This is a genomic window from Myxococcus sp. SDU36, assembly GCF_030168875.1.
In the GTDB taxonomy this organism is placed as follows: Bacteria; Myxococcota; Myxococcia; order Myxococcales; family Myxococcaceae; genus Myxococcus; species Myxococcus vastator.
In genome coordinates this window covers 6,965,001-7,194,694 of sequence record NZ_CP077414.1, presented here as the reverse complement: position 1 = coordinate 7,194,694, position 229,694 = coordinate 6,965,001, and the positions used below count along the sequence as shown (strand labels likewise).

Below are 229,694 nucleotides of genomic sequence, written 5' to 3'. Positions count from 1 at the left end.
TCGGCGAAGCGCTGCGTGGCGCAGTCCTCCGGCGCGCAGACGTCGCACAGGCCACACGGCTCGCCCGAATCCTGGGTGTCACCGAAGTGCCCCACGAGCTGCTTCATGCGGCAGCCATGGGCCTCCGCGTAGCGCCCCATCTGCTCCAGGTGCAGCAGCTTGCGCTCACGCTGCGCGGAGTACGCCGCGGACCAGTTCGGCCGCCCGCGCATCACCGTCTCGTCGGGCGTCATGACGACGCCGCCGTGAATCCAGAGCTGCTCCAGCGCCTTGTCGAAGACCTCGGGGTCGCCTCGCACGCGGCCCTGGAGCACGGCCTTGGGCTCGAGCTGCGGCGCCGTGGACTGGAACAGCCGCTCCAGCACGTACGCCTCCGGGTAGTCGCGCCGGTGGAAGAACTCGTGCGTGCGCCGGTCGATGTACGAGTGCAGCAGCACCGCGCGCGACGGCTTTCCGTCACGGCCCGCGCGGCCCAGCTCCTGATAGTAGCCCTCCAGGCTGGCGGGGAGCGCCGCGTGGATGACGGTGCGCACGTCCGCCTTGTCGATGCCCATGCCGAACGCCGTGGTGGCCACGATGACCTCCAGCGAACCCCGGAGGAACTCCGCCTGCACCCTGTCTCTCTCCGAGGGCTGGAGGCCCGCGTGGTACGCGGCGGCGGCGAACTCGCCCGCGAGCAGGTCAGCGAACTGCTCGGCGTGCTTGCGCGTGGCCGCGTAGACAATCGCGGGCCGGTTCTCCTCGTCCTGGAGCAGGGCCTGGATGGCGTCGCCGCGCGCGCTGGGATTCAGCTCCCGCACCTCGATGGCGATGTTGGTGCGGCGGAAGCCGTGAATGAAGGTGCGCGCCTTGCCTCCGGGGCCGTGCAGGCCGAGCTGCTGGACGATGTCGCGCTGCACGTCCGGCGTGGCGGTGGCGGTGAGGGCCACCACGGGCGCGGGACGCAGCAGCGGCAGGCGGGCGCCCAGGAGCCGGTAGTCCGGGCGGAAGTCGTGGCCCCACTGGGAGATGCAGTGGGCCTCGTCCACCGCGATGAGCGCGGGCGTGCGGCGCGCCAGGAACTCCACGAAGCCCGGGACGCCGAGCCGCTCGGGTGCGATGAACAGGAAGTCGAGCCGGTCCTCCAGGTAGTCCGCGCACACCTGCCGCGACATGGCCCTGTCTCTCCCGGAGTGGATGCGGTCCGCCGCGAAGCCGAGCGACTGGAGCCGCGCCACCTGGTCCTCCATCAGCGCGATGAGCGGACTCACCACCAGCGTGGTGCCCGCGCGCGCCAGGCCGGGCAACTGGTAGCAGAGGGACTTGCCCGCGCCCGTGGGCATCACGAGCAGCAGGTCCTCTCCCGCGGTGGCCGCGCGGCACACCGCCTCCTGGTACGGCCGGAAGTCCGAGAAGCCGAACGCCTCCTTCAGCAGCGGACGCAGCGCCTCGGGCGCCGTCGGCGCGCGCCGCATGCGCTCCGGCCGCTGCCCGGTGGACGCGGCAGACGCCGTGGTCCTCGCACGGTTCACTGGAGCACGGGCGGCGCCAGCGTCCCCCCAGGCCCCAGCGTTCGAGCCCGCGCCGTCCGCTCGCGGAAGGCGTGAGGCCGGTCCGCCGCCCGGTGACATGGCGGAGGACGGTGGCTCGTCATGAGGCTCCGAGCGACCCACGGAGCCCGAGGTCCTGCTCCGCCGCGTCCCGAAGAGCGGCTCCGGAGCCTCCGCGAACGCCCCCTGCCGGCCACCTCCCGACACAGCATCCGCATGGCGCTTGGCGGAGGGCTCCCCGAACCCAGCACGTCCGCCCGGGCCACGTGCTCCCACGCCAGACGAACCTCCCGCGCCCCCTCCCTCGCTCGCCACCTGCGCCGCGCCGCCCTGCCCCCAGCCCGCGCCAGGTGGCGCCCCCATGACCTCGTTGCGTTGCGGCGCGGTGGCGCCATGGCCCACCACCTCGATGACATACGCCTCGATGCCGCGAATGAACGCATCGAGCTGGCCCTCACCGCGCTCGATGCGCTGGAGCCATGCTTCCCACTGGCCCGTCATGGCCGGCGTCTTCACATCCGGGTGCACCACCTGGATGAGATGGATGCCCTTCTCCGTGGCCTCCATCACCTTGCCCCGGCGGCGCAGGTACTCGCGGTCCAGCAGCACCTCGATGATGGCCGCGCGGGTGGCGGGAGTCCCCAGGCCCGTCTCGCGCATCGCGTCCGCGAGCTCCTTCTCATCCAGCGCCCGCCCCGCCGACTCCATGGCCGTCAGCAGCGTCGCATCCGTGAAGCGCGGGGGCGGACGCGTGCGCTTCTTCACCGCCTCCACGTCCTCCACGGACTGCGGCTGCGCGCGCGCCAGGCCCGGCGGCAGCGTCTGGGGCTCGTCGTCCGGCTCCCGCTCCGCGTCCTCGCCCTTGCGCCCCTCCGGCTTCAGCCGCGGCGCCTTCTGCCCGCCGCCAATGTCCAGCACCTTCCAGCCCACCCGCTCCACCTGGGTGCCCGTGCTCTGGAAGCGGTCCACCACCGGCGGCGCCCCTGGCGACGTCACCGCGGTGATGACCGTGGTGACACGCCAGACATGGTCCTCGTGCCACGCCTGGAGCAGCCGCCGGCACACCAGGTCATAGACGCGCTGCTCGTCCGGAGACAGCCGCACCCCGCCTGGCGACGTGGGCGTGGGGATGATGGCGTGGTGGTCCGTCACCTTCGCGTCATCCACGTAGCGCTTGCCCAGCGCCCGGGCCCCCGTGCCGACGGCCAGGTCCTCCTCATAGGGCGCGCGGATGGCGTTCACCACCTCCGGCAGCGTGTCGGCCACGGTGCGCGACAGGTGCCGGCTGGCGGTGCGCGGATAGCTCAACAGCTTGTGCTTCTCGTAGAGCGCCTGCGCCACCTCCAGCGTGCGCTGCGCGCTGAAGCCATGGAGCCGGTTGGCGTGCCGCTGCAGCTCCGTCAAATCGTAGAGGAGCGGAGGCGCCATCTTCTTCTCCTCCGACTCCAGCGATTCGATGACGGCCCGGCCGGAGCGCACGCGGTCGATGACGGCCTGCGCCTCCACCCCGTTCGCCTCCAGCCGCCGCGCCTCGCGCACGCCCTCGAAGCCCGGGGGCGCCACGGGCTTGCCATCCGGCCCCGAGCGGAACCACGTGCCCTGGTACAGCGCGTCCGGCGCAACGCCCTTCGCCCTGGGCGCGAAGGTGGCCACGACCTCCAGGTAGTCACGCGGCACGAAGTCGCGGATGGCCAGCTCCCGCTCCACCACCATGGCCAGCGTGGGCGTCTGCACCCGGCCCACGCTCAGCATCTCTCCATGCCCCCCGTGCGCCAGCGTGTACAGGCGCGACAGGTTCATCCCCACCAGCCAGTCCGCCCGGCTGCGCCCCATGGCCGCGGCGGCCAGCGCTTCGTATTCACGGCCGTCCGCGAGCCGGCGGAAGCCGTCCTGGATGGCCCGCTCCGTCAGCGACGACACCCACAGCCGCTGGACCGGCTTGCGGCACTTCGCCGCGTCGTAGATGTACCGGAAGATGAGCTCGCCCTCGCGCCCCGCGTCCGTGGCGCACACCACCGAGGACACCTCCGGCGCGTTGAGCACCTGCTTCACCACCTCGAACTGGCTGCGCGTCTCCTTGGAGACGACCAGCGGCCAGTCCGCCGGGAGCATGGGCAGCAGCGCGCGGCTCCACTTCTTCCAGTCCGCGCGAATCTCATGGGGCTGCGCCAGCCCCACCAGGTGCCCAATCGCCCACGTCACCACGTAGCCATTGCCGCGCAGCCAGCCCTCTCCGCGCTCGTTCGCCCCCAGCACCCGCGCGATGTCGCGCGCCACGGAGGGCTTCTCCGCCAGCACGGCCACCAGGGAGGAGCGACCGGGGGACGCCCTCACACCACCGCCGTCCCTACCTCCGCGCCTGTCCTCCCGGGGCGTCTCGCCCATCTCTTCCCACCTCATGTGCCCTGTCCCCTCCCGCCCACCACACCACCCACCAGGGAGGGAGCCTGGAGCCGCAGCGTGAGCCACTCCCCTATCGCGTCAGGCTGACATCTCCGAATCCTGCCTCGCCCTACCCGTGGCGCCTGCTCGCCCCACGTCCCACCCGCCACCTTCCAGGTCTCTGAGAAGACGCGGAAAATGCGCCCCTCCGACACCCTGTAAAACACGCCAGACACGCTGGCGCGCTCACGCAAGCAATTGGCGCGGAGGCGGAAAACTCCGTCCTGGGTCTGAGCCAGTATGCCCTTGTCGCCAGTCACTTCGGCGGACCGAACGGGGGGAAGAAGCATGTCGCACGTCGCGTATGGACCGGGCCGGGGGGCATCTGGGGGAAACACGAGGCTCGGTGCAGTGTCGCACGGCGACAAGGGGAGCAGGGCCACGGCTCAACGGCCGGGGCGCTTTTCCCGGGGGGAGTGGCTCGAGGCAACTGGGGGGGCTTTGGAGGGCATCGTCATTCCGGAGCTGGCCACCTTCGCGGGGGCGAAGCGGGCACAGCTGGCGGTCCTGGCGAATTCAGCCGTGACGGCAGCCATCCAAATCCAGTCGAGGGACGTAACGCGGGTGGCGTCCATGCGCCCGCAGACGTTCGGACGCGCCCAGACGCAGGCACGGCTGCGGGCCCTCTCAAGGCCCGCGGTGCCCTGGGACGCGGCAGGACAGGTGAAGGGGGGGCCTCGGCTCCCCCGGGTGACGGTGCTGGGGGGCACCGGGCACGCACACCTGAAGGGGCCGTAAGCGGTGTAGGGGGAAGGCTTCACACGCAGCTTCGCTGGAGGGGTCCAAGGCCCTCCGGACACACACCAAGGGCGGGTAGGAAGACGGCGCCGCGGGGGCGGCAAAGTCTGTGGATGGGGGACCCGGGGTCACGCTCGCCAGAGGGGGAGGGCGAACCCGATAGATGGGTCGAAATCCGGGGGATGCTCCGAGTCCATCGGGGCATCCCTCGTTGCTTTGCGGGGTACGGGCGGTGCCAGGGGACGCTTCACCCGCCCCTCCGGCCGCCCATCCCCGCGCTCGGAGGCCCGCTCAGCCCGCGGTGGCGGTGCCGCGCTCCTGGTGCCACGCGGCCAGCACTTCCTTCTCGCGCTCGGCGGACAGGCCGGAGCGCGGCTTCGCCTGACGCTCGGGCGGCAGCGCCTTGAACCAGGCCAGCGTGTCGCGAATCGTCTCCGTGGCCGGGCGGAACGTGAGGCCCGCCGCCAGCGCCTTGGCGATGCTCACCTTGCCGATGCCGCCCTCTTCACCGTTGCGCGGCATCCAGGCGGGCATGTCCGACCACGCCTCCACCTTGTGCTTTTTCAGGAAGTCGGTGTCCACCCACGTGAAGCGCGCGTCGCTGCCCAGGGCCGTCTTGTTGGCCTCCAGGAAGTCCCGCATCAGCAGGTCCTGGCTGGGGCCGGTGGCGTTGAAGATGCCGGTGAGGCGGCGCTCCACGGAGCGGATGATGAACGCCGCCAAGTCCTGGGCGTCAATGAACTGAAGGGGGTCCTGCCCGTCGCCGGGCGCCAGCACCTCACCGCCGCGGGCCACGCGCAGGGGCCAGTAGGTGAAGCGGTCGGACGGGTCATCCGGCCCGACGATGAGGCCCGGCCGCACGTTGAGGACGCGCCCCGGCAGGGTGGCCTCGGCGGCCTGCTCGCACAGCGCCTTCAGCGCGCCGTAGTGCTTGTCCACCTCCTCGGTCGCCGGGTCCTCCAGCGTGGCGACGGCGGCCGTCTCGTCGAGCCCCTGCCGCGACAGGTCCTTGTAGACGGAGATGGAGGACACGAAGGTGTAGTGCTGGACGTGAGGGGCCAGCAGCTCCGCGGAGGCGCGCACGACGCGCGGCACATAGCCGGAGGTGTCCACCACCGCGTCCCACTTGCGGCCCTCCAGCGCCTTCAGGCCTTCGCCCTTGTTCGGGTCGCGGTCACCCGCGAGCTTCTCCACGTCCGGGAAGAGGTTCGGATTCGTCTTCCCCCGGTTGAAGAGCGTGACGGTGTGGCCGCGCGAGCGCGCGAACTCCACCAGCGCCGGCCCCAGGAACGCGGTGCCGCCCAGGATGAGGATGCGCAGCGGCGCGGCGGGCGCGGAGGACTGCTCCCCCTGCCCCTGGGTGGAAGACGCGGCGGTGCCGGACGTGCCCGTGGTGGCGCACCCCATGGCCCAGAGCGAGCCGGCCGCGGCCGCTCCCTGAATCACACTCCTGCGAGACAGCGTCATGCGGGATTCCTCCTGCGTGTGTGGACTGACTGCGTGTGGATGGTCGCTACCGGACCGCGGCCTCTTCGGGCACCGGCGCCTCGGGCACCGCGGACGGCACCGGCTCCGCCTGCCGCCGCTGATGACGCGCGAGGTACAGCGACACGCCCAGCCACAGCCCAGCCAGGGGCACCGCCGCCAGCGACAGGCCCGTCGTGCCCAGGCCCAGCTTCGTGAGGCCGCCCTGGAGCCAGGCGCTCACCGTGTCACTGCCGCGGTACACCACCGTGTCGATGAAGCTCTTCGACTTGTAGCGCGCCTCGCGGTCCACGGTGGTGAAGAGGACCTCGCGTGAGGGCCGCTCCAGCGCGTAGTGGCTGGCGCCGCGCACCGCCTTGAACAGGATGAGCACGGTCAGCACCGGCATGGCGGCCAGCCCCAGGAAGCCCAGGCCCGTCACCACCGGCGCCACGGCGAGCCCCGCCCCCAGCCCCAGCCAGGAGATGACGCGCCCGGTGACGAGCGTCTGCAACCCCAGCGTCGCCAGCTGCACGTAGAAGTCGATGTCACCGAAGAGGGCGGTGCGGCTGGCCGCGTCGTTGCCCATGGCGGCGACGAGCCGCACCTCCTGGAAGTAGAGGAACGTGGAGGTCGCCGCGTAGAGCAGCACCTGGAGCCCCAGCGCCAGCAGGAACGGCGACGTCACGATGAGCCGCAGCCCCGCGAGCACGCCGCCGCCCACCGGGCCCTGCGCCGCGGCGGGCTGATGCTGGACGTCCTGGGCCCAGCCGCTCAGCCGGCGCACGCACTGCGCGCTCACCTCCAGCAGCACCACCGAGATGAGGATGAGATTCACGGGGCCCACCGGCTCGGCGAGCCGCCCCACCAGGAAGGGCCCCACCAGCATGCCCGTGGTGCCCCCCGCGGCGATGAAGCCGAAGAGCCGCTTGCTCTGTCCGCTGGCGAAGACGTCCGCCATGAAGCTCCAGAAGATGGAGACGACGAACAGGTTGTAGACGCTCAACCAGACATAGAAGACGCGCGCCACCGTCTCCCGCGCCACCCCGAGCTTCAGCACCACGAAGAAGCCCAGCAGGCTGAGCAGGAAGAAGCGGTAGACGCGAGGAATCACCACCCGCCGGGGCCAGCGTGACACCAGCGCGGAAAAGACAGGCACCGCCGCGAGCATCACCAGGAAGGTGGCGGTGAAGAGCCAGTCCAAGCCCTTCACGCTGCCCGCCGTGCCCATCTCGTTGCGGATGGGCCGGAGGATGGCATAGCCACACATCAGCGTGAAGAAATACAGGAATGACCAGCGGACGGCGCCGACCTCCTCGTCCCGAACATCCACGAATCGCCTGAGCATGGAGGAATTCACGTGAGCGGCCCAACGAGGCCCCGGGCAACGTATTCCCAGGACCTCCATGATGGAACGAGCGCGGCGGGAAGATGTTGCAAGGATTACGCGCCGGCGGAGAGGACCTCGCGGAGCGCCGCCTCCACCCGGGGCAGCGCCTCCTCGATTTCCTTCACCGACGTGGCCCCCACCGACAGGCGGAACCACCCCGTGTCCGCGCCCAGGCCGAAGGCCTGGAAGGGCACCACGCCCAGGTTTGCCTTCTCCAGCAGGAGCTTGCGGATGTCATCGTTGGAGCGCAGCCCCCCCTTGCCCACCAGGTCGAAGCGCACCGACAGGTAGATGGCGCCCTGCGGCGCGATGTGCTGGACCGGCAGCCCCGCCTCGCGCATGCGCGTGAGCCCCTGGTGCAAGGCCTCCAGCCGCGCCTCCACGGACTTGCGCATCCCCTCCAGGAAGGTCTCCGTCGCCGCCGTGTCATCCAGGTAGCGCGCCACCGCGACCTGCTCCGCCTTGGGAGCCCAGGCGCCCACGTGGCCGAGCACGTCCCGCATGCGAGCGATAATCGTTGGCGGCCCCACGCCCCAGCCCACGCGCACGCCCGTGGCGGCGAAGGCCTTGGAGATGCCATCCACGAACACCGTGTACGGCGCCACCTCCGGCACCAGCGACACCGGCGTGACGTGCCTGGCCGCGCCGAAGCTCAGCACCCAGTAAATCTGGTCGTACATGAGGATGAGCGGCTTGCGGCCCTGCTTCTCGCGCTCGCGGTTCTCCGCGACGACGCGCTCGCAGATGGCGCCCAGCGTGTCCGGCTCAATCATGGTGCCGGTGGGGTTGAGCGGGCTGCACAGGCACAAGAGGCGCGCGGCGCCCAGGTGCGGCGCCAGCTGCTCCACGGTGGGCATGAAGCCACGCGCGGCGTCCGTCACCACCACCGCGCTCTTCGCGTCCATCATGTGCGCGTAGTGGTTGTTGTTCCACGAGGGCACCGGGTAGACGACCGTCTCCCCCGCGTCCAGCACGCTGCGGTACGTGCTGTAGATGATGGGCCGCGCGCCTCCCGCGATGACGATGCCCTCCAGCGGGTACTTCAGGCCCAGGGAGCGCTCGTAGAAGCGCTGCACGGCCTGGCGGAGCTCCAGCACGCCATCCGACGGCGGGTAGTTCGTCTCACCCGCCTGGAGCGCGGCGGTGATGTGCGCCCGCAGCGCGTCGGGGATGGGGAACTCGCGCGGGTTGAAGTCGCCCACGGTGAGGTTGCACACCTTCTGGCCCTTGGCGACCCGCTCGCGAATCTCCGCCGCGATGCGGAGGATTTCGCTGCCGACGATGCCACGCGCCATCGTTCCCACGGTGGCGTCGTCCCTGGAGGGACGGGGAAGAGAGGTCAGGTCAAGGGGGGCCATGCGAGGGTGCTCTCCGGTTCGTGCGCGTTCGGGGGCCGCGCGGACAACTTGCGGCGCGGACGATAGTCGCGGCCCCACCGTCCTGTGTCATGCATTCGTGGTGACGGAGGCCCTCCGGGGCAACCGGCCCTCCGTGGAAATTTCCAGCGCTTCCGGGGCCGTCCCCGGGTGTTCGCTTTGCCCGCTTTCCCGTCGTGACACTGGCCCCCGGACCGCCGCCCGTGCGAGACGATGGGCCGCAGTCCCGAACTCGCAGGCCCTGGCAGGAGGGGAATGATGACGCGGTCCGGACGGAGGATGACGTCGCTGTGGTTGGCCGGGTGTCTGGCGGGCGCCGGGTGCGCCAAGAAGGAGGAACCCGCCGCGGCCCCTACCGGCGCGCAGCCTCAGCCCGAAGTCCAGGCGCCGCCCACCTCGCCGCCCCCGGGCACCCTCCCGCGCGAGGGCGAGGCCGCCGCCAGGCCGCCTGTGCACACGGCCTCAATGGGTGACAGTGAGACCGCGCCGCCTTCGGACGCGCCCACGGGAGACGCGCCGCCCGAGGACCTGAAGAACCGCGAGTGGACCACCACCCCGGTGTCACTGAAGCGGCGCCCGGCCCAGTCGGTGACGCTGCGCTCGGTGCGCGCCGGCACGCATGCGGAGTTCGACCGCGTGGTGTTCGAGTTCGACGGGCCGCAGGTCCCCGGCTACCAGCTCCAGTACGTGGACAAGCCCATCATCCAGTGTGGCTCCGGCGACGAGACGCCCCTGGCCGGCGAGGGCTTTCTCCAAGTCACGCTTTCACCCGCGCGCGGCCATGACGACCAGGGCCGCGCCACCGTGACCGCGCTGGAGCTGAAGCCCAAGCTGCCCACCCTGCTGGAGCTGGTGCGCACGTGTGACTTCGAGGCCGAGGTGACGTGGGTGCTGGGCAACAAGGCGCCCAACGACTTCCGCGTCATGGAGCTGAGCGAGCCCACCCGCCTCGTGGTGGACGTCAAGCACTGAGGGCCCAGGCGTCACCCGGCCCGCAGCTCGCGGGCCAGCGCGTCCAGTCCCTCCAGCAAGCGCTGGTGCCGCGCGCGGGCCAAAGCCCCCTGGGCCCGCAGCGCCATGGCGAGCGCGGCGGGCAGGTTCACCGCGGCGTCTGCCTTCAGCCGCTCGCGGTACTCCCGCGCCCAGTCCTGGGGCACGCGCAGGGACCAGTTGCGCTCGTCCACGGTGCCGGGCGCGTTGTACGTCTCCGGCATCCCGAGCAGGTCGGTGAAGAACATCATCACGTTGCGCGCGCGGCTGGCGAACAGGTCCGCCACCTTCGCCTGCGCCAGCCGTCCCGGGCTCGTGGACAGCTCGCGCGCGAAGGCCTCGCGCTCCGAGGGCTCCGGGCACAAGCGCGCGGCCAGGTACTCCGCCTGCGCGCGCAGCGTGCCCTTCCATTGCCAGTCCGCCACCAGGCGCCACAGGGACTTCGTGTCGTGGTTGCCCACCATCACCCAGTCCTCCGGGCCCACGTTCTCACTGCGGTACACGTCCGCCGGGTCGTGCAGGTCCGCCTTCTGCGTCACGCGGAAGCGGCCCAGGCCGTACTGCGCCAGCACGCGCTCCAGCGGGTACGGCAGCGTGCTGAGCACCTCCGCGAGCAGGTCCCCCAGCTGCCGCCCGTTGCGGCGCGACGCCTCCACCACCGTGTCGAAGAGGACGCTGTAGCGGCGCACCTGTTCGGGTGAGAGGTCCTTCACCCAGCGGTCCGCGTAGCGCGACACGGCGCGGTCCACCTGCGCCGGGTGCACGAGCGCGAAGCGGGCCAGCGCCGGGTGGTCCGGCAGGTCCGGTGACGAGAAGAGCCGCGCGCCATGTTGCACGGACCACAGCGCGTCCGGCAGGTCCGCGCGGTACACCCACGGGCACACCAGCCCGTGCGGGTGGTCCAGCCGCAGCCCGTCGTACTCGCCGAGCATCTTGTCCATGCGCGCGTTCATGAAGCGCAGCACGGGCCCGTTGCGGCTCCCGGCGTTCGCGCCGGCGTCGTCCGGCTCGAAGTACTGCTCCGGGTCCATCACCGGATAGTTCCACGGCTGGCCGTCCGGGTTCGTCCGGCTGGGCGGCGCGCCCATGAGGTAGGTGCGCAGGAAGAGGCCCTGCCAGGCCCACGCGTCGCGCGGCGACAGGCCAATCTGGAGGTCGCCGTACAGCTTCAGCCGCCACGCGGCCACGCGCTCGCGCAGGCCGTGGTGCTGCGCGTGGACCAGGAACTGACAGAAGGCGTAGCGCTCCAGCGTGTCCGCGTAGCGCAGCTCCAACTGCGTCAGGCGCGCGACGGCCGCCGCTTCCTCCTCCGGGCAGGGGTTCCACAGCCGCCCGTCCAGCGAGTCCGCCCAGCGCCGCCAGTCCGGCTCGCGCTTCTCCTCGCACAGCACGTCGAAGAGGGCGTCCCGCACCAGCCAGGCCCGGTGCTGCTGACGGAAGGTGTCGAAGCGCGCGGCCAGCGCCCGGATGGGCGGAGCGGCGTCCGGCGCCGCGCGCTTCTGCTGGAAGGTGCGCCACGCCTCGTTCAGCAGCGTGGTCTGCGCGCGGAAGGCGTGACGGAAGCGCTCGCCGGGGGGCAGCGCCTGGGGACGGCTGGCGGCGAGCTCCGCCACGCGGCCCGGTGGCAGCAGCGCGCCCCAGGGCTCGGCGGCCTCCAGCGGCGCGAGCGCCACGTTGAGGAGGTTTCGCGAGAAGAGCGTGCCGTCATACGGCGAGGCGTTGAACTCCGTCACCTGCCCCTGAGGCCCCAGCTGGATGCCGTTGAAGCCCAGCTCCCGGGAGAACGCGAGGAAGCGCGCCGCCCCTTCCGAGTACGGCGAGCCCCAGCCCGTGTCCTCCGCGGGAAGGCTGGGGAAGCTCGGGTCGTGGATGCTGAGCACCCAGTTGCGGACGTCGAGCGCGGCCAGGGCTTCGGTGACGAGTCGGTGGTGATTTTCAGGCAGCAAGGCGCGAGACATGGCGGAAGGGGCTGACCCTACGGCCCCTGGCGCGCTGCGCCAACCGTCCTGTCGTCCCGAGTTCGCCCGTTCGTCGCCGAGCCCTCAGTCGTGTCGGGCCTGAGGGGCGGGTCGAGGCGCTCCTCGGCCGCCGCCTGGGACGTGGGGCCGCTGTTCGGGAGGCTTCATCCGGAAGAGCTTGCGCAGCACGCGGGTGGCCCACGTCCGGCCGTCCACCAGGATTTCGTACACCGTGGGAATCACCAGCAGCGTCAGCAGCGTGGACGTCAACGTGCCGCCAATCACCGCGCGGCCCAGCGGCGCGCGGAAGTCGCCGCCCTCGCCCGCGCCGATGGCCACCGGCACCATGCCCGCCACCAGCGCGAAGGTCGTCATGATGATGGGGCGCAGCCGGATGCGGCCCGCCTCGATGAGCGCCTCGCGCAGGGGCATGCCCTTCTCGTGTGACCACTTGGCGAAGTCGATGAGGAGGATGGCGTTCTTCGCCACGATTCCCATCAGCAGCATGATGCCGATGAGGCTCATGAGGTTGAGCGTGTCGCCCGTGAGCAGCAGCGCCAGCACCACGCCGATGAGCGACAGCGGCAGTGAGAGGAGGATGGCCAGCGGGTCCAGGAAGGAGCCGAACTGGATGACCAGGATGAGGTACATCAGCATCAGCGCCATGCCGAGCGCGATGAACACGCGCATGAACACCTCGGCCTGGTCCGCGGACTCGCCGCCCGTCGTCAGCGTGTAGCCCGGCGGCAGCTTCACGCCGTCCAGCCGCTTCTGGATGTCCGCGCCCACCTCCGACAACGAGCGCCCCTGCACGTTCGCCTGCACGTTGATGACGCGCTCACGATTCAGGTGCGTCACCTGCGCCGGGCCCAGCGTCTGGCGGATGTCCGCCACCTGCCCCAGCGGCACCAACCGGGGCGGTCCGCCCGCCGCCGCGCCCACGGAGATGGGCAGCTGCGACAAGTCGTTGGGGTTGTCACGCGCCGTTGGCGCCAGCCGCACCATGACGTCTCGCGTCTCGCCAATGGGGTCCACCCAGTCACCCACGTCCAGGCCCGCGAAGGCCGGCCGCAGCACCTGGGCCACCTGCCCCACCGTCACGCCGAGCTGTCCGGCGAGCCCGCGGTTCAGCTCCACCTCCAGTTCCGGCTTCTGTCCGCGCGTGGACAGGCCCACGTCCACCGCGCCGGACACCTGCTCCACTTCCTTCTGGACCTGCTGCGCCAGCTGCGTGAGCACCCGCTGGTCCGGGCCGCGCAGTTCGTACTGGAGCTGCTTGAAGGCCCCGCCGAAGCCCGAGGTGAAGACGGAGACGGTGGCGCCGCCGATGCGCTTCATCTCCTCGCGGAACTGGACGCCCAAGGCGTCCTGGCTCACGTCGCGCTCCGCCTTGGGCGTCAGCCGCACGTACACCAGGGCCTGGTCCACGCCGGGCGCGCTGAGCGCCACGGGCACGCCGATGGTGGCGTAGGTGTAGTCCACTTCCGGATGGGCGCGCAGCGCGCGCGCCACCTCGTCCACCTTGCGCCGCGTGTACTCCAGGCTGGAGCCCGGGGGCGTCTCCACCAGCAGCTCCACCTCCGCGCGGTCGCTCACCGGCACGAAGCCCGCGCCGCCCACGGTGCCCTGGAGCACCAGCGCCCCCACCAGCGAGCCCACCGCCACCAACACCATCACCAGCCGGTGGTCCAGCGCCCAGGCGATGACGTGTTTGTAGCGCTCCGCCTGCCGGTCGAACCAGGCGTTGAAGCGGCTCAGCGTCCGGGTGATGAGGCCCGGGTTCTTCTTCGGCGGCTCCGGCCAGTACGCGCTCAGCATCGGGTCCAGCGAGAAGGACACGAACAGCGACACCAGGACCGCGCAGGCGATGGTGAGGGCGAAGGGCTTGAACCACTGGCCGGCCACGCCGTACATGAAGGCCACCGGCACGAAGACGGCGACGATGGAGAAGGTGGTCGCCGACACCGCGAGGCCAATCTCCGAGGTGCCCTCGCGCGACGCCGTGTAGTGGTCCTTCCCCATCTCCACGTGGCGGACGATGTTCTCTCGCACGACGATGGCGTCGTCGATGAGGATGCCGATGGCCAGCGTCAGGCCCAAGAGCGACATGGTGTTGAGCGTGAAGCCGAAGGCCCACACGCTGATGAAGGACGCCAGCACGCTCACCGGCAGCGCCAGGCCGGTGATGACGGTGGAGCGCCACGAGTTGAGGAAGACGAAGACGACCAGCACCGTGAGCAGCGCGCCTTCCACCAGCGCGGACTGCACGTTGTCCACGGCGTTCTCCACGCGGACGCCGGCGTCGCGCACGATTTCGAGCTTCACGCCCGCGGGGAGCCGCGACTGGAGCGCATGCACCCGCTCACGCACGGCGTCCGCGACCTCGGTGGTGCTGTAGCCCCGGGTCTTGAGCACTTCGATGCCCACCGCCTGGGCGCCGTTGAAGAGCGCCAGCGTGCGCGGCTCCTCGGCGCCGACGAAGACGTCCGCCACCTGCTCCAGGCGGATGGCCTGCCCGTTGCGCGAGGCCACCACCATGCTCCGGAAGTCCTCCACCTTCTCCAGCCGGCCCTTGAGGCGGATGGACTCCTCGCTCAGCGGCGCGTTGATGCGGCCCACTGGCGCCGCCAGATTCTGCGCCTGGAGCGCCGCCACCACCTCGGCCACCGACAGGCCCGCGGCCTGGAGCGCCTCCGGCTTGAGCTGCACCGTCATCTCCCGCGCCACGTCACCCACGACTTCCGCCTGGGCGACGCCGGGCACCGAGCGCAGCTCGCCCACCACCGTCGGGTCCGCCACCAGCGACAGCGCCGCGACGTCCAGCCCTTCCGACGTGAGCGTCAGGGAGACGATGGGCTGGTCCGCCGGGTCGAAGCGCGTGAGGATGGGCTCCTCCATCTCCTGCGGCAGGTCCGCGCGCTTGCTGGAGATGGCGTCCCGGATGTCCTGCGTCGCCTCCTGGATGTCCTTCTCGAAGTCGAAGAACACCGTGAAGGACGCCAGGCCGTCGGTGGCGATGGACGTCGTCTCCTTCGGGTCCACGCCGCTGATGGCGAAGATGGCGTCCTCGATGGGCTCGAGGATTTCCCGCTCCACCGTCTCCGGTGAGGCGCCTGGATAGACGATGGTGACGCTCACCACCGGGGGCTGGACGTCGGGGAACTCGTCGGTCTCCAGCAGTCCCAGCGACACGAGCCCGAAGACCACCAGCGCCAGCATCGAGGTGATGGTGATGATGGGACGCTTGATGGCGAAGTCGGAAATGAACACGGACGTGACTCCAGGCTTGGAGCAAGGGTGGGATGGCGCGGCCTCACGGCGTGGGCTGCCGCGCTCCAGACGGGGGCGGCGGTGCCTCCGAGCCGCCAACGCCGGGCCCCGACTCCCCCATGGGCTTCGAGTCCGGCCGCGGGGGTGACACCTTCACGCGCGCGCCCTCCGTCACCTCGCTCCGCGCGGCGCCCAGCAGCACCACGTCGCCGTCCTCCAGTCCCGAGCGAACCTCGACCTGCCGCGCCACCTCGTCGCGCAGGCCCAGGGTGACCTTCACCCGCTGCACGCGTCCCTCCTGGATGCGCAGCACGGCGAGCTCGGTCCCCGTGTCGTCGATGGCGTCGATGGGAATCGCGACCGCCTGCGTGCCCTTCGAGGCGACGCGCCCCTCCGCGAAGAGGCCCGCCAGCAGTTGGAGGTCCGTGTTGGGAATGGCCACGTAGAGGCGGACCTGGCCGGTGGCCGGGTCCACCACCGGGTTGATGCGCTCCACCGTGCCGCGGAAGGCGCGGTCCCCGTAGCCCGTGACGTGGAACTCCACCGGCGTGTCCACCCGCACCTGTTCGAGCAGCGCGGCGGGCACGGAGGCCTCCAGGCGCAACGTGCGCGGGTCCACCACCGTGAAGAGCGGCGCGCCAGGCTGGACGACGTCACCCGCGCTGGCCTGCCGCTCGCTCACCACCCCCGCGAAGGGCGCGGTGACTCGCGCGCGGTTGAGCTGTTCCCGCGCCAGGGCATGCCGGGAGCGCGCCTCCGCGAGCTGTCCCTTGGCCTGCTCCACGGAGAGCTCCGCCCGCTCGAAGTCCCGCTGGGTGATGACGCCCGCCTTGGACAGCCTCGCGGCGCGCTCCTGCTCGGCCTCGGCCACCCGGAGCGCGCTTCGGGCCGTGCGGACCGCCGCCGACGCCGCGATGAGCTGGTCCTTCAGCGTGACGTCCTCGATGCGCGCCAGCTCCTCGCCCTCCTTCACCACCTGGCCCTGCTGGGCCTTGATGTCGAGGATGGTGCCGCCCACCTCCGCGCGCACCGCCGCCGCCGTGCGCGCCTGCAGGTTGCCGGAGATGCCAGGGCCGGAGCGCAACTGCCGCACCTCGGCGCGGGCCACGTTCTCCTGGCCCAGCGTCACCTCCAGTTCCTCTTGCTGAGGCGCGGGCGCGGCTTCCTCGCCCTTGCGGCAACCCGACAGGGCGCAGAGCCCCATCAGCATCCCCGCCGAGGTTCCGCCGAAGACCTGTCGTATTCGAGCCCGTCTCACAGCGCGTCTCCCATCTCCGCCCCCCAACGGCGAGCCGCCTAACCATGGTGTCGGCCCCCTGCCCCCGGTAGCCGTTGACCACAACGTCCACCGCCAGCAAGCAGGCCGGGCTGACGGGCTGGCGAGCCTTCCCAGGCGCGCCAGGGCGGACAGTGCCTACGACGCGGGAGGCACCTCGCTCATGATGAGCGTGCCGGCCTGGAAGTGGGCCCACTTGCCGCAGTGGGTGCGCGGCGTCTGCCCCGGGCAGCTCACGGCCTGCGCCGCGCGCGTCGTCTGCGTGAAGCAGCGCGCACCATTGGCGTCCCACTCGGCCTCGTGCAGCCACGCCTCCGTATCCGTCTGCACGTTCACGCCGTCATGGAGGTTCACCCATTGGCCATCCGTGGTGTGCGACGTGCCGTCGCCGCAGAAGTCGGCGCGCACCATGCGCGTGCACGCCTGGTGGTGGTCCGCCAGGCTCAGGCCGTCCGCCGTGGTGCCCCAGGGCCGGTAGCCGAAGCGCACGCACTTGGCGATGGCCGCCCCCTCGCAGGCGAAGGTGAAGCTCGCGGCGTCATCCACCTTCGCGCCGCCGCCCGGAACGCCCTCGCGATAGTCCCACCGGCCCGCCACGGGGATGGCGCCCAGCGCGGAGCCGTCCGCCGCCGCGCACGCGGGCTTCCAGAGCGCATCGGCCGCGTCGTAGTAGGAGACCTGGTACGCCCAGACGTCCGCGTCCGCGTCCGCTCCAGGCTCGATGCCGTCGACGCGCAGCTCCACGGTGTCACCGCTGCCCAGGTTGCCGGTGAAGCGCGCGCCCAGGAAGGCCTCGCCGGACACCGGGCCGCTGGAGGCGACGCCGTGGAAGACGCTGCCCTCCAGCCGCACCGCGCCCAGCACCTCCTCTTCGATGCGGGCGCCCGCCAGGTCCACCGACACGAGCAGCTGTCCCAGCTCGGGGGTGTTGAGGTTGCGGCCATTCAGGTTGCGGCCATTCAGGTTCCGTCCATTCGGTGCCACCAGCTCCGCCACGCCTGAGCGCAGCGCCACCGGCTCCGACTCCGACTCCGTCACGTTCCCCGCACACCCCGCCATGCCCACTGCGCTGACCAGCGCCACCACCGTCTGCTTCCAGTCGCCCATCGCCCACCACCCTCCCGGCCCGACCACGGCGGCAATGTCCGCAGCGGCCCCTCGCCCAGCAACTTGCGCGAGCCCCCGCAGGCACTTGCTTCGTCCACTGCGCATCACCCGCCCAAGACGTCAGGGCGGACACAGGGTTCCTCCGTCCGGTAGCGCGCGGAGCGGATGTAGGGCAGGCAGGCGGGCTTATGGGTGCGCGGTGGATGCCACGTCCGCGCACACCCGCATGCCCACCGTCACGTCGCGCAGGGACGGCTCCGGCAGCTCGCGGTTGGAGACGCGCGCCGAGGTCGCCGCGAAGGCGAAGCTGCCCCCACGCGCCACGGCCTTCCCCGGCTCCAGCCAGGAGCGGGTCCACTCCCACACGTTGCCGGACATGTCGTCCACGCCAAAGGGACTGCGCGATGCGGGGTGACTGCCCACCTCGTCGGGGCCGAAGCCTCCAGGCTGCTTGCCGTAAGTGGTGTCGATGTTGGCGTCGTCCGGGGCCAGGGTGTCGCCGTGCGGGTACTCACGCCCGTCCACGCCGCGCGCCGCGCGCTCCCACTCCAGCTCCGAGCAGAGCCGGGCGCCGGGGACCCGGCCGCTCTCCGACAGCCACGCGGCATAGGCCTCCGCGTCCGCGAAGGTGATGCCGCTGACGGGGAAGCGCAGCCAGTCCTGCGCCGCGCGCGACGTGCGGCGGGCGTAGCGCAGCGGCGCCCCGGCCCGCGCCACGTAGGGCTCGCTCCCCGGCTGGAAGCGCAGCCGCCAGACGCCGTCCACCTGCCCCAGCGCGAGCAGCCCCGCGTAGCCGCCCGTGCCCACGCGCGGCAGCCGCTGTGCGCGTTGCGCGGACGGCAGCGACTCCACGTAGGCCAGCCACTCCGCGTACGTCACCTCGTGCCGGGCCATCAGGAACGCGGGGACGTCCACGGGGTGCAGGGGGACGGCGTTGAAGAACTCGCGCACGCTGGCCTCGGCCGCGCTGCCGAACTTCACCTCGCCCGGCGGCACGAAGACGAAGCCCTCCGGCACGCTGCCCAGGCGCGGCAGCGGCACGCCGAGCCGCCGCGACTCGCCTCGCCGCAGCAGCACCCACTGCACCACCGGCTCGTAGCCGAGCGCGCGCGCGGAAACCTGGTACGTGCCCGGCGCCACCGCTGCGTCCAGCCAGCGTCCCGGGTCCGCTTGCAGGGGCGCGCCCAGCAGATACGCGCCCCGCGCATCGCGCGTCAGCGGGCGCAGCTCCACCTCCGCGCCCGGAACGGAGGTCTCCAGCGTGAGGCGGGCCGCGGCGTTCCAGCGCCGCCAGCGCGTGCCCGCCGTGTCGTAGAGCCGCAGCCGCTGGAGCAGCGCGGGCAGCGCCGCGGCATCTTCGTCTTGCTCGGCCCACAGGGCTCGCTCGTAGAGGAAGTCCGCGAGGGCCTCGCGCACATCGGCGCGGCCCGGCGCCAGCGCCAGCGCACGCTCCAGCCGTCCGGCCACTTCATCGAAGCGGCCTCGAAGCTGTCCCGCCTGCGCACCGGCCCGGCTCCAGTGCCGGTCCGCGTCGGCGCGTTGGCCGGTGTCGTAGAGACGGAAGGCCTCGGCGCGTTCGGCGCTCAGCGTGCCCCAGTCCTGACGCACGGCGCTCAGGCCCTGGGCCGCCTGACTGAGCTCGTCGCGCACCTGCTGGTCCAGGCTCCAACGCTCCCTCAGCTTGAGCCCGCCGTAGACGAGCCCCAGGGACACGACGAAGCCCACCACCAGCGCATGCCGCGTCCGCCGGCTGCGCACCATGGTGCGGCGCGAGGCCTTCAGGAAGTCGCGCTCGCGGCGGGTGAGTTCGCCCGTGTCGAGCACCTGCGTCTCCTCCAGCTGACGCGGGCCCCACAGGGCTTCGCTCGGGGAGCCCAGCTTCTCCCAGTGCGCGGCGGCGGCCTCCAGCCGGGCTTGGATTTCGCGGCGCTCGGAGGCCTCGGCCAGCCAGCGCGCCAGCGTGCCCCAGCCGGAGAGCAGCGCCTCGTGGGCCAGCTCGTAGGACGTGCCCTCCTGGGCCTCGCGCGCCACGAGCAGCCGCGCGTGCACCAGCGCTTCCAGGGCGGCGCGGTAGCGCGCGTCGTCGCCCACCAGCTCGCGGTCCGTCTTGCGCGCGCGGGTGCCGTCCGCGGTGACGAGCCGCAGGAGCACGCCCCGGGCCGCCACTCGCTGGTCCGGCAGCAGCCGGGCCACCGCGGCATCCGCGTGCCGCGCGAGCGCGCCCTCCACGCCGCCCAGCGAGTCGAGCACCGCCTGCGTCATGACCCCGGCCGCCGCGTCGCGCGCCTCCCACAGCTCGGCCAGCGCGAACTGGAGCACCGGCAGCCCGCCCTCCGCCGCGGACAGCGTGGAGGTGACGAGCGCATCCACCAGCGCGTCGGACTCGAAGCGCACGCCCTTCACGCGGGCGGGGCCCGTCACCGCCTCCCGCGTCTCCTCGGGCGACAGGGCGCGCAGCAGGTACAGCGCGCGCGGCACCTCCGCGCCCAGCCCTGGCACGGCGGACAGCCGGGTGAGGAAGTCGCTGCGCCCCGTGGCGAGCAGGCGCACGCCGCTGGCGCCCTCCGCGAGCGCCCCCAGGGCCTGTCCCGCGGCTTCCGCCTCGGCCCGCGGCGCCAGCGTCACCAGCTCCTCGAGCTGATCCACGTAGACGAGCAGCCCCTCCTGGGCGCCCAGCTTCACGCGGAGCCGGCGCACCAGGGACGTGGGCTCGGCGCGCAGGGCCTCGGCCAGGGGCTCCTCTTCCGTGTCCAGCACGGGCGCGAGCGCGGTGGCCAGGGCCGCCAGGGGCCTGCGGCCCGGCACCAGCCGCACGCTGCGCCAGCGACGCCCGTCCTCCAGGCCCCCTTCGGTGACAGCGGGGAGCAGCCCGGCGAGGCACAGGGAGGACTTCCCCACGCCCGAGTCGCCGGTGATGAGCAGGAAGGACTCCGAGCGCATCCGCTCCAGCACCGCGCGCTGCTCGCGGCGGCGGCCGAAGAAGACGGCGCGGTGCTCCGCCTCGAAGGCCTGGAGGCCGCGATAGGGATTGCCCTCCGGCACCGCCTGGACGGTGTCGTCGCGCGTGAGTGCGTCCAGGGCGTCGAGCAGCTGCGAGGCGGTGGCGTAGCGCTCGGAGGGCTCACGACGCAGACATTTGTCAATGACGGCGGCGAGGTCGGCCTCCACGCCGGGCACCACCTGGGCCAGGGGGCGCGCATCCCGGTGGCGCACCCGCTCCGAGAGTTCGCGCCACGGCACGTCCCGGAAGGGGCCCTTGCCCGCGCACAGCTCGTACAGGACGACGCCCAGGGAGTACACGTCACTGCGCGCCGTCAGCGCCTCGCCCGCCCAGGCCTCCGGAGACATGTAATACGGCGTCCCCACCAGCGAGCCGCGCGGCAGCGAGGGAAGGAAGACGCCGTCCAGCGAGCGCGCGCCCAGGTTGGGGCTGGCCTCCGGGTCCAGGTCGGGAGGCGGCGCTGGTGGCGGAGTCCCGGAAGCGGGCGGCGCGACATCCCCCACCCCCGCGGCCCGGTCCAGGAGCTTCGCGAGGCCAAAGTCGAGCAGCTTCACCTCGCCAGCCTCGGTGAGCACGGCGTTGCCGGGCTTGATGTCCCGGTGCAGCACCCCGCGCCGGTGCGCGGCGCTCAGGCCTCGTGCCAAATCCCGCCCCATGGCCAGCACGCGCTCCCAGGGCTGGGGCTTGGGCAGCCGGTCCAGGCTCATCCCCCGGATGAACTCGGAGACGAGGTAGGGCTGCTCCTCCAATTGCCCCACCCGGTAGAGGGTGACGACATTGGGGTGCTGGATGCGCGCGGCCGCCCGGGCCTCCACGAGGAACCGCGCCAGGGCGTTGGGTCCCAGGGCGGGGATGAACTTCACGGCGACGGGACGCTCGAGCAGCGTGTCATGGGCCAGGAAGACCCGCCCCGTGCGGCCACGCCCGATGGCCCGCACGAGGCGGTACTCGTCGAACTCCTGGGGAGGAGTCCACGCATCAGGAGGCGGCGAGGCGGCCGGAGAGCCCACACCCGGTGCCTATGCATCCGTCCGCCAGGGGTCAACTGAACGGGCCACGCGGGAGGAGACTCCAGGACGCCAGGGCCGCTGGAGTGTCCGCTACCGAGCAGTGGCGCTGTCCTTGGGCGCTAGCCGCCCCGGACCTTCCCCTTGCTCGGCTTGAGCATGTTTCGGATCTTGTTCTCCAAATCCTGCGGCAGGCAGGGCTTGGCGACGAACTCGTCCGCGCCGGCGTCCCGGGCGTGCTCCGCGTTCCCCGCGAGCACATGGCCGGTGAGCGCCATGACGGGGATGTCCCGGGTGCGGGAGTCCTGTTTGATGCGCCGCGTCGCCTCCCAGCCGTCCATGACGGGGAGGGACAGGTCCATCAGGATGATGTCGGGCTCGCCCTCGCTGGCCTTCTCCACCGCCTCCACGCCGTTGCGGGCGGTGTCCACCTCGAAGCCGACGAACTCCAGGTACTCCGCGTACATCTCCCGGGCGTCATCGAAGTCGTCCACCACGAGCACGCGCTTCTTGCTCCCGCCCGCCGCGGGCTCCTGGGCGGTTGGCAGGTCTTCTGCCTGGACTGTCATCGCCGTGCTCTTCATGGGACAGACGCCTCTCGGGGTTGGAACGGGCGTTGAACAATCTATACACGCCCCTCCCGACGTGCCCACCCCACCCCGCTCTTCAACGAATACGGACCGAAGTGCCAGTGCGTGTTCATTGGAGGACAGGTGGGGTGGACGGCGGAACGTCGACGGGTGCTCAGTTGTTGGGGCGGTAGACGTGGAGCCGTGCGTCGTAGCTCTGCCCGATGCGTTCGGCGCGAACCAGGAAGGGGGTTCCAGCCGCATCAACCGCGAATTGGAACCGTGCGTTCAGTGGCGGAGAGTCAGGGGACGCGACCAACGTCCCGCCTACGGGCACCCAGTGTCCTGTCGTCCATCGATAGACGTAGAGACTCTCCAGTCCATCTTCCACACGCGGCTCGGAAACAAGGGTGAACAAGCCGGCACCGCTCAGGGCGAAATCACGCGCAGTTGCATCCGTCCTGCCGGGGTAGATCCCACCGAAGGGCGAGCCCATGTCGGCCCACACCCCATCGCTCCATTTCCAGACATGAACATGAGCCGAGACCTCTCCTCCCGTCGACATGTCCCGCGCCCTCCTTGCCAAGACGAGGGTTCCCGTGTCATCCAGGCCCAGCAAACCCGGATGGTCATTGAATGACATATTCCCGTCCTGCCAGGAACTTCCGTCCCAAAACCGCGCGTAGGCGAGCCGTGTGTTGGTGTCCGCATTGTTCATTTCGTGCCAGACAACAAAGGGCTCTCCCGATGAGCCCATCACGAATTGAGCACTGGCAAGCAGCCATGAGTGATTCACCTTCAAGGAGCCCCCAAGCACCTCCCAACTCTCTCCTGCCCAACGCCACACAGAAATCTGGCTACCAGAAGCACTTTTCTCCCAGAGCATCAGCGCCAACTGCCCCGTCGCACCTACGCGAAGAGTGATTGCATCGACCCCTCCATTGGAGAACACGGTTTTAACGGGACTCCCCAAGTTTCGCCACGTTCCCTCTGACCATCGGGCCACATAGACTTCCGCTTCACCGGTGGTCGGCGAGTACTGATTCCACGCCACGACTGGAACCCCGTCGTGCATCACCACCAAAGAGCACTTTGAAGCAAACCGACCCTTCGGACCTACGTACAAGACGTCTCCGAGGCGCTCCCATGAGTTCCCGTTCCATCGTCTGACATGAGCACCTATCGTTTCCGGCTGGCTACTTTCAGACCAAGCAACGATGGGCATTCCATCCCCGCCCACTTGAATACAGGGATAGTCGGCACTGGGAACCCCGTCAGAACTAGCCGCTAGCGGCTCGCCCAATGGGAGATACCCGGGAGCCACCCATTCCCAGTCCTGCTGCGATTGGAGCGCGTTTCCAGCGAGGTCAGCGACCGTCGACTCAATAACCACAGAGACGTCCACGTCCACGGGAAGAGGTGACTCCGGGCGCAACACCACTGAGGATCCCTCCGAGCCAAGCACCACCTGTGCAGCAAGCACATTTCCGCCCGCCACCAGCCTCACGCTCTCCTGATTCACCGTCGAGGAGTCTATCGGCTCAGAAAATTCGGCCCGAATCGCTTGGTGAACCGAGACGTTTCTCGCTCCATTCATCGGCACATGCGAGACGATTCGCGGCGACGTCCGGTCGACAATCAATTCCCTCGGAACACTGCCAAACATGTGCCCACCAACCGTCGCAACGGCTACAAGTGAATGCACACCTTCATCCATCGCACTGGCACTCAAACGCAACCCATACGGCGGCGCAAGAATCGCCACTACAAACCCATTGACAAACAGTTCAACTTTTTCGGGGACACCTCCCGCAATGCTGACATCGACCTGCACGTCACGATTGGTCACCAGTCGTGAAGTCTGGAGTGAAACAACCGTGTGAGTCCCTGAGTCAATTGAACCGGAGTCTGTCCCACCAGCATCAGGCAAAGCCTGCTCAACTTCTGGGACATTGATGCAGGCGCAAACCGCCAGACTGAATATTGCTGCCAGGAAGCGAATTTCAAGCATGATGTACTCACCCACTGCATGGCACATACCGAATCTTGGATATCTCCACGAACTGGCGACTCAGGGATTACGGCTATTTAGCCGCTCCTGTTCGACAGGTCTCAGTGGAGAACCATTCGATTGGATGGACCCCCATCCGGTAGTCCGGACACTATTCACCGACATGATAAACGAAGAGCCCTCCATGGCTATCCATGGAGGGCTCTGGAAACGACACCCCGCGGTTTCAGTTACGGCTGCGCGTCACGGGACAGGAACGGCCGCCGGTTGCTGGACAACCCCTGTCACAGTCAGGTTCGAGACGAGCGGCTGCCCCATGTAGTTCTCGTAGCTTCCCATGATGGCGCGGGAGGGAAGCTCAGAGAAGTACACCTCCATCTGAACCGTGCTGAACTCGTGGCTCTGAATTGGGTTACCGATGTAGGTGAACGCCCAACGTGACGTATAGCCCGAGTTGACAATCGTGAACGCCGGATTCTCGTTCGGGATACGCGTCGGCAAAGGGCGCGTCGGCTCGGACGGCTGAAGCTCGAAGCCCGTCGCATTGCTATGCTCACCTACTGAGTCCCCAATCCCGGAGCCAACAGGAGCGACGGGGCCTGCAATGTTTCGGTGGAAGCGCACGTACACATGCCCACCAGTCGTGAAGGCACGTGAAATCGGATGATTGAAGGTCAGGTAGACAATCTCGCCGCTGTTCAGCTGGGTCGCAGTCACCTCGCTACCCGTGTCCATCTCCTGATAACGCGCCTCCGTGATGGACATCTGCCGCACGGCCGACGCGTCACCGGTGAAGAAGAACCCAGTCCGCGCGTACATGCTGCCGCCCTCCGCGGACACGGCGCGCACGTCGATGTTGTACTCGCGGCCGTCCGCGATGGCGCCACCCGGGTTGATGGTCGCGCTGTAGCCACCATTCGCAACGCTGGTCGTCACGGGCAGAAGTTCCGCTGCATTCTCGCTTGTCATCCGAACGGACAGCGAGCCCTGCTGGATCGGCTGGTTGAAGAACACGTGGATGGGCTCGCCGGGGCGGACCAGGTTGCGCAGCGGGTGCAGGTCAGCGGCGGCGCCCCTCAGGCTGGCCACGTTGCTGCTCTCGATGCTCAGCGGCACGTTCTGCGGCCGCGAGTACGGCAGGCTGATGAGCCGGGTGGTGCCGTTGGCCACCACCTCGGCCCCAGAATACGTGCTGACGTAGCCGCCCGTCTCCGGGATGCCATCGCCGTTGCTGTCCATGGGCGACACCCACAGCTTGTACTGCCCGGCGCCGTTACGCAGGCGCGCCAGCTCCGACGCGCTGGGAATGCCCGTGAAGGACAGCAGGCCCTGCTCGTTCGCGGTGGCCTCCACCACGACGGAGCTCACCATCGACGAGGAATTGTCACCGTTGTTGATGGACCCCGCCGGCGTGGCCTCCAGCGTCGCCCGGGTCCCCGCCGCGGGACGGCCCGTCGGCGTCACCACCAGGAAGTTCAGCGTGCCGTCCAGCCGCGTCAGGGTGATGGGGCCGAAGCTCGCGTTGCCGTTGTTGATGGGGACGTTGCCCGCCGTCGTCGGCACCGTCGCCTGCGCGCGCAGCGTGGCGTAGCCCGCCTTCGAGAACGTCAGCAGCACCTGCGCGCCGCCCGGCACATTCGTGTAGGTGAAGTTGCCCTTCGTGTCCGAGAGGGCCGCCACCGGCTCCGCAGAGCTGCCGATGGTCATCTCCACCGTGACATCGCCCAGGGGCTGCAGGTTCGTGCTCAGCACCTGGCCCGACACCGTGCCCTTGGGATTGGCCGGCGTTACCACCGTCACACTGTCCGGGACGCGCACGCCGTCCGCGATTCCGTCTCCGTCCGCGTCAACCAGGTCGTCGCCACAACCGAACGCCAGGAACGGAACCACGGCCATTACCAGATGCTTCTTCATCATCCCCACCTTGAAAGAAAAGTCCCCAAGTATCACTGCCCCAACATTCCACGAGGCACCAGCCGGACACTCTCCGACACTTGCCCGTTCCGTCAAGGAGCCCCCCTTGATTCAGGACCGGTTCTCATCCGCCGAGACACCCGTGGCCGGGTGTGTCACGGATCACTCGGAGAACCCCGTATGCCCCATGGACATGAGTCGCTGTTGACCCGACGGCGTGACCCACCCGGGCTTTCCCCAGGCTGCTAGCGTGAGCCCATGCCGGATGTCTTGGATGTGAATGACCCCTGTCTCGGCTGCGCCATCGTCCGCGGCGCGACGCGGCCCGTGGGGGGCGTCATCGCGCGCGCGCCGGGACTGGTGCTGCATGGCGTGGCGGGCCCCAGCCCCGTGCCCGGCTGGGTCGTCCTCTCCAGCGCCCGGCATGTGCGCGCCTGGTATGACCTGGAGCCGGACGCGGCGAGCGAGCTCGGCCCCTTCGCCGCCCGGGTCATGCGCGCCCAGCGCGAGGTGCTGGGCGCCGAACACGCCTACGCCTTCGCCATTGGCGATGTGCTGCGCCACTTCCACCTGCACCTCGTCCCCCGCTATCCCCAGACGCCGCAGCGGCTCTGGGGCCGCGCCGTCTTCGACGCTCCCGCTTCCGACCACCTCCCCGCGCGGGAGCTGGAGGCCGCGGCCCAGGCGCTCGCCGCCGCGCTGGCGGACTGAAGGCCCGGGCCCAGGGCGCCCGCGCGTGATAGAGACAGCGGCCTCCCCTCCCGTCGAGAGGTGCCGCCTTGTCGCCCGAGCCCCGCAACCGCGTCCTGGAAAAGATGCTCGAGCGGCTCTACGCCGCGCTCGCATCCGGCCCCAGCCTCAACAGCCGGCCGCACAACAGCCGCCAGCGCGTGGACCTCGCCACGCTGAACCGGCTGGATGGCACCGCGCCGCACACCGTGCTGGCCGCCCTGCTCGGAGAAAAGGCCCAGGCCCGGCTCGGCGTGAAGCCGCCGCCGCCCGAGGCTCGCCCGCGCAAGGGCTCCGCCCAGGCCCGCACCGCTCGCTCCCGGGACGACGAGGCCACGGAGACGGATGCCGACGACATGCTGGGCGCGGCACCCACGGCCGCGCACATGCTGGACGACGATGGCGTCCGTTCCCGCGACGTGCCCTCCGACGCCGCGCTTCCGCTGGCCGCCCCCCAGGCGCCTCCTCGCGACGTGCCCTCCGACGCCGCGCTTCCGCTGGACGAGGCCCACGCGGCCTCCCGCGCGGAGGAGGAACAGCAGGCCCTGCTGCGCAAGCTGGCCGCCATCGTCGAGGACGCCCGCACCTTCGAGCAGGACACCGGCGCCCACGTCCTCCACGTGGGCTTCCCCCTGCTCCACCTGCCACCGGGCGCCAAGGACAAGCGCGGCTTCGGCACCCGGCGCATCCTGGCCCCCATCGCCTTCATCCCCGTGCGGCTCACCCTCAAGAAGGGCCGCATGCCGTCGGTGGAGCTGGAAAGCGCCGAGGTCGGCGTGGACCGCGTGGCCCCCAACACCGCGCTGCTCGCCTGGCTGGAGCAGCAGACCGGCCAGCGGCTGGGCGACCTCTTCGCGGATGAAACAGGCGCGGACCCGTGGCGCGAACTGAACGAGCTGGTGGCCGCCGTGTGCAAGGCCCTGGAGCTGCCCGCCCCCTCGCCGTTCACGCCGGAGACCCTCCTGGCCGCCGTTCCGCGTGGCGACGATGCCCAGCCCCAGGCCGCCATCCTCCCCAGCGCCGTGCTGGGTCTGTATCCCCTGTCCAACCAGAGCCTCGTGGACGACATGCGCGCGCTCCTGGACGGCGAGCCCATCTCCGGCCCGCTGGAGAGCTTCCTCCGCGTGGACGTGTCTCTCGGCCCGCCCCCGGGCCACGGCGGCGGCGAGCCCAACCTGGAGGGACTCAAGCGCGCGGACGAGGAGCGGCTCGTCACGCGCGCGGATCCGTGCCAGGCACGCGCGGTGCGGCTGGCTCGCAGCAGCCGGGGGCTCGTCATCCATGGGCCTCCGGGCACGGGCAAGTCGCAGACCATCGCCAATGCCATTGGCGACCACCTGGCGCGCGGGGAGCGCGTGTTGCTCGTCTGCGACAAGCGCACCGCGCTGGACGTGGTGAAGCACCGCCTGGACCACCTCGGCCTGGGGCACCTGTGCGCCGTCGTCCATGACGCCCAGCGCGACCAGCGCGACCTCTACATGGGCATCCGCGAGCAGCTCGACGCGCTGCCGGAGACTCGCACCGACGCGGCCGGGGCCAGGGAGCTGGCGCGCATCGACACGGAGCTCCAGTCCCTCCACGACGAGCTGACGTCCGCCGACCGCGCCCTCTCCGAGCGCCCCGACGGAGGCACCGCGCCGTCCTTCCACGAGCTGGTGGGCCAGTGGTTCTCCGTGGAGGCCCCCGGCTCGCTCACGCCCGCCGTGTCGAGTCTCTCCGATGCGCGGCTGAGCGACGTGACGACGTGCGAGCGCGAGGTGCGCGAGGTGCTGGAGCGCGGTGGCAAGGAGGGCTACCCGGACAACCCCTGGCGTGAGGCCCTGGGCGGGGACCTGGCCAGCTACCTCGCGACGCCCCTGGCCACCTATCGCGAGCGGCTGAGCGCCGTCGACAGCGCGGCCCAGGAAGCGGATGCCCTCGTGTCGCCAGACGTCCCTGTCTTCGGCGCGGACCCTCGGGCGGAGGGCGCGGCGCGCGCCGCCTTCGCGGAGAAGCTGGCGCCGCTGTTGGAGTCGGCCCGTCCGGACGTCCTCGCGCGTTGGGGCTCTGCGGCTCCGGACGGGGTCCAGGCCGCGCGGACCCAGCTCGACGGGCTGGCGGCGCACCGGCAGGTGCTCGCGGAGGGGCCGCTGGACGCGGAGCTGGCGCTGGTCCACCGCGAGCAGCCCCAGGCCTTGAGTGTGCTGGCCCCCGCGATGGCCGCGCTGGGCTCGTACCTGGACATCGCGCGCAAGTGGTACGCGTTCTTCTACTTCGCGCGGAAGGCCGGGGCCCGCCGGGTGCTCCAGCAGTTCGGCCTGACGTTGAGCATCCTCGCCGCCGAGCGCGTCACGCGGTTCTTCACGGGCGTGAAGGCCCGCGCGCTGCTCACCGAGTATCACCGCACGACGCTCGTCCCGGGAGACAGCTCGACGCTCACCGACGAGGCCCTGTCCCAGACGCTTCGCACCCACGCGGCCCTCTTCGAGTTGCTGCAGGAGTTGGAGCGCACGCCCTTGCTCGCGTCGTGCCGGGAGGCGGTGCGGGCGGCCTTGACGGCGGACGCGGGGGCGCGCGCGGCGCTGCTGGCGGGCCTGCGGCTGTCCGCTGCCCGAGGCGACGCCGTCGCGCGGCTGGAGGCCCGGCTCGCCGAGGCGGGGCTCTTCTGCGCGCAGTGGTTGGACGCACGCTCGCGTGGGCTGCGCTCGGGCGAGCGCCTGGCCTCCGTCACCGCGGCCCTGGCGTCACGGCTCCCCACGGTGGAAGGGCTGCTGCGCATGCGCGCGGTGCTGGCGGGTATGCCTGCGGCGCTGGAGTCCGCCGTGGAGCGGCTTGCACGTCAAGGCGCGGAGGCCGAGGCGGGCTGGCGCGCGGTGCTGAAGGCGACGCTGGCGGCGGAAGCGTCCGCGAGACTGAGGGAGGCCCCGGCGCTCCAGCACATCGACGCCGAGCGCGTGCGCACCACCCATTCGCACTACCGCGCGCTGGAGGAGAAGAAGCGAGTCCTCGTGCGCGACGCCCTGGTCCACCGCTGGACGCAGCGCCAGCGCGAGCGGCTGCTGGCGGGCACGGGCGGACGGCTCAACGGCCAGGGCGCGGAGCTGCGCCGACGGCTGATGCTGCGGGGCGAGCGCGCCATGCGCGTGCGGCAGGTCATCGCCACCGGTCAGGGCATCGAAGGGGGCGACCCGCTCTTCGACCTCCGCCCCGTGTGGATGGCCAGCCCGCAGACCGTGGCGCAAATCTTCCCCCGTCGCCCCATCTTCGACGTCGTCATCTTCGACGAGGCCTCGCAGTGCCGGTTGGAGGAGGCCCTGCCCGTCCTCACCCGCGCGCACCGCGTGGTCATCGCCGGAGACCCGAAGCAGTTGCCACCCACGCGCTTCTTCGAATCCGCCGTGGTGCAGAGCGCGGAGCAGGAGGCCGAGAGCGAGCAGGGCCTCTTCGAGGAGCAGCAAGCCGAGGTGGAGGACCTGCTGTCGGCGGCGCTCAACCTCGACATCGACCAGTGCTACCTGGACGTGCACTACCGCTCGCAGAACGCGGACCTCATCGCCTTCAGCAACGACCACTTCTACGACAAGCGGCTCCAGGCCATCCCCGCGCACCCATCCCACCAGGTGCCCCACGCGCCGCTGCGGCTGCTCCCCGTGCGCGGCACCTATGAGAAGCGCGCCAACCTGGTGGAGGCCCGCGCCGTGGGCACGCTGGTGAAGGAGCTGCTCTCACGGCCCGAGCCGCCGTCCATTGGCATCGCGTGCTTCAACCTCACCCAGCGCGACACCCTCAACGACGTCCTCGATGAGATGGCCGCCAGCGACGCGGCCTTCGCGTCGCGGCTGGCCGAAGCCCGCGTGCGCCGGGGCTCGGGCTCGTTCGAGGGGCTCTTCGTGAAGAACCTGGAGAACGTCCAGGGCGACGAGCGGGACCACCTCATCATCAGCACCACCTACGGCCCGGACCGGCACGGCCGCTTCTACCGGCGCTTCGGTCCGCTGGGCAGCGCGGGCGGCGGCCGGCGCCTCAACGTGCTGGTGACGCGGGCGCGGGAGCAGATTCACCTCGTCACCTCGATTCCGCGCGAGTCCTACCTGTCCGCGCCCCCCATGGAAGCGGGCCGGCAGCCCAACGGCGGCTGGCTCCTCTTCGCCTACCTGCGCTTCGCGGAGGCCCTGGAGTCGGCCTACGCCCAGGCGGCCCGGGGCGAGCCCGAGGATACGAGGGCCCAGACGCCGCGGCCCACCCAGCCAGCGGAGGTGTTCGTGCGGCCCACGGACGCGGGCTCGGCCTTCGCGCGGGCCCTGGCAGGACACCTGGCCACGCAGCACCGCGTGTCGTCGGACGTCCACTGGGGCAATGACGGCTTCTGCGTGGACGTCGCGCTCCGGCACCCCACCCGGCCGGGCGACGTCACCGTCGGCGTGCTGTGTGACGGCACGCGCTACCCCAAGGCCGCGGACCGCGTGGAGTGGGACCTGTTCCGCACGGGCGTGCTGGAGGGCCAGGGCTGGCGGCTCGTGCGGATGTGGACGCCCTCCTTCTTCCGCGACCCCGAGGGTGCCACCACCCAGGTCCTCCAGGCCGCGGGCGACAAGCTGATGCGCGAGCCTTCCGCCTCACCTGAGGCGGCCATGTCCGCGCGCGGCGTGGTTCACTGAGGCGAAGACGTCACTTCGCCTTCGGCTCCGGCAACCACAACACGCCGAGTTCCAGCTCCAGCGCCTCGAAGGGCTCGGCGCGGACGCGCTCGTCACCCGACCAGGTGCCCTGTTCGAGCCACTGGCCACCGCTCAGACGGAACACCTCCAGCGTCCGCGCCTGTGGGTCCACGAGCCACACGTGCCCGACGCCCTCCCGCGCGTAGATGCGCTTCTTGCGCGAGCGGTCCAGGGCCGCCGTGGAAGGGGAGAGCACCTCGCAGACCCAGTCCGGTGCCAGCGTGAAGAAGGACGTATCCGGGACCTCCGGCATGCGGTCGCGGCGCCAACCCGCCAGGTCCGGCACCAGCACGTCCGCGCTGAAGTGCAGCTCTGGCTCATCCAGGAAATACCAACCTCCAGGTCCGCCGCGGCCCCGTTCGAAGGGGCTGTACAGCTCTCCCCCCAGCCGGGAGCTCGCCCGCGCATGCCGACTGGCCGGACGCGGCTGAGCGATGAGTTCCCCATCGATAATCTGCCCCACCTGGTACTCCGGCAGCGCCACCAGGTCCTCATACGTCGCCGGGCGCTTCGTCTCGTGGCCCATTCCCGTGTCCCACTCCTCTCTCACCGTGATGGCCGGCTGCTCCTGAATCATGGCCCCCGCCTCCCCGGAGTGGAACCCCACTCCTCATTACATGTCCAGGCCCGACATTACCCAGCAGGTCTGACACTCAGAACCCAACCTTCAAGCCCCCATGGACCTCTCACCCCGGAGAGGGAAGAATGCGCGGCGCCCCATGCGTGCCTCCCGTTCTTTCGCGTTCGTCCTCTCGCTGTTCCTCCTGTCCGCGCCCGTGCTCGCGGACAACAACGCGGATGAAGCGGACATCGCGTTCGAGCTCGGCAACGATGCCTATTCCAAGGGGCAGTACGCCGAGGCGCTGCGCTCCTACTTCACCAGCTACCGGCTGGTGCCCAACCGGAACGTCCTCTTCAACATCGCCCGCTGCTTCGAGGCGCTGGGCAAGTTCAACGAGGCGTACCGCTACTACAACGACCTGCTCGCCGAGGACCTGCCCAGGGACGACGCCGCCGAGGTCTCCCGCTCCGTGGACCGGCTCCGTCCCAAGGTCGCGCTGGTGCGCGTCACCACCAACCCCAAGGGCGCCGACGTCTACGTGGACCGCATGGACCTGGGCAGCCGGGGCCGCTCTCCGCAGACGCTCGCGCTGACGCCCGGCCGTCACAAAATCATGGTGAAGAAGGACGGCTACCGCCCCACGGAGGCCACGCTCACCCTGGTGCGCGGCCGTGAGACGGACCAGGCCTTCGACCTGTCCCTCATCACCGGCGGCGTGGAGGTGACGGGCACGCCGGCGGGCGCCGAGATTCGCGACGCCCCCAGCGGCAACGTCCTGGCCCGCGTGCCCGGACGCGTGCGGCTGCCTCCCGGTCAGCGCGTGCTGCACGTGCGCGCCCCCGGCTACGCGCCCAGCCAGTACGTGGTGGACGTCCCCGCCGACGGCAACGTGCCTGTCGCCGTGGCGCTGCGGCCCCAGGACCGGCCCACCGGGCGGCTCGTCGTCACCGCCAATCGCGACGGCGCCACGGTGCGCGTGGATGGCAAGCCCGCGGGCTTCACCCCCACCGTCGTCACCCTCCCCGAAGGCGAGCACACGCTGGAGGTGGAGAGCCGCGAGGTGCGCCCGCTGCGCCAGACGGTGAAGGTGGTGGCCGAGGAAGAAGTGAAGGTCCACGCCGAGCTGCGCTACGCGCCGCCTCCGGTGCGCGCCGCCTCCAAGAGCCTGGTCGCCGTCGACGAAGCGCCCGCCTCCACCACCGTGCTCTCGCAGGAGGAGCTGCGCGCCTTCGGCTGGCGCACCGTCGCCGAGGCCGTGGCCGGTGTGCGCGGCTTCTATCTCACCGACGACCGGACCTATACGTACATGGGCGTGCGCGGCTTCTCCCCGCCGGGCGACCTCAACACGCGCATCCTCATCCTCTGGGACGGCCACGCCATGAACGACGTCTGGGCCGGCCAGGGCTTCGCCGCCCGCGACCTCAGCGTGGACATCCAGGAAGTGGAGCGCATCGAGGTGGTGCGCGGCCCTGGCAGCGCCCTGTACGGCACGGGCGCCTTCTTCGCCGTCATCAACGTGGTCCCCCGTGAGTCCCTGGGCGCGGACAAGCACCTGGAAGTCACGGGCGCGGTGGGCGCGCTCGGCACCACCCGGGGACACGCCACCGCGTCGTGGGAGGACGGCAACCGGTCGGTGCTGGTGAGCGCCGCCGCCTTGACGGCCACGGGCGCGGACACCACCCGACTGGGCACCCCCGGCCCCATCATCACCGGACTGGACGCGGAGCGCGCCGCAGGGGGCTCGCTCCGGGCCCGCGTGGGCGACCTGTCCTTCCAGGCCCAGTTCAACGTGCGCACCAAGGAGCTGCCCACCGCGCCCTACGGCACCGTGCCCGGCACGGAGGGCAACATCGTGGAGGACCTGCGCGCCTTCGCGGAGGCCCGCTACGAGCGCCAGTTCACCGAGCGCTTCAGCCTGTCCGTGCGCGGCGCGTTCGACCTGAGCCGCTACGAGGGCACCTACGTCTACCCGGAGGAGGACGGCGGCGCCCGGACCGAGGGCGGCGCGGCGGACTGGCTCACCGGCGAGGCCCGCGCGCGCATCGGCCTGTTCGAAGGCAACGTCTTCACGCTCGGCGTGGAGGGCCAGGCGCAGCTTCGCGTCCGGCAGGACGCCGGTGACCTGCCCTTGGAGACGCAGGCGCGCACGCTGCTGTCCGCGTACCTGCTCGACGAGTGGAAGCTCCACCCGCGGCTGAGCGTGTCGGCCGGCCTGCGTCTGGACAAGTACGTGGACCTGGACAGCACGCCCATCACCCCGCGCCTGGCCGTCATCGCCCGGCCCTACGAGCAGGGCCTCACCAAGCTGGTGGCCGGTAACGCCTTCCGCGCACCCAACGTCTACGAGCTCTACTACGCGGATGGCATCTCCCAGGGCGCGGCGCTGGGCCTGCGGCCGGAGACCATCACCACCTTCGAGCTGGAGCACTCGCACGACCTGACGGACGAGCTGCGCCTCACCGTCGCCGGCTACCACAACCGCATCTCCAGCCTGGTGCAGCTCAGCGCCGAGGACGCGCCTTCAGGCGACTGCGGCACCGCCGCCTGTCTGCGCTTCATGAACGCCGACGGCACCACGTTGGCATGGGGCGCGGAGGCCGGCGTGCACTGGCAGCCGGGGCGCTGGCTGCTGGTGGACGTGAGCTACTCCTACGTAACCCTGCGCAACGCCTCGGAAGAGGTGGCCTCCGCGGCGCCCGCGCACCTGGTGGCGGGCCGGATGATGCTGCCCATTGGCGCCGGCGACATGCGCGTGGCCACCCAGGCCATCTACCAGAGCGCCCGGCCCACCGGCCCCGGCGGCGCGGACAGCGGCGAGGCGCTGCTGGTGGGCTTCGGCCTGTCGGGTGACTACGGCCCCCTGCGCTACTTCGCAGGCGTGCACAACCTCCTGGATGCCCGCTACGCGCTGCCAGTGTCGGACGAGAACTCCATCGCCCCCGTGCCGCAGTACGGCCGCACCTTCACGCTCCAGCTCACGGGGACCTTCTGACGTGACGGCCGGCGCCGCCTTCACCTTCATCCACCCCGGACACCCGCTCTACGCGGGAGAGCTGGAGCTGCGCTTCCGCGTGCTGCGCGAGCCGCTCGGCTACACGCGTGACGACGTGGCCTTCCCCTTCGAGGCGGACAGCCTGCACCTGGTGGCGCACCAGGAGGAGGCGGTGCTCGGCTGCGTCCTCTTCAACCCCGAGGATGCCCACGGCGGACGGCTGTTCCAGATGGCCGTGGCCTCCCACCTCCAGGGACAGGGGCTGGGCGCCCGGCTGGTGCGGACGTTGGAAGTGGAGCTGGCGCGGCGTGGCTTCACCCACGTCCACCTGCACGCGCGCGAACCGGCGGTCCCGTTCTATGAGCGGCTGGGCTACGCCGTCTTCGGCGCCCCCTACACCGAGGTGGGCGTCCCCCACCGCAACATGCGCAAGACACTCGGGGCCTAGGCGGACCTACGAGCGCCTGGACCTCCTCGAACGCTGCTCCCGTGACCGTTTGGACAGGACTGCCACCTTCTTTCAATCCCACCCGACGATCCCAGCCGTTTCACGGCAGCTTTCCCGTGTCATGACAGTCGATTGCGCTTCTCGCTTCGGGGTCCTTCACATGGCCGATTCCCGGACCTCCAGTCCGGTGAGTCGGCACCCGATCGAAACCCCATGACCCCATTCCGAAGTCTGTGGATCGCGGCCGCCCTAGTGATGGCCGCCTGTGGAACGCCTGAGCTCGCGCAGCCCGACGACGTACAGGAGGCGACGACGGCCCAGGGCCTCTCCACGCTCTCCGTGCGAGGAACCACCAGCGCGAGCGGCCTGGCCATCACCGCCCTCTCCATCCCCACCCCCGTCGGTACGGCCGCCGGAGATGTGCTGGTGATGCAGCTGAGCAATCGCGAGGCCGTCGCCGCCGTCGCCACCCCACCCGCTGGCTGGACGCTGCTGCGCTCCGAGCAGAGCGCCTCGGCCATCAAGTCCTGGCTCTTCCTCCGCGTGGCCAGCGCGGCCGAGCCGAGCAGTCACACCTTCACCCTCGACCTCGCCAGCTCCATGGCGGCCACCCTGGTCGCGGTGTCGGGCGCGGATCCGCTCCAGCCGATCGACGTGCACGTGGGCCAGAAGAATGGCAACAGCGCGAGCCTCGCGCTGCCCGTCGCCACCACGTCGTCCGCGAACGGCCTCGCAGTGTGGTTCTCGGCCCAGGTCTGGGGAGGCGCCGCGTGCCCCGCGGTCCACACCCCTCCGACGGGCTTCACCGAGCAGCTCGACACCTGCCTCGTCTCGTCGTCGCGCGGCGTGCTGCACAGCGCCGCCACCTCGGAGCTCGGGGCCGCAGGTGCCCAGCCCGCCTTCACCGGCAGCTCCACGCTCCCCAACACCAACATCACGCACGCGGTGGTGCTGCGTCCCCTCCAGCCGCCGGCCACCGAGGAGATCTCCCTCGTCGGCACCACGCACGCGAGCGGCAAGACGGTCACCAGCCTGACCCTCTCGACCCCTACGGGCGTCGCCGCCGGTGACGTGCTGCTGGCGCACCTTGCGAACCGGAACCAGATCGGCGCCGAGCTCACCCCGCCTGCAGGTTGGACGCTGGTGCGCACCGACATGAGCACCTGGAGCATCCGCGGCTGGGTCTTCGTCCGCGTCGCCACCGCCAGCGAGCCCGCGAGCCACACTTTCCAGAGCTCCATCGCGAGCTACCTCGTCGGCAACCTCGTGGCGTATGCCGGCGTCGATCCGGCCAACCCGATTGACACGCACGCCGGCAAGAGCAACAGCGGCTCGACGGCCTTCACTACGCCGCAGCTGAGCACCTCGACCGCGGGCGGGGCCGCCGTCTGGTTCGGCGCGCAGGCGTGGACCGGCGCCGCGTGTCCGACCCCGGCGATCGAGCCCCCTGTGGGCTTCGCCGAGACCTACGATACCTGCCTGGTGTCCTCGTCCCAGGGCCTCGTCTTCAACGCCGCCTTCATGCCCCTCGCCGGTGCCGGCCTCCAGGGACCGTTCAACGGGAGCTCGACGTTCGCCGAGACCAACGTCGCGCAGGTCGTCGCCCTTCGCCGCGCCGAGGTCGCGCCGTCCTCGGGGGTCGCGTTGCGTGGGAGCTCGCACCACAGCGGCCTGTCGATCGCTTCGCTGTCGATTCCCAAGCCGTCGGGGACCGAGGCCAACGACGCGCTCATCGCGCGGGTGAGCGTGCGCAACAACATCTCCGCGACCGTCACGCCGCCCGCCGGCTGGACGTTCCTGCGCTCGGAGCAGAGCGCCTGGGCCCTCCGCACCTGGATCTTCTACCGCGTCGCGGGCGCCTCCGAGCCTGCGAGCTACGCGTTCGAACTGGACGCGACCACCCACATGGCGGGGAGCGTGGAGGCCTTCAGCGGCGTCGATCCAATCCAGCCAATCGACGTGCACGCAGGCCAGAAGAACGGCGACTCCGCGTCGTTCACCGTGCCCGACGTGGTGACCGGCAGCGCGGGTGGCCTCGCCGTCTGGTACGGCTCACAGGTCTGGCCGGACGCCACCTGCCCCGCCACCGGCATCGAGCCGCCGCTCGGCTTCACCGAGGCCTTCGACGCGTGCCTGGGTCACACCAACGGACTGCTCTTCAATTCGGCCTACCGGTCGCTCACCGCGCCGGGCCTCCAGGCGGGCCTCTCCGGCAGCTCCGCGTTCGTGCAGACCAACACCGCGCACGTGATTGTCCTGCGCGCCGCCAACGCCCCCACCTGCATGGTCGGCGACACGTACGCGAGCACCTTCACGCTCCAGGGCACCGTGACCGCGCCGGAAATCGTGGAGCCCTCGGGCCTGGCCGCGAGCCGCGTGGTCGGCAACGCGCTCTACGTGCACAACGAGGACACCACCGCGATCGTCGCCATCGACACGCTCAACGCGAGCACGATTGGCACGTTCAACGTGACCAACGTGACGCCGGCCGACTGGGAGGACCTCGCAACCGGGCCCTGCCCGAGCGGCTCGTGCATCTTCATCGGTGACATCGGGAAGTGGAGCGCCAACTTCCCCGCGGGTGGCAGCCCCACGTCGTTCACCATCTACCGCGTGCCCGAGCCGGATCTCGCCAACGGCCAGACCTCGGGGGGGCTCGTCGCCGAGGCCTTCCCGTTCGTCTATCCGGACGGCGCGAAGGACGCGGAGTCGCTGATGGTGCACCCCACCACCGGGGACATCTACGTCGTCACCAAGAACGGGGGCACGGGGCAGAGCGGCGTGTACAAGTTCCCCCAGCCACTGACGCCGGGCGTGCAGGCCACGCTGATCCACGTCCACACGATCCAACTGCCGCTGAACGGAGACGCCAACTTCTCGGCCGCGACCGCGGCGGCGATCCACCCATGCGCGGATCGCTTCCTCCTTCGCACCTACCGCACTGTCTACGAGTTCCGTGCGACGCCGGGACTTGGCTTCGAGTCGGCCGTCTTCGCGACGCCCGTCACGCTGACCGACACCACCGAGGGCCAGGGTGAGGCGATCGAGTACGAGGCCAACGGCGCGAGCTACTTCACGATGAGCGAGAGCCCCTCGCCCTTCAGGCTCAAGCGCGTGCCCCTGCAGTAGGACCGCGTCGACACGCCGAGGAGCAAGGCCGGTCGTGGGGCACGTCCCCATGGCCGGCCTTGCTGTTCCGGGTTGGGAGCTCGCGCTCGGTGCCGCCGTTCACGCGGTCGTACACACGGCGTCCCGCCTGAAACCCAGGCACACCCGCGGGCCGGAGCATGAGCACCGGTCCCCGCGCGCATCGCCGGGCCTGATGCCTCTCCTCGAACGCGACGTGCGGCACGGAGGTCTCCGCGTCAGACTCCTTGCGAACCCGCGGGGCAGCTGCGCCCGCTGCGAGGGAGTCCACGCGATGGAGACCATGGCCACGGCGCTGCGACGCTACTTCGACGAGCGCGGCTGTCGACTTCAAGCTCGGTCCCCTCCCCTTCCCGCTCCCCAACACCGAGGCTCGCAAGCGCGCGGTGCGCTTCCACGATCTGCACCACGTCCTCACCGGCTATCGCACCGACCTCACGGGCGAGTTCGAGATCTCCGCGTGGGAGATCGGCGCGGGCTGCGGCGACTTCCACGCGGCCTGGGTGCTCAACCTCTCGGGCATGACCGGGGGGCTGCTGACGGCCCCGGTGCGCACCTGGCGCGCGTTCGTCCGCGGGCTCGACGAGCAGTCCACCTACGGGCGCGACTAAGAGGCGCTGCTCGAGCGCAACGTCGAGGACCTGCGCGCGGAGCTCGGGATCGGAGCGGGTCCCCACCGAGCGGGCCTCAGCGCCGCGCTTCGCTTCGCCGCGGCGCTCACCGCGGGCGCGGTGGTCGGCTCGCTGATGATGCTGGTGCTCGTCTCTCCCATCACCCTCGCGCTCTGGTGGCGGGGCCGAAGGGCCAAGGCCCAGGCGCTGGCCGCCGCGCCCTGAGGGAACGGAGAGCCGCGTGGAGCGAAACTGCTTCGCGCTGTGGTGGGAGGTCAGCTCGTAGCCCAGCAGCACCGTGCCCACGAGCGTCGCACCGAACACGGTGCCGGCGTGAGAGGGATCGAGAAGCTACATGGTCATCGTGCCCACGGTCATGCCGACGGCCATGCCCACCAGCACGCCCCACCAGGCGCCATCGCCGCCATCCAGTGCCCCACCAGCAGGGTCCCGCCCAGCAGGCCCAGCCCGGCACCGATGGTGCCACCCGTGACGAGTGCCGCGGAGGAGGAGAAGCCTTGGAGCCGTCCCTCGCACATCGCGAGATTGGCGATCAGGTAGCCACCCGTGCCCAGGGTGTCCCTTCGGCGAGCGTGCGTGAGCGTGCCGCCGGGGGCCAGTAGAATGGGGGCAGGCGCGGAGCGCTGCTGCGCCTGCGTTGAGGGTCACCCGGACGCGCGGATTTTTGGGCATGGGCGGCCCGGCGTTCGCGACAGGGGCTGGGTGAGTCAGGTCCCGGACGGCGGCGCATCCGCCGCGGCCAGTGCCTGCTGGTAGTTCCAGGGCATCCACTCGTCCGGGGCTTGCGCCAGCGCCTCCGAGTGGCGAAGCAGCGCCACCAGGTAGTTGAAGGGGTTGCCCTCGCACAACTCCACGGTGTGGATGAGACTCATGAAGACGTCTCCCACGTGAGCGCCATTCAGCGTCTGGTAGAAGAGGGCATTCTTGCGGTGAAGAATGACTTTCTTCAGGGCCCGCTCGCATACGTTGTTGTCCAGTGGGGCACCCTCCTCGCGCAGGAAGAGGGTCAGCTTTTCCCAGTGCTTGCGCAGGTAGGCAATCGCCTGGCCCAACCCGGAGTTGGGCTCCACCTTGCGCTGGGTGACTTGCTCCTCCAGCCACGCCTTGAGGCCGTCCAGGACGGGAAGGCTTTCTTGCTGGTGCAGCGCCAGTCGCTGCGCGGGCGTGAAGCCCTCCTTCCGGGCAACGGCATCCACCCGGTACACCGTGTCCCTTCGGCAAGCGTGCGTGAGCGTGCCGGCGGGGGCCAGTAGAATGGGGGCAGGCGCGGAGCGCTGCTGCGCCTGCGTTGAGGGTCACCCGGACGCGCGGATTTCTGGGCGTGGGCGGCCCGGCGTTCGCGACAGGGGCCGGGTGAGTCAGTTCCCGGAGGGCGGCGCATCCGCCGCGGCCAGGGCCTGCTGGTAGTTCCAGGGCATCCACTCGCCCGGGGCTTGCGCCAGCGCCTCCGAGTGGCGGAGCAGCGCCACCAGGTAGTTGAAGGGGTTGCCCTCGCACAACTCCACGGTGTGGATGAGACTCATGAAGACGTCTCCCACGTGAGCGCCATTCAGCGTCTGGTAGAAGAGGGCATTCTTGCGGTGAAGAATGACTTTCTTCAGGGCCCGTTCGCATACGTTGTTGTCCAGTGGGGCACCCTCCTCGCGCAGGAAGAGGGTCAGCTCCTCCCAGTGCTTGCGCAGGTAGGCGATGGCCTGGCCCAGCCCGGAGTTGGGCTCCACCTTGCGCTGGGTGACTTGCTCTTCCAGCCACGCCTTGAGTGCGTCCAGGACGGGACGGCTTTCTCGCTGGTGCCGCGCCAGCCGCTGCGCGGGCGTCAGGCCCTCTTTCCGAGCGACGGCGTCCACCCGGTACACCTCCCGGAGTGCCTCCAGCACGCGCGTGCATTCCTCCGGGAAGTCGGCGGCCACGTCGACGAAGCCCCGCCGCGCATGCGTCAGGCAGTTGGCCCACAGCGTGGCGAACTCCCCGGGCACATTCGCCGTCTGCGCGTCGCTCATCTGAATGGGCGCTGAGAGTGTGGCGGCGCGCTGCCGCAGGACGTCGGCGAGATTCTCTCCGGCGTGCTGGCGTCCGGTGAAGGTGTCCTTCCGGCAGACGTGCGTGAAGGGCCCTGGTGCCCCCCGGTACCGTCCACGGCCCATTGGAGCGGACCGGGAGAGACACGGTGGCGAGAGGCAGTATAGCAGCGGAAGAGTTGGAGGCGTTGCGCGGGCGGGTGCAGCAGTGGCGGCTGACGCGTAGCCAGCAGGGACGGATGCCAGAGGCGCTGTGGAGGGAGGCGGTTTCGGCGGCGCAGCGCTACGGGGTGTCCCATGTCGCGCGCGCGTTGGGGGTGGGCCACGCCGGGCTGAAGGCCCGGACGTCGGCGGCGCACCCGCCGAAGCGTCAGGCCGGCGCGGCGAGCGGGCCGGACGGCTTCCTTGAGGTGAGCGCCGCGCAACTGCTGGGGCCGGCCCCGCCGCCAACCTCGTCATTGAGTACGTGGCTCGGGAGGGCAGCCGACTGACGCTCACCGTGCCCGCCTCGTGCCAGGGCTTCGACGTGCTGGCCCTGGTGGCCGCGCTGCGGGGCCCATGATTCAAATCACTCCTCAAATGAGAGTGCTGGTGGCCATTGAGCCGGTGGACTTCCGCCGGGGCGTTGATGGGCTGGCGCAACAGTGCCGTGCGGCCCTCGCGGAAAACCCTTTCAGCGGAACGGTATTCGTCTTCCGTAACCGGCAGCGGACGGCGGTGAAGTTGCTCGTCTACGACGGGCAGGGCTTCTGGCTGTGTCACAAGCGCCTCTCCCAGGGGCGGTTTCGCTGGTGGCCCACGGCGAGTGAGGCGGCGGCCCGCTGCGCGCCCACGAGTTGCAGGTGCTGCTGTGCGCGGGCGACGCTTCGGCCACGCAGGCCGCCCCTGAGTGGCGCCAGGTGGGCACGTAGGCCGCGTCGCCCTCCATGGGAGCGAGCCCGGACTCCCACGCCCCAGGCAGGCTTGCGCGCCACAAACCGGTTGTAGCGGGCATGGGCAAGAAGCAGCGCCAGCGGCTGGAGGTGAATCCGGCGGAGTTGGCAGTCATTGTCGAGCGGACGCGCGGGGCACTCAGCCAGGACGACTACGTGAAGCTGAAGGCCGCCATGGACACGCTGGCCTTCGTCACGGCGGAGTTGCAGGCGAAGGGGACGAGTCTCGAGCGGCTGCGCAGGCTTCTCTTCGGCGCGCCCACCGAGAAGACGGACGCGGTGCTGCGCAAGGCGGGACAGCCGGCTGGGCGCGTCCAGCACCAGGAGGAAAAGAAGGCCCCCGCCCCGGGGCACGGACGCACCGCGGCGGCGGCCTACACGGGCGCCAGCCGGAGAAGGTGGCGCACGCCTCGCTGCACGGTGGGGAGGTGTGCCAGGGCTGCTTGAAGGGCAAGGTGTACCCGCTGCAGGAGCCGTCCAAGCGGGTGCGGGTGAAGGGCATGGCCCCGCTGGTGGCCACCGTGTGGGAGTGCGAGAGGCTGCGCTGCAACCTGTGCGGAGAGGTGTACACCGCCCAGGCGCCCGAGGGCGTGGGCGAGGAGAAGTACGACGAGACGGCCGTGGCCATGACGGGGCTTCTCAAGTACGGCTGCGGGCTGCCCTTCCACCGCATTGAGAAACTCCAAGCAGGCCTGGGATTCCCCTTCCGGCCGCCACCCAATGGGAGCTCGTCGAGGCCGCCGCCAGCAAGCTTCAGCCCGCCTTCGACGCGCTTGTCAACCAGGCGGCCCAGGCTCCGGTGCTCCACAATGACGACACCGTCATGAAGGTGCTGGCGCTGACGCGGGAGCAGGTGCAGGCGGCCGCCGCGGGGCCCCGCTGAAGCGCACCGGCGTGCACACCTCGGGCCTGCTCGCCGTGGGCCAGGAGCACCCCATTGCCCTCTTCTTCACCGGACGCCAGCACGCCGGAGAAAATCTCGCGGACGTCCTTCAGCAGCGCGCCGCTGAACTCTCAACGCCCATTCAGATGAGCGACGCGCAGACGGCGAATGTGCCCGGGGAGTTCGCCACGCTGTGGGCCAACTGCCTGACGCATGCGCGGCGGGGCTTCGTCGACGTGGCCGCCGACTTCCCGGAGGAATGCACGCGCGTGCTGGAGGCCCTCCGGGAGGTGTACCGGGTGGACGCCGTCGCTCGGAAAGAGGGCCTGACGCCCGCGCAGCGGCTGGCGAGGCACCAGCGAGAAAGCCGCCCCGTCCTGGACGCACTCAAGGCGTGGCTGGAGGAGCAAGTCACCCAGCGCAAGGTGGAGCCCAACTCCGGGTTGGGCCAGGCCATTGCCTACCTGCGCAAGCACTGGGAGGAGCTGACCCTCTTCCTGCGCGAGGAGGGTGCCCCACTGGACAACAACGTATGCGAGCGGGCCCTGAAGAAAGTCATTCTTCACCGCAAGAATGCCCTCTTCTACCAGACGCTGAATGGCGCTCACGTGGGAGACGTCTTCATGAGTCTCATCCACACCGTGGAGTTGTGCGAGGGCAACCCCTTCAACTACCTGGTGGCGCTGCTTCGCCACCCGGAGGCGCTGGCGCAAGCCCCGGACGAGTGGATGCCCTGGAACTACCAGCAGGCACTGGCCGCGGCGGATGCGCCGCCGTCCGGGACCTGACTCACCCAGCCCCTGTCGCGAACGCCGGGCCGCCCATGCCCAGAAATCCGCGCGTCCGGGTGACCCTCAACGCAGGCGCAGCAGCGCTCCGCGCCTGCCCCCATTCTACTGGCCCCCGCCGGCACGCTCACGCACGCTTGCCGAAGGGACACCGGTGAAGAAGAGGGCAATGGGGTGCTGCTGGCCCACGGCGAGCAGGCCCGAGGTGTGCACGCCGGTGCGCTTCAGCGGGGCACCCGCGGCGGCCGCCTGCACCTGCTCGCGCGTCAGCGCCAGCACCTTCATGACGGTGTCGTCATTGTGGAGCACCGGAGCCTGGGCCGCCTGGTTGAGAAGCGCGTCGAAGGCGGGCTGCAGCTTGCTGGCGGCGGCCTCGACGAGTTCCCATTGGGTGGTGGCCGGCAGAGGAATGCCCAGGCCCGCCTGGAGCTTCTCAATGCGGTGGAAGGGCAGCCCCGTGCCGTACTTGAGAAGCCCCGTCATGGCCACGGCCGTCTCGTCGTACTTCTCCTCGCCCACCCCCTCGGGCGCCTGGGCGGTGTACACCTCCCCGCACAGGTTGCAGCGCAGCCTCTCGCACTCCCACACGGTGGCCACCAGCGGGGCCACGCCCTTCACGCACGTCTGCCGGAAGGACACCGTCCACCGGACGGTTACGAGGTGCAAGCTCGCATCCCTTAAGAGAGCCTGACGACGTCCGCATCTCTTTCCTGTTCGTTCTGCTGGACCTGCTCCCGGATCCAAGTGATCCGACCGCTTGCCCACTGCCGAACTTCGGCACGAGAATGTGCGGACCATGATCTGAGCAGCGGCAGCAACGGCTCCAGTTGAGGCACCGCCCAACCCCAATACACTCGAGGACGAAGCCTGAACGACAGTTCATCAAGCACGTACTTCTGGTTGCCAAACTCAGCAATAAAGTCTTCGAGTGCCGAATGCCAAGACAAGGTACCATCCTCGGCCTTCGTAACTATCGGCAACCACTTCATGACAACAGAAGCACGTGCAGATGGGTTTCTACGAGCCCAGTCAAGGTACAAGTCGCGGGGAAGATCATAAAGCAGGCCTGCTTCCAGATGCTTATCATCGTCCGACCTCAGCAGACACTCCAGGCGATGACGCACTATTGCGCTTTGGTTCTGAAGAAGGCGGGCAACACCAGCCCAGACCTCCTCTGGATGCACACCCATCACTGTCTTGAGTGCAAATTGCACGTCATTCTCGAGTGAGTGAAACACATCATCTTTACGTCTATCGCAAATACCAAGAAACTGTTGCACGAGAGCCTGTGCGAACTTCCTGTCAATACGGCCATGCTTCGCTAGGAACTTAACCATCTCCTTCAAGTGGTATCCATCGCTATGGTCACGCAATGGCTCTTCAAACAACTCCGGCGCTACAAGTGCCGCCCTAAGTGTCATGACAAGGGGGGTCGTTAGTTCCTTGCCGCCATGGAGCACCATGGAGATGATGTCAAGACAGGTCCAGAGTCCTTCAGGTCCGTGCACTGTTAGCTCTTCCAGCAGCGGGATGATCACTTCTCCGGGGAGATGTTCCATTCCACGCCCGTAGGACAGAGACGCGCACTGCCAAGGCTGCACTTCGTGCGCTTGGAGAAGTGACACGACAAGCTGAATATCGCTTGGTTGGAGTTTGCTAGCACCGATTAGCGAGATCGCATCCTTCTTAAATTTCTCAGAACGAAGGGCTGCCCGAATACAATCACGCGCCATCTTTGGGTCGCGACCATCCGTACCAGAGATCAGCCCGCCAAAGAACTTGCGATTGGGTGTACCTTCCTTCGCTTCTGCCTTGGCGAGTGCCACGACAAACAACTCCACTGGACTGGGGACCAGTTCCGCGAGCCGCTGCGCAAAGGAGAAAACTGTCTTGGCATCGCTACTAACAAACCTGTCAAGCGCACGACCAAGCATCACAGGATCACCTGAAATGACCTCTGCAACTTCGGTTGCCTTGCGGACAACATACTCAGAATCAAGAAGCGACGGATCTTCCTCATCATAAGACGCATTGGGATCGTGAAAATCTGTCCGCAAGCCGTACGTGTAAAGGACGGCAAGTTCCACCGGGTCTGATGGCATCAACTCATCGAAGTAGGTCCGGACAGCTTTTCCGAGATCCGCCGGAGCTTTTCTACGGTCGAAGTAAATCCATTCGTTCACCCCTCTCACTGCCTCGGGCCAGAAACCACTGTATGCGCCAACTCGGGACACCATAACCTTGAGGTCATCGAGCAAGCCCTGGCTGATAAGGCCGCGAATGTGGGAACCCAGAATTCTCTTCGCCCTAGCACTCAATGACTCGTCGCTAGCAGCGATATCCGTCAGACGCTTTATTGCTGCTCGATGAAATTCCCATATCTCCCCATAGGTTGTGGGTGCCCAGTCACTTCGGGGTTCGCCGCTCCCTATTTCCTCGGCCCCACCACTGCGAGAAAAGTGATGGATGGCTAGCATGGTCCCTAACGCCTCGACACAGACTTCACGCTCTTTCGGATTATCTGAACGCAACCCATCATCGAGCACAAGAAGGCGCGCCAAAGGCGGGGCCTCAGTACCACTGAGATATAGTTGGTAAAGTTGCTTAAATTGCCCAGTTGCATTATTGGAGAAGTGTCCCTCAACTTCCGCAGCGGCAAGACGGCGCAAGAGGGTAGCCGCACTATTAAAGCTGCTTTTCCGGAAAGCGAGTTTCTCAAGCGCCCAGACTAAATGTCGGCGCCCCTCATCTACACCTCGCAGGTCCTGATCGCTGAGCCCCCCAAAAACCTGTTGAATCGTTGTCATCGCGAGATCGGGATCGACATGGAGGAGATGGTCGAGACACTCTGCGCCCGAATCGGTGTTGAGCACGCTAAGATTGCCTAGCTCATCAGTACCAAGGAGTTTTCGCGCGAATGCTTTCGCGTCATCCGAGGTATCGAGCCAGCGCATGCGTCGTAGAAGGCTCACTTTCAACCGATGCGGTGCCTCCACGAAGAAAGCCTCAAGTCGACCATGAGGAAAGCAAGACAACCGATATGTTCCCAGGTGAACTGCAAGCGGAATGAGCATTACCTGCGCAAAATCACCACGCTGAGTGACGATGCCGCGAGACTCGAAAGACTTAATATGCTCAATAAATACATCATCAGCAATTCCAGCGAGCTTCTGTGCGACAAGTAAGCACTCTTCGGCGACGCGCCCCCTCAAGCCGACCCACTCAAAGAGACTTAAGACTTCGAGGGACCTCTGCGCTTCATCGTTGCGCTGCCGACGACCCCAGATTATTCGATCCAGTACTTGCTCAGCAGAACGTATCGTCTGTCTTCCAGCACCGTCCTGCTGAGCCGCGAGAACGGCCATCCGCGGGAACCCCTTTGCGAGTTCTTCAATGGAACGCGTAACAGCGTCGCCTAGGCTGGGCGCTACCGCGTGCGCAATCTCGCGGATCATCTGACCTCCTGCGGGCTCCAGGCGCACTACGAGTGTGTCTTTTGCTTGGTTTATCTTGGTCTCAACGTCGATGGTGACGAGGCGCAAGCGCGAACCGCTTCGCTGGGCAATCGCGGCCAACTTCTGATGTGTCTCGTCGGAGCACTCATCCACGACAAGGATAGTAGGAGATCCAGCATCGGTAACATCAAGGGCAAGTTGCTTGATCGGTTCGTCGCCCGCAATTGTCGTGTCCGCATAAATTAGCGACACGCCCTCGATCCCTTCTGATGCTGTCTCGTCCCGCTTGAACAGTTGGAAAGCAAAGCGGGACTTGCCGAACCCAGACGGCCCTGTGATTCGCAACGCTGCCTTGTCCTCGGCCAGATGCTTCAGCGCGGCCTGAGCAGCCTGCTCAAAGGTCCAAGCGATCTTCCTACCGTGCTTGTGCTCATCATCCGGAATGAACCGGTTGGCTGGAATGAACCGAGGCACGTCGCTGGGAACCCAAGGAACATCCGCGATTTCAGATCCCCGCCCCCACGCTTCATGCGTCAAAAATCCAGCGAGTGGTCGGCGGCGATGAAGTGCCGCAAGCCACAATGCGACGGAAGGATGAGTGTTAACCCAGTCGGCAATGCGATTTGCGTCATATATTTCAATTGCGGCAGCAAAGCAGGAATCTATATGACATGCACGTATGGCTGACTTAATTGCATTTCGAAGCTTTTCGATCTTTTGCCCAGTAAATCCCCGAGAGCAAAAGATAATGTATGCGCCGTTCTGAGACAGGACATCGGAGATAGCCGTACTGAGTGCAAGGGTATCTTTTTTAGACTTGTGACCCGTCTTGGACTTGCGATCCTGCTTGGGAGCCTTAAAGACCTCTTTCTTTACCAGTGCTTCCGTCAGATTCTGTGCTTTAGACTGAAATACGCAGAAGCGTGCCGGGAAGTAATCAGTACTGTCGGTTCCCCCCTCCCACTTAACCCGACCGTCCTCACCGCCATCGGCAACTGTGATCTGAAGCGGCACCATTGCATTGCGTAGAGGGATGTCCACGAGCCGGCACTCCGCCTGTATTAGGCGTTTCATGAGTTGGACCAACTGAAGGCTGTTCAGCATTGATATCTGGTCCGTATCAGCCTCAAAGATCATTGATGAGTTCCCCTCGGAAACCTGTTCGACCAGGACTAGCGGCGACCGCTCTTGCTATTATCGGCATATGCAAATCACACCTCTAGGCTGCAGACAACCGCCGGATGGTGGATGTCGGTAAGCATAAGAAGAATAGGGGCGCTGTTGAGGGTGGTGAGCAGGTGCCGAGATGACGAGGAGGGTCGCGGACGGGTGCCTCCGATTCACGGCCCGGATGTATTCGTCGTGGGCCGTGGGTTGAATCAGCGTGAGCAGATTGCAACTGACCGAAGAGCAAGGGAGCGAGCTGGCTGCGTGCTTCCGCACGACGGAGGACCGACGGCTGCGCGACAGGTGCCAGGCAGTGCTGATGGCTGCGCGAGGCAGGCCGCAGCAGCAGATAGCGGAGGACCTGGGGACGACGGTGCGCAACGTCCAGCGCTTCCTGGCGCGCTGCCGGGCGCGGGGGCTGGACGGGCTGAAGATTCAGTGGGCGCCGGGCAAAACGCCCCTGATTCCCGAGGAGCGCATACGAGGAATGGGGCCCTGTTGAGGGGGGAGGGTGCAGAGGGGCCGAGGAGGGCCGCTGACGGGGCCGCCCGAGCGATGCTCCCGGCCGGTGGACAGGCCGCTTGAGCCCCCTTGGGGCACACGCCTGTCCAGGCCGCGCTCCCATCTGGTGCGTGGCAGGAGCCTTGGCCTGTTGGCTGTCTTGAGCCTCAACACCACACGGCCTAGTTGGCCCTCGTGCCGGGGCCAACCTCGCACATCCCGTGGGCAAGCCCAGGTGCCCCACAATCGCCCGCACCCCGGGGGCCCCCGTCACCTACGCCAATACCCGCCGCCTGCCTCCACACCTCACGCAGCCGAACACGTCGAAGTCGAACGTCCTCCTGAGCAACTCGGCGAAAGTCCACTCGCGGTGTCCTCTCCTTCACCCGCTCCTTCCCGGCCGCTGCCTCAAGCCCCGCGCTCGCCTCCTGCGCACCTGCTTGAGGGAGCGTTGACGTCCAGCGCAACCCGCGCGGGAGGGATGCCCCTCCTTCCCGCGCGGGCATCGGTGCCGGGGTGTGCCGACCCGGCACCATGCCTCTTTGGTGCAAACCCTCCCAAAGCAGCAAAGCCGCATTGTCAGAACTTGAAGACTTGTCCTATATGGGCTCCAAATCCTGATTTCAAACAGGAGGGGTCCATGACAGCAGCTCGGCTGGGACGCGTCGCAGCGCTCGGCATGGCCATTGGCTGCGCCGGGGCGCCTGAACCGAGTGGCACGCGGGACTATTGGCGCTCAGGCCCCCACGTCTCCGTGCGCGGCCCCTGGGAAGCCATCACCCCGTCTTCCGACGTGGACGAAGTCATCGACCAACTCTGCCCTGCTGTCATGGAGTTGCCGCGCGCGATGGAGCGCGACTACGGGCAGGAGTATTGCGGCGCCATCTACTCGCTGGGAGACGGCACCTACTACGCCAGCATGCCCTCCCCCCTGGGTGAGCCTGTCCCCGTGGGCCCGTCGAAGAAGAAGTGCATCCCCCCGCGCTACGTCGTTGACGACAGAGGCCGGGCGATCGTGCTCGGGGACTTCCACAGCCATCCGTGGTCCCCGTCGTCCATGTCGCCCACGGACCGCTTCGCGGCGATGCAGATTTGGAGCATCCGCATCCAGTTCGACCGCGCCTGCACCATCACCAAGCTGGTGCCGAATCTCGGCAGCGAGCAACCCGGAGAGGTCTACCTCCGACAACACAAGCGCTGGAAGTTGGTGGGCATCATCAAGCACGAGGACAAGGGCCTCGGGTTCGTCACAGCGGTGGATGACTGAGGGCTGAGCGTGTCGATGCACATTCGGATTCGTGGCCCGCACGGAGGCCCCATGAAGCGCGTTCTGCTGCCCCTTTTCTGCATCCTCCCGGCATGCGCCCTATTCCAGAAACCGCCGCGCCCTGTCCACGCCCCGCCGGAAGAGGCCGCCGCCGTCGAAATCCCGCTCGCGTTTCCAACTGAGGGACGGCAGGTCATCAACGGAACCACCCTGCGCGCCATCCAGCTCGCCATGGAGGACTACCTCCCATGGGACCGGAAGCTGCCCAGCGACGCCACGCCGCTCTATGAGTGCCTCAACCGCCGCGAGTCCTACGTGGTCGCCGCGGCACCCGCCTCGCCGGGCGTCGTGCTCGTCAGCATCCTCCCGAACCCGGATGCATGCGACATCGCCACGGCACCCATCCTGGACGTGGGCGCCACCTATGCGGTTGATGTGAACGGCTGGCGCATCCTCGCGGTGCAGGAGTAGTCGCGCGAGGAGTCGCCGCCTGGAACGTCGGCATGGCCCGGCGGGGCAGCCGCATGCAACCGCCCCGCCAGATGCGCTACGCGACCTGGTCCTGCCCCTCGCGTAGCGCCCACACCAGCCGGCGGGCAGCGGCCTCGCAGTAGTGTTCCTCGCACCGGCAGAGGTCCTTCTACAGCTTGAGCCTGAAGTATCGCGTCGACCAGCCCACCGAGCGCGTCAACGGAACGCATCGACAATGTAGGCTGCTGCCTTGGAGCCTTCGAGAATGGCCATCCCGGGCTTCGACTCGGGCAGCTTCCGCATCTGGTCACGGCTGAGCCGGGCTACCGCGCAGAGGGGAACCTTCTCGCTGTCCGGCGGGTGGGCCTCGTACCACCGGATGACGACCTGTGGGCCGCTCGTCCAGACCTGTCCGTACAAGCGGGTCGTCGACTCGAGCGTCCCAAGCTCCTCGTCCAGAATGCTTTCGATAGGTCCGTCGTAGAGCGTGATGCGCCTTGCGTCGAGTTGGTTCGCATCAAGGTCCACCCACGCGGAATCCCCAACATGCAGCTTCAAATACCGCATGACTTCGAGCGCCTTCGCCGAGCACTCCTGCGGACCCGGCGTGCCGTCCGGACGGAGTGCCACGCCGCCGGTTGTCGTGCAGCCGGAAGACGTGGTGAGCAGGACGATGGAGCCGAGCAGCAGCGCTTTGATCGTGTGCATGAACGGCACTTCTACTGCCGAACGAGGGTGTGATCCATCGCCACTGCGACCTGTAGGAACCCATCCCCCCGGAAGATCTGCAGGAAGAGATCAGCGAGCTGTCCACCCCCTGTCTCGAAGGCGCTCTTGTCAGCTACAACCGCGATCTTTCCCGACTGACCGTGCGCGATCTCGCCTCGGTCCATGCGAAGCGCAAAGGGGCGCGCCGTGTAGCTGGTGAAATCGCGAGTCAGGTAGGCGCCATCAAATGCCCATGGCTGGCCGTAGTCGGTGTTCTTCAGGTGGATGACGACCGCCGCCTTCCCGGGGCCCTCGAACAGTTCCACCTTCATGTCCATGTCCTCGTTTTTCGCGCGCCAGTACCTCTTGCGGCGAAACGGCGTCTTCTTGACCTCCCCGTTGGCAAGCAACGTCGCGAGGGCGTGATCGACCGAGTTCTCTTCCTTGCGGTAGCGCTCATTCTCTTCTGTGAGCGTGTCGTTCTTCTTGAGCGCGTCCATCAGGGCCGCGTACATGGACGCATAGCTCTCCCGATTTTTGAACACGTCGACCTGCTGGTCGAGAATCGGCGGCCACCCTCCGTCGCTCTTGCGCCACGGGGACTTCACGAGGAACGGAATCTCGGTCCCATCAATCAGTGTCACGACCAGGGGTATGCCCTCGTCCCGGTGGAGGTCCCGAATGGGCTCAAGGATGACCTTGTTGCGAGCCACCGCCACCGGTTCAAGCCGCCCCTCCCAACCCATCATCTTCGTCTTGCTCGGGTCTACAGTCTGCTCGAACCGCAGTGTCGTGACGACCTGCCCCTTCACGTAGACGGAGTGGGTGCCGTTAGCTGGGTGCTCGGAGAGCATGATGGCGCGCACAGCGGGCTTGTCGCGCTCGTCGCGGGCCTGAGCGGCTGATGACACCACGAGGACAGCAATCAGGCCATACCCGAAAACGGGAAGAGTGCGCATAGTCCCGCCAACCTACCAAGTTGGGTCCAAGCGCGGCAACCTTCGCGGGCCTCGCCTGTAGGATGCCGAGCATCGGCCCTGCTCGGTCCACTGAGAGGCGTCAGCGCCGACTCGCCAGGCCCCGCGCGCGGCTGTTGCCCGGCAACCAGCCTGGAAGGTGCTCTCCCGCTCCCCGCCTCTAGAACGACGGGGTTGCTGGTAACCTTGGAGAAGCCGAAGAGCCCGCCAGCTTCAGGAGACCCGATGAACGGAGCGAATGACGGACGTTCCCCGCCCTCTTCCCGTGAAGCCGAGCCCGAAGACGAGCACAGTGATTCGGGTCCGGAGCCCCGGCGGCCTCCGATTTATGTCCTGGAAGGCAACACCCTGCACACGCGGCTGACGCGCGAGCTGGGCGTGAAGTATCCGTTCGTCAGCGACGGCATGGCCTTCGTGGCGTTGACACCGCTGGTCATCGCCGTGTCAGAGGCGGGCGGCGTGGGCATGCTCGGCGCCGCGCCGGAGCCGGCGGACGTCCTGGATGTCCGGCTCCAGGCAATCCAAGCAGGCACGCAGCGGCCGTTCGGCGTGAACTTCCTCCTCGTCCCACGGGATGGCCGGCACCCCACCACGCGCGAGCACATCGAGGCGTGCGTCGCCCGGCGCGTGCCCATCGTCGCCTTCCAAGGCGGCCTGCCGCCCTCGGAGTGGGTGGCGACGCTGCGGGCCGCGGGCAGCCGGGTCTGGGTCCAGGCGCCCTCGGTCGAGGTGGCCCGGCTGGCCCTGGCGCTGGGCGTGGACGGGCTCATCGCGCAGGGCCGGCAGGCGTCCGGACTCAACCAGAGCACCACGCCCACCCTGGCGCTGGTGCGCGAGCTACGCGCGCTGACGGACTCGGTGCCGGTGCTGGCCGCGGGCGGCATCGCCGACGGGCTCAGCGCGGCGCGCGCCCTCTTCCATGGCGCAGACGGCGTCTGGGTGGGCACGCGCATGGTGGCCTCCGTGGAAGCGCACGCCCACCCGGCCTACAAGCAGCGCATCGTCGACGGGGACGCGGGGGACTCGGACGTCACCACCGTCTTCGGCCGGGAGTGGCCGGGCCACCGCATGCGCGTGCTGCGCAACGGCGTGGTGCGCGAGTGGACGGGACGCGAGGGCCGCGCGCCCATGCCCATGGCGACCGCGAAGCGCATCGGCACCACCCGGCTGTTCCCCGGCATCCCAGGCGGCCCCCTTGTCGACGTGCCACCGCACAGCGCCTTCGTGCCCACCCCCGACACCGAAGGGGACCTGGAGGAGATGGCCATGCCCGCCAGCGGCGCCAGCATGGCGCGCATCGAGAGCGTGCTACCCGCCGGACAGATTGTGGTGGAGCTGATGGAGCGAGCGCGCAGGGTGCTCGCGGATCCGCATGGCCTGGACGCCGACGCGGATGAGGACGGCCGGGGCTGAATTGGAGTAGAGCGCCCTCATGGGTGCAAGGTGGCGTCGAACGGCACAGGTCGGCTGGCTGGCTTTCGCGCTGTGCAGCGCCACCGCGGTGGTGCGCGCCGCCACGGCCGAGCTGCCGCCGCGTGAACGCACCCTGAACGCGGCCGAGCGCAAGCAGGTAGGCCGCGCCGCCGCGAGCCAGGAGCCGGAGTGGCGCCGCAAGTCGCGCCAGTCCTTTCCCGGCGACCGCTGGTCCCAGGACGATGACTTCGGCGCGTCCGAGCGCCAGTGGGCGCTGGACGAGGCCCGCCGCCGCCGCGTGCCGGTGACGGACGTCCTGGGCGCCATCGACGAGGAGCTGCGCGGCCAGCCCGTGCTGCCCCCGCGCAAGGCCACCGCAAGCCCCTGCAAGCCCCGCCCCTTCTACGACTGAGCTCCGGCGCCCACCGCCCATGATGCCTCCTCACCGCAGGCTGCTCCGCTTCGCCCACCGCGCCGCCACCCTCACCAGCGTGCGGCTGGCCCTGTTCGCCGCGCTGGCGCTGGCCGCCGCCTGGCGTCCGCTGCAGCAGGCCGGAGGCATGAATGACTTCCGCGACGCGCACCTGCTGCACTCGTACGAGGACGCGGGGACGCGCACGGTGACGCACTACGGGCAGCTCCCGCTGTGGAACCCGTGGGCCTGCGGCGGGCAGTACGCGCTGGGCAGTCCGCAGACGCGGGTGGCGTCTCCCACGCTGCTCGTGTCCGCGCTCATGGGCGCGCGGACGGCGGAGCCGCTGCTGCTGTGGGCCTTCCTCGTGCTCGGCATGGAGGGCTTCTTCCACTACGCGCGGCGGCGCGTGGGCTCCGCGCTGGGGGCGCTCGGCGCGGCGCCGCTGTTCGGCCTGGCGGGCTTCACCGCGCTGTCGTGGTCCATCGGCTGGCTCAACTTCGCGGGCTTCCTGCTGCTGCCCTGGCTGCTGTGGGGCACGCGCCGCGCGGCGGAGGGCAGCCTTCGCGGCGCCGCGGTGGTGGCCGGCACCTTCGCGGTGCTGCTGGGCTTCGGCGGCACGTACCCCGTCCCCATGGGCGCGCTCTTCGTCGCGCTGGAGGCCGGGCGCACGCTGCACGGCCTGCGCGGGACGCCCCGGCGCAAGGCGGCCCTGTGGGCCCTGGGCGCCACCGCCGTGTTCACCCTGGGCGCCTGCGCGTTCCGGCTGTGGCCGCTGGTGGAGACCATGCGCTCGGCGCCGCGCATCATGGCGGGCACGCCGGGCAACTCCGCGGAGGAGCTGGCGCGCATGCTGCTCCAGATGCCGGCGCGCTCCGGCCACAGCGACCCGGGCAACTTCTTCCTCGCGCCGGCGGTGCTCGCGCTGATTCCGCTGGCCGCGTGGGCGTGGCGCCGCGCGCTGTACCCGGCGGTGCTGGCGGCGCTGTGCGTGTGGATGGCGGCCGGCTACGCCGCGGTGCCCTCGCTGTTCGGCGCGCTGCGGCTGCTGCCCATCTTCGGGACGCTGCGCTATCCGGAGCGCTTCCTCGTGCCCGCCGGGCTCTTCCTGGCGGAGCTGGTGGCGCTGGGGCTCGCCGTGCTGCTGGTGCGCGTGTGGCGCGTGCCGGCCGCGCGCACGGCGACGTCCTGGTGGCCCACCGCCGCGGTGGTGGCCTGCGTCCTCATCGCCGTGGGCTGGGGCTTCCAGGTGCGCGCCTTCGACCGGCTCAGCCGCTGGTCGCAGGTGGTGCCCTCGCCCGGCCCCGTCCCCGAGGAGGCGGAGCGCCCCTTCGCCCAGGCCCGCGGCAACCGCTGGGCCCAGGGCTACTTCCTGGCGCTCAACCGGGGCTCCATCGCCTGTGGCGAAGCGTGGCCGGTGCCCATGTCCGAGCGCCTGCGCGGCGACCTGCCCCAGGAGGAGTACCTGGAGGACGCCTCCGCGGGCACCGCGCGCCGCGTGGAGTGGACCCCCAACCGCGTCACGGTGGACGTGACGGCCACGCGTCCCACGGTGCTCCTGGTGAACCAGAACTGGCACCCGGGCTGGAAGTCCTCGGAGGGCCAGGTGGTGTCCCAGGACGGGCTGCTCGGCGTGCGCGTGGCGGAAGGGACGCACCGCGTGGTGCTGCGCTTCCTGCCACGCTCCGGCCTGGGCGGCGCGGGGGTCTCCGCGCTCGCGTGGCTGGGCCTGGGCTTCGTGGCCTGGCGGCTGCGCGGGCGGCTGGGGCCCGCGGCCATCGGCGTGGCCACGGTGCCGCTGGTGGTCTGGGGCGTGCTGCTGGCGACGTCACCGGAGCCGCTGGCGCGCGCGGCGCCCCTCAACGCGGATGGCTCGCCGATGCGCGTGGCGTCGCTGCCGCCCACCGCGAAGCCCGTGGGCGCGCAGTTCGACGTGCCGGTGGAGCTGGTGAGCGCGGAGCTACCGTCGGCGCCGGACGCGGAGGGGCTGCTCCACCTGGTGCTCTACTGGCGCGTCACCGGGCCGGTGCCTCGCTCCGCGGGCATCTTCGTCCACTTCCCGGGCCCGCCGGGCAGCAAGCGGAAGAACGCGGACCACCCGGTGCTGGGCGGCACCTACTTCTTCGCCGAGGCGCCCCGGGACACGCTCCTGCGGGACGCCTTCTCCGTGTCCACGAAGGACTGGGACGCGGGCGAGCGGAAGGTCCTGGTGGGCCTGTGGCACGCCGGGGGTGATGGCTCACGCATCAATGGACGGGGCGCGGACGGAAAGCCACTGACGCCGTCCCATGTCCAGGTGGGCACACTCACGGTGCCGCCCAAGGCACAGTCCGAGGAGACGCCCTGAGTCCCCGGGGCAGCGGGCGGCGGGGACGCATGACGCGACGCGATGATGGCGTTATGAAGCGCGCATGCGAATCCTGCACACCATGCTCCGCGTCGGTGACCTCGAGCGCTCGCTCGACTTCTACACCCGGGTCATCGGCATGAAGTTGCTGCGCCGCCACGACTACCCGGACGGCAAGTTCACCCTGGCCTTCGTGGGCTTCGGCCCCGAGGACACCCACCCCGCGCTGGAGCTCACGCACAACTGGGGCGTCGAGAAGTACGAGCTCGGCACGGCCTACGGCCACGTGGCGCTGGGCGTCAGTGACATCCATGGGACGTGCGAGGCCATCCGGCAGGCCGGTGGCAAGGTGGTGCGCGAGCCCGGCCCCATGAAGCACGGCACCACCGTCATCGCCTTCGTCGAGGACCCGGACGGCTACAAGGTGGAGCTCATCCAGAAGGACCGCTGAGCCCGCCGCCGTCCCAGGCCCGAAGCTCACGCAACGCCTGCACATCCGGCCCAGGCCCGTTAGTGTGGCGCCGTGAGCTCCGCACCCCTCTTCGTCCCCGACCACACCCCACCCGACCGGCCACGCGAGGGCGCCCTGCTCTTCCTCGCCCGGGGCATGGACGTGCTCGTCCAGGAGCACGCGGACGGCATCGCCATCCCCACCGGCGCGGCCTTCCCGGAGCTCGCCGCCGCCGCGCACTACCTGGGGGCGCTGGACGGCGTGGACTGCTACGCGGCGGGGTTCGCCAAGGACTTCGCCCCGCCCGACGGCTACAAGGTCGTCGCCGCCCGCTCGCTCTTCAAGCGCGTGGATGACGCCCGCTTCGCCGTGGCGGGCCGCGCGCTCGCGATTGTCGAGTGGGACCTCACCCACCGCTTCTGCGGCCGGTGCGGACAGCCCACCCTGTTGGTCGCGGGAGAGCGCGCCCGCCGCTGCCCGGTGGACAAGACGCCCTTCTATCCCCGCATCGCCCCCGCCATCATCGTCCTCATCACCCGCGGCGACACGATGCTGCTGGCGCAGAACGCCCAGTTCCCGGAGCCCATGTTCAGCACGCTCGCCGGCTTCGTGGAGCCGGGCGAGTCGCTGGAGGAGTGCGTGGCGCGTGAGGTGAAGGAGGAGGTCGGCATCGACGTGAAGAACGTCCGCTACTTCGGCTCGCAGCCGTGGCCCTTCGGACGCTCGCTCATGGTGGGCTTCACCGCCGAGCACGCGGGCGGCGAAATCACCGTGGACCGCAAGGAAATCTCCGAGGCCCACTGGTTCAGCACAGACAACCTGCCGCGCATCCCCCCGAAGCTCAGCATCGCCCGGCAGCTCATCGACGCCTTCGTCGAGCGCGTGAAGGGCCCCGCCGCCCCTTGAGTGCTCCTCGGGCGAGGCAGCAGGCCGCGCTTGACCTGGCGCGGCAGGTTGGGGTTGAAGCGCCCCTCCCCCGAAGCAGCGAAGACGCCATGCCCGCAGCGCGCCCACACATCGAGCCCCGACGCGTCCCCACCGCGGACTCCGTGGTGGTGAAGGAAATCTACCTCAGCGTCCAGGGTGAGTCCTCCCACGCCGGGCTGCTGTGCGCCTTCATCCGCCTCACGGGCTGCCACCTGCGCTGCACCTACTGCGACAGCGAGTTCGCCTTCCACGGCGGCGCGCGCCGGAAAATCACGGACATCGTCAGCGAGGTGCGGGGCCTGCGCACGCCCATGGTGGAAGTCACGGGCGGCGAGCCGCTGCTCCAGCCCGGCGTCTACCCGCTGATGGAGGCGCTGCTCGACGCCGGCTTCAAGGTGCTGCTGGAGACGAGCGGCGCCATCGACGTGCGGCTGGTGCCTCCGGCGGTGCACAAAATCGTCGACATGAAGACGCCCTCCTCCGGAGAGCACCCGCGCAACGACTACCGCAACTTCACGTCGATGAACGGCAACGACGAGCTGAAGTTCGTCATCGGCTCGCGCGAGGACTACGACTGGGCCAAGGCGCTCATCGCCGAGCACCAGCTGCTCCAGAAGCCCTACGGCACCCTGTTCTCCACCGTGTTCGACAAGCTCCACCCGCGCGAGCTCGCCGAGTGGGTCATCGAGGACAGGCTCGCCGTGCGCTTCCAGCTGCAGATGCACAAGTACCTGTGGGACCCGAACGCGCGCGGCGTGTGAGCGCGGCGCTTCGGCCCTCAGGACCCGAAGCCAAAGAAGACGACGCCCAGCCAGCTCGAGGCCAGCCCCAGGTTCAGCCAGCCGAGCCCCGTCGTCACCCACGCCAGCGTCCTGCCGCGCTCGGCGCCCTCGCCCCGGGCGATGCGCCGCAGCTCCCGCAGGCCCAGCACCACGCCGGCCAGCCCCGCCACCAGCGTGGGCAGCGGCAACGCCAGCGAGCACGGCAGGCACACCAGCCCCGCCACGTTGAGCGCCAGCGCCACCCGAATCACCCGCGAAGGACGCGCCTCCCGGCGCAGCACCGCCACGCAGGGCGCGCAGTAGGGGGCCTCACCCGCCAGCTCCGTGCAGTCCCCGCACAGGAAGCCGCCGCAGCGCGTGCACGTGGCCACCGCGGCCGCGTCCGGGTGGGTGGCGCAGACGGCGCCGACGGGTGTGCGCACGCGGCCTTCCACGCCGGGCGCCCCGCCGTCAGAAGCCCGTGGGAGGCGTGCGCGAGGCCAGCGCCGAAAGGCTGTGCAGGCCCAGCCCCAGGAACACGGCGGCCAGCACGGTGCTGGCCATGAAGCCCGCGACGATGAGGCCCTTGCGCCGGTGCTCGAACTGGCTGAAGGCGTAGAAGGGCATGTAGCAGGGAATCAGCAGCACCATCACCCCCGTGCCCACGCTCCGCCGGAAGGCGTGGACGAGCAGGGTGGCGGCGCAGCCCAGCGCGAGCGCGGCGAACAGGATGGCGAGCGGGAGCAGCGGCACGTTTCCCCCCTTAACACGTTCCACGCTTTGCGGCGCTGGCGTGCACATATTAAGCACGCCCCGACGTCAACCAGCCGAGGTGCCTGCCGATGAACGCCGCCAAGACGCTGCTCAACTTCGTCCTCGCCGGCGCCCTGCTGGGCGTCGTGGTCGCCTCCTGGCTGGGCCCCCACTACCTGGGCTGGAACAACGAGACGCCCTACGCCACCCAGACGATGTGCAACCTGCCCGAGGTCATCCGCCAGACGTCCGCGGACCTGATTTCGTACCAGGTCATCGGCGGGGGCGCGGGCGCGGGCCTCTTCCTCATCCTGGGCGGGCTCTTCGTGCGCCGCGCCCACCAGCGGGCGCGGGGGCAGGCCGGCCAGACGCCGCCCCCCACGGAGCCACGCGCCACCCCCTGACGCGCGGCCCGCGGCGCTCAGGGCGACTGGGACGCCGCCGCGTGGACGATGACGCCGGGGCCCTGGGCCACGATGCCACCCCCCTCGCTGTCCAGCACGGTGACCATGATGGCGAAGTTCGTCGTCTCCGACACCTCGGGCGCCACCCAGGTGGGATTGCGCGCGTTCACATCGCTGAAGGTGCCCGCGGGCTGCGCCGGGAGCTGCTTCCACTGGTAGGTCATCGCGTCCCCGTCCGGGTCTTCGACCTCGAAGATGAAGGACACCTCGCCCCCCGCCGCGACGACCTGCGGTGAAGGCCGAGGCCCCGTGGAGACCTCCGGCGGGTGGTTGGCCCGGCAGGACACCCCGAGCCCCAACAGCACCAACGCCCCGAACACTTTCGAGTACGAGTGAGACATGAACCGGCCCCCTTGCATGGTCGCGCCAGAGTAACGCGCCTGCAACGGGGGAGGTATTGCCCCACCGGCGTGATACAGGCGCTCAGGTATGCCCCAGCATGCGCAGCTTCTCCGCGCGCGACAGCCGCTTGATGGCGGCCTCCCGCCGGAGCGCCGCGCCGCGGTCCCCCGCAGCCTCGCTCCATACCAGGGTGACGGGCAGCCGCGCCCGCGTGTACGCCGCGCCGCGCCCCCGGCCATGGGTGGCCAGCCGACGCTCCAGGTTGCTGGTGGCGCCGGTGTACAGCGTGCCGTCATGGCAGCGCAGGATGTAGACAGTCCACGAGGGCGATTCGTCCGGCACGGCGCGCCGCACTCTACCGCCCCCGGGGACCGCCGTCTCACCCCGCGCCGCGAGGCCGCAGGCCCCGAAGCCGCAACCGCGGCGCCCCCGCCCACACCGCGCCAGGAGCCCCCGCCCGCGCCATGACGCCGGACACCGGCGCCAGTGGGTCCCCCCTCCAGGCCGCGAGGAGGTGCTCCTCGCTGACCAACCCCAACAACCCGCCCCCCTCCCCCACCACGCCCAACAACCGCACCTGGTGCCGCTCCATCTTCCGAAGGGCCGCCAGCAGGGTATCCGTGGGAAAAGCGGTGGCGATAAGGGAGGACCACATTTCCTTCAACGCCTGTTTCCGCCGCATTGCCACGTCCTCCGAGTCGTTGCCTACATCTCCCTGCAACAGTCCTGCCGGGCAGGGGCCTGCTCACCAATGAACACGGCAGGGCCCCGCGGTCCGGCTTAGACTGGCGGCGTGACTCGTCGACAGGTGGCACGGCTGGGCCGGATGGCGGACCTCTTTTCGCGGACGATGACGCGTGGGAAGGAGGGGTTGCTGACGCTCAGCTTCCGCCCGGATGAGCTGTACCGGGTGCCCACGGACGACGGGGCCTCCATTGCCCTGGGCCGCTACCACCCCCGGGGCGAGAAGCGCTTCGCCCAGCCCGTCATCCTCTGCCACGGGCTGGGGGCCAACCGCTTCCACCTGGACTTCGACGAGCAGTACAGCCTGGCCCGCTACCTGGCCCGCTCCGGCTTTGAGACCTGGGTGCTGGAGCTGCGGGGCCGGGGGCTGGCGGGCGACTGCCCGGACTTCAACTTCGACGACCAGGCCGAGCACGACGTGCGCACGGCGGTGCGAACCGTCTTGTCCACAGGTGCGAAGGAAGTGCTCTGGGTGGGTCATTCCAAGGGCGGGCTGATGCTCTACGCCCACCTGGCGAAGACGCCGCAGGCGCCCGTGCGGGCGGCCGTGGCCCTGGGCAGCCCCTTCACCTTCGCGGTGCAACCGGGCCTGCGCACCTTCATCCAGCGGGTGGAGCCAGTGCTGAAGCTGCGGGTCATCCCCACCAGCCGCGTCACCAGCATCGCCCTGTTCGGCGCGCCGCCGGGGCCCATGAGCCGCTACATGATGCTGGCGGAGAACATGGAGCCGGAGGTGGTGCGGCGCGCGCTGGCCAACGTGCCCGCCGACATCGCCGGCGGCGTGGCCCGCCAGTTCGCGCGGTGGATTACCACCAACCGCTTCACGTCCTACAACGGCGAGTTCGACTACCGCGAGTCCCTGTCCCGGGTGACCATCCCCTTCCTGCTGCTGGCGGGCAGCAAGGACCTGCTGGCCCCGCCCATGGCGGTGGCGCGGGCCAAGGAGTACCTGGGCGGGCCGGTGAAGGTCCTCGTGGCGGGCAAGGCCCACGGCTTCGGGGCGGACTATGGGCACGCGGACCTGGTCCTGGGCCGCCGGGCCCCGGACGAAATCTTCCCGCTGATAGAGGCGTTCCTCTCCGCACACGCGACGCGGCCGTAGGCCCGGTGAGGTTGTCCGGCCCTGCCCGGCGTGCTACCGGAACGGGCCTCGCGCCATGACTGACGGCTTGCCACCCTGGAGCCCTCCCCCCCACGAGGCCCCGCGCATGCGCTTCTCTCCCACCCGCGCCTTCCTGGTCCCACTCGCCATCGCGCTGGCGACGGGGCTGGGCATGCCCGCCTGCACCAAGCCCGTGAAGGAGACGCCAGAGGCCCTGGTGGTCGCCAGCGTCAACGGCGAGGTGCTCAGCCGGGCGGACTTCGAGCAGGAGCTGTGGCGCGAGCTGGCGCTGTCGGACGTGTCCCAGCGCACCTCCGAGGACGTGGAGCCCTTCAAGCACGCGCTGCTCGACACGTACATCCACCGGATGCTGCTCCTCCAGGAGGCGCGAAAGCACAACGTCACCGTCACCCCGGAGGAGGTGGACCGGGGGGTGCTGCGGCTGTCGGGGGATTATCCGGCGGGCAACTTCAACGAGGTTTTGGCCCAGGGGCAGCTGTCCATGGCGGAGCTGCGCTCGCGGGAAGCAAGCCGGCTGACCATCGAAAAGCTGTTCGCCAGCCACGTCTATTCGCGCGTGGCGGTGACGGAAGAAGAGCTGCGGGCCTGGTACGCCGCGCACGAGCAGGACTTCCACGAGACCGAGCAGGTCCACGCCGCGCAAATCGTGGTGAAGGGCCTGGACGAGGCACGGCGGCTGCAATCCCAGCTCAAGTCCGGCAAGAAGTTCGCGGACCTGGCGCGCAGGTATTCGCTCAGCGCGGACGCCAAGCTGGGAGGCGACCTGGGGTTCTTCCCCCGGGGGCAGATGCCGCCCGCCTTCGACGAGGTGGTATTCAAGCTGGGGGTGGGGCAGGTTTCGGACGTGGTGTCCACCGAGTACGGCTTCCACCTGTTCCGCGTGCTGGAGCGCAAGCCGGCGCGCAAGCGGGAGTTCGCGGAGGTGCGTGCGCTGGTGGAGGGCAAGCTGCTGGAGCAGAAGCGGTCGCAGGCACAGGAGACGTTCGAGCAGGAGCTGCGGCAGAAGGCGCAGGTCCAGGTGAACGAGGCCACGTTGCAGGCCATCCGCGGGCGGGTGGCGCCCCAGCAGGCGACGGCGGAGTGACGACGGAATCGAAGACCGGGGCGGCGGTTGGACGCGCCCGGGGTGGTACGGAAGGATGGCAGGAATGAAGAAGCTGGTGGCGGCAATCGCGGCGGTGGCGCTCCTGGGGAGCGGCGGGGCCGCGCACGCGGAGCTGGTGGACAAGGTGGCCGCGGTGGTGAACCGCGACATCATCGCGCTGTCCGAGGTGCAGCAGCGCGCGGCGCCGGAGATGGCCCGCGTCAACGACCCGGACCCGCGCAAGCGCGGCGAGCAGCGGCTGGCGCTGATGAAGACGGCCCTGGACACCCTCATCGGCGAGAAGCTGATGGAGTCCGAAATCGCGCAAATGGGCATCACCGCCACCGAGGCGGAGGTGGATGAGCTGGTGGCGGACGTGCGCCAGCAGAACAACATCACCGACCCCGCGCAGTTCGAGCAGCTCCTGATGGGGGAAGGCCTCACCATGGCCACCTACCGGGACATGATGCGCAAGCGCATCCTGAGAGACCGCCTGCTGCGCATGAAGGTGGGCCCCCAGGTGAAAATCACCGAGGAGGACCTCAAGGCCGCCTACACGCAGTACACGCGCCTGGAGAGCGGTGACTCGGAGGTCCACGCGCGCCACATCCTGGTGCAGGTGGACGCCAAGGCCACGGCGGAGCAGGTGGAGGCCGCCAGGCAGCGGGCGGAGGCCATCGCCACGGAGGCGCGCCGGCCGGGCATGGACTTCGCTTCGCTGGCCCGCGCCCGCAGCGAAGGCCCCAGCGCCGCGGACGGGGGAGATTTGGGCTGGTTCAAGCGTGGCGTCATGGTCGCGGCCTTCGAGAAGGCCGCGTTCGGCCTCCCCGAGGGCGGCGTCAGCGCGCCGGTGCGCACCAACTTCGGCTGGCACGTGCTGAAGGTGGAGGAGCGCCGCTCGGTGGCCGCCGCGTCCTACGAGGAGATGCGCTCCAAGCTGGAGGGCAAGCTGCTCCAGGAGAAGACGGAGAAGTTCCTCGACCAGTACGTGCAGGAGCTGCGGCAGAAGGCCAGCGTCGACGTGAAGATGTAGCCGCCATGGGACCTCCGCTCGTCGGCATCTCCCTGGGGGACGTGTCGGGCATCGGGCCGGAGGTGACGGCCGCGGCCCTGACGAAGCCCGCCGTGCGCAAGGTGCTCGTCCCCGTCATCTTCGGGGACGGGCCCACGCTGGCGCGCTTCCCCGCCTTGCGCCGCTACGCCCGCGTGGAGCCCTCCGCCCTGGGCCGCGTGGAAGGCCCCACCGTGGTGGAGGTGACGCGGCTTCCGGAGAAGGACCGCGCGCCCGGAAGGCCCTCGCGCGAGGGCGGCCGTGCGCAGTACGCCTTCGTGAGGGCGGCCATCGACGCGATGCGGGCCGGACACGTGGACGCGCTGTGCACCGCGCCCGTGTCGAAGGAGCAGATTTCCCGCGCGGGCATCCCCTTCATGGGCCACACCGAGGTGCTGGCGGAGGCCTTCGGCGTGGAGGTGATGATGCTGATGGACGGGCCTCGCGTGCGCGTGGCGCTGGCCACCAACCACGTTCCCCTGGCGGACCTGCCGCGCCTGCTCACCGTGGACGGGCTGACGGCGCAGCTCAAGCTGCTGTCGCGCAGCCTGGAGCCGGTGGTGGGCCACAAGCCGCGCATCGCCGTGCTGGGGCTCAACCCGCACGCGGGCGAAGGTGGGCTCCTGGGACGCGAAGAGGTGGAGGTGATTGGCCCCGCCATCCGCAAGGCCCGCGCGGCCCGGGTGGACGCGCATGGGCCCCTCCCCGCGGACGGCCTCTTCGCGAAGCCCGACGCGGTGGGCGCGCGCTACGACGTGGTGCTGGCCATGTACCACGACCAGGGGCTCATCCCGGCCAAGGCGCTGGACTTCGAGCGCACCGTGAATGTGACGCTGGGCCTGCCCGTGCCGCGCACGTCTCCCGACCACGGCACGGCGTACGCCATCGCTGGCAAGGGTGAGGCGAGCTGCGTGCCCATGGTGGAAGCGCTGCTCAAGGCCGCGCAGCTCACGGGGGCCCGTCTTTCGCACCGGACAACGCGGCGACGTGCTCGGCCAGGTCCGCTCCGTCCTTCGCGGGGTCGATGAGCTGGACGTGCGCACCGGAGCCACTGTCCGGGAGCACCATCACCGTCACGAGGCCTTCGGGACACTCCCCCAGACACCCTGACTCCATCACCCGCGTCCGCTCCGCGAGCCCCCGTCCCGCCAGGGCCGCCTGCAGCCGGCTCGGCAGGTCCACGCCACCGGCGCTGACCTCCAGCCGCATGAGGCAGCAGTGGCAGACGTGCAACTCGGTGGGCTCCGGGGGTTCGAGCGCTGACATTCCAGGAGGGAGCATAGGAGCCAGCGGGCCGACCCCGCCTCAGAAAATGAAGGGGAAGCGGATGGGCTCCTGCATCCGCACCTGATGCACCGGGAAGGTCCAGCGGCGCACCACGTCCTCGATGCAGCGCGACAGCGGCGTGGCGCGCAGCGCGGCGGTGTCCATGGACACGTTGAGCGTCTCACCGCTGGGGAGCACCGACCACTGCACCATGAAGCGGCCACCGGCCTCCATCGGCGTGCCCCGCGCGTGTGAGCGCAGGCATGCGGTGATGGCGGGCTGGTTCGTCAGCACCACCTGCTTCACGTCCTCCGGCGTGAGGTGCGCCTTCACGTCCACCGCGGGCGGCACGTAGACGGTGCGCGCGGACTCCTCCGCCTTCGCGCCCTCCGCGTCCGCGTCTTCGGTGAAGCCCAATTCGCGCGCGAAGGCCTCGTCGAGGTCCTCGTATGGCCCCTTCTCCGACGTGTCCTCCTCCGCGGCGACGTCGCCCGGGGAAGTCGCGATGCGGTCCTGAGACGCCGAGCCTTCCGCCTCCGGGGCTCCGAAGTCGAGCTCGACGGGCGCGGGAGGCAGGGCCGACGCTGCGTCCGTCTTCGCGGGTGCCTTGCGCTGGATGGGCGCGGGGCGCACCACCGCGAGCGACTCCGCCACGGGCGTGCCCGGGTTTCGCGCCGGCTCCGAAGCAGGCGCGGACGCGCGCAGTCCCTTCGCCGCGTCCTGAAGAAGCGCCGAGCCCATGCCCGGCTGCGTGCTGGAGACCGCCACGGACGACGCAGCACCAGAGACGCGCGACGAGGGCTCGAGCGCCGCGTCCGACGATGAAGCGCTCATGGCGGCCTCCGTGGACGTGCTTGCTCCGCTGGCGTGCCCCGACGGGGCGGCGGTGCGCATCGCGGCGCCAGCGCCCGCCGAGGCCAGGCCCGCCTGGGTGTCACCGCTCGCGCCGAGGACAGCGCCGTGCGCCGCGCTCCGGAGGGCTCCATCGACGCGCGCCCGCGTCCCCGTGGAATCTCCGCGCACGGAGAGTCCCGCGACCAGCAGCAGGCCCGCCGTCAGCGCGCCCACGGCCGCCGCGCCCATCAACGCCCCGGGACGAAGGACCAGGACACGGCCTGTCCTGGTCGCCCGCGCACGACGCCACCGCGCGGATTCCGGGTGCGCATGCGTCGGCGCATCACCCCACATGGGCGCAGCCGGCGCACGCGCCAGCACATTCTCCGCACGCGGCGGCAACAAGGCGCGCAGGGACGTCACCTGCTTCGCGCCAGGCGAAGTGCGCATCCACTCGGGAATCTCCACCGGGGGCTCAGGCAACACGTCCAGCGCGCGCGAGGTGGACGGCGACAGGCGCGCCAGCCACGCAATCTCCTCCTCCGCGAGCGCGAGCAGCGCGCGCATGCTCGCGGAAACCTCCGCCACGGGTGCGGTGGCCTCCTCGGCCGCGTCGTCTTCACCCACCTCGAGGAGCTCACGGTCGAGATACGCGTCGAGGTCACCCTCCAGCACCTCGCTCACGCGCACCGTGCCGCGCGGCGCCAACGCACCTGGAGTGCCTATGCCCTGAGTACGAAACTGCCCTTCAGCTCCGGAAAGAAGCTCGTCCACACGCCCTCCCTCGCCCGCGCTGCACTCACCGGCCCTGACTTCGACAGGGCGTGCAACGTAGGAACCGGTCCTCGTCGCGCCACCCCCCACTGTTCGTCCTAGAACGCTGTGCCCCCTGAAGGCACCGCGCCTGTCCACTGCTTCACCGGACCCACTCACGGCGGATGGCACCGAGGCCACCGACGCCGTGTACTTCACCGACGAGTGGCAGCGCCGCGACGGGAAGTGGAAGAGGGTGTTCGCGTTCAGCAGCCCGGCCGCCGCGCCCACCGAGGCTCAGCAGGTGCCCGAAGCCGCACCGCAGCAGCAGCAGTAGCCTCTGCCCTGGCGTCCCGCCGGGACGTTCCACACTCCACACCTCCGATGCGCGGCGTCAGGCGCCGCGCACTCCACACCGCGGCGGCGCCTGCGCAGCGCGCGCAGCTTGATACCCTCCGAGCAGCGGGAGGCCGTCATGATGCAGCGCTTGCACGGTGAGCGCCGGTGGAGGCTGCCGGCCCAGGGGGAAGACTGGCTCGTCGTACCGTCCGTCGACCTGGAGCGGCTGAAACACCCGCACGCGCCCGTCCCCGACGTCTTCGTCAGCGCCGCCTTGAAGCGCTGGCTGGCCACCCCCGCCGCGCACACGCTGTATGCGATGTACGAAGCGCTCGGAGGCAGCCGCCCGCTGGGCCTGTCCGGCCTGGAGCGCGGCCGGTACGAGCAGCGCCTCCAGCAGCGGCTCACCGCGGCCTTCACGCATGGCGAGCTGGTGGCCCTCCCCGTGGCGCGCCCAGTGCTCCTGCCCACGCCCTGGCCGGAGCCACCGCCACAGACGTCCGAGGAAGCCCCCGTCGAGGAACAGACGTGGCTGGCCATCGAGCTGAAGGACGAGGAGGGCAGCCCCATCCCCCACGCGCGCTACCGGGTGACGCTCCCGGATGGGAGCACGCGCGAAGGCACCCTCAACAAGAATGGCTACGCGCGCGTGGACGGCGTGAATCCCGGCCAGTGCCAGGTCACCTTCCCGGAGCTGGACGGGCAGAGCTGGTCATGACGGCCTCGATGTCGGAGGCCTCCTTGGGGATGGCGGCGGTGAGCACCTCGTTGCCACCCGGCGTGACGAGCACGTCGTCCTCGATGCGGATGCCGCGCACGTCCGCGTAGCGCGCCAGCACGTCGCGCCGCAGCCTGTCCCCCGCGCGCGCCATGAGCCGCGCGTCCGACAGGATGGCGGGCACCTGGTACAGGCCGGGCTCAATCGTCACCGCCATGCCGGGCTCCAGGTCCCGGTCCAGCCGCAGCGAGCGGTGGCCGAACTCCGGCGAGCGCGCGCGGCCCGGCGCATAGCCCGCACGGTCCCCCAAATCCTCCATGTCATGCACGTCCAGGCCCAGCAGGTGGCCCACGCCGTGCGGGAAGAAGAGCGCGGTGACGCCGTCCACCACCAACTCCTCCGCGTCTCCCCGGAGGATGCCCAGCGCCACCAGGCCCCGCGCCAGCTCCCGGTGCGCGGCCAGGTGCACGTCGCGGTAGCGCGTCCCCGGACGGACAGCGTCGATGCTGGCCTGCTGCATGCGCAGCACGACGTCGTACAGCTCGCGCTGCGTGGTGCTGAAGCGCCCCGTCACCGGCCACGTGCGCGTCACGTCACAGGCGAAGCCAGCGGGGCTCTCACCGCCCACGTCCGCCAGCAGCAGGTCTCCCTCGCGCAGCGTGTGGTCATAGCGCAGGTTGTGCAGCACCTCGCCGTGCACGGTGACGATGGGCTGATACGCCGGCCGCACGTCGCGCGAGACGAACTCCGCCTCCATCGCGGCGCGCACCGCGGCCTCCAGGATGCCCGGCCGCGTGGCGCGCATGCCCGCCAGGTGGGCCGGCGCCGTGACTTCCGCCGCCTGACGCAGCTGCGCCTGCGCGGCGTCGTCATGGCGGAGCCGCAGCGCAATCATCGCGTCCGCCAGCGGCACGTCCACCGCCGCCAGGTGGCCGGGGCGCACCTCGCGGCCCAGCAGCGCGGCCACGTCCAGGCACGTCTCCCAATCCGGAGTGGGCAGCGTCGCCGCGTCGCGGCCCTTCAGCGCCGCGGGCAGCTCGGCGCGCGAGCGCACGGGGCAGCCCATGCGCTCCGCGATTTCACCGAAGCCGGGCACCGCGCCGTCCCACAGCGCATCGTCGGGACCGGGCTCGGGCAGGTACAGCGTCCAGCCCTGGCCGTCATAGAGGCCCACGGCGTCCGGCGTCGCGAGCCCGAAGAGGTAGAGGAAGTGGCTCGACGCGCGAAAGGGGAACTGGTCGGCGGCGTAGTTGCGCGGGCGGGGGCGGCTCGACGCCAGCAGCGCGGGCGCGCTCCCCAGGACTTTCGCCAGCTGCTCCCGCCGTCGGGTGAGAGCGGAGCGCTCGGAAACGGAAGGGAGCAGCATTCTGGAACCTCGCGTTCAGGCCCCCAGCGGACGCTGGGGCAACAACTTGAAGAGGAAGGCCAGCAGGTCGTCGAAGTGGCCGCCCTTGCGGAAGACGGCGTCCACCGGCATGTCGATTTTCCCGTCATGACCGGTGACGAAGACGACCTTGGTCTTCGGCATGTGGTGGCGCACCAGCGGAATCAGCCCCGTCCCAAAGCCGTCACCCAGGCTCTGGTCCAACAGCACGGCGTCATACGCACGAGGCCGGTTCAATAATCCCGCGGCCTCCGAATAGGAACCGGCGGTGACGACCGCGAAGCCCGCATCCTCCAGCAGCGCGGACAGCGTCATCCGGTTGGAAGGGTCGTCCTCCACGAGCAGCAGGCAACGCCCGAACGTCCAGTTCGTCTCCATCACTTGCTCCCCCGAGTCACGTCACTCCGGTCATGCGCCCCGGCCTCCGCGCCCGTGAATTGAATCTCCACGTAGGTGCCCCCTGAAGGGCCCGCGCCCAGGTCCAACTGCCAGCCATGCCGCACGGCCGTCCGGTGGACGATGCTCAGCCCCAGGCCGGCGTGGTGGGACCGCGTGGTGAAGAAGGGCTCCAGCGCGCGGGAGTACGCCTCCGGCGCCAGGCCCTCTCCCGTGTCCTCCACGCGCAGGCACACGCCGCTCTCGGTGTCGCGCGTGCGCACCGTGAGCGTGCCACCGCGCGGCATGGCCTCCAGCGCGTTGTCCACGAGGCAGCGCACCAGCAGCGCCAGGTCCTCCGCCTCCAGGGGGACGCCCCCCTGCTCCTTCAGGTCGCGCACCACCTCCACGGACGGCGGCACCTGGGCCTCGGCGAGCGCGTGCTCCACGCCGACGCGGGCGCTGCACCGGGGGCGCGTGCCACCCGTGAGCGGCGGCGCGCGCTTGGAGAGCACGTCCTCGGCGGACGTCAGCTCCTTCTCGATGAGCTGGAAGAAGGTCTCCACGCGCGGGTCCGCGCTCCAGAGGTCCGTCTTCTTCACCTGCCGCATCAAGTAGAACGAGGCGTTGCGGATGCTGGCCAGCTTGTTGCGCAGGTCGTGCCGCAGGGTGGAGGCCACCACGTCCGCCACCGCCGCTCGCTCACGCGCCTGGAGGTCTCTGCCTGCCATGGGTCAAATCCTCGCGCCTTGCGGCCCTTGCTGAGGCCGGCCTCGCACCCGTGCAATCGCCTGGACCAGCTCGCGCAACGGTACCGGCTTGGTCATGCACACCACCGCGCCCTGCGCCGCCACCCTGCGCAGCATCTCCGGCACCACGTGGCCGGACACGGCGATGATGGCGACGGACAGGTTCGCCGCGCGCACCTTGGACACCAGCTCCGGCCCGCTCATCTCCGGCATCACCAGGTCCAGCACGCAGACGTCGTACTCCCCCGAGCGCAGCGAGGACAGCGCCTCCTCCCCGCTGTACACGGCGCGCGCGCGCAGCCCCACCGTGCTCAGGGCGCGCACCATGCCGCGCGCCACCTGTTCGGTGTCGTCCACCACCAGGACCTGGGGCGCCGCCGCCGCGCGCAGCACCGTGTCCAGCGCGTGCGCCACGTCGAAGGGCTTGGGCAGCACGGTGAAGGCGCCCTCGGCGAGCGCGTCATCCACCAGCTCCTCCGCCGTGAAGGCCGTCATCAGCACCACCGGCATGTCGGGGCGCTCCTGCTTGATGCGGCGCAAGAGCTCCACGCCGTGCAGGCCGGGCATGCGAATGTCCGTGAGCACCACGTCCACGGACTGCTTCTCCAGGAGGCGCAAGGCCTCCTCACCATTGGCCGCCTCGAAGACCGTGTGGCCCTCCAGCTCCAGGTTCGCGGCCAGGGTGATGCGAAGCGACTCCTCGTCGTCGACCAGCAGGATGCGCGCGGGGGCCACTGCGACGTCCTCCATCATGCGGCCTGGGCCGCCGCTGCCGCGGGGAGCTCGATGAGGAACTCACTACCCCGCTCCGCTTCGCTGCGCACAGAGATTGTGCCGCCATGACGTTGCACCATGTTGGCGACAATGGCCAGTCCCAAGCCGGTGCCGCGCGTCTTCGTGGTGAAGAGCGGCTCGAAAATCTTGGGCAGCACCTCCGGAGGAATCCCCGCGCCGTCATCCACGACCCGGATGCGCCAGGGGCTCGCGTCCCCACCTTCCGCCACGACTGAAACCTCTCCCGTGCGCCCCACCGGCATGGCCTCCACCGCGTTCTGCACCAGGTTCACCAGGACCTGGCGGAACTGCTCCTTGTCCAGGTGTGGCACCGGCAACGACTCCGGCACGTCATTGATGATTCGCACCCCTTCCCGCTGCGGCACCACGCCAATGGCCTCGTCCACCAGCGGACGCAGCGGACACGGCTGGAGCGCGGGCGGGCGCTCGCGGGCGAAGTCGAGCAGGTCGGAGATGATTTTCGCGCAGGCGTTCAGCTCGCGCTCCATCAGCCCCAGGAACTGGGGCACCCGTGGGTCATTCGCGGCCCCCACCGGGTCCTTCGTGAGCTTCCGGGAGAGATAGGCGTGGGAGTTGCGCACGGCGGCCAGCGGGTTTCGCAGCTCGTGCCCCACGCTGGCGGCCAGCTGTCCCACCGCGGCCAGCTTCTCCACGCGGATGAGGTGCTCCTGGAAACCGCTGAGCTCGCGCAGGGCCCGGTCCAGCTCGCGCGCCTTCGCGTACTCACGCTCGCGGGCCAGCTCCAGCTCCGCCCGGCGCACCGCCACCTCGCGCAGCTCGCGCAGCATGCCCCGGCACGAATACACCAGCACCACGTCGATGAAGGCCACCCAGAAGGCGTGCTCCACGAAGCGCCACAGCTCCGGCGGAAAACCGCCGTAGAGCGAGTGCGACCACATGGTGCCGCGCAGCACGTGGTCCACGACGGTGGTGATGCTCGCGGTGAGCAGCACCCACGGGTCGCGGTACAGCGCCAGGAAGGCCAGCGAGCCGAAGATGTGGAAGTGCGTCTCCACCCGGCCGTCCGTCAGGTAGATGAGCAGCGAGGACCAGAGCGCCTGGCACACGGCCACCACGTGACGGGTGGGCGTGGAGCCCGGGCGCCAGCGGGCCATCAACATCGGGAAGGCGCTGAGCAGCGTGCCCACCAGCAGGGCCGCCTGGAGCTGCGCGCCGCTGCTCCGCGGACCGAACAGGGCGATGACGATGCCCACCCCCCACTGGCCCAGCATCAGCCCCGCGAAGAGCCGGTCCGTGCGGACCTGCACCGCGGACAGGTGTTCGCGAAACAGCCGCGCGGCGCGCTCCTTGAGCGCCAGGGGCGGGCTGGACGTCTCATCCCGCGCCGGGCTCATGGCGCGCTCCCGCGGGGGTCTTCCAGCTCACAGCCGTAGACGGCGTGTCCGGTCAGCGCGTCCTGCGGCGCGTCCCCCAGCAGGGCCTCCACCGCGGCGCGCCCGGCGTTGTCGCCCGCGTGGCCCCGGGCCGGGGTGATGCCGCCGCTGAAGCGCAGCGTCCCACCCGCGTCGTAGAAGAGCACCTGACCGGAGGTGACGGCGCCGAAGCGCTCCGCCTGGACGCCGCCCTCGTCGCGCAGCGCGGTGACGCCCGGAATCGCGGCCGCGGAGCGCCACAGCTCGCCCTGCTCCCACGCCTCGCCGGTGCCTTCGGGCTTGAGGAAGAGCACGAAGGCGTCCAGCCGCCCCCGCGCCTTCGTCATCACCCACGAGAGCTCGCCCAGGCTCGCGCGCGTGCAGGGACAGAGCGGGTGCGCCAGCATCACCAGCGTGGGGCGGCCCTCCACGCGTGGCACGGTGGAATCCCCGGGCCAGCGCGCGGGCGCCGCCAGGGACTCGCCGGGCGTGAGGGAGTAGCGAGCCATGGCCAGCGAGCCCGCCACGACGCCGCCGAGCCAGACGACGCCGGACACCACCCACCACCCCCGCTTGCCCACGGGGCCCCTCATCGCTCAGCCCCCGGACTCGCCCGCGACCCACGCAGGCGCCCCGCGCACGGAGCCGTGGCGAACTTGGCAAGTGAGGCTGTCGAGTGGACGGCGGCGGTGGTGACGAGGTGGGGAGCCTCGGCGTCGACCCGCAGCACCTGGAGGCGCTGGGCTTTCATGGCGTGACAAGCCCCACGATAGCGCTCAGCACCCCAGGCCTGTCATGGGTTTGAATGGCAAATGTTCGGAAGGTGCGTCGCGCGACCGCCCAGCTGGATGTCTGTAATGGGAATGAAGCGCCGCGCGAGGGACACCGTCACCGGTGGTGCGTGTGGAGCGCGTCCGCGTAGTGTTGGAGCTGGCGCCTGGCGGCGTCGAACGCGTCCGTCACCGCTTGATAGGCATCCTCGTGCCCGGTGCGCGCCTGGGGGTCCCGGGTGGCGACGATGTTCCTTCCCGGCACACTCACATCCACACGCACGTGGAAATGCCGGCCGTGCTGCTTGTGCCGGTGCGGCTCCTCCACCACCACATGGCACCCCACGATGCCGTCGTAGAACTGCTCCAGCTTGCCGGCGTGGTCGCGGATGTACTCGCTCAGGGCCTCGCTCGTCTCCATGCCCCGATAGGTGATTTGCAGCGCTCGGTTCATCGTCCGCCTCGCGTGGTGGTGCCCCCCAGGAAGGGGGCATCGGGTTGCCTTCCCGTCCGGGTGCATTTGCGCGGCCAGCGCGCCAGGTCCGCGAAATTCCATCAGCGCCGCGAAAGCCACACGCTGCGTTTGCGGCGAAATGGGACACCGCCGCAGTCCCTGCGTGGCGATTTGCCCCACCACCCCTGGGAGGCGGGCGTGGGCCCGCCCGGCGCCACGCTCAACCTCCGGTCGCCACCTCGAGCACCGCCGCGCCCTGGACCTGGCCCCGCCGCAGCGCGGTGAGGGCCTCGTTGGCGGCGGAGAGTGGGAAGGTCTGCACCTGTGTGCGCACCGGCACCGCGGGCGCGAGCGCGAGGAAGTCCAGCGCATCCGCCCGGGTGAGGTTCGCCACCGAGCGCACCACCCGCTCATCCCACAGCAGCGCATAGGGGAACGAGGGGATGTCGCTCATGTGGATGCCGCCGCACACCACCACACCGGCCTTGTCCACCGCCCGGAGCGCGGCGGGCACCAGGGCGCCCACGGGCGCGAAGAGGATGGCCGCGTCCAGCCGCTCCGGAGGCGCGGTGTCCGAATCCCCCGCCCACTCCGCGCCCAGCTCCCGCGCGAACCGCTGGCCCCCCACGTCCCCCGGCCGGGTGAAGGCGAAGACGCGCCGGCCTTGATGGCGCGCGACCTGGATGAGCAGGTGCGCCGCCGCGCCGAAGCCGTAGAGGCCCAGCAGGCGCCGCTCCCTCCCCGCCATGCGGAGGCTGCGAAAGCCGATGAGGCCCGCGCACATCAACGGCGCGGCGTGGACGTCGGGGTACTCGGGCGGCAGGGGGAAGCAGAAGCGCGGGTGGGCCACCGTGAACTCCGCGTAGCCCCCATCCAACTGGTACCCGGTGAAGCGGGCCTGCTCGCAGAGGTTCTCCTGTCCGGCGAGACAGAAGCGGCAGCGGCCACAGCTCCAGCCGAGCCAGGGGACGCCCACTCGCGTGCCCACGGGAATGGCCGTCGCCCGCTCGCCCGCCGCCTCCACCGTGGCCACGATTTCATGGCCGGGGATGAGCGGCAGCCTGGGCTTCGGCAGCTCACCGTCCACGACGTGCAGGTCGGTGCGGCAGACCGCGCAGGCGCGCACCCGGAGCAGCAGCTCCTCCGGGCCGGGACGGGGAATGGGCAGCCGCGTCTCGCGCAGGGGCTGCCCTACCTCGCGCAGCACCATCGCGCGCATGCTTCCTTCCATGCTTCACCCCCTGGGCAGTGCGCTCCAAGGCAGAGCGCCCGGGATGAAGATGGAGGGGCGCCTCAAATCTGGACACCCGCGAGCAGGCCCGGCCACATGCGCACGGTGGTGCGGCCCTCGTCCGCGACGTGGCGCCACTGCGGCCCGATGCCCAGCTCATTCCAGCGGTCGCTGTCCTCCCAGGTGACGAGCGTGTTGGCGCTGACGCCACCGAACACCGCGAAGTGCCGCGCCACCTGCCAGCCCGCCATCAGCCGCAGCTGCCCCAGGACATGGTCCGTGTCATCGAAGAGCCGCTTCGTGTGGACGGTGCTGCCCACCACGTCGATGTCGACGAAGAAGCGGCCCGCGGGGATGTGGCCGCCCAGGCCCGCGCCCATGACATAGCGACGACGGTCCTCGTTGAGGGAGGGGCTGTAGCCCACCGTGAACAGCGAGTAGATGTGACGGCCGCCCAGCTTCACGCCGACGTTGGTGAGCGCCACGTCGCTGGCCCAGGCCTGCACATGGGCCTGGCCGCCGCCGACGAAGCTGAGGATGCCCACCGCCTCGCCGTCCAACTCGCGGGCCACGTTGAGGATGCCCACCTGCGCGCCCGTCACGTTGCTGGCGATGTTGATGATGCCCACCTGCGCGCCGTCCACCTCGCCGCCCACGTTGATGATGGAGAGCTGGGCGCCGGAGAGGCTCCGCGCGTAGCTGACACCCGAGGACATCTGGAGCCCCGTCATCTGCCCCGCCACGTTGAGGCCCGCGGAGGCCTGGAGGCCGTGGACCCGCCCCGCCGCGATGTTGGCGCCCACGCCCAGCTGCGCCCCCAACAGGCCCTTCCCCGCGATGTTGACGCCCACGCCCAGCTGCGCGCCATTCACCGCGCCCGAAGCGAGGTTGCCGCCCACCGCGAGCTGCGCACCTTCCGCATCCCCGCGCACCACGTTGACGCCCACCGTGGACTGGAGGCCCAGCAGGTCCGCGCCGGCCACGTTGGCGCCCACGGAGAACTGCGCGCCCGTCACCGGCCCCCGGGCCAGGTTGGCGCCCACCGCGAGCTGCGCGCCGCTCAGTCCGCCTTCCCCGACCCAGTTGCCAGCAATCGACATCGCCAGGCCGTCCACCCGCTTCGCGTGCGTCGCCACCAGGCCGATGGACACGTTGTTGACCACGTTGCCGGTGTGGAAGCCAGACGTGCTCAGGCCGGGCACCAGGGTGAGGCTGAACGGGATGTGCACCTCGTTCGCGTCCGTCTCCGCCGTCTCCTCGGCCGAGGCCGAAGCCGAGAACGCCACCACCGCCGCCATCATCCCCGCGCACACCGAGACCTTGCGATTCATCGCCTGGACCTTCCCTGGACTGCTGTGAATGCGGCCCGGCCCGCATCGCGCGAGCACCCGGGCCAGGAGGAATCATCGGGAGGCGTCACCGCCCCGCTCGCGCAAGGGAACACCGGCGCCGCGCGGAACTGTCACCTGTCCACTGCGGCGCAGCCGCCGCCCGCGAGCGCCCTCCGCTACCTCGGAATCACCCACTACGCCCGCGGCGCCTTCAATGACTTGGAGCGCATCATCCGCGAGGAGAAGCCGGACTTCGTCCAGCTGCCCTACTCGGTGCTGGAGCGCGACGCGGAGCAGCGCCTGCTGCCCGCCGCCGCGGAGCACGGCGTGGCGGTGCTCGTCATGCGGCCCTTCTCCAGCGGCACCCTCTTCGAGCGCGTGCGCGGCCATCCCCTGCCCGGCTGGGCCGCGGACATCGACTGCACCAGCTGGGCCCAGGTGTTCCTCAAGGTCATCCTGGGACACCCGGCGGTGCACTGCCCGCCACCCGCAAGCCCTCGCACGCCGCCGACAACGTGCGCGCGGGCTTCGGCCGGCTGCCCGACGAGAAGCTCCGCGCCCGCATCGTGAAGGCGCTGGAGGGCTGAGCGGCGGCTACAGCTCCGGGTCCGGCGTGTACTGGAGCTCACCCGTGGGCTCCAGCACCAGGCCCGTGCCGGGCTCGTCCGCTTCGTCGTCGCGGCCCACCTCCAGCACGGACTCCTTCGCGTCCCACTGGCCCAGGTAGTACTCGCCGCCCGCGGCCATGCACGCGCGGCCCTCCGACACCACCGTCTCCACCACTTCCTTGAGGTCGCTGGTGGCGCGCAGCAGCGTCCACGACTTGCCGTCCTCCTTGAAGCCCTCCACCAGGTCCTTGAGCTCGGCGTCGCGAGGCGCGCCATCGGGCAGCGTCTGACGCTCCCACGTGCGCGGCTCGCGCCGCGGCTGACGGGCCTTCCACGCGCGCGCCAGCGCCAGCAGCTTCTCCTCCGCCGCCTCCTGGAGCGCGTGCATCTCCTCGGGCAGGTCAATCTCCTCCAGCGCCAGCACCGCCGTCTCCAGCTGCAGCGCCTTGAGGCTCCACTCGTTCCACTCCGTCTTCAGCATCCGAACCCTCGCTTTCCTGCTCGGCCACCTACCACACGCCCGCCTGCCCTGGCGGCGGCCAACCCACCGCCCTGTGCCCGCCGACCTCCGCGCTGCCTACCTTGTGCTCCCAAGGGAGGCAGCGATGGCCAGGAAGAAAAAGGACACCCAAGACGTCGCCGAGCACTTCGATGACCTCATCAAGGGCATCAAGGTCGCGATGATGACCACCGTGGAAGCGGACGGCAGCCTGCGCAGCCGCCCCATGTGGACCCACGCGCGGGACTTCGACGGAGAGCTCTGGTTCTTCACCCGCGAGCATTCACCCAAGGTGGACGAGGTGACGCACGACCACCACGTCAACCTCGCGTACTCGGACCCGAGCCGGGACCGCTACGTCTCCGTGAGCGGCCGTTGCCGGCTGGTGCTCGACAAGGAGAAGGCCCGCGAGCTGTGGAACCCCACCCTCAAGGCCTGGTTCCCCAACGGCTTGGACGACCCCGAGCTCGCCCTGCTCTGCGTCCGCGTGGAGAAGGCCGAGTACTGGGACACGCCCAACAACCGCATGGTCCAGCTCGCCGGCATGGTGAAGGCCGCCTTCACCGGACAGCCCTACGCACCGGGCGACCACCCGAAGCTCGACCTGGATGACAGCGCCCCGCTGCCCCACTGAGCCGGACCGGGCCCACCGGATGAGCCTACATAAAGGAGGGACGGCGCCTCGCGACGGCTCCGCCCCCTCCTGTCCCACTCACACCTTCTTCATCCTCGATGCAGGATGGGTCGCTACAAACCCATGGCGAACCTGTCCGAGGAGTGTGCCGTGGATGTCGTCCTTCTGACGACCTGGTGTTTCTCTGACAGCGTCGATCTCCTCGCCTTGTACCTCCGGCTGGGCTGATCCATGAGTGCGGCGCCTCCGGGTGGTAAGAGCCGCCACGCTCATGACGTTGAAGTGACGAACGCTTTAGAGTATCAACCATCCGCTTTCGAGATTTTCCGCATGCACGACCGGTATCGTACCGACCCGCATACGGCCGACTCGAATACGTCTAACGAAGGAACATCACGATGGAAAACAAGAGGTCGGTCGCGAAGCCGGACGGCAAGCTCGCGGTCTTGATTCCGGGTCTGGGCGCTGTGTCCACCACGCTGATGGCGGGTGTCGAGCTGGCGCGGCAGGGCAAGGGTCACCCCATTGGGTCGCTCACGCAGATGGGCACGGCCCGCCTTGGGAAGCGCACCGACGGGCGCACCGTGAAGCTCAACGAGCTGGTTCCCCTGGCCGAGCTGAAGGACATCGCCTTTGGCGCCTGGGACATCATCCGTGAGGACGCGTACGAAGTGGCCGTGCGCTCGGGCGTGCTCAGCGACAAGCACCTGGAGGAGGTGAAGCCGTTCCTCCAGGGCATCAAGCCGAAGCAGGGCGTGCACGACGCGGAGTTCGTCCGCCGCATCGAGGCCAACCACATCAAGGCCACCAAGACGCACCGCGAGAGCATCGAGGCGCTGCGCCAGGACATCCGCGACTTCAAGAAGGAGCTCAACGCGACGCGCGCCGTGATGGTGGTGTGCAGCAGCGTGGAGACCTTCCGTCCGCTGCCCGAGTCCTTCAAGACGCTGGCCGCCTTCGAGAAGGCGCTGGACGAGAACAGCCCGGACATCAATCCCACCGCGCTCTACACCTACGCGGCCATCAAGGAGGGCGTGCCCTTCGCGAACGCCACGCCCAACGCCAGCGTGGACACGCCGGCGCTCCAGGAGCTGGCCAGGCAGGAGGCGGTGGCCGTCGCTGGCCGTGACCTCAAGAGCGGCCAGACGATGATGAAGACGGTCATCGCGCCCGCGCTCAAGGCCCGCATGCTGGGTCTGGACGGCTGGTTCTCCACCAACATCCTGGGCAACCGCGACGGCGAGGTGCTGGACGACCCCGCGGCCTTCAAGGCCAAGGAAGTCACCAAGTCGAGCGTGCTGGACACCATCCTGCAGCCCGACCTGTACCCGGAGCTGTACAAGAAGTACGCGCACAAGGTGTCCATCCACTACTACCCGCCCCGCGGCGACGCGAAGGAGGGTTGGGACAACATCGACATCACCGGGTGGCTCGGCTATCCGATGCAGATCAAGGTCAACTTCCTCTGCCGCGACTCCATCCTGGCGGCCCCGCTGGTGCTGGACATCGCGCTGTTCCTGGACCTGGCCAAGCGGCTGGAGTGGCGCGGCATCCAGGAGTGGATGTCCTTCTACTTCAAGAGCCCCATGGCGCAGCCGGGCCTGCCGGTGGAGCACGACCTCTTCATCCAGCTCACCAAGCTGAAGAACACGCTGCGCGTCGTCGCGGGCGAGGACCCCATCACCCACCTCGGGCTCGACTATTACGGAGATGACCTCCCGCTCTCCAAATAGGGTCACCGCGCTCACGTGGCTCTGCACCGTCCTGGGGTTGAGCCACTTGACGCTGGTGTACGCCACCGGCCGGCTGCGGTGGGACCACGTCGCGGCGGACGCGCTGATTCTGGGGGTGGCCTGGGCGGGCCCCCGCCTTCAGCGCTTCCTCCGCGGTGGGCTCGCGCTGTGGCTGACCGGGATGCTGCTGGACAGCCAGGGCCTCTGGCTGTTCCTGCGGGGCCCCATCCACACGGGCGACCTGTGGGAGCTGGAGCGCCAGTGGTTCCCGGCGCCCGGCGGCACCCACTGGCCCGAATGGTGGGCCACGCGCTTCACCCCGGCCTTGGACCTGCTGTGCGGCTTCGCCTACGCGGCGTACCTGTACGAGGTCTTCATCCTGGCCCTCTTCTTCTTCGTGAAGAAGGACTCGCTCTTCGAACGGCTGTGCTGGGGCTTCCTGGCGACGAACGCGATGGGCGTCGTCATCTACGTGCTCTACCCCGCGGCGCCGCCCTGGTACGTGCTCCAGTACGGCCCGGGACCGGCCGACCTGGCCGCGCCCCCCAACCCCGCGGGCACGGCCCGCTTCGACGCGCTGCTGGGGATCCGCTATTTTGCGGGCTTCTACTCGCGCAGCACCAACGTGTTCGGGGCCATGCCTTCCCTGCACGCGGCGTACCCGTTCCTGGTGATGATGTTCGTGTGGTCGCGCGGTTGGGCCTGGCGCATCGCCACCGGGCTGTTCGCGTTGCTCGTCGCCTTCTCCGCCGTATACCTGACGCACCACTACATCCTGGACGTGCTCGCGGGCCTGGGTGTGGCGGCGGTTGCATTTCTGGCGGTCGAAAGCGTCTACGCCCGCGTGACGGCCACCGCACCCTGGGCCGTGTCGTTGAATACAAGAGGAGACACCCGTGCTTGAGAACCTGATGGCGTGGTTGACCGGAAACATGTCTCCGTCCGCCCGCATCTGGACGGCGCTGGCTCCGGCCATCGTCGCCTGCACCTACTTCCTGGGTGGGCTGCTCGTCTTCTGTATCCGCTGCGCCTTCAAGGGCATCCCCCGCGACGAGGAGACGCTCAAGCGCGGCAGCACCGTGCTGGTGGGCTTCTTCCTGCGGCACTACTTCTTCTGGATCATCCAGCCGCTGTGGGCGGTGATTCTGCGCTCGGGCCTGCCGGCCAACGCGCTGTCCATGCTGTCGGGCCTGCTGGGCGTGTCGTCCGGCGTGGCGGTGGCGGCGGGCCGCTTCGCGCTGGGCGGCTGGCTCTTCCTGTTCGCGGGCATCCTGGACGTCATGGACGGGCGCATCGCCCGCACGCGCAAGGAGGCCAACCCCGCGGGCGCGGCGCTGGACTCGGTGCTGGACCGGTACGTGGACTCGGCGATGCTCATGGGTCTGGCCTGGTACTACCGGGACACCTGGGTGCTGCTGCCCGCGCTGATGGCGCTGCTCGGCTCCTCGCTGGTGCCCTACGTGCGCGCCAAGGGTGAGGGCCTGGGCGTCAACGTGCGCGACGGCGCCATGCAGCGGCTGGAGCGGGTGCTCTTCATGGGCGCGGGCACGGCGCTGTCGCCCATCCTGGAGGCCGTCTTCTGGCCCGAGGAGAAGCACCCCATGCACTGGCTGGCGGTGGTGGGGCTGGTGTTCGTCGCCGTCATGAGCAACGTCACGGCGCTCTCCCGCTTCCGCAACCTGGTGAAGGCGCTGGCGCCCCAGCGGCAGGAGGCGCGCTCTGGCAAGGCCATCATCGGCCTCAACGCCGTGGCGGGCGCGCTGGCCACGGCGGTGGACTTCGCGCTGGTGCTGGCGTTGGTGGAGTGGGTGGGCATGCTGCCCGCCTGGGCCACGGTGCTGGGCTGCGGCCTGGGCGCGGTGGTGAACTACTCCATCAACCGGGTGCTCACCTTCAAGAGCACCGGCGCGGTGGCGCGGCAGCTGGCGCGCTACTCGGTGGTGAGCGGCACCAGCGCGCTGCTCAACGCGGGCGGCGTGGCGCTGCTGACGCTGCACCCGCAGTTGGCCTACGCGCTGGGCTGGTGGCTGGTGCGCGGCGTGGTGTACTTCGCGTGGAACCTGCCGCTGCAGCGGGACTACGTCTTCAACAACGAGACGGCGGCCGCCGAGGACCCGCTCATGGAGCAGCGCCCCCATGCGGCCTGAAGGGCGCTTCCAGGTGCTGAAGGGCCTGGCGGTGGCCACCGCGCTCGTGCTGCCCTCGGTGGCGGCGGCGGGCGCGGTGTTGGAGCCGAAGGTGTCCCCCAGTGACAACTACGCGGAGAACTTCACCTTCATCGGCGACCTGGAGGGCGGCGCCTTCATCTTCGTGCAGTTGACGGTGACGAACATCGGTCCCGGCTCGCGCACCGGCCTGTGCCGGACCACGGTGCTCACGCCGGGGCAGAAGGCCTGGTCCGCGCAGGCGAAGGTCAAGGCGCGCGACTGGAGCCATGACGCCAAGACGTCGACGCTGAAGATGGGGTCGTGCTCGGCCCGCTCGGCGGATGGGGCCACGCGCGTGGAGGTCCCGCTGGAGGGCGGGCGGGTGCTGCTGGAGTACGCCGCGCCCATGACGTCCCAGGGCCAGGAAGGCACGGAGGTGGAGGTGGGCAAGGACCGCTACCACCACGAGGTGACGCTGGCCTTCAGCGCGTTGAAGGCGACGGTGAGGCGGCCCAAGGGCGAGGACGTCGTCTACACGGGTGGCGGGTACGCGGACCACACGCGCTCCACCATTGCTCCGGCGAAGCTGGCGAAGCGGTGGGTGCGCTTCCGGGCGCTGCGCGGCGGCGAGAAGCTGGTGCTGCTGGCGCGTGAGGGCCAGGACGGTGAATACGGCCCCGTGTACGCGTGGGAGGAAGGCGCCAAGGCCCGCTCGCTGGAGCACTTCACGCTGGCGCGGGAAGGCGTGAAGGAGCGGAGCTCGTGGAAGGTGGAGCTGTTCGCGGACGGCGCCTCCGCCATGGTGCTGCGCTCCACGTCGCTGCTGCAGCGCAGCGCGCCGGTGGAGGACCTGGGCGCGGTGCTGGGCGGGCTGGTGCGCTCGGTGGTGGGCTCGCCGGTGACGTACCTGCACCGGGCGGTGCTGGAGCGCGAGGGCAAGGCGCCGGTGACGGGGCTGATGGAAGTGACGCTCGAGGGCGACCTGTGAGTTTCGCGTTGCTGCGGGAGGTGCACCACGTGCCGGGTGTGCGCGGCTGGGTGCGCAAGCAGGTGCTGCGCTCGGTGGCGCGCTGCGTGGAGTGGACCACGAAGCTGCCGGGGCGCGGGCTGAACGTGTCGCGGGTGAATGACTGGCTGTACGTGGGTGGCGCGGTGCCTCGCTCGCGGTACGCGGAGCTGAAGGCGCGTGGCATCACCGCGGTGATTGACGTGCGGGGCGAGCGCTGTGACGACGCGGAGGCGCTGAAGGCGCTGGGCATCGAGCTGCTGAACCTGCCGGTGACGGACCGCTATCCGCCGTCGGTGGAGCAGGTGATGCTGGGCGTGGAGTGGGCCCTGCCCCGGCTGGAGCAGGGCGGCACGCTGTACACCCACTGTGAGCACGGCGTGGGCCGGGGCCCGCTGGTGGGGCTGGCGGTGATGGTGGCGCGTGGCTGGGAGGCCCCGGCCGCGTACCGCGAGCTGCGGCGGGCGCGGTGGCAGTCCACGCTGAATGACCGGCAGCTGAACGGGCTCGCGGACTTCGTCGCCGCGTGGCGGGCACGGACGTCCGAGCGGGCGGCGTAGGCCGCGCCCAGCTCAGTCCCGCTTCAATGGGCTGGCACGTCGAATGATGGGCATCACCTCATGAAGCCGTTTCCGCTGGTCGCGCTCCTTGCCTGCTCAAGCCTGCTGCACGGCTGCGCCCGGTTTGGCTACTACAAGCTCCCCAAGGCCGAGCGAGCCCCCGCGGAGGAGGCAGCCCAAGTCACGTTCCCTGACTCCATGGAGCAGGGAACGCACCTGGATGGCCCTGCGATGGCGGCACTCGAAGTCGCGATGAACGACTTCCTTCCTCCGGGCGCCAAGGCGGAGGCCCGCACCGAGGAACTGGCACGGTGCCTGTCACTGCGGAGCACCTACGACGTGACGGTATTGAAGCAGGACGACCAGCTCTACTTCGTCAGCTTCCTGCCCAGGCTTTCCCGATGCGGAATCGAGCTCGCCGCCCCCATCATGGATGCGGGCGCGACCTATGCCATCAATGGGCACGGACGGATTCTGAGCGAGCTCTAGCAACTCGCGCAGACGCTACGGCCCACTGAAGAGCGCGAGGCCCCGCGACACCCAGGCGCGCGCCCTGTCTTCCACGGCATAGGTGAAGCCGTCACGCGAGCCTCGGGCGTACACCTCCTGGGTGCCCTCCGGCGCGTCCGGAACCTCGTTCCCGAGCCACAGCGTCTGCACGGCGCCGCCCTCCTCGCGCACCTCCACGGAGGCCACGGGCGGAGACAGGCCCGCCTGCGCGTCCTGCACCGCTCCATCGACGAGGCGCGAGGCCTCGAGCCGCTGAAGCCAGACGAGCTGCGCCTCCACCTGTGACGCGTCGAACCGGAAGGACTCCGGCGGCGACTGGGGCTCACGCAGCACCCAGCCCTGCGCTTCCTTCGCCACCACCACCGTCGTGTCACCAGTCTGGATGCGCACCTGGTTCACCTGCTCCACCGCGAAGCGCAGCAGCAGCAGGTCGCGGAAGTCCACCAGTCGCTTGCGCACCTGCGCCGCCGACACCGCGGACACCTCGTACACCCGCGCATCTCCCTCCAACTGGACGAAGACGGTGTCCCGGGCCTCCGCCGCGCGGCCCAGCCGCAGCACCACCGTCTTCCCACTCTTCAGGCGCGCCTCCACCGTGTCATGCGCCTGGGTGAGCGCGGCCTTCGCCTCCGCGGCGGCCTCCCCCGCGAGCACGTCCTGCGCCTCGACCTCCAACAAGTCCCGCACGACCTGCTCGACCCCGCGCGCGCTGAACCGGAAGCCCTCCGGCACCTGCGTCCCCTCCGCGAGCCGCCAGCCGCCCGCCGCGCCACTCGACGTCACCGTCACCGGCGCATCATCCCCGACGCGAAACACCAACTGAGTGAAGTCCTCGGGCGCCCCGCGCACCAACCGCGCGTCCCGCCAGTCCATGACGCGCCGGCGCCACAACCAGCCCAGCCGCGTGGAGTGCTCGAAGACGTCCGCGTTGGCCGCCTTGCGCACGTAGGTCCCACCGTTCGACGCCCCATCCTTCCCGAGCACCAGCTCCAGCGGAGGGCGGCCCTCCTGAAGGATGCGGACCTTCAGCCCCCGCGCGCCATCCAGCCAGAAGTCGTTCAGCCGGTCGGCCTCTCCGCTGATGAACTTCGCGCCCGCCACCCGGGCCAGGGCCTCCAGCGCGCCCTTCACCATCGCCTCATCCGCCAGGTAGCGGCTCTCCGGCGAGCCCGGCTCCGCGACCGTCCACCCACCGCCGTCCCGCTGCAGCGTGGCGCTGCGGACGCCCGAGAGCTCCAGCCCGGTGACACGCGCCGGGTCGAAGCCCGACAGGTCCAACTGGCGTCCACCCCCGCTGGCGCCCGGCGGCTCCGGCGGCTGCTCGCCAGCGACGAACATGAACACGAGCAGCAGCACGGCTGCGCCAACGACGATGACCAGCGCCTTCTTCATGACTCTCCCTCGGCTCCGGGCCCAGGGAGAACCCTTACTTCACCCCCGCACGTCCCGGCATCCCCCTCCGTGACTTTCAGAGGGGACGGCTCATGGAGTCCCTGCCGTCGCCTTGCGCCGCCACGCGGCCGGCGTCACCCCGTGGACGCGGCGGAACTGGCGGATGAAGTGCGTCACGTCCGCGTAGCCCACGCGCTCCGCGATGATGTCCACGCGCTCGTCCGTGCCACGAAGGCGGCGCCGCGCCTCCGCCATCCGGCACTCCAGAATCCACTCGCCCACCGTGCGGCCCGTCTCCTGCCGCACCACGCCCGCGACGTGCGCGGAGGAGCGCCCCAGCGCCTTCGCCACCTGCGCGAGCGACAGCGGCTCCAGGCAGTGCGTCTCGATGTAGGTGAGCGCCTTGCGGCTCAAGCCCAGGGAAGGCGGCTCGCTCGCGCCCGTCTGTGCCGTCATCCGCTCCAGCTCGATGAGGACCAGCCGCAGCAGGGAGCGCGCGGCCTCCTCGTGCCCGGGCTCGTCGCGCGCCACCTCCTCCGACAGCAGCCGCATCCACCGCGCCAGCCGCCGGCGCTGCGGCACCGTGGGCCGCAGCACGGGGTGACAGCCCTGGCGCACTCGCAGCAACGGCCCCAGGCGACTCGCGCCCCCACCGTCCTCGCCCAGGGCGTCCGGATGGAAGGCCACGCCCCACCCTTCCGCGTTCGAACCACCGGCCCCGTGCGCGTCCCCGGGCGGAATCAGGTGGACGTCTCCCGCCCTGACGACCAGGTCCCCCGCGTGCCGCATCTTCGACTCGCCTCGCGTCACCAGCATCACGACCGCGTAGGCGTGCACGGAGGTGGCGCGCCCGGCCCGGTGCTGGACGTGAAGGCGCCCCGCCCATATCGGCAGCCGCCCCTGTTCGAAGTCCAGGCGCGACGACGAGTCGGGCCCACGGGACGGCGCTTGTGGCTCGGACGGCATCGCCCCTTCGTAGCGAGCGAAGCGCCCGGGCTCAACCCTGAGCAGGTCCATGCGCGGCGCCCGCCCGTTCCAGGTTCAGCTCATGGTTCAACATGCCCGCCGCCATCATCCCCGCGGACGCGGCCGCGATGGCCGCCTGCATCCGGGTGCCGAGGTCCCCCGCCGCGTAGATGCCCGGCACCGACGTCTCGCCCGGTCCCTTCAGCTTCACGAAGCCCTCCTCGTCCAGCTCCAGCCCCAGCCGCTGCACGAGCGCCGACTGCCGCTGGGGTGGACGGTCGAAGAGGAACTCCCGAGGCACCCGGGTGCCATCCTCCAACTCCACCGCCTCCAGCGTCTCCCCGGCCGCGATGAGGCCGCGAATGCGCCGCGTCTCGAGCCGGACCCCCGCCTTCTCCAGCAGCGCGCGCTTGTCGGCGGGCACCTCGAAGCCATCCAGCGCGAACACCACCAGGTCGCGGGTCCACCCCGTCAACATCACCGCGAAGTCGAGCATCATCTCGTTCGCGGCCAGCACGCCCCAGGCCCGGTCCTGAATCTCCCAGCCGTGGCAGTACGGGCACTGGAAGATGGCCTTGCCCCACAGGTCGCCGTAGCCGGGCAGCTCGCGCATCACGTCCACCATCCCCGTGGCCAGCAGCACCCGGCGCGCCTCCACCACGTCGCCCCCTTCGAGCGCCACGCGGAACACCGTCCCCGCGCGCTCGACGTCCAGCACCCGCGCCTCGCGCAGCGCCACGTCATAGGGGCGCAGCTGCTCCCAGGCGACACGCCGGAACTCCCGGGGCGGGATGCCATCCCGCGTGAGGTAGGTGTGCACCTCCTCGGCCGCCGCGTTCCGAGGCGTCCCCGCGTCGCATACCAGGACCTTCTTGCGGCCACGCCCCAGCGCCAGCGCCGCGCTCAAGCCACCCGGGCCGCCGCCCACCACCACCACGTCCACCACGTCCTTACGCTCCATGTCGTCCGTCCTCCTCGCGTCCATCGCGTGTCTGCAGCCCAGGGGCAGCGCGGCACCAGCCAGTCCCAGCCCGGCCAGCGCCAGGGCCTCACGGCGCGTCCATGCCGCCCGATTCGTCATGGAGCAGTGCTAACCGGCGGCTGCCGGACTCGGGAGGGCGCGGCTTCGCGCCGAATCGGCGGATTCGCGCGTTCGCGGCGGCACCCACTCGAAGGGCGCCATGGCGGGCGGCCTGACGCCAGGGTGTGGCTGGCAGGCCGCGGTCCGAGCCTCCAAGCCCTGGTACACGCATTGCTATTCCAGCCCTCATCAGGAGGACGTCATGCGCTACGCCATGGTGCTGGGAGTCACGTTGGCCTCGTTCGGGGCCGCCGCCGAGGAGCGGTGGACCGCGCCGTATCAGCTTGAAGCGGTATCCGGCCGCACCAGCCGCGTCATTCTGGGCGAGCAGGCGCCGGAGGACGTGGCCTCACGGCTCCAGGTCATGACGCTCGTCGGCACGCGGGGCCTGGCGGTGGCGCGCTTCCAGCGGACGGAGTCCGTGTGCACGGGAGAAGAGGACGCGGGCCTGCCGCCGGTCTGCCACACCGTGGGCGTCTACACACAGGCGAAGGGGACGCCGGACCTCGGTGAGCACCTCGTGGCCCTGGCGGGCACCGTCACCGGCACGGTGAGCCAGCCCGCGCCCAGGACGGCGCCGGAGCGTCCTGTCCCCGGGCAGTGGACCTCTGACACCTTCGAGCGTCCCGTGGACGAAGGCGCCGACCCCTTCACGCCCGAGGGCCTTCCCGTCCCTGGCTACCGGTGGAGGACCTCGCCCGAGGGGCACGTGACGCTGGAGGCCAGCCGCGATGGCCGGAGCGACGACACACGCGTCCCGCTGGACACCTGCACCCAGGAGCGGCAGGGGCCCTTCACCCGGCTGGAGTGCTTCCCGGGGCCGACGCCCTTCGCGCCCGCGGACTCCCCCGCCGCCTCATTGCTCTACGTGGACCGGCGGCCCCTCGTTGTCAGCTTCGCGGACTACGGCGAGGCCAGCACGGACCTCGTCGCCTCGCTGCGAGTCGGCGGCGACACGCAGTACCTGGTCCGCGTGGGGCTCAAGGGGCAGGCCGTCACCGGGCTGCTCTTCCGCGAAGGAAACGCGTGGCGCCTCCTCCTGCGCCCCGCTGACTATCCCGTGCTCGGCTGCTGACACGGCCCGCGCGCGGGCGGCCCACCGTGACGACCTACTGACGCCGCTCCGGCGTCATCGCCTCCGGCCGCCGGTAGTCGGTGGGCTCGAGCACGTTCTGGCTCCTGCACTGGCACGTCTGGCAGCCGCGCTCGCGGTCCATGGTGCAGTTCGTCCCGCCCAGACAGGTGAGCTCGCGTGACTCCGGGCAGCGGGTATCACCCGCCTTCTCCTCGCGCTCGCCCGAGTGACGACACCCCGCCAGGGTCGCGGCCCCGAGGAGTCCCATCAGCAGCCACCAGCGACCCGCGCTCCGCATCCGGCTCATCACGCCACCTTGATGAAGGGTTGAGGGCCTTCGCGGCCCGGCCCCCTGTCATATCGAGCGCGGGCGCACGGGGCCAACGGCGTCTGCCTTCACGCCTCCGGCGCGGGCTGCTCGGTCTGCTCATCCGGAGACGTGCTGTGCTTGCGGCGCCAGCGCTCCACCATCAGCAGCAGCGACGGGAAGCCCAGCAGCACGATGACCAGGTTGATGCCGAAGCCCAGGTTGGCCAGGTCCCCGATGGAGTTGAGGCCCGGGTGCTTCGCCAGGATGAGCGCGACGAAGCCGATGGCGCTCGTCAGCAGGCCGCCCGTAATCGCCCGGCCCGTCTCCGCGTACACGGAGACGAAGTCCGCGCCGCGCTCGCCCAGCCGCTGCACCAGGTGCACACCCGCGTCCACCGTGGTGCCCACCAGCACCGGCAGCACCATGATGTTGAGGTAGTTGAACTGCAGCCCCAGCAGCGACATCAGCCCCACCAGGCCGATGACGGACAGCAGCGTGGGCAACATGCAGATGAGCGCGGTGCGCAGCTTGCCCAGCGTCAGCCACATGGCCACCAGCACGCTCAGCACCGCCGCCGCCAGGATGCGCGGCCCCTCGCGCGACACCATGTCCAGGATGTCCGCCAGGATGAGCGCCTCGCCCGCCGCCGACACCTGGCTGCCGTCCGGCATCTGCAGGCCACGCACCTCCTTGGCGAACTTCCGCGTGCCCTCGCCGTCCGACAGGCTGACGCCACCGGCGTACACCAGCACCACGCCGCCCGTGCTGCCATCCAGGCTCTCGAACTGGTGCCGCACGCTGGTGGGCAGGGCCTCCTGGGTGAAGGGCTTCGCCTTCGCCATGTTCAGCGCGCGCGCCAGCGTGATGCGCGTGTCCTCGGGCAGCCGCTCCGGGTCCAGCTTCTCCAGCTTCGTGGAGATGGCCTGCAGGATGGCCTGCTTCTCGTCCTGCCGCTTGGGGACCAGGTCATCCAGCGCGCCCACGAAGTCGATGGTGGAGTCCTTGCCCCGCGCCGCCTTGCGCGCCTCCAGCTGGCGCACCACCTCGCGCTCCATCTCCTGCGAGTCGGTGAGCACCACCACCGGCGTCTGCGAGTAGCCCAGGATGTCGTTCACCTTCTGGTCCAGCACCGCCGACGCCTGCTTGTAGTCCTCCAGCGTGCGCGAGTCGTAGTTGAAGGAGATGCGGTGCGCCTGGGACACCAGCGCCAGCACGCCCACGCCCACCACGAGCCCCACGCCCCGGTAGGAGCGCGGCAGCCAGCGGGCCAGCAGGCTCAGCGGCCCGGCCGACTCCGCTTGCTGCACCCGCGGCGCCCAGCCCCAGCGCGTGGCCAGCCCCAGCATCGCAGGCAGCAACAGCACGTAGGAGAAGATGCTCACCAGCATGCCCACCGCGGCGATGATGCCGAACTCGCGGAACGCCCTGAACTCCGACATGGCCAGGCTGAGGAAGGTGAGCGCCGCCACCAGCGCCGCGATGAGCGCGGAGAAGCCGGTGTGCCGGAAGGACTCCTCCACCGCTTCCTCGGAGTCCATCCCCTCCGAGCGCAGCGTCGTGTAGCGCCCCAGCAGGTGGATGCCGTGCTCCACGCCCAGGCCGCCCAGCACCGCCGCCAGGAAGCCCGTCAGGAGGTTCACCTGCCCGTAGGCCAGCCCCACGAAGCCGTACGTCCACCCCAGGCCCGCCATCACCGGCGCCATGGTGAGGCCCACCGACAGCGCGCTGCGGAAGTGGAAGGCCAGGTACGCCAGCAGCAGCACCATGGCCAGCGTGGACGCGCTCGCCAGGTCGCTGACGATGACGCGCTGCTGATCAATCTTCTTCTTGAAGGTGCCGGTGACGGCCGTCTTGAAGCCGGGCCCGTACTTCGACAGGTCCTGCTGCGCCAGGAAGTCCTCCACCTGGGCCACGACCTTCTTCGAGTAGTTCAGGTCCGCGGCGCTGCCCCGGGGCTTCGCCATCAGCACCACCATGCGCTCGGTGGGGTTGATGTAATAGAGGTCGCCCTGGCCGGAGAGGCGCTGGTTGGCGCGGCCGGTGTACTTCTGCTCGATGTCGGCGAAGTCCACCGACGGCGGGTCCTCCTCCACCAGCGAGACGAAGAGCGGATTGGCCTGCTGCTTCTCCCAGAGGATGCGCGCGTCGATGCGCTCCTGGATGGTCTCCAGGTCCTCCACGTCCACGTAGTAGAGCGAGTGCTCGTCGAAGAAGGCCCGGGGCCGCTGGTGGGAGACGTAGCGAATCTCCGACAGCGCCCCCAGCTTCGGCGCCAGGTCGTCCGCGAAGCGCTTGAGCACCTCCGGGTCCGCGCCCATCCCCACCACCACCACGTTGCCCTGGCCACCGAAGCGCTTGCGCAGCTTCTCGATGTCCTGAACGCTGGGGAAGTTCTTCGGCAGCAGCCCCACGAAGTCCGCGTTGAGCGTCAGCGTCCTGGCGAAGTACGCGCCGAGCACGGTGAGCACCAGGGCCAGGAGCAGCGCCTGGAAGGGCTTCCGGTGGTTCCACACCGCCAGGCGGCCCATGGCGCCCTCGAACCGCTCCGACCAACGCTTCTCACTCATGCTTTCGACACCTGCATCTGTTGACTGGCCGAATCGCCGGACACCTTGGGCACGCGCTAACGGGAGAGTCAACGCGTTTATGCCGTGAGGCGGAAAGTAAGGCTACGAATCACCTGCCTCGTGTAACGCGCCCTTCGAGCGAATGCTCGCCTGCTTGCGCGCCCCCGACACGCCGTCGCCCAGGCAGATGCGGCGGGTTGAATGGACGCCATGCGCGTTGTTGGCTGTCCCTCCCTGGTGGGCAGACAAGCAGACGTGGACGCCTGCATCGCACCCCCACCGTGGTCACGTTCCCCGGCGACACGGGCTCGCGCGTGCGAGCACACGAGGGAGGGGAAGCCGCTCCGCCCTCCGCGGGACCGGGAGGGCCGGGGCCGCGGGTGGTGGCCGCGGGCCGATGATGGGAGCGCATCCGAACGACACGACTCCTCCGGGCGAGCCGCGGTGGATGGGGCGCGTGGAGCGCGCGCTGGGCGCGATGGCGGCGCACAACCACCGGCGTCCGGTGGTGGCGCTGCTGCTGGCGCTGCTGCTGGCCGCCACAGGTGGCTTCTTCGCGCGCGGACTGCACCTCAACGCCAACCTGGTGGACCTGCTGCCGTCCTCCTTTCAGAGCGTGCAGGACTTGCGGGAGCTGGAGCGCCGCTTCGGCGCGCTCGGCTGGGTGGCGGTGGTGGGCGAAGGCGCGGACCCCGAGTCCCTGAAGCGCTTCGCGGATGACCTGGCCCCCAAGCTGGAGGCCCTGCCCGGCATCCGCTTCGTCGAGTCGCAGCGCCCCGGCGCCTTCTTCCGCGACCGGGCCCTGTACTTCCTGTCGGAAGAGGACCTGCGAGAGGTGCACCGCCGCCTGGAGGCGCGCCTCCAATGGGAACAGCAGCAGGCCAACCCGCTCTACGTTCCGCTGGTGGAGGAGGAGCCGCCGTCCCTGGACTTCTCCGACCTGGAGGCGAAGTACGCGGGCGGCGCCGGGCAGCGGCTGTCCACCCGCGAGGGTGACTACTACCTGGATGAGGGCCAGCGCCGCATCGTGCTCCTGGCCAAGCCAGACACCACGTCCGCGGACCTGGGCTTCTCGCGCAAGGTGACGGACGAGGTGCGCGGGCTGCTCGCCGCACAGGACCTGTCCAAGTACGGGGCCGGCTTCAAGGTGGGCATCACCGGCACCTTCCAGAAGAAGCTGGACCAGCAGCAGCAGATTGCACGCGACATCGGCATGGCCTCGGCGGTGGCCACCACGCTGATGCTGCTCTACCTCCTCTTCCACTTCCGCAGCGCGCTGGCGGTGGGGCTGGTGCTGACGCCCGTGGGCGCGGGGCTGGCGTGGACGTACGGCCTGGTGGCGCTCGTCTTCGGCGAGGTCAACCTCCTGACGGGCTTTCTGGGCGCCATCCTCGGAGGCCTGGGCCTGGAGCACGGCATCCACCTGCTGGGGCGCTACCTGCACCTGCGCGGCGAAGGCCACACCTCCGAGTCCTCCACGCGCGCGTCCTTCACGCACACCGGCGGCGCGGCGCTCGTCTCCGCGCTGGTGGCGGCGCTCACCTTCTTCGTGCTGGGCACCTCGCGCTTCCGCGCGTTCCGTGAGTTCGGCGTCATCGCGGGCGTGGGCATGGTGGTGCTCATCGCCGCCTACGTGCTGGTGCTGCCCGCGCTGCTGGGCCTGGCCTCGCGCTGGGGGTGGACGCCCCGGCGCGCCTCCGTCACCACCGCGCGCGCTCCCATGGGACATCTGCTGCTGCGCCGCCGGCACGTCGTCACCGCCGTGTCCGCAGTGCTGCTGCTGGGGCTGTTGAGCCAGACGGGGCGCGTGCGCTTCGACTTCGACTTCGGCTCGCTGGAGGACCAGGACCTGCCGTCCTTCACGCTGGACCGCGAGGTCAACCGGCTCATCGGCTATTCGCAGAGCCCGGTGGTGGTGCTCACCCAGTCGCCCGAGGAGGAACAGGCGATGGTGGAGCGGCTCCAAGCGCGTCAACGCGAGCGGGGCAAGGACTCCACCATCGACTTCGTGGCCTCGCTGTCCTCGCTGGTGCCCGAGGACCAGCCGCGCAAGCAGCGCGTCCTCCAGGACATCTCGCGGCTGCTGGAGCGCGTCCCGGAGGACGGGCTGGAGGCCCGGCAACGGGCGCAGGTGGCGTCGCTGCGCAGGCAGGCGGCCGCACCGCCCTTCACCCGTGACGACCTGCCGCCGAGCGTCCAGCAACAGTTCCTGGGCCGGCAGGGCGCGCCGGGGAGCTTCGTCATGGTCTACCCGTCCGTGGAACAGTCGGACGGGATGGCGGTCCGCACGCTGGCGCGGGAGGTTCGCGGCGCGGGGACACCGGACGGCTCGCGCGTCTCCGCGGCCGGCGAGTCCATGGTGCTGGCGGACATCCTGGACATGGTGACGCACGAGGCGCCGCGCATCCTCGGAGTCACCACGCTGGCGGTGCTGCTGGCCATGTGGCTGACGCTGGGCGGCCTGCGCATCGCGCTGCTGTGCATGGCGCCCACCGTGCTGTCACTGGTGGCGCTGCTGGGGCTGATGCCGCTGCTGGGGCTGGAGTTCAACTACCTCAACATCCTCGTCATCCCCATTCTCATCGGAACGACGGTGGACGCGGGCGTGCACCTGCTGACGCGATTGTCGTCACCGGGCCAGGACTTCGTGTCGGTGTATTCGGAGACGGGGAAGGCCATCTGCGGCGGCTTGCTGACCAGCGCGATGGGCTTCGGCGCGCTCTTCCTCGCCGACCACCCGGGCCTCAACTCCATTGGCGCACTTGCCAATCTGGGCTTCGCCACCAACCTCCTCATCATGCTGGTGGCCTTCCCGGCCCTGCTGCTGGTGCTGTCGGAGCGCAGGCTGAAGCGCCATCCCGCCCGAAAGGAAGCGCAGAAACCGGAGCCGCCGCGTCGCTCGGGGCGCGGCGAGCCCACGCACGCAAGCTGAAACACACACACCCACGAAGGAGGGAGCAACATGGCGAAGCAGATGAAGCGGGGTTGGATGTGGGCCGGAGCACTGGCGGGCACCCTGGCGTTGGGAGCCGCGTGCAGCGCGACGGAGGCGCCGGTGCAGGTGGCGCAGGTGGACCCGTCCACCGGACAGACGGTGACGCCGGGCACCGCGCCGGGCAACACCACGCCGGGCACGGGCCCCGGCACGACGCCGCAGACGGGCTCGACGAACACCAACCCCAACACCCTGCCCCCGGCGACGAACCCCAACACCCTGCCCCCGGGAACGTCCTCGACGACGCCGGGCACGGGCGGCTCCGGCACCACGCCCTACGACACGGGCGCGGAGGGCGCCACGTCCACTGTCCCCGGCACCACGCCCTACAGCGCGGACGCGGGCACGGGCGGCTCCGGGGTGCTGCCCACGCCGGGCATCGGCACCACGCCCGGGCTCGACGCCCCGACGGGCACCGGGACATCCAACACCGTCCCCGCGCCCTCCGGCGTCCTGAACGACGCGGGCACCGGCTTCTAGCCCCCGCGGCGTCACCCTGAAGCAGCGCCCCATCCCGGCACCGCGGGCCTCGCGGTGTCGCGGATGGGGCGTTGCCGTGCTGGACAGGTACGTCCGCGCCTGCTTTGTCCCACGGGCATGGAGACCCTCGTGACGCGCCTGTTGTCGCTGCGAGTGGGCATGCCCCGGGAGCTGGGCGTGGCCGGTGCCACCTCGCCGCTGGAGCGGCCCTGGACCAGCGCCATCTTCAAGGAGCCGGTGACAGGCCCGGTGTGGCTGTCACGCACGGGGCTCGCCGGAGATGGCCAGGCGGACCGCAAGGTCCATGGCGGTCCGGAGAAGGCGGTCCTCGCCTACCCCGTCACGCACTACGACTTCTGGCGCGAACGCCTGGCGCGAGACGACGTCGGCCCCGGTGCCTTCGGTGAGAACTGGGTGTTCTCCCAGGGCACGGAGGCGGACGTCTGCATCGGAGACGTGCTGCGCGTGGGCGGCGCACGCGTACAGGTGTCCCAGCCTCGCCAGCCCTGCTGGAAGCCCGCGCGCCGCTGGGGACAGCGCGACCTGTCGCTGCTGCTCCAGCAGACCGGCCGCACCGGCTGGTACTACCGCGTGCTGGAGGAAGGGCCCGTCCAGGTAGGCGACGCGGTGGCGTTGCTCGAGCGGCCCTTCCCCACCTTCACCGTCGCCTTCGCCCACCACGCCATGCACGGCCACGCGCCGGAGGACGCCGCGTTGCTGGCGGAGTGTCCCCTGCTGACGCCGAACTGGCGCGACTCGCTCCGCAGGCGCGCGCAGGGCAACCGGGGAGACGACCGCCCGCGACTGGTGGGCCCCAACAGCGCCGACTGAAGGACACTGCGCGTTTATCAAGCCGCCCCCGCGTCTCATTCCCGCCGCCGCCTGGAGAGCAAGCGGCCATGGGAGGGGCCTCTAGCAGACCGCTCATCGGCTGCTCACGTTCCCGGCCAGCAGCAGCCAGACACCCACCGACCGGAGAACGAACCATGACGAAGTTCCTCAAGACGAAGGCCGTCCTTGCCTCTCTCGCCGCCGGTGCCCTCGCCTTTGGCACCGCCTGTAAGTCCGACTCGGGCGCGACCCGAGAAACGACGGACACCACGGACACCAGCGGCATGGGCACGATGAGTGACCCGAACACCGGCACCAGCACGGACACCACGACACCACCTGGCACGGGCGGCACGGGCATGGATGACCCGGCCCTGTCTCCGGAGTCGGAGACCGTGGACCCGAACAGCATGGACCCCAACGCGGACCCGACGCTGAACCCGGGCACCGGTACGGAAGTGGACCCGAACCTGGACCCGGACATGAGCAGCGAGCCGGGCACTGGCGGCGCGGGTGACGTCGAGCCGCTCGACACCTCGGACCCCGCGGACCTGGAGGCCGATGACGACTCCACGCTGGAGCCGGGCACCGGCGGCAGCGGCATGATGGATCCGGACACCCGGATGACGCCGCCCACGCCGCTCCCGGAGACGGACTCCACGCGCTAAGCCGGCCCGCACTTCACGGCGGCAAGACGATGCCCGCGGCAACCGTGCCGCGGGCATTGCCCTTTGTGGCGCGAAACACGACAGCGAAAAAGACGATGCCCGCGGCGACCGTGCCGCGGGCATCGCCCTGTGCGTCATCAGCGACGGACTCAGCTCACGCTGAAGCCCGGATGCGGCTGCGGTGACTTCACCGGCTCGATGATGCGTTGGCTGCCACCCGTCCCCGGCGTGCCGGCGGGACCACCCTCCGGATGCAGCGCGGGCGGACTGCCGCGCGGCGAGCGCTGCGCGTCCTCGGTGTCTGCGTTCCGGTCAGGCGCGGTGGGTACGGACTCAGGTGGAATGTGCAACACGTCCTTCTTGCTCATGGCGGCCTCCTTTCCTCCAACTTGGGGGCGCCCTCCCCAAAGGGCACCTGGCAGCGGGCCCCCTGCCTGCACGGATGCTGATGACTTCGGATGGGCTGCCCGCACACGGCCCGCCGTATGGATGCACCCACGCCTGCCGTGCGTGACCACGTTGAGGACGAGCGGGCAGCCACTGCCCGTCAGTGGCACCTTCGAGGAGAGCCACGCTGAAATAGTGAACAGAACCTGAACCGCGGTTCAGAAGCGGGGTGGGATGAGATGAGCGTGAAGTTGGCATTGGCCGGAAGGCGACGGGGAAGCGAACACCTGTTCTCCCCTCCCGAGGGCCCCATCCCCTGGCTCCAGCGGATGTCGTCGTGGTTTCACGAGCACCACGGCGAGCTGCTCGAAAGCGCCTTCCTGGGCACTGGCCCCCTGGGCGCCCCCACGCTCCGGCTGCGGCTGCACCCAGCGGCGGACGAGGTCGCGTTGGTGGCCACCTCGGGCGCCCAAGTCTCCGTGTCCGCGGAGACCTCCGCCGTGGGCCCCGGCTACCACCGCTTCCTCTGTGATACGCTGAGGGCCATGGGTGAGGCGCTCGACATCGCCTGGGCGGAGGGACGCGCGGCCTCGAAGGGAGGGGACCCCACCGGCTACTTCCACACTGGAGACGCCGGGCCCGTGGACGTGCACATGCTGGCGTCGCTCCAGGAGGCCGTGGGGCGGGTGCTGCGCATGCGAAGCCACGGCGAATCGGGCTTCGCGCTGTCCATGCGCTTCGGCCACACCTTCGAATATCCCGGCGCGCTGCTCACGCCGCTGGGGCCACGCGACGCGCGCTGGCTGGTGGACGTGTACGAGGACCCGCGCCGCGGCATCGACGTGTTCCCCTGGTGGACGCCGGGCATCGACGCGCGCATGCGGCTCAACCGCGCGCGGTGCCGCCTGTGGACGGACGTGGTCTGGCGCCCACCGCTGCTGGACGACGAGCGCCACCTGATGCGCGACGTGGCCCGCCTGCTGGAGCAGGCCTGGCGCGAGGACCCGTCCCTGCCCTACCCCTGGCGGGAGTGGCAGGAGGTGCTCGGCTTCCTGGGCGTGGGCGGCACCCTGGCCGAGGAAGTCCACCGGCGCGCCTCGCAGGCCCCCGGCGGCCCGCCCCTGGGCTACCGGCGCGGCGTGGTCCAGGTGGCGCTGCCAGCGGGCTGGGAGATTCGCATTCCGGGGTCGCTCGCGGAGGCGCACCTGCAGGATGGAACGTGGGTGGCGCGGGACCACCGGCGCAGCGTGCGCTTCGTCCCCTTGGAGGACGGCGGCGCCGACGGCCTCATGCCCTCCTTCATGGAGCGCCGGGCCATGGACCTGGAGCACCACGGCGTGCGCGTCAGCGGACGGGCCTCGCTCCGCGTGGAGCCGGGCGAGTGCCGGCTGACCGCCTTGTGCAGCTCGGGCAAGCGCCGCGCCCTGTGCGTGGTGAGCTTCGCCGACCCGGACGAGCAGGACTGGGCGCTGGGAACCTGGCGCTCACTGGACCACGCTGCCGCCGCGTGACGCTTGCCAGCCCAGAGGGGCCATCCCACATTGGGCGGGCCTTTCCTTCAGAATCGAGAGCCTGCAATGAGTAGGGAAGTCTGGCCGGGCAAGCCCTGGCCTCGTGGCGCCACCTTCGATGGTTCTGGGGTCAACTTCGCCGTCTACTCCCAGGTCGCGACCCGCGTGGAGGTCTGCCTGTTCGACCCCACGGACCCGACGCGCGAAATCGAACGGTTCGACCTGTCGGAGTCCACGGACTTCGTGCACCACGGCTACGTGCCGGGCCTGGAGCCGGGCACGCTCTACGGGCTGCGCGTCCATGGCCCGTATGAGCCCGCGAAGGGCCACCGCTGCAATCCGCACAAGCTGCTGGTGGACCCCTACGCCAAGGCGCTCTACGGCGACGTGGACTGGCGCCAGCCGGTGTTCGGCTATCCGCTGGGGCACGCGCAGCAGGACCTGGCGCGCGACGAACGCGACAGCGCGGCGGGCGTGCCCAAGTCCGTGGTGGTGAGCGACTTCTTCGACTGGGGCAATGACCGGCGCCCGGACATCAGCTGGCGCAAGACGGTGCTGTACGAGGCCCACGTGCGCGGCCTCACCATGCGCCACCCCGGCGTGCCCGAGCACCTGCGCGGCACCTACGCGGGCCTGGCCTGCCCGCCCGTCATCGAGCACCTGCAGAAGCTGGGCGTCACGTCGGTGGAGCTGCTGCCGGTGCATGCCTTCGCGGACGACTCGTTCCTGGACGACAAGAAGCTGTCCAACTTCTGGGGCTACAACACGCTGGGGTACTTCGCGCCGGAGCAGTACTACGCCAGCCGCAAGACGCCCGGCGCCGCCGTCGCCGAGTTCAAGGCGATGGTGAGGGACCTGCACACCGCGGGCATCGAGGTCATCCTCGACGTCGTCTACAACCACACCTGCGAGGGCAACCACCTGGGGCCCACGCTGTCGCTCAAGGGCATCGACAACGCGAGCTACTACTGGCTGATGCCGGACGGGCGGCACTACCTGGACTTCACCGGGTGCGGCAACAGCGTCAACGCGTCCAACCCGCAGGCGGCGCGGCTCATCATCGACAGCCTCCGCTACTGGGTGACGGAGATGCACGTGGACGGGTTCCGCTTCGACCTGGCCACGGTGTTGGGCCGCACGGGTGAAGGCGCGTTCGACCGCGACGCGGCGCTGTTCCAGATTCTCCACCAGGACCCGGTGCTGGGCCGCGTGAAGCTCATCGCCGAGCCCTGGGACGTGGGCCTCGGCGGCTACCAGGTGGGCGGCTTTCCTTCGCCCTGGCGCGAGTGGAACGGCAAGTACCGGGACGGGCTGCGCCGCTACTGGAAGGGTGACGAGAACCTCGCCAGTGAGATGGGCTACCGGCTCACGGGCAACGCGGACCTGTACGCGGAGGCGCGCCGCCGGCCCCAGGCGAGCATCAACTTCGTCACCGCGCATGACGGCTTCACGCTGCACGACCTGGTGACGTACAGCCACAAGCACAACGAGGCCAACGGCGAGCACAACCGCGACGGCGCGGACGACAACCAGTCGTGGAACTGCGGCGTGGAGGGTGAGACGGACAACGCGGACGTCATCGCCCTGCGCGAACGGCAGAAGCGCAACCTGCTGGCCTCGCTCTTCCTGTCCACCGGCATCCCGATGATTGTCGCGGGTGACGAGATGGGCCGCACGCAGGGCGGCAACAACAACGCGTACTGCCAGGACAACGCGCTGTCGTGGGTGGACTGGAACCTGGATGAGCGGCGGCAGAAGCTGCTGGAGTTCACCCGCAAGCTCATCCACTTCCGCCACCGCCAGCCGGTGCTCCAGCGCCGCCGCTTCTTCAAGGGCCAGCACCTGTGGGACTCCGAGCACAAGGACCTGACGTGGTTCCGGCCGGATGGAACGGAGATGAAGGCGGAGGACTGGGAGAAGCCCTTCGTGCGCTCGCTGGCGTTCCTCCTGGGCGGCGACGCCATCCCCACGCCGGACGAGCGCGGGCAGCGCATCATCGGTGACGCGCTGCTGGTGCTGCTCAACTCGCACCATGAGCCGGTGACGTACAAGCTGCCGCCCGCCGCGCAGGGCCAGCGGTGGGAGCTGGAGCTCTGCACCACCGACGACAACCGGGGACCGGAGCCGGTGAAGGGCGCGACGTTCGAGCTCATCGGCCGCTCGCTCGCGGTGTTCCGGCAGGTCACGGACTGAGGCAGGCGCCGCATGCTAGGGTTCCCCGCCGAGGAAGGCCTCGGCGGGTGCGGCACGCCGGTTCCGGTGCGTGTGCCTGAGCGAAGCAGGTCCGCCGCCAGGGCGCGCGCACGCGCCGGAGGAACCGTGTCTCGGGATGCACAGGAAGCGGGCGTGAAGCAGGTGTACGGAGAGATTGCCTCGGCCTACGAGGCGCTCTTCCCCGCCCTGCACCGGTACGAGGAGCGGGTGGAGCGCTTCCTCGCGACGGTGGTGGCGCCCGGCGCCCGAGTGCTCGACGTGGGGTGCGGGCCGGGGCTCCACACCCGGGGCCTGGACGCCTCCATCGCCGTGGTCGGCACCGACCTCTCCGAGGAGATGCTCGCGCTGGCCCGGACGGCGAGGCCCGGGGGCGCGTGGCATGCGCACAGCTACCACCAGGCGATTCCTTCCGAGTGGGGCCGCTTCACCGTCGCGCTCGCCATCGGCTGCCTGGACTTCTGCGACGACCTGCCCCGCGTGCTGAAGCACCTCGCGGAGGCGCTGGAGCCGGGCGGCAAGCTGCTCTTCACCGTGCTGGAGCGGCGGCCAGGGCTGGAAGGACACGAAGCGCCCGCGCAGCCCATTCAGACGGCGGGGCCGGCGGTGACGCTGCACCTGTACTCGTTCGAGGAGACCGCTCGGGCCGTCACGGCGGCGGGGCTGCTCCCTCGCGCGTACGCGCATGCGCCCGGCTGGGTCCAGCTCACGGAGCAGCGGACCATGTGGTTCGGCTGGTGGGAGGTGGAGCGGCGCTGAGCGTGTGGCTCTGGGGCCGCGCTTTCGTTGCCTGAGGGCCACGAACCGGCCATTCCAAGGTGTGCACGGAGCTTGCACTGGCGCCCTCCCAGGAGGCATCGACACGTGAATCAGCTGCGTTGGACCTGCATCGGGGCGTCTGTGCTGGCAGTGGCAGTGGGATGTACGGAAGCGCCCCTCCGTGGCGAGGCGACGCCGCAACGGGTCGCGGTGGCGCTCGTGGATGAGGGCTGCGACCCGGAGACGAACTTCCGGTGCCTGTGCAAGGGCACCGTCGGAGACGCAGCGCCCCACCTCGTGGAAGTGGGCGTGGACCCGGAGGTCCTGAGAGCGAGCGGATGGCCGTGCGTGCCGGGTGACTTCGACCAGGATGGTGAGCAGGACTACGCCTTTCCGGGCGAGGGCTACTCGTGCAACCGGTCTGTCCCCGTGCAGGTGCTCTTCACACGGGGCGGGTACATGAGGGAAGTCCAGACGCTGCCGCGCGAGTTGAGCTGCCTTCAGCGCTACGTCTCCAATGACGCGTCCCTGCCTCCGGGACAGGGACTGGTCGACTGGGGTGAGGGGAATGCCACCTGGATCTACCGGTTCGACGGCAAGGTCTGGCTCACCACCTCCCATCTCTCCGAGACGCACTGATTCGGTACAACCGGGGCCGCTCGAACCCCTCCACTCCGACGCGGCATCGCCGCCGCCGAGGCCTCTTGACGATGACGCTGCTTCCCCTTCGTTGGCTTTGTGCCACTGCCCTGCTCGCGCTGAGCACCGCCTGCACCCGAACCCCACCCGCCGCGTCGGTGGAGCGGAGTGTCCCCGCGAAGGCGCAGGGTCCGGACGAGTACGTGCTGGCGGATGACGTGAGCGTGCGGAAGCTCGCGCCTGGCGTGTGGTTGCACGTCACGGTGATGACGTTGGAGCCATACGGCCGCGTCTCCACCAACGGGCTCATCATCGAGGAAGATGAAACGGCCCTGCTGGTCGACACGGGCTGGGATGCACGGCAGGGCGCGCTGCTGCTCGACTGGGCCCGGGACACGCTTCGGCGTCCGGTCCGCGCGGCGGTGGTGACGCACTTCCACGAGGATCGCCTCGGCGGTGTTCCGGCGCTCGTCCCGCATGGCCTCCCCGTCCATGGCCTGGCGGAGACGGCGCGGATTGCCACGACCCTGGGCCGGCCGGGCCCCACGGAGACCTTCGCTGACACGCGCACGGTGGGCTCCCTGGAGCTCTTCTTCCCCGGGGCCGGCCACGCGAAGGACAACATCGTCGTGTGGCACAAGGACAGCGGGGTGCTGTTCGGCGGCTGCTTCGTGAAGGACGGCGCCGCGACGAACCTGGGCAACGTGGAGGACGCGGACGTGGTGGCCTGGCCCGCGAGCCTCTCGCGGACGCGACAGCGGTTCCCAGAGGCTCGCGTCGTGGTCCCGGGGCACGGAAGGCCCGGTGGGCCGGAGCTGCTGAGCCACACGGAAGCGCTGCTCCGCTGAAGCCGCGACGGAGGGCAACCCGGCAGGCGCGAGCAGGGTGACAGTGCCTCGCCCGCGCGGGCAGGAGCGTTGGCCAACGCACCGTGGTGGGTCGTTCCACGCTCGCTTGCCTGCCGGCGAGGGTCCGTCCCCGGACATTCGCACACGGCGCCCGGGTTCACGGACATGGGCGCGGCTCCGTGCCGTTCCTACCGTCCCGCGGAGAAGCACGGGCCGATGGGCGCAGGGGATGGAGGGAGACAATGAGGCTTGTGGCTGCGGTGTCGCTCGCGATGGTGGCGAGCGCGTGTACCTCGGTGCGGATGGAGCAGCGAGACGGTTGCTGGGTGAAGCAGACCCGTGCCTTTCCCTCCACGCTCAAGGAGGAAGTGGGGCCCTGCGCCCGGCCCGTGCCTGTCTGGTCCGAGGACCGACTCACGCGGCTGGTGCAGGAGTGCGTGATGCACACGGACTACCGCTGGCAGAGCAGCGCGCTGATGGCGTGGAACCGGAGCGAATCCCTGCCGGAGCGGGAGGCCGAGGAGAAGGTCCTCGCGGCCTGTATGGCCCGGGCGGAGACCCTCCTGAACACGGAGAAGGGCGCGCTGGAGCAGCGGCTGAGCGAGGTGGCGCGGGAGCGGGACACGCTGAAGGCGAGCATCGAGCAGGAGCGCAACCAGCACCAGGCCACCCTCACGGAGCAGCTCACGCGTCACGACGCCAGCATGGAGCGGGCGCGCGACCAGATGCATGAGAGCAACAACCTGCTCGCGGAGGCGCTGGGGGAAGCGGCGAAGAAGCCCGCGCCCTCGGCGGTGGCGACGGCCACCTCCACGTCCAGCAGCGAGGGACTGGCGAACACCCAGACTGACTCCACGCAGCGCAGCGACGCGGCGCTCCGGGGTGACGTGTCGTCCTCGGCGCGGCGGAGCTCGTCGTCCCAGGGAACACAGACCGCGCCGCAGCCGAGGGTGATGAAGCCCATCATCGATACGGACACGCCGCCCATGTGCGAGCTGTCTTCGGCGACGCTGGCGAAGACGAATCCGTCGCACGCGTCCTCGGGAAAGAAGCGGCCCGGCGTCCCGGCCGCGGCCGAGTGCACGCCGATGAAGCCTGCACCTTCCTTCCAGCCCACCGACCCTGAGGAGCCCATCCTGGCGACGCCCGCGCAGCAGACGGCGAAGGCGCCCATCCCGCTGGTGCCCCAGGACGCTGACGACGTGAAGTGAAGTCGCACGAAGAACGACCGCCCCTTCACACGAAGTGGGCGGCCTCCAGTGCATAGCCCCTTGCATTCATGGCCACCAAAGCGTCCAGGAAGCGAGGAGAGATGAGCAAGCGCGGCTCCGGCCTCAGCTCACCACGCCGGTCGCCGAACAGCTTGTCGGTCACCGCGACGTCGGCGTCGTCGAGGCTGGCCCGTTCAACGTACAGCTCCGAGATTTGATTGAGCCCCGCGATGTGCCCCAGCGGGCATCGGAACGCGTCATCCGCATCGAGGTCGAACGGGTTGTTCCCCGCCACCGTTCGTGTGCTCAAGCTCCGAGGCTTCGACGTCACGATGAGCTGCAACCAGTCTGAGGACAGTGGTTTTCCGCGCCCTTGATGGAGCACGGGGCGCAACTCCGCACCTCGCAGGCCGCTCTCGCGGAATGCCGTCGCGAATCGGGAGGACACCACCACCTCACCCGCGATGGTTTGTGCGATGTCCTTGCTCTTCGGAATACGCCGGGTGTCGAGAACCAGGTCGGATGCTTGCCTAGCGCCCGCACCGCAGTGCCTGCATGTAGAGGACTCGTCATAGGTCGTTCCACACATGGCGCCTGTCGGCTCGAACCGCGCGCGAACAATGAGGTTGAGAAGCTCCGCGGCACGGAGTTCCTTCTCGGTGTAGCTCCGGTGGAGATTCCACGACAGGAAGAACGCGTCGCCACGTTCTCCATAGGCCCGATGAAGCTGCGCGATTCGCCCTACCCGCGCATCATCGACAGGCAACACCACCTTACGGATGGAGCCCCCTAGCGAGACGCCCAGCCCGGAGTCGAGGTGCATGCGCGCATCCCGCTCGGCGATTCTGAATTCGATGGTCTCTCGCATGGTCAGGGTGTGATGCCAATCAACTGAGGGATGGGATACTCGGAGTAGACCGCCAGGAGAATCTCTAGACGCGCTCCCACTGTCAGGCCAGCCGCCGTCCCCCGTCCCTCCGCCCCGGCGGAATCCAGAGGTGTCACGGGGCTGTCCCCGGGCTCCCGGCTCTTGACGTGGGTGCGCTGCACCCAGGTTCCGGAGGGGCGTCCCCGGGTCCATCGCTCGCAGTGGTTTCCTCGCGTCGGACCGCCCGGCCGGGCCTCCGTCAGGTCCAACAGGAAGCAGGCGCCGCAACCCGCGCCTGCTTTGAACTCGCTCACTGGTAGAGCACAGGTCCAAATCCTGCGGAGAAGGTTCGATTCCTTCGTTCAATCCAGAGGGCTCCGCCGCGAGCTGACTTGAGCGCGGGTCCACCGCTTCCCACTCCTCCCACCGCGATGCCCGGCCTTCCGCCAGGGCGACAGAGCCCCTCCCGAGCAGCCAGCGGGAGCCCCTGCCGCCGTCCGCGGAAGGCACCCGGCGCGCAGGCGCGAGCAGCCAGGAAGCGGCCAGGACAGGCAGTCCGCGCTCACCGGTCCGTGAACGGCGGGGCCCTCACTTTTCAGCAGTGCCCGGGACACGCGCGACAACGCGCACGGAAACGTCCCGGTTCTTCAAGCTCCCCCGGCGGGGGAAAGGAGGTGCGCGATGAGCATCATGCGTGTGGATGTCGGGCAGAACGAACGGGCCTTCGTGCTGGTGGACGAGAAGCCGAAGCAATACCTCGTCCCCGGCCGGCACTGGCTGCTCCACCCCTTCCAGAAGGTGCGGCTGGTGCGAGTGAGCACCGAGCAGCCGCTCGCCCAGCTCGACCCGGCCCTCCTGGCCCTCGTGCCGGAGACGGACCTGCAAGTCGTGGAGCTGAGCGCCGACGAGCGCGCCATCCTCTTCCACAAGGGCCGCCCCGTGCGGTGGCTCGGCCGGGGCCTGCACCAGGTGTGGACGGTGGAGCGCCTCCCCAGCCGCGACCTGAAGCCCGGCGCGCCCACCGTGCGCGTGGAGCGCGTGGACACCTCGGGTGTCACCACCACGCCGCTGCGTGACGACGTGCGGGCCCTGGTCCCCGCCAGCGACTACACGGAGGCCACCGCCACCGAGGGCACCGTCGTGCTCCGCTACGTGGAGGGCGTGCTGGACGCCGAGCTTCCTCCGGGCCGTCACGCCGCGTGGACCGTCGCCCGCAAGGTGCAGCTGGCCGTCATCGACCTGCGCGAGCGCCTGCTCCACGTCACCGGCCAGGAGGTGATGACGAAGGACCGCGTCACGCTGCGCCTCAACCTGTCGGCGGCCTTCCGCGTCTCGGACGCGCGCCGGCTCGCCGTCGTGTCCCGCGCGCCGGATGACGTCCTCTACCTGGCCATGCAGCTGGCCGCGCGAGAGGCCGTGTCGGAGCGCACGCTGGATGAGCTGCTCGCCTCGCGCGAAGCCGTGGCCGAAAGCCTCTTCACCCAGGTGAAGGACCGCGCCCACACCGTGGGCCTGGAGCTGCTGCGCTTCGGCATCAAGGACGTCGTCCTCCCGGGTGAGATGAAGGAGCTGCTCAACCGCGTCATCCAGGCGCAGAAGGAAGCGGAGGCCAACGTCATCATGCGGCGCGAGGAGACGGCCGCCACCCGCTCCATGGCGCAGACCGCCAAGGTGCTGGCGGAGAACCCGCTGCTGGTGCGCCTCAAGGAGCTGGAGGCCTACAAGGACCTCGCGTCCAAGGTGGGCCAGGTGCACCTCGTCCTCGGCGAGGGCGCGGTGCCCACCCTGCAGCTCAAGAGTCACTGACTCGCGAATCAATCTCGGGTTAGCCTCGCGGCCCCACCCCCGCGAGGAGCCCGAGATGTCGTCTTCGAACCACTACGTCCCCAACCTGCGCGATATCGAGTTCAACCTCTTCGAGTTCCTCGATATCGGCCGCGCCTCGCTGGGCCACGCACCCTTTGGCGACCTGGACGAGACGGCCGCGCGCCAGATGCTCCAGATGTTCGCCCAGCTCAGCGTCAACGAGCTGGCCCAGAGCTACGAGGAGCCGGAGCACCACCCGCCGAAGCTCGAGAATGGCGAGGTGACGCTGCCGCCGGGACTGAAGAAGGCGATGAATGCCTTCTTCGACGCGGGCATGCACCTGCTGGAGCAGCCGCCGCACCTGGGCGGAATGGGCGCGCCGCCCTCGCTGGGCTGGGCCGCGTTCGAGCTGCTGGTGGGCGCCAACTCCTCGCTGGCCTTCTACACGCTGGGCAACCTGCTGGCGCGCATCATCGACCGGCTGGGAACGGACGCGCAAAAGCAGCGCTTCCTGCCGCACATGCTGGACCGCCGCTGGGGCGGCTCCATGGTGCTCACCGAGCCCGACGCCGGCAGTGACGTGGGCGCCGCCCGCACCAAGGCCCGCCGCGTCTCCGACGACGTCTGGGAAATCGAAGGGGTGAAGCGCTTCATCACCAACGGTGACTCGGACATGTCCGAGAACATCATCCACATGGTGCTGGCGCGTCCGGAGGGCGCGGCGCCGGGCACCAAGGGCCTGTCGCTGTTCGTCGTGCCCAAGTACTGGGTGAACGAGGACGGCAGCCTGGGTGAAGCCAACGGCGTGGTGTGCACCAAGCTGGAGAAGAAGATGGGGCTGAAGGGCTCCGTCACCTGTGAGATGACCTTCGGCGACGGGAAGCCCTGCCGCGGCCTGCTGCTGGGCGAGGTCCACGACGGCATCCGGCAGATGTTCTACATCATCGAGCAGGCCCGCATGGCCGTGGGCGTGAAGTCCATGGCCACGCTGTCCGCCGGCTACGGCCGCGCGCTGGCCTTCTCCAAGGACCGCCTCCAGGGCGCGGACCTGATGCAGGCCCGGGACAAGACGGCGCCGCGCGTACCCATCTTCCGCCACCCCGACGTGCGCCGCATGCTGATGGCGCAGAAGGCCCACGCGGAGGGCATGCGCGCGTTGTGTCTCTACACCGCGTTCATCCAGGACGGCGTGGAGCGCAAGGGCGGCCACCGCGCCACCGAGGCGGGCGAGCTGGACACGCTCAACGACATGCTGCTGCCGCTGGTGAAGGGCTACTGCTCGGAGAAGGCCTACGAGTTGCTGGCGCTGTCGCTCCAGGTCCACGGCGGCTCCGGCTACCTGCAGGACTACCCGGTGGAGCAGTACATCCGGGATCAGAAAATCGACACGCTCTACGAGGGCACCACGCACATCCAGGCGCTCGATTTGCTCATGCGCAAGGTGGCGCGTGACGGCGGCGCGACGCTCCAGGGCCTGCTGTCCCAGATTCGCGAGACGGCCGAGCGCACCGGCGAGGCGCTGGAGGCCGAGCGCGCCGCGCTGGGCCGCGCGCTGGGCGACCTGGAGACGATGCTCGGCACGCTGATGGGCAAGCTGGGCGAGTCCGTCTACCACGTGGGCCTGCAGGGCAACCGCGTGCTGGCCGCCGTCGCGGAGGTCGTCATCGGCTGGCTGCTGGTGCGCCACGCGGAGGTCGCGCAGGAGCGCATGAAGAGCAACCCAGGGGACCGCGCCTTCTACGTGGGCAAGCTCGCCAGCGCCCGCTGGTTCTGCCACGAGGTGCTGCCCGGCGTCGCCCACGCCGCCCGCATGGTGGAGCACGGCAACCTGGACCTGATGGAGGTCCCGGAAGAGTCGTTCTGAGGCGGAGACACCGACGCGAGCCTGGCCACCGGTGCCAGGCCCACCGTCGCGGCCGGGAGGCGCCCGCTACTTCGGCACCGGCAGCCCGCGCGCCGCCAAATCCCGCTCCACGTACAGCCGCAGGACGTGCATGAAGTCCTGCGCGTTCGTCACCACGCCGAAGGCCTGGTGCGTGCCGCGGTCCTTCAGCTTGCTCACCACGAACTCGGACGAGTCCACGCAGATGGTGGGCAGCTCCCGCAGCGAGCCGTCCTGCTCCGTGACGAACGCCGGCAGCATGTTGCCGGTGGCGATGGCGTGCAGCGCCGTGGCGATCATCACCGCCATGGTGGCCTTCACCGCGTGCTCGCGCATGGCCACCTGCGCCTCCAGGTTGTCCGTCACCACGTCCGGCAGCGGCCCGTCGTCACGGATGGAGCCCGTCAGCACGAAGGGCACGCCATGCACCACACACGCGTGCATGATGCCGTTGGTAACCACCCCGGCCTCCACCGCCTTGGCGATGGAGCCCGCCGCCCGCACCTTGTTGATGGCGCGCATGTGCAGCCCGTGGCCGCCCGAGGTGGCCTCGCCCGAGCCGCTCATCCCCAGCGTGGTGCCGAAGATGGAGGCCTCGATGTCATGCACCGCCACCGCGTTGCCCGCCAGCAGCGCGCCCACGAAGCCATGGGCGACGAACCACGTCATGTCCGCGCGCGCCCGCGAATGCACCAGCGCCGGCCCCGTCACCCAGATGGGGTAGCCCCCGCGCTCGCGCTCGTCCACCAGCACCCGGGCCATGTGCGCGTAGTCGATGGGCTTCTCGCGAGACACCGCGCTCGTCATGAACTTGAACTCGCCCTCGCCTTCACCCGCGAGGTAGGCGGTGTTCACGTACACGCCTTCGCTGCCGTCCTCCGCGAAGCCCACCACCACGCGCTCGCCCGCACGCACGCGGCGGCCTTCGCGAATCCACAGCTCGCCCTGCGCATCCAGCACCAGCGCCCCGTCCATGCGCGGCTCGCGAGGCATGCGCCACGCGCCGCCCACGCGCACGTAGGTAGGCAGGTTCGTCGTGGTGAAGAAGCCCTCCGGCAACACGCCGTCCGCGGGCGCCGGCTGGAAGCGCGCGTCCGGACAGTGGGAGAAGCGCGCGGCCGTGAAGTCAGGATGAGGAATGGAGCTCACCCCGGCACCATGCGCGGAGCCCTGGCCCGCTTCAAGCGCCTCGGCATCCGCGGGCCGCCAGATGTCGGGGGGCGACAGTAACGAGGGGATTGCCCGTCATTACATCTGCGCGCCCACACCCACTCCGCCCGTCAGTGGACGGCTGCTGGCCGGGGCCAGCTCACAACGCAGCAGCTCCGCGTAGCGAGCCGCGGCATGCCGCAGCCGGGCCGCCTCGTCCGGCGCGTGTGCGTCGTAGGACGCGGCGGCCAGCGCATGGTCCCCCAGTTGGAAGGCCAGGTAGGCCTGCCGGTGGAAGCGCAGCAACTCCAGGGGCGGGAGCCGGCCCTTGTGGCGCTCCACCGTGGCGCAGAGCGCGGCCAGCTCCTCCGCGTCCAGCGACAGCTCCACCGCCGCGCCCGCCAAATCCCAGGACAGGTCCTGGCAGCCCACCAGGTCATGCGCCCGGTGGTGGTCCACCGCATCCGCCTTGAGCACGCGGCCACCGGGCAACACCAGCCACTCCCACGCATGCATCCGGTTGTCCGTCACCGTCCGGCGCACCATCCGCTCCAGCGCGCCCAGCCGGGGAATCCACACATGGAGCGCCTGCGCCACCTCGCGTCCCAGCGCGACCTCCGTGTTGTAGCGAGCCATCTCCCACAGCTCGCGCGAGGAGGCGCCGCACCCATCCTCCACCCGGCCGAAGTGACGCGAGCGGAAGCCCAGGTACGCCCCCACGCGCGCCACCAGCTCCCAGCGGTCCCCCCCGCGCTCCACCGTGCTCAGGGGCCGCGCCTCCTCCAGCCATGGCTGCACCAGGAAGCCGTGCTTGAGCCCCGAGACAGGCACACCCAAGCCCGCGTCCGCCAACACCCGCGTCTGGAGATAGGCGCGCGCGCCATAGGCCCCCAGGCCCGCGAACTTCAGCAGCCACGGCCGGCCGCCCGCGCGCAGCAGGTACTTGCGGCGCTCACGCCAACGGTGCACCGGGGGCCACGCCGCCTTCGGCAGGTCGTGCAGCAGGTGCTTCCGCCAGCCACCCGCGCCCAGGTCCTCCAGCGGCGCGGTCGCCTTGCCCGTCACGTCCTCCACCCAGCTCGCGAGCGAATGGGCGGGCTCGGCCGGCGTCACCATCACCGACTCGAAGTCCACCACCCCGCGCTGGGCACGGCGCCAGAGCTCCCGGTGCCTCGGCGTTGCGTGAGGTCCCACGTCACCGCCGTGTCCCGGCAGGAAGTACAGGGACGAAGGCGCCACGCCATGCGCCTCCAGGAACTCGGCCACCGCGCCGAACGACGAGCCGGACCGCCCCGGCCCCTCGTCCACCACCACGAAGCGGTAACCCGCGCGTGCCTCGTCCACCAGCTGCGCGGTCCGCTCGGGTGACAGCGACAACGTGCGCCGGTAGGGATGCCCGCGAGGCCGGACGAAGCACACCGCCTGGGTGCCCAGCGCCGCGGCCACCACGCCCGCCAGCCCCGTGCCAATGCCGCGAATGCCCACGACGCGCCAGGGACCGCCCTGCGCTGGCAGCGCCCGCGCCGACGCCAGGTAGCTCTCCGGGTAGAGGCCTTGAAGCGCATACCCGCGAGGCACCTTGCACCGCACCCGCTGCGGCAGTCCCAATCCGCCCAGCGCCTCCAGCGCACTGCCCACCTGCGACAGGTCCGCGCGGAAGCCGTCCGTCCAGGACGCCACCACCGCGCGGCCCAGCGCCAGCAGCGTGGACTCGCAGGCCCGCGCCAGCACCGTGTCGCCGTCCTCGCCCTGCTGGACCACCTGCTCCGCGTCCAGGACGCCCTGCGCCCACTCCCCCGCGCGGATGAGCAGCGACACCAGCGCCGAGTGACGCGTCAGGCCCGGAGGCAGCGCGTCCACCTCCCACCAGGCGCTGGCCAGCGCACGCGCCTCCGCGGTCGGGTCCACCTCTCGCGGATGTTCTCCGGACACCAGCATCACGGCGCTCCCTCAGTCCTCATTCCCACGGGAAGAGGGTGGCGGCTGCGTCAGATGGCTGTGCGCAATGGCGGCCAGCGCTTCCAGCGTGGGCACTGCCCACGTCACCGCGTGACGCTGGCGCCAGGCGTCCGCCCACGCCATGAAGGTGCGCAGCTGCTCCGTGCTGGGCGACACCTGCCAGCGCCGCCGCTTCGCCAGGGACAGCGCCTCCAGCGGCGGATGCCCCAGCGCCACCAGGACGCACAAGGCGAGCAGCGCGCTGCGCCCCACCCCGTGCTCACAGTGGATATAGACTTTGTGGCCCCGGGCCAGCTGCTCCGTCACCCACGCGACGCCGTCATCCAGCCGGTCGCCACGGATGGCCCGGAGGTCCTCGGTGGGCAGGTGCAACAAGGTGATGCCGTGCTCGCGCAGGACGTGCTCGTCGTCACAGGCCTCCACCCGCACGTCCACCACGCAGCGGATGCCCAGCGCCCCCGCGAGGTGCTCCGCCGTATCGACGGGGAAGCGGCCCCCCACCGCCAGCGAGGGCAGCACCCAGTCCAGGTTCAATCTCCGGGACGGCGCGCTCATGTCGCCCAAGGTAGGGCCGCTCACCGACGCTGGCACCCTCCGCGGACGCCCAAAGCCCTTTTGAAGTGCTTTTCGACCCACCTCTTGGAAAATCCGCAGGAATCACGGGGGGTTCCGGGGTGCTGGCCTTGAAAATCCAGGGGCACGCAACTCCGTCTCTCAGGCTTCGAGAATAGGTGCAAGACGTACATGCGACGCCCCCCCAGCGCCGCTCCACACCCCCACGGAGCCCCCCATGAGCAGCTACCGCATCAAGTCGGGCGACACCCTCTCCCACCTGGCGCAGCGCCACAACACCAGCGTCAGCGCGCTGATGAAGGCGAACCCGCAGATCAAGAACGCGGACCTCATCTACGCCGGCAAGTCGCTGAACATCCCGGGTTCGCGGGACTCCTTCGAGAGCGGCTCCGCGGGCAGCGCGGGTGGCGCCACGGCCGGTGGCAGCAGCGGCGGTGCGCAGGGCGTGCAGGGCCCCAACAGCTCCGGCCCCGGCACCCGCGGCCCCAAGGGCAGCCCCTTCGACATCGCGTCACAGCACCTGAACAAGAACGCGAGCTCGCTGAAGCTGGAGAAGAACGGCGTGGGCGCGGACATGGAGGACTGGGTCCCCAACAACGTCAACTGCGCCAACTTCGTGTCCGCCGTGCTGGAGCAGTCGGGCCAGATTTCCGACGCGCAGCACGACAACAGCGTGATGGGCCTGATGGCCAAGCTGGACCGGGACCCCAACTTCAAGCGCATCGACCTGAGGGACGCGAAGCCGGGTGACGTGGTCTCCATGAAGACCAACGGCGGCCAGCACGTGGTGATGTTCGCGGGCTGGAAGGACGGCAAGCCGACGTTCATCGGCTCCAACAACGTCAACTCGGATGGCTCGCAGCGCGTCACCATCTCCAGCATGAACTACCCCATCATGGCGGTGCACCAGTACCAGGGCTGAGCACCCGCCCGCAGCTGAGCGAGCACCTCCGGGGCTCCGCGTCCGACCTTCCAGGCGGGCACGGGGCCCCGCTGGCGTTCAAGCGCCCGCGGCGGCTCAGCGCCGGGGCGCCAGCGACAACGCGGCCTGGAGTACCGGTCCGTGCTGTAGGCGATGAACGCGTCGTCGCGCAGCTGCTCCAGCCGCACCCGCGGACGCTTCGCCTGCGGGTGGTGCGCGGGCAGCACGAGGAAGGGGTGCGTGCGCCCCACCTCGCGCGTCTCCACGTCATCGGGCACCGCCGGCGGGTGGTCCACCACCAGGTCCGTGTCCCCCGAGCGCAGCACGTCCAGCGCGGGCGTCTTGGACTCGAAGAGGGCGACCTCGATGTCCGGCCGCTTCGCCTGGAGCTTCCGCAGCCACGCGGGCGGCAGGTGCCGCAGCACGTGGCCGGAGGCGTGGATGCGCAGCGTGCCGCCCAAGCTGTGAGCGCTCAGGGCGCGCCGCGCCCCGCGTGCAGGCAGACCACGGCCTCATCCAGCAGGTCGAGCGCCGCGTCGGACCAGCCCCGGAGCTTCATGCGCGGGGACACAGGCGAGGTGACGGGGATGAGGCCAGCGACGGCGGCGTCCTCGATGAGCTGCGCCTGTTGCTCGGGGTTGAGCTGGGCCCACCGCTTCTCGCGGCTCACGCCCTTGCGCCAGTCGTAGCCATCTCCGGACCACTGCGCGGCCAGCGCGGCGCTCAGGTAGGCCGTGCCGCCGTGCTGGTGCTGCCACACGTGCGTCAGCTCGTGGACGAGCAGGCCGAAGTCCACGGCCCCGCTCCGAGGCGGAACGAAGACGGTGTTGCCGTGCGCGAAGGCCCGCCCGGGGAGGCCCAGCAGGCCCAGCCGGCCGACCTTCACCCGCACCGCCGCGTAGTCCAGGCTGTCTCCGAAGACGGGCCGTAGGCGGCTGATTTCCTCCACCGTGAGGCGGCGGCCCGGTGGCTCCAGGCCGACCAGCACCTGCACCGAGCTGAGCACGCGCCCGCCCACCATCAACACGGCGTCCGCGGGGAGCTGCGCCACGCGCGTCAGGCCTTGGCCCAGTTGAGGCAGTCCCTCGCGAGGCCGGCCGCGCGCGCACTGCGCCACGCCTCCGCCCATCGCCTTCAACACCACGCCCACGCTGCGGGCCACGCCCACCGACGCGCTCGAGACACCGGTGAGCAGGCCCCGGCCCGCATCCACCAGCCGCTCGGAGATGGTGGCCGCGTGGCTCATCCCATGTTCCTCAGCGCCCCACCGTCATGGCGCTCAGCCCGGAGAGGCCCATCACGGACTCCACCAGCGTGCGCAGCGCGCCCGGGCGCCACGGACGGGACAGCGCGAAGTGCGTGAGGCTGGAGGCGCTGTAGGCCGCCGCCACCTCTGGACGGAAGTGCGACGACACGAGGATGCGCGGCCCCGACAAGTCCCTGTCCACCAGCCGCGCCAGGAAGGTCGGCACGGCCGCTCGCTCCACGGAGTCCAGGTCCACAATCACCGCCTCGGGCACCACGCCCAGGTCCATCCGGCGGTCCGCCGACGCGATGCCCAACGTGGGGACCAGCTCGAAGTCTGACGCCAGCTCGCGGCCCATGGCCAGCCGGAAGAGCGGCTCCTCCGAGACGAGCATCACCCGAGGCCCCTTGGGCACGCTCCGGTGACGCCGTGCGGGCGCGGGCGTGGGCTCGAGGGGAAGACGCAGTGCGCCAGCCTCCACCAGGTGGCGGGCATCGAGGAGGGACTGCGCACGGCGAATCAGGGGGGAGGGGGCGCTGGACACAATGCGACAATAACCAGCAATAGCGGAAATATCAAACTTTACTTCAATTTCTAAGCATAGTTCCTGGATTTCGGACCTTCAAACCCGCGGAGACGGACGAACCAAGACATCCGTTCAGCAGGTCAAAAGTAACACCTATTCAGATGTATCGGGTCTGCTTTGACCCATATCGTTCCGCTGGGAGTCGCCGCGGCGCTCACTCGAACTCGAGCGCGCGCTGGAAGTCGGCCGGGTTGGAGGCCGCGCTCTGCGCCGTGTCCAGGGTGATGAGCCCCTCCCGGTAGAGCTGCGTCAGGTGCTGGTCGAAGGACTGCATGCCGAACATGTCGCGGCCCTTCTCGATGACGTCCTTCAGCTCGTTGGCGCGGTCGTCGCGGATGTACTGCTCCACCGTCTTCGTCTGCACCATGATTTCCAGCGCCACGGTGCGGCCCTTGCCGCTTGCCCGGGGCAGCAGGCGCTGCGACACCGTGGCCTTGAGGCAGTCCGCCAGGCGCATGCGCACCATCGTCTGCTCTTCGGCGGGGAACACCGACACCAGTCGGTTGATGGTGCGGGACGCGTCCGTCGTGTGCACCGTGGAGAGCACCAGGTGGCCCGTCTCCGACGCCTTGAGCGCGATGTCGATGGTCTCCGTGTCGCGCATCTCACCCACGAGGATGACGTCCGGGTCCTGGCGCAGCGCCGCGCGCAGCGCAATCGCGAAGCTCTGCGTGTCCGGGCCAATCTCCCGCTGGGAGATGGAGGACTTGATGTTCTTGTAGATGAACTCGATGGGGTCCTCGATGGTGAGGACGTGCAGGTTCTCCGTGCGGTTGATGTGGTCAATCATCGACGCCAGCGTGGAGCTCTTCCCCGAGCCCGTCGCGCCCGTCACCAGCACCAGCCCGCGCTCGTTGCCGGCGATCTTCTTCAGCACCTGCGGCAATCCCAGCCCGTCAATGGTTGGGATTTCATCCGGGATGATGCGCAGGATGCACGCCAGCGAGCCCCGCTGCCGGTAGATGTTCACCCGGAAGCGCGCCACGCCCGGGAGGCTGTAGGACGCGTCGCACTCCTGAAGCGTGTCGATTTGCTTCTTCACCTCGGGGTCCGACACGACATGGACCGCCACCTGTCGTGTGTGGTCCGCGTGAAGCTTCTCCATCTTCAAGGGCCGGAGCGCGCCATTGACCCGGTAGATGGGCGGGTCTCCCGGCCGGAAGTGGATGTCCGATGCACCGTTCTGCACACCGACCGCGAGCAGCTTGTTGAGCGTTGCCAGATCCAGGGGCGTGTCCCTCTTCAGCTAGGAGAGCCACGGATTCTAGGCGGACGCGTAGCAGATGCACAGGGTGTGCAATCAACCCGGGGCGGCCCCCAATAGCCTGTCCCCCTGTAGGTATAGACGCGCACCCCGGCGATGGTGGCAAGTCCACGCACCACCGGCTGCTGCACCTTGACGAAGATGCGCTGACCCGACTCACCCGACATCGGCCTTGACACTCACCGCCACCCTACCGCGTCGGCAGCTCGCGGAACATGATGCCATCCAGTTCCAGGCGGCGCACGGCGTCCACGAAGCGGGCCGTGCCGATGACCATCGTTGCGAAGTTACCCACTCGGAACAGGTCCAGCTCCGGGGGTAGAGACTCCGCGTCCAGTATGGGTTCTTCGGGCCAACTGAACGACTGTCGGCCGCAGGTTGGGCACGGCGGGGGCACGTCCGGAGGAATGCAGTCCGGATGCAACCGACCGTGCGGCCCTATTTGAAGCTCCAGCAAATCTGGCGGGGCCTTTTGGCGAAACCGAAGCTCAGTGCGACAACCCACCAAGCCGCGCACGCCTTCCGCTTGAAGTCGCTCTAGCGCGTCCCGTCGCATCAAAAGCCTTATCCCACCCACCCAATCAATGGGCCCGAAACGTCCGAAGGCGCGGCCCATCAAGGCACCGAAGTGCGTACCTGGGGGGAGCTCCACATGTGGGGGCACCAGGGGACGCACCAACTCGCGCAGGCGCGCAAACTCGGGGAAGGACTCAGGTCTGGCCTTCTCGAACTCGCGGTGCTCCGGAAGCTCCGAGAGGTCAACGGACGGGTAGTCGTGCCCCACGTCGCTCCATGTGGCGCCGCACGCGAGGCACCGCACGCCGGGAAGTCGCCACTTATGGGACGCATCGACTTCCCCGCCATGCTTCGCGGTGGCGGGTCTGTCCTCGCTCAACAGGAAAAACTGGCTCATTCGTGCCTACGCTCCAGGGCGAGAATAATAGGGCTGGACAGGGCCACCCATGAGCTCGAATCTGTGAATCAGTTCGCCCGCGTGCCGGAAAATCTCCTCCGGGCTGGCCTTGGGCTTTGCTCGCATGAATGCCCTCCATGCATCGTTCCATTCCCCTCCGCGCCCGTTGCCGTCGTGAATTCGCCTGTGGACATGAAGTGGAATGGGCATCGTGTAGTTGTGGATTTTAACGCCTTGCTGTTCGAACCAGTCCGCCAGGTCCCGTGACTGAGGGAAGATGTGATGCTTCTCCCAGCGTCCACGCATGAGTTGGCGCGAAGGCGGGATGACCTTCGCAGGAGCACCGTTCCAGTTGGGGAAGACCATGACGGCGCCACGCGGGAGATTCTGGGCGCCGCCCCAACTCCTCCGTGGTCCGCGGCCGGGCGCCGCCGCCGCCACAGGCGGACGCGTGGGAGGGAAGCGCGCTAGCTCAATCTCCCCTGGCGTGTCCTCGCAGAGATAGAAACCGCAAGCGTCATCCAGGCACACAAGGGCGACGCACGGGTCCTCCCCATGGACGTTGCACGCTACCTCTGCCTCCTCCCATGCCTCTTGCACTGGCGGCTTGGCGGCGGTGGCGCAACTCAGCCAGGACACGGCGAACAGCGCAATCCAGGAAGCCTGAAGGGTTTGCACGGTCCGCAAAACCTACCATTCCAACCTGCCGTGCCGTCCATCCAGTACGCCACGACGAATCAGCAGGGGTTTAGCCCGCCGCGTCGTGCTCGAAGTGCTACGAATTCCAGGCGGACGCGTAACAGATGCACAGGGTGTGCAATCAACCCGGGGCGGACACCAGGGTCAGCTCGGCAATCTCAGGCGAGGGCCCCAGTCGCAGCGGCGGCCCCCAATAGCCTGTCCCCCGGTGGGTATAGACGCGCACCCCGGCGATGGTGGCAAGTCCACGCACCACCGGCTGCTGCAACTTGATGAAGAACATGAAGGGAAACACCTGTCCGCCGTGCGTGTGCCCGGAAAGCTGCAGGTCCACCATCACCCCAGCCTCCGCCACGCGCAGGGCGGACCGGGGCTGGTGGGCCAACAACAGACGCGGCACGCCGTGGGGCGCCCCGTGCAGCGCCAGCTCCGGACGGCTGGCATGCGAGGCAATGATGTGCCCCGCGTCATGGTCCGTCACCCCCGCGATGGTGAGCCGCGCGCCGTCGCGCTCCACCACGCGGTGCTCGTTCTGGAGGACGGTGAGGCCCAGGCGCGCCACCTCCGCCGCCCAGGCTGGGCCCCCGTGGTAGTACTCGTGGTTGCCGGTGACGTAGAAGACGCCCAGCGACGCGCGCAGCTCCGAAAGAGGCTTCACCTCGTCCCGCAGCGCCTCCACGGTGCCGTCCACCAGGTCGCCCGTCACCGCCACCACGTCCGGCTGGAGCGCGTTCACCTGCTCCACCACGCGCCGCAGCCAGCGGCCGTCCAACGTGGGCCCCACGTGGATGTCCGAAATCTGCACCACCTTCAGGCCGCTGAGCCCGGGCGCCAGGCCCGCCACCGGCACCGTCACCCGCTCCACCGTCGCCCGGCCACGCGCCGTGATGAAGGCGTACACCACCGCCGGCACCGTCACCCCCACCGCGACCAGAGCCTTGCCCCGGGCCAGGGCCAGCGCGTCCGTCACCACGCCCGACCACGACAGGCCCAGCCCCACCAGGTCCGCGACCACCACCGCGCTCAGCAGGATGCCGAAGGCCCCCAGCCACACGTAGGACGTCCACTGGAGCGCCTGCGTCCAGAGGGTCGGCTCGCGGCGCGACGCCGCCATCCCCACCGGCAGCGACAGGAAGAGCAGCGCCACCAGGACGGGGCCCAGCCAGGCCCACGGCGCGGGGAGCTGCGGGCTCACGAACAGGCGCACCGCGAGGTACGCGTGCAGCCCGCCCATCAGCGAGAGGATGCCGCCCAGCGACATCAACCACCGCAACGCCAGCGACAGGGGCACCCTGGGCCGCCGGGCCTCCTGCTCCACTCCTGGGGTCAGCTCCGCCACGAACGACAACCTCCTTCTCACCGGTGCCAGCCATGACCGCGCCCGGAGCGCGGGGACATAACGGCCGCCTGGGGCCGCTGCCCGGCAACCCGCCCGGACACCAGGCGGGTCAACGCCTCATCTCGTGCACCACACCTAAGCCACGGGCGACGGGTTGGCGAGCCGGCTACGTTCAAAGCATGAGAACTTCACGTATCTTCACAGCCGCGCTGCTCGCGGCGGCGGGCGCGGCCTGGGCCCAGCCCGTCCAGTACCTGGACCTGCGAACGCCTCGGGTCGCGCTCAACGCGCGCGTCACCGACCGCGACCTCACCAGCCCCGACCTGCAGGTCGGCTTCAGCGACGACGCCCTGCGAGGCCGCGCCTTCGGCAGGCCCCTCAACCTCACGCTGGACGCCGCGCGGGTCCGAGGCATCTACGGAAGCGGCCCCGTGGACCTGCGGCTGACGCAGGAAGCAGGAGGCCTGCGCGCCAAGGGCACGTTCGGAGGACAGCTCACCGACTTCCGGGTGACGCCGCGGACGTTCAAGGGCGACGTGGGCCGGTGCAGCTACGAGCTCACGGCCTCCGATGAAGGCCGCTATCAAGGCTGGCGTTCGTGCCTCGCCGGATTGGAGAACCCGGTTTCGCTGTCGATTCCGCCTGCCATTGGCGGCGACGACGCCCGGCTCGTGGCCACCCTGGCTTTGATTCTGTCGCGGTAGCCCCACCTCGGGGCGGCTATGGTGCGCGCCGTTTCCTCACGACGGAGCGCATCCATGGCACGCATGCACGAAGTGGACTTCCACATCTACGGCGAGGACCTGCAGTTCGTCGAGGTGGAGCTGGATCCAGGAGAGGCCGCGGTCGCCGAAGCCGGCACCCTCATGTACATGGAAGACGGCATCGAGATGGAGACCATCTTCGGTGACGGCTCGGAGAAGACGAGTGGCTTCTTCGGCTCGCTGCTGGGCGCGGGCAAGCGCCTGCTGACGGGCGAGTCCCTCTTCACCACCGTCTTCCTCAACAAGAGCGGTGGCGGCAAGCGCAAGGTGTCCTTCGCCGCGCCCTACCCGGGCAAAATCATCCCGGTGAACCTGGGCGAGCTCGGCGGTGAGCTGATTGCGCAGAAGGACAGCTTCCTCGCGGCGGCCAAGGGCGTGACGCTGGGCATCGCCTTCCAGAAGAAGCTGGGCACCGGCTTGTTCGGCGGCGAGGGCTTCATCATGCAGCGGCTCCAGGGTGACGGGCTCGCCTTCATCCACGCCGGCGGCACGCTGCACGAGCGCACGCTGGGCCCGGGTGAGCTGCTGCGCGTGGACACCGGCTGCATCGTCGCGTTCCAGCCCACCGTGGACTACGACATCCAGATGGTGAGCGGCATCAAGACGGCCTTCTTCGGCGGCGAGGGCCTCTTCTTCGCCACGCTGCGCGGCCCCGGCAAGGTGTGGCTCCAGTCGCTCCCCTTCAGCCGGCTCGCGGGCCGCATCCTCTCCGCCTCGCGCCCGGGTGGCGCGACGGGAGAAGGCAGCGTGCTCGGGGGCGTCGGCCTGGGCAGCCTGCTGGGCGACGACTGACGCACCGGGCAGGCCGGCCGCTCGCGGACCGCTATCCGCGACGCCGCCGCGACAGGCCGGCCAGCCCCGCCAGCAGCACCCAGGAGCCCACCGCGCCCACGGGAGCGGCGCCGCAGCCACACCCCACGTCGAGCGCCGCGGGCCCCCGCACCTGAAAGCCCGTGGTCCGCGAGCGCGCCGGCGCCTGGCTGGAGGTGACGAGGTGCTCCTGCGCCGCGACATCGTGCGAGCCCACCGACAGCGCGCGCTCGCGGGGCACCTGGTAACGGAAGGCCCCGGTGTCATCGGCCGTCACCGTGGCGACCTCACTGCCGTCCACCTCGATGACCACCGTGGCGCCAGCCGTCGCCGCGCCCGCGAACAGCGGCGTGGAGTCCACCACCTCGCCCTCCGCGGGGACCACCAGCACCGGCCAGCCGTCCTCCGGCACCTGCGTGCCGCCATCTCCCTGGGACGTGCCCGCGTCCTGCTCGGACGTGCCGCCGTCGCCCCCGCCGCTCACCTCCTCGGACTCGAAGCGGATGGGCTGCGAATAGGGCCCGCTGAGCCCCGCCTCGTTGTGCGAATGGACAGTGACGAAGTGCGGGCCCGGCGCCAGCGGTGTTTCGAACGGCCACTGGTAGCGGAAGCGGCCCGCGCCATCCACGGGGATGATGACCTCGGGGCCATTGTCCACTTCGATGCCCACCGTCGGCCCGTTGGGCGCGACGCCCGCGAACAGCGGCGTGGTTCCCACCGTCTCGCCGTCCCGCGGAATCACCAGGATGGGCTCCACCACCACGCCGCCATCCTCCAGCGTGGCCGCGACGGAGAACGACACGGGCGCGGAGGGCGCGCTGTACGCGCCCAGCGACTCCGCCACCACATGGACCGTGTGCGCGCCGACATCGAGCGGCGCCTGCTCCGGAGGGATGGCCGCGGTGAACAGGCCATCCGCGCCAGCGCCCACCTGAAGCCGCTCGACGCCATCGACGAACACGAGGACCCGGACGCCAGGGTCCGCCCGGCCTTCGAAGCGAGGCCGGTGTGGAAGGCCCACCGCTCCGGACACAGGGGAGATGACAGCCGGCATCCCGGGCGCGCGATAGGCCGCGAGGTATTCCTCGGCGAAGCCCTCGCTCCCCATGCCCGCGCCATGGGTGCCGCCATCGGCCGTGTTGATGGTTCCAGCGGCGCCACCCGGCACGCCCCTGGGACATGACGCCGTCACCCCTTGCAGCAGCACGCCGCCGCCACCGCCGCCACCGCCCGGGCCGAGCACCCAGTCCGGGTAGCTGACGTTGCCACCGTTGCCGCCCGCGGCCTGGGCACTCCCGCAGGCCAGCGCGTCCTGCGCGCGAAGGATGAGGACACCGCCCGCGCCGCCGCCGCCCGCCCCATCGTCGCCCGGCGTGTGGCCGGCCGCGAGCCCATCCGCGGAGAAGCGCCCTGCGCCGGAGAACACCCTCGCCCGGATGAGCACGACACCGCCGCCCGCGCCGCCCCCCGAGCCCAGGTCATCATTGCCCTCCCCCGCGCCACCGCCGCTCCCGAACACGAACTTTTCGATGAGCGAATAGTTCGCGGGCGCGCCACCGAGACCGCCCATGTCCCGCGCCAGGTCCGCCTCCGACGTGCGGCCTCCGACACCCCCCCGCCCTCCGTTCCCGCCTCCGCCCCCTCCCGCGTTGTGGCAGTTGCCGCCGCCGCCCTCACCCGCCACGGAGCCGCGCCCCGAGGCCGCGCCGAAGCGGCCCATCCGCAGGCCCTCCCCTTTGTAGGCACCGCCGGCCTCGGGAGGGATGTCCAGGCCGGTGCAGCCAAGGAGGTCCGCGTGGTTGAGGAAGGCCCCGCCCCGGAAGCCCATTCCATCCGCGCTGATGAGGCCGTGGTTCGTCACCGTGCCCGTGGCGAGGAAGGCCAGGATGCCGCCGCTGCGCCCGTCCCATGGCCGGGCAACGATGGAGGCACCCGCGGACACGAGGACGTTCGTGTACTCCGGCACGGAGACCACCTGCGCGCCGGGCGCGGTGTAGGCCTGCACCAGGGGCTCGGAGAGGCGCAGCACGGGCGGCGAGACCGTCACCGCGTCCACGCGCGACAGCTCCCAGTGGCCCATCCGCCGAAGCTCCAGGGTGCCGCCGTCGCTGGAGACCACGGCCTCCTCCGACCCACCGCTCTGGTGGAGCAGCACCAGCATGCCCACGGTGAAACCCGAGACGCTCTGCACCGGAACGTCGCGGGCGCCGACCACCGCGAGGTCCGTCAGCGGCGTGGCGACATTGAGGACGCGCCCCACCGTCGTGACGGACAGCGCGCCATCACGGCCCGAGCCCAGGCCGAAGGAATCCAGCTCCGCCAACGCGGGAGACGCCGGGAGCAACACGAGCAGGCAGGTGAGGACGAAGCGCATCCCCCTCATGCTGCCTCAGAAGGAGGGTCCACCGCGAGTGCGAGCCCCTCTGGAGCCTCACTCGCCCGAGGAGTTCATCAGCGCCCGGCCGTTGCGCGGTGCGAAGAAGGACTGGCGCGCGAGCCTCGGCAGGGCGCGCTTGTCCACGCACCAGAGCTGGAGCGCATCCTCCCATTCGCCCAGCTCGGCCACCGCGCGCACATCCGGCGCATCGCGGTAGAGGCTGTTGAGGTTGTGCACCAACACGGACAGGTCCTCCACCTCCCAGCGCTCCGTCACGTCACCCGCCATGACGTGGAGCTCCAGCACGGGGCGCTCGCGCACATCCACCACCTTGAAGCGGCGGGCCGCGCCACCCATGGCGGTGGTGAGTGGACCCACCAGCTCGTCGGCGCGCACGCCATGGCCCACGGACACGCCGCCTTCGAGCAGGCCCGCGTCACACAGGCGCAGCATGGACACATGAGGAGGCTCGCCTCGCGGCAGCAGCGCCGCGGCGGCATCGCGGTCCTTGAGGAGTCGCTCCTGGATGAGCACGTCGAGCAATGGGGCCATCGCGGCCCACAGCCTATCGCTCCTCGCCGATCCAGTAGTCCACCTCCGCGGAGAGGGGCAGCGCGGTGAACAGGGTCCGCGCCGCCTTGTCGCCCCCGGGAGCACTGCCCGCGGAGATGACCACCTTCCCTGAGTCCGGGTACACCATGACGTCCGGCTCCACCATGGTGGAGAAGGCGAGGTAGCGCAGCGGCTCGGCCCCGTCGTTGAGGAGCTGGTGCGCGCCCCCGGGCCCCACCGGCAGCGCCACGTAGTCGCCCGCCTTGACGGCGACGGTGTCGTCCCCCAGGCGCAGCCGGCCCGTGCCCGCGAGGATGTAATAGGCCTCTTCGTTGGCCAGGTGGTAGTGCCGCGGCCACGCGTGTTTGCCGGGTGGCAGCTCCATCAAGCTGCACCCCAGCTTGCGGCCCTTGGCGGCGGCGCCCAGCTGCTTGCGGCGGTACTCCACCCGGGGGCCTTGCGTGACTTCGGTCCAGGGAAGCTCGGGCTCGTGGACGACGTGAGGATGCGAGGACATGGGCGGGTGCTCCTGTTCAGGGCCACGTCGCGAGCAGCGCGAATGGGACGTGTCGACACGCCATCCAGTCGAGTCGACAATGGCCTTCGCGGAGGTGCGTGAGACATGAGTAGGCCCAAGGGTGGACGCTCTCAATCTCGATTCGACCATCGACCTGAGGAGGAGCTCGTGAGCGCGGCACAGGCCGCCGCGCTCCTGGGTGTGAAGCGGGCCACGCTCTACACCTACGTGAGCCGGGGCCTCGTGCGCTGCGTGCCGGAGCGCGGCACCAAGGAGAACCGCTATGTGCGCTCCGACCTGGAGCGCCTGAAGGCGCGGCACGACGCGAGAGCGGGACACGCCGCGGTGGCCTCGGGCGCCTTGCGCTGGGGCGAGCCGGTCATCGACTCGTCGGTGTCCCGCGTCGGCGCGGAGGGGCTCGCGTACCGAGGCCATTCGGCGGTGACGCTCGCGGTGGAGGGACGCGCGTTCGAGGACGTGGCGGAGCTGTTGTGGACGGGCACGCTCCCCGAAGCAGCGTCACGGTGGCCCTCCCCTGAGCCGGCGTTTCCACCGTCCGAGCTGGCGAAGCTGCTGCCCCGAGGAACACCTCCCGTGGCCGCGCTGTCTGCGTTGGTGCCACTCCTGGGCGCAAGGGACCAGGCACGCTTCGCCGCTCCGCCCGAGCAGGAGCGCGCCCGCGCCCGGAGGCTGCTGCGCCACCTGGCAGCCTGGGTCTGCGTGGCGAACGCGCCGGGACGGGTGACGCAAGCCTTGAACGAGCCCACGGTGGCGCATTCCCTGGCGCGAGCCTGGAACACCCGAGTGAAGCGCGCACCGGAGCTGCTCAACCGCGCGCTGGTGCTGTGCGCGGACCATGAGCTGAACGTGTCCACGTTCACCGCGCGCGTGGCGGCCTCCTCCGGCGCGGACCTGTACGCCTGTTTGAGCGCCGCGCTGGCCGCGCTCTCCGGTCCCAGGCACGGAGGGGCCTGCGACCGCGTGGCGGCCTTGCTCGTGGAGGTGGGACGGCCGGAGCGTGCCGCGGAGGTCCTCCGGGAGCGGCTGCGGCGAGGTGAAGCAGTCCCAGGCTTCGGCCATCCGCTCTACCCGGACGGAGACCCGCGCACGCCGCCGCTCGTGGAAGCCGCGCGGAGCGTCAGGCCAGAGCCCCCCAGTGTCCGCGTTGCCAGCGCCGTGCTGGCAGCCATGCGCGCGGCGGGACATCCGCCCCCGTCCGTGGACTTCGGGCTGGTGATGCTCGCCGGAGCGCTGGGACTGCCTCCGGGCGCTGGCGCCACGCTGTTCGCCGTGGGGCGCGCCGCCGGCTGGGTGGCCCATGTGCTGGAGCAGCGGGAACAGGGCCACCTGCTGCGTCCCCGGGCCCGCTACGTGGAAGCAAAGCGTCCGGGCACGGCGTGACATGGGACTGCGTGAAGGGCCACTGTCGCCTGCCGCGCACCCACCGAAGTCCGTCGTTGGAGGCCCGCGCCCGTGAGGGGAAACTCCCGCGCCGTGGACACTCGACGCGTATATCCCCGTTTCGCCATCGCCTCACTGCTCGGCAACGTCGCCTTCCTCGCCTCGTGGGGCGTGGTGCTGATGCGCCCCTCGGGCTGGCAGGTGGTGGGCCCGCTCCTGCTCCTCATGTTCCTCGTCCTGCGGGTGGGCGGCATGTGGCTCTTCGCCTCGCGCCACCCGGTGGACGAGCGCCCGCGCATGCGCCGCACGGCGACCTTCACCACCGTGCTGGCGCTCATCGCCGTGGGCATCTGGGTCTACACCGTGCTGCAAGGCCCGCGCGGCTTCTGAACCCCAGAAACGGCTCGCGGGCGCCGCCTCCAGACTGAACCGTCCGGAAGCACAGCGCCCGCGAAGCCTACCGTGTGCTGACCGCTACACGTTGAAGCGGAAGTGCATGCAGTCGCCGTCCTGGACGACGTACTCCTTGCCTTCCACGCGCAGCATGCCCTTCTCCTTCACGGCGGACTCACTGCCCAGCTTCACCAGGTCCTCCCAGCGCATCACCTCGGCCTTGATGAAGCCGCGCTCGAAGTCGGAGTGGATGACGCCAGCGGCCTGCGGGGCCTTGTAGCCCTGGTGGATGGTCCACGCGCGGCACTCCTGCTCGCCCACGGTGAAGTACGTCCACAGGCCCAGCAGCTTGTAGCCAGCGCGCACCACCTTGTGCAAACCCGGCTCGGACAGGCCCGCGCTCTCCAGGAAGCCCGGCCGCTCCGACTCCGGGAGCTGCTGGATTTCGGACTCCAGCGCGGCGGCGAGCACCACCACCTCGAAGCCCTCCTTCGCGGCCATCTCCCGGACGGCCTTCACGTGGGGGTTGGCGTCCTCCTTGCCCAGCTCCGCCTCGCCGATGTTCGCCACGTACAGCACGGGCTTGTCGGTGAGCAGGAACAGGTCATGGATGGCGGCGCTCTCCTCCTCGGTGAGCTTCTGGGCGCGCACGGTGATGCCGTTGTCCAGGCTCGCCTTGACGCGGTCCAGCAGCGCCACCTCGGCCTTGGCCTCCTCGCCGGCCTTGCCGCCCATCTTCGTGTTCTTCAAGGTGCGCTCGCGGCGCTTCTCCACCGTCTCCAGGTCCTTGAGGCACAGCTCCGTGTCGACCACGTCCCGGTCCCGCACCGGATTCACCCCGCCCTCGACGTGGGTGACGTTTTCGTCCTCGAAGCAGCGCAGCACGTGGAGCACGGCGTTGACCTGGCGGATGTTGCCCAGGAACTGGTTGCCCAGGCCTTCGCCCTTGGACGCGCCGCGCACCAGGCCGGCGATGTCCACGAACTCCAGCGAGGTGGGCACCTTCTTCAGCGGCTTGATGAGCGCGGACAGCTGGTCCAGGCGGTCATCCGGCACGGGCACCACGCCCACGTTGGGCTCGATGGTGCAGAAGGGATAGTTGGCCGCCTGCGCGCCCGCGGCCGACAGCGCGTTGAACAGGGTGGACTTGCCGACGTTGGGCAGCCCGACGATTCCGATGGATAGACCCATGGTGATTCCCTGGAACACGCGCGCCGGGGGGCGCGCTTCCCCTGAAGGGGATTAGGCGGTGCGGCGCACGGCGCCGGTGGCGCTGGTGCCGTTCAGCGGCAGGCCCTGGATGAACTGCTCGGCCAGCGCGCGCTGCTTGCTGTCGTCCATGCGCTCGCTGATGAGCTTGCCGGCGACTTCCATGGCCAGGTCGACCGCCATGGAGCGGACCTCGGCGATGGCCTTCGCCTTCTGCTCGTCAATCTCGCGACGCGCGCTCAGCTTGAGCTCCTCGGCCTCCTTGCGGCTCTTGGCCATGAGCTCCTCGCGGAACTTCTCCATCTCCTGCGTGTTGCGGCGCATCATCTCCGCGGCCTCGCGGCGGGCCTCGGCGATGGCCGTCTTCTGGTCGGCCAGCAGCTTCTCCGCCTCGGCGCGCTCACGCTTGGCGCTCTCGATGGAGCTGGCGATCTGCTTCTCGCGCTCCTCGACCAGCGACAGGATGGGGCCCCACGCCTTCATCTTCAGGACGATGGCGACGATGACGAAGGTGATGAGGGTCCAGAAGATGAGGCCCGGCTGGACCTTCACGAGGTTACTGGCGGCGAGGACGGAGGGCAGGAACATGGCGGGATGTCCAGCGTGAGGGAGGGAGGCTGCGAAGACTTCGGTTACCGCGGCTGGAGCGACCGGCGCCCGAGGTGGAATTCCCTACGGGCACCGGCGACCGTCCAGCGATGACTCGACCTGCGCTCGCCTAGACCTTGGTGGCGAGCAGGATGCAAACGACCAGCGCGAACAGCGTGGCGCCTTCGATGAGGGCCGCCGCGATGATCATCGTGGTGCGGATGTCGCCGCCCGCGGCCGGCTGACGGCCCGTGGCGTCCATGGCGGCGGCGGCCAGCTTACCAATGCCGAGCGCGGCACCGATGATGGAGAGACCGGCACCCAGACCGGCGGCGAGGAAGGCAAGAGCGAGGTTGGTCATGGTGACACTTGTTCTTTCGTAGCGTGGACCCGCTTGTGGGGGGGTCGTGATGTCCCTTGAGGACTACCTCCGGCGGCCTTTCGAACCGCCGGGTCTTCGACCGGGGCGCCGGACCTTCCGCGCCCCGCTAACTCGTCACAAACGGCCTAGATGTGGTGCGCCCTGCCGTGGTCGTGGCTGGGGCCCACCTCGGACTCGTGGCCGTGGTCGTCATGGTGGTGACCCATGGCCACGCTCATGCCGATGAACAGCGCCGACAGCATCGTGAAGACGTACGCCTGCACGAAGGCCACGAACAGCTCGAGCAGGTAGATGGCGAAGGCGAAGGGCACGCTCACCAGCGCCACCGCCGGGTGGCCGAGGATGAAGATGAGGCCCAGGAGGAAGAAGAGGACGATGTGGCCCGCCAGCATGTTGGCGAACAGACGCATCGTGAGGGCGAAGGGCTTGGTGAACAGCCCCAGCACCTCCACCGGAATCATGATGGGCCACAGCCAGGGCGCCACGCCACCCGTCAGGTGCTTCAGGTAGCCGCCCAGGCCCGCCGCGCGGATGCCCGCCGCCTGGGTGATGACGAAGGTGCAGAGCGCCAGCGACGCGGTGACGGCCAGGTTGCCGGTGGCCGTCGCCATCCAGGGCACCAGGCCCAGCAGGTTCATGAAGAGGACGAAGAAGAACGCGGTGAGCAGGTAGGGCACATACCGGGGGCCCTCCTCCTTGCCGATGTTCTTGATGGCCAGCTCGTCACGAACGAACAGCACCAGCATCTCGATGAGGTTGGCGCCCGCGCCGCGCGGCACCAGCTTCGTCTTGTCGCGGTTGCTCCAGGTGAACAGGGTGGCCATCAGCAGCAGCGCGGCCAGCCACATCATCACGGTGTGCTTCGTGAGGGACAGGTCCAGGCAGCCTTCCGTGAGGCCCGGGATCTCCTCGCCGTGCGCCGTCATCCGCGCCGCGCACCCGTCGGCCTTCAGCGGGATGTGCCACTTCGGGAAGTCCAGCGCGTGGATGGGGCTGCTGAGCGGGACCTCGATCTCCAGGTAGGGCGAGTCCACGACGTGGTGGAGGATGTACCCCGGCACGTCGTCTTCGGACCCCGCGGCCCACGCCGTGGCAGCAAACAGACTGGCGAACAGCACCATTGCCTTGCGCATCACTCGTCTCCGCCCGCCGATTCCTTCGACGCGGCCATCACGTAGCTCACTTCAATCCACTGCAGCGCGAAGTAGACGCCGAAGAACCCGGCGATGAACGGCACCGCCGCCATTCCCCGCGACACCACGCCCAACAGTCCCGCCAACACGCCCACGGCCCGAAGGCCAAAGATGATTCCGACCACCTTCAGCGCGGCGTTGAGGTCCTGCCGCACCGCCCGCCGTTTCAGCACCAGCGCCACCGCGCCCGTCACCACCGCCAGCCCCACGCCCCACAGCGCCGAAACCCGGTCCTCCACCACCCGCGGCATCAACGCCGCCAGCGCCAGGCCCACCACCGCCACGCCACCCGCCAGCGCCGCATGACTCCGGAAGGAGTCCGTCCCGCTACCGCCGCCCCGCGCCGTCACTTCCGCTTCCCCAGCCGGGCCATCTCATGGAGGAATCCATAGAAGCCCACGCAGATACCCACCAGGCTCAGCACCACCATCAACCAGGGCCCCGTCCCCAACCACCCGTCCAGCCAGTAGCCACCCAGCACGCCCACCACCGCGCCACCCACCAGCTTCCACACCGCCGAGACGTAGGGTTGCGCCGCCCTCATCTGCCGGGCCGTCTCACCCAGCTCGCTGCCGTCCGAACCGCCCGGTTTCCGGGGCTCCTTCACTTCCATTCGGACGTCTCCCCAAACCCCTCTACGCGCGGGCGCCGCTTAACACCGAACACGCGGCACACGCAACCGCTACCATGGGCCGCGGCCCCCGGCCCCCAGCGGCGATTGCCGCTTCGGCAAGCTCAGCTACCGCCGATCTGCCCCGCATGGAATCGAGGACCTTTCCTCGAGGGCACACCCGGGCGTTTCTCCTCTGGGCGAGGCGCTCGAGCCCGGCGGTACAAGCAGGCGCCTGGGGACGAGGCCGCCTGCCCCAACCCCCAGGTGACCAGCCTCCGGGCGCTGGCCGGCCCGCTCCTCGGCGCCCGGGCGCCTGCGTCGCCAGCTTGCACCCGATACGCGTCAACCCACCGCGACACCTCTGGAGGACTTCATGCCGAAGCCGCTCGTGCTCACGTCCCCCCGCTTCAAGGACGGCGACCTCATCCCCATCGCCTACACCGGCGAGGGCGAGGACATCTCACCGCCGCTCCAATGGACGGGCATGCCCGCCGGGACGAAGAGCCTGGCCCTCCTCGTGGAGGACCCGGACGCGCCAGACCCGCGCAACCCTCAAATGACCTTCTCCCACTGGGTTGTCTACAACATCCCACCTTCGGCCCAGGGCCTGCCGGAAGGGGCCACGCCGGACGTCCTCCCGGAGGGCGCCCGTCAGGGCCAGAATGACTTCCGCCGCCAGGACTACGGAGGCCCCATGCCGCCCGTGGGCATGCACCGGTACTACTTCCGCCTGTTCGCCCTGGACACGGTGCTGCCGGACCTGGGCCGCGTCTCGCGCACGCAGCTCCGGGAGGCCATGGAGGGCCACATCGTGGGGCAGGCGGAGCTCATCGGCCTGTACACCAAGGTCCACCACCGCGGCGCGGAGTCTCCTGGGAGCGCTCCCGCCTGATTCGGCTCGAGGCGCCAACCGCCTGGGAGGTACGGGCTCGACCGCACCGCGCGGCCGGGCCCGTACTACGTACAAGCCGCAGGGACGGCGCCGGGTTGTGGAATGGTGGGCGAAGCAGCAGGCGGGCGATTTCGCGCGGGCTGGCAGCGGTGGAAGAGTCAGGCTGCCGTGAAAATCGCCGCCGAAACCGGGGCAGCCTACGGCCCCTTTGATGCGATGTCCGTGGGTGTCTGCGTCGTCCGTGACGGCCGCTTCGTCTATGTGAACGAAGCGCTGGTGACGATGGCGGGCTACCCGCGCGAGGCCGTGCTGGGTGAGTCCGCGACGCTCCTCGTCCCGGCGGCGAGCGCGGCGGAGCTGGCGTCCCGCCACGCCCGGCGCAAGCGCGGCGAGCCCGTCCCCACCACCTACGAGACGATGCTGCGCACCGCCGAGGAGGAGCGCCGGGTGGAGCTGACCGTCATCCCCAGCGGCACGGAGTGGGTGGTGCTGGTGCGCGACGTGTCGGCGCGGGCCCGGCGCCGCGGCGTGCTCCAGCGGCTGGCCGAGTTGGGCGCGAGCCTGCCTTCGCTGCGCACCGAGGGCGAGGTGCTGCGGCGGATGTTCTCCGGCGTGGAAGAGCTGGGGCTCGGCTGCGCGTGGCTTTCGCCGGACCGGCTGGGCGTCCGGCTGGGGCAGACGTTCGTGCCACCCGGCCTGGTGCCCCTGGAAGACGCGGCGTTGAGCGGCCGCTGGATACGGGATGTGGTGGGCCAGTGGCCTCCCGTGCTGAAGCGCGCGTGGCGCGACAGCGCGGCCTATACGGACGAGCTGCCCCAGGAGGCCGAGCGCTTCCTCCGGGGCGCCCGAGGCGAGCGAGTGCGCCAGGGCCTCCAGCGCGCCGGACAGACGCGGGCCATCGCGGTGCGCGTCGACGTGGAGGGCCAGCCCCGGGCCATGCTCGCGCTGGCGGCGGACTGGCTGCGCGAGGAGGAGCTCCCACCGGTGCGGCTCTTCGGCGCGCAGGTGTCCGCGGCGCTGGACGCGGCGCTCACCATTTTCCGCCTGTCCGCGCAGAACACGGCGCTGGCGGCGCTCAACCGCCTGGCCTCGGTGACGGCCTCCGCGCCGCACCCGCAGGCGCTGTTCGCGCCGGGGACCGACGAAATCGCCGGGCTCCTGGGCTGCGACGCGGTGACGGTGCTCCTGCCCGCGAATGACGGCAAGGTGGAGCTCGCGTACTCACGCGGCCTGGACGCCGAAGGCTCGGAGGACTTCACGCGGCGCTGGCGCGCCGGGAGCCTGTGCCTCCAGGCGCAGCGCGAAGGCATCCCGCTGGAGCGCGAGGTGGAGTCCTGTTCGGACGACCTGAGCGAGGAGCTGCGCCGGCAGGGCTTCCGTACCGTGGCGGTCGTTCCCCTGCGGGTGCGCTCGCGGGACGTGGGCACGCTGTCCGCGCTCTTCCGGGAGCGCCGGCCCCTGACGCCGCTCGAACGGGAGACGTTGCAGGCCATGGGCAGCCACTTCGCGGCGGCCATTGAATCCCACCGGCTGCTGCATGAGCTCCGTGGCCGCGCCGAGGACCTGGCGCTGCTGCACGAGGTGGCCAAGGCGCTGGCGGCCACCCTGGAGCTGGACAAGCTGCTGCACATTGGCGCCACCAGCCTGGCGCGCATCGTGGACACGTCGGATGCGTACGTGTTCCTGCCGGACAGCTCGGGCGAGCGGCTCCAGCCGCGCGCGATGACGGGAGGCTCACCGGAGCTGCAAGGGCACGACCTGCCGCTCCTCCCGGCCGACGCATCGCTGGCGTCGGTGGCGTTCCACACGCGCGAGGTGGTGATGGTGGAGGACGCCCGCTCCGACCTGCGCGTCAACGAAGAGGTCCGGCGCCTGCCTGGCGCGCGAGCGTTCCTGGTGCTCCCCCTGGTGGTCCACGAGCGCCCCATGGGCGTGATGATGGCGGTGGAGACCCGGCGGCCGCGGCGCTTCACGCTCGCGGAGGTGGAGCGAGCCAGCGCCATCGCCAACCAACTGGCGCTGGCCCGCGAGGGCGCGCGCCTGGTGGAGGACCTTCAGGCCAGCTACGTGGAGCTGGCCCGGACCCAGGCCCAGTTGGTGCACCGCGAACGGCTGGCCGCGCTGGGCGAGCTAGCCGCCGTGGTGGCCCATGAGGTGCGCAATCCCCTGGGCGCCATCTTCAACTCGGTGGCGTCCATCCGGCGCATCGTCGGGCCGGACAGCGCGGCGGTGCCGCTGCTGGACATCGTCGGAGAGGAGTCGGACCGGCTCAACCGCATCGTCGCGGACCTGCTCACCTTCGCGCGTCCGCCCGCGCCGCATCCCTATGCCGTGCCGCTGTCGCCCCTGGTGGAGGACGCGGTGCGAGGCGCGCTGGCGGAGGCCCCGGGCCAGGTGCGCGTGGAGCTGGACCTGGCGGACGATGTCCCCTCGGTGACAGTGGACGAGCGGATGATGCGCCAGGCCTTCCTCAACCTCGCCATCAACGCCGTGCAGGCCATGCCCCAGGGCGGCATGCTGCGCGCGAGTGTCCGGCGCGCGACGGGGACGCCCGAAGTCGAAGTGCGGTTCGCGGACAGCGGGCCGGGCATCGCCCCCGACGTGCGCGCGCGCATCTTCGAGCCCTTCTTCACCACCAAGGCCAAGGGCACCGGCCTGGGGCTGGCGGTGGTGAAGCGCATCATCGAGTCGCACCAGGGTCGGGTCGCGTTGGAATCCCAACCGGGCCAGGGAACCACCTTCCGGCTCTATCTGCCGTTGGACACCCCCGCCACGGCGGTGAGCGAAGGTTGGTAACGCACTTGAAGCTCGCGCGTCCGGGGCGCAAATCCCCTCGCGAGGAGCAGAAATGCACCGCCATGCCGCCGTCCTGGGAGCCCTTCTCTGTCTGAGCACCTCCACCGTCCAGGCCCAGGCGCCCACGCCTCCGGACGAGCCTCGGGTGCAGCTCAAGTTCGTGGGAGAGCTGGGGTTCCTGGACGTGCTGGCCCACAGCCTGCGCCAGGGCAGTGACGGCACCCTGTTCCGTTACACGGACGACGGCGGGCAGGACAACCTCTACGACTTCATGCGGCTGTCGGCCGAGCTGACGTTGAAGGGCCGGCACTCGGTGGTGTTCCTCTACCAGCCGCTGGCCATCGACACGCAGGTGGTGCTCAAGCGGGACGTGCGCATCGACGCGCTGGACTTCCCCGCGGGCACGCCGCTGGACGTGCGCTACAGCTTCCCGTTCTACCGGGCCAGCTACCTGTTTGACTTGCTGTCCGGGCCGGACCGCGAGCTGTCCGTGGGCGTGTCGCTGCAGCTCCGCAACGCGAACTATGTCTTCACCTCCGCGGACGGGACGCTGCGGCGGACCACGCGCGACGTGGGGCCGGTGCCGCTGTTGAAGGTGCGCGGACGCTGGGGACTGGGCGGTGGCTGGTGGCTGGGCTTCGAGGCGGACGGCAGCTACGCGCCCACGGCCATCATCAACGGCGACAGTGACTCCAACACCACGGGCGCGCTGCTGGACGCGTCCCTGCGCGGCGGCGTGCGCATCACCGACAACGTGGATGCGTTCCTCAACCTGCGCTACCTGGGCGGCGGCGCGCGAGGCACGTCGGACGACAACGAGGACGAGTTCGGCGACGGCTTCACCAGCAACTGGATTGACACCGCCACCCTCAGCCTGGGCTTCAGCTACCGACTGCCCTCGGGGAGCTGACGCCCGCGGCTGGCTTCAGGACAGCGCCCACGCCAGCGCGAGCCCCAGGGCACACGCGCCCACGCAGAGCGCCGCGACGAGCCAGAGGCGACCGCCGCGGAGCCAGGTGCCGGAAACCTCCTTGGGCGCTGGCACGGGCAGGGCTTCATCCCCCGTGATGGCGCGCACCAACTCCAGACGACGGGCCTCCACCGCCGCGGCATCCACCGCCTGGGAGATGTCCACGCCGAAGCCCACCTGCGTCTCGCGGGTGGCTCGGCGCGACTGCGCGACCTGGGGCGTCAAGGACTGGAGCGCCCTGGCGGGGTTCACCTCCGTCACGGTGACGTCTTCGGACACAGCGGCATGCGCGCCCTGGTTTCGAGTGGCCTCCGCCCTTTCCAGCGCGACCATCAGCTTCGCCGCATCGACGGCTTCGGTGGCCGCCGCGTCTCCGCCCAGGCTGGCTCCGGGGCTCGCGGTCCTGGCGTCCGCCGCCATCCGGGCACGCTCGGGCTGAACGACCGTGGTCTCCTCGTCCGCATCGGGCGGCGCGCTCGCGGCCGGGCCTCGCGCTGGCTGGAGGACAGTGGCTTCACCCTCCACATCGAGGTGTGCCCGTTCGCCGCCCGGAAGGCCCCGTCGTGCTCGCGAGGCTCCGCCCTCCACCACCGTCGCCTCGTCCTCCGTCCCGTACAGCGCGGTGACGCGAGGCTCATTCACGGCGCGAGGCACCTCCGGCGTCTTTCCAGGAATCCCGCGCACCGTGACTTCAAGTTCATCCGCGTCACCGGGGTCGGCGGGCGCCGCCTTCGCTGGCGTGCCTCGCACAGAGGCGTCCGTCGGCGCCTCCGCGTCGCCACGCTCGGCCGGGACGTAGTCCTCGGGCGCGTCGATGCCCTCGTGCTCGAACGCGAGCGCGGTGGGCGGAGCGAGCACGGTGGCCAGCGCGGGCTCGGTGAGCGCGCGGGAACGCGGCTCCCGCAGCAGCTCGCGGAGCACGAGCTCCTCCGCCTTCTTCTCGCGGGGGAACGCGGACGCGATGAGGCGCGCGACGTCCGCATCCCCCACGTTGGGCGCCAGCTTCGCCTTCATCCGCGCCAGCTCCGCGCCCATGGCGGCCGCGTCCGGGAAGCGGTTGTCGGGCTCGGAGGCCAGCGCGCGCATCAGGAACGCATCCACGCTGGTCGGCACGCCCTGACGGACGCTCCCCGCTGGCTCCCAATGGGGGTATGCCGCGCGCCGCCACCGCTCCACCGGGTCGCCCCGTTGTACCAGGGGCTTCCAAGCGAACAGCTCCCACAGCAGCGCGCCCACCGCGTACACGTCCGCGCGCCGGTCCACGAAGCGCTTCCGCGCCTGCTCCGGCGCCATGTACGTCAGGTTGCCAATCACCACCCGAGGCGCCGTCTGCTGCTCCTTCAGCGTGGACTGCGCCGCGCCGAAGTCGATGATCTTCACCTCGCCCGCGTAGCTGATGCACACGTTCGCGGGAGACAGGTCCCGGTGGACCAGGTGCAGCGGGTTGCCGAACTCATCCGTCGCGTCGTGCGCGTAGGCCAGCCCCTCGCAGAGCCGCTGCCCCAGGTGCAGCATGATGCCCAGCGGCAGCGTCCGCCCGAGCTGCCGCAGCCGGTACGTCAGCCGGCTGAGCGTCTTGCCCTGCACGTACTCCATGGACAGGTAGAGCTGCCCTTCCACCTCGCCCATGGCGTACACGCGCGCGATGTTCGGATGGTGCAGCCGCACCACCACGCGGGCTTCGTCCCGGAAGCGCCCGGCGAACTGGGAGCTCGCCATGAGCTGCGGGAGGACCTTCTTCACGACACAGGCACGGCGAGGCGCCTCCTCTCGCGCGAGGAACACCTCTCCCATCCCCCCGGCGCCAATGCGGCGCGCGAGGGTATAGGGACCGAAGCGAACGGGCCCCTCGAGGGGCGCGGGCTCAACCGGTCTTGCCAAGCGAACGGAAGGCCTTTCTCGCCGCCGCGAGGACGTGCGCGACTTCCGGCTCGCCCATGGCCAGCGACACGAACGCCGCCTCGAACTGGCTGGGCGGCAGGTAGACGCCTTCGTTCAGCATGGCGTGGAAGAACTTGCCGAAGCGCGCCGTGTCCGCCTTCTTCGCGCTGGTGTAGTCGTAGACGGGCTCACCGGTGAAGAACACCGTGAGCATGCTGCCCACGCGGTTGACGGTGACGGGCACGTCCGCGGCCTTCGCCTCGGCGAGCAGGCCCACCTCCAACATGCGGCTGACCTCCTCCAGCCGCACGTAGGTGCCGGGCGCCGCCAGGGCCTTGAGGCACGTCAGGCCCGCCGCCACCGCCACCGGGTTCCCCGACAGCGTGCCGGACTGGTACACCGGGCCGGCCGGAGCCACCTGCTCCATGATGTCGCGGCGGCCACCATACGCGCCCAGCGGCATGCCCCCACCAATCACCTTGGCCATGGTGGTGAGGTCCGGCTTGAGGCCGTACAGCTCCTGCGCGCCGCCTCGCGACAGCCGGAAGCCCGTCATGACTTCATCCAGCACCAGCAGCACGCCGTGCTTCTGGCAGAGCGCCTGCAGCCCTTCGAGGTACCCCGGCTTGGGCACCAGCACGCCCATGTTGCCCACCACCGGCTCGATGATGGCGCAGGCGATGTCCTGGCCCTTCTCCGCGAAGATGCGCTCCACGGCGGCCAGGTCGTTGAAGGGCGCGGTGAGCGTGAGCTTCGCCAGCGCGGACGGCACGCCCGGCGAGTCCGGCAGGCCCAGCGTCTCCACGCCGCTGCCCGCCTTCACCAGGAACGGGTCTCCCGCGCCGTGGAAGCAGCCTTCGAACTTGAGGATGTGCTCGCGGCCGGTGAAGCCCCGCGCGACGCGGATGGCCGCCACCGTGGCCTCGGTGCCGCTGGAGACCAGGCGCACCATCTCCACCGCGGGCATGGTGGCGCAGATGAGCTCCGCGAACTCCACCTCGCCCGCGTGCGGCGCGCCATAGGACGTCCCCCGGCGGGCGGCGTCGATGATGGCGTCCACGATGGGCGGATACGCGTGGCCCAGGATGAGCGGCCCCCAGCTCCCCACGAGGTCGACGTAGCGGTTGCCGTCCACATCCGTGAGCCAGGCACCTGTGCCTTCACGGAAGAAGACAGGGTCGCCGCCAACGCCTCGGAAGGCGCGCACCGGGGAATTCACTCCGCCGGGGATGCGGGCCTGCGCGCGGGCGAAGAGAGCCTGACTGTGAGCGTGGTTCATGACGCGTTCCATAACATGCGGCACGAGGCATTCTGTGTCCCCGCGCGCCCGCCCCCATGCCCCCCGCTTCTCCGTGCCGTCCACGACACATTATGGACAGTCTCTGGCAGGACGGAAGAAACCGTCTTTCTTGTAAATCTGACTAAATTGGATGGTTTCAGCGACGCACTGCCTGAGGCTCGACACGCGCCATGCCCGCCTCCCCTCCCCACAACCAGGCCCTTCGCGCACGAGTCCGTGGCTGGGCCCATGCGCTCTGGCCCTGCCTTTTGTGTGGCGTCACCCCTGCCATGGCCGCCGAGCCACCCCACCAGCGGCTTCCGCGCCTCACCTGCCGCGCGGGCTACTTGGACTTCGAACAACTTCACGGACTGCCCACGGTGCGCGCCGCCATCCAGCAGTCCCTGGCGCAGAACGACCCCGCCGCCCTCGCCTTCCTCACCGAGCGGATTCCGGAGGTCATGGGTGGAGACGCCCAGGCCGCGCTCCAGGTGCTCGACTGGGCTGACACCGCACCCGCGCCCGAATCCGCCGTGCTGATGGCTGGCCTGCGTGAAGCCTCCGCGGTGAGGGATGCTCGCGTGGCCGAGCGGCTCCTCACGATGGCGGAGCAACACGCCTCCATCGACCACCGCGCGCAGGCCCTGCAGACCCTGGAGACACAGGCGCGCTTCGGCGCCCCTGCGCAGGACCGGCTGATGGCGTTGGCCAGGAGCGGCACGGCGCCGCGGGGCATGTCCCTGCTCGCGGTGAGAACCCTGGGCTGGGTGATGAAGAACGACTTCCAGGCAGGGGGCTCGGTGGAGCCGTACCTCACGCGGCTCCTGACACTGGCTCGGGAGTCCGAGGACCCTCACGTCCGCGCCTTGGCGGTGGAGCTGACCGCGTCCCTGTCCATGCGACTGGATGAGCGGACCGTGAAGCAACTGGCCTGGGTGCTCGAGAATGACGCGGACGCCAACGTCCGGGAGCTGGCGGGCCTGGCCCTGTCCGATGGCCGCGACACGCGCGCGGTGCTGAACCACTTCCGCGCCGCGTTTCCTGGAGAGCAGCGCCTGTGCGTGCGTTGGGCAATCCTGCGGTACACGCTCCGGGCCGGTGGCGCCGCTGCCCTGCACCAGGCGCGGGATTACGCGAGGCAGGACCGCCGCTTCGCGCGAGACGTCGCCGACTTCCAGGCGCTCTACGACGCGGGACACGTGGACTTCGACCGGCTGTGGTTGAACAAGCGCGTGTATCACCGCTGCCCTGAGGACGCGGAGGCTCGGACGCCATGAGGAATCCACGCGGAAGGCTCGGCTGGGGCCTCCTCGCCGGGGCGCTGGGCGCAGCCGTGGTGGGCACACGCCTCTGGAGTGCCGCGGACAGGAACACCGCCGCTGTCCTCGACGCTTCGACGCCGCAAGCCGCTGACGCCGGACGTCCGGCGCTCCCGCCCCTTCCCGCGCATGCGCAGCCGCTGAAGGCGGTGCCGTGTGAGTTCACGGCGCTCCTCGCGGAGTATCGCCAGGGCCGCGCCTCACCGGCGTACCGGCGCTACGTGCGAGAACAAATTCGCGGACTCGTGGAGTCACGGTCCGAGGACGTGCATTGGCGGCACCTCGGCCAGGAGCAGGACGCTGACGTGCTGGCCTTGCTGGCCGACACCTGGGTGCTGCGCTACGCGATGGAGGGTCAGTCCCACATCCTGGAGCGGTTGGTGGACCGCGTGAGGGAGACACCCGACGCGCGCCTGCGGGCCGTGTTGATTCGCTCACTGCAACAGACGGGGGAGCCCTCCACGCAGTTGTTGGGCATCCAGGTACTCAAGGGCCGCGACGTCTACCGCGACTGGGTGACGGACGCGGCGCCCGAGGTCCGCGCGGCCGCCGTGGAGAACTTCCGGGAGGAAGCCGCTCGCGACGCCGGCCGCTACCGCGTGGTGGCGGAGCGCGCGGTGTCGCTGTCCACCGTCGCGGACGATTCGGCCACGGCGGCGGGGCTCCTGGGCGCGTCTTCCATCGAAGCGGTGAGAGGCCCGTCGGTGGCGCAGGTCCGCACCCTGCTCCAGTCAGCGCAGTCCCCCGACGTGCGCGCCGCGGCGGCACGGGCCCTGGCGACCTCGCCCGTGGCGGAGCTCTCCGCGAGCCTTGATGCGCTCGCCGCACGCTACAGCGCCGAACCCGATGCGAGCGTGCGCGAGGCGCTGCTGGAGTCCATCTCCCGGCTGGGCCTGAGCCGCGCCGTACCCGTCCTTGAGCGGCTCCGTGACACGAATGCCGCGGCCCGAGACGAAGTGGCGCCCTGGCTCGCGCTGCTCGCGGAGCAACCGCAGCGCTGGGAAGTGCTCGATACCGCACGACGTTCGCGCCGATGAGCGGGGCATTTTGACCTGCGCCCTTCTTCGGAACGCATTAGCTACGCCGGCCACGGCCCGCGAGCCGGCCCCCTATCGAAGGAGAGACAGGAATGCCCCAGACGAAGCTCGAAGCGCGCAAGGCGCTCGGAACCACGGGCCTCCAGGTCTCCCCCCTGTGTCTGGGCGGAAACGTCTTCGGTTGGACAGCCGACGAGGCGGCCTCGTTCGCGGTGCTCGATGCCTTCGTCGACAACGGCGGCAACTTCATCGACACGGCGGACGTCTATTCGAGCTGGGTCCCCGGCAACCGCGGCGGCGAGTCGGAGACGCTCATCGGCAAGTGGATGAAGTCGCGCGGCGCCCGGGAGCGCGTCGTCATCGCCACCAAGGTGGGCTCGCAGACAGAGCTGGGGAAGGGCCTGAGCCGCGAACACATCCAGCGCAGCGTGGAGGCCTCGCTGCGCCGGTTGCAGGTGGACGTCATCGACCTCTACTACGCGCACTACGAGGACCTGGGCACGCCGGTGGAGGAGACGATGGCGGCCTTCGACGCGCTGGTGCGCGCCGGCAAGGTCCGCGCGTTGGGCACCAGCAACCACTCCCCGCAGCGGCTCACCGAGTCACTGGACGTGTCCCGCCGAGACAACCTCGCCCGGTACGCGGTGCTGCAACCGCACTACAACCTCGTCGAGCGCAACGGCTTCGAGTCATCACTCCGGGACATCTGCGAACGAGAAGGGCTCGTGGTGGCGCCCTACTTCGCGTTGGCCTCCGGCTTCCTGACGGGCAAGTACCGCAAGGACCAGCCGCCTCCGAAGTCGGCCCGCGCCGAAGGCGTGCTGAAGCGGCATGGAAACGCGCGCGGTTGGGCGGTGATTGATGCCCTGGACGCCGTGACGCGCCGGCATCCGGGAGCGAACTTCGCCCAGGTCGCGCTCGCGTGGCTCGCCGCCCAGCCCACCATCGTCGCGCCCATCGCGAGCGCGACGTCCGCCAGTCAGACGCAGGAACTGCTGGGTGCGTTCACGTTGCAACTGACGGAGGAGGACCTGCGCGCCCTGGACGTTGCGTCGCCCCGCGAGGCCTGAGAAGGCTCCGAGCCCATGAGCACGTTCACCGACTTCAAGACGGCCGACCTCTGCGATGCCCACGCCGGCACGCCGCGGTTCCAGATCGCCGAGCCCGGGTTCCAGGACTACGGCGGCGTCCGGACCTTCGCGGGCCCCATCAGCACGGTGCGAGCGCCCGAGGACAACTCCCTCGTGCGCAAGGCCCTGGAGGAGCCCGGCCAGGGCCGGGTGCTGGTGGTGGACGGCGGAGGCAGCCGCCGCTGCGCGCTCGTGGGAGACCAGCTCGCGTTGCTCGCCCAGCAGAATGGCTGGGCGGGCGTGGTGGTGAACGGCTGCATCCGCGACGCCGAGGACGTGGGCCGCATGCGCCTGGGCGTCAAGGCGCTGGGCACCCACCCGCTCAAGAGCCTCAAGCGCAATGAAGGACAGCGTGACGAGGAGGTCCGCTTCGCCGGAGTCACCTTCCGCCCCGGCCACTACGTCTACGCGGACCTGGACGGCATCGTCATCTCCGAGTCGCCCCTGGGCTGACGCCAGAGGCCCCAGGCGGAGGTGCTGGCACTACCCGCGCCGCCACCACTTCCGCCGCGCGGCCCGCACGTCGGACCAGTCCACCAGGCAGTCCTGCACGTTCTCCTGGCCGCGCTGGGCGTCAGGCATGTCCCCGGACTCCACGCGCGAAATCAGCTCCGGCAGCCGCTCGTAGAACGTGGGCGAGCGGTACTGGGGATGCAACGTCCACAGGCCCGGCGCGGCGCCCAGGAAGTCCAGCCGCCACAAGCCACGGCGTGCGAGCCTCCGGGTGATGAGGTTCTCCGGCTCGCGGTACGGCGGATTGCCCGCGCGCAAGGCACGCAGCACGTGAATGGGCGGCGCCAGCTTCGCATGCAGCGGGCCCACCCGGCGCACCAGGGCGTCGCGGTCCACGAAGAAGGCCCGGCTGCTGAAGCGCCGGAAGCGGAACGCGTGGGAGGCCTTTGCATCGGGCTCGTACCAGCGCGTGTCTCCCGCAATCGTCCCGTCCGCGCGCGGCGGGCCCGACAAGGGACTGCAGCTCACCAACTCCTCGCGTGACGCGAGCTGCGCGGCCGCCTCCGCCATCCAAGTGCGCGACGCTCCGCCGATGAGCATGTCCGCGTCCAGGTGCAGCACGTGCGGGTGCTTCGCCGCCGCGAGCCCGAAGAAGTAGGAATGAAAGGGCCCGCCGCGCGAGTCCTTCATGGGCAGCCGGGTACCTCCGAAGAACTGCTCGGAGAGCGCCTTCGTGACGGCGAGGGAGTAATCCACCTCCGCCACCCGGATGCGCGCGTCCGCCGAGGACAGCTCCGCCAGCAGCGCGTCCATCTTCGGCTTGCGCTCCAGCCACGCCCCCGCGAAGCGACTGCCCTGACTGCGGTGCAGGTCCAGCACGAGCAGCACCTCCTGCACGGAAGGCCCGAGCTGGCGAAGCTGATGCGGAAGGATGAGGCGCGCGTGAGGATAATCCGTGGGCGCGAGGTTGATTTGCAGGGTGACCGGGCTCACGGGGTGTCCAGCAAGAGGGACCTCTCACTTGCCATACGCCGGGGACACCGCACAACTGAAGGAGCGCGGGGGCGCCCCAGCCACGGGGCGCGGTGTCAGAAGGAAGCGATGCCGTCGAACAGGTCGTCCGGCTCGGAATCGATGGGGAGGGGATTCACCCGGCTCGTCAGGTTCACCGTCGTCATGGCCACCGCTCCTTTCTCGGGGGAACGGACGCGCGGGCCACACAGGGACTGACGCGTACCGGCGCCGCTCCCAGTGGTGTAAGCAGGGACGCGATGGCGGAGGACGCACAGCAGCAGGGCTACACCCAGTGGGCACCGCCTATCGAGCTGGCGGATGCGGTGGACGCGTTCTGGCAGTTCTGGGTGCCCCAGAAGCCGCATGACGGCGCTCTCCTTCCCCGCCAGCACCGGGTGCTCCCGGATGGCTGCACCGACCTCATCTTCGGCTTCCACCACGCGCCAGGCCCGGTGTGGCTCTCCGCTCCCCGGCTGGCCGTCGTCGGTCCCATGAAGCGCTTCATCCTCGTCGACCTCGAGCCCGGCGCGGTGAGCCTGGGCGTCCGGCTCCGTCCTGGCTGGGCGCAGGCCCTGCTGGGTGTCAGTCCCCGTGAACTCTGCGGGCTCAACGTCTCCGTCCAGGACTGCTCGCCCGCCCTCGCACAGCTTCAGCGGCGGATGGAAGACTGCGCCTCGCCAGCCCAGGCCATGGCCCTGCTCCAGCGCACCATCGCTCGACACTGGGCTTCCTTCCGGAGTGTCGCGAAGCCCCGCGCCGTCCAGGCCCTGGGACACCTCCAAGCCTCGTCGGGGCAGGTGCGCATGGCGGCGCTGGCTCGCGCCATGGGCGTGAGTGAGCGCACCCTCCACCGGGACATCCTGGACGAAGTCGGCGTACCGCCGAAGCTGCTCGCGCGCGTGCTGCGCCTCCAGCGGGCGGTGTCCCTGCTGCGTTCCCGTGAGTGCGCGGACCTGTGTGACGTCGCGCTCGCATGCGGCTACGCGGACCAGGCGCATCTGTCACGAGACGTGCGGGAGTTGGCCGGCGTGTCCCCCACCGCACTCGTGGGTTGAGCGCTGTCCGATTCCTTCAAGACAGGCGCGCGCCATCCGTGTGACGACGCCCTCACACAGACGTCCCACTGACCGACAGGAGTCCGCCATGAAGCTCGGCTACATCATCCTCTACGTACCGGACGTGAGCGCCGCCATCGCCTTCTACGAGAAGGCCTTCGGACTGGCGCGCCGCTTCATCCACGAGAGTGGCACCTACGCGGAGCTGGAGACAGGCACCACCGCCCTGGCCTTCGTCGAGGAAGGCGCGGCGAAGGAGCATGGCCTCACCGTGCGCCATCTGCGTCCGAAGGAAGACGCCGCGGCCATCGAACTGGCGCTCGTCACCGCCGACGTGGCCGCCGCCTACGCGCGCGCCGTGGAAGCGGGCGCCGAGGCCACGCAGCCCCCCAAGCAGAAGCCCTGGGGCCAGACGGTGGCCTACGTGAGAGACCTCAACGGCGTCCTGGTGGAGCTCTGCTCGCCGATGAAGGAGTAGTGGGCGCACCCCAAGCGCGCAGACAAGGCGATAGGAAACCCCAGGCAGGACGCGCTGTTACCCACTATCGCATTGAGCTCACGTCGGTTCGTTGTGCCTCCCTATCCCGTCTTGTCCCGTTCTCATCCCCGCATGAGCAGGTGCGCAGGAGGACGTTCGACTTCGACGTGTTCACCTGCCTGAGGTGTGAAGGCAGGCTCAAGGCTCTTGGCGTACGAGAAGGGGGCCCCTGGGGTGCGGGCAATTCTGGAGCACCTGGGCTTGCCCACGGCATGTGCGAGGGTGGCCCCGGCACGAGGGCCACCCCAGGCCGCGTGGTGTTGAGGCTCAAGAGGCGCCAAGAGGTCCAGGCCCCTCCTACGCACCCGATGGGAGCGCGGTCTGGGCAGGCGTGTACACCAGGGGGGCTCAAGCGGCCTGTCCACCGGACGGGAGCATCACTCGGGCCGCCCCGTCAGCGGCCCTCCTCGCTTCGCCAACACCCTGGTGCGGCGAGCGAGGCTGACGCCGTCCTGCACCCTGCGGTCCTCGGGCGGGCTGCGCTTCCAGACGAAGCGCTACACCCCGGCCAGGCGCTGCCCCTCTTCCTGAAGCAGTTCGGCGCGCGCTTCACCGGCTACAACGTGCTCGCGGGGCTCAGCGGCGCGCTGCCCTTCAGCCTCCACGGTGGTCCGCGGGCCTTCTCCATCGACGTGAACACGGCCCGCGCCGAACTGCGCCATTTCCAGGCGCAGGGCAACGTCTTCTGGCGTGCGTCGGACTTCCGCCGCGTCCTCGGCTTCGAGGACCTGAACGCCGGGTAGGGACGCACGCCCCACCCGGCGACGGCGAACCGCGAACTACCGCTTGGCCGGGGTGATGGCCTCGCCCAGCACGGTGAACTCGCTGGCGGCGGCCCGCACCTCGATGGAGGAGAAGCTGGTGTACGGGTAGTGACCGTCACCGACCTCTTCCACGAGCTCGATCTCATCACCGCTGATGCGGCGGCCGTTCACGTCGATGGAGAAGGCCTGCGGACCACCGTGGAGGCTCCAGACGCAAGCGCCCTGGCTGATGGGGTCGTTGTAGCCCAGGGACAGGTGGTTGCGGAAGCCGATGCGGATCGGCCACCAGTACCAGTAGAAGTCCCACCACCACGGGTTGAGGAACCGGTCGTAGTTCATCACGTTGGTCGTGCCCTGGAGGTGGCCCCCCGAGTAGATGTACGCACGGTACTGCGAGCCGCCCGGCGTGCCGGTGAAGTTCGGCGCGAGCTGCATCTGGTCGCGCTCGCCACCCAGGCCGATGCGCAGCGTGCTGACCACCTGGTCACCATCACGCGCCGCCAGGGCCAGGCCCTGCCCCGTGTCACCCAGACCGCCGATGGCCGCGTCCATGGACCACGTGGAGGCGCGCGGGAAGGTGCTGGCGATACCGTCCGACTTCACGCTCTTCAGGTCGGAGACGACGATGCCCTTCTCCGACTTGCTCAGCTGCGCGTTGCCCGTCGCGCAGTTGCGGATGCCATTGAAGCCCTCGATGCACTGCTGCTTCGAGGCGGCTTCCTGGGTCGAGACCGAGTCACCCTGGGACGGCTCCTCGCCCTGGCAGCCCACGGCGGCCAGGCTCAGGAGCGCGGCCGCCAGAAAGCGGCCCGTCTGCTTGATGTTCATGGATGTGATTCCTCTTGTTGGGGGATGACGTCTTCGGGTCTGAGACAGACCCGGCCGCGAGACATTGCACCCGGCGCGCCAGCAACGCCGCACTGGGCGCCTCCGAGTGGAAGCATCTTCCGCGAGCCGCTTCGGCGGGGGCTGGCGTAACGCCGGACGACACAGGTCCCGGTGTTTTGTAGCGCTCGACGCCACAGCGGAGCGCAAACCCATCAGTGTGCGGACCCTCGCTGGGCCCCCGCAATCCATCCCGGGAACTGGTCCGGTACGACCCCCTTCACTGAACCAAAACACATGGACATACAGGCTCCATCTGGCCCGTGGTCCTGTGCCTCCAGATGAGGTCCGTCCTCCCATCCCGGTTGAAGTCGCCAGAGGCGGCGATGTACCAGCTCGCCGTCGGCCGCAGGTTCGTGATGGGGGCCTGTCCGAGCACGCTGAAGGTGTTGCTGAGGAAACGGATGTTCTCGTTCCCCGTGCCAGTGGCGCCTGGAGGACGAGGTCATTGCCCGGCGAGGCACCGCCGAAGGCAGAGGTGGCCTGGACCGTCAGGGAAGGCGCGAGGGACGGCAACGCGGCCCCGCCCACCAGCGAGGCCCCCTGCATGAGCCAGACGTACATCTTCCCCGTGAGCTGCTCCCGCCACAGCCGGTCAAGATTCCCGCGACAAGCATTGAAGCGACAACGAGAGCGCGTCTTTGAATGCGACTTCCTGAGTACGCCAGGGGTTGGTGTTGGTGTGCACAACAGGCGCCTGGCGTCTTGGGTGCCACGTTGTAGAGCGACAGCAAAATTGACCCCCTCGTGCCACTAAAACTGACCCCCTCTCCGGGCCTGCAAACCAGGGAGGTAGGCAGCAATGGAAGGGACAGCAGTAGTAGCCCTCCGCTCGACAGCGGAGGAGTCGATGGTCGAGCAGGAAGTGGTGCGGCAGGTGCGCGTGCTGGCGGAGGCGGGCTGGGGCGCCAAGCGCATCGCGCGTGAGGTGGGCGTGGCGCGCAACACGGTGCGGCGCTACCTGCGTGCGGGGAGTGCGGCCGACACGCAGGTCCGACCGAAGGCCCGGCGGCTCACCGAGAGCGAGCAGCAGCGCGCGGTGGAACTCTGGGATTCGGCTGCTGAAGGTAACGCCGTTGTCGTCAAGGCGCTGCTGGCGCAGGAGGGAGTGGAGGCCAGCGTGCGCACCGTGCAACGCGCGGTGGAGAAGAGGCGGCGCCAGGTGCACGCAGCTCAGACGGCGACGGTGCGGTTCGAGACGAAGCCAGGGCAGCAGATGCAGGTGGACTTCGGCGAGAAGAAGGTGCGGCTGGGCGGGCAGGTGGTGAAGGTCTTCCTGCTGGTGGCGGTGCTCTCGTTCTCCAGGCGCTTGTTCGTGCGAGCCTTCCTCAACCAGCGCGGGGACGACTGGCGCGAGGGCGTGGCCGCGGCCTTCGTGCACTTCGGGGGCGTGCCGCTGGAGGTGCTCTCGGACAACGCCCGGCCCCTGGTGGAAGAGAACAACCGGCAGGCGGGCACCGTGCGCTTCCACCCGGCCTGGGTGCAGTTCTGCCGGGACTGGGACGTGACGCCCAAGGCGTGCGGGCCCTACCGCGCTCGCACCAAGGGCAAGACGGAGTCGGGCGTCAAGTACGTCAAGCGCAACGCGCTGGCGGGCCGGGACTTCGAGGCCTTCGGTGCGATGGAGGCCCACCTGGCGCAGTGGATGGGCGAGGCGGATGAGCGCGTGCACGGCACCACGCACGAGCCGCCCCTGGAGCGCTTCGAGCGCGAGGAGAAGGCCGCCCTGCGCCCGCTGCCCCTGCGAGTGCTGCCGCGCCGTCACCAGCGGCTCAAGCGCAAGGTGGCCAACGACGCGCTCGTGGACGTGGACACAGTGCGCTACAGCGTGCCGCACCGGCTGGTGCGTGAGAATGTCGAGGTGCAGGTGGGGACGACGAGGTGCGCATCTTCCACGCCGGTGCGCTGGTGGCCACGCACGCTCGCCATCGGCAGCCGCACGCGCGCGTCGTCGACCCGGCGCATTGGGAGGGGCTGTGGCGTCCGCGTGACGAGGAACGCTCCGAGAAGGACTCGTCGCTGACAGGCCTCGGGCGCTCGCTGGAGGACTACGCCGCCGTCGTGGAGCAGGACTCGAAGCGAGGTGCCGCATGAGCCACGACCTGGTCCACGCGCGCGTACGGGAGCACCTGGGCCGGCTGCGCCTGGGCCACCTGGCCGAGCGGCTCGACGCGCTGCTGTCGGAGGCGGCCCGCACCGAGCCCACCTACCTGGACTTCCTCGACGCGCTGCTGCGCGAGGAGATAGGCGCCAAGCAGAAGAAGCGCGTGAGCATGGGAATCACCATCGCCCACTTCCCCGCGGTGAAGACGCTGGAGGACTTCGACTTCAAGGCGCAGCCCTCGGTGGACAACAAGCTGGTGCGGGAGCTGGCCACTGGACGCTTCATCGCGCAGGCGGAGAATGTGCTGCTCTTCGGCCCGCCGGGCGTGGGCAAGACGCACCTGGCGATTGGACTGGGACGGGCGGCAGTGGAGGCCGGGCACTCGGTCCTCTTCACCAGCGCGACGGCGCTGCTGGCGGCGCTGGCCAAGGCCGAGAGCGAAGGGGCCCTCAAGGACAAGCTCAACTACTTCGCCAAGCCCAAGCTGCTCATCATCGACGAGCTGGGCTACCTGCCCTTCGAGAAGAGGAGCGCGCACCTCTTCTTCCAACTGGTGGCGCGACGCTACGAGAAGGGCAGCCTGCTGATTACCACCAACCAGTTGGTGGGCCAGTGGGGCGGCGTCTTCGGCGACGACGTGCTGGCCGCCGCCATCCTCGACCGACTGCTGCACCACAGCCACACGGTGCTCATCCAGGGCGACAGCTACCGGCTACGCCAGAAGCGCAAGGCGGGGCTGCTGGGCCGCAGCGCGCCGCCTGGCAACGACGGCTGAGTCGAGCACGAGCGCAGTGCCTCGGACGTGGCCTGCGCGCGCCCTCGCTTGAGAAGCAGCGAGGGCGCGCTCCGGCGGACGCACGCAGGGAAACGACGTAGCATCACGGCGCAGTCCAACTGGGCCCGGGGAGGGGGGCAGTTTTAGTGACGTAAGGGGGTCAAAAGTTCCTGTCGCCTGACACACGTCCACCTCATAGGGCCGACGGCCGAGTGCTCGGTGCCCTTCTGGCTCGATTTTCGCCCTTTCGGCTGGGTGAGCCAAGCAGGAGGACGAGGGAAGGAAGGGCTGAGGGTAGGAGAAGAGCGGCCATCGGGGCCAGCTGAGTGAGGTGTCGGGCACGACACGCCTCCTCCAGCACCTTCGAGGTGTCCCGATGGCCGCATCCCAGTTGTATGCACTGTTGCGAGTCTTGCAACTGGTTCGGCCGGCCCCCACCCGGCAATCCGTAATCGGGCCGCAGCCCCTACCCCCCGCAGACACAAGCACACGGGAGCCTTTACACATCGAGCATCGAGGTATAGGTTCCAGAATCATGAGTGCGGCATCCGAATCAGGCCGGGCCGGTAGCCGCCAGGTACCGGACTACAGTGACCCCAGCTACTGGCGCGGCACCATCAAGATGTCATTGTCCAAGTTCTTCGTGCTCAGCGTGCTGCACCGCAAGCCGATGCATGGCTATGAAGTGGTACAGGCGGTCGAAAAAAGCACCCACGGTTGCTGCAGCCCCTCCGAGGGCACCGTGTATCCGGTACTCAATGAGTTCGAAGCAGGGGGTTACCTTTCTTCCACCACTCAAGTGGTCCAGGGGCGTTCCCGCAAGGTGTATGAGCTGACGGACAAGGGCCGGGGGGCGTTTCAGGTGGCGGTGGACGCCTGGCTGGAAGCCACCGAGTGCATCGTCGCCAGCAAGCTGGCCACGGAGACGTCCTCGAAATAGGCAGACATGACTCTTTTTTTGCCCAGACACATCGATGCTCGATGCCTTGATGATGGAGGCATGTGTATTCCAGGCATCGTCCCTCGAGTTCCCCTCGGGTCGACGGCGCCTCGGGGGGAGCGGCGATGAGCGCGCGTCGACGGGTCGTTCTGGCGTTGGGACTGACGCAAACCCTGGCCTGGGGCTCCACCTACTACCTGCCCGCCATCCTGGCGGAGCCCATGGCACGGGGGCTGGGCGTTTCCACCAGCAACGTCTTCGGCGCCTTCTCTCTGGCCCTGCTCATCACCGCCTTTCTCGGCCCCGCGGTGGGTCACCGTATTGATGGCCACGGTGGCCGAGGGGTACTCGCGGCCTCCAATCTGCTGTTCGCCACGGGCTGTTTGGCGCTCGGTCTGGCCCAAGGTCCGGCCACGCTTTGGTTCGCCTGGGCAATCATCGGCGTCGGCATGGCGGTGGGCCTTTATGAAGCCGCCTTCGCCACGCTGACGGGCCTCTATGGCCACCAGGCGCGCGGTCCCATGACCGGCATCACCCTGCTGGCGGGGTTCGCCAGCACCGTATGCTGGCCGATCACCGCATGGCTGGACGCCGAGTGGGGCTGGCGGGTGGCCTGCTTCACCTGGAGCGCGGCGCACCTGTTCATGGGCCTGCCCCTCAACCGCCTGCTACTTCCCAAGGCCCCCCAGGTCGACACGAGCCACGTCGAGCAACCCCTGGCCGGGCCAGCAGCGCCACGCTTCGCGATGCCCCTGCTGGCGCTGGTATTCGCCGTCACCTGGATTCTCAGCACCGCCATGGCGGCGCATCTGCCGCGGTTGCTCCAGGAGACCGGCTTCACCGCCGCGGTCGCTATCGGTCTGGCGGCGCTGGTGGGACCAGCGCAGGTGGCGGCACGGTTCCTGGAATTCTCCCTGCTACGGCGCTTCCACCCCATGGTCTCCGCCCGGCTGGCCTGCGCCGCCCATCCCCTGGGCGCAATGGCAATGCTGTTCTTCGGGGCGCCAGCGGCAGCACTGTTCACGCTGCTGCACGGTGCCGGCAACGGCATCCTGACCATCGCCAAGGGCACCCTGCCGCTGGCCCTCTTCGGCCCCCAGGGCTACGGCCGACGCCAGGGCTGGCTGATGGCACCGGCCCGCGTCGGACAGGCGTTCGCGCCATTTCTGTTCGCCCTGCTGATTGAACGATTCGGCAGCGGCGCACTCGTTGTTTCCGCCGCGCTCGGGCTGTTGGCCCTCGGCGCGCTCACCCTGCTCCAGCACTTGACGAGGAACGAACATGCGCCTGCGACCACTCCCTGACCCCGATTCCCTTCCCGCGCTCGACCCCCGCTTCGCCCACCGGAACCCGGCGGCGGGACTGACCGACTCCACCGGCCACCCGCCCCGGATTCTGTTGCTCTACGGTTCGCTGCGGGAGCGCTCCTATTCCCGTCTGGTGGTGGAGGAAGCGGCACGGCTCCTGCGCTTCATGGGCGCCGAACCGCGCATCTTCGACCCCAGCGACCTGCCACTGCCGGACCAGGCCACCGGTGACGACCACCCCGCTGTTCACGAACTGCGCGAGCTGGCCTTGTGGTCCGAAGGGCAGGTCTGGTGCAGCCCGGAGCGGCACGGCCAGCTCACCGGAGTCATGAAGACGCAGATTGACCATCTGCCGCTGGAGATGGCCGGCATTCGCCCCACGCAAGGCAGGACGCTGGCGGTGATGCAAGTCAGCGGCGGCTCGCAATCCTTCAACGCGGTCAACACGCTCAGGCTGCTGGGCCGCTGGATGCGCATGTTCACCATCCCCAACCAGTCCAGCGTGCCCAAGGCATTTCAGGAGTTCGACGCCGCCGGCCGGATGCGGCCCTCGCCGCTGTATGAGCGCATCGTTGACGTCATGGAAGAGCTGGTCCGTTTCACCATTCTGCTGCGCCCTCACGTCAATCCCCTCACGGACCGCTATTCCGAACGCAAGGCCCTGGCCGGCCCGGTCTTGGATGAAAAAACTGATTTGTCGTCCATTGCCATTCGGCCGGACCAGGGAGCACGACGATGAGGAAGAGCAAGCTCCTCTGGATGACCGACCTGCACCTGGTGGAGCCCGGGCGCCCCTGGCCGCAGAATGCCAATCCGTTGCAACGGCTCAACGCCGTCCTGGATGAACTCCGCGACCAACACGCCGACGCGGACCGCTTGATTCTGACCGGGGACCTGGTGCAGTCCGGCAGCGCCGAAGCCTACGAGGTGCTACGGGAGGCGCTGAGAGGCTTTCCGGTTCCCTATCGGCTGCTGGTGGGCAATCACGACCGGCGCACCAATTTGCGGGAGGTTTTCCCCGACGCTCCCGCTGTCGACGGCTTCCTGCAATCCAGTGAGGAGCTGAACGGCACCCGTCTCATCTATCTCGATACACAGGCTGAAGACGGGCATCATGGCGAGCTGTGCCCCGTCCGGCTGGCCTGGCTGGAAGCGCAACTGCAAAGCGCGGGGGCAAGGCCGGCGTTGCTCTTCATGCATCACCCGCCCATGGCCATCGGCGTGCCGCCCCTGGACCGTCTGCGGCTGAGGGATCCGGACAACGCGCTCTTCCAGTTGCTGCGCGCCCGCTCCGCGCCGACGCAACTGCTCTTCGGTCATCTGCACCGCAACGTCAGCGGACTCTGGGCCGGCCATCCCTTTACCGTGCTGGAGAGCACGCACCTGCCCCTGGTCTTCGATATGAGCAGCGACCGGCTCTCACGCTATCCGGGTCCACCGGGGTACGGCGTCATCCTCCTGGAGAACGGAAGCGTGGTCATCAACGCGGTGCAACGACATCGCGGGTATCAGGACCTGTGGCCCGCCCATCAGCCCGGCTCGCTCACTACAGGAAGCTGACACTGCGCCACGCCTGCCTCCAGCCCGGCCCGCGGATGGGGTAAGAAGACCCTGGAGCCTGCGCCGCCTCCCCCAGGCCGAGGTCACCCGGGCGGCGTCCCCATTCGATGAAGACCGTCTCCTGCCTGCTCGCATGGTCCGCGATGCTGTCCCTGTCCGGGTGCGCGGACACCGGTGATGACTGCGGCCTGGTCCCGCTTCCAGGAGACGCGGGGCAGACGCCGCCCCTGCTGTCGCTGGAGGTCCCCGCGGAGCTCCACGTCAAGCCGAGCCTGCGCGGCTCCTGTGATGGCTCCGACACCTCCCAGGTCCCCGACCGCATCACCGCGGAGGTGTTCGACCCCAACAACCACACCGTGGCCTCGGAGTCCTCCCTCACCGGCGATGGACAGTCCGCCACCGTCCGCTTCACCCCGACGACCCCGGGGCGCTACCACGTCCGCGTCGCCTTCTCCCCGGTGGGCAGCCTCCAGCAGTTCGGCGCCTACGTGTCACGCGCATGGACCGGAGGCGGTCCAACGGTGCTCCCGCTGCCCCGCTGCACGCAACTGGACCGCACCACGCATGGCACCTGGCTGTGTGACGGCGTGGCGGTGCACGCGGCGACCGCGGCCCAGACGCCACTCGGCGGCGTCTCCGGCATTCCCGACGTGGCCGTCGCGGGAAATATCGTCTGGGTCGTGGGCGAGGACCGGGTCCGCCGCTTCGTCGACACCGGCTCGGAGCTCGAGCTCACCGGCTCGCTCCTGCTCAATCAGCGCGACACGGTAAAGGTCATCCAGAGCCGGCTCGCCACCGCGGAGGAGCTGTGGGTGCTCGACTCGGAGCGCCTGCATCGCTTCGCCTTCACGCCGGCGGGCGTCGTCACCGGCGCCACCCCCACACCGTGGGGACGGGCCAGCCAGATACCCTTCGGCGTCGACATGGTGCTGGGCCTGCTCGTGCGGCTGGGCCCCGACACGGTCAGCGTCATCCAGGTGACGCCGGAGCTCGACAGCCACGCGTGCAAGTTCCGGCTGGGCCCGGACGGGGCCTTCGTCGCCTCGGAGGCGCCGTGCCAGCGCCTGCCGGGCGTGCCAGCGGGCATCGAAGACGGCGCGGTGTGGACCCGCGTGGACTCCCTGCTCCTGCCGCAGCCAGGACAGACGCTGTACCGGTGGGCCGCGGTGGATGGCGGGCTGACCGAACGAGGCACCCTGGTGGTGGACGCGCCACTCGAACTGGTGAGCGCGCCCCTCCGCCCCGGCTTCGCAATCCCCTTCATCCAGTGGCGGCAGTCACGCGTCGGTACCGCAGCGCCCGTGGCGCCCGAGTCAGAGGGCCCGCTGGGGCTGGAGCTGCTTCCCGGAAACACGGACCTGTCGTCCGGCCCGCGCACCCTCTCGCCCCGCTTCTACTGGGAGGCGGACGCGGGCGGCCTCACCCGTCAAACCCGGGTGTACGCACGGGGCGCGTCTTCGTTGAAATAACGAGACGGTTGGGGCACACACGGACGGGAAAGCGCGAAATGTCGCCTGCCTGCCTCTCGCGATGCCCGGCCTCCGGGTGTAGAGAGGCCAGCGCGCCGCGGCACCACGCGCTCCACCCGACACGCCCGGAGGTGAGCCCCCCATGACGGAAAGCCCCCAGAGCGCCGCGCTCTCCATGGAGGAACTGCACGAGGCGTGGCCCGTGCTCTCCGTCGATGAGCGGATGGAGGGCTTCCGGCTGCTTCCCGCTTCGGTGGCGGACGACTTCTTCCTGGCGCTGTCGGCGCGTGAGCAGGCGGAGCTCATCCTCCACCTTCATCCGGCCGAGCGACGCACCTGGGTCCGGCTGCTGCCCCCGGACGACCTGGCGGACCTGGTGCAGGCGGTGGAGCCCGAGCAGGCGGAGTCCATCCTCTCGCAGCTCGACGACGCCAGCCGCCGCGAGGTCAACGTGCTGCTGGCCTACGCGGAGGACGACGCCGGCGGTCTGATGAACCCGCGCTTCGCCCGCGTGCGGCCGGACATGTCCATCGACGAGGCCATCAGCTACCTGCGCAAGCAGGCGCGGGAGCGGGTGGAGACCGTCTACTACGCCTATGTGCTCGACGCCGAACAGCACCTGCAGGGGGTGCTGTCCCTGCGTCAGCTCTTCCAGTCCGCCAGTGACAAGCGGGTGGCGGACGTCATGCAGCGCGACGTCGTCACCGTGTCGGAGGACACCGACCAGGAGGCCGTGAGCCGGCTGTTCACCGAGCACGGCTTCATGGCCCTGCCCGTGCTGGACGCCCAGCAGCGGATGAAGGGCATCGTCACGGTGGACGACATCGTCGACGTCGTCCAGGAAGAGGCCACCGAGGACATCCAGAAGGCCGGCGGCATGGAGGCCCTGGAGGCCCCCTACTTCGAGACCGGCTTCTTCGGCATGTTGAAGAAGCGCATCGGCTGGCTGCTGGTGCTCTTCCTGGGGCAGATGCTCACCGCCACCGCGATGAGCAGCTTCGAGGACGAAATCGCCACCGCCGTGGTGCTGAGCCTCTTCGTGCCGCTCATCATCTCCTCGGGCGGCAACTCCGGCAGTCAGGCCTCCACGCTCATCATCCGCTCGCTCGCGCTGGGCGAGATGCGACTTCGGGACTGGTGGCGCGTGGCTCGCCGCGAGCTGCTCTCCGGCCTGGTGCTGGGCCTGGTGCTGGGGGTGGTGGGCCTGGCGCGCATCCTCATCTGGAACTCCATCACCGGCGTCTACGGGCAGCACGCCTTGCCGCTGGGCATCACCGTCGCCCTGTCCGTGCTGGGCGTGGTGACGTTCGGCACCCTGGCTGGCTCCATGCTGCCCCTGGTGCTGCGGAAGTTCGGCTTCGACCCCGCGAGCGCCTCCGCCCCCTTCGTGGCCACACTGGTGGACGTTAGCGGCGTCCTCATCTACTTCACCGTCGCCAGCCTCCTGCTGCGCGGTACGCTGCTCTGAAGCGCCGGGGCCCGTGAGGCCGCGGCTTCGCGGGAGATACGGCCATGCTTCACCTGACCTCACGGCGCACCCTGGACCTGGAGGCGCCCGTCACGCCAGGACGTCCTGCTCACGTCACCGCCTTGAGCGGACTGGTCCGCGCGGGCGACTGGCTCTACACCGTCGCGGAGGAGCCGCTACACCTGGCCGCGTTCCCCCTGTCCGCGGAGAGCCCCGGCCACGGCGTGGTGCTCTTCGCGAACCACCAGCCCGACGAGCCCGTCTCCCTCAAGTCGTCGCGGCCCGCCCTGGAGGTGCCTTGCCTGCTGGCGCCCCAGGGCGGCTCGCCCCATGGTTCGCTGCTGGTGCTGCCGTCGGGCAGCTCCGCGGGCAGGCAGCGCGGCGCGTGGGTCGCCCTGGGCGCGGACGGCACCCTGGCGGGCGACGCCCGGGCCGTGGACGTCACGGCGCTGTACACCCAGCTCAGCCGGGAGCTGGGACCGCTGCGCATCGCCGGGGCGGCGATGTCGAGCGGACTGCTGCGGCTGCTCCAGCGCGGCGACGGCGAGCCCGGCACCGACGCCCTGGTGGACCTGGACGCGGAGCGGGTGCTGCGCGGCCTGGAGGCCGGCGCGCTGGGCCCGGACGTGGTGCGCATGACGCGCCGCTGGGAGCTGGGACAGGCCGGAGGCATGCGGCTGTCCTTCACGGCGGCCTCGCCGCTTCCTGGCGGGCGGATGGTCTTCACCGCCACCGCGGGGAGCACCGGCCCGGCGGCCACCGTGGGCGGCTCCGTCGTGGGCGTGCTGGCGCCGGATGGCTCGCCGCAGTTCCTCGACGCGCTGGACGGACACCTGTCGGTGACGGGCGTGGATGCCCGGGTGGAACAAGGCCGCGTGCGGGTGCTCCTGGCGGCCCTCTCCGAGGACGGGGCGAGCCCCGCGACCCTGCTGGAAGCGACGCTGGACGTCCCGGCGTAGGGCGGCGTGTCCGCCCCGCGTCAGTCGTGCTCGTGCGCGGCTTCCTCGGGGCGGCCACCGACGGCCTCCAGCGACGTCCGGGCCGGGCGGACGCGGTCGAAGGCCACCTCGCGCTGCCCCACACCCGAGGCCGTGGTGTTGGCGATGCGCCGTCGCGCCCGCGCGATGTAGTCCTGCACCAGCGCGGGGTCGGGGTGCGTCTTCAGCGCATCCACCCAGGTCTCAATGGCCTTCTCGTTCTCCCCCGCGTCGGCGCGCAGCTTGCCCATCTCGAAGAGGGCGTGCGGCGCCAGCTCGGAGTCCGGGAAGCGCGTGCGCAGGTCCGCGAAGGTGCGGGAGGACTCCTGGCGGCGGCCCTCCATCATCGCCAGGGCCTGGGCCTGGAGGTACAGGGCGTCATCCACGTAGGCGCTCGTGGGGAAGCGCTCCATGATGCGGCGGGTCTCCAGCTCGCACTGCTGATAGTCGCCCAGCTCGAAGTAGAGCTTGGTGACCAGGTAGTGCAGCTCCGCGCCCTGCGGTGGATTGAGCTTGAGGGCCGCGGTGAGCTGGTCGATGGCGCCGCGCACGTCGCGGTAGTGCACGCGCAGGAGGTCCGCCAGGATGATGCGGGCCTCGAGCGCCTCCGGTGACTCGGGGCACTGCTGGATGAGCTCGCGGTAGACGCCTACCGCCTCCTTCACCTTGCGCTGCTCCAGCCAATAGACATCCGCGGCCCCCTTGAGGGCGCGCGCGCGGAGCACCAGCGCCTCCGGCGAGGAGTCATGGCGAGTCGCGTCGAAGGCCTTGCGGTACTCGACGAGCGCCTCGTCGGGCCGCTTCTCGAAGATGGCGTCACGGGCCCGCTGGAGATGGTCCACGGGCTTGTCCCGGCACGCCGTGGCGGCCAGGGACAGCACGGCGAGCGCGAGCCGCAAGGACTTCATCAGTCACAGGCCTCCGGCGTCACGGTGACGCACTTCGTGTCCTGACAGCGGACGCAGACCTCCATCGGCGAGACGTCGGTGACGCAGACGTTGACGCGCGAGGTGCGCGGGCAGTCCTCGGACGTGACACAGCGATAGGGCTCCCCGCCATCACGCGTGATGTCGCTGGCCGTGGAGCCACAGACCTCCAAGTCGTTGCATCCGAAGAGGCCCACCGCGATGGCGGCGAACGCTCCGCACCAGGCGCGTCTCACAGCGGCGGTTGTACCCGGATTCGCCCGCGTCGTCACTGGCGCCCGCTTGCTTGCCTGGCGTCTCCGCCCCGCGGAGGCGCCGCGTTCGCGATTCCGGGACAGGGATGTCAGGTGTGTCATGGAGCACCCGGTGTCAGGGCCGTTCTGGGCGCTCGCGTCAAGGCGCCGCGGGGTGATGGCGGCGGAGGCAGCGGCGGGGACATGCTGGGCCCATTGCCGCAACGACACACATGAGCCTTCCATCCCATCCAAGAGCCGTCATCACCGGCGCGGGCAGCGGCCTGGGCCGCGCGCTCTGCGAGGAGCTCGCACGCCGGCGGGCCCGCGTGCTCGTCACCGACCTCGACGCCGCCTCCGCCGAGGAGACCGCGCTGCGCGTCACCCGCGCGGGAGGCGAAGCGCACGTCCAGGTCTGTGACGTCACCGAGCCGGCCCAGGTCGAGGCCATGGCCGACGCCGCGGAGCGCGCCCTGGGCGGCGTGGACCTGCTGGTCAACAACGCGGGGGTCGTCAGCGCGGGTCCGGTGGGCGAGCTGTCGCTCTCCGAATGGAAGCGCGTGCTGGACATCAACCTGTGGGGCGTCATCCACGGCTGCCATGTCTTCGTCCCCCGGCTGCGCAGGCAGAGGTCCGGCCACATCCTCAACATCGCCTCGGCGGCGGGGCTCGTGTACGTGCCCGACCTGGCGGCCTACAACGTGTCCAAGGCAGGCGTGGTCGCGCTCTCCGAAACGCTCCACGCCGAGCTGAAGGCCACCGGCATCGGCGTCACCGTGGCGTGCCCCAGCTTCTTCCGCACCCAGATTGCCAGCTCGGGCGCCTACGCCAACGACACGCTTCGCGCCCTCGCCGTCGGGATGATGGACGCGGCCCGCCTGGGCCCGGAGGTCATCGCGCGCAGGCTGCTCGAGGCCGTGGACGCGCGAAGCCTCTACACCGTCCCCATGGCGGATGCGCGCTGGGGCTGGCGTCTGCGCCGCATGTCCCCCAGCCTCTTCCTCCGCGCCGTCGCCGCGATGGACCGCTCCGCCCGCGCGTGGCTTCTGCGACGACGCTGAGCCGCTTCAAGGCGCTGTGCGACAGCGGCCGCGCTCGATGAGGCCCGGCGGCGGACTCGCTTCCTCGCCTGGCATGCGGACAGGCGCCATCAAGGTGCGCGCCGCGTCCTCGCGTCCCAGGTGCTCACGCCAGCCGCCCCGCCCGGACGCCGCTCATCACCGGCAGCAACCGCTCATGGAGTATCCGGAGCGCGTGCGCGCTCGGGGCGTACCTTGTCTTTCGCGGCACTCACCCCTCCCGACAAGGAAGCCCTTCATGCTTTGTCGCCACGCCCTTTCGTCGCTGTTCGTCCTGTCGCTGCTCTCCGGTTGCGCGTCCACGTCCGGCGCGGCGACGTCGGAAGCCACCACCTCCGGGCCCACTGCGTCCACCGCGCCCTTCCGCGTCGAGCGCTCCGGCCAGGGCAGGCCGGTGGTGTTCATCCCCGGGCTCGCGTCATCGGGCGAGGTCTGGCGTGAGACGGTGGCGCACCTCGGCGGCCAGTACGACGCCCATGTCCTCACGCTGGCCGGCTTCGCGGGACAGCCCGCGCTGCCCGGGCCCTTCTTCGAAACGCAGCGCCGCGCAGTGGCCGAGTACCTGCGCGAGCAGGGCCTGGAGAAGCCCATCCTCGTGGGCCATAGCCTGGGCGGCGTGCTGGCGCTCGCGGTGGCCGCGGACGTCCCCGAGCGCGTGGGCGGCGTGGTGGTGGTGGACAGCCTGCCCTTCCTCCCCGCCGCCATGTCTCCCGGCGCCACCGTGGAGAGCAGCCGCCCCTACGCCGACCAGCTGCGCACGCAGTTGCGGACCTGGCCCGTCGCCCAGCGCAATGAGCTGCAGCGGCAGACGCTGCGCCGCTACATCACCGACGCGTCCAGGCAGGACGTCGCCTTCCGCTGGGGAAACCAGTCGGACACCGAGACGGTGGCCCTGGCCATGTACGAGTTGATGACCACCGACCTGCGCCCGGAGCTGCCGCGCATCCGCGCGCCCACCCTCGTGCTCGGCTCATGGATTGCGCTGAAGGGCCAGGTGCCGCGTGAGACGGTCGAGGCCGTGTACAAGGGCCAGTACGCCACGCTCTCCACCGCGCGCGTCGTCATGCACGACACGGCCCGCCACTTCATCATGTGGGACGACCCTGCGGGCTTCTTCCGGGAGCTGGACGGCTTCCTCGGCGTCCATGCGCCCGTGGCCCGGGTGGAGCCGCGTCAGTGACTGTGGTGGACTCGCGCGGCCTTGAAGCAGGGAGCCCTTGAATGAAGTCCTCGTCGGCGCGCACCTGGGCCTATGTGGCCTGCCAGGTCGGGGGCTGGGGCTTCTACGCCACCTTCAACTCCCTGCTGACGCTGCTGACGCCCAGGCCCGACATCTGGGCGTCCTGGTGGGTGCTCTGCTTGTGCGGAGCGCTCATCACGCACCTGGCGCGACGCGGGTTGCCCCTGCGAGCGTGGGCCCGGCTGCCCGTCTCCCGGTTGGCCCCGCGCGTCTTCCTCACGGCGGTGGGCCTGGGCGTCACGCAGAACATCGCGGCCTTCGGCTTGAGCACCTCCGTGCTGGGGGTCTTCACGCCGGAGGATGCCTCGCCCATGGGCTTCCTCATCAGCGGCTTCATCTGGACGGTGATGATGACGCTGTGGCTGCTCCTCTACTTCGGTGTTCACGCGGTGGAGCAGGCCCGGGCCATGGAGCTGGAGCGCTGGAAGCTGGAGGCCGCGGCCCAGGCGTCGGAGCTGCGCTTCCTCAAGTCGCAGCTCCAGCCGCACTTCCTCTTCAACTGCCTCAACAGCGTGCGCGCCCTCATCTCCGAGGACCCGGCCCGCGCGCAGCAGGTGGTGACACGGCTGTCCACGCTGCTGCGGCATGCGCTCACCTCCCGGGAGAAGGAGACCGTCCCGCTGGCCCAGGAGCTCCAGGTGGTGCGTGACTACCTGGAGCTGGAGGGCGTGCGCCTGGAGAGCCGCCTGCGCGTTCGCGAGGACGTGGAGCCGGCCGCCCTGCCCCTGGCCGTGCCCGCGATGCTGGTGCAGACGCTGGTGGAGAACGCCATCAAGCACGGGGTGGCGCAGCTTCCCGAAGGCGGCGAGGTGGCGGTCTCCGCGCGCATCCAGGAGGGCGTGCTGCTGCTGGAGGTCTCCAACACCGCCACGCCGGCGGCGCGCCCCGTGGAGGGCAGCGGCGTGGGCCTTCACAACGCGAGTGAGCGGCTGCGCCTCCTGTGCGGCGCCGACGCCTCGCTGCACCTGGACCGCACGCGGACGTCCTTGACCACCGCGCGCGTCCGCATCCCCCTGCCCCTGACATGAAAGTCCTCATCGCTGACGACGAACGACTGGCCCGCGCCGAGCTGCGCCGCCTGCTCGCGGCCTTCCCGGACGTGGAAATCGTGGGCGAGGCCACGCACGTGGACGAGGCGTGCCGCCGGGTGGAAGCGCTGTCGCCGGACCTGCTGCTGCTCGACATCCAGATGCCGGGCGGGACGGGCTTCGACGTGCTCGAGCGGCTGGAGGAGCCTCCCGACGTCGTCTTCACCACCGCGTATGACGCCCACGCCGTGCGCGCCTTCGAGGTGAATGCGCTCGACTTCCTGCTCAAGCCCATTGAACCGGAGCGGCTCGCCACCGCGCTGGAGCGCGTGCGGGAGCGGGGCCGCATGGCCACCGCAAAGCCCGCGCACGGACAGACGCCGGGCACGCCGCTGGAGCGGGTGTTCGTGAAGGAGGGTGAGCGCTGCTGGCTGGTGCAGCTCGCGCAGGTTCCGCTCATCACCTCCGAGGGAAACTACGCGCGGCTGACGTTGGACGGATACGCGCCGCTGCTCTTGCGCTCGCTGACCTATCTGGAGGAGCGGCTGGACCCGGCGCGCTTCTTCCGCGCCAGCCGCCAGCACCTCATCAACCTGGACTTCATCGAGTCCCTGGAGCCTGGGCCCAGCGGCACGCTGGTGGCGCGCCTGCGCGGTGGCCGCGAGGTGGAGCTGTCCCGTCGCCAGTCGCAGCGCTTCCGCGAGAGGCTCAGCATCTGAGCGCCGTCAGTTGTTGCCGCGCCGCGCCTTGCCGGAGGTGAGCACCGCCTTGTCCACCGAGGCGACACCCCTGCCGCGTCGCTTGAGCTGACGCGCGCGGTCCTCCTGCTTCTTGTAGTGCTTCATCATCGCGACCATGTGCGGGTCGGACGTCTCGCAGTGCAGCTGCGTCACCTCCTGGTGGCGACGGCCAAGCTCCTGCCACGTCTGGAGCATGGCCTGGTTGCCCAGGAGCCGCTCCTCGACGGAGTCGAGCACCGCGTCCATCGCCTCACCTTCGGCCTCCAGCGCCGCGAGACGCTCCTGCGCCTCCTGAGAGGGCGACATGCACCCCGTGCCCAGCAGGGAGAGTCCCATCACCATGGTCAGCCCGAGCCACCTCCGCCGAATCCCCACGTCGCCTCCCGCAGTGTCTCGCGCCGTCCACCGGCCGCTGACGCGAAACGCAAGCTAGGGAGGCACCCCCGGGGCGACAACCCGCTCTGGCAGCAGAGGCACTCGTTTTTTCAGCAGGCGACGATTCCCGACACCCGCGTCCAGCCAACGACGTGCGGACGCCCGCGCACTGTCCGGTGACGGCTACTTCGGCACGGCCTTGAGCGACGCCTTGCCGTCCTTGATGACGACCTTGAACTCCACCGCCTTCGCGTTGTGCTGCTTGAGCAGCTCCGGCACCTGCTTGCGCAACGTGGCCGCCACCGATTCGTAGGACAGCTTCGACGTGTCCTCCTGGCAGCGGCGCTTCGCGGTGACGTACGCGTCGTAGACGGCACGCAGCTTGTCGTCCGCCATCCCACCGCCGCTCGCCGCGGGAGGCCGGGACGCGGTGGAGGGAGGTGGCATGGACGCGGGCCGCGACGGCGGCGGGATGCCGCCGGCCGCGCTGGGAGCCTTCGATGGGGGCGGCATGCTGCCAGCGCTGGTGGCCACGGGCCGAGACGAAGGCGGCGTGCTGCTCGCTCCGACGGCCGGAGTCCTCGACGGAGGCGGCGTGCTGGCCACGGCGCCCGGTGCCTTCGCCGCCATGCCCGGCGGCGCCACCGACGTGCCATGCGCAGGCGTGCCACCCACCGTGGGCAGACCGCGCGGCGGTGTCCCCGCCACGGGCGCCACGGCGGGAATACCCGTCAGCGGCGCCACGGCGGGGGTGCCACGCAGCGGCGTGCTCCCCACCGCGGGCGCGCCCTTCGACGGCGTACCATCCGTGGCCTGGAGGAAGCGGGTGGCCACCTGCGGCTCATTGACGGGCCGAGGGCGGCTCAGTTCCTCCACCTCCTCGAAGTCCATGTCGGAGATGTCCTCCGGCAGCTCGACGACGCCCTTCTGGCCCGCCGCGCCTGGCGAGCTGGCCTTCCGGCTCTCCGCGCGGCGGCGCGCCTTGAAGACATCCCGGCGATAGGTGCCCGCTTCGATTTCCTGGAGCGTGCGCACCCACAGCCGTTCATACGTGAGGAACTTGTTGTACAGGCTGGCGACGCGGAACTTGGCGGAGGTGCTGCGGATGAACGCGCCCTTCAGCTTGTTCAGCCGCTTCTTGAGGTCTTCGTGCGCGCGCGACGGCGCCTGACGCTCGTTGCCCAGGAAGTACTGTTCGTAGAGGTTGCGGAGGACGGCGACCTCCGCCTCCAGGGCCTCGCACTCCTGGAGGACGGCCTCGCTGGAGCCGGGGTCGGCCGAGGTGGACCTGCCAGCGAAGCTCTTGGATGCGGACTGTCGGGCGTCGGGGGGCGGCATGACTCCTCAGAGTGTCCCCAAGAGGCCCGCGCGATTCAACCTCACGCAGCCGAGGGGGTAGGCCCCAGGCTTGCCGCCTCGCTCTCCCGGCGGCGGCCTTTCTGGGCGAGCAGCACCGCGCCAAAGGTGAACATGCACAGGGAGATGAACTGACTGGTGGAGACATTGTACCACGCCTCCAGCGGCACCGCCGAGGCCAGCTCCCCCGCCCCCAGCGACTGGAGCAGGCCGTGCAGGGTGCCTCGCTCCACGTCCCCCCGGAACAGCTCCACCGTGCTCCGGAGCACCGCGTAGGCCATCAGCCAGAGCGCCAGGACGTGGCCATGGAAGCGGCGGTAGCGCCGGGCGTACAGCAGCCCCACGAAGAGCACCACCTGCCCGACGGACTCGAAGAGCTGGGTGGGGTACAGCCCCAGGGTGTGGCCCTGCTGCGCCACCCAGTCGGAGATGCGCACCGCGCCAGGCGCGGCGTGGTGGAAGATTTCCCCCGTGGCCTCCACGACGTACCGCGTGTCCTGGAGCTGGGACGAATAGGCCAGGCTGGACGTGTTGCCGAGCCCGCCCAGGAGGTCCTGCGCCACCCCGCTGCCGGGGAAGTGCACCGCGGTGGCGGCATGCGCGGGCGCCACGTCCCCCCAGCAGCACCCCGCACTGAAGCACCCCAGGCGGCCCAGGCACTGGCCCAGCGACACGGTGGGGATGCACACGTCGGCGAGGCGCCAGAAGTCCAGGCCATGCATCCGCGCGAACACGAACGCGGCCGCGGACGCGCCAATCAAGCCGCCGTAGAAGACGAGCCCGCCGCCCAGGGAGAACACCTGCGTCCAGTCACGGGCGTAGTCCTGCCAGTTCACGAGCACGAAGAGCAGCCGGCTCCCGCCGATACCGCCGAGCAGAATCCAGACCGTCATGTCCATGAGCTGCTCGCGCTTCTTCGGCCCCTCCACGTCCACCCACGCCCCGTCGTCCTTCAGCTCCAGCGTGCGCCATTCGTCCTGCGCCAGCCGGCCCGCCACCGTCACCGCGGTGGTGAAGCCCAGGGCCAGCAGCAAGCCATAGGTGTGCACGGGGATGCCCTCGCCCTGGGCGCCCGGAAAGGCCCCGGGCGGCAGCGAGTACCGCAGGGCGAACCAGGCCAGCACGGCGCCCACGAGGCCATACGCCGCGGCCCGCAGCAGCCGGTCTTGTGAGGACACCGGCGCGCGCGTGCCCGTCCGGACATCCAGCGCGCCTTCGGCGCTGCGCCAGCCGTTGAAGACGACGTAGCCCACCGTGCCCGCGGCCATCGCGTACAGCAGGAGCTGCGACCAGAGCGAAGTGAAGGTGAGGTGGACGAGGACGGGGAGCATGGCGACGAAGGCTACCCTCGTTGCGCGGGCGGGACGACCCGCATGCGCGCCTTCAGGCCCGCCCGGCTGCCTGGGCCGGCTTCTCCTTGCGGACGAAGGAGTCGACGATGAGCATGCCCACGCCAACGCAGATGGCCGCGTCGGCGACGTTGAAGGAAGGCCACGCCACCTTGTCGAACCAGTGGGCCTCCAGGAAGTCGATGACGAAGGCCCGGGCGACCCGGTCGATGTAGTTGCCCAGCGCGCCGCCCAGCACCAGCGGCAGCCCCCACAGCGCCCACTTCTCCTCCGGGTCCGTTCCAGACAGCTTGCGGAAATAGAAGGAGATGAGGAGCACCGCCGCGATGCTCACCACGTGGAAGAGCGGCACCCGCGTCTCGGGAGGGAGGCTGCGGAACAGGCCCCACGCGGCGCCCGGGTTCTCCGCGTAGCGGAGGCGGAAGAACGACTCCGAAAGCTCGATGTGCCGGCGGGGCTGGTAGTGCAGCCCGTTGAAGCCCTGGGGGGGCGGGGCGGAGTACATCGCGGCCAGGCGCTCGCCCAGGCGCTCCTTGCCCTCCATCTGGGTGGTCAGCTCGCGGACGACGACGTACTTCGTCCACTGGTCGAGCGCGATGACGCCAAGGGTGACGGCGAGGAGGATGATGTATTTGCGCGGCACGGTCCGGGACTTACACCAGCCGCCGCCCGCCCGTCACGGATTGGGGCGCTTCGTCGTCCGCAGCGAGTCCAGCAGCATGAGACTCACCCCGACGCTGATGGCCACGTCCGCCACGTTGAAGGTCGGCCAGCGCATCCCCGGCTGGTTGCGCCAATGCCAGTCAATGAAGTCGATGACGTAGCCGCGCAGCAGCCGGTCCACGAAGTTGCCCAGCGCTCCGCCCGCCACCAGCGCCAGGGACACCCGGGCCAGCCGCTGCTCCGCGGGCATGCGCCGGTACATCACGAAGATGAAGCCCATGGCCACCAGGCTCACCACGAGGAAGAAGAGGCGCCGCGCGCCGTCGGGCATGTCGCCGAAGATGCCCCAGGCCGCGCCCGGGTTCTCCACGTAGCGGAAGTGCCAGTAGTCCTCGATGAAGCGATAGGGCCGCAACACCCGGAACGGCCCGTCCTCGGGCGGCGGGCGGTTGTCCAGGTTCCGCTCGGTGACGAAGCCCGTCACCCGCGCCAGGCCTTCCCGCCCATCCAGGGCATCCGTCAGCCGGGAGACGGCCAGGTACTTGGTCACCTGGTCCGCGGCGAGCACCGCGACAATCACGAGGAGGAGGAACCGATGGGAGACTTTCATGTCGCGCGCCCTCCTCTATCCCGCCCCCCGAGTCCTGACAATGAAGAGCGCCACCCGCCCCTCTCCTGTCCGCTCGCTCCGTTTCCCGGCCAGCACCGGTTTGGGGCATGGTGTCGCCATGTCGCCTGTTGAACCCGACGTGAATCCCTCAGTCTCCGACACGCCCCCACCCTCCGAGGCCGCGCCCAAGCCCGCGAAGCCCTCGTTGATGGCCCGCTTCAAGAACCTGATGCTCGAATACGGGCCGCTGGCGCTGGTGGTGAACTACGCCATCTTCGGGCTGGTGATTGTGGGCTTCTACGCCGCCATCGAGTTCGGCTTCCAGCCGAGCAGCACTGGAGAGAAGGCGGGCAGCTGGGCGGCGGCCTACGCGGCGTCGCAGGTGGTGAAGCCGCTGCGCCTGGCCGCGGTGTTCGTGCTCACGCCGCTCATCGCCCGGATTCCTCCCGTGGCGCGCTTCATCGAGCGGAACAAGCACAAGTGGAGCTTCTGAGCCGAGGCCCGCGGCGGCCCAGGATGGCCGCCGCGCCCCCGCGAGAAAGGGCGGCCCCTCAGAAGTTGGGGACGAGGAAGTCCTTCACCACGCCCATGTGCTGCATGTTGGAGGCGCTGCTGTCACCAGACTGCACCGGGGCAATCTCCGACAGCGGCCGGTAGGTGCGGCTGTCGAGCACCAGCCCGTTGGCGAAGGTGCTGGAGCCGATGACGGTGGCCTGCTGGTACTGGCGCAGGTCCTGGTCCACCAGAATCTGGTCGTAGGGCTTGTTGCGGTTGCGGTTGGTGCCCGTGGTGCCGTTGTGGTCCGCCGGGTGCGGACCCGCCGTCGTCACGACCTGCCGGAAGGTGGCGAAGCAGGACTCGTTGAAGCTGTCCGTGTTCAGGTCGCCGCCGATGATGAGGTAGTCGTCCTCCGGAATCTGCGAGCGGACCTCATTGACGATGGCTTGCGCCTCCGCGTTGCGGTTGCTCGCGCTGGACGTGAGCAGGTGCACGCTCACCGCCCAGAGGTCGCGGGGCCCCGGGATGTCGATGCGCGCCCAGGCGAAGTCCCGGTTGGACACGCGCGGGTCGGGCCACTGGCCGAACTGGATGATGGGCCAGCGGCTGATGATGCCATTGGGAATCTGCGCGCCCGTCTCCCGGGAGTAGTGGAAGCCCGGCGCAATCTGATCCACCAGCGAGCGGATGTCCGACGCCGAGTCGTTCCCGTAGTTGAACTCCTGCATCAGCACGATGTCCGGGTCCACGCCCTTGATGAGGCGGATGCCGTGCCCCGGATCATAGGACTGGTAGTTGCCACTGCTGAGGTTGGACGCCATCACCCGGATGGCGGTGTGCCCCGCCTCCGTGCCGCCGTCCGTCCCCGCGTCGGTGCCGGCATCCGTCCCTGCGTCCGTACCGGCATCCGTCCCTGCGTCCGTACCGGCATCCGTCCCTGCGTCCGTACCGGCATCCGTGCCCGCGTCCGTGCCCGCGTCGGGCTCGGTGCCGGCATCCGTGCCCGCGTCGGGCTCGGTGCCAGCATCCGGCTCCGGGTCGACTCCCGCGTCTTCTTCCTGGGTCCCGCCGTCATCGGTGGCCGAGCCGCCATCCTCCTGGACGCCACCGTCCGTCTCCTCGTGCGAACCGCCGTCCACGCCCGCGTCGGTCTGCTCGCACGCGTTGTTCGGCACGCAGTGGCCGCCCTCGGCATCGTCTCCGGACGAAGGGCAGCAGACCGCATCCGGGTGCTCGCACGCGGTCTGCGGATCACAAGCCCGGACGCACAGGTGGCGGTCATGGGAAGCAACGAAGATGCAGGATTCGCCCTGCGAGCAGTCCTCCCTGACGCCCTCGGGGCTGCACTCCGTCCAGAGAACCCCTCCATCCTCCAGCGGCTGCGGCACACGAGGCGGATTGCCCTCACCACACGCCAGGGAAAGAAGTGTGAGCGAAACCGCTGCACACAGGAGGGAGGTGAGCGTCTTCTTCATGCTGTCGGACTCAGGAGTCGAGAGGGAAAAATCGCCGACGACACCCAGGTGCGGACGGCGACGGGAGTATAGAAACCCTCGATGTGGCGGTCCTGTGACTTATGACAAGGCTGAATGATTTTATCCAGGCAGCCCCCCAGTAGCGTCACGGAGAGTCTGGCAGACGCGGCTCAGACGTCCGACTTCCTCAAAAAATTGGAAGCCAAGAAGTCACAGGGGGATAGCGGAAACCCCGCAAGTAATTGCAACTCCGCAACTCTTGCGAAGTCGCCCCAGACCCAGCCTTGAAGTGCGACCCGAACGTTGCCCACGAGTTCCGGCCAGTTACAGTGCCGCCGCTCAGGCATGGCAATTGCGTGGTGAGCAACACTGGCATCGCCCTCAAGGGCCGGAGTCCAAGGGAGTCCCGCGACATGGTGCAACGTCCCACAGTCCGACGGCGGCAAGGTGGCTTCACGCTGCTGCTCGCCATGGGCATCGTCACGATGGTCACCCTCGCGGTGCTCCTCAGTTACGGCCTGGTGAGCCGCGAGGCGGAGGTCCAGGGTGATGGCCGGCGCTACAAGGAAGCCTACTTCGCCGCGGAGGCGGGGCTGGCCGAGGGGCGCGAGGCGATGCGCATCCGCGTGGGCGCTGAGCGGCGCTACACGTTCGCGTTCGCCGACATGCAACAGGTCAACGAACCCGGGCTGAATGGAGGCATCCGGCCCTTCTTCGAGGTGTTGCCCGGCCCTGGCGCCCCCGGCTCCTGGAATTCGCTGGCAATCAACCCAGCCGACCTCGCGCCCGCGGAGCGCCAGAGTCCCTCCGGTGAGGACTACGCGGCCTTCCCGCTCCAGGAGAACGTGCGCTACCGCGTGTTCGTGCGCGACGACGAAGACGATACCGATGACGGCCTGACGGACACCAACGGTCAGGTCTGGCTCATCGCCGTGGGGGAGGTTGTCGGGCGCGCGGGCAGCCGGCCCACGCGCGCCGTCATCCAGACCCTCATCTCCAACGAAAACGCACCAGCCGTCACCAGCCCAGGCAATGAAATGACCGGAGGCGGCCCCGCCAATACCTACTCCGAAACAGGCCCTGGTCCGACCATCCTGACTCCGGTCATGACCCTCAATTCCGGCAGTTAAGTCGAGCGCTCCCCATGAAACGACTTTCCCTGTTGTCCATCATCCTGATTCCAGGCCTGGCCGTGAGCGCCACGGATGAGGGCAAGCTCGCCTTCGAGAAGGCCTGTGCGAGATGCCACACGGTCACCCCCCAGAGCCATGGCACTGGCAAGTCCACCACCGCCAGCAAGCCCGCTCCACCCAAGACGCGCACCCGGGCCATTGACCTGGGGCCGCTGCTCTCCCAGCGCACGCCCGAGCAGCTCCGCACCTGGATTGCGGCCCCCACGCAGGTCAATCGCAAGACGAACTGCGATACGCGCCTGCTGCCCGAGGCGGACCGGGACCTGCTTTTCACCTTTCTGGCCCTCAGCATCCATCCGCCGCCGCCGCAGCGCGAGGAGACCTTGCGCAAGCAACTCCAGCAGGACCTCGAAGCGCGCCGCGCCCGGAAGCAGCGCAAGGCCCAAGACTTGTCCCGTCCTTCCCAGGGGAAGAAGTGATGCGCACGCTCACCCAGACGCTCGCCACGCTCGCCCTGCTGTCGGCGCCGCTCGCTCTCGCCCAGACCCCACCGGAAGCCTCCTCCCGGTTGTGTGAGAACCAGCTCGACCAGAACAAGCAGCCCGAGTTCAACGATGAGAACCTGGAGATTCAGGAGTCGAGTGTCCTCATCACCGATGAGGATCCGGCTCGGCTCCAGCTCAACACCAACCTCACCGCGCTGAACCCGGAGCGCATCTTCTTCCCGTTCGACCAGAACGTCACCATCAGCTACGTCTTCGAGTCAGCCGGCGCTTCGCATTCACTCGGCTACATGTACATGGACGACCTGCGTGACCGCGGGTACGTCGACACCAACGGCAATCTGCTCGACACCAACAACAACGGCATCCTGGACCTTCACGAGGACCTGTTCAACCTGGCGCCCCGGACCGGCACCAAGGCCCGGCCCTACGTCGGACAGACGCGACGCTGCACGCGCACGTTCACCTCGGGAGGCGAGAACTACAGCGAGCCTGAGCTGGCGATGAACGTGGGCTGCGGCGCCACGTTCCAGGGCAACATCGACCTCGCGGACGCCCGGCCTGGCCTCGGCGGCGAATGGAACCGAACGGACCAGGTGGGGGCCTTCGCCAACGGCTCCAACAACCCTGGTGGAGCGTTCTCGGATGGAGGGCTCTTCCCGCACCTCCCCAACCTGCTGGAGCCCCCGTCGGAAGCCAACGGCAACATGGGCCTGGGGCGCATGGTCTTCCTGCTCGCGGATGATGACTCGGGCCGCACCAACTACGGGAACCTGGCGCCCGTGGCCGACGTCGGGGACTTCTCCGAGGGCATCCCCGACTACGACGTCTCCGCTTTTGATCCCCGGGGCCTGCGCCGCACCAACAACCCGGACGACGGCGTCACCGCCTACGACCGAACCGTGGACCTGGGCATGATTCAGGGCGGCAAGGAAATCGTCTTTTTCCTCGTCGTCTACTACCAGAGCGGCCACGGTCCTCGTGAAGGCTACGTCTTTCCCTGCCTGAAGCAGGACCCGGACGGCCGCTGCGCGCTTCACCTGCGCACGGCCACCAACGTCTTCTTCTCCAAGGCCGACTGGAACCTGGACCAGAACCCCGAGGGTGGCACCATCACGGCCGAGCGCAACATCGGCTGCAGTTACGACGAAGGCTGCAACCGCGACAACCCGGCCAGCACCCCCGCCAGAGCCTGCCGCGTCCAGGACACCAACGAGTACCTTTGCGGTTGGCTGGATGGACCTATCACCGAGTGGGGCACCACGCTGTACCGGCTCGCCAATGACGACCTCTTCGACCGGCTCCAGATGCCCATGGAGAAGGTCACGATTCCGAGGCCTGCGGGTGCGCGCAATCCCATGCCGCACGTCATCGTGGGTGCGCCCAGCACGGACCCGTTCCGCTGGATTCTGGGGTTCGAGGACATCCCTGGGGGCGGTGACCGCGACTTCAATGACGTGGTGTTCGTCATCAACAAGCAGAACGGCGGCAGCATCCGCTCCGCCACGGTGTCAGGCGACCTGTCGCCAGACATCGCCAACGACTTCGTCATCACCAAGGTTCGCTTCAAGCGACAGGATGACTACGCGCCTGCCCCGCGCACCTGCGCCGGCGGCCCGCCGTGCTTCACCGAGGAAATCCCGGGTGCCTGCACACCGCCGGATGGCCCTCGGCCCACCATCAACTACTCGCTCGCGGTGGACTGCCGCATCTGCGCCCCGAACCCGGAGACGGAGCAGATGGAGTGCACGCCCAATCCCGAGCCCCCCACCTGGTTCCCGGTGGTCTTTCCGGACACGGAGGAGCCCACCCAGGAGGTGGAGCTGGACATCATGGCCATGGGCTTCACCGGCTCGCAGCTCTGCTGGAAGGTGGACATCACGAGCCCCAGCGAGCTCTGCCGCCCCATCATCGACGACGTCGAAGTGGGCTACCAGGCCGTGCGCTCGGGCAGCTATTCGCGCGCGTCCCCGTCCACGGTGGGCAACGCCATCGTCTGGGGCGTGAACGAGACACCGGGCAGCGCGTGGGGCAGGACCGGAACCTGGCCTGGCAATGGCATGCCCGCGGCGGGGACTCGCGCCTATGACGGCAACAAGGACTTCACCGTCCGCGGGCGCCTCTACTTCCGCTCACTGTATGACCCGGAACTGCCCAGTGCCGCCAATGCCGTCGAGCGCTGGGACGCGGGCCGGGTGATGGCGCTGACCTTCGGCACCAACGGCCACGGTTCGGACCCGATGCAGCGGAAGCTCTACACCCTGAATGCGGCGGGCAACCGGAGCACCGTGTCCGACCTGATGACCGACACCAGCAGTACCAGCCCGCTCTTCCCGGACACCCTCTGCGACATCGAGCAGGGCGGACGGCTCCTGTACGACCTCAACAACGATGGCAAGTGCGGCACGCCCTCCAGCACCGTTCCCGACAAGCGCATCACGGACCACACCAACGACCGCAACTTCCTGCGGGAGTGGCTGTACGGCTGGGAGGACCACTACGCACCAGGGCCCTTCAACGAGCGGAGGCCGTGGGCATTGGGCGGCATCAACATGTCCACTGTCGCCATCAGCGTCCCCCCCTATCTCGATGGCTGGGCACAAAACGCCCGCGCGGGCGAGCGGGACCTCTACCGCCGCAACTTCACCGAGGCCCTCGCCCAGCGCCCCACCGTGGCCTACGTCGGCACCATGAACGGCTACCTGCACGCCTTCGACGCGGGCGCGTTCCGAAACTCCACGTACGACGACTGTATCCCCGGGATGACCATGGTCCGCGGCTATTTCGATACCGCCGCTTCGTGTGCCGGCGCGGGCAACATCAACGCCCGCAACTACGGCATGGGCACGGAACTCTTCTCGTACATGCCCCGCATGATGCTGGAGCGGTACCGCAACCTCTACGTGCGGTTCAACGGCTCGGGCAACCTGCTCCGACCGTCAATGGATGCCTCTCCCAGCATCGCCAACGTGGACTTCGGCATTCCGAACCGGCCCGCGTGGACCCCGTCGTCCTCTGCCTCCAAGACGGAGGGCGCCAAGACGGTCCTGGTCAGCGCCTCCGGGAAGAACAGCCCGGCGGTCGTCGCCCTCGACGTGACCAACGCAAACGACCCCTGGTACCCGCTCCCGCTCTGGGAGTTCAACCTGCGGGAGCCCGCCCTTGAGCAAGCCTTCTCCACCGCCAAGCTGGTGAACCCCCTCATCGACATCCCCGACAACTCGGGCTCCAGCCATGCACCGTCGATTGGACGCCTGACCTGGGGCACGCAGGAAGAGGGGCGGTGGGCCACCGTGGTCGGCACGGACTACGTGCCCGCTTCGCCGAGCCGGGCCGGCACGCTCTACCTCATCGACCTGAAGACGGGGCAGCCCCTCACCTATGGCGCGCTCCCAGGCGGGGCTTATACGGGCGTCATCACCCTGGACCAGGGCTCCGGAATCGCCGCGGAGACCGCGATGCTGGACCTGGACCGTGACGGGAACTACGACGTCTTGTACGTGCCGACGACCGCGGGCAGCGTGTACCGCATCAATCTCGACCAGGTGAATCCGAGCGCGCCGCTGGGCCGGCGGGTGAAGACCTGCAAGGTCGCCAGCGCGCCGGCGACGTTGTCGGACCACCCGGACGCGGCGACGGCCCAGGACCCCATCTACCAGCAGATTCACTCCAACCTCGGCGTGAACCTCGTGCGGAACAACCACGGCCCCGTGGTGCGCTTCTACTTCGGCACCGGCGACAACCCGGACGAATTCTCCGACGGCCCTCCGAACAAGGAAAGCTACCGCTACCACCTGCTGGCCTTCGAGGACACGGACCCCGCCGGGCGTGAGGCCTGCGAGCTGCTGGAGCCTCTCTGGGTGCAGCAGTTGGACCCCGGCCAGGCGGTGTGGGGCGGCGTGGTGGTGGCGCAGGACAAGGTCTACGCGACCACGGCCGTGGGCGCCGCGGCGGACGTCTGCAACCTGAGCGAGACGGAGAGCGGCCGCTACTACGAGTCCGGCCTGCTTCCAGACGGCAACAACCCGCCCGCGATGGCCAGCGCGGCGCTCGGCGGGCATGCCGTCAACGCGCCCGTGGTCCATGATGGCCACCTCATCATTCCCAGCGTGCGCGGTGAGATGCAGGTCCTGGGCAGTGGCGAGTTCAACCAGGGCTCCGCCGCGGGCGGTTCGGCCCGGTCCAGGGTGCTCATCTACGCGCCCAGCCCGGACGGGAGGATTCCGCAGTGAGGTCCCTGAAACACCGTCAGCGTCGCGGCATCACGCTCCTGGAGGTCCTGGCCACCATGGCCATCCTCCTGCTGGGCATTGGTGCCGCGATGATGGTCGTGACCCAGACCAGCTACTCCAACCGCCGCAGCCTCAGCGCCACGCAGGCCCAGCTCATCGCCGAGCAGACGCTGGAGAACATCACCATGATGGGCTGCACGGTGGACCCACCGTGCGGCAACCTGGTGGGGCTGGACGGGACCTTCGACTTCTTCCAGACGAGCGCTGGAGAGTTGAGCCCTGAGCCACCCGACGACCCCGAAGTCATCGCGCGCCACTACCAGGTCGTCGTGGACGTGGACGTGCCAGCCGCCCCCGCCACCATCGAGCCGGGCTCCGTAGTTCCCGCGGCCCTGACACGAGACCTCATCGAGGGTGAGCCCAACACCCAGGGGAACCTCGCCAACGTCCGCGTCATCGTGAGCTGGCGCGAACAGGAGCGCAGCGACCGGCAGGTGGTCATGCTCCAGACGAGGATGGCGCCGTGAGAGCCCTTCCCATGTCGCCTCGTATCCGCGGCTTCACGCTGCTCGAGGTGATGATTGCCAGCGCCATTGGCCTCATCGTGCTTGGCGCGGGGCTGGTCGCGGCCATGCAGATGCAGCGGCGCGCCCTGTTCGAAGAGCAGACGATGCAGGCCCAGGTCGCCGGGAGGACGCTGGCGGAGTTGATCACCTCCGACCTGCAGCGCGCCGGCACGGGCATGGGCAATGCGCCCATCATCTTCAGTGACACCCGCGTCCAGACCGCCGTCCAGGTGTGGACCGAGCCAGACCTCCGGGTCGCCGATGCGACGCGCCCCTTTCCCACGGACCTGGGCTTCGCCCTGCCGCCCCCGGGGATTCTTGAGAACGAGCGGTCGGATGTGCTCCAGATTCACTGGGGCAATCCCCGCGCCTTGGTGAACCTGACGACGGTCGGCTGCGCTGGCCCCGGTGTGAGGAACGGAATGCAGGGCTTCTGCCTGGTGCCCAACTCCTCCAACCGGCTTCAGCCTGTCGGAGGGGCGACCTCGACCCCGGCCTTCGTCGTGAACCCGAACCAGCTTTTGGCCTGCCATGTGCGCGTCACCAACGTGGACCCGGCCAACAACCTGCTCACCGCCGAGCCAGGTATCGGCGATGAGCGTACGACCTCGGGCCCCTGCTTCGATCCAGGGGCAGGACCGTGGAGCATCAACTCCGAGCAGGAAACCTGGCGCATCATGCAGGCCCAGAGCGCGACCTACCGGGTGAACTGGGCCAGTGGCACCCCCATATTGGAGTACCTGGGGCCCGGAGCTGTGGACTGGGTGGCGTTGAGCCGGGATGTGGAGCGCCTCAAGGTCCGGCTAGGCGTGGTCGCAATCGCGGCCCCGTTCGGTGGCATGCGCTGGTTCCCCGATGAGGAGAACGGCCAGCCCCTGGCGCTGGATGAATGCGAGCGTACGACCTGCCCCATCGAGGTGCATCCAAGTGAGTCGGTCGCCCCCGCCTCGGATGAGGAACTGCGTCTCCGGTTGGGGCAGCGCATCCGAGAGGTGGAGGTTACCCTCGTCGTCCGCACGCCGAGGCAGAACCGGGAGGCCTTCGACCCCACCCAGCCCATCATTAGAGACCGGGAAGGTTTCCCCGTTGATGGCTTCAAGCGGCGCACCTTCACCTTCCGGGTGTCGCTCCGGAACTTTGCCGCTGGCGGCCTGCTGCCCGTCCCGGTGGGACCTTGAGCATGAAGCACACACGAGGAATCACCCTGCTGGAGATGATGGTCACCGTGGCCATCGCTTCCATCCTGCTCGCCGCGGCACTGGTAGGCATCCAGACGCCCGTCGACCGCCAGCGGGAGAACGAGGCCACGCGCGAGCTGTGGGCCTCCACGCTCCGAGCCCGGCAGCGCGCCATCTCCACCAACCAGCCCGTGCGCATCGTCGTGGATGAGGCTGTTCCCCGCGGCGATGGAACCACGCGCACCGTGGCCCGGTGGGAACAGCTTCAGTGCGACAACACCTGGGACAACGCGAGCTGTCCCTCCGCCGGCTGCGAGAACGTCACCTGCCGCGCCAACCCGGACTGCTGCAGCGAGCTGGGCCCGGACATCATCCTCCCCGTCTCCATGAATGCCGCCGCGATTCACGGGCTCTGCTACATGCCCGGCTCCGGCCGACCCGTGCGCCCGGGCGACCTGGGCTGCATGCGAGACTCGCTCGATGACACGCCCGCGCTGGATGCCGCGGCTCCGGGCAACCTCCGCTTCGACTTCACCTCGGGCCGCGCGCGCAGCCTCATCATGGTGGAGCCGCGGACAGGACTGGCCAGCGTGCTGGACTGCGACTCCCAGGCGGCCATCGACCGCCAGGTGGCGGAGTGCACGAACTGAGCTCGCGCCTCGCCTGAGGAGCCCCGCCCCTCCCCGGAGTCACCCGCCGGGGAGGGCTTCACGCAGGCGGCCCGCTACGCCGCCAGCGCCTCGCGGCACTTGAGGCAGACCTCACCGCCCTGCCCCACCGCTTCCGAGTACGTCCAGCAGCGCGGACACTTCTCGCCGTGCGCTAGGAGCACCTCGGCCGTCACGCGGACGCCTTCGCCGAACGCCTGCGCCACTTCCAGCGTCTGCGCCGCGTCCCCCTTCACGTCCGCCAGCTCCACCTGGCTGGTGATGAAGAGGCCCGGCAGCTCGGCCAGGTTCGCGTGGAGGAAGTCGCGCGCCGCGCCCTCCGCCGTCAGCACCACCCGCGCCTCCAGCGACGCGCCGATGCGCTTGTCCCGCCGCGCCGCCTCCAGCACGCCCTGCACCGCGCCGCGCACCGCGAAGAGCTTCGCGTAGCGCTCGGCCAGCGCCGGCTCCAGCTTCGCGGACACCACCGGGAAGCCGCCCAGGAAGACGCTCTCCGCCGGCTTACCCGGCAGCGTCTGCCACGCCTCCTCCGCCGTGAAGCTCATCACCGGCGCCAAGAGGCGCAGCAGCACCGAGGCCACCTCGTACAGCACCGTCTGCGCGCCGCGCCGGGGCTGCCCGTCCGCGCGCCACGTGTAGAGCCGGTCCTTGAGGATGTCGAAGTACACCGCCGACAAGTCACCGGCGACGAAGTCCACCACCGTCGCGTACACAAGGTGGAACTCGTAGTCCTCGTACGCCTTGCGCACCCGCGCCACCACCTCCGCCAGCCGCCCCAGCGCCCAGCGGTCCAGCGGCAGCAGCTCCGCCTCCGGCACCGCGTGCTTCGCCGGGTCGAAGTCGTAGAGGTTGCTCAGCGCGTAGCGGACGGTGTTGCGAATCTTCCGGTAGCCCTCCGACAGGCCCTTGAGAATCTGGTCCGACAGGCGCACGTCGTTGCGGTAGTCGCTGGCCGCCACCCACAGGCGCAGCACCTCCGCGCCGTACTGCTGGATGACCTTGTCCGGCGCCACCACGTTGCCGCGGCTCTTGGACATCTTCTCGCCCTGGCCGTCCACCACGAAGCCGTGCGTGAGGCAGGCCTTGTACGGCGACACGTCACGCGTGCCCACCGCCACCAGCATGGACGAATGGAACCAGCCGCGGTGCTGGTCGCTGCCCTCCAGGAAGAGGTCCGCCGGAATCCGCTGCCGCTGCTCCAGCACCGCGGAGAACATGCACGCCGAGTCGAACCACACGTCGAGGATGTCCGTCTCGCGGCGGAACTCCCCCTTGCCGCAGCGCGGGCACTGGAAGTCCGCGCCCAGGAAGTCCTTCACCGGCGTGCGGTACCACACGCCCACGCCTTCCTTCTCCACCGCCGCCGCCACCCGCTCCATCAGCTCGGGCGACACCACGGCCTCCTCGCAGCCCTCGCAGTAGGCGATGCAGATGGGCACGCCCCACGTCCGCTGCCGGCTGATGGTCCAGTCCGGCCGCGTCTCCAGCATGCCGCGGATGCGGCTGTGCCCCCACGAGGGCACCCACTGCACCGTGTCCACCTGCTCCAGCACCACCTGACGGAATGTCTGCGTCCCGTGGAATGGCGCGTCCATGGGGATGAACCACTGGTACGTCGCGCTCAGGATGACGGGGTTGCGGCAGCGCCAGCAGTGCGGATACGTGTGCGCCACCGTGTCCGTGGCGCCGTTGAGCAGCGCGCCCTTCTCCACCAGCAACTGGATGACGACGGGGTTCGCCTCGAACACGCGCCGGCCTTCCAGCACCGGCCCCACCGTGTCGTCGTAGCGGCCATCCGGACGCACGGGGTTGTAGATGTCCAGCCCGTACTTCAGGCCGACCTCGTAGTCCTCCTGGCCGTGCCCCGGCGCGGTGTGCACCAGGCCCGTACCGGCCTCCAGCGTCACGTGCTCGCCCAGGATGACGCGGCCCCGGCGCTCGTAGAGCGGGTGCTGGTACGTCAGGTGCTCCAGCTCCTCGCCGCGCGCGTACGCCAGGATGCGCGACGGGTCCACCAACGCCGCAGCGGAGACTTCGCCGCCGGGCAGCTCCACGTGCTTCACCGCCAGCTCGTCCGCCTTCACCTCCGCCAGCACCTTGGGCAACAGCTCCCGCGCCACGCAGATGACACGCGGGCCGAGCTGGTAGAAGACGTACTCGAACTCCGGGTTGACGGCGACGGCCAGGTTGGACGGCAGCGTCCACGGCGTGGTCGTCCAGATGGCGAAGGCCACGTCCTTGCCCTTCAGCGAAGGCACGCGCTCAGCCAGCTCCGCGCCGGCCTGGAAGGCCACGTACACGGAGGGCGAGGTGTGGTTCTCGTACTCCACCTCCGCCTCCGCCAGCGCCGTCTGGTCGTACAGACACCAGTACACGGGCTTCTTGCGGCGGTAGAGCATGCCGCGCCTGGCGAAGGTGGCCAGCTCGCGAATCTCCTGGGCCTCGTAGGTGAAGTCGAGCGTCTTGTACGGCTGCTCCCACGAGCCGAACACGCCCAGGCGCTGGAACTCGGCCTTCTGGATGTCGACGAACTCCAGCGCGTAGGCGCGGCACGCCTCCAGGAAGGCGTCGCGAGCCAGCGTGCGCTTGTCGACTTTCTTGTCCTTCAGCCGCTTCTCCACGGCCTGCTCAATCGGAAGCCCGTGCGTGTCCCAGCCGGGGATGAAGTCACACCGGCGGCCGGACAGGTTCCGGTACTTCACCACGATGTCCTTGAGGACCTTGTTGAGCGCGTGGCCCGCGTGCAGGTGGCCGTTGGCGTAGGGCGGACCGTCGGGCAGGACGAAGGGCTCCGCGCCCGCGTTCTGCTCGAGAATCTTCCCCCAAATCCCCCGCTCCGCCCACCAGCCGAGCATGCGCGGCTCGAGCTGCGCCAGGTTCCCCTTCATGGGGAAGTCGGTGCGCGGCAGGTTGACCGAGTCCTTGAAGTCCTTGTCCTTCGGGGGCGTGTCGCTCATGTCGAGCGGCCGTAACACGCGACCCCCAAGCGCTTCAATGCACTCGCGCCCCACGCTATGCTGGACAACCAGACAAGGAGGAACCTGTCAGCTCCTCCGCCCAACACCACTGCGAGGACTGCCCATGAAGCACTTCGGACTGCTGCTCTTCCCGCTGACGGTCCTGCTCCTGGCAGGCTCGGTCGAGGCCGCGCCGCCCATCCAGGACGAGGATGGCAACGACATCGAGCTTCCCAAGCACGATGCCAAGCAGACCCAATGCATCTCCAAGTGCCAGGAACCCGTCGCGAAGTGCATCGGTGAATGCGAGGGGAATGACCGCAACTGCCAGCTTCGCTGTGCGCAGGCAATGGAGCGCTGCGCACGGAAGTGCGGCGTCCGGCTCTGACGGGGCGCTACCCGCGCCACATCACCGGTGAGTAGGCGGGTAGACCAGGGAGATCACCCTCCCTGGCCCCACACCATCGGTCGCGGTAGGGACGGGCTCACGGCCCGCCCGTCGCACAGATCCTGACAGGCAGGGCTACCGCATCCGGCTCTTGCCTCGGGCTCTGGCGTCGAATGGCGCCTCGGGCTATGGATGCTGCTTCTTCTCGAGTAGGAGCCAGCGCCGGACGAGGCGACTCATCGGTCGCGGTAGGGACGGGCCTCACGGCCCGCCCCCCGCACAGATCCGGACAGGCAGGGCTACCGCATCCGCCTCTTGCCTCGGGTTCTGGCGTCGAATCGCTCCTCGGGCCATGGATGCTGCTTCTTCGCGAGTGGGAGCCAGCGCCGAACCAGGCGACTCATCCGCCCCCAGCAGGGCCGGTCTCGCTGCCCGCGACGCTTGAGCGCGCGGTGCCAGTGCCAGATGACCTGGGAGCGGAATTGGGACATCGCCCTCGTGTTGGTGGGGACTCCGTGGTACGCGAAATACCCGCGCACCACCCCCCGCCAGCCCTGCGCTGGGATGGGCAGGTGCCGACGACGCTGAAGCTCGGCTTTCACCTCGCTCAGCTTCGCCCGCATCCGCTTGCGCATCGTCTGCCGCTGGAGAAGAAACTTCCCTGCCTTGGTTCGGGCGCAAAGGTGCGTCAGACCCAGGTAGTTGAAGGTCTCCGGCTTCTCGAGTCCCCGTGCCTTGCGCCGTTCGGCAGCCATCCTGCCGAACTCAATGAGGCTCGTCTTCTCGGAGTGCAGTTCCAGCGAGAACTTCCGGAATCGCTCCCGGAGGCTCTCCAGGAACTGCTCGGCATCCGTGCGGTGTTGGAATCCAACGATGAAGTCGTCGGCATACCGCGTGACGATGACATCGCCCCGTGCGTGCCTCCTCCTCCACTGCTGAATCCAGAGGTCGAAGACGTAATGGAGGTAGATGTTCGCCAGCAGCGGCGAGGCTGTTGCCCCTTGTGGCGTCGCCTCCTCCGTTGCCGCCCACACCCCCTTCTCCATCACCCCCGCGCTCAGCCAATTCTGGATGAGACGCAGGACCCGCTCGTCCGCGATGCGATGCTGAACGAACTTCATCAGCCACTCGTGATTGATGGCATCGAAGAAGCCACGAATGTCCGCGTCCAGCACCCAGTTCACCTTCTTGCGCAACAGCCCCACCGCGAGTGCGTCCAGCGACTGCCCTCTCTGCCAACGTGAGTGAGACAGTCCGTACCCGGAAGTTTAGTGTGCAGGGCGACCCAGGCAGGAACGATGACCGCAGTGGTGGAAGAGGCTCGTGTCATGGAGACCGAGGTGGTGGAGAAGGCCAGGCGGCGAGGCTTCACGGCGGAGTACAAGCTGAGGGTGCTGGCGGAGGCAGACCGCAGCACGAAGCCCGGTGAAGTGGGGGCGCTGCTGCGCCGAGAAGGGCTGTACTCCTCGCTCTTGAGTGCTTGGCGACGCCAGCGCGATGCGGGGGAGTTGTCGGCTCGCAGTCCGAAGAAGCGCGGCCCGCAGGCCCAAGTGCCCGACGCGAGCGCCCGGCGCGTCGCCGAACTGGAGAAGGAGTTGGCCCGGGCCCAGGTGCGCCTCAAGCGCGCCGAGGCGCTGCTGGACCTTCAAAAAAAGTTTCGGAAATCTTGGGCGTGGAGCTGCCCAAGCCCGACGAGGAGCCCTGATGGCCGTGGCACTGGAGGCCGTCGACGCAATGGGCGTGGCGCCGGTGTGCCAGGCACTGGGCCTGCCGCGCGCCACCTTCTACCGGCAGGCTCAGCCCCGACACGGGCCGGTGCACAGGCCCAGCCCACCCAGGGCCCTCCCGCCCGAGCAACGGGCCGAGGTGCTCTCGGTGCTGCACGAGCCGAGATTCGTGGATGCCGCGCCCGCGGAAGTCTACGCGCAGCTCCTCGATGAGGGCCGCTACCTGTGCTCGGAGCGCACCATGTACCGGGTGCTCGCTGAGAATCAGCAGGTGCGCGAGCGCCGCGGGCCAGTTGCGCCACCCCAACCACCCGGTGCCCCAACTGCACGCGACGAAGCCCAATGAACCCTGGAGCTGGGACATAACGAAGCTGCACGGCCCGTCGAAGTGGACGTACTTCTACCTCTACGTCGTCATGGACGTCTTCAGCCGCTACGTCGTCGGGTGGATGGTGGCCCACCGCGAGTCAGCCACCCTGGCCAAGAAGCTGCTGGCGACAACCTGCGAGCGCCAGGGCGTGGTGCCCGGCCAGCTGACGATTCGCGCCGACCGGGGCTCCTCCATGACTTCCAAGCCGGTGGCTTTGCTGATGGCCGACCTGGGCGTAACGAAGACGCACTCGCGGCCCTACGTCTCCAACGACAACCCCTTCAGCGAGGCCCACTTCAAGACGATGAAGTACCAGCCCGACTTTCCCGAGTGCTTCGGCTGCATTCAGGACGCTCGCGGCCACTGCGGTGACTTCTTCGGCTGGTACAACAACGAGCACCACCACGGCGGCCTCGGCCTGCTGACACCCTATGACGTGCACCACGGCTTGGCTGCCGAGCGCCTCGCGGCCCGGAGCGCGGTACTCGCCGCGGCCTACGCCGCTCACCCCGAGCGCTTCCCTCGCGGTGCACCCACGCCGAAGGTTCCGCCCACCATCGTCTGGATAAGCGACCCCGCGCGGCGCTCCACCTCACTGGAGGCTGCTCAGTAATTTCTTGAACTCACTGTCTCACTTGCGTTGACAGGTTCCGCTGGTGCTGGCTGCGCCCTGGGCGGAAGCCGTACGAGAAGCCGAGAAAGTCCCCTCGTAGATGGCGTTCATCACCTCGACGACGGCGCGCTGGACGAGTTTGTCCTCCAGCGCGGCGATGCCGAGCGGTCGCTGCCGCGCGTCCGCCTTGGGGATGTATACCCTTCGAGACGGCCTCGCTCGATACGCCCCTGTGTGCAGCCGTCCGTGGAGGCTCTGCAGGTTGCCCTCCAGCCCTTTTCGGTAGGCCTCCCACGTGACGCCGTCCACCCCGGGTGCCGCATTCCGGCACAGGGCCATGAATGCTTCCCGGAGCCGCTCCACCGTCACGTGGTGCAGGAGCGCCGTGAACTTCGCCTCCTTGTCCCTTATTGCTGCTCGACGTACCCGGCCCAGCGAACTGGGCGCGCGTGTCCGGCACTGCGTCCGGGGCGCGTTTTGCTGGTCCTGGTTCCCCTGGGCTGGGCCCCTTCCCTCCACCGCCTCTGCAGCCGCACCTGCGACCTTGTTCAGCAGCTTCGTTGGTACTACGGGCCCATCCGACTTCCTCCCCCCGTGCATCACCGGAGTACGGCTGTCAGGCGACAGGAACTTTTGACCCCCTTACGTCACTAAAACTGACCCCCTCCCCGGGCCCAGTTGGACTGCGCCGTGATGCTACGTCGTTTCCCTGCGTGCGTCCGCCGGAGCGCGCCCTCGCTGCTTCTCAAGCGAGGGCGCGCGCAGGCCACGTCCGAGGCACTGCGCTCGTGCTCGACTCAGCCGTCGTTGCCAGGCGGCGCGCTGCGGCCCAGCAGCCCCGCCTTGCGCTTCTGGCGTAGCCGGTAGCTGTCGCCCTGGATGAGCACCGTGTGGCTGTGGTGCAGCAGTCGGTCGAGGATGGCGGCGGCCAGCACGTCGTCGCCGAAGACGCCGCCCCACTGGCCCACCAACTGGTTGGTGGTAATCAGCAGGCTGCCCTTCTCGTAGCGTCGCGCCACCAGCTTGCTGTCCACCGAGGGCTGTGCCTTGAAGTCGAAGTCCTCCAGCGTCTTCACCGCGGGGAAGTGGGCGATGGTGATTCCCATGCTCACGCGCTTCTTCTGCTTGGCGCCTATCTCCTCGCGCAGCAGCGCGTCGAGGAAGTCCAGGTAGGTGGGCTCGGTGCGGGCCGCCTCCGACAGCAGCGCGTCGAGCCGCTCGGCCAGGTGGCCCAGGCGCAGCCGGCCCAGGTGCTCCCGTACGCGCGCGTGGACCAGGTCGTGGCTCATGCGGCACCTCGCTTCGAGTCCTGCTCCACGACGGCGGCGTAGTCCTCCAGCGAGCGCCCGAGGCCTGTCAGCGACGAGTCCTTCTCGGAGCGTTCCTCGTCACGCGGACGCCACAGCCCCTCCCAATGCGCCGGGTCGACGACGCGCGCGTGCGGCTGCCGATGGCGAGCGTGCGTGGCCACCAGCGCACCGGCGTGGAAGATGCGCACCTCGTCGTCCCCCACCTGCACCTCGACATTCTCACGCACCAGCCGGTGCGGCACGCTGTAGCGCACTGTGTCCACGTCCACGAGCGCGTCGTTGGCCACCTTGCGCTTGAGCCGCTGGTGACGGCGCGGCAGCACTCGCAGGGGCAGCGGGCGCAGGGCGGCCTTCTCCTCGCGCTCGAAGCGCTCCAGGGGCGGCTCGTGCGTGGTGCCGTGCACGCGCTCATCCGCCTCGCCCATCCACTGCGCCAGGTGGGCCTCCATCGCACCGAAGGCCTCGAAGTCCCGGCCCGCCAGCGCGTTGCGCTTGACGTACTTGACGCCCGACTCCGTCTTGCCCTTGGTACGAGCGCGGTAGGGCCCGCACGCCTTGGGCGTCACGTCCCAGTCCCGGCAGAACTGCACCCAGGCCGGGTGGAAGCGCACGGTGCCCGCCTGCCGGTTGTTCTCTTCCACCAGGGGCCGGGCGTTGTCCGAGAGCACCTCCAGCGGCACGCCCCGAAGTGCACGAAGGCCGCGGCCACGCCCTCGCGCCAGTCGTCCCCACGCTGGTTGAGGAAGGCTCGCACGAACAAGCGCCTGGAGAAAGAGAGCACCGCCACCAGCAGGAAGACCTTCACCACCTGCCCGCCCAGCCGCACCTTCTTCTCGCCGAAGTCCACCTGCATCTGCTGCCCTGGCTTCGTCTCGAACCGCACCGTCGCCGTCTGAGCTGCGTGCACCTGGCGCCGCCTCTTCTCCACCGCGCGTTGCACGGTGCGCACGCTGGCCTCCACTCCCTCCTGCGCCAGCAGCGCCTTGACGACAACGGCGTTACCTTCAGCAGCCGAATCCCAGAGTTCCACCGCGCGCTGCTGCTCGCTCTCGGTGAGCCGCCGGGCCTTCGGTCGGACCTGCGTGTCGGCCGCACTCCCCGCACGCAGGTAGCGCCGCACCGTGTTGCGCGCCACGCCCACCTCTCGCGCGATGCGCTTGGCGCCCCAGCCCGCCTCCGCCAGCACGCGCACCTGCCGCACCACTTCCTGCTCGACCATCGACTCCTCCGCTGTCGAGCGGAGGGCTACTACTGCTGTCCCTTCCATTGCTGCCTACCTCCCTGGTTTGCAGGCCCGGAGAGGGGGTCAGTTTTAGTGGCACGAGGGGGTCAATTTTGCTGTCGCTCTACAACGGCCATCGGCCTTCCCGATGCGGCCCACAGCGCCTTCCGCAGTGGGCGGGGAGAGGACCTCCCGGTTCTCGCGCATGGAGTGTCCACGCATGCGAAGGTTCTCCGACCGCGCAGGACCGTTCCGGGACTCGCTCTCCTGTCCCGGTCCATGTTGCCTTCCGCTTCGGATAACAGCGTCGGCGCCCTGGTGTAGTTGATTTCGCGGCTCAATAGCCCTGCCTGCGCTTCCCCCTGTCAACGCTTCGCCTACACCCTCACGAGTGCCGACGCATGACTCGGGGCCATCATGGGGTGCGAGCCCTTCGATGTACGACTCTTTCATTCGCTACTCCATGCCGGTTTATCCCGGCGCAATACCCGCTGCACGAGCCCCGTCTGGATGGGATGAGCCGAAGCACGCAAGGTGGTGCGCATGGCGAATGCGGAGCTGTGGAAGAAGCGAGTGGAGGAGTGGCGCACCAGTGGGCTGAGTGCGGAGGAGTACTGCCGTGGGAAGGAGTTCACGCCCAGCCCGCTGTACCGGTGGTCGAGTCGGCTGGCGAAGGCGGGGCGTGGAGAGGCGGAGGCGGCGGTGCCGCTGATTTGGCCAACTAATTCCCGAGCGACCCTTGCACATCTATCGACCTAACCTCGCGCTCAATTCCTCTGAACTGAGTGCTCAAAATGAGAGTCAGGCCCGATCTGCATGCAATAAAAATCCCATAACACAACGGATTACCACCTCTAATATCACTTCAACCACATTTCCAAATCGCATCAATGCCAACAGCAACAGACGTTATTCTCAGCAGTGCCACTCACTCCAAAATAAGATTCCAAAAGAGAACCAGCCCCTACCCCAACAGACCTCCACAAACCACCACGCCACCCTCTGAATATGCACGCAAGCTCACCACTCCCCAAGACCACACACGCCATTATGACCACGCGCGTTCCGAACAAAATAGGCATCCTCTCACTACTGGGATGCCTTCTCCTCTCCGCGTGCTCCGAACCAGAGCAAATCCAGCAACCACAACACCACAACACCACAGAGCAGCAACTCACGACACCTAAAGCGCGCGTACTCGGGATCAGTAGTTGGGTTGGGTATTACCGCGCACGCAGCGCGTCCAGCGGGGTATCTAGCGAACTCACGACCACTCTCACTTGGTCAGCGAATCTGACTTATACGGCCCCTGTTCGACTAACCTTAATCGGCTTTTCTGGCATTGGCTATGCACAGATTGGACCGGGCTTCGCCAATTTCGAAAAAAATGAAGAAATAACATTCCAGGGCATCCCCGTATCCACCACAACAGCGAGATGCGCTGACACCGTTCCGGCCTTCAACGCCAGCATGACGTTTCCTTCAGACAGCACATACTCGTTTCACCCATTCGGCGCATTCACATCGAGGACGTGCAAGGGGACTATTACACAGTCTGGAACATCCGCAGATGGCGACATATTTTGGTACGGTTACCCAAACGCGACAGCCGCAAGCCTCTTCACGTTTCCACTTCCAGCAGTCACTGAGGAACTGCGCCTCAAAGGACAGCGCAAGTTTTTCACAGATGGAAGTACATTGATCCCCAGTGTTCCCGCCAATCCTATTCCTTTTGGCTCCACGCCAGTAGAGTGGGAAATCGAATGGGACCTGAGGCCCGAAGCAACAGACGTGGAGCTACACCTAACCGCCGACAACTATGATGACTGGCTGCCTCGCGGCTCCAGCGATTTTGGCTCATCGCTAACTGGCAGTGAACCTCCGGAACCAGGTTCAACTATTCAAGTACAAGCACAGGTAGTAGCTCAAGGCACCGTGACCCCGAGCGTGAAGCAGATCACCTTCATGCTCACCTCTTCTCAAATTCCAGGGACGGCGATGAATTCACCACCGATCCCGATCCCCCTTTTTGGAGAATCCCCCAAGGACCTACAGTTTGAGCCGGGGAAAAATGCGACCCACGGTCTAACCTTCATAAGCGAAGAAAAAGTCCAAACGCCGATCGGCGAATACACTCAAGCCAGGGCGGAGGTCTCCTCATATGATTTCGGCAGCTATGGGACCATCTGGGCGATTGGACAAACAGCAGACGACCGCTTTGTTGTTTCTAGAGTCACAACCTCGCCCTTGTCCCCCGATGTCTTTACTTCTTCAGCAGAGGGCGCGTTACTCCTCCCCAAACGCGCAGCCAACTCTCTCGTCGCCGAAAAATGGAAGCAAGACGAGAATGCATCGACACTATCCGACAGCGACGATAGTGATCAACTCCCCAATGGGAAAGGCGATGGACACCAAGGGGACGGCCTCACGCTTTATGAAGAGTATCGTGGCTTCATTCTCGAAGGGCAGCATACGCGTACACGCCCATCAGAGGTAGACTATTTTCTTCACAACGACTTTGGCTCCACAGCAACTTCAGGTATCCAGCTCTTCCAGTCCCTGACAGGATTGAAAGTCCGTCAACTCTATGGCTCAGAATACCTTTCCAGCACTCGCATTATAAACGCCCACCATGCAGGGGTTCCTCATATAGTCAATCAGCACTTGGTTGTCATGAAGCCAATTCTCGGCCTTTCGTTTTCTGAAACCGTGGGCGGTCCGAGCACTCCACAACACATCCAGTACGTCGGAATTGGCGAAAGAACACCGGCCGACGTCCTGACATCAACAGTGGCACATGAGCTTGCCCACTCGGTCAACGTTCCGCATCACGGGGAGGGCGGAATATTCAAGGCCTACTGGCAAACAACAGTTGTGGATGACGTAAGCGTCACCATTGAAACGCCTGCGTCCCCCCTTGGACTCAATTCGGGCAGAGTCGAGATCGGATATGAGCCCGGAACGATCTTCCCACTCCAGTCCAACCTGGCATTTCCAGCGCCGGACCAACTCCTCAACATTTCAGCCAAGTGCGCAGAGGACGGCACTCAAAGCGTCTTTAGCGGTGCGCATGATTGCATCATGCGATACCACGCCCAGGCGCTCATACGCGCTCAACCTGGCGGTGAACGCCACATTCGATGGATGCTTTCCTACAACAAAGCAGAATCTCCGGGGACGCAACTGTGCACGACGTCCAATGGCACTGGCTTTAACGACATTCCAGAGTCACGACACGGCGTGGGCTCTGCGGCTAGCGGCCGCGGGGACTGCGCTCACAAGGTATGTGTCAGCGATAAACACAATCACCCGCCTCGATTTGGAATACCAGGCCCCGTGCAATGCACGCTAATGCGAAATTTACAATAGTCCCCGCAGCACACCCAACGCCCTCCTCAAGCTATCACAGCTCAGTAATTCACACTTAAGGAGGCACAAGCCTGGGGTAAACAATCACAAAAAAATGCCAACGCGGCTGACCACCAAGTTGACCATGGATTTGGATTGACCTCCCACTGCGCGTCGAACAAGTCGGCGCGCAGTGGCAGGCCTGATGCGTTCTCGGGCGTCTGCGATTTCGTGAGGAGGCCGCGTGAGAGTGCATCCGCTTCCGGGTTAGCACTACTGCGGCAGGGACCCGAGGGGTGGACGGGGAGGCCGGGCGGGCAACGTGAGACGTGAGGCTGACGCCAATCTGGCAGTTGGTAACCTTCCCCGCCGAGCCGGTGTACTGCCGCTGGACGCCCACCGAGTGCTTTCCCTGCTTGAGGAAGCCCGTGTCGTCCACAATCCAGGCTTCCACCGACTCCCGCCGCGTCATCGCCTCCAGCGCGTACCTCGCAGCTGGCGCCGCACGTCCCGGTCGCTCCACTTCGAGTCCACGGCGAAGTGCAGCAGTCGCTGGTGCATGGCATCCACCCGCTCGGGGTCCGGACACGCACGGGCGGCGATGGGCTCCACACTCTTGCGCTCCCCCTCCTCCAGCAGACCCATGGCGTAGAGGGCGAACGAGCCGCGCCGGCTCTCCTCGCCCAGCACGTCGCCAATTTGCTGGAAGTACCTCTCAAGCCGCTGCACCGCGGCGCCGTTCATGAAGGAGTCCATACCTGCTTCATGAGTGGGGCGGATGGCGGCCGATGCAATGAGGGCCTACCAGCCCCCAGCCCTCCGTCGCACTCGCCCCCTCTCGTCCTACCCCTGACGCAGTAGTGTTACTCCTTCATGCCCCCAACGGTGGACATCCGTCCGCCCGGCAGCACGTCACGGGCGAGCTGCTGGTGCGGTTTCGAAATGAACTCTTAGCCGAGGCGACATCTTCCCTGACACAGGGGGTCACTTCGGCTGAACGCCCAGCTTGCGATAGAGCCCGACCATCATCGAGTCCCCTTCAGGCTGGGTGCGAACGGTCAGCTGCTCCGTGCCGCGCTGAAACACGCCAGGCTGTTCCGGGTCCTCGGCGAAGCCCGCCCGCCGCAGCTCGACCTGATAGAACTCCCGGACCTCCGCGGCCGTGGCCTTCACTGCGTACATGGCCATCTGCGAGCCTTCCAGGTTCGACCGCGTCACCTGCTCCGCGCCTGCCATCACCGGCGCCCATTCCAATTGGAGGCTCCCGGCCGGCGTGTACTTGGACACATCGGAGGTTCCCAAAATGAGCGTGACGGTGTTGTCCTGGTTCTTCTGGAAGATGACCGTGTAGGCAGTCAGCGTCTGCGTATCCAGCGCCGTCAGCATGGGCTCCGCAATCGGGGAGTTGAGCGCCTCCGGCGAGGAGGAGATGAACAGCCCCGCCGCCCGGAAGCGGTCCACCATGTGCTGGATGAGCGGGTCCATCTGCCAGGACGAGCGCGCGAGCTGGAGGTGCATGGGCACGCCATCCGTCACCTGGAGGCCGGGAGACTCGACCCAGGCCGTCACCCCCGGGATGTCCCAGCGGAACGCGGGCCGCGGTGATGGCGTCCCCGCATCCTGCTCGGACGGCTGCGCCACCACCGGCTTGCCGCTGGCGCCCGGAGTCTTCGCGGACGGGGGCTGCTTCGACTTCCCGGCAGCGCTCCCCTTTGCCTCCGCGGCCTGACGCACCTTCGGGGGGGCGGACTTCGACGTGTTGCCCAACCCCACGGAGGGCGCCGTCGCAAGAACCATGCACAGCGGCCACACGCGCATCAAGGACACTCGTCTCCCAGGAAGCATGAGTCCCGGCGGCCGTAGGACACAGGGTAGGGAATCGCCTGCCAGTTGAGTCCCGGAGGCAACAACCCCGGCGACGTGGGCCAACCCTTGTACCCCATGGTCGCCAGGCCGCCCATCGAGTCAGCGGGCAGCGGCTGACCGAAGAAGGCCTCCTCTCCCACGGCGCTCATCCAGAACATGTTCTCCGCGCCGAAGAAGAAGGGTATCGGAAGCCCTCCGACGACCGTCTGCGCCAGACGGCTCGCCGAGAAGTCCGGCCCAAAGGCATTCACCATCAAGCTGACGCCATAGACACTGGAAGCCATTCCCCAGTACGGCAGGTTCATGGGGCAGGGAGCGGGAATGTCGGGGATGATGGGGCACGAACCGGACTCGCCCGAGCCCGTCAGGCCCCAGTCATCCAGCATGCTGGTCAGGCGCCCGGTGCAGTCCCCCCCCTGGGCACGCCCCATGGCGCACACCCGGATGGGCCGCATCGCGTAGTGCTCCGCCTGGAAGAAGCCGCCTGTCTCCTGCTGGGCAACGCGCTGCGGAATCCGGAAGGCCGTCAGGTCCGCCTGCGCCGTACAGGAAATGCCGCCGCCGTCGCGATAGGCCACCGACGTGAAGACGGGATGCGGGTCGAAGGTCGGGCCGCCTTGACTGCACGACACCTGCATCCCCGTCGTCTGAGTCAAAGCGAGCGTGATGACGCCCGCGCCGTTGGTGGACGTGCGGCTGTCGAAGTCCCGGTAGCGGATGGCGGCGTCCTGCCCCGCGCGCTCCGCCGCCGCGGAAGAGGGCGATGAGTCATTGGGCCACTCATGCAACTTGTGCCCCGGCGCATCCAACATCGCGGAGTGCGCCGCTTCGGTCACCTTCACCGAAAGGAAGGACACCTCGGCGAAGTGAATGACGAAGAGGAGGATGGTGATGAAGACGAGCGAGCCGATGGCCATCTCCACCATCGCCTGGCCTCGCGAGGTGCGACGCGAAGGAGACATCTCCATGTCACGGCCCTCCCCTGTAGCCCGCCTCACGCAGGGCCTCGTATGCATCCGCCGCCCAGCCCACGCCGGCGCCGTTCAGCTCGTCCACGAAATCATCCTCGCCGCTCGAGTCCACGCTGGCGGGCACCAGCGTGGCGCGCCAGTACGGGTTGAGCAGGTTGGGCGGCTCGCGCCAGTGCTCGCGACGGTGGTAGTAGGCCAGCCCGGTGGACACCGCCGTCTGGCGGCTGATGTTCACCCCACCGCCCGCCGGCCCCAGGACGAGCCCGCTGTTGTCGAACCCGCTGTCCGTCCCCGCGAACCGGAAGCGGAACAGCAGGTTCCAGGGGTCCGCCTGGGTGCCACGCACGGAATAGTCCCGCTGGATGACCGCGAAGTTCTTCGGCTGCCCCCAGTTGTCATCCTTGTCCATGACCTTGACGCCGTTGTAGTCGACGAACATGGGCCAGACGGATGGACACCCCATCCGGTTGCGGCCATAGCAGGTCCCCATGTTGTGACGCGTCTGCGCCGGCTCCAGGTCCCCCGTCCCCAGGCGCGGAGACCAGCGGTGCCGGTCCGTGGCGTCGCTCGAATCCGAGCCAATGAGCAGCGACTCCGCGACACCGACACCAAAGGTCTGCGTCGGACATGGGGGTCGGCCGCGGGCGAAGGTGACGAAGGACAGGCCGTGGTCATCCGCGATGGAGTACGTATCCGTCGTGCCCAGGTACGTGCCATGGAGCGGCGTGCGGGCCCAGTAGGTGCTGCCATCTCCCTGAATCATCACCGTGTCCGGGGCGGTCAACCTTCGCTGGATGCCCTGGGTGACGAGCATGTCGTCGGTGGGAAAAATGCCGCGGTTGGCGACGAAGCTGTGGCCCCGGCTGCCCATGGCCGCATAGACGTGGTGTCCATTAATGAGGTTGGGCCACGCCACGGCCCCCAGGTAGGGCGTCACCTCGCGGCGCGTGGTGGAGACACCATCCACCCGGAGCTCCCCTGCCCAGCGGCTGCCTGCGCTGGCGCTGTCAATGATGTCGTTCGCGGCGGACTGACTGTTCAAGTCGAGCATCAGGCGCCCGTACTGGACGACCTGCCCCACGACGAACATCTGCTGCGCGGCCTGGCTGAGCCGCAGTGCTCGCTGCCCGGCGGGCCGCTCGAGCTGATCCCACCGCGGAGCAATCTCCGTGCGGTCATAACGAGAGAGCGCGCTCTGGCTGCGGGTGATGTCCCGGACGCCCTGGATGGCGCACCTGCAGAAGCTGCTGCACCCCGAGAAGGGGATGCAGCACGGCAGCAACGCGACGTAGGGGAGCATCGCGATGGTGTAGGCATTCCGCGTGGCGCCAATCTGCGCGCGGTAATAACTGCTCCAGTCGATGAGGCTCTGCACGGCGGCCTTGGAGACCAGGTGGCCAATCTGCGCCCGGCTCATCAAGGCCATCTCGTTGAAGACGCGCGCCGTCGTCGCCGCCTGGCTGTAGGCGGCGGCGTCCGCCGCGGCCTGGACCTCCATCTTCTCCTTCACCTTGGAGCCAAGCGACAAAGTCAAGGTCACCAGCAAGGTGAGCAACAACAACGTCAAGGCGAACAGCACCAGCGTCTGTCCGCGACTCAGGAGCTTGTGCGTCATAGGGCCTCGGGAGCAGGAGCGCAGTTCTGCGTCAGGAAGAAACGCCGCTGCACTGGCGTCAACATCCGGAGGGAAGCGGAGGCGTGGATGGGGATGACGTACTGCTCGGCATTCATCCGCCGCAGCGCTTCTTCACGAATCAACCCTTCCAGCCCGATGGGCGAAGGGCTCTGGGTCCACCTGGCACGCTGCGTCTGCATCAACGGATTCTGGTTCGTGTAGTCCCGCCATCCCCAGCGCGCCATCGTCAACCGGGCGATGACCCAGTTGGCGAAGGGAATCTTGAGCGGGAACCAGAAGACCAGCCGCGTCTCGAGCCGCACGATACCCGCCGGGTTGTCGAACTGGTCGAAGAGCGCGTCCTCATCCGGCACCGCAGTGGCCAGCGGACTGTCGCGGATGATCCACACGATGGCCCCGGTATGATTCCCGTCGGGCATCGCCACCCGGTTGGCCCGCCCTTCCGCGCCGTGGTACTGGTTGCCGCGACGGGCCGCGAAGGCATTCGCCAGCTTCTGCCCCGGTGAGCCCCCCGCGCCGCCCAGGAACGAATAGTAGCTGGGCATCAGCGCCAGGATGGCCGCGTGAGTCATGGCCTGACAGTCGCCGTGGTTGACGCTGCCAACCCGCGTCGCGCGAAAGGCGGCGTACTCCGCCATCAGCCGCCCCTGCAGCATCAGGAAGAGCTGCAGCGTCCCCAACATGATGAACACCATCAGGGGGAGCGTCAGGGCGGATTCCACCATCGCCTGCCCGGATTCGCCCCTTCGGCTCGGACGCTGTGAATTCATGACGGGCACATGTTCCGGGAATTCAGCCGCGATCGGACATACGTCAACTTGACGGGGCGTTCCTTGCATTTCACGCAGGAGAGCACGACTCCGCGACAACCGCGTTTTTCTGACGTGAAACAACCGAGTGACAGCCTCCCTCCGGTTGCGCCTGGGGCTAGCGTGACTTCATCCCCTTTGTGTCCAACTGGTACTTTTTCACCAGTCGCTCAATTGACTTCCTGTGAAGCCCGCTCTCGCGCGCGGCGCGAGACAGGTTTCCTTCGCAGCGCGTCAACACGCTGGAGATGTACTCGCGCTCGAAGTTCTCCAGGAGCTGCTCCTTGGCGTCCTTGAAGGAGAGGTGCTCGTTGAAGGGTAGCGGCCCTTCGCGCACCTGTCCCCGCACGCGGGGTGGCAGGTGCGCGGGCTGAATCTCCTCGCCCTCGCTGAAGGTGAGGACGTGAGACAACACGTTCATCAGCTCGCGCACGTTGCCGGGCCATGAATACGACATCAGCAGGCCCAGGGACTCCGCGGAGAAGCGCTTCTTGCCGTGCTTGCCCACCACTTCCGGGTCCGCGAGCGCGCGCTTGAGGATGAGGGGGATGTCGTCGCGGCGCTGTCGCAGCGGCGGCAGTTGGATGGTGATGACGGACAGGCGGAAGTAGAGGTCCTCGCGGAAGCCGCCGCTCTGAATCTCCTTCATCAGGTCGCGGTTGGTGGCGGCGATGACGCGGCAGTCCACCTCGATGACGTCGTTGCCGCCCACGCGCCGCACCTCGTGGTTCTCCAGCACGCGCAGCAGCTTGGGCTGAAGGTCCAGCCGCAGCTCGCCCAGCTCATCCAGGAAGATGGTGCCCCCGTGCGCGCGCTCGAAGGCGCCCGGCCGGCTGCTCACCGCGCCGGTGAAGGCGCCCTTCTCATGGCCGAACAGCTCGCTCTCGATGAGGTTGGGGGGAATGGCGCCGCAGTCCAGCACCTCCATGGGCCCCTTCGTGCGGCCGGACAGCTCGTGGATGGCGCGCGCCACCAGCTCCTTCCCGGTGCCCGTCTCACCTTGGATGATGACGGGCACCCCCATGGGGGCGATCTTCTTGATGAGGCCGAATATCTGCCGCATCTTCATGCTCTGCCCCACCATGTCGCACAGCTCGCCCTCGCGGTCGGGCTCGATGGTGACCTCCTCATCCAGCGGCGCGAAGGTCAGCACCGACGAGCCCGCGCGAATCTGCGAGCCCGGTGACAGGTAGGCCCGCTCGATGCGCCGGCCATCCAGGAAGGTGCCGTTGGTGGAGCCCAGGTCCACCAGCAGGTAGCCGCGCTCGGTGAACTGGATTTCGAAGTGGTGGCGGCTGGCGGTGCGGTCCTCCACCAGCACCAGGTCATTGCCAGGATGCGCGCCGCAGCGCAGCCGCTCCTTGTCGCTCACCACCGAGCGGCCGGTGTCCGGCCCCGCGGTGACGGCCAGGCGGCACTTGTGGAGCTTGACCGTGGTGCGTGGGTCCACCACGAGCGTTTCGCTCAACAACGGGGAGTGGTTCAGGTCTTGTCCGACGTCGCCGGGACTGGTGTGGATGTCGTCAGGGTGCAGAGGGGGAGCACTCATCTGCGCGCGAGGATACCAAAGGCCCCCCACGAGGCCCGCCCCTCGCGCTGTCCGTGCTAGGCTCCCGCGCCCCGCCCATGCCCCCGCGCAAAGTGAAGCCGAAGAAGGCCCCGGTCCTGCCCGGGCCCATGGCACCCGACCGTCCCGAGCGCCCCCCGCGGCGAGGGCCCCCGAAGAAGACGGTCGTCGTCCTGTCCCGCAAGCGCGCGCTGTACTCCACGCGGCGGCTGGTGGCCGCCATCCGCGCGCGCGGCCACCGCCCGCTGGTGCTGGACACGCTGCGTTGCTGCCTGCTGCTCGCGCAAGACGCACCGCGCATGACGTACCGCGGCGTGGAGGTGCGTGGCGTGGACGTGGTGGTGCCGCGCATCGGCGCGTCCATCACCGCCTATGGCCTGGCGGTGGTGAACCACTTCGAGCTGATGGGCGTGCCCGTCCTCAACCCGCCCACGTCCATCGCGCGCAGCCGCGACAAGCTGCGCGCGCTGCAGTTCCTGTCGCGCTCCGGGCTGGACATCCCCCGCACCGTCATGGCGCATGACCGCAGCAACGTGCGCCGGCTGGTGGAGGAGGTCAACGGGCTGCCCGTCATCATCAAGCTCATCAAGGGGACCCAGGGCGTGGGCGTGATGATTGCGCACACGCTGTCGGAGGTGCAGACCATCCTCGACACCTTCTGGGACCTGGGACAGGAAATCGTGCTCCAGGAGTTCGTCGCGGAGAGCGAGGGACGGGACGTGCGGGCCCTCGTCGTGGGCGACCGCGTGGTGGGCGCCATGCGGCGCAAGGCCAAGTCCGGCGAGTTCCGCTCCAACATCCACCGCGGCGGCGAGGGGCAGGCAATCGAGCTGACCGAGCCCTACATGGAAGCAGCCGTGCGGGCCGCGCGCGTCGTCGGGTTGGAGGTCGCGGGCGTGGACATGCTGGAGGGCCGCGCCGGGCCCCGGCTGATGGAAATCAACTCCAGCCCGGGCTTCGAGGGCCTGGAGCGCGCCACGCAGCGGGACATCGCGGGAGCCATCATCGACCACGCGCTGAAGTACGCCGAGGCGAAGCGCGCCGGGTGAGCGCGAACCCGGGTCCGCCGAGGTTGCTCGCCTGCTTTCAAGCAACCGCACAGCCGGGGCAAGGCACCTTGCATGCTCCTCAGGAACTCAGGAATGCCTTCGTGGCCCGTGTGTCCTGGGGAGTTGGCAGCGACGCGGGTGGCCCTCTAATCTGGCGGCCCTCAAATGAAAACGCTGCACAAGCCGCTGCAGATCACCGTCTACCAGGACGTGCTTTGTTCCTGGTGCTACCTCGCCGACCTGCGCCTGGAGGTCTTGCGCCAGGAGCTGGGCGAAGCCGTCCGCTGGAGCGTCAGGCCGTATCCGCTGCGCGTCCATGACGTGCTGCCCACGATGCGCGAACAACGCGCGTTGGTGGAGGAGGTCGAGCGCGCACAGCGCGAACCGGACGCCGCCGCGCACCTGTTGTCCACGGACCTGTGGCTCGGGGGAGATCCACCGCGCACCAGCGTGCCGGCGTTGGCGGCGCTGGAAGCGGCGCGGCTGCAGGGCCCGCAGGCGCGCGCGTTCCTCGCTCGCGCCATGCAGCGCGCGGCGCTGGAGCAGGGCGTCAACGTGTCCCGCTCGGACGTGGTGTTCGAGCTGGCCTCGCGCGTGGGCCTGGCGATGGACGAGTTCTCCGCGGCCTTCCGCTCGGAGGAGACGCGCCGCCTCATCCTCGACGAGCACCAGGATGCCACCCACCGCGGCGTGCGGGGCGTGCCCACGCTCGTCATCGGCGGCCGGTGGATGCTGTGCGGCCTGCGTGAGCTGACCGAGTACCGCGAGCACATCCTCGCGTGCCTGGGCAAGGTGTCCGTGCCCCGCTCGGGTTCGCCCGAGCGCGTGGTGCACTGAAGCCCCCATCCTTCCGGAGGCCCTGCGCGCGACAGGCGCGCAAGGCCCCGCGTGGAGGAAGGGCTCAGGCCTCTTCGGCGCCGTTGCTGAGCGCCAGGGCGAGCCCGGCCATCAGCAACTGCAGGAAGCCCAGGGCGGGAATCACGGGCACGCAGCAGAGGAGCACGCTCAGCATGGCGAGCAAGCCGCCCAGCAACATCGTTCCAATCATGGGCAGCCGCTGCCCCCGCGCGTAGACGAAGCAGCGGCGCAGCGTCTCCACGACGCCGGGCGATTCGGTCCGGGCCAGCTCCGGCTGCATCAGGATGAGCGGCGTGAGGAGCCACCCGCCCGGGAAGATGTAGAGCGCGATGGCCACCAGCCCCATCACCGCGAAGCCCGGCACCATGGGCTTCAAGGCGGCATCCAGCTCCGAGGTCGGCAGGTCCTTGAGCGCCACCAGCTCCGACCAGGACAGGGTGCCGGTCGCCAGCCCCGCGCCCAGCGCCCCCACGACGATGAGCAACAGGAGCGGGAGTATCAGCAGGAAGGACAGGAAGAGGGTCCCCAGGTACTGGGGAATCTTGCCGAACTGGCTGAACATCCGCGCCAGGTCCGCGCGCCGGCCGCTGAGCACGTCCATGCACATCCGAAGGAAGCCCAGCGTCATCGCCCCCTGGATGGCGTAGGAGCCAATCATCCCGATGATGAAGCCCAGGACGATGACGACGACGCTCTCCGTCACGCCGCTGATGACGGAGAAGAGCTGCGAGACGACCTGCCCGGCGAAGGACCCCGCCAGGAAGATGAGCACGCCGACACAGAGCATCACCCACTCGCGCTTGAACGCATCCCAGGACACATCCATCAGCCCGGAGATGCTCCAGTTCTCGCGGTTCAGCGCGAAGGCCTGTCCCACGCCCTCGCGCTGACGGCAGGCCGGGCACCAGGCTTGCGAGCCGCCCTCGCTGCACGCGCGGCACATGAAGTTGCCGCAGCGGGAGCAGGTGCCCACTGCTTCGAATGCCGGGTGGAGCGGACAGCTCGCGCCCGAAGTGAACTCAGTCTCCGCCATGGTGCGTCTCCCCACGCGCCGCGGCTCACCCTTCCGGGACAAGCAGCGCGCACATTTCCCCCTACACCACCCAGGCGGTGTCCACCAGAGGACGAAGGGCGCTATCCTGGAGCGGGCGGAGGTCCGAAGGGGGACTGCACCCGGGCGTGAATTTTCTCCACGCCCGTCCGTCTTCCTCGCGTGGCCGCAAGGTGGACGGCCCGTCCGTCCACTCCGCCCAGGAGAGTCACCACATGCGCCGCCTGCTCGCCCTCGCCGTTCCGCTCGCACTGATGATGGGCACTGGATGTGTCGCCCACGTCCACGGTCCGGCGCGTCACGCCCCGGTTCAGGTCATCGAGTACAGCTATTCGAGCGACCACCCCATCCCCGATGACTTCGGCGGCGGCTGGTGCCCGTACTCGCACGTGCACGTCCACGACTACGAGCCGACCACGACGTACTACGCCTACTCGGACAACGCGTACTACTACAGTGGCCCCTCGGTGGTCTGGTACTGGAACGACCACCCGCACGCGCACGGCGGCCTCTGCAACATGCACGGGCGGCACTCCCACGACTACTACCCGAATGGGGGCAACATCTACCGCTACGAGCGCAACCGCGGCTACGTGTGGAGCCGCACGCACAGCGCTTCCGCGGGCTACGGCTACGTGCGCCCCGCGACGCGCCCCAACGCCCGCCCCGCCCGCCCCGTGGTGCCTGGCAACACGTACAGCGGCACCCGGCCGCCTCCGGGAGGCACGCGCTGGACCACGCCGCGCGGCTCCAGCTCGGGTGGCAACAACCGGCCGTCGCGTGGCCAGAGCAACAACTCCGGCAGTGGCTGGAGCAGTCCTCCCGCGGGCCGCACCACGAACAACGCCGCGCCCAGCAACAACTCCTCCGGCAGCGGCTGGAGCAGCCCTCCCGCGGGCCGCACCACGAACAACGCCGCGCCCAAGGACGATGACTCGCGCGACAACAACAGCGGCAACTCCAACAGCGGTCGCTCGGGCAGCGGCAGCGGCTGGAACACGCGTGGAGGCAGCAGCGGCGGCTCCAGCAGCTCGGGTTCCAGCAGCTCGGGCTCCAGCAGCTCGGGCTCCAGCAGCTCGGGCTCCAGCAGCTCGGGCTCCAGCGGCTCGGGCTCCAGCGGCAGCGGCTGGGGACGCGGTGGCAGCAGCTCCGGTAACAGCGGCGGCAGCAGCTCCGGTAACAGCGGCGGCAGCAGCCGGGGCTCCAGCAGCAGCTCGGGCTCCAGCTCCAGCGGCGGGGGCTGGGGACGCGGTGGCAGCAGCAGCGGGAAGTCGTCCTCGGGCTCCAGCGCGCCTCCGTCCGGCCGCTCGGGTTCGTCGTCCTCCTCTGGTGGCAACAGCCGCTGGCGCTGAGGCGGACCCCGCCGCGGGGCGGGTGATGGCCGCCTCGCTCCGGCCGGGTTGACGACGTCTGGCGTCCACATGAACGGCGCCGCGTCCCACTCCGGGGCGCGGCGCTGATGTTTTTCGGACAGCGCGCCGCCCTCCAGACGCCGGGTCAGCACCACCGCGGCGTCGACCAGGGGACGGACGGGGCGCGGGGTGGATTGCCGCCGCGTGGGGCCGTGGAGAGGTTTCCCGCGATGATGCGTCCTCTCCTGATGGTTCCATGTGCCGTGCTGGGACTCTCACTGGGCTGCGGCCCTGGCGATTTCACACCCGACCCTGGCGTGCAGACCGACGACGCCGAGGCCGTGGACCTGGACAACCTCCACATTGGTGTCAGCGGCACGGTGGACCTGCTCCCCGAGGCCCGGCGGTTGCTCGAGGCCCGGGGCCTGCCCCTGCCCTCGCTGGAGGGAGCGCCCCTCACCGCCACGGAGCCCCTGCGGCTGGCGGTGGATGACGCCAACGCCACCTTCGGCACCGCGCCGGCCGCCGCGGATGGCGCCTTCACCGTGCGCGACGTGGCCGTGCGGGAGATGCACCTGAGCCTCGCGGTGGGCGCGGAGGCCGCGGGACTGGTGCCCACCCATACCGTCGTCTACGACTCCGCCTTCACCGGTGCCCGGCCGCGCACGGACATCGTCGGCGCGCGCGTGTGGGCACTGCCGGACGCCTTCCATGACGCGCTCAGCGTCGCCGTGGGGGAGAACGCCATCCGGGGCCACACCGACAACCGGGCGGCCACCTTGCGCGACGCCGGCTTCGTGCTGGGCCGTGTGGTGGATGCAAGCGGCCATCCCGTCGCGGGCGCGAAGCTCACCCCCGACGGCGAGTCGTTGGCTGGTCGCATCCACTACCCCACCGCCGACCTCCAGGGCGCGAACCAGGAGGGCACCGGCCCGGACGGATTGTTCGTCTACGTCCACTCGGGCGCGGACGCGGAGGCCTTCCTCCTTTCCGTCACGGGCATGGACAGCTACGTGCCACGCAACGTGGGCGTGGCGCCGGGCTGGGGGCTGGTGCTCACCGTCCATCCCGGCCTCCACCCGCCGCCCTAGTCAGCTCGGCGTCCGGCCTTCCGCTCGCGACTCGGCTGCTCGGGGCGCGCTGCCCCGCGCGAGGGCCGCCCCCATGTTCCATGGGAGGCGCGCGGCTCGAGCCAATGGACTGGCGGCGCCCATCCGTCCCCACCTGTCGCTGCGCCGCACTCTCACTGGAGCGTCTCGAGCAGGGCCTCGGGCCGGTGCGTCACGGGAGGAGCCCTGTGCGTTCCTGGGGGACGCCACGATGAACGAATACTGGAGGCCGCAGCGTCGGAGCGCAGCCATGGCCCGCGGCATCGCCTGGCTCGCCACGCTGGGCGTCCCGCTCGTGGGCGCGCTGTACCTCCTGGGCTGGGCCTGGGACGTGGAGATGCTGAGGCCCGGCGTGGCCGGCATCCCCATGACGCCGGAGACAGGCATCGCCATGATGTTCGGCGGCGTCGCCCTGGGCCTGCGGCTGCTCCGCCGCCCGTTCCGCCACCAGGGACCCGCGACCACCGCCTGCGCGCTGGTGATGCTGGCCATCGGCGCGGTGAGTCTCCTGCGCGACGTCACCGGCTGGGACGCGGGGGCGGAGTCCCTGATGCTGCGCCTGCTCGATGAACACGCCTCGGCGCTCCCTCGGCCCTCTCCCCTCTCCGCCATCTGCATGACGCTGCTGGGCGTGGCCCTGGCGCTCCCGGGGCGGGGCCGCTGCGTCCGGCCGCGCGACATGCTGGTCGTGCTGTCGCTGGTGACTTCGACGCTGGGCCTCAACGGCCTGCTGATGGGCCCCTTGTTGATGGTGGGCACCCTGCCCTTCCTCGCCGAGCGCAGCATGGGCCTGCCCACCGCGCTGACGCTGCTGCTGCTGGCGGTGGGCACGCTCTGCGCGCGACCGGGCCAGGGGCTGATGAGCCGCATCACCCGCGACTCGCTCGGCGGCTTCCTCGCGCGCCGGCTGGTGCCAATGGTGCTGATTGGCCCCTCGCTGGTGGGCATGGTGTTGATGCTCCTGCACGACGTGCGCGCCATCAACCTGGAGGCGAAGCTCCCCATCTTCGCCACCATCGTGAGCGCGGGCGGCGCGGCGCTCGTGCTCCTGTCCGCGCGGGCCCTGGACCTCATCGAGGCCTACCGCCAACAGGCCACCACGGCGCTGGAGTCCTCCGAGGCGCGCTACCGGGGCCTGCTGGAGACCACCCCCGCGCCGCTGCTGACGGTGGATGCACAAGGCCTGCTGCGCTTCGTCAACGCGGAGGCGGAGCGGGTGTTCGGCTATCCGCGCGAGGAGCTGCTGGGGCGCGAGGTGGAGGTGCTGGTTCCCGAAGGGCTCTTCGGTGGCCGGAGCCTGGACACCGGCCTGGGCGAGCGCGCCATCCAAGGCCGCCGCAAGGATGGCGGCCCGCTGTCGCTGGAGGTGCGGCTGAGCCCGGTGTCTGGCCCGGAGGGCCCCAGCGTGCTCGCCGTCGTCCGCGACGTGACGGAGCGGGAGCGGTACCTCGCCAGCGTCCAGCGTGCCCGAGAGGAGGCGGAGCTGCAGCGCAGTCAGGTGCAGGCCCTGCTGGACCACACCCCCGTGGGAATCGTCTTCGTGGCGGCGGATGGCGGCGGGCTGGTGGCCAATCCCGTCGCGGAGCAGCTGCTCGGGCGGTCGCTGCAGGGCGTGACGCCGGAGATGACAGAGGACAGCCCGTCCGTGCTCACCGCCGACGGCAAGCCGGTCCGCAGGACGGAGGTGCCCATCGTCCGCGCGCTGCTCACGGGCCAGCTCGTGGGGCCCGAGGAGTTCCTCATCCTCCACCCCGACGGGAGCCGGCTGCCGGTGTTGATGACCGCGGCCCCCGTCTTCGGTCCTGGCGGGAAGGTGCGCGGCGTGGTCTCCACGGCGCAGGACGTGACGACGCGCCACGAGCTGGACCGGCTCCGGGAGGAATACGTCAGCCTCATCTCCCACGACCTGCGCAACCCGCTCCACACCATCAGCCTGCGCGTGGGCCTGCTGCGGCGCGCCCTGCGCGAGCGGAACCTGGAGCGGGAGGACTCCATGACGGAGTCCATCCAGCGCAGCGTGGCCTGGATGAGCTCCATGATTGAGGAGCTGCTGGAGGGCGCGCGGCTGGAGTCCCAGCGGGAGGCGCCGCGCCGCGAGCCCCGGGACCTGGCGCGCTTCCTGGAAGAGGTGCTGGAGCGGGACATGGCCCCCGACGTGCGCGAGCGCTTCCACCTGGAGGTCCAGGGCAGCCTGCCCCCTGTCTGGGTGGACGCGACGAGGCTGGAGCGCGTGGTGGTCAACCTGATGACCAACGCCGCCAAGTACAGCCCCGGCGGGCAGCCCATCACCGTGCGCGCCCAGCTCCAGCCGGGGCAGGTGGTGGTGTCGGTGACGGACCTGGGCCCCGGGCTGAGCCCGGAAGACGCCGCCCACGTCTTCGACAAGTACTACCGCACGCGCAAGAGCGGCGCGGCGGACGCGAAGGGGCTGGGGCTGGGGCTGTACATCAGCCGCCTCATCATTGAAGCGCACGGCGGGCGCATCTGGGTGGAGAGCGAGCCCGGCCAAGGCTCCACCTTCAGCTTCAGCCTGCCCGTCGCCCCGCACGGCGCGACCCCGCTCCCGCCCCAGGTCCCGACTGGTCAGGACCCGGCGGCGGGAGACGGCTCCGCCGTCAGCGCGTAGGCGCCCAGCGCGGCAGCCAGTCCGGCCCCTTGGCGGTCGTCAGCCGCGTCTGCCCGGTGCCATCCGCGCGCATGAGGTACACGTCCGTGTCACCCTCGCGCTCGGACACGAAGGCCAGGTACTTCCCGTCCGGACTCCACGCGGGCATGTCGTCCCGGAGCTTGCCGTCCGTCAGGGCCACCGGCGCGCCGCCCGCCACCGACACCACCCAGATGCGGGTGTTCCCGTCCGGCAGCCGGCTCACATAGGCCAGCCGCTGCCCGTCCGGACTCCAGGCGGCCTCGCGCTCGTCGCCAGCAAAGGACTCGCCCGACACGGCGCGCAGGTCCGAGCCGTCCGGACGGAGGAAGTACAGCCGGTCCCTGCGCTCCCGGTCGCTGACGATGACGAGCCACTGGCCGTCCGGGCTCCACTTCGGCGTGCGGTCCTCATGGTGGAAGAAGGTGAGGCGGCGCTCACCGCTGCCGTCCGCGTTCGCCACGTAGACTTCAGGGTCGCCCTCACGGCTGCACACGAAGGCCACCTCCTTGCCATCCGGCGACACCGCTGGCTCGAAGCAGCCCTGGGGCACCTGCGTGAGGCGCACCTCCGGCACACCCTCGCGGGGCGCCAGGCGCACCACGTCGCTGAAGCCCTGGGCGTCGGACTCGGCCACCAGCCAGGTGCCGTCCGGCGCCCAGCTCGCGTTGCGCGCGCGCGCCCGGGGCGGGTGCAGCGGCACCACCGGGCTCTTTCCATCCAGCGGCAGCACGCGCATCTGCTGGCGGTGCAGCCCGCCCTCCTCCGCCGCGGCGATGACGAGCAGCGACTTGCCGTCTGGCGACAGGGGACCGGGGTACACGTCCTCCTCACCGCGCGTCAGCTGCGTCTCCACGCCGTCCGGACTCACCTTCCAGACATCCTTCCGCCCCGCCCGCTCCGACAAGAAGATGACCGCGCCTGGAATGGCGCCCGCCTCCTCCTTCGACAGCGGCCCAGGGCCGGGCGCCCCGCCACACCGGCCGGAACACCCGACACCGAGCACGGCGAGCGCGGTCAGACACCGCGCCCGCCACGGCCAGGAACGCTGAAGCCGTTCAAGGCCTCGCATCACCACCTCACTGAATCCGGATGGCGTCCGCCATGACGACGTAGCCTTCGGAGGCCCAGCGGCTCAGCTGCACCTTGTTCCAGCCGGCGGCGAAGTTGTAGGTGCCCAGCGTCACCCACTTGCTGCCGTTGGCCTGCTGGTTCACCGTCACCGTGCTGTTGCCACCCGTGTGCGTAATCACGAAGGGCGCCGCGGGAGAGCGGTTGGTGCCCTGCACCCACCAGGCCTGGATGGTCCGGCTGCCCGCCGAAGGCATGTGGAAGTGGAACACCGCCGGCTCGGAGATGGGCTGCGTGGAGGCGAAGTAGTAGTCGTTGCCGTAGTAGCCCGCGCTGGTGCCGCGCTGCCAGGTGGACGGCACCGCGATGTAGCCCTTGCTGGCGTTGTTGTTGGCGTTGTTGCTGTCCACGACGATGGCCGAGGTCGTGCCGCCGTCACCGCAGTAGCTGCGAATCTGGTTGATGTAGGTGGTCCACGGCCAGTTGCGGCCCGGGTCCGTGCGGTTCTCCGGCTGCAGCCGGGCGTGCGCCACGATGTGGTAGCTGTCGCGCGGGATGCCCCGGTCCCGGGTGATGTCGCACGTCAGCCGGGCGGAGGTGTTGATCATCCCCGTGTTGAAAGAGGCCGAGCTGGCGTAGCCGCCGTGCTCGATGCCGATGGAGAAGTCGTTCGTCGACCGGCCGTCGAGGTTCGACTTCACGCCGCCGTTGAGGCTGCTGCGGTAGGCGGCGCCCACGTGCCAGGCGCGGCTCGTCTCACGCACCAGCTGCGACACCTCGGTGCCCGTCTCGTTGACCACGTAGTGCGCGCTCACGCCCGCGGAGGAGTTGGTCAGCCAGCTCCAGCAGCCCGAGTAGCCACCCTCACAGGTGTGGATGATGACCATCTGCTGCCCGATGCCGGCGGGCCGCGCGTTGTAGTTGGGCGACGGGCGCCAGATGGAGGCCGCGTAGTCCGGACCGGCCGCCAGGGCCTGCATCTTCGGCAGGGCGAACTTCGGCTCGACCTGGGTCGCATCCAGCGACACGGCGACCTTGCCCGCCGGCGTGAACGCACCCGCGCCCTCGCGCAGCACGGCGTACACGTCGTTGTGGATGTAGTGCGCCTGGATGTCCGGGTCGGAGATGTCCGTCAGGCGCACGGCCACCGGGGCCCACGCGCCCAGGTCCGCGCGGTCGATGCCCGCCTCGTCGGCGTACTTCGACAGCAGCGCGGCGCCCGCGCGCAGGTTGGCCAGCGGCTCGCCACGCACCGCGTCCTCGGACACGCCCGCCAGGGCCGCGCCGTCGGTGATGAGCTGGCCGCGCAGGGCCAGCAGGCCAAAGGCCGCCGGACGGCCCTCGAACTCCTCCTCGCCCAGGACGTGCTCCCAGCGCGTCTCCGCGTAGGAGATGGCCTTGAGGAGGTTCACCGGGACGTTGAACTCACCAGCGGCCTTGGCGAACTGGGCGTCCAGTTCGTTGGGCGTGCGGCGAGCCGCGTCGGCCACCGCGCGGGCGGCGTCATCCACCGCGCCCGCGGGAACCTGCGACTCAGGGGCCGTCTCTTCCGGAGACGCCTCGGGCTGGGGGCCACAGGCCGCCAGGGCCATGGCCGCGGCCGTCGCCGCGAACGTCTTGCGAAACACGTGCATCGGAACTCCTTGAAGGGGGGTCAGCAGCTCCACGGTCGCCCCCGTCTCACGGGAGCGGCGCAGCGACCCTGGCCTGAGCACCATGCATGCCAGCCACGCGTTCCCAGGGAGCTCCTCTTTTCCACGACTCCAGGTGGAGCATGGATGCTCCACCTCCCCGTCAAGAATTCCGCCCACAAACCGGGCACCCGACGACACAACCCCCTGGAATCAGGCACAGCCCACATGTAAGCCCTGACAGCCGAGGCATCGGGTTGGCCACCAGATGTCCCACTGACGTTTTTCGAGACAGGATATTGTAAAACTTATTTACTTGTTTTCCAGTGCTCTTCGCCTTTTGGCGTGACATCGGATGTGGGGACTGGGACGCGGGGGCCGACAGGGGCGAGGGCTTCCGCTATGAGGGGGCCATGCGGCTCTTCGGAATCGGCGACACCCACCTGCCCTCCACGCGACAGAAGGACATGCACCGCTTCGGGTGGTCCGAGCATCCCCTGCCGCTGCAACGCGCGTGGGATGAGCGGGTGGCGCCGGAGGACGTGGTCATCGTGGCGGGGGACATCTCCTGGGCCACGCGGGCCCACGAGGTGATGGATGACCTGGCGTGGCTGGACGCGCGCCCGGGCCGCAAGGTGCTGGTGCGTGGCAACCACGACTACTGGTGGGGTGACTCCGCCTCCAAGCTGCGCAAGCTGCTGGAGCCCTTCCGCACCCTGGAGGGCTTCCTCCACAACAACGCCGTCGTCATGGGCCCGTGGGTGATTGCGGGCAGCCGGCTGTGGACCGCGCCGGAAGCGCCGCCCATGCCCGGCGGGGAGATGGGGGACGAGGCGGCGGACACCGGCTACGTGGAGCGGGAGACGCGCCGGCTGACGGCCTCCATGGAGGACGCGAAGAAGAAGGAGGCTGCCAGCGCCACGCCGCTGGTGCGCGTGGTGGCCGTGCACTTCCCGCCGGTGTACGCGAACGAGAAGGCCACCGCCTTCAGCGAGCCCATTGAAGCGTTTGGACCGAAGGTGTGCGTCTATGGCCACCTGCACGCGGCCGGCATCGCCGCGGGCTTCACGGGCGAGCGCGGCGGCGTACGCTACGTGCTGGCCTCGTGTGACGCGGCGGGCTTCGCCCCGATGCTGCTCGACGAGGTGTGAGGAGGCGCGCCATGCCGTCCAACAAGGCGGAGCTCGAGGCCCGGCTCGCGGCCGTGCAGCCGGGTGATTCGGTGCGGGGGCTGTTCTTCAAGTCGATGCTCAGCCTCGTCCAGCAACAGGCGGGCCTGACGGCGATGGAGGCGGTGCGCGCGGGGGCGCCAGGCGCGGCGTACTCGGACCTGCGCACGTACCCGGCGCGGGACTTCCTGACGCTCCTCTACCGCGCGGCGGACGCGCTGGAGCCGCTGCTGGGCCCCGAGGATGCCGTCTTCCATGCGTGCGGCGAGAAGGACGTGACGCGCTTCTCCACCGGGCCGGGCATGCTCATCTTCGGCATCATCTCCCGCGGGGACCCGCAGAAGCTCTTCGCGGGCGCGCAGATGGGCTACGGCGCGGCCGTCAGCTACGGCAGCCGCGACTACGTGCCCACCGGCCCCACCTCCGGCACGCTGCACATGCGCCGGGACATGCTGCCGCCCGCCTACCACGAGGGCGTCCTCACCGGCGCGCTGAAGGTGCTGGGCCTGAAAGGCACCGCGCGCGCGACGCCGCGAGGCATCGACAGCGCGGACTACGACATCCGGTGGGCTTGAGGCGCGGCGCTCAGTCCACGCGGGTGTAGGTGACGTCCAGCTCGGCGACGACGCGCTCGCCCACCGACGCCTGGCAGGTGAAGGTGTGCGCGCCGCCGTCGTGCGCGCGGCGGACGGCGCCGAACGTCACCGTCTGGCCCGCGTAGGCCAGGGTGTCCGCCTTCAGCCGCACGTCCTTCGCCATGCAGCGGGCCCACGGCGCGCCTTCCAGTCGGCGCAGCAGCGTGGCGGCCACGCGCGTCATGCCACTGGCCACCACGGCCACCGGCATCACCGGGTGCAACGCGAAGTGCCCCTTGCACATCTCCGCCGTCACCGGACCCAGCGTGGCCGACAGGCTCTCACCGTCCGGCCGCCAGTCGCGCAGCGCCAGCGGCTTGCTGTAGGGGTTCTGCCGCAGCCGGGCCCACTCCTCGGGGGTGCGCTGCACGCCCTCGTCGCGGCGCGGCTCGCGGCGCATGTCCACCCGGGCCTCGCCGAACAAGCGCGTGAAGGCGGCGGCGGACAGCACGTTGTAGTCCACCTCCAGGCGGAAGAACGGCGTGCCGTCCGGCAGCGACAGCAGCGTGCGCGCGGTGGCCGTGCGGCGGCCGGTGAACTCCGCCCTCGCCAGCCCCCACAGCAGGTCCGTGGCGCGGGCCATGGGCTCCGGCCGCAGCCACTCCCCGCGCGCGCCGCACGCCAGGTAGAAGTGCTGGCCGTCCTTGGGCGACATCAGCGCGGACGCGCACGAGCCCAGAATCGCCAGGTGCCGCCCCGCCTCACCCAGGCCAATGGGGCCCGCTTCCGCGTCCGGGTCCTGCTGCACCGGGATGCGCGCCACCACCTCGCCCGCCCCCATCACCGTCACGTCCTTGAGGGCGTAGTACGGATCCCTCACGCAGATGCGCGGGTAGAGGTCCGCATGCGTCAGCAGCGTGTGCGGCGCCAGGCCCGACAGCGTCTCCAGCGTCTGCTCCGACGACGCCCAGGCAGAGGCAGGGGCAACAGCGGAGTTGGCGGACGAGGGCGCGATGTCGAGCATGGGCTGACCTGGTTTCGGACGAGGGGTGTCGGGGGACACCGGTTTGCGAGATGCCGAGCTTCGTTCCGTCCGCGGAGGGTTCATTCCGCCGGACAAAAATGATTTTCGACATACGGTCCGATTTGTTGCTTCCTGTCGTAATTTTCCGTCCGAAAGGTAAATCTGGACGTAAATGTGGCAGGGAGGCGCAGCCAGGAGTACAGAAGCGTCATTCAGCGCAAAGAGTCAAGGCAGATGTGGGGTGAAGCGCACCCGCCCTGACGCAGGCGTTCACGGGGCTACAGCTCCACCTGCGCGCCCAGCTCCACCACCCGGTTGGGCGGGATGCGGAAGTACGAGGTGGCGCTGCGCGCGTTGCGGCTCATCCAGGCGAACAGCGCCTCGCGCCACACGGCCATGCCGGGGCGCCTGGTGGGAATCAGCGTCTCCCGTCCCAGGAAGAAGCTGGTGCCCATCAGCTGGAACTGGAGCCCCTTCTCGCGGCAGCGCTTCAGCACGTCGGGGATGCCCGGGTTCTCCATGAAGCCGTAGCGCGCCACCACGCGCACGAAGCCCTGCTCCAGCGGCTCCACCTCCACGCGCTCGCCAGGCGGCACGTGCGGCAGCTCCTCGGAGAGGATGGTCAGCAGCACCACCTGCTCGTGCAGCACCTTGTTGTGCTTGAGGTTGTGCAGCAGCGCGGGCGGGGTGCCTTCCGCGTTGCTCGTCATGAAGATGGCCGTGCCCGGCACCCGCACCGGCGGGTGGTCGCCGAAGCTGCCCAGCAGCTCCTTCAGGGGGATGCTGGACGCGCGCAGCTTGGCCGCCAGGATGTCGCGCCCCCGCTTCCACGTCGTCATCAGCGTGAACACGACGACGGCCATCAGCAGCGGGAACCAGCCGCCGTCCGCCACCTTCACCGCGTTGGCGCCGAAGAAGGCCAGCTCCACCACCAGGAACAGGCCCACCACGGGGATGGCCACCCACCGCCGCACGCCCCACAGCTCCCGGGCCACCACGTAGGCCATCAGGGTGGTGATGACCATGGCCGTGGACACCGCGATGCCGTAGGCCGACGCCAGCGCGCTGGAGGAGCGGAAGCCCAGCACCAGCGCCACCACGCCCACCAGCAGCGCCCAGTTCAAGCCGGGCAGGTAGATTTGCCCCATCTCCTCCGCCGAGGTGTGCACCACCTCCATGCGCGGGCTGTAGCCCAGCTGCATCGCCTGGCGCGTCAGGGAGAACACCCCCGCGATGAGCGCCTGCGAGGCGATGACGCCCGCCACCGTGGACAGCGCCACCAGCGGATACAGCATCCAGGACGGCGCCAGCAGGAAGAAGGGGTTGCGCGCGGCGCTCGGGTCGCGCAGCACCAGCGCGCCCTGCCCCAGGTAGTTGAGCATCAGCGCCGGAAGCACCATGGAGAACCACGCCAACTGGATGGGCTTGCGGCCGAAGTGGCCCATGTCCGCGTAGAGCGCCTCGCAGCCCGTCACCACCAGGAACACGCCGCCCAGCACCAGGAAGCCATGCAGGTGGTTTTGACGGAACAGCTCCACCGCGTGCCAGGGCGACAGCGCGCCCAGCACCGCCGGGTTGTGCACCAGCTCCTTCACGCCGAGCGCGGCCAGCGTGAGGAACCAGACGCACATGACGGGCCCGAACACGGCGCCGATGTGCGCGGTGCCGTGCCGCTGCACCAGGAAGAGCGCCACCAGGATGACCAGCGCGATAGGGATGACGTAGGGGTCGAAGACGTCCGTGGCCACATGCAGGCCCTCCACCGCGCTGAGCACGGTGATGGCCGGGGTGATGATGCCGTCACCATAGAGGAGCGCCGCGCCGAAGATGCCCAGCGTAATCAACACCGGACGCGACCGGTGTGGCGGCTGCGCGCGCTGCCGCTGCATCACCAGCGCCATCATCGCCAGGATGCCGCCTTCGCCCCGGTTGTCCGCCTTCATCACCAGCAGCAGGTACTTCACCGACACGGTGATGATGAGCGACCAGAAGATGAGCGACAGCACCCCCAGCACGTTCGCGGGCGTCGGCGGAATCCCGTGCGCCCCCGTGAAGCACTCGCGCAACGCGTACAGCGGGCTCGTGCCGATATCGCCGTAGACGATGCCCAGGGCCCCGAGGGCCAGCAACGCCGAGCGCTTGAAGGTGTCCGGGCCCTTCTTGACGTCTTCGCCGCCCGGCACTCCGGTGGTGGTCGCTTTCACGACGCCGCGCTTTAGCTGAACCCGGGCCCAGAGCAACCGCGACCGCGTCACGCCCGGCGTATTCCCCTGTACGCGTGCCGCATCCCCGCCTCGGCTTCACGGGGCCCCAGGGCGGGGAGTGCGTCCGGAACGGACACTCCCAGGCCGCAGATGTTCGACACCCGCGACGGCACGGCCGCCCTGCCCGGACGGACGCTCCTCGCCCCGCTTCAGCCATGTTCCCATGCAACACGACGGGGGGGAGACGCGATGACGATGGTGGCGGCACATGGTCAGGCAGAGGCCCGGCGGTCCGGAGCACGAGGTCCAGCGGTGCTGGACGCCATCTTCCAGGTCTCGCCCCTGGCCATGCACCTGCTGGACCTGGATGGCACGGTGCGGCTGTGGAACCCCGCCGCCGAGCGGCTCTTCGGCTGGAGCCGGGAGGACGTGCTCGGCCACCGCGCGCCTTGGGCCACCGACGCCCACTGGGAGCTGTTCCGCCGCCATCTGGAGCAGGCCTCGCAAGGTCTGGAGCCGCCCTGTCTGGAGTTGGAGCTCCACCGGCGCGATGGCACGCCTCTCCATGTCGAGCTGTGGGCGGCCTCCCTGCCAGCGTCCACCGGTCCCGCCCAGTGCATGGGCATGCTGGTGGACGTCACCGAGCGACGCCGGGGTGAGGCCCACCGCCGGCTCCTGTCGGAGGCCAGTGAAGTCCTCGGCGCCAGCCTGGAGCAGGACGCGACGCTGGAGCACCTGGTGCGGCTCGCCGTGCCTGGCTGCGCGGATTCCTGCCGCGTGTTCCTCGAGGACGCCCCGGGCGAGGTGCGGTGCGTGGCGTCCGCGGGGCTGGACGCACGCCTCGACGCCGACGCGCCCAGCGTCCCGGACGACGCGGCGGTGTCGCGAATCATCGCGTCCGGAAGGCCGGCGCTCCACGCGGAGCCGCCGTCCTGGCTGGGCGTCCCGCTGGCGTGGCCAGGGCGGAAGGGCGCCGCGCTGGTGCTCACCCGCGCCGGCCGGGCCTTTGACGCGCGGGACGTGGCCCTGGCGCGGGAGCTGGCGCGCCGGGCGTCACCCGCCCTGGAGCACGCGAGCCAGTACCACGAGGCGCGCCAGGCCATCCGCCTGCGCGAGGAGTTCCTCGCCATCGCCAGCCATGAGCTGAAGTCCCCCATCAGCGCGCTCCAGCTCCAGGTACAGCACCTGCGCACCGCGCTGGAGCGCTCACCGGACGACGTCCCCCGGGAGCGGCTGCACCGGGGCCTGGACCTGGTGGGCCGTCAGGCGAAACGGCAGGCGAAGCTCCTCGACGCGCTGCTGGACGTGTCGCGCATCCACGCCGGACGGCTGGAGCTGAACCCGGAGCCCATGGACCTGGGCGCCCTGGTCCGCGAGGTAGCGGAGCGCTTCGAGCCAGAGCTGGCGGGCGCGGGTACACCCCTGACGTTGACGCTGTCGCGGGAGGCCCACGGCCACTGGGACCGGCTGCGCCTGGACCAGGTCCTCACCAACCTGGTGTCCAACGCGATGAAGTACGGGCGGGGCGGCCCCGTCCAGGTGGCGCTGTCCAGCACCGAGACCCACGTGCGCCTGGAGGTGCGCGACGCGGGCATCGGCATCGCTCCGGAGCACCTGCCCCGCCTCTTCCACCGCTTCGAGCGCGCCGTGTCCGGCCGGGACTACCACGGCGTGGGCCTGGGGCTGTGGATTGTCCGCGAGGTGGTGGAGGCCATGGGCGGCCACGTCACCGTGCGCAGCGAGCTGGGCGTGGGCTCCACCTTCACCGTGGTGCTGCCACGGGCGCGCGGGTGAGGACGCTTGAGGGCCCACCCGCGCGGGCGCGCCTCACAGCGCGAGGAACAGGATGGCGGCCTTCTCCTCGGGGCTCGCCGCGAGGAACTCGTCCGGCAGCCAGATTTCCGAGCCGGGCGTCATGGCCCGGTCGCAGCTGCGCCGGCCCGTGTAGAAGCGGTTCGTGTCCTCCGCCTTCAGCCGGTAGGTGCAGTCGCGGACGTAGAGGGTGAGCTCGCTGGGGCTCAGCTTCAGGCTGACGGGGCGTCCGCCAAAGCCGCCCTTGGCCACGATGGCGTCCCCCTCCTTCGTCACCGTCAGGTTCACCGGCGCGCCGCCGACCGCGCCCTCCACCGCCCCGTCCTTCAGCGTCAGGGCGAAGTTGCCCTTCAGCCCGCGGCCCTTCAGCGTCCCGGGCGAGCGAGCCACCTGGAAGTCCGCCCCCGTCACCGCCTCGGGCGTCATCTCCAGGTTGAACGACTGGAAGGCAATCTTCAGGTTGATGGCGCCCTGCTTCGGCTCGGCCATCGCCACGCCCGCCCCCAGCACCACTCCCAACACCAGCACGCTCCGGCGGAGCGGCATCAGCATGCGCTTCATGTGGAGACCTCCTCGTACGGTTTCATCCCCGGATGAATAACGACAGTGTGGACACCGGATACCGGCCCGTCATTCACCCTGGGGCCCATACCGTCCACGCCGTGGGCGCGCGCTGTGAACGGCGTTGACACCCAGGCCCCCTCCGCGCGCGCAACCCCGCGGAAACAGGCCCAGCCTCCGGTGGCAGGCTCCTTGCGATGGCGCCCTTCCAAAAGGAGCGGGCCATGGCGGAGACAGGAAGCGCGCGGTGGGGAACGGCGAGGCTGGACGGAGGCAAGGTGCTGCGCTGGAGCCTCCTGCACGTGGGCGCGCTGGTGGGGGGCGCCTGCTTCTTCTCGTGGAGCGCGGTGGCGGTGTTCGCCGGGCTGACCGCGGTGACGATGTGCCTGGGTGTGTCGGTGGGCCTGCACCGGGGACTCATCCACCGGGCCTTTCGTGCCTCGGCGCCCGTGGAGCGCGCGCTGGCGCTGCTCGGCACCCTGGCCGGCCTGGGCGGCCCCATCGCGATGAGCCGCATGCATGACCTGCGCGACTTCCACCAGAACCAGCCGGAAGCGGACTGCCCCCCCTACTTCGGCTACCGCGAGGGCTTCACGCGCGCCATGGCCTACGCCCTCTTCCACACCTGGCACCCGCGCGACGGCGCCCCGGACGTGCCAGCGGCGCCTCAGGTGACGCAGGACGGGTTCTTGCGCGGCCTGGAGCGCGCGGGCCTGTGGCTCCAGGTGCCGCTCGCCCTGGCCCTGTACGCGCTGGGCGGGGCGCCCTGGGTGGCCTGGGGCATCCTGGTGCGGCTGGCGCTCACCCAGGACGGCTTCTGGTGCGTCCATTATGTGAGCCACGTGGAGGGCGAGCAGCCCTACGAGCTGCCGGGCTGCGCCGAACAGGGGCGCAACGCCGGCTGGCTGGCGCTGCTGAGCATGGGTGAGTCGTGGCACAACACCCACCACGTCTACCCGGCCTCGGCGCAGATGGGGCGCGGGTGGCGGCAGCCGGACCCGGGTTGGTGGGCCGTGCGCGGGCTGGCCGCGCTGCGACTGGTGCATGACGTGAAGTCGCTGGCCCACCTTCCGCCGCGCCTGGGTGCACGCCTGCGCCGCCCGGAGCCGCGTCGGACCCGGCGGCTGTGCGCGCTCGCCCTGCGCCGGGCCTGACGCCCCCAGGTGGGCTGTGCTTCACTCCTCGACGTTGCGCAGGAAGTCCGCCACGTGGGCGAAGCGCTCATCGAGGAAGCGGCGCAGCCCCCCGGTGATGCCCCGCGCGTCCATGGCTCGTTGCATGGAGCGCACCCACGCATCCCGCATGGCGACGCCCACGGGCAGGTGGCCATGCCGCATGCGCAGTCGGGGGTGGCCATGCCGCTCCGTGTAGTCCTGCGGCCCGCCCAGCCATCCCGCGAGGAACAGGCCGAAGCGCTCGCGCGTGCCGCGGTTCACCCGGCCCTCGGCGTCCAGCTCGTGCAGGCGCGCCAGCTCGGGCTCGTGGGCGTCCATGGCGTCGTAGAAGGCCTCGGCCAGGGCCATGGCCGCTTCCGTGCCGCCCAGCCGGTGATACGGCAGGTCGTCCTGGCTTGGCACCCAGTCGTCTTCGGAGGGCATCTTCAGTTGTACGGACATGCTTTCCTTCTACCGCTGGAGACGGCCGGGTTCATGGAGACTCGTCATTCCCCTCGTAACGCGCGGCTGACCTCCGGCGGACAGAGAGGCAGGCGGTCCAGGGTCTGCTTGCCCTGGAAGATTTGACCTGGGTGAGAGGCGGTTGCTAGAGCCACGGCCACCCGTGCCCATCTCCCCCCGCGTCGCGCCCGCTCCCCCCGTGGTCTGGGTGCTCGACGACAGTCCAGTAGAGACGCAGGCCATCTGCCGCGCGCTGGAGCCCTCCTGCCGGATTACGGGGTTCTTGGACGGGGCCTCACTGCTGGAGGCCCTGACGCAAGGGCCCGTGCCCGAGGTGCTGGTGCTGGACTGGCACCTGCCCGGCATGTCGGGCCTGGAGGTCTGCCGCTTCGTCCGGAGCAATCCCGCCTCCGAGCACGTCCCTGTCCTGCTGATTACCGGGAACACGCGCGCGGAGGACGTGGTGGAAGGCCTCTCCGTGGGGGCCAACGACTACGTCTTCAAGCCCTTCCGCCCGATGGAGTTCGCCGCGCGCGTCCAGGCCCTGGCGCAGTGGGAGCGCAGCCGGCGCAAGACGTTGGAGGACGAACGGGCGCGACGCCGGAGGCTGGAAGGCACCCTGACGGAGGTCCAGGCCGCCGAGGAGCGCGCCTGGCGCAGCGAGCTGCGCTTCCGGCTGGCGGCGCGCGCCACGCGGGACGCGGTGTGGGAGTGGGACCCGCGCACGGGCCTCATGGACTGGACGAGCGGCCTGGACGAGGTCTTCGGCTACGCCCCCGGCACCATCCAGGACGAGCGTCGCTGGTGGGAGGAGCGGCTGCACCCGGATGACCGCGCACGCACCGTCGCCAGCCTCCAGGCCACCCTGGAAGGCCCCGATCACGAGTGGCAGGGCACCTACCGCTTCCAGCGCGGAGACGGCTCCTGGGCCTACGTGGCGGACCGCTGCCACATCATCCGCGACGCGCAGGACAGGGCCACGCAGGTGGTGGGCGCCATGCAGGACGTCACCGAGCGCCAGGAGGCCGAGGCCGCCCGGGCCCGGCTGCTGGAGCTGGAGCGCGGGGCCCGGGAGGAGTCAGACCGGCAGCGCGCCATGCGGGCCACGCTCTTCGAACAGGTGCCCGCGCTGCTCGGCGTGCTGAGCGTGCCGGACCAGCGCTGCGTGGTGGCCAACGCGCGGCTGCGGGAGCGCTTTGGCCAGCGGCCCCTCGTGGGCCGCACGCTCCGCGAGGCCCTGCCGGAGCTGGAGGGACAGAACGTCTTCGATGTGCTGGACACCGTCTTCGCCACCGGCGAGCCCTTCAGCGCGCGGGAGCTGCCCGTGCGCATTGCCCAGGTGCCCGGCGGCCCCCCGCCGGAGGGCTACTTCGACTTCATGTACCAGCCGATGCGGGATGCCAGCGGAAGGCTGGCGGCCGTCATCCTGTTCGCGGCGGAAGTCACGGACTCCGTGCTGGCGCGGCGCAAGGAGTCGGAGCTGGCGCAGCAGATGAAGGCCCGCGCGGACTTCGAGCGGCAGCTCATCGGCATCGTCAGCCACGACCTCCGCAACCCGCTGGGGGCCATCACCCTGGCGGTGTCCATGATGCTCCAGCGCGGACCGCTGGATGAGCGGCAGGAGCGGCAGGCGCAGCGCATCCGGAGCTCGGCGGACCGCGCGACGCGGATGATTCGCGACCTGCTGGACTTCACCCGCGCGCGCCAGGGCACGGGGCTTCCGGTGTACCCCCAGCCCATGGACCTGCACGAAGTTGTGCGCGCGGTGCTGGACGAGGTGCACGCCGGTTGGCCCGACCGTCGCCTGGAGACGGAGCGCACCGGAAACGGCTCGGGCACGTGGGACCCGGACCGGCTTGCGCAGCTCATTGGCAACCTGGTGGGCAATGCCCTGCAGTACAGCCCGCCCGGCACGCCCGTGCGAGTGATGTCCCGAGGCGATGACGACGGCGTCGTGCTGGAGGTCCACAACCTGGGCCCGGCGATTCCGCTGGAGCGCCAGTCGCGCATCTTCGAGCCGCTGGAGCGCGCCACGGTGCGTCCGGAGGACCAGGGCCGGCGCAGCATCGGCCTGGGGCTCTACATCGTGCGCAGCATCGTCCTGGCCCACGGCGGCACGGTGGAGGCGCGCTCCACGGAGGAGGCGGGCACCACCTTCACGGTGCGGCTGCCGCGGCATGCGCCCACCGCGCTGCCCGTGCGCCCGGACGGCGGCGCGGCCGCGGGGTAGCTCAGGGCGCCCAGCGCTTGGGGCGGCGCTTGAGCGTCGTCAGGCCCAGCCGGTCGCAGAAGGCTTCGTACGCGGCGGCCGGCACGCCCTTCCACGCCAGGTCCTCCAGCGACGACGTGCCCGGCAGCGGCGCGTCCGTCACCAGCGTGGCCAGCCGGCGGTAGAGCAGCGCGGCGTCACGGTGCTCGCGCAGCGTCGCGGCCAGCTTCTCCGCGCCCCGGGGACGCACCTTCCACTCGGACGCCTCCGCGGGGATGTCCTCCAGGTGGCCATGCGCGCTCAGCAGCGCCGACGCGCCCTTCTCCCCGAAGCCCGGCAGTCCGGGGATGCCATCCGCCGCGTCGCCCATCAGCGCCAGCAGGTCCGGCACGCTGGCGGGCGGCACCCCCAGCTTCGCGCGCACCGCGTCCTCGTCGAGCACCTTCTCCTGACGCCGGTCCACCTGCACCACGCGGCTGCCGCGCACGCACTGGCCCAAATCCTTGTCGGGCGTGAGCAGCCGCACCTGCTCCACCGCGTCCGCCCAGCGCGCCGCGGCGGTGGCCAGCGCGTCATCCGCCTCCTGCTCCTTCATGGACCACGCGGTGACGCCCAGCGCGCGCACGGCCTCCTCCACCAGGTCGAACTGCGCGTGCAGCTCCGGCGGGACACCCTCGTCGCTCTTGTAGCCGTCGAACAGCGCGTTGCGGAACGAGCGGATGGGGTTGTCGAACGCCACCGCCACGTGCGTCACCGCTTCGTCCGCGTCGTGCAGCAGCGCGAGCAGCGAGGACATCAGCCCCACCGTGGCCTTCACGTCCTGTCCACCCGGCGCGGCATGCCCCGGACGGGGCGAGAAGTGGGCGCGGTAGAGCTCATAGGTGCCGTCGACCAGGTGCAGGCGCATGTCGCCCTCTCTACCCCCGGTGGCGCGCGCCGGCCAGCGTCCAGGTGCGCCCGTGAGGGGAAGTCCCCACGCTACAGGTGAGGCGCCTGTATGGCCGCCCGCCCGCTCTTCGGCCAACCCTGCCACGGTTGGATTGCCGGCCTGTCTCCGAGGCCCCACCTCTACGTCTGGGCGCGCCATGACGCGTGTCCACGTCCTCGAGCGGCAGGTGGTGAAACCATGCGCCTGAAGCTGGCGGCGGTGCTGCTGGGCCTGACGATGGTGGGATGCGCCGGACGGCAGGTGCTTCCCGCGCCGAATGAGCAACGCGTGCAGGCCGAGGCCTCGCTGCGCGCGGCGGAAGGCGCTGGCGCCGCTCGAGTCCCGGAAGCGGCCCTCCACCTGGAGTTCGCCCGGCAGCAGCTCGCCGACGCGGAGCGGCTGTGGGTGGAAGGCGAACAGGAAGCCGCGGCGCTGCGCTTCAGGCAGGCCGAGGCGGACGCGGAGCTGGCGCACGCGCTGGCCCGGGCCGTCCCACTGGAGCGCGCGTCGCGACGCACGGCCGCCCAGGCGGAGTCGCTGCGCCGCGGCCAGCCGTGAGCCGACAACCTCGACAGGAGAGAGCGACATGCTGAAGCGTGGATGGAAGACCCTCGCTGGCGTCACGGCGCTGGCCGCCGTGGGGTGCGCACACACGCCGCCACCACAGGAGCTCCTCAACGCGCGCGCGGCGTACCAGGAGGTCTCCACCAGCCCCCAGGGCCGTGAGCGTCCCCGCGACGTCGCGGCGGCGCGAGATGCGCTGCTGGAAGCCGAGCGGGAGTACGACCGCAGCCAGGACTCCCCTCGCACCCGCTCGCTGTCCTACGTGGCGCTGCGCAAGTCCGAGACGGCGGGGGCACGCGGCACCGCGGACCTGGCGGCGCGGCGGCAGGCCGAGGCCCAGGCCACGCTCCAGCAAGCCCAGGCGCGGCAATGGCAGCGCTCCCAGGCGGAGCTGGAGGCGGCCCGTCAGCAGCTCGCCCAGGCCGAGCGGGAGCGGCTGCAAGCCCTCCAGGAGCAGCAGCAGTCCCGACAGCACGCCGTGACGCGGCGGCAGGAAGCCGAGCGCATGCGGATGGATGCGCAGCGGCGCCAGGACGAGTCGGAACAGCTGCGGCGGTTGGCTCAGCAGCAGGAGGCGGAGTCGCGGCGGCTGGCGGAGGAAACCACGCGGCTTCAGGAAGAAGCGCAGCGCCGGGTGCGGGCCGAGACGGAATCCCAGCGCCTGGCCCAGGAGAACCACGAACTGCTCCAGCGCACGGCGGAGTTGGAGGCGGAGCAGGAGGCACGGCGCCAGGTGGAGCGGGAGCTGGAGCGCGAGCGACAGGCACGGCTCGACGCGGAACAGCGCGCCACGGAGGCCCTGACGCAGTTGGAGTCGACGGCGCGCGACGTGAAGGTCCGCGAGGAGTCCCGAGGTCTGGTGCTGACGCTGTCGGGGCAGGTGCTGTTCGCCTCGAACGCGGTGGACCTGCTCCCAGCGGCGCGTGAGCAACTGACGGAGGTGGCCCACGCGCTCAACGCGTCTGACAGCCCCATGGTCATTGAAGGCCACACGGACTCGATGGGCTCGGACGCGATGAACGAAGCCCTGTCCTACCGGCGCGCGGAGCGCGTGCGTGAGTTCCTCATCAGCCAGGGCGTGAGCCGCGACCGCGTCGAGGTGCGCGGCCTGGGCGAGTACCGGCCCGTCGGCAACAACTCCACCCCCGAGGGCCGGGCCAGCAACCGGCGCGTGGAAATCATCCTCCCGCGCGGAGGAGCGGAGGCCACCGGCGGCAGCGGCGCGCAGTCCCCGGCGACGCCTCGGCGCTGAAAGCCAACGGCCGCCGGGGTTGAATGCCCGCCATGGGCCCAGACGCAGTCCAAAGCCTGCTGAGCACCGAACGCCTGCATCTGGCGCAGCTTCCGCCGGATGCGGCGTGGCGGGTGCTCGCGTACCACGAGGCGAACCGGGAGCACGTCTCCCCCGTGTCGCCGGCGCGGCCGGCCAACTTCTTCTCGGTGACGTACTGGCGCACGCGGCTGGCGCAGGACCGCGAGGACTTCCGGCGCGACCTGTCGCTGCGCGTGTTCCTGCTGCCACGAAACCAGCCCTTCCTGCTGGCGCCCATCATCGGCAACGTGTCGCTCACGAACATCCGCCGAGGCCCGTTGCAGTCCGCGGACCTGGGCTATGGCCTGGACCACCACTACGAAGGCCAGGGCCTGATGACGGAGGCCCTGCGCGCGCTGTGTGACTACGCGTTCAACGTCATGCGCTTGCACCGCCTCCAAGCCAACCACCTGCCGGAGAACCTGCGCAGCGCCGCGGTGCTGAAGCGCCTGGGCTTCCAGGTGGAGGGCATCGCGCGGGAGCTCCTGCTCATCGACGGCCAGTGGCGAGACCACGTCCTCAACGCGCTGATTGCCCCTGGCCGGCGGGGATGACCCGGGGGGCTACTCGCCGCGCTTCGTCATGTCGAAGAGCGCCCGGGCCTGGGGGCCCAGGAAGCCATCGAAGTCCGGCGTGCGCTGGGCAATCTCGAAGTAGGCGTAGGGCCACGAGCGCGCGCCACCGCCCTTGAGCAGCACCGGCAGCGGCGCGGCCTGCGTGGCGGTCTGCCGCAGCGCTGTCCCGGGGGCGCCCTCGATGTCGGCCTTCATCGGCACGCCAGCCTCGCGCATGCGCTGCTGCCACGCCTCCACGTCGTCCACCGAGCCGGTGAAGTGGTTCACCTTGCGGCCGAAGGCGAGCAGCCAGGCCCCGTACTGGGACTCCTTCTCCAGCTCCAGCAGCGCGGCCTCGTCCGGCGGGGGCGGCGGGCCGAACCACGCGGCCAGGGCGTCCACGTCCTCGGGAGGCGCGGGGTCCTCGGGCAGCCGGGCGAGCAGCTCGCGAGCGCGCGGGGACAGCTCCTCCTGCTTCAGCTCGGAGATGAAGATGCGGGGCAGCCCCGCCGGATGTGACAGATAGATGGCGGACAGGTGCGCGTCCGGGAAGGTGTACGCGCCCGCGGCCTTCCAGCCGAGCCGGAGGAAGGGCTGCGAGAAGAGCGCGATGCCACCACCGGGCCGGGCCAGCGAGCGGAGCGCGACGTGGTCATTGCGGAAGCGGCCCCCGGAGAGCTGCACGAAGGTGCGCGCGTAGGGCACCTCCGCGGCGTAGCGCTCCCACAGCAGGTCCAGGAGACGGTGGGCGGAGTCGGTGGTCATGGCGCGCGAATCCTACGCCACCACCCGCCGAAGGCCGCCGTGATCGGCCCAGGCCACCGTCTCGTGGGGAAAAGAGCGGCGGCGCGCGGCTCCGGGTCCTTGGAGGGGACTTCAGCCAGAGACGCGCGCCGCCGAGCAGCGAAGCTGCTGAAGACTCGCCTTGGAGTTTCGAGTCTTCACACCCGCGCACCGGAAGCGAGCGCCGGAATAGGGTGTGCCGACGGAAAATGCCAGGACGCTGCAAACCGCAGCACCAACACCGCGTTGAGCTACCTTGAAGTCCTGCTAATCCAAACTTTGTAGCCGCAACATTCCGCCTGAGATGCGTGAAAGACGGCTCACATCATTTGAATGAGAGAAATTGAGAACTGAGAGTCAGTGCAGATGCTCGGGAAGCATGGGCAGTCCGTGGAAGAAGCGGCGCCCGCTCTCGAAGCGGCGGTGGAAGCAGAAGCGGTCATCCAGGTAGAGCCGCGCCATCTCCTCCTCGCCGTAGGCCGTGAAGAAGGTGGCGCGGGCCTCGTCACAAGCGGCGTCGTACGCCGCGCGCAGGGCCTCCCAGTCCTCGGGGGGAGTCTCCTCGCCGCTGAGCCAGGCGCCCTGCTCGACGCCGTATTCGCGCTCCATCAACTCCAACTCCAGCGCCAGGCGGCACACGCGGGGCTCGTCACCAATCGCCTCGTCCGCCATGGTGGTGAGGATGTGGGCCACCAGGAAGAAGCCCGCGTCGGGAGGCACCACCCCGTCCTCACGCGCGGCGCGGAAGGCCACGAGCAGCTGCGCATCCATCGCGTCGTCGCCCAGCTCCAGCAACTGGGTGGCGAGGCCCCGCCACCGCGCCTCCATGTCCCCCGCTTCCTGGAGGTTCAGTGCCTCGTCTCGCGTCTTCTTCATCGTGTGGCTCCTTCGGGAACTGCTCCCGAAAATCTCATCCGGGTCTGACGTCCAACCACGATTACGAGGACGTCCGGATTTACCGCTGCTTGCATCCGCCGTTGGGCGGATGACGGCGCATGGCGGAGGCCGTCCGCTGATGGACGCGTCGTCGCCCGTCGAGCCATGCTGCGCACCACTGTGTCCATTGACCTGCGGGCCGCGACGGCCTCGGACGAACCCTTCCTCTTCGCGCTGTACGCCAGCACCCGGGAGGCCGAGCTCGCCGCATGGGGCTGGGCGCCCGCGCAGCGCGACGCCTTCCTCCGCATGCAGTGGATGGCGCAGTCTCACGACTGGGCGGCCCGCCATCCCGGCGCCGACCACCTGGTGGTGTGCCACCAGGGCCGGCCCGTGGGGCGCCTGCTGGTCGCGAAGGACGCGGCGGCGTGGCGGGTGGTGGACATCGCCTTGCTGCCCTCGCACCAAGGCAGCGGCGTGGGGACCCGGCTGCTGACCCAGGTGCGGGACGAGGCCGGGAAGGCGGGCGTCCCCCTCCGGCTGCGAGTGCTGCGAACCAGCCCCGCGCGCAGGCTGTACGAGCGCCTGGGCTTCGAGGTGGACGCAGCGCCGCCCGAGCAGGAGGCCGCCGACCCTTACGTCGCCATGACGTGGAACCCCGCGCCACGTCAGGACTGATGCACAGCCGAACCATGCGCCAGAAACACGAACGGCCCGCGAGCTGATTGCTCGCGAGCCGCCGCATCCCCCCAAACCACCAGGGATTACAGGAACACGTTCTCCGGCGTGGGCGTGACGGTCCGGAGGTCATATCCGACGGCCCCCGCCTCGGACGGCTGAGGCACGGCCAGCGTCCCGCCCCCTCCCGAGCCGCCGTTGCCACCGCACGCGCCGCCGCCCCCCCCCGCGGAGATGGCCTGGCTGGCGCCCGTGGGGTTCGCGGTGGCGCCCGCGGCGCCCGCGTTCACCGCGATGGTGCCCGTCACGCTGGGTGTCGTGGTGGAGAGCAGTTGGATGATGCCACCGCCACCGCCACCGCCACCGCCCTTGCCCGCCCCACCCGCGTTGTTGCCCGCGCCTCCGTTGGCCCCCACCGCACGAAGGGCACCGCCCACGGTGATGGAGCCCTTGCCCACGAGGACGAGGACGCCGCCCGCGCCACCGCCCGAACCCGGCAAGTTGCTGGCGCTCCCACCGGCCTCCCCGTTGGCGTTGATAGCGCCCCCCGGCGGAACACGGAGCGCGCCCTGCGCCAGGATGACGAGCGAACCACCGCCCTTGCCACCAGGGACACCGGCCTGCTTGGCACCAGCGCCGCCCCCCTGGTTACCGGGACGCAGGAGCTGAGCAGCCTGCAGCGGGAACAACCCACGTCCCCCCTGGGGCTCACCGGCGGCCGCACGCGCCACGCCTGCCTCCGCGGGCCCGGTGCCATTGTCCTCGGCGCTGGAGTCCACGATGACCGTGCCGTTGACGGTGACATCGCCGGTGGCCCGGATGACCGTCCCGCTGGGGACAATCAGCGTGCCGTTGATGGTGACGTTCGTGAACTGCAGGTGATGCCGCCCCGCGAGCGACGCGTACCCCGCGGCCGTGGTCAAATCCAACGTGTTCCCACTGGCAACGGTGAGCGCCCCACCGGACCCGTCACCGTAGGCGCCCAGCGAGCCCGTGGCCCCCTGCGGCCCCTGCGGGCCCTGTGCTCCAGTCGGTCCCGCGGGCCCCGTTGCCCCCGCGGGCCCTGTCGCTCCCGCGGGCCCCTGGACCCCCTGCGGCCCCTGGGGGCCGTTGCACACGAAGCGCGTGAGCGCGACGGTCTCCTCGCCCACATCCAGCGTGCCATTGCGGTTGGCGTCGACACCGGTCTCCAGTCGCACGCCCCCGGTGGCGCAGTTGCCGGAGGCCGGCTCCACGGTCGTCCGCATCACCGTGCCCAGGCCGACCTCTCCCTGCGGCCCCGTGTCGCCCGCCGGGCCCACCGGCCCCTGGGCTCCCGTAGGGCCTTGCGGTCCCGCCGGACCGGCCGGGCCCACCGCGCCCGCAGGTCCCACCGGCCCCTGGGTTCCCGTGGGGCCTTGCGGTCCCGCCGGACCGACAGGTCCCATCGCGCCCGCAGGTCCCACCGGTCCCAGGTCACCTTGAATCCCCTGCTCGCCCTGGGGACCGACAGCCCCCGGTACGCCCTGCTCACCACGGAGGCCCTGCGGCCCCGCGGGGCCCTGCGGGCCCACGGCCCCCACCGGTCCCATCTCTCCGTTGCACACGAAGCGGGTCAGCGAGGCATCAACCTCCTCATCCTCCAGTTCGCCGTTCCGGTTGACGTCGATGCCGGTCTCCACCACGGCGCCGCCCTGGGAACAGTTCTCGCCGGAGGGCTCCGACGCGGTCCGCACCAGCGCCGTCAATCCCGGCGGCCCCGCGGGTCCCCCTGCCGGCCCCGCGGGCCCCACAGGGCCCTGAGGCCCATCCGCGCCAGGCGCACCCGGCTCGCCCTGGGGGCCGGCGGGCCCCGCAGCCCCCGGCGCTCCTGGAGGTCCTTCAGCGCCCGCGGGACCCGCAGGACCTTGCGGCCCCTGCGGTCCCGGCGTGCCTTCCTCACACGCCGACAGCACCAGCAGTGCCGTCAGCGGCAGCGCCTGAAACCACTTCTGATACAGCGGGCGTCGCCAGTTCTCTTGCGTCATCTGCCGGTCTCCTCGTCGTGAAACGTCATCCCGCGAGCCTCTGAGCAAGCCTCACGCCACGCCAAGAAGACCGGGGCAACCCAAGAGGTTTGGCGGTAACCGCGCAGATTCTCTCCTGTGGGAGAGCCCGCGAAACATTGCCCCAGCGTCCGGGTCGGACGCACCCGCGTTTCATCGGCACGCGGGCCTGCCGGCGTCTGAGCCGGACGCATCCGCGTCTGCACCGGACGCACGAGCGCGCGTGACACAGCGAGACAAGGAGGCACCGCGCCTCACGTTTCACTGCATGCCGCCGTCACGCCCACATGAAACACGCGCGATTCAAGCGCTGGCCGGACCTTTGCTCTGTGAGGATGCGCAACTGGTGCAGTCCGGCAGTCCTCTTCTCGAAAGGTAGACGCACGTGTCAGAGCCCTTCATCGGTCAGGTCATGATGTTCGCAGGCAACTTCGCTCCGCGGGGCTGGGCTTTCTGCCAGGGGCAGCTTCTCCCCATCGCCCAGAACACGGCGCTCTTCTCCATTCTCGGCACCACCTATGGAGGCAACGGGCAGACGACGTTCGCCCTGCCGGACCTGCGTGGCCGCTACCCCATGCAGCCGGGTCAAGGCCCCGGTCTTTCCCCTCGCACGCTGGGCGAACAAGGCGGAACTGAAACCGTGACGCTGATTTCGACGCAGATGCCGGCGCACAGTCACAGCCTGAATGTGAGCAGCCAGGCCGGCGATACGGAAACGCCAGTTGGCACCGTGCTCGCGGCGGACTCCACGGCAACAGTGCTCAACTACCGGGCCGCTCCCATCGACGGGACGATGAACCCCGCCGCCATCGGCGCTGCGGGCGGAAGCCAGCCGCACAACAACATGTCGCCCTTCTTGTGCATCAACTTCATCATCGCGCTGGAAGGCATCTACCCGTCGCGAAACTGACGCACCGTGAGCCTCGAGGGCTGCCGCGCCTCGCCTCGTCCAGGCGTGCGAGGCGCAGCAGCGGCCACGCGAACGGTCGCCGCGAAACAGTTCACCTCCCCCCCCCGTCCAGGGCTGCACAGACCCTGACCTGCGGGGTGGGTAGCCCGTTTCAGGTAGGGTGGGCACGTGGGGGGCAGCGATATGGCACGGAGCGGTGGGGGCGGTGCCCGTGTGGCCGCCACCCCTCAACGCATCTCCCGGGAGGTCCTCCTCTTCCGGCAGGGGCGCAGGGTGGCGCGCACGGTCCGCCCTGCGGAACCTGAATGACGCCCTGAAAGGGGGACGCGATGGCCGCAGGTCCACTCCCGTGGCTGCTGACCCATGGCTCGGCGGCCCTGCTCTTCGCCGCCCTGGTCGCCGGAGGCCTGGGTGTGCCCATCCCAGAGGACCTGGTGCTGCTGTCGTTGGGCATCCTCGCGCACCGGGACGTCCTTCCCATGGCCCTGGCGCTCGCGGTCGCGATGGTCGGCGTGCTCTGCGGAGACACGGCCCTCTTCCTCACCGCCCGAAGGCTGGGGCCCGCGCTGTACGAGCATCCTCGGCTGAAGAAGCTCCTGCCGCCTGAGCGCCGCGAGCGCTTGGTCCAGCTCTACGCGCGCCACGGCGGGCGCTGCGTCTTCGTGGGGCGCTTTCTCTCGGTGCTGCGCGGGGCGGTGTTCATCATGGCCGCGGTGCAAGGCATGCGGCTGCGCCACTTCCTGCTCTGGGATGGATTGGCCCTGTGCGTCAGCGCCCCGGTAGTGGTGGGGCTGGGGTACGCCTTCTCGCACAGCGTGGACGCGGTGGCGAAGGGGGCGGCGCGGGCCGAGCATCTGCTGGTGCTGGCCACCACGGCGGCGCTGCTGGCGGTGGGCGGCGTGCGCCGGCTGCGCGCGCGGCGCCAGGCCCAGCCTCCGCGGTGACGCGCGAAAAGCAAACGGCCCAAAACAGAAAACCCCCGGTGTCCACGAGGGACACCGGGGGTTTCTCAAAAAGAATCCGGCAGCGACCTACTCTCCCGCGCGGTTTCCCGCGAAGTACCATCGGCTCTGGAGGGCTTAACTTCCGTGTTCGGGATGGGAACGGGTGGAACCCCTCCGACATAGCCACCGGAAAACAAGCGACAGTGCATACAAAGGGTAAGTTTCAATTTCGTTTGAGCGAAGTCTCGCTGTGCGTATTTCAGTCTTCCAGGCGAGCGCGTGAAGCGCTCGAGCCTCGGCCTTGGCCCCGAGTCCCTTACTCCCCTTGAGGGGGCATGCAAGAGAATGGGGAAAGTAAGCCTCACGACCAATTAGTACCGGTTAGCTGAACGTGTTACCACGCTTACACACCCGGCCTATCAACGTCGTAGTCTTCGACGGGTCTTCAGGGGCTTGCGCCCGGGATACCTGGTCTTGAGGTCGGTTTCCCGCTTAGATGCTTTCAGCGGTTATCCAATCGGCACATGGCTACCCAGCGATGCCTCTGGCGAGACAACTGGTACACCAGCGGTGCCTCCAACCCGGTCCTCTCGTACTAAGGTCAGAGCCTCTCAAGTATCCTACGCCCACAGCAGATAGGGACCAAACTGTCTCACGACGTTTTGAACCCAGCTCGCGTACCGCTTTAATTGGCGAACAGCCAAACCCTTGGGACCTGCTCCAGCCCCAGGATGCGATGAGCCGACATCGAGGTGCCAAACCTCCCCGTCGATGTGAACTCTTGGGGGAGATAAGCCTGTTATCCCCGGAGTACCTTTTATCCGTTGAGCGATGGCCCTTCCATTCAGGACCACCGGATCACTATGACCTGCTTTCGCACCTGCTCGACGTGTCCGTCTCGCAGTCAAGCTCCCTTATGCCATTGCACTCGACGCCCGGTTTCCAATCGGGCTGAGGGAACCATCGCGCGCCTCCGTTACTTTTTGGGAGGCGACCGCCCCAGTCAAACTACCCACCAGACAGTGTCCCAATCCCGGCTGACGGGACATGGTTAGACACCAGAAATCAACAGGGTGGTATTTCACCGTTGCCTCCACCGAACCTAGCGGCCCGGCTTCAAAGGCTCCCACCTATCCTACACAGTCAATCCCTAGTGTCACTGTCAAGTTATAGTAAAGGTTCACGGGGTCTTTCCGTCTTGCTGCGGGTAAACTGCATCGGCACAGCTATTTCAATTTCGCTGAGTCCCTCTCCGAGACAGCGCGGAAGTCGTTACTCCATTCGTGCAGGTCGGAACTTACCCGACAAGGAATTTCGCTACCTTAGGACCGTTATAGTTACGGCCGCCGTTTACTGGGGCTTCGGATCATCGCTTCACCTTGCGGCTGACGAATCCCCTTAACCTTCCAGCACCGGGCAGGAGTCAGACCCTATACGTCGGCTTGTCGCCTTCGCAGAGTCCTGTGTTTTTGGTAAACAGTCGCTACCGCCATTTCTCTGCAACCTCTCTCGGCTTCGGCTGTACGCCTACACCTACCAGAGGCCCACCTTCTTCCGAAGTTACGGTGGAAATTTGCCTAGTTCCTTGGAGGAGAGTTCTCTCAAGCGCCTTAGGATTTTCTCCTCGCCCACCTGTGTCGGTTTACGGTACGGACACCCTGTAAGCTCCCTACGGGACTTTTCTTGGAAGCAGAGCATCAGCGACTTACCCCTTACGGGGCGCCATGGAGTCTCGGGGATGGCTGCCGCGCCTTTATTCGTACGCGACACCCCTACACCTTTAGACTGACACAACCACCGGTCAGCTCGCCTAGCTTTCTCCGTCCTCCCTTAGTTCAACGCTCACAAGATGGTGCAGGAATATTAACCCGCTTTCCATCACCTACGCCTTTCGGCCTCGGCTTAGGTTCCGACTAACCCTGGGAAGATTAACTTGACCCAGGAAACCTTGGGCTTACGGCGAGGGGGTTTCTCACCCCCTTTATCGCTACTCATTTCGGCATCAGCACTCCCAGTCGCTCCAGCCGCCTTTTCAGTCGACCTTCGCTGCAACTGGGACGCTCCCCTACCGCCATACGCTTTACGTATGACCCGAAGCTTCGGCACTAGTCTTGAGCCCCGTTACATTTTCGGCGCGGCCTGTCTTGACCAGTGAGCTATTACGCTTTCTTTAAAGGATGGCTGCTTCTAAGCCAACCTCCTGGTTGTCAATGACCTGCCACATCCTTTCTAGTGTTCACTTAGACTAGATTTGGGGGCCTTAGCTGTCGGTCTGGGTTATTCCCCTCTTGCCAATGGACGTTATCACCCACTGACTGCGTCCCGGGATAACAATTGCCGGCATTCGGAGTTTGGTACGGTTTGGTAATCTGGTGAGACCCCTAGCCGTTCCAGTGCTCTACCTCCGGCATTGAATTGCCCGAGCCGATACCTAAATATCTTTCGGGAGAACCAGCTATCACGGAGTTTGATTGGCCTTTCACCCCTACACACAGCTCATCCCAGAAATTTTCAACTTTCACGGGTTCGGTCCTCCATGCGGTGTTACCCGCACTTCAACCTGGCCATGTGTAGATCACCCCGCTTCGGGTTATAATACACGCAACTAAACGCCCTGTTCGGACTCGCTTTCGCTCCGGCTCCA

Annotated in this window: 196 protein-coding genes, 1 tRNA gene, 2 rRNA genes and 6 pseudogenes (2 of these 205 cut by a window edge); 104 read left to right on the top strand and 101 right to left on the bottom strand. The window is 69.5% G+C overall.

The window, feature by feature from the left end; translation table 11 throughout:
- On the bottom strand, positions 1–3,914 hold the 5' portion of the coding sequence (locus KGD87_RS29360) for a DNA topoisomerase 3 (RefSeq protein ID WP_284668706.1). 631 nt of this gene lie to the left of the window's left edge; the window shows 3,914 of its 4,545 coding nt (coding positions 1–3,914); its start codon is at positions 3,912–3,914; its stop codon lies off the left edge, out of view.
- A gap of 498 nt (positions 3,915–4,412) precedes the next feature.
- Here KGD87_RS29360 and KGD87_RS29355 point away from each other — a divergent pair, with 498 nt between their 5' ends.
- Positions 4,413–4,709: a hypothetical protein gene (locus KGD87_RS29355; protein WP_284664262.1), complete on the top strand. Its 297-nt coding sequence runs from the start codon at positions 4,413–4,415 to the stop codon at positions 4,707–4,709.
- A gap of 291 nt (positions 4,710–5,000) precedes the next feature.
- Here the strand turns inward: KGD87_RS29355 and KGD87_RS29350 are convergent, their stop codons facing one another.
- The 3 genes from KGD87_RS29350 to KGD87_RS29340 form a co-directional block, all read right to left on the bottom strand.
- The gene (locus KGD87_RS29350) at positions 5,001–6,176 is read right to left on the bottom strand and encodes an SDR family oxidoreductase (RefSeq protein ID WP_284664261.1); all 1,176 of its coding nucleotides are present in this window, start codon (positions 6,174–6,176) and stop codon (positions 5,001–5,003) included.
- A 46-nt stretch (positions 6,177–6,222) separates the two neighbouring features.
- Positions 6,223–7,521 carry an NTP/NDP exchange transporter gene (locus tag KGD87_RS29345; protein ID WP_284664260.1) on the bottom strand — a complete coding sequence of 433 codons (1,299 nt, stop codon included), beginning with the start codon at positions 7,519–7,521 and terminating at the stop codon, positions 6,223–6,225.
- A 95-nt stretch (positions 7,522–7,616) separates the two neighbouring features.
- Entirely contained in the window at positions 7,617–8,921 is a 1,305-nt protein-coding gene (locus KGD87_RS29340; protein WP_284664259.1) for a pyridoxal phosphate-dependent aminotransferase, read from the bottom strand.
- A gap of 276 nt (positions 8,922–9,197) precedes the next feature.
- Between KGD87_RS29340 and KGD87_RS29335 the strand changes: the two genes are divergently transcribed.
- The gene (locus KGD87_RS29335) at positions 9,198–9,911 is read left to right on the top strand and encodes an AMIN-like domain-containing (lipo)protein (RefSeq protein WP_502888048.1); all 714 of its coding nucleotides are present in this window, start codon (positions 9,198–9,200) and stop codon (positions 9,909–9,911) included.
- Between the two features lie 11 nt (positions 9,912–9,922).
- On the opposite strand, the gene KGD87_RS29330 is transcribed toward KGD87_RS29335, so the two are convergent.
- From KGD87_RS29330 to KGD87_RS29295, 8 genes are all read right to left on the bottom strand, one after another.
- Positions 9,923–11,887, bottom strand: a complete 1,965-nt coding sequence (locus KGD87_RS29330; protein ID WP_284664257.1) for a 4-alpha-glucanotransferase — start codon at positions 11,885–11,887, stop codon at positions 9,923–9,925.
- 84 nt (positions 11,888–11,971) lie between these two features.
- A complete protein-coding gene (locus tag KGD87_RS29325; protein WP_284664256.1) occupies positions 11,972–15,157 on the bottom strand; it encodes an efflux RND transporter permease subunit in 3,186 nt (1,061 codons plus the stop codon).
- A 43-nt stretch (positions 15,158–15,200) separates the two neighbouring features.
- Positions 15,201–16,415 carry an efflux RND transporter periplasmic adaptor subunit gene (locus KGD87_RS29320; protein WP_284664255.1) on the bottom strand — a complete coding sequence of 405 codons (1,215 nt, stop codon included), beginning with the start codon at positions 16,413–16,415 and terminating at the stop codon, positions 15,201–15,203.
- Between the two features lie 156 nt (positions 16,416–16,571).
- Positions 16,572–17,648, bottom strand: a complete 1,077-nt coding sequence (locus KGD87_RS29315) for an ADYC domain-containing protein (RefSeq protein WP_350100259.1) — start codon at positions 17,646–17,648, stop codon at positions 16,572–16,574.
- Between the two features lie 78 nt (positions 17,649–17,726).
- Positions 17,727–21,551, bottom strand: coding sequence for an nSTAND1 domain-containing NTPase (locus KGD87_RS29310; RefSeq protein ID WP_284664253.1), 3,825 nt, complete (start codon positions 21,549–21,551; stop codon positions 17,727–17,729).
- A 119-nt stretch (positions 21,552–21,670) separates the two neighbouring features.
- On the bottom strand, positions 21,671–22,117 hold the full coding sequence (locus KGD87_RS29305; protein ID WP_502887965.1) for a response regulator: 447 nt from the start codon (positions 22,115–22,117) through the stop codon (positions 21,671–21,673).
- A 175-nt stretch (positions 22,118–22,292) separates the two neighbouring features.
- Positions 22,293–24,128: an Ig-like domain-containing domain gene (locus KGD87_RS29300; RefSeq protein ID WP_284664251.1), complete on the bottom strand. Its 1,836-nt coding sequence runs from the start codon at positions 24,126–24,128 to the stop codon at positions 22,293–22,295.
- 243 nt (positions 24,129–24,371) lie between these two features.
- Positions 24,372–26,045 (bottom strand): carboxypeptidase-like regulatory domain-containing protein, encoded by a 1,674-nt coding sequence (locus KGD87_RS29295; protein ID WP_284664250.1) that lies wholly within the window; start codon positions 26,043–26,045, stop codon positions 24,372–24,374.
- A gap of 255 nt (positions 26,046–26,300) precedes the next feature.
- Here KGD87_RS29295 and KGD87_RS29290 point away from each other — a divergent pair, with 255 nt between their 5' ends.
- Together KGD87_RS29290 and KGD87_RS29285 are read left to right on the top strand one after the other, a co-directional pair.
- Positions 26,301–26,753 carry an HIT family protein gene (locus tag KGD87_RS29290; RefSeq protein ID WP_284664249.1) on the top strand — a complete coding sequence of 151 codons (453 nt, stop codon included), beginning with the start codon at positions 26,301–26,303 and terminating at the stop codon, positions 26,751–26,753.
- Positions 26,754–26,821: 68 nt separating this feature from the next.
- Positions 26,822–31,408 carry an AAA domain-containing protein gene (locus tag KGD87_RS29285; protein WP_284664248.1) on the top strand — a complete coding sequence of 1,529 codons (4,587 nt, stop codon included), beginning with the start codon at positions 26,822–26,824 and terminating at the stop codon, positions 31,406–31,408.
- A gap of 10 nt (positions 31,409–31,418) precedes the next feature.
- On the opposite strand, the gene KGD87_RS29280 is transcribed toward KGD87_RS29285, so the two are convergent.
- Entirely contained in the window at positions 31,419–32,045 is a 627-nt protein-coding gene (locus KGD87_RS29280; RefSeq protein WP_284664247.1) for a Uma2 family endonuclease, read from the bottom strand.
- Between the two features lie 142 nt (positions 32,046–32,187).
- Between KGD87_RS29280 and KGD87_RS29275 the strand changes: the two genes are divergently transcribed.
- The 4 genes from KGD87_RS29275 (at position 32,188) to KGD87_RS29260 (ending at position 39,228) form a co-directional block, all read left to right on the top strand.
- Entirely contained in the window at positions 32,188–35,022 is a 2,835-nt protein-coding gene (locus KGD87_RS29275) for a TonB-dependent receptor domain-containing protein (RefSeq protein WP_284664246.1), read from the top strand.
- 1 nt (position 35,023) lies between these two features.
- A complete protein-coding gene (locus KGD87_RS29270) occupies positions 35,024–35,470 on the top strand; it encodes a GNAT family N-acetyltransferase (protein WP_284664245.1) in 447 nt (148 codons plus the stop codon).
- A 213-nt stretch (positions 35,471–35,683) separates the two neighbouring features.
- A complete protein-coding gene (locus tag KGD87_RS29265) occupies positions 35,684–38,599 on the top strand; it encodes a cell wall anchor protein (RefSeq protein WP_284664244.1) in 2,916 nt (971 codons plus the stop codon).
- A gap of 404 nt (positions 38,600–39,003) precedes the next feature.
- A complete protein-coding gene (locus KGD87_RS29260; protein WP_284664243.1) occupies positions 39,004–39,228 on the top strand; it encodes a hypothetical protein in 225 nt (74 codons plus the stop codon).
- A 728-nt stretch (positions 39,229–39,956) separates the two neighbouring features.
- Here the strand turns inward: KGD87_RS29260 and KGD87_RS29255 are convergent.
- A complete protein-coding gene (locus KGD87_RS29255) occupies positions 39,957–40,454 on the bottom strand; it encodes an IS66 family transposase (protein ID WP_284664242.1) in 498 nt (165 codons plus the stop codon).
- A 153-nt stretch (positions 40,455–40,607) separates the two neighbouring features.
- Positions 40,608–41,393, bottom strand: a complete 786-nt coding sequence (locus KGD87_RS29250; RefSeq protein WP_284664241.1) for an IS66 family transposase — start codon at positions 41,391–41,393, stop codon at positions 40,608–40,610.
- Positions 41,394–41,825: 432 nt separating this feature from the next.
- Between KGD87_RS29250 and tnpB the strand changes: the two genes are divergently transcribed.
- The 4 genes from tnpB (at position 41,826) to KGD87_RS29235 (ending at position 43,870) form a co-directional block, all read left to right on the top strand.
- Entirely contained in the window at positions 41,826–42,254 is a 429-nt protein-coding gene (tnpB, locus tag KGD87_RS36975; protein ID WP_350100248.1) for an IS66 family insertion sequence element accessory protein TnpB, read from the top strand.
- A 5-nt stretch (positions 42,255–42,259) separates the two neighbouring features.
- Positions 42,260–42,646 (top strand): hypothetical protein, encoded by a 387-nt coding sequence (locus tag KGD87_RS29245; protein WP_284661463.1) that lies wholly within the window; start codon positions 42,260–42,262, stop codon positions 42,644–42,646.
- 250 nt (positions 42,647–42,896) lie between these two features.
- Positions 42,897–43,082 carry an IS66 family transposase gene (locus KGD87_RS36970; RefSeq protein ID WP_350102611.1) on the top strand — a complete coding sequence of 62 codons (186 nt, stop codon included), beginning with the start codon at positions 42,897–42,899 and terminating at the stop codon, positions 43,080–43,082.
- 11 nt (positions 43,083–43,093) lie between these two features.
- The gene (locus KGD87_RS29235; protein ID WP_284664239.1) at positions 43,094–43,870 is read left to right on the top strand and encodes an IS66 family transposase; all 777 of its coding nucleotides are present in this window, start codon (positions 43,094–43,096) and stop codon (positions 43,868–43,870) included.
- A 105-nt stretch (positions 43,871–43,975) separates the two neighbouring features.
- On the opposite strand, the gene KGD87_RS29230 is transcribed toward KGD87_RS29235, so the two are convergent.
- Both KGD87_RS29230 and KGD87_RS29225 read right to left on the bottom strand, forming a co-directional pair.
- A complete protein-coding gene (locus KGD87_RS29230; protein WP_284664238.1) occupies positions 43,976–44,536 on the bottom strand; it encodes an IS66 family transposase in 561 nt (186 codons plus the stop codon).
- An 11-nt stretch (positions 44,537–44,547) separates the two neighbouring features.
- The gene (locus KGD87_RS29225; RefSeq protein WP_284664237.1) at positions 44,548–48,366 is read right to left on the bottom strand and encodes a hypothetical protein; all 3,819 of its coding nucleotides are present in this window, start codon (positions 48,364–48,366) and stop codon (positions 44,548–44,550) included.
- Positions 48,367–48,709: 343 nt separating this feature from the next.
- Between KGD87_RS29225 and KGD87_RS29220 the strand changes: the two genes are divergently transcribed.
- From KGD87_RS29220 to KGD87_RS29210, 3 genes are all read left to right on the top strand, one after another.
- Positions 48,710–48,994 carry a helix-turn-helix domain-containing protein gene (locus tag KGD87_RS29220; RefSeq protein ID WP_284664236.1) on the top strand — a complete coding sequence of 95 codons (285 nt, stop codon included), beginning with the start codon at positions 48,710–48,712 and terminating at the stop codon, positions 48,992–48,994.
- 639 nt (positions 48,995–49,633) lie between these two features.
- Complete coding sequence (locus KGD87_RS29215; protein ID WP_284664235.1) at positions 49,634–50,260, top strand: hypothetical protein; 627 nt, start codon at positions 49,634–49,636, stop codon at positions 50,258–50,260.
- Positions 50,261–50,311: 51 nt separating this feature from the next.
- The gene (locus tag KGD87_RS29210) at positions 50,312–50,731 is read left to right on the top strand and encodes a hypothetical protein (protein WP_176419567.1); all 420 of its coding nucleotides are present in this window, start codon (positions 50,312–50,314) and stop codon (positions 50,729–50,731) included.
- A gap of 216 nt (positions 50,732–50,947) precedes the next feature.
- Here the strand turns inward: KGD87_RS29210 and KGD87_RS29205 are convergent, their stop codons facing one another.
- Positions 50,948–51,439, bottom strand: coding sequence for a serine/threonine protein kinase (locus tag KGD87_RS29205; RefSeq protein ID WP_176424400.1), 492 nt, complete (start codon positions 51,437–51,439; stop codon positions 50,948–50,950).
- A gap of 11 nt (positions 51,440–51,450) precedes the next feature.
- Positions 51,451–52,398 carry a DUF2381 family protein gene (locus tag KGD87_RS29200; RefSeq protein WP_284664234.1) on the bottom strand — a complete coding sequence of 316 codons (948 nt, stop codon included), beginning with the start codon at positions 52,396–52,398 and terminating at the stop codon, positions 51,451–51,453.
- A 243-nt stretch (positions 52,399–52,641) separates the two neighbouring features.
- Between KGD87_RS29200 and KGD87_RS29195 the strand changes: the two genes are divergently transcribed.
- The 6 genes from KGD87_RS29195 to KGD87_RS29170 all read left to right on the top strand — a co-directional run bounded on the left by KGD87_RS29195 (position 52,642) and on the right by KGD87_RS29170 (position 58,727).
- A complete protein-coding gene (locus tag KGD87_RS29195) occupies positions 52,642–53,829 on the top strand; it encodes an NAD(P)H-dependent flavin oxidoreductase (protein ID WP_284664233.1) in 1,188 nt (395 codons plus the stop codon).
- Positions 53,830–53,848: 19 nt separating this feature from the next.
- Positions 53,849–54,241 (top strand): hypothetical protein, encoded by a 393-nt coding sequence (locus KGD87_RS29190; protein ID WP_284664232.1) that lies wholly within the window; start codon positions 53,849–53,851, stop codon positions 54,239–54,241.
- A 19-nt stretch (positions 54,242–54,260) separates the two neighbouring features.
- Positions 54,261–56,588, top strand: coding sequence for a glycosyltransferase family protein (locus KGD87_RS29185; protein ID WP_284664231.1), 2,328 nt, complete (start codon positions 54,261–54,263; stop codon positions 56,586–56,588).
- Between the two features lie 64 nt (positions 56,589–56,652).
- On the top strand, positions 56,653–57,039 hold the full coding sequence (gloA, locus tag KGD87_RS29180; RefSeq protein WP_284664230.1) for a lactoylglutathione lyase: 387 nt from the start codon (positions 56,653–56,655) through the stop codon (positions 57,037–57,039).
- A 72-nt stretch (positions 57,040–57,111) separates the two neighbouring features.
- Complete coding sequence (gene nudC, locus KGD87_RS29175; RefSeq protein ID WP_284664229.1) at positions 57,112–57,945, top strand: NAD(+) diphosphatase; 834 nt, start codon at positions 57,112–57,114, stop codon at positions 57,943–57,945.
- An 89-nt stretch (positions 57,946–58,034) separates the two neighbouring features.
- On the top strand, positions 58,035–58,727 hold the full coding sequence (locus KGD87_RS29170; RefSeq protein ID WP_284664228.1) for a radical SAM protein: 693 nt from the start codon (positions 58,035–58,037) through the stop codon (positions 58,725–58,727).
- A gap of 17 nt (positions 58,728–58,744) precedes the next feature.
- Here KGD87_RS29170 and KGD87_RS29165 read toward each other — a convergent pair whose 3' ends face one another.
- Both KGD87_RS29165 and KGD87_RS29160 read right to left on the bottom strand, forming a co-directional pair.
- Positions 58,745–59,170: a hypothetical protein gene (locus KGD87_RS29165; RefSeq protein WP_284664227.1), complete on the bottom strand. Its 426-nt coding sequence runs from the start codon at positions 59,168–59,170 to the stop codon at positions 58,745–58,747.
- 28 nt (positions 59,171–59,198) lie between these two features.
- Entirely contained in the window at positions 59,199–59,537 is a 339-nt protein-coding gene (locus KGD87_RS29160) for a hypothetical protein (protein WP_176419557.1), read from the bottom strand.
- A gap of 32 nt (positions 59,538–59,569) precedes the next feature.
- Between KGD87_RS29160 and KGD87_RS29155 the strand changes: the two genes are divergently transcribed.
- Entirely contained in the window at positions 59,570–59,884 is a 315-nt protein-coding gene (locus KGD87_RS29155; protein WP_284664225.1) for a hypothetical protein, read from the top strand.
- Positions 59,885–59,901: 17 nt separating this feature from the next.
- On the opposite strand, the gene KGD87_RS29150 is transcribed toward KGD87_RS29155, so the two are convergent.
- From KGD87_RS29150 to KGD87_RS29140, 3 genes are all read right to left on the bottom strand, one after another.
- Positions 59,902–60,285: a PKD domain-containing protein gene (locus KGD87_RS29150; protein ID WP_284664224.1), complete on the bottom strand. Its 384-nt coding sequence runs from the start codon at positions 60,283–60,285 to the stop codon at positions 59,902–59,904.
- An 82-nt stretch (positions 60,286–60,367) separates the two neighbouring features.
- Positions 60,368–60,640, bottom strand: a complete 273-nt coding sequence (locus KGD87_RS29145; RefSeq protein ID WP_284664223.1) for a GIY-YIG nuclease family protein — start codon at positions 60,638–60,640, stop codon at positions 60,368–60,370.
- A 25-nt stretch (positions 60,641–60,665) separates the two neighbouring features.
- The gene (locus KGD87_RS29140; RefSeq protein WP_284664222.1) at positions 60,666–60,941 is read right to left on the bottom strand and encodes a CBS domain-containing protein; all 276 of its coding nucleotides are present in this window, start codon (positions 60,939–60,941) and stop codon (positions 60,666–60,668) included.
- Positions 60,942–61,112: 171 nt separating this feature from the next.
- On the opposite strand from KGD87_RS29140, the gene KGD87_RS29135 reads away from it, so the two are divergent.
- The 4 genes from KGD87_RS29135 (at position 61,113) to pdxA (ending at position 65,316) form a co-directional block, all read left to right on the top strand.
- Positions 61,113–62,132 carry an alpha/beta fold hydrolase gene (locus KGD87_RS29135; protein ID WP_284668705.1) on the top strand — a complete coding sequence of 340 codons (1,020 nt, stop codon included), beginning with the start codon at positions 61,113–61,115 and terminating at the stop codon, positions 62,130–62,132.
- A 106-nt stretch (positions 62,133–62,238) separates the two neighbouring features.
- A complete protein-coding gene (locus KGD87_RS29130; protein ID WP_284664221.1) occupies positions 62,239–63,237 on the top strand; it encodes a peptidylprolyl isomerase in 999 nt (332 codons plus the stop codon).
- 64 nt (positions 63,238–63,301) lie between these two features.
- On the top strand, positions 63,302–64,270 hold the full coding sequence (locus KGD87_RS29125) for a peptidylprolyl isomerase (RefSeq protein WP_284664220.1): 969 nt from the start codon (positions 63,302–63,304) through the stop codon (positions 64,268–64,270).
- Between the two features lie 5 nt (positions 64,271–64,275).
- Positions 64,276–65,316, top strand: a complete 1,041-nt coding sequence (pdxA, locus tag KGD87_RS29120) for a 4-hydroxythreonine-4-phosphate dehydrogenase PdxA (protein ID WP_284664219.1) — start codon at positions 64,276–64,278, stop codon at positions 65,314–65,316.
- Here the strand turns inward: pdxA and KGD87_RS29115 are convergent.
- Together KGD87_RS29115 and KGD87_RS29110 are read right to left on the bottom strand one after the other, a co-directional pair.
- Entirely contained in the window at positions 65,237–65,554 is a 318-nt protein-coding gene (locus tag KGD87_RS29115) for a hypothetical protein (RefSeq protein ID WP_284664218.1), read from the bottom strand. The two genes, pdxA and KGD87_RS29115, sit on opposite strands and share 80 nt — an antisense overlap.
- A 39-nt stretch (positions 65,555–65,593) precedes the next feature.
- A complete protein-coding gene (locus tag KGD87_RS29110; protein WP_284664217.1) occupies positions 65,594–67,096 on the bottom strand; it encodes an AgmX/PglI C-terminal domain-containing protein in 1,503 nt (500 codons plus the stop codon).
- 253 nt (positions 67,097–67,349) lie between these two features.
- Between KGD87_RS29110 and KGD87_RS29105 the strand changes: the two genes are divergently transcribed.
- Together KGD87_RS29105 and KGD87_RS29100 are read left to right on the top strand one after the other, a co-directional pair.
- Entirely contained in the window at positions 67,350–67,478 is a 129-nt protein-coding gene (locus tag KGD87_RS29105) for a hypothetical protein (protein ID WP_284664216.1), read from the top strand.
- 138 nt (positions 67,479–67,616) lie between these two features.
- Positions 67,617–68,198: a carboxypeptidase-like regulatory domain-containing protein gene (locus KGD87_RS29100; protein WP_284664215.1), complete on the top strand. Its 582-nt coding sequence runs from the start codon at positions 67,617–67,619 to the stop codon at positions 68,196–68,198.
- Here the strand turns inward: KGD87_RS29100 and KGD87_RS29095 are convergent.
- The 9 genes from KGD87_RS29095 to KGD87_RS29055 all read right to left on the bottom strand — a co-directional run bounded on the left by KGD87_RS29095 (position 68,161) and on the right by KGD87_RS29055 (position 76,660).
- On the bottom strand, positions 68,161–69,564 hold the full coding sequence (locus tag KGD87_RS29095) for an aminopeptidase P family protein (protein ID WP_284664214.1): 1,404 nt from the start codon (positions 69,562–69,564) through the stop codon (positions 68,161–68,163). The genes KGD87_RS29100 and KGD87_RS29095 overlap by 38 nt on opposite strands.
- Before the next feature lie 15 nt (positions 69,565–69,579).
- On the bottom strand, positions 69,580–69,960 hold the full coding sequence (locus tag KGD87_RS29090; RefSeq protein WP_013936365.1) for a response regulator: 381 nt from the start codon (positions 69,958–69,960) through the stop codon (positions 69,580–69,582).
- A complete protein-coding gene (locus KGD87_RS29085; protein ID WP_284664213.1) occupies positions 69,960–70,688 on the bottom strand; it encodes a sensor histidine kinase in 729 nt (242 codons plus the stop codon). Before KGD87_RS29085 ends, KGD87_RS29090 begins: the two co-directional genes overlap by 1 nt.
- A 3-nt stretch (positions 70,689–70,691) precedes the next feature.
- Positions 70,692–71,459 (bottom strand): response regulator, encoded by a 768-nt coding sequence (locus KGD87_RS29080; protein ID WP_284664212.1) that lies wholly within the window; start codon positions 71,457–71,459, stop codon positions 70,692–70,694.
- Entirely contained in the window at positions 71,456–72,856 is a 1,401-nt protein-coding gene (locus KGD87_RS29075) for a sensor histidine kinase (RefSeq protein WP_284664211.1), read from the bottom strand. Before KGD87_RS29075 ends, KGD87_RS29080 begins: the two co-directional genes overlap by 4 nt.
- On the bottom strand, positions 72,853–73,467 hold the full coding sequence (locus KGD87_RS29070; RefSeq protein WP_284664210.1) for a thioredoxin domain-containing protein: 615 nt from the start codon (positions 73,465–73,467) through the stop codon (positions 72,853–72,855). The genes KGD87_RS29075 and KGD87_RS29070 overlap by 4 nt, the downstream gene beginning before the upstream one ends.
- Positions 73,468–73,762: 295 nt before the next feature.
- Entirely contained in the window at positions 73,763–74,098 is a 336-nt protein-coding gene (gene hpf, locus KGD87_RS29065; protein ID WP_140797039.1) for a ribosome hibernation-promoting factor, HPF/YfiA family, read from the bottom strand.
- A 220-nt stretch (positions 74,099–74,318) separates the two neighbouring features.
- Positions 74,319–75,329: a zinc-dependent alcohol dehydrogenase family protein gene (locus KGD87_RS29060; protein WP_284664209.1), complete on the bottom strand. Its 1,011-nt coding sequence runs from the start codon at positions 75,327–75,329 to the stop codon at positions 74,319–74,321.
- Between the two features lie 62 nt (positions 75,330–75,391).
- Positions 75,392–76,660 (bottom strand): hypothetical protein, encoded by a 1,269-nt coding sequence (locus tag KGD87_RS29055; RefSeq protein ID WP_284664208.1) that lies wholly within the window; start codon positions 76,658–76,660, stop codon positions 75,392–75,394.
- 24 nt (positions 76,661–76,684) lie between these two features.
- On the opposite strand from KGD87_RS29055, the gene KGD87_RS29050 reads away from it, so the two are divergent.
- Positions 76,685–77,230: an aldo/keto reductase gene (locus KGD87_RS29050; RefSeq protein WP_284664207.1), complete on the top strand. Its 546-nt coding sequence runs from the start codon at positions 76,685–76,687 to the stop codon at positions 77,228–77,230.
- Between the two features lie 24 nt (positions 77,231–77,254).
- On the opposite strand, the gene KGD87_RS29045 is transcribed toward KGD87_RS29050, so the two are convergent.
- Complete coding sequence (locus KGD87_RS29045; RefSeq protein WP_176409914.1) at positions 77,255–77,749, bottom strand: hypothetical protein; 495 nt, start codon at positions 77,747–77,749, stop codon at positions 77,255–77,257.
- Positions 77,750–77,873: 124 nt separating this feature from the next.
- On the opposite strand from KGD87_RS29045, the gene KGD87_RS29040 reads away from it, so the two are divergent.
- From KGD87_RS29040 to KGD87_RS29010, 7 genes are all read left to right on the top strand, one after another.
- A complete protein-coding gene (locus tag KGD87_RS29040) occupies positions 77,874–78,401 on the top strand; it encodes a pyridoxamine 5'-phosphate oxidase family protein (RefSeq protein ID WP_284664206.1) in 528 nt (175 codons plus the stop codon).
- A gap of 398 nt (positions 78,402–78,799) precedes the next feature.
- Complete coding sequence (locus tag KGD87_RS29035; protein WP_284664205.1) at positions 78,800–80,134, top strand: inositol-3-phosphate synthase; 1,335 nt, start codon at positions 78,800–78,802, stop codon at positions 80,132–80,134.
- Positions 80,112–81,038, top strand: a complete 927-nt coding sequence (locus KGD87_RS29030) for a phosphatase PAP2 family protein (RefSeq protein WP_350100219.1) — start codon at positions 80,112–80,114, stop codon at positions 81,036–81,038. The genes KGD87_RS29035 and KGD87_RS29030 overlap by 23 nt, the downstream gene beginning before the upstream one ends.
- Positions 81,031–82,281: a GtrA family protein gene (locus KGD87_RS29025; RefSeq protein ID WP_284664204.1), complete on the top strand. Its 1,251-nt coding sequence runs from the start codon at positions 81,031–81,033 to the stop codon at positions 82,279–82,281. Before KGD87_RS29030 ends, KGD87_RS29025 begins: the two co-directional genes overlap by 8 nt.
- A complete protein-coding gene (locus tag KGD87_RS29020) occupies positions 82,271–83,269 on the top strand; it encodes a hypothetical protein (protein ID WP_284664203.1) in 999 nt (332 codons plus the stop codon). The genes KGD87_RS29025 and KGD87_RS29020 overlap by 11 nt, the downstream gene beginning before the upstream one ends.
- Positions 83,266–83,847, top strand: coding sequence for a protein-tyrosine phosphatase family protein (locus KGD87_RS29015; protein ID WP_284664202.1), 582 nt, complete (start codon positions 83,266–83,268; stop codon positions 83,845–83,847). Before KGD87_RS29020 ends, KGD87_RS29015 begins: the two co-directional genes overlap by 4 nt.
- Positions 83,848–83,907: 60 nt before the next feature.
- Positions 83,908–84,336 carry a hypothetical protein gene (locus tag KGD87_RS29010; RefSeq protein ID WP_284664201.1) on the top strand — a complete coding sequence of 143 codons (429 nt, stop codon included), beginning with the start codon at positions 83,908–83,910 and terminating at the stop codon, positions 84,334–84,336.
- A gap of 15 nt (positions 84,337–84,351) precedes the next feature.
- Here the strand turns inward: KGD87_RS29010 and KGD87_RS29005 are convergent, their stop codons facing one another.
- The 3 genes from KGD87_RS29005 to KGD87_RS28995 all read right to left on the bottom strand — a co-directional run bounded on the left by KGD87_RS29005 (position 84,352) and on the right by KGD87_RS28995 (position 87,796).
- Positions 84,352–85,749, bottom strand: coding sequence for a DUF4340 domain-containing protein (locus KGD87_RS29005; RefSeq protein WP_284664200.1), 1,398 nt, complete (start codon positions 85,747–85,749; stop codon positions 84,352–84,354).
- A gap of 90 nt (positions 85,750–85,839) precedes the next feature.
- Positions 85,840–86,766, bottom strand: coding sequence for a helix-turn-helix domain-containing protein (locus KGD87_RS29000; protein WP_284664199.1), 927 nt, complete (start codon positions 86,764–86,766; stop codon positions 85,840–85,842).
- Positions 86,747–87,796: an NAD(P)/FAD-dependent oxidoreductase gene (locus KGD87_RS28995; RefSeq protein WP_284664198.1), complete on the bottom strand. Its 1,050-nt coding sequence runs from the start codon at positions 87,794–87,796 to the stop codon at positions 86,747–86,749. The genes KGD87_RS29000 and KGD87_RS28995 overlap by 20 nt, the downstream gene beginning before the upstream one ends.
- A 202-nt stretch (positions 87,797–87,998) precedes the next feature.
- Between KGD87_RS28995 and KGD87_RS28990 the strand changes: the two genes are divergently transcribed.
- On the top strand, positions 87,999–88,871 hold the full coding sequence (locus KGD87_RS28990) for a hypothetical protein (RefSeq protein ID WP_284664197.1): 873 nt from the start codon (positions 87,999–88,001) through the stop codon (positions 88,869–88,871).
- A 34-nt stretch (positions 88,872–88,905) separates the two neighbouring features.
- Here the strand turns inward: KGD87_RS28990 and KGD87_RS28985 are convergent, their stop codons facing one another.
- Positions 88,906–89,178, bottom strand: a complete 273-nt coding sequence (locus tag KGD87_RS28985; protein WP_163777127.1) for a hypothetical protein — start codon at positions 89,176–89,178, stop codon at positions 88,906–88,908.
- Between the two features lie 89 nt (positions 89,179–89,267).
- Positions 89,268–91,748 carry an efflux RND transporter permease subunit gene (locus KGD87_RS28980; RefSeq protein ID WP_284664196.1) on the bottom strand — a complete coding sequence of 827 codons (2,481 nt, stop codon included), beginning with the start codon at positions 91,746–91,748 and terminating at the stop codon, positions 89,268–89,270.
- 397 nt (positions 91,749–92,145) lie between these two features.
- Between KGD87_RS28980 and KGD87_RS28975 the strand changes: the two genes are divergently transcribed.
- From KGD87_RS28975 to KGD87_RS28960, 4 genes are all read left to right on the top strand, one after another.
- Positions 92,146–94,680, top strand: a complete 2,535-nt coding sequence (locus KGD87_RS28975) for an efflux RND transporter permease subunit (protein ID WP_502887964.1) — start codon at positions 92,146–92,148, stop codon at positions 94,678–94,680.
- 30 nt (positions 94,681–94,710) lie between these two features.
- Positions 94,711–95,223 (top strand): Erp protein, encoded by a 513-nt coding sequence (locus KGD87_RS28970; protein WP_284664195.1) that lies wholly within the window; start codon positions 94,711–94,713, stop codon positions 95,221–95,223.
- Positions 95,224–95,352: 129 nt separating this feature from the next.
- A complete protein-coding gene (locus KGD87_RS28965) occupies positions 95,353–96,054 on the top strand; it encodes an MOSC domain-containing protein (RefSeq protein ID WP_284664194.1) in 702 nt (233 codons plus the stop codon).
- Positions 96,055–96,209: 155 nt separating this feature from the next.
- Positions 96,210–96,722: a hypothetical protein gene (locus KGD87_RS28960; RefSeq protein WP_284664193.1), complete on the top strand. Its 513-nt coding sequence runs from the start codon at positions 96,210–96,212 to the stop codon at positions 96,720–96,722.
- A gap of 149 nt (positions 96,723–96,871) precedes the next feature.
- Here KGD87_RS28960 and KGD87_RS28955 read toward each other — a convergent pair whose 3' ends face one another.
- Entirely contained in the window at positions 96,872–97,090 is a 219-nt protein-coding gene (locus KGD87_RS28955) for a hypothetical protein (RefSeq protein ID WP_284664192.1), read from the bottom strand.
- Positions 97,091–97,348: 258 nt separating this feature from the next.
- Between KGD87_RS28955 and KGD87_RS28950 the strand changes: the two genes are divergently transcribed.
- From KGD87_RS28950 to KGD87_RS28925, 6 genes are all read left to right on the top strand, one after another.
- A complete protein-coding gene (locus KGD87_RS28950) occupies positions 97,349–98,620 on the top strand; it encodes a hypothetical protein (protein ID WP_284664191.1) in 1,272 nt (423 codons plus the stop codon).
- Positions 98,621–98,686: 66 nt separating this feature from the next.
- The gene (gene glgX / locus KGD87_RS28945; protein ID WP_284664190.1) at positions 98,687–100,813 is read left to right on the top strand and encodes a glycogen debranching protein GlgX; all 2,127 of its coding nucleotides are present in this window, start codon (positions 98,687–98,689) and stop codon (positions 100,811–100,813) included.
- A gap of 12 nt (positions 100,814–100,825) precedes the next feature.
- Positions 100,826–101,590, top strand: a complete 765-nt coding sequence (locus tag KGD87_RS28940) for a class I SAM-dependent DNA methyltransferase (protein WP_284664189.1) — start codon at positions 100,826–100,828, stop codon at positions 101,588–101,590.
- 105 nt (positions 101,591–101,695) lie between these two features.
- Positions 101,696–102,229, top strand: a complete 534-nt coding sequence (locus tag KGD87_RS28935) for a hypothetical protein (RefSeq protein WP_284664188.1) — start codon at positions 101,696–101,698, stop codon at positions 102,227–102,229.
- A gap of 71 nt (positions 102,230–102,300) precedes the next feature.
- Positions 102,301–103,077 carry an MYX family subclass B1 metallo-beta-lactamase gene (blaMYX, locus tag KGD87_RS28930; protein WP_284664187.1) on the top strand — a complete coding sequence of 259 codons (777 nt, stop codon included), beginning with the start codon at positions 102,301–102,303 and terminating at the stop codon, positions 103,075–103,077.
- 242 nt (positions 103,078–103,319) lie between these two features.
- Complete coding sequence (locus KGD87_RS28925) at positions 103,320–104,288, top strand: hypothetical protein (RefSeq protein ID WP_284664186.1); 969 nt, start codon at positions 103,320–103,322, stop codon at positions 104,286–104,288.
- Positions 104,289–104,313: 25 nt separating this feature from the next.
- On the opposite strand, the gene KGD87_RS28920 is transcribed toward KGD87_RS28925, so the two are convergent.
- Positions 104,314–105,156, bottom strand: coding sequence for a hypothetical protein (locus tag KGD87_RS28920; RefSeq protein WP_284664185.1), 843 nt, complete (start codon positions 105,154–105,156; stop codon positions 104,314–104,316).
- 300 nt (positions 105,157–105,456) lie between these two features.
- Between KGD87_RS28920 and KGD87_RS28915 the strand changes: the two genes are divergently transcribed.
- The 3 genes from KGD87_RS28915 (at position 105,457) to KGD87_RS28905 (ending at position 108,826) form a co-directional block, all read left to right on the top strand.
- Positions 105,457–105,526 (top strand) — tRNA-OTHER (locus tag KGD87_RS28915).
- A 311-nt stretch (positions 105,527–105,837) separates the two neighbouring features.
- The gene (locus KGD87_RS28910; RefSeq protein WP_284664184.1) at positions 105,838–106,962 is read left to right on the top strand and encodes a slipin family protein; all 1,125 of its coding nucleotides are present in this window, start codon (positions 105,838–105,840) and stop codon (positions 106,960–106,962) included.
- A gap of 55 nt (positions 106,963–107,017) precedes the next feature.
- Entirely contained in the window at positions 107,018–108,826 is a 1,809-nt protein-coding gene (locus KGD87_RS28905; protein WP_284664183.1) for an acyl-CoA dehydrogenase, read from the top strand.
- A 66-nt stretch (positions 108,827–108,892) separates the two neighbouring features.
- On the opposite strand, the gene KGD87_RS28900 is transcribed toward KGD87_RS28905, so the two are convergent.
- The 3 genes from KGD87_RS28900 to KGD87_RS28890 all read right to left on the bottom strand — a co-directional run bounded on the left by KGD87_RS28900 (position 108,893) and on the right by KGD87_RS28890 (position 112,531).
- Positions 108,893–109,993, bottom strand: coding sequence for a putative NPN-dependent ornithine cyclodeaminase (locus KGD87_RS28900; RefSeq protein WP_284664182.1), 1,101 nt, complete (start codon positions 109,991–109,993; stop codon positions 108,893–108,895).
- Positions 109,994–110,092: 99 nt separating this feature from the next.
- Positions 110,093–111,931, bottom strand: coding sequence for a hypothetical protein (locus KGD87_RS28895; protein ID WP_284668702.1), 1,839 nt, complete (start codon positions 111,929–111,931; stop codon positions 110,093–110,095).
- 12 nt (positions 111,932–111,943) lie between these two features.
- Complete coding sequence (locus tag KGD87_RS28890; RefSeq protein WP_284664181.1) at positions 111,944–112,531, bottom strand: protein-tyrosine phosphatase family protein; 588 nt, start codon at positions 112,529–112,531, stop codon at positions 111,944–111,946.
- Between the two features lie 211 nt (positions 112,532–112,742).
- On the opposite strand from KGD87_RS28890, the gene KGD87_RS28885 reads away from it, so the two are divergent.
- The gene (locus KGD87_RS28885; RefSeq protein WP_284664180.1) at positions 112,743–113,447 is read left to right on the top strand and encodes a C40 family peptidase; all 705 of its coding nucleotides are present in this window, start codon (positions 112,743–112,745) and stop codon (positions 113,445–113,447) included.
- Here KGD87_RS28885 and KGD87_RS28880 read toward each other — a convergent pair.
- The 7 genes from KGD87_RS28880 to KGD87_RS28850 all read right to left on the bottom strand — a co-directional run bounded on the left by KGD87_RS28880 (position 113,411) and on the right by KGD87_RS28850 (position 119,494).
- Positions 113,411–113,908, bottom strand: a complete 498-nt coding sequence (locus tag KGD87_RS28880) for a LysR substrate-binding domain-containing protein (RefSeq protein WP_284664179.1) — start codon at positions 113,906–113,908, stop codon at positions 113,411–113,413. The two genes, KGD87_RS28885 and KGD87_RS28880, sit on opposite strands and share 37 nt — an antisense overlap.
- An 11-nt stretch (positions 113,909–113,919) precedes the next feature.
- Positions 113,920–114,693 carry a DUF4157 domain-containing protein gene (locus tag KGD87_RS28875; protein ID WP_284664178.1) on the bottom strand — a complete coding sequence of 258 codons (774 nt, stop codon included), beginning with the start codon at positions 114,691–114,693 and terminating at the stop codon, positions 113,920–113,922.
- A gap of 10 nt (positions 114,694–114,703) precedes the next feature.
- On the bottom strand, positions 114,704–115,237 hold the full coding sequence (locus tag KGD87_RS28870; RefSeq protein WP_284664177.1) for a hypothetical protein: 534 nt from the start codon (positions 115,235–115,237) through the stop codon (positions 114,704–114,706).
- A gap of 196 nt (positions 115,238–115,433) precedes the next feature.
- Positions 115,434–116,483, bottom strand: coding sequence for a type IV pilus twitching motility protein PilT (locus KGD87_RS28865; protein ID WP_284668701.1), 1,050 nt, complete (start codon positions 116,481–116,483; stop codon positions 115,434–115,436).
- Between the two features lie 250 nt (positions 116,484–116,733).
- Entirely contained in the window at positions 116,734–117,456 is a 723-nt protein-coding gene (sitI6, locus tag KGD87_RS28860) for a SitI6 family double-CXXCG motif immunity protein (protein ID WP_284664176.1), read from the bottom strand.
- Positions 117,457–117,462: 6 nt separating this feature from the next.
- A complete protein-coding gene (gene sitA6 / locus KGD87_RS28855) occupies positions 117,463–118,134 on the bottom strand; it encodes a SitA6 family polymorphic toxin lipoprotein (RefSeq protein ID WP_284664175.1) in 672 nt (223 codons plus the stop codon).
- A 142-nt stretch (positions 118,135–118,276) separates the two neighbouring features.
- Positions 118,277–119,494: a metallophosphoesterase gene (locus KGD87_RS28850; protein ID WP_284664174.1), complete on the bottom strand. Its 1,218-nt coding sequence runs from the start codon at positions 119,492–119,494 to the stop codon at positions 118,277–118,279.
- Positions 119,495–119,673: 179 nt separating this feature from the next.
- Here KGD87_RS28850 and KGD87_RS28845 point away from each other — a divergent pair, with 179 nt between their 5' ends.
- Positions 119,674–120,198 carry a hypothetical protein gene (locus KGD87_RS28845; RefSeq protein WP_284664173.1) on the top strand — a complete coding sequence of 175 codons (525 nt, stop codon included), beginning with the start codon at positions 119,674–119,676 and terminating at the stop codon, positions 120,196–120,198.
- 54 nt (positions 120,199–120,252) lie between these two features.
- Positions 120,253–121,050: a TIGR00266 family protein gene (locus tag KGD87_RS28840; RefSeq protein ID WP_284664172.1), complete on the top strand. Its 798-nt coding sequence runs from the start codon at positions 120,253–120,255 to the stop codon at positions 121,048–121,050.
- 31 nt (positions 121,051–121,081) lie between these two features.
- Here the strand turns inward: KGD87_RS28840 and agmC are convergent, their stop codons facing one another.
- The 3 genes from agmC to KGD87_RS28825 are packed head-to-tail and all read right to left on the bottom strand — an operon-like array spanning position 121,082 to position 124,514.
- Positions 121,082–123,442, bottom strand: a complete 2,361-nt coding sequence (agmC, locus tag KGD87_RS28835; RefSeq protein WP_284664171.1) for an adventurous gliding motility protein AgmC — start codon at positions 123,440–123,442, stop codon at positions 121,082–121,084.
- 57 nt (positions 123,443–123,499) lie between these two features.
- Complete coding sequence (locus tag KGD87_RS28830; protein WP_284664170.1) at positions 123,500–123,997, bottom strand: hypothetical protein; 498 nt, start codon at positions 123,995–123,997, stop codon at positions 123,500–123,502.
- A 13-nt stretch (positions 123,998–124,010) separates the two neighbouring features.
- On the bottom strand, positions 124,011–124,514 hold the full coding sequence (locus KGD87_RS28825) for a cupin domain-containing protein (RefSeq protein ID WP_284664169.1): 504 nt from the start codon (positions 124,512–124,514) through the stop codon (positions 124,011–124,013).
- 105 nt (positions 124,515–124,619) lie between these two features.
- Here KGD87_RS28825 and KGD87_RS28820 point away from each other — a divergent pair, with 105 nt between their 5' ends.
- Both KGD87_RS28820 and KGD87_RS28815 read left to right on the top strand, forming a co-directional pair.
- Positions 124,620–125,915: a citrate synthase family protein gene (locus tag KGD87_RS28820; protein ID WP_284664168.1), complete on the top strand. Its 1,296-nt coding sequence runs from the start codon at positions 124,620–124,622 to the stop codon at positions 125,913–125,915.
- Positions 125,916–126,008: 93 nt separating this feature from the next.
- A complete protein-coding gene (locus tag KGD87_RS28815) occupies positions 126,009–126,305 on the top strand; it encodes a hypothetical protein (protein ID WP_284664167.1) in 297 nt (98 codons plus the stop codon).
- Between the two features lie 84 nt (positions 126,306–126,389).
- On the opposite strand, the gene ychF is transcribed toward KGD87_RS28815, so the two are convergent.
- From ychF to KGD87_RS28785, 6 genes are all read right to left on the bottom strand, one after another.
- Positions 126,390–127,499 carry a redox-regulated ATPase YchF gene (gene ychF, locus KGD87_RS28810; protein WP_284664166.1) on the bottom strand — a complete coding sequence of 370 codons (1,110 nt, stop codon included), beginning with the start codon at positions 127,497–127,499 and terminating at the stop codon, positions 126,390–126,392.
- 51 nt (positions 127,500–127,550) lie between these two features.
- Complete coding sequence (atpF, locus tag KGD87_RS28805; protein WP_284664165.1) at positions 127,551–128,105, bottom strand: F0F1 ATP synthase subunit B; 555 nt, start codon at positions 128,103–128,105, stop codon at positions 127,551–127,553.
- 130 nt (positions 128,106–128,235) lie between these two features.
- Complete coding sequence (locus KGD87_RS28800) at positions 128,236–128,466, bottom strand: ATP synthase F0 subunit C (RefSeq protein ID WP_013936422.1); 231 nt, start codon at positions 128,464–128,466, stop codon at positions 128,236–128,238.
- A gap of 146 nt (positions 128,467–128,612) precedes the next feature.
- On the bottom strand, positions 128,613–129,620 hold the full coding sequence (atpB, locus tag KGD87_RS28795; protein ID WP_284664164.1) for a F0F1 ATP synthase subunit A: 1,008 nt from the start codon (positions 129,618–129,620) through the stop codon (positions 128,613–128,615).
- Positions 129,620–130,030, bottom strand: coding sequence for a hypothetical protein (locus KGD87_RS28790; protein WP_284664163.1), 411 nt, complete (start codon positions 130,028–130,030; stop codon positions 129,620–129,622). Before KGD87_RS28790 ends, atpB begins: the two co-directional genes overlap by 1 nt.
- Entirely contained in the window at positions 130,027–130,293 is a 267-nt protein-coding gene (locus KGD87_RS28785) for an AtpZ/AtpI family protein (RefSeq protein ID WP_163785929.1), read from the bottom strand. Before KGD87_RS28785 ends, KGD87_RS28790 begins: the two co-directional genes overlap by 4 nt.
- Before the next feature lie 373 nt (positions 130,294–130,666).
- Here KGD87_RS28785 and KGD87_RS28780 point away from each other — a divergent pair, with 373 nt between their 5' ends.
- The 3 genes from KGD87_RS28780 (at position 130,667) to KGD87_RS28770 (ending at position 134,891) form a co-directional block, all read left to right on the top strand.
- Complete coding sequence (locus tag KGD87_RS28780; protein ID WP_284664162.1) at positions 130,667–131,185, top strand: YbhB/YbcL family Raf kinase inhibitor-like protein; 519 nt, start codon at positions 130,667–130,669, stop codon at positions 131,183–131,185.
- Between the two features lie 168 nt (positions 131,186–131,353).
- Positions 131,354–133,981: an ATP-binding protein gene (locus tag KGD87_RS28775; RefSeq protein ID WP_284664161.1), complete on the top strand. Its 2,628-nt coding sequence runs from the start codon at positions 131,354–131,356 to the stop codon at positions 133,979–133,981.
- A gap of 52 nt (positions 133,982–134,033) precedes the next feature.
- A complete protein-coding gene (locus tag KGD87_RS28770; protein ID WP_284664160.1) occupies positions 134,034–134,891 on the top strand; it encodes a hypothetical protein in 858 nt (285 codons plus the stop codon).
- Between the two features lie 15 nt (positions 134,892–134,906).
- Here KGD87_RS28770 and KGD87_RS28765 read toward each other — a convergent pair whose 3' ends face one another.
- Both KGD87_RS28765 and hemL read right to left on the bottom strand, forming a co-directional pair.
- Positions 134,907–136,832 carry a serine/threonine protein kinase gene (locus KGD87_RS28765; RefSeq protein WP_284664159.1) on the bottom strand — a complete coding sequence of 642 codons (1,926 nt, stop codon included), beginning with the start codon at positions 136,830–136,832 and terminating at the stop codon, positions 134,907–134,909.
- A complete protein-coding gene (hemL, locus tag KGD87_RS28760) occupies positions 136,816–138,111 on the bottom strand; it encodes a glutamate-1-semialdehyde 2,1-aminomutase (protein ID WP_284664158.1) in 1,296 nt (431 codons plus the stop codon). The genes KGD87_RS28765 and hemL overlap by 17 nt, the downstream gene beginning before the upstream one ends.
- Positions 138,112–138,401: 290 nt before the next feature.
- Here hemL and KGD87_RS28755 point away from each other — a divergent pair, with 290 nt between their 5' ends.
- The 4 genes from KGD87_RS28755 to rraA all read left to right on the top strand — a co-directional run bounded on the left by KGD87_RS28755 (position 138,402) and on the right by rraA (position 142,050).
- Positions 138,402–139,388, top strand: coding sequence for a hypothetical protein (locus tag KGD87_RS28755; protein ID WP_284664157.1), 987 nt, complete (start codon positions 138,402–138,404; stop codon positions 139,386–139,388).
- A complete protein-coding gene (locus tag KGD87_RS28750; RefSeq protein WP_284664156.1) occupies positions 139,385–140,467 on the top strand; it encodes a HEAT repeat domain-containing protein in 1,083 nt (360 codons plus the stop codon). The genes KGD87_RS28755 and KGD87_RS28750 overlap by 4 nt, the downstream gene beginning before the upstream one ends.
- A 92-nt stretch (positions 140,468–140,559) precedes the next feature.
- Positions 140,560–141,537 carry an aldo/keto reductase gene (locus KGD87_RS28745; protein WP_284664155.1) on the top strand — a complete coding sequence of 326 codons (978 nt, stop codon included), beginning with the start codon at positions 140,560–140,562 and terminating at the stop codon, positions 141,535–141,537.
- 15 nt (positions 141,538–141,552) lie between these two features.
- A complete protein-coding gene (gene rraA, locus KGD87_RS28740) occupies positions 141,553–142,050 on the top strand; it encodes a ribonuclease E activity regulator RraA (protein ID WP_284664154.1) in 498 nt (165 codons plus the stop codon).
- Positions 142,051–142,080: 30 nt separating this feature from the next.
- Here rraA and KGD87_RS28735 read toward each other — a convergent pair whose 3' ends face one another.
- Positions 142,081–143,043: a hypothetical protein gene (locus tag KGD87_RS28735; protein WP_284664153.1), complete on the bottom strand. Its 963-nt coding sequence runs from the start codon at positions 143,041–143,043 to the stop codon at positions 142,081–142,083.
- 278 nt (positions 143,044–143,321) lie between these two features.
- On the opposite strand from KGD87_RS28735, the gene KGD87_RS28730 reads away from it, so the two are divergent.
- The 3 genes from KGD87_RS28730 to KGD87_RS28720 all read left to right on the top strand — a co-directional run bounded on the left by KGD87_RS28730 (position 143,322) and on the right by KGD87_RS28720 (position 145,400).
- Positions 143,322–144,119: an AraC family transcriptional regulator gene (locus KGD87_RS28730; RefSeq protein ID WP_284664152.1), complete on the top strand. Its 798-nt coding sequence runs from the start codon at positions 143,322–143,324 to the stop codon at positions 144,117–144,119.
- Between the two features lie 88 nt (positions 144,120–144,207).
- Positions 144,208–144,597 carry a VOC family protein gene (locus tag KGD87_RS28725; RefSeq protein WP_284664151.1) on the top strand — a complete coding sequence of 130 codons (390 nt, stop codon included), beginning with the start codon at positions 144,208–144,210 and terminating at the stop codon, positions 144,595–144,597.
- Between the two features lie 368 nt (positions 144,598–144,965).
- On the top strand, positions 144,966–145,400 hold the full coding sequence (locus KGD87_RS28720) for a hypothetical protein (RefSeq protein WP_284664150.1): 435 nt from the start codon (positions 144,966–144,968) through the stop codon (positions 145,398–145,400).
- A gap of 36 nt (positions 145,401–145,436) precedes the next feature.
- Here KGD87_RS28720 and KGD87_RS28715 read toward each other — a convergent pair whose 3' ends face one another.
- Both KGD87_RS28715 and KGD87_RS36965 read right to left on the bottom strand, forming a co-directional pair.
- Positions 145,437–146,249, bottom strand: a complete 813-nt coding sequence (locus tag KGD87_RS28715) for a hypothetical protein (protein WP_284664149.1) — start codon at positions 146,247–146,249, stop codon at positions 145,437–145,439.
- A 277-nt stretch (positions 146,250–146,526) separates the two neighbouring features.
- A complete protein-coding gene (locus tag KGD87_RS36965; protein WP_350100178.1) occupies positions 146,527–146,685 on the bottom strand; it encodes an FG-GAP repeat protein in 159 nt (52 codons plus the stop codon).
- 471 nt (positions 146,686–147,156) lie between these two features.
- Between KGD87_RS36965 and istA (KGD87_RS28710) the strand changes: the two are divergent.
- The 9 genes and pseudogenes from istA (KGD87_RS28710) to KGD87_RS28670 all read left to right on the top strand — a co-directional run bounded on the left by istA (KGD87_RS28710) (position 147,157) and on the right by KGD87_RS28670 (position 156,888).
- Positions 147,157–148,400: pseudogene (gene istA, locus KGD87_RS28710) on the top strand (IS21 family transposase).
- Positions 148,397–149,185 carry an IS21-like element helper ATPase IstB gene (istB, locus tag KGD87_RS28705; protein WP_284664148.1) on the top strand — a complete coding sequence of 263 codons (789 nt, stop codon included), beginning with the start codon at positions 148,397–148,399 and terminating at the stop codon, positions 149,183–149,185. The pseudogene istA (KGD87_RS28710) and the gene istB overlap by 4 nt, the downstream one beginning before the upstream one ends.
- Positions 149,186–149,720: 535 nt before the next feature.
- Positions 149,721–150,125 carry a PadR family transcriptional regulator gene (locus KGD87_RS28700; RefSeq protein ID WP_284664147.1) on the top strand — a complete coding sequence of 135 codons (405 nt, stop codon included), beginning with the start codon at positions 149,721–149,723 and terminating at the stop codon, positions 150,123–150,125.
- Between the two features lie 125 nt (positions 150,126–150,250).
- The gene (locus KGD87_RS28695) at positions 150,251–151,429 is read left to right on the top strand and encodes an MFS transporter (RefSeq protein WP_284664146.1); all 1,179 of its coding nucleotides are present in this window, start codon (positions 150,251–150,253) and stop codon (positions 151,427–151,429) included.
- Positions 151,407–152,171, top strand: a complete 765-nt coding sequence (gene arsH, locus KGD87_RS28690) for an arsenical resistance protein ArsH (RefSeq protein ID WP_284664145.1) — start codon at positions 151,407–151,409, stop codon at positions 152,169–152,171. Before KGD87_RS28695 ends, arsH begins: the two co-directional genes overlap by 23 nt.
- Positions 152,168–152,992: a phosphodiesterase gene (locus tag KGD87_RS28685; protein ID WP_284664144.1), complete on the top strand. Its 825-nt coding sequence runs from the start codon at positions 152,168–152,170 to the stop codon at positions 152,990–152,992. Before arsH ends, KGD87_RS28685 begins: the two co-directional genes overlap by 4 nt.
- A gap of 107 nt (positions 152,993–153,099) precedes the next feature.
- Entirely contained in the window at positions 153,100–154,461 is a 1,362-nt protein-coding gene (locus tag KGD87_RS28680) for a hypothetical protein (RefSeq protein ID WP_284664143.1), read from the top strand.
- A 142-nt stretch (positions 154,462–154,603) separates the two neighbouring features.
- Positions 154,604–155,929: a magnesium transporter gene (gene mgtE, locus KGD87_RS28675; RefSeq protein WP_284664142.1), complete on the top strand. Its 1,326-nt coding sequence runs from the start codon at positions 154,604–154,606 to the stop codon at positions 155,927–155,929.
- A gap of 44 nt (positions 155,930–155,973) precedes the next feature.
- On the top strand, positions 155,974–156,888 hold the full coding sequence (locus tag KGD87_RS28670; protein ID WP_284664141.1) for a DUF6929 family protein: 915 nt from the start codon (positions 155,974–155,976) through the stop codon (positions 156,886–156,888).
- 20 nt (positions 156,889–156,908) lie between these two features.
- Here KGD87_RS28670 and KGD87_RS28665 read toward each other — a convergent pair whose 3' ends face one another.
- Positions 156,909–157,814 (bottom strand): tetratricopeptide repeat protein, encoded by a 906-nt coding sequence (locus KGD87_RS28665; RefSeq protein ID WP_284664140.1) that lies wholly within the window; start codon positions 157,812–157,814, stop codon positions 156,909–156,911.
- Positions 157,814–158,104, bottom strand: a complete 291-nt coding sequence (locus tag KGD87_RS28660; protein ID WP_284664139.1) for a hypothetical protein — start codon at positions 158,102–158,104, stop codon at positions 157,814–157,816. The genes KGD87_RS28665 and KGD87_RS28660 overlap by 1 nt, the downstream gene beginning before the upstream one ends.
- A gap of 194 nt (positions 158,105–158,298) precedes the next feature.
- On the opposite strand from KGD87_RS28660, the gene KGD87_RS28655 reads away from it, so the two are divergent.
- The 4 genes from KGD87_RS28655 to KGD87_RS28640 all read left to right on the top strand — a co-directional run bounded on the left by KGD87_RS28655 (position 158,299) and on the right by KGD87_RS28640 (position 162,131).
- Positions 158,299–159,126 (top strand): SDR family NAD(P)-dependent oxidoreductase, encoded by an 828-nt coding sequence (locus KGD87_RS28655; protein WP_284664138.1) that lies wholly within the window; start codon positions 158,299–158,301, stop codon positions 159,124–159,126.
- A gap of 256 nt (positions 159,127–159,382) precedes the next feature.
- Entirely contained in the window at positions 159,383–160,324 is a 942-nt protein-coding gene (locus KGD87_RS28650) for an alpha/beta fold hydrolase (RefSeq protein ID WP_284664137.1), read from the top strand.
- Between the two features lie 41 nt (positions 160,325–160,365).
- Entirely contained in the window at positions 160,366–161,412 is a 1,047-nt protein-coding gene (locus tag KGD87_RS28645) for a sensor histidine kinase (protein WP_284664136.1), read from the top strand.
- Positions 161,409–162,131, top strand: coding sequence for a LytR/AlgR family response regulator transcription factor (locus tag KGD87_RS28640; protein WP_284664135.1), 723 nt, complete (start codon positions 161,409–161,411; stop codon positions 162,129–162,131). The genes KGD87_RS28645 and KGD87_RS28640 overlap by 4 nt, the downstream gene beginning before the upstream one ends.
- A 6-nt stretch (positions 162,132–162,137) precedes the next feature.
- On the opposite strand, the gene KGD87_RS28635 is transcribed toward KGD87_RS28640, so the two are convergent.
- The 5 genes from KGD87_RS28635 to lspA (KGD87_RS28615) all read right to left on the bottom strand — a co-directional run bounded on the left by KGD87_RS28635 (position 162,138) and on the right by lspA (KGD87_RS28615) (position 166,505).
- Complete coding sequence (locus KGD87_RS28635) at positions 162,138–162,527, bottom strand: hypothetical protein (RefSeq protein ID WP_176420294.1); 390 nt, start codon at positions 162,525–162,527, stop codon at positions 162,138–162,140.
- A gap of 183 nt (positions 162,528–162,710) precedes the next feature.
- A complete protein-coding gene (locus tag KGD87_RS28630) occupies positions 162,711–163,865 on the bottom strand; it encodes an MXAN_5187 C-terminal domain-containing protein (protein WP_284664134.1) in 1,155 nt (384 codons plus the stop codon).
- A 41-nt stretch (positions 163,866–163,906) separates the two neighbouring features.
- Complete coding sequence (locus tag KGD87_RS28625) at positions 163,907–165,214, bottom strand: prolipoprotein diacylglyceryl transferase family protein (protein ID WP_284664133.1); 1,308 nt, start codon at positions 165,212–165,214, stop codon at positions 163,907–163,909.
- Positions 165,215–165,266: 52 nt separating this feature from the next.
- Positions 165,267–165,875: a signal peptidase II gene (lspA, locus tag KGD87_RS28620; RefSeq protein ID WP_284664132.1), complete on the bottom strand. Its 609-nt coding sequence runs from the start codon at positions 165,873–165,875 to the stop codon at positions 165,267–165,269.
- Between the two features lie 33 nt (positions 165,876–165,908).
- Positions 165,909–166,505 carry a signal peptidase II gene (gene lspA, locus KGD87_RS28615; protein WP_284664131.1) on the bottom strand — a complete coding sequence of 199 codons (597 nt, stop codon included), beginning with the start codon at positions 166,503–166,505 and terminating at the stop codon, positions 165,909–165,911.
- A 139-nt stretch (positions 166,506–166,644) separates the two neighbouring features.
- On the opposite strand from lspA (KGD87_RS28615), the gene KGD87_RS28610 reads away from it, so the two are divergent.
- A complete protein-coding gene (locus KGD87_RS28610) occupies positions 166,645–166,998 on the top strand; it encodes a hypothetical protein (RefSeq protein WP_284664130.1) in 354 nt (117 codons plus the stop codon).
- A 58-nt stretch (positions 166,999–167,056) separates the two neighbouring features.
- On the opposite strand, the gene KGD87_RS28605 is transcribed toward KGD87_RS28610, so the two are convergent.
- Positions 167,057–168,478, bottom strand: coding sequence for an endonuclease/exonuclease/phosphatase family protein (locus KGD87_RS28605; RefSeq protein ID WP_284664129.1), 1,422 nt, complete (start codon positions 168,476–168,478; stop codon positions 167,057–167,059).
- A gap of 470 nt (positions 168,479–168,948) precedes the next feature.
- Here KGD87_RS28605 and KGD87_RS28600 point away from each other — a divergent pair, with 470 nt between their 5' ends.
- The 6 genes from KGD87_RS28600 to KGD87_RS28575 are packed head-to-tail and all read left to right on the top strand — an operon-like array spanning position 168,949 to position 176,740.
- The gene (locus KGD87_RS28600; RefSeq protein ID WP_284664128.1) at positions 168,949–169,608 is read left to right on the top strand and encodes a hypothetical protein; all 660 of its coding nucleotides are present in this window, start codon (positions 168,949–168,951) and stop codon (positions 169,606–169,608) included.
- Positions 169,609–169,622: 14 nt separating this feature from the next.
- Positions 169,623–170,090: a c-type cytochrome gene (locus tag KGD87_RS28595; RefSeq protein WP_284664127.1), complete on the top strand. Its 468-nt coding sequence runs from the start codon at positions 169,623–169,625 to the stop codon at positions 170,088–170,090.
- Positions 170,090–174,346, top strand: a complete 4,257-nt coding sequence (locus KGD87_RS28590) for a DUF4114 domain-containing protein (protein ID WP_284664126.1) — start codon at positions 170,090–170,092, stop codon at positions 174,344–174,346. The genes KGD87_RS28595 and KGD87_RS28590 overlap by 1 nt, the downstream gene beginning before the upstream one ends.
- Positions 174,343–174,873, top strand: a complete 531-nt coding sequence (locus KGD87_RS28585) for a type IV pilus modification PilV family protein (protein WP_284664125.1) — start codon at positions 174,343–174,345, stop codon at positions 174,871–174,873. The genes KGD87_RS28590 and KGD87_RS28585 overlap by 4 nt, the downstream gene beginning before the upstream one ends.
- An 11-nt stretch (positions 174,874–174,884) precedes the next feature.
- Positions 174,885–176,090, top strand: coding sequence for a PilW family protein (locus tag KGD87_RS28580; RefSeq protein WP_284664124.1), 1,206 nt, complete (start codon positions 174,885–174,887; stop codon positions 176,088–176,090).
- A 2-nt stretch (positions 176,091–176,092) separates the two neighbouring features.
- Positions 176,093–176,740 (top strand): pilus assembly FimT family protein, encoded by a 648-nt coding sequence (locus KGD87_RS28575; protein ID WP_284664123.1) that lies wholly within the window; start codon positions 176,093–176,095, stop codon positions 176,738–176,740.
- 74 nt (positions 176,741–176,814) lie between these two features.
- Here KGD87_RS28575 and ileS read toward each other — a convergent pair whose 3' ends face one another.
- The gene (ileS, locus tag KGD87_RS28570) at positions 176,815–179,715 is read right to left on the bottom strand and encodes an isoleucine--tRNA ligase (protein WP_284664122.1); all 2,901 of its coding nucleotides are present in this window, start codon (positions 179,713–179,715) and stop codon (positions 176,815–176,817) included.
- Positions 179,716–179,839: 124 nt separating this feature from the next.
- On the opposite strand from ileS, the gene KGD87_RS28565 reads away from it, so the two are divergent.
- Positions 179,840–180,103 (top strand): hypothetical protein, encoded by a 264-nt coding sequence (locus tag KGD87_RS28565; protein ID WP_284664121.1) that lies wholly within the window; start codon positions 179,840–179,842, stop codon positions 180,101–180,103.
- 299 nt (positions 180,104–180,402) lie between these two features.
- Here KGD87_RS28565 and KGD87_RS28560 read toward each other — a convergent pair whose 3' ends face one another.
- Positions 180,403–181,299, bottom strand: coding sequence for a reverse transcriptase domain-containing protein (locus tag KGD87_RS28560; RefSeq protein WP_284664120.1), 897 nt, complete (start codon positions 181,297–181,299; stop codon positions 180,403–180,405).
- A gap of 102 nt (positions 181,300–181,401) precedes the next feature.
- Between KGD87_RS28560 and KGD87_RS28555 the strand changes: the two are divergent.
- Positions 181,402–182,813, top strand: a pseudogene (locus KGD87_RS28555) (IS3 family transposase).
- Positions 182,814–182,831: 18 nt separating this feature from the next.
- On the opposite strand, the gene KGD87_RS28550 reads toward KGD87_RS28555, so the two are convergent.
- The 4 genes and pseudogenes from KGD87_RS28550 to istA (KGD87_RS28540) all read right to left on the bottom strand — a co-directional run bounded on the left by KGD87_RS28550 (position 182,832) and on the right by istA (KGD87_RS28540) (position 185,342).
- On the bottom strand, positions 182,832–183,152 hold the full coding sequence (locus KGD87_RS28550) for a hypothetical protein (protein ID WP_284664119.1): 321 nt from the start codon (positions 183,150–183,152) through the stop codon (positions 182,832–182,834).
- A gap of 458 nt (positions 183,153–183,610) precedes the next feature.
- A pseudogene (locus tag KGD87_RS37100) lies at positions 183,611–183,835 on the bottom strand (ATP-binding protein); the annotation flags it as partial.
- A gap of 12 nt (positions 183,836–183,847) precedes the next feature.
- Positions 183,848–184,102: pseudogene (locus tag KGD87_RS37095) on the bottom strand (ATP-binding protein); the annotation flags it as partial.
- Positions 184,099–185,342 (bottom strand): annotated as a pseudogene (gene istA / locus KGD87_RS28540) (IS21 family transposase). The pseudogenes KGD87_RS37095 and istA (KGD87_RS28540), both read right to left, overlap by 4 nt.
- A gap of 546 nt (positions 185,343–185,888) precedes the next feature.
- On the opposite strand from istA (KGD87_RS28540), the gene tnpA reads away from it, so the two are divergent.
- Both tnpA and KGD87_RS28535 read left to right on the top strand, forming a co-directional pair.
- Entirely contained in the window at positions 185,889–186,104 is a 216-nt protein-coding gene (gene tnpA, locus KGD87_RS37090; protein WP_502887963.1) for an IS66 family insertion sequence element accessory protein TnpA, read from the top strand.
- A 291-nt stretch (positions 186,105–186,395) separates the two neighbouring features.
- Positions 186,396–188,714, top strand: a complete 2,319-nt coding sequence (locus KGD87_RS28535) for a zinc metalloprotease (protein WP_284664117.1) — start codon at positions 186,396–186,398, stop codon at positions 188,712–188,714.
- 55 nt (positions 188,715–188,769) lie between these two features.
- Here KGD87_RS28535 and KGD87_RS28530 read toward each other — a convergent pair.
- From KGD87_RS28530 to KGD87_RS28505, 6 genes and pseudogenes are all read right to left on the bottom strand, one after another.
- Positions 188,770–189,437, bottom strand: a pseudogene (locus KGD87_RS28530) (transposase).
- Between the two features lie 240 nt (positions 189,438–189,677).
- Positions 189,678–190,511 (bottom strand): hypothetical protein, encoded by an 834-nt coding sequence (locus tag KGD87_RS28525; protein WP_284664116.1) that lies wholly within the window; start codon positions 190,509–190,511, stop codon positions 189,678–189,680.
- A complete protein-coding gene (locus KGD87_RS28520; protein WP_284664115.1) occupies positions 190,511–191,527 on the bottom strand; it encodes a TadE family protein in 1,017 nt (338 codons plus the stop codon). The genes KGD87_RS28525 and KGD87_RS28520 overlap by 1 nt, the downstream gene beginning before the upstream one ends.
- Before the next feature lies 1 nt (position 191,528).
- Positions 191,529–193,145, bottom strand: coding sequence for a pilus assembly protein TadG-related protein (locus tag KGD87_RS28515; protein WP_284664114.1), 1,617 nt, complete (start codon positions 193,143–193,145; stop codon positions 191,529–191,531).
- Positions 193,142–193,891, bottom strand: coding sequence for a TadE/TadG family type IV pilus assembly protein (locus KGD87_RS28510; protein ID WP_284664112.1), 750 nt, complete (start codon positions 193,889–193,891; stop codon positions 193,142–193,144). The genes KGD87_RS28515 and KGD87_RS28510 overlap by 4 nt, the downstream gene beginning before the upstream one ends.
- A gap of 202 nt (positions 193,892–194,093) precedes the next feature.
- Positions 194,094–195,524, bottom strand: coding sequence for a sigma 54-interacting transcriptional regulator (locus tag KGD87_RS28505; RefSeq protein WP_284664110.1), 1,431 nt, complete (start codon positions 195,522–195,524; stop codon positions 194,094–194,096).
- Positions 195,525–195,601: 77 nt separating this feature from the next.
- Between KGD87_RS28505 and KGD87_RS28500 the strand changes: the two genes are divergently transcribed.
- Together KGD87_RS28500 and KGD87_RS28495 are read left to right on the top strand one after the other, a co-directional pair.
- Entirely contained in the window at positions 195,602–196,591 is a 990-nt protein-coding gene (locus KGD87_RS28500; RefSeq protein ID WP_284664108.1) for an ATP-grasp domain-containing protein, read from the top strand.
- A gap of 165 nt (positions 196,592–196,756) precedes the next feature.
- Complete coding sequence (locus KGD87_RS28495; protein ID WP_284664106.1) at positions 196,757–197,428, top strand: DsbA family oxidoreductase; 672 nt, start codon at positions 196,757–196,759, stop codon at positions 197,426–197,428.
- A 64-nt stretch (positions 197,429–197,492) separates the two neighbouring features.
- On the opposite strand, the gene KGD87_RS28490 is transcribed toward KGD87_RS28495, so the two are convergent.
- Both KGD87_RS28490 and KGD87_RS28485 read right to left on the bottom strand, forming a co-directional pair.
- Positions 197,493–198,482, bottom strand: a complete 990-nt coding sequence (locus KGD87_RS28490) for a hypothetical protein (protein ID WP_284664104.1) — start codon at positions 198,480–198,482, stop codon at positions 197,493–197,495.
- Positions 198,483–199,131: 649 nt separating this feature from the next.
- Positions 199,132–200,004 carry a hypothetical protein gene (locus KGD87_RS28485; protein ID WP_284664103.1) on the bottom strand — a complete coding sequence of 291 codons (873 nt, stop codon included), beginning with the start codon at positions 200,002–200,004 and terminating at the stop codon, positions 199,132–199,134.
- Here KGD87_RS28485 and KGD87_RS28480 point away from each other — a divergent pair.
- Both KGD87_RS28480 and KGD87_RS28475 read left to right on the top strand, forming a co-directional pair.
- Positions 199,960–200,943 carry a carboxypeptidase regulatory-like domain-containing protein gene (locus KGD87_RS28480; RefSeq protein ID WP_284664101.1) on the top strand — a complete coding sequence of 328 codons (984 nt, stop codon included), beginning with the start codon at positions 199,960–199,962 and terminating at the stop codon, positions 200,941–200,943. The genes KGD87_RS28485 and KGD87_RS28480 overlap by 45 nt on opposite strands.
- Before the next feature lie 268 nt (positions 200,944–201,211).
- Positions 201,212–203,587: a sensor histidine kinase gene (locus KGD87_RS28475; RefSeq protein WP_284664099.1), complete on the top strand. Its 2,376-nt coding sequence runs from the start codon at positions 201,212–201,214 to the stop codon at positions 203,585–203,587.
- Here the strand turns inward: KGD87_RS28475 and KGD87_RS28470 are convergent.
- The gene (locus KGD87_RS28470) at positions 203,577–204,677 is read right to left on the bottom strand and encodes a TolB family protein (protein ID WP_284664097.1); all 1,101 of its coding nucleotides are present in this window, start codon (positions 204,675–204,677) and stop codon (positions 203,577–203,579) included. The genes KGD87_RS28475 and KGD87_RS28470 overlap by 11 nt on opposite strands.
- Before the next feature lie 7 nt (positions 204,678–204,684).
- Positions 204,685–206,310: a golvesin C-terminal-like domain-containing protein gene (locus KGD87_RS28465; protein ID WP_284664096.1), complete on the bottom strand. Its 1,626-nt coding sequence runs from the start codon at positions 206,308–206,310 to the stop codon at positions 204,685–204,687.
- Positions 206,311–206,720: 410 nt separating this feature from the next.
- On the opposite strand from KGD87_RS28465, the gene KGD87_RS28460 reads away from it, so the two are divergent.
- Positions 206,721–207,458 (top strand): metallophosphoesterase, encoded by a 738-nt coding sequence (locus KGD87_RS28460; protein WP_163781380.1) that lies wholly within the window; start codon positions 206,721–206,723, stop codon positions 207,456–207,458.
- Positions 207,459–207,469: 11 nt separating this feature from the next.
- Positions 207,470–208,051 carry a TIGR02265 family protein gene (locus KGD87_RS28455; protein WP_284664092.1) on the top strand — a complete coding sequence of 194 codons (582 nt, stop codon included), beginning with the start codon at positions 207,470–207,472 and terminating at the stop codon, positions 208,049–208,051.
- A gap of 10 nt (positions 208,052–208,061) precedes the next feature.
- Here the strand turns inward: KGD87_RS28455 and KGD87_RS28450 are convergent, their stop codons facing one another.
- Complete coding sequence (locus KGD87_RS28450; RefSeq protein WP_284664090.1) at positions 208,062–209,075, bottom strand: hotdog family protein; 1,014 nt, start codon at positions 209,073–209,075, stop codon at positions 208,062–208,064.
- Between the two features lie 278 nt (positions 209,076–209,353).
- Positions 209,354–211,315 (bottom strand): potassium transporter Kup, encoded by a 1,962-nt coding sequence (locus KGD87_RS28445; protein ID WP_284668700.1) that lies wholly within the window; start codon positions 211,313–211,315, stop codon positions 209,354–209,356.
- A 276-nt stretch (positions 211,316–211,591) separates the two neighbouring features.
- Between KGD87_RS28445 and KGD87_RS28440 the strand changes: the two genes are divergently transcribed.
- The gene (locus tag KGD87_RS28440) at positions 211,592–213,073 is read left to right on the top strand and encodes a sensor histidine kinase (RefSeq protein WP_284664088.1); all 1,482 of its coding nucleotides are present in this window, start codon (positions 211,592–211,594) and stop codon (positions 213,071–213,073) included.
- 33 nt (positions 213,074–213,106) lie between these two features.
- Here the strand turns inward: KGD87_RS28440 and KGD87_RS28435 are convergent, their stop codons facing one another.
- Positions 213,107–213,652, bottom strand: a complete 546-nt coding sequence (locus tag KGD87_RS28435; protein WP_284664087.1) for a hypothetical protein — start codon at positions 213,650–213,652, stop codon at positions 213,107–213,109.
- Between the two features lie 224 nt (positions 213,653–213,876).
- Here KGD87_RS28435 and KGD87_RS28430 point away from each other — a divergent pair, with 224 nt between their 5' ends.
- Positions 213,877–214,806 carry an acyl-CoA desaturase gene (locus KGD87_RS28430; RefSeq protein ID WP_284664085.1) on the top strand — a complete coding sequence of 310 codons (930 nt, stop codon included), beginning with the start codon at positions 213,877–213,879 and terminating at the stop codon, positions 214,804–214,806.
- 21 nt (positions 214,807–214,827) lie between these two features.
- Here the strand turns inward: KGD87_RS28430 and KGD87_RS28425 are convergent, their stop codons facing one another.
- Entirely contained in the window at positions 214,828–215,268 is a 441-nt protein-coding gene (locus KGD87_RS28425) for a group II truncated hemoglobin (protein ID WP_163781368.1), read from the bottom strand.
- 163 nt (positions 215,269–215,431) lie between these two features.
- On the opposite strand from KGD87_RS28425, the gene KGD87_RS28420 reads away from it, so the two are divergent.
- Positions 215,432–217,498: a hybrid sensor histidine kinase/response regulator gene (locus tag KGD87_RS28420; RefSeq protein ID WP_284664082.1), complete on the top strand. Its 2,067-nt coding sequence runs from the start codon at positions 215,432–215,434 to the stop codon at positions 217,496–217,498.
- Between the two features lies 1 nt (position 217,499).
- On the opposite strand, the gene KGD87_RS28415 is transcribed toward KGD87_RS28420, so the two are convergent.
- Positions 217,500–218,384 carry a 5'-3' exonuclease gene (locus tag KGD87_RS28415; RefSeq protein WP_284664080.1) on the bottom strand — a complete coding sequence of 295 codons (885 nt, stop codon included), beginning with the start codon at positions 218,382–218,384 and terminating at the stop codon, positions 217,500–217,502.
- Positions 218,385–218,603: 219 nt separating this feature from the next.
- Here KGD87_RS28415 and KGD87_RS28410 point away from each other — a divergent pair, with 219 nt between their 5' ends.
- Genes KGD87_RS28410 through KGD87_RS28400 form a run of 3 tightly spaced genes read left to right on the top strand, consistent with a single transcriptional unit; the run spans position 218,604 to position 220,835 of the window.
- Positions 218,604–218,963, top strand: coding sequence for a DUF4398 domain-containing protein (locus KGD87_RS28410; protein WP_284664079.1), 360 nt, complete (start codon positions 218,604–218,606; stop codon positions 218,961–218,963).
- A gap of 28 nt (positions 218,964–218,991) precedes the next feature.
- Entirely contained in the window at positions 218,992–220,221 is a 1,230-nt protein-coding gene (locus KGD87_RS28405; RefSeq protein WP_284664078.1) for an OmpA family protein, read from the top strand.
- A 23-nt stretch (positions 220,222–220,244) separates the two neighbouring features.
- Positions 220,245–220,835, top strand: a complete 591-nt coding sequence (locus KGD87_RS28400) for a GNAT family N-acetyltransferase (RefSeq protein WP_284664077.1) — start codon at positions 220,245–220,247, stop codon at positions 220,833–220,835.
- 9 nt (positions 220,836–220,844) lie between these two features.
- Here KGD87_RS28400 and KGD87_RS28395 read toward each other — a convergent pair whose 3' ends face one another.
- Together KGD87_RS28395 and KGD87_RS28390 are read right to left on the bottom strand one after the other, a co-directional pair.
- Complete coding sequence (locus KGD87_RS28395) at positions 220,845–221,600, bottom strand: DUF1338 domain-containing protein (RefSeq protein WP_284664075.1); 756 nt, start codon at positions 221,598–221,600, stop codon at positions 220,845–220,847.
- Positions 221,601–221,975: 375 nt separating this feature from the next.
- A complete protein-coding gene (locus tag KGD87_RS28390; RefSeq protein WP_284664073.1) occupies positions 221,976–222,494 on the bottom strand; it encodes a hypothetical protein in 519 nt (172 codons plus the stop codon).
- 165 nt (positions 222,495–222,659) lie between these two features.
- Between KGD87_RS28390 and KGD87_RS28385 the strand changes: the two genes are divergently transcribed.
- Complete coding sequence (locus tag KGD87_RS28385) at positions 222,660–223,172, top strand: GNAT family N-acetyltransferase (protein WP_284664071.1); 513 nt, start codon at positions 222,660–222,662, stop codon at positions 223,170–223,172.
- Between the two features lie 86 nt (positions 223,173–223,258).
- Here KGD87_RS28385 and KGD87_RS28380 read toward each other — a convergent pair whose 3' ends face one another.
- Positions 223,259–225,178 (bottom strand): DUF7151 family protein, encoded by a 1,920-nt coding sequence (locus tag KGD87_RS28380; protein ID WP_284664069.1) that lies wholly within the window; start codon positions 225,176–225,178, stop codon positions 223,259–223,261.
- A 403-nt stretch (positions 225,179–225,581) separates the two neighbouring features.
- Between KGD87_RS28380 and KGD87_RS28375 the strand changes: the two genes are divergently transcribed.
- Both KGD87_RS28375 and KGD87_RS28370 read left to right on the top strand, forming a co-directional pair.
- Entirely contained in the window at positions 225,582–226,106 is a 525-nt protein-coding gene (locus KGD87_RS28375; RefSeq protein ID WP_284664067.1) for a phage tail protein, read from the top strand.
- A 329-nt stretch (positions 226,107–226,435) separates the two neighbouring features.
- Positions 226,436–227,050: a DedA family protein gene (locus tag KGD87_RS28370; protein WP_284664066.1), complete on the top strand. Its 615-nt coding sequence runs from the start codon at positions 226,436–226,438 to the stop codon at positions 227,048–227,050.
- A gap of 74 nt (positions 227,051–227,124) precedes the next feature.
- Here KGD87_RS28370 and rrf read toward each other — a convergent pair.
- Both rrf and KGD87_RS28360 read right to left on the bottom strand, forming a co-directional pair.
- A 5S ribosomal RNA gene (gene rrf / locus KGD87_RS28365) occupies positions 227,125–227,241 on the bottom strand.
- Positions 227,242–227,400: 159 nt separating this feature from the next.
- Positions 227,401–229,694, bottom strand: a 23S ribosomal RNA gene (locus tag KGD87_RS28360) (it continues 668 nt past the right edge of the window).

Bases quoted from the DNA above. Each gene is read 5' to 3' on its own strand.
- KGD87_RS29045 (WP_176409914.1), bottom strand. From the start codon at position 77,749: ATGCTGAAGACGGAGTGGAACGAGTGGAGCCTCAAGGCGCTGCAGCTG.
- KGD87_RS29075 (WP_284664211.1), bottom strand. From the start codon at position 72,856: ATGAGCCCGGCGCGGGATGAGACGTCCAGCCCGCCCCTGGCGCTCAAG.
- hemL (WP_284664158.1), bottom strand. From the start codon at position 138,111: ATGAACCACGCTCACAGTCAGGCTCTCTTCGCCCGCGCGCAGGCCCGC.
- arsH (WP_284664145.1), top strand. From the start codon at position 151,407: ATGCGCCTGCGACCACTCCCTGACCCCGATTCCCTTCCCGCGCTCGAC.
- KGD87_RS29265 (WP_284664244.1), top strand. From the start codon at position 35,684: ATGACCCCATTCCGAAGTCTGTGGATCGCGGCCGCCCTAGTGATGGCC.
- glgX (WP_284664190.1), top strand. From the start codon at position 98,687: ATGAGTAGGGAAGTCTGGCCGGGCAAGCCCTGGCCTCGTGGCGCCACC.
- KGD87_RS29055 (WP_284664208.1), bottom strand. From the start codon at position 76,660: ATGAATCGCAAGGTCTCGGTGTGCGCGGGGATGATGGCGGCGGTGGTG.
- KGD87_RS29340 (WP_284664259.1), bottom strand. From the start codon at position 8,921: ATGGCCCCCCTTGACCTGACCTCTCTTCCCCGTCCCTCCAGGGACGAC.
- KGD87_RS28605 (WP_284664129.1), bottom strand. From the start codon at position 168,478: ATGAAGAAGACGCTCACCTCCCTCCTGTGTGCAGCGGTTTCGCTCACA.
- KGD87_RS28475 (WP_284664099.1), top strand. From the start codon at position 201,212: ATGGCCCGCGGCATCGCCTGGCTCGCCACGCTGGGCGTCCCGCTCGTG.
- KGD87_RS28960 (WP_284664193.1), top strand. From the start codon at position 96,210: ATGACGAAGTTCCTCAAGACGAAGGCCGTCCTTGCCTCTCTCGCCGCC.
- KGD87_RS29200 (WP_284664234.1), bottom strand. From the start codon at position 52,398: ATGCGCACTCTTCCCGTTTTCGGGTATGGCCTGATTGCTGTCCTCGTG.
- KGD87_RS28465 (WP_284664096.1), bottom strand. From the start codon at position 206,310: ATGCACGTGTTTCGCAAGACGTTCGCGGCGACGGCCGCGGCCATGGCC.
- KGD87_RS29170 (WP_284664228.1), top strand. From the start codon at position 58,035: ATGCCCGCAGCGCGCCCACACATCGAGCCCCGACGCGTCCCCACCGCG.
- KGD87_RS29000 (WP_284664199.1), bottom strand. From the start codon at position 86,766: ATGGACCTGCTCAGGGTTGAGCCCGGGCGCTTCGCTCGCTACGAAGGG.
- KGD87_RS29305 (WP_502887965.1), bottom strand. From the start codon at position 22,117: ATGACAGTCCAGGCAGAAGACCTGCCAACCGCCCAGGAGCCCGCGGCG.
- atpF (WP_284664165.1), bottom strand. From the start codon at position 128,105: ATGTTCCTGCCCTCCGTCCTCGCCGCCAGTAACCTCGTGAAGGTCCAG.
- KGD87_RS28645 (WP_284664136.1), top strand. From the start codon at position 160,366: ATGAAGTCCTCGTCGGCGCGCACCTGGGCCTATGTGGCCTGCCAGGTC.
- KGD87_RS28820 (WP_284664168.1), top strand. From the start codon at position 124,620: ATGAGTAGGCCCAAGGGTGGACGCTCTCAATCTCGATTCGACCATCGA.
- pdxA (WP_284664219.1), top strand. From the start codon at position 64,276: ATGGGACCTCCGCTCGTCGGCATCTCCCTGGGGGACGTGTCGGGCATC.
- KGD87_RS29140 (WP_284664222.1), bottom strand. From the start codon at position 60,941: ATGTGGTCCTCCCTTATCGCCACCGCTTTTCCCACGGATACCCTGCTG.
- KGD87_RS28750 (WP_284664156.1), top strand. From the start codon at position 139,385: ATGAGGAATCCACGCGGAAGGCTCGGCTGGGGCCTCCTCGCCGGGGCG.
- blaMYX (WP_284664187.1), top strand. From the start codon at position 102,301: ATGACGCTGCTTCCCCTTCGTTGGCTTTGTGCCACTGCCCTGCTCGCG.
- KGD87_RS29335 (WP_502888048.1), top strand. From the start codon at position 9,198: ATGACGCGGTCCGGACGGAGGATGACGTCGCTGTGGTTGGCCGGGTGT.
- KGD87_RS29300 (WP_284664251.1), bottom strand. From the start codon at position 24,128: ATGCTTGAAATTCGCTTCCTGGCAGCAATATTCAGTCTGGCGGTTTGC.
- KGD87_RS29210 (WP_176419567.1), top strand. From the start codon at position 50,312: ATGAAGCGCGTTCTGCTGCCCCTTTTCTGCATCCTCCCGGCATGCGCC.
- tnpB (WP_350100248.1), top strand. From the start codon at position 41,826: ATGATTCAAATCACTCCTCAAATGAGAGTGCTGGTGGCCATTGAGCCG.
- KGD87_RS28670 (WP_284664141.1), top strand. From the start codon at position 155,974: ATGCTTCACCTGACCTCACGGCGCACCCTGGACCTGGAGGCGCCCGTC.
- KGD87_RS28500 (WP_284664108.1), top strand. From the start codon at position 195,602: ATGCCCCCGCGCAAAGTGAAGCCGAAGAAGGCCCCGGTCCTGCCCGGG.
- KGD87_RS28800 (WP_013936422.1), bottom strand. From the start codon at position 128,466: ATGACCAACCTCGCTCTTGCCTTCCTCGCCGCCGGTCTGGGTGCCGGT.
- KGD87_RS28905 (WP_284664183.1), top strand. From the start codon at position 107,018: ATGTCGTCTTCGAACCACTACGTCCCCAACCTGCGCGATATCGAGTTC.
- KGD87_RS28720 (WP_284664150.1), top strand. From the start codon at position 144,966: ATGGGAGCGCGGTCTGGGCAGGCGTGTACACCAGGGGGGCTCAAGCGG.
- hpf (WP_140797039.1), bottom strand. From the start codon at position 74,098: ATGAACCGAGCGCTGCAAATCACCTATCGGGGCATGGAGACGAGCGAG.
- agmC (WP_284664171.1), bottom strand. From the start codon at position 123,442: ATGCGCTTCGTCCTCACCTGCCTGCTCGTGTTGCTCCCGGCGTCTCCC.
- KGD87_RS28495 (WP_284664106.1), top strand. From the start codon at position 196,757: ATGAAAACGCTGCACAAGCCGCTGCAGATCACCGTCTACCAGGACGTG.
- KGD87_RS29115 (WP_284664218.1), bottom strand. From the start codon at position 65,554: ATGTCAGCGCTCGAACCCCCGGAGCCCACCGAGTTGCACGTCTGCCAC.
- KGD87_RS29215 (WP_284664235.1), top strand. From the start codon at position 49,634: ATGACAGCAGCTCGGCTGGGACGCGTCGCAGCGCTCGGCATGGCCATT.
- KGD87_RS29295 (WP_284664250.1), bottom strand. From the start codon at position 26,045: ATGATGAAGAAGCATCTGGTAATGGCCGTGGTTCCGTTCCTGGCGTTC.
- KGD87_RS28550 (WP_284664119.1), bottom strand. From the start codon at position 183,152: ATGGCCCTGTGCCGGAATGCGGCACCCGGGGTGGACGGCGTCACGTGG.
- KGD87_RS28990 (WP_284664197.1), top strand. From the start codon at position 87,999: ATGCGCTACGCCATGGTGCTGGGAGTCACGTTGGCCTCGTTCGGGGCC.
- KGD87_RS29005 (WP_284664200.1), bottom strand. From the start codon at position 85,749: ATGAAGAAGGCGCTGGTCATCGTCGTTGGCGCAGCCGTGCTGCTGCTC.
- KGD87_RS28525 (WP_284664116.1), bottom strand. From the start codon at position 190,511: ATGCGCGTGTGGCCGCTGTGCATGGTTCTTGCGACGGCGCCCTCCGTG.
- KGD87_RS29195 (WP_284664233.1), top strand. From the start codon at position 52,642: ATGAACGGAGCGAATGACGGACGTTCCCCGCCCTCTTCCCGTGAAGCC.
- KGD87_RS29350 (WP_284664261.1), bottom strand. From the start codon at position 6,176: ATGACGCTGTCTCGCAGGAGTGTGATTCAGGGAGCGGCCGCGGCCGGC.
- KGD87_RS29275 (WP_284664246.1), top strand. From the start codon at position 32,188: ATGCGTGCCTCCCGTTCTTTCGCGTTCGTCCTCTCGCTGTTCCTCCTG.
- tnpA (WP_502887963.1), top strand. From the start codon at position 185,889: ATGGCGAATGCGGAGCTGTGGAAGAAGCGAGTGGAGGAGTGGCGCACC.
- KGD87_RS29125 (WP_284664220.1), top strand. From the start codon at position 63,302: ATGAAGAAGCTGGTGGCGGCAATCGCGGCGGTGGCGCTCCTGGGGAGC.
- KGD87_RS28455 (WP_284664092.1), top strand. From the start codon at position 207,470: ATGCCGTCCAACAAGGCGGAGCTCGAGGCCCGGCTCGCGGCCGTGCAG.
- KGD87_RS28950 (WP_284664191.1), top strand. From the start codon at position 97,349: ATGAGCGTGAAGTTGGCATTGGCCGGAAGGCGACGGGGAAGCGAACAC.
- sitI6 (WP_284664176.1), bottom strand. From the start codon at position 117,456: ATGAGCCAGTTTTTCCTGTTGAGCGAGGACAGACCCGCCACCGCGAAG.
- KGD87_RS29070 (WP_284664210.1), bottom strand. From the start codon at position 73,467: ATGAGGGGCCCCGTGGGCAAGCGGGGGTGGTGGGTGGTGTCCGGCGTC.
- mgtE (WP_284664142.1), top strand. From the start codon at position 154,604: ATGACGGAAAGCCCCCAGAGCGCCGCGCTCTCCATGGAGGAACTGCAC.
- KGD87_RS28505 (WP_284664110.1), bottom strand. From the start codon at position 195,524: ATGAGTGCTCCCCCTCTGCACCCTGACGACATCCACACCAGTCCCGGC.
- KGD87_RS29060 (WP_284664209.1), bottom strand. From the start codon at position 75,329: ATGGAAGGAAGCATGCGCGCGATGGTGCTGCGCGAGGTAGGGCAGCCC.
- KGD87_RS28580 (WP_284664124.1), top strand. From the start codon at position 174,885: ATGTCGCCTCGTATCCGCGGCTTCACGCTGCTCGAGGTGATGATTGCC.
- istB (WP_284664148.1), top strand. From the start codon at position 148,397: ATGAGCCACGACCTGGTCCACGCGCGCGTACGGGAGCACCTGGGCCGG.
- KGD87_RS28470 (WP_284664097.1), bottom strand. From the start codon at position 204,677: ATGCGAGGCCTTGAACGGCTTCAGCGTTCCTGGCCGTGGCGGGCGCGG.
- KGD87_RS29020 (WP_284664203.1), top strand. From the start codon at position 82,271: ATGCGGCCTGAAGGGCGCTTCCAGGTGCTGAAGGGCCTGGCGGTGGCC.
- KGD87_RS29100 (WP_284664215.1), top strand. From the start codon at position 67,617: ATGATGCAGCGCTTGCACGGTGAGCGCCGGTGGAGGCTGCCGGCCCAG.
- KGD87_RS28885 (WP_284664180.1), top strand. From the start codon at position 112,743: ATGAGCAGCTACCGCATCAAGTCGGGCGACACCCTCTCCCACCTGGCG.
- KGD87_RS29345 (WP_284664260.1), bottom strand. From the start codon at position 7,521: ATGCTCAGGCGATTCGTGGATGTTCGGGACGAGGAGGTCGGCGCCGTC.
- KGD87_RS28515 (WP_284664114.1), bottom strand. From the start codon at position 193,145: ATGACGCACAAGCTCCTGAGTCGCGGACAGACGCTGGTGCTGTTCGCC.
- KGD87_RS28370 (WP_284664066.1), top strand. From the start codon at position 226,436: ATGGCCGCAGGTCCACTCCCGTGGCTGCTGACCCATGGCTCGGCGGCC.
- KGD87_RS28415 (WP_284664080.1), bottom strand. From the start codon at position 218,384: ATGCGCCTGCACCTGGTCGACGGCACCTATGAGCTCTACCGCGCCCAC.
- KGD87_RS28940 (WP_284664189.1), top strand. From the start codon at position 100,826: ATGCTAGGGTTCCCCGCCGAGGAAGGCCTCGGCGGGTGCGGCACGCCG.
- KGD87_RS28400 (WP_284664077.1), top strand. From the start codon at position 220,245: ATGCCCGCCATGGGCCCAGACGCAGTCCAAAGCCTGCTGAGCACCGAA.
- KGD87_RS28895 (WP_284668702.1), bottom strand. From the start codon at position 111,931: ATGCTGGTGTCCGGAGAACATCCGCGAGAGGTGGACCCGACCGCGGAG.
- KGD87_RS29245 (WP_284661463.1), top strand. From the start codon at position 42,260: ATGGGCAAGAAGCAGCGCCAGCGGCTGGAGGTGAATCCGGCGGAGTTG.
- KGD87_RS28430 (WP_284664085.1), top strand. From the start codon at position 213,877: ATGGCGGAGACAGGAAGCGCGCGGTGGGGAACGGCGAGGCTGGACGGA.
- KGD87_RS28490 (WP_284664104.1), bottom strand. From the start codon at position 198,482: ATGGCGGAGACTGAGTTCACTTCGGGCGCGAGCTGTCCGCTCCACCCG.
- KGD87_RS28650 (WP_284664137.1), top strand. From the start codon at position 159,383: ATGCTTTGTCGCCACGCCCTTTCGTCGCTGTTCGTCCTGTCGCTGCTC.
- KGD87_RS28780 (WP_284664162.1), top strand. From the start codon at position 130,667: ATGCCGAAGCCGCTCGTGCTCACGTCCCCCCGCTTCAAGGACGGCGAC.
- KGD87_RS28985 (WP_163777127.1), bottom strand. From the start codon at position 89,178: ATGAGCCGGATGCGGAGCGCGGGTCGCTGGTGGCTGCTGATGGGACTC.
- KGD87_RS28955 (WP_284664192.1), bottom strand. From the start codon at position 97,090: ATGAGCAAGAAGGACGTGTTGCACATTCCACCTGAGTCCGTACCCACC.
- KGD87_RS28405 (WP_284664078.1), top strand. From the start codon at position 218,992: ATGCTGAAGCGTGGATGGAAGACCCTCGCTGGCGTCACGGCGCTGGCC.
- KGD87_RS28685 (WP_284664144.1), top strand. From the start codon at position 152,168: ATGAGGAAGAGCAAGCTCCTCTGGATGACCGACCTGCACCTGGTGGAG.
- KGD87_RS28380 (WP_284664069.1), bottom strand. From the start codon at position 225,178: ATGACGCAAGAGAACTGGCGACGCCCGCTGTATCAGAAGTGGTTTCAG.
- KGD87_RS28450 (WP_284664090.1), bottom strand. From the start codon at position 209,075: ATGCTCGACATCGCGCCCTCGTCCGCCAACTCCGCTGTTGCCCCTGCC.
- KGD87_RS28395 (WP_284664075.1), bottom strand. From the start codon at position 221,600: ATGACCACCGACTCCGCCCACCGTCTCCTGGACCTGCTGTGGGAGCGC.
- KGD87_RS28825 (WP_284664169.1), bottom strand. From the start codon at position 124,514: ATGTCCTCGCATCCTCACGTCGTCCACGAGCCCGAGCTTCCCTGGACC.
- KGD87_RS28630 (WP_284664134.1), bottom strand. From the start codon at position 163,865: ATGCCGCCCCCCGACGCCCGACAGTCCGCATCCAAGAGCTTCGCTGGC.
- KGD87_RS28595 (WP_284664127.1), top strand. From the start codon at position 169,623: ATGAAACGACTTTCCCTGTTGTCCATCATCCTGATTCCAGGCCTGGCC.
- KGD87_RS29080 (WP_284664212.1), bottom strand. From the start codon at position 71,459: ATGATGGAGGACGTCGCAGTGGCCCCCGCGCGCATCCTGCTGGTCGAC.
- KGD87_RS29205 (WP_176424400.1), bottom strand. From the start codon at position 51,439: ATGCACACGATCAAAGCGCTGCTGCTCGGCTCCATCGTCCTGCTCACC.
- KGD87_RS28680 (WP_284664143.1), top strand. From the start codon at position 153,100: ATGAAGACCGTCTCCTGCCTGCTCGCATGGTCCGCGATGCTGTCCCTG.
- KGD87_RS28995 (WP_284664198.1), bottom strand. From the start codon at position 87,796: ATGACGAATCGGGCGGCATGGACGCGCCGTGAGGCCCTGGCGCTGGCC.
- KGD87_RS28410 (WP_284664079.1), top strand. From the start codon at position 218,604: ATGCGCCTGAAGCTGGCGGCGGTGCTGCTGGGCCTGACGATGGTGGGA.
- KGD87_RS28590 (WP_284664126.1), top strand. From the start codon at position 170,090: ATGCGCACGCTCACCCAGACGCTCGCCACGCTCGCCCTGCTGTCGGCG.
- gloA (WP_284664230.1), top strand. From the start codon at position 56,653: ATGCGAATCCTGCACACCATGCTCCGCGTCGGTGACCTCGAGCGCTCG.
- KGD87_RS28425 (WP_163781368.1), bottom strand. From the start codon at position 215,268: ATGTCCGTACAACTGAAGATGCCCTCCGAAGACGACTGGGTGCCAAGC.
- KGD87_RS29095 (WP_284664214.1), bottom strand. From the start codon at position 69,564: ATGCTGCTCCCTTCCGTTTCCGAGCGCTCCGCTCTCACCCGACGGCGG.
- KGD87_RS29130 (WP_284664221.1), top strand. From the start codon at position 62,239: ATGCGCTTCTCTCCCACCCGCGCCTTCCTGGTCCCACTCGCCATCGCG.
- atpB (WP_284664164.1), bottom strand. From the start codon at position 129,620: ATGCGCAAGGCAATGGTGCTGTTCGCCAGTCTGTTTGCTGCCACGGCG.
- KGD87_RS28725 (WP_284664151.1), top strand. From the start codon at position 144,208: ATGAAGCTCGGCTACATCATCCTCTACGTACCGGACGTGAGCGCCGCC.
- KGD87_RS29135 (WP_284668705.1), top strand. From the start codon at position 61,113: ATGGCGGACCTCTTTTCGCGGACGATGACGCGTGGGAAGGAGGGGTTG.
- KGD87_RS28575 (WP_284664123.1), top strand. From the start codon at position 176,093: ATGAAGCACACACGAGGAATCACCCTGCTGGAGATGATGGTCACCGTG.
- KGD87_RS28755 (WP_284664157.1), top strand. From the start codon at position 138,402: ATGGCCGCCGAGCCACCCCACCAGCGGCTTCCGCGCCTCACCTGCCGC.
- KGD87_RS28920 (WP_284664185.1), bottom strand. From the start codon at position 105,156: ATGCGAGAGACCATCGAATTCAGAATCGCCGAGCGGGATGCGCGCATG.
- KGD87_RS28830 (WP_284664170.1), bottom strand. From the start codon at position 123,997: ATGGCCCCATTGCTCGACGTGCTCATCCAGGAGCGACTCCTCAAGGAC.
- ychF (WP_284664166.1), bottom strand. From the start codon at position 127,499: ATGGGTCTATCCATCGGAATCGTCGGGCTGCCCAACGTCGGCAAGTCC.
- KGD87_RS28695 (WP_284664146.1), top strand. From the start codon at position 150,251: ATGAGCGCGCGTCGACGGGTCGTTCTGGCGTTGGGACTGACGCAAACC.
- KGD87_RS28715 (WP_284664149.1), bottom strand. From the start codon at position 146,249: ATGAACATCAAGCAGACGGGCCGCTTTCTGGCGGCCGCGCTCCTGAGC.
- KGD87_RS29280 (WP_284664247.1), bottom strand. From the start codon at position 32,045: ATGATTCAGGAGCAGCCGGCCATCACGGTGAGAGAGGAGTGGGACACG.
- KGD87_RS28535 (WP_284664117.1), top strand. From the start codon at position 186,396: ATGACCACGCGCGTTCCGAACAAAATAGGCATCCTCTCACTACTGGGA.
- KGD87_RS28385 (WP_284664071.1), top strand. From the start codon at position 222,660: ATGCTGCGCACCACTGTGTCCATTGACCTGCGGGCCGCGACGGCCTCG.
- KGD87_RS29250 (WP_284664241.1), bottom strand. From the start codon at position 41,393: ATGGGCCGTGGACGGTACCGGGGGGCACCAGGGCCCTTCACGCACGTC.
- KGD87_RS28435 (WP_284664087.1), bottom strand. From the start codon at position 213,652: ATGAAGCGCATGCTGATGCCGCTCCGCCGGAGCGTGCTGGTGTTGGGA.
- KGD87_RS29330 (WP_284664257.1), bottom strand. From the start codon at position 11,887: ATGTCTCGCGCCTTGCTGCCTGAAAATCACCACCGACTCGTCACCGAA.
- KGD87_RS29010 (WP_284664201.1), top strand. From the start codon at position 83,908: ATGAAGCCGTTTCCGCTGGTCGCGCTCCTTGCCTGCTCAAGCCTGCTG.
- KGD87_RS28390 (WP_284664073.1), bottom strand. From the start codon at position 222,494: ATGAAGAAGACGCGAGACGAGGCACTGAACCTCCAGGAAGCGGGGGAC.
- KGD87_RS28845 (WP_284664173.1), top strand. From the start codon at position 119,674: ATGAGAACTTCACGTATCTTCACAGCCGCGCTGCTCGCGGCGGCGGGC.
- KGD87_RS28875 (WP_284664178.1), bottom strand. From the start codon at position 114,693: ATGAGCCACGCGGCCACCATCTCCGAGCGGCTGGTGGATGCGGGCCGG.
- KGD87_RS29030 (WP_350100219.1), top strand. From the start codon at position 80,112: ATGACCTCCCGCTCTCCAAATAGGGTCACCGCGCTCACGTGGCTCTGC.
- ileS (WP_284664122.1), bottom strand. From the start codon at position 179,715: ATGAGCGACACGCCCCCGAAGGACAAGGACTTCAAGGACTCGGTCAAC.
- KGD87_RS28655 (WP_284664138.1), top strand. From the start codon at position 158,299: ATGAGCCTTCCATCCCATCCAAGAGCCGTCATCACCGGCGCGGGCAGC.
- KGD87_RS29185 (WP_284664231.1), top strand. From the start codon at position 54,261: ATGATGCCTCCTCACCGCAGGCTGCTCCGCTTCGCCCACCGCGCCGCC.
- KGD87_RS28480 (WP_284664101.1), top strand. From the start codon at position 199,960: ATGTTTTTCGGACAGCGCGCCGCCCTCCAGACGCCGGGTCAGCACCAC.
- KGD87_RS29040 (WP_284664206.1), top strand. From the start codon at position 77,874: ATGGCCAGGAAGAAAAAGGACACCCAAGACGTCGCCGAGCACTTCGAT.
- KGD87_RS28665 (WP_284664140.1), bottom strand. From the start codon at position 157,814: ATGAAGTCCTTGCGGCTCGCGCTCGCCGTGCTGTCCCTGGCCGCCACG.
- KGD87_RS29035 (WP_284664205.1), top strand. From the start codon at position 78,800: ATGGAAAACAAGAGGTCGGTCGCGAAGCCGGACGGCAAGCTCGCGGTC.
- KGD87_RS28925 (WP_284664186.1), top strand. From the start codon at position 103,320: ATGAGGCTTGTGGCTGCGGTGTCGCTCGCGATGGTGGCGAGCGCGTGT.
- KGD87_RS28565 (WP_284664121.1), top strand. From the start codon at position 179,840: ATGAAGCACTTCGGACTGCTGCTCTTCCCGCTGACGGTCCTGCTCCTG.
- KGD87_RS28975 (WP_502887964.1), top strand. From the start codon at position 92,146: ATGATGGGAGCGCATCCGAACGACACGACTCCTCCGGGCGAGCCGCGG.
- KGD87_RS28640 (WP_284664135.1), top strand. From the start codon at position 161,409: ATGAAAGTCCTCATCGCTGACGACGAACGACTGGCCCGCGCCGAGCTG.
- lspA (WP_284664131.1), bottom strand. From the start codon at position 166,505: ATGAAAGTCTCCCATCGGTTCCTCCTCCTCGTGATTGTCGCGGTGCTC.
- KGD87_RS28745 (WP_284664155.1), top strand. From the start codon at position 140,560: ATGCCCCAGACGAAGCTCGAAGCGCGCAAGGCGCTCGGAACCACGGGC.
- KGD87_RS28970 (WP_284664195.1), top strand. From the start codon at position 94,711: ATGGCGAAGCAGATGAAGCGGGGTTGGATGTGGGCCGGAGCACTGGCG.
- KGD87_RS28600 (WP_284664128.1), top strand. From the start codon at position 168,949: ATGGGCATCGTCACGATGGTCACCCTCGCGGTGCTCCTCAGTTACGGC.
- KGD87_RS28625 (WP_284664133.1), bottom strand. From the start codon at position 165,214: ATGCTCCCCGTCCTCGTCCACCTCACCTTCACTTCGCTCTGGTCGCAG.
- KGD87_RS29190 (WP_284664232.1), top strand. From the start codon at position 53,849: ATGGGTGCAAGGTGGCGTCGAACGGCACAGGTCGGCTGGCTGGCTTTC.
- KGD87_RS28520 (WP_284664115.1), bottom strand. From the start codon at position 191,527: ATGGAGATGTCTCCTTCGCGTCGCACCTCGCGAGGCCAGGCGATGGTG.
- KGD87_RS28785 (WP_163785929.1), bottom strand. From the start codon at position 130,293: ATGGAAGTGAAGGAGCCCCGGAAACCGGGCGGTTCGGACGGCAGCGAG.
- KGD87_RS29085 (WP_284664213.1), bottom strand. From the start codon at position 70,688: ATGGCAGGCAGAGACCTCCAGGCGCGTGAGCGAGCGGCGGTGGCGGAC.
- KGD87_RS28770 (WP_284664160.1), top strand. From the start codon at position 134,034: ATGCACCGCCATGCCGCCGTCCTGGGAGCCCTTCTCTGTCTGAGCACC.
- KGD87_RS29155 (WP_284664225.1), top strand. From the start codon at position 59,570: ATGAACGCCGCCAAGACGCTGCTCAACTTCGTCCTCGCCGGCGCCCTG.
- KGD87_RS28460 (WP_163781380.1), top strand. From the start codon at position 206,721: ATGCGGCTCTTCGGAATCGGCGACACCCACCTGCCCTCCACGCGACAG.
- KGD87_RS28700 (WP_284664147.1), top strand. From the start codon at position 149,721: ATGAGTGCGGCATCCGAATCAGGCCGGGCCGGTAGCCGCCAGGTACCG.
- rraA (WP_284664154.1), top strand. From the start codon at position 141,553: ATGAGCACGTTCACCGACTTCAAGACGGCCGACCTCTGCGATGCCCAC.
- KGD87_RS29290 (WP_284664249.1), top strand. From the start codon at position 26,301: ATGCCGGATGTCTTGGATGTGAATGACCCCTGTCTCGGCTGCGCCATC.
- KGD87_RS28910 (WP_284664184.1), top strand. From the start codon at position 105,838: ATGAGCATCATGCGTGTGGATGTCGGGCAGAACGAACGGGCCTTCGTG.
- KGD87_RS28730 (WP_284664152.1), top strand. From the start codon at position 143,322: ATGGCGGAGGACGCACAGCAGCAGGGCTACACCCAGTGGGCACCGCCT.
- KGD87_RS29090 (WP_013936365.1), bottom strand. From the start codon at position 69,960: ATGGAGACGAACTGGACGTTCGGGCGTTGCCTGCTGCTCGTGGAGGAC.
- KGD87_RS29150 (WP_284664224.1), bottom strand. From the start codon at position 60,285: ATGTCTCACTCGTACTCGAAAGTGTTCGGGGCGTTGGTGCTGTTGGGG.
- KGD87_RS28980 (WP_284664196.1), bottom strand. From the start codon at position 91,748: ATGAGTGAGAAGCGTTGGTCGGAGCGGTTCGAGGGCGCCATGGGCCGC.
- KGD87_RS28840 (WP_284664172.1), top strand. From the start codon at position 120,253: ATGGCACGCATGCACGAAGTGGACTTCCACATCTACGGCGAGGACCTG.
- KGD87_RS28510 (WP_284664112.1), bottom strand. From the start codon at position 193,891: ATGGTGGAATCCGCCCTGACGCTCCCCCTGATGGTGTTCATCATGTTG.